This window comes from Sulfurimonas limnophila (genome assembly GCF_059705345.1).
Window position 1 is genome coordinate 1,670,476 of the sequence record NZ_AP046127.1, and the last position, 230,686, is coordinate 1,901,161.

Annotated in this window: 240 protein-coding genes, 4 tRNA genes and 1 other RNA gene (2 of these 245 running past the window's edge); 85 read left to right on the forward strand and 160 right to left on the reverse strand. The window is 35.1% G+C overall.

Going from position 1 to position 230,686, the window contains the following annotated elements:
- The 10 genes from AC6H33_RS08415 to AC6H33_RS08460 all read right to left on the reverse strand — a co-directional run.
- On the reverse strand, nucleotides 1-843 hold the 5' portion of the coding sequence (locus tag AC6H33_RS08415) for a chemotaxis protein CheW (protein WP_497604439.1). It extends 99 nt beyond the left edge of the window; the window shows 843 of its 942 coding nt (coding positions 1-843); the start codon lies at nucleotides 841-843; its stop codon lies off the left edge, out of view.
- Between the two features lie 3 nt (nucleotides 844-846).
- Nucleotides 847-1,584 (reverse strand): UDP-2,3-diacylglucosamine diphosphatase, encoded by a 738-nt coding sequence (locus AC6H33_RS08420; RefSeq protein WP_497604440.1) that lies wholly within the window; start codon nucleotides 1,582-1,584, stop codon nucleotides 847-849.
- 3 nt (nucleotides 1,585-1,587) lie between these two features.
- Complete coding sequence (gene argC / locus AC6H33_RS08425; RefSeq protein ID WP_497604441.1) at nucleotides 1,588-2,592, reverse strand: N-acetyl-gamma-glutamyl-phosphate reductase; 1,005 nt, start codon at nucleotides 2,590-2,592, stop codon at nucleotides 1,588-1,590.
- Nucleotides 2,579-3,076: a transcription elongation factor GreA gene (gene greA, locus AC6H33_RS08430; protein ID WP_497604442.1), complete on the reverse strand. Its 498-nt coding sequence runs from the start codon at nucleotides 3,074-3,076 to the stop codon at nucleotides 2,579-2,581. The genes argC and greA overlap by 14 nt, the downstream gene beginning before the upstream one ends.
- 58 nt (nucleotides 3,077-3,134) lie before the next feature.
- Nucleotides 3,135-4,007, reverse strand: a complete 873-nt coding sequence (locus tag AC6H33_RS08435) for a tRNA threonylcarbamoyladenosine dehydratase (RefSeq protein ID WP_497604443.1) — start codon at nucleotides 4,005-4,007, stop codon at nucleotides 3,135-3,137.
- A 4-nt stretch (nucleotides 4,008-4,011) separates the two neighbouring features.
- Nucleotides 4,012-4,806: a 5'/3'-nucleotidase SurE gene (gene surE / locus AC6H33_RS08440; RefSeq protein ID WP_497604444.1), complete on the reverse strand. Its 795-nt coding sequence runs from the start codon at nucleotides 4,804-4,806 to the stop codon at nucleotides 4,012-4,014.
- A 207-nt stretch (nucleotides 4,807-5,013) separates the two neighbouring features.
- On the reverse strand, nucleotides 5,014-5,547 hold the full coding sequence (locus tag AC6H33_RS08445; protein WP_497604445.1) for an REP-associated tyrosine transposase: 534 nt from the start codon (nucleotides 5,545-5,547) through the stop codon (nucleotides 5,014-5,016).
- 158 nt (nucleotides 5,548-5,705) lie between these two features.
- Nucleotides 5,706-5,882, reverse strand: a complete 177-nt coding sequence (locus AC6H33_RS08450) for a hypothetical protein (protein ID WP_497604446.1) — start codon at nucleotides 5,880-5,882, stop codon at nucleotides 5,706-5,708.
- A gap of 10 nt (nucleotides 5,883-5,892) precedes the next feature.
- Nucleotides 5,893-6,768 carry a hypothetical protein gene (locus tag AC6H33_RS08455; protein WP_497604447.1) on the reverse strand — a complete coding sequence of 292 codons (876 nt, stop codon included), beginning with the start codon at nucleotides 6,766-6,768 and terminating at the stop codon, nucleotides 5,893-5,895.
- Complete coding sequence (locus AC6H33_RS08460; RefSeq protein WP_497604448.1) at nucleotides 6,769-7,104, reverse strand: hypothetical protein; 336 nt, start codon at nucleotides 7,102-7,104, stop codon at nucleotides 6,769-6,771.
- A 429-nt stretch (nucleotides 7,105-7,533) separates the two neighbouring features.
- On the opposite strand from AC6H33_RS08460, the gene modD reads away from it, so the two are divergent.
- The 5 genes from modD to AC6H33_RS08485 all read left to right on the forward strand — a co-directional run bounded on the left by modD (nucleotide 7,534) and on the right by AC6H33_RS08485 (nucleotide 12,901).
- Nucleotides 7,534-8,352 (forward strand): ModD protein, encoded by an 819-nt coding sequence (gene modD, locus AC6H33_RS08465; protein ID WP_497604449.1) that lies wholly within the window; start codon nucleotides 7,534-7,536, stop codon nucleotides 8,350-8,352.
- 47 nt (nucleotides 8,353-8,399) lie between these two features.
- A complete protein-coding gene (locus tag AC6H33_RS08470; RefSeq protein WP_497604450.1) occupies nucleotides 8,400-8,924 on the forward strand; it encodes a hypothetical protein in 525 nt (174 codons plus the stop codon).
- Between the two features lie 145 nt (nucleotides 8,925-9,069).
- Entirely contained in the window at nucleotides 9,070-10,422 is a 1,353-nt protein-coding gene (gene rho / locus AC6H33_RS08475; protein WP_497604451.1) for a transcription termination factor Rho, read from the forward strand.
- 3 nt (nucleotides 10,423-10,425) lie between these two features.
- Nucleotides 10,426-11,169, forward strand: coding sequence for a glutamate racemase (gene murI / locus AC6H33_RS08480; RefSeq protein ID WP_497604452.1), 744 nt, complete (start codon nucleotides 10,426-10,428; stop codon nucleotides 11,167-11,169).
- 64 nt (nucleotides 11,170-11,233) lie between these two features.
- On the forward strand, nucleotides 11,234-12,901 hold the full coding sequence (locus tag AC6H33_RS08485; RefSeq protein ID WP_497604453.1) for a DNA polymerase III subunit gamma/tau: 1,668 nt from the start codon (nucleotides 11,234-11,236) through the stop codon (nucleotides 12,899-12,901).
- On the opposite strand, the gene AC6H33_RS08490 is transcribed toward AC6H33_RS08485, so the two are convergent.
- Nucleotides 12,898-14,292, reverse strand: a complete 1,395-nt coding sequence (locus AC6H33_RS08490; protein WP_497604454.1) for a sensor histidine kinase — start codon at nucleotides 14,290-14,292, stop codon at nucleotides 12,898-12,900. The two genes, AC6H33_RS08485 and AC6H33_RS08490, sit on opposite strands and share 4 nt — an antisense overlap.
- Nucleotides 14,286-14,960, reverse strand: coding sequence for a response regulator transcription factor (locus AC6H33_RS08495; protein WP_497604455.1), 675 nt, complete (start codon nucleotides 14,958-14,960; stop codon nucleotides 14,286-14,288). The genes AC6H33_RS08490 and AC6H33_RS08495 overlap by 7 nt, the downstream gene beginning before the upstream one ends.
- Before the next feature lie 98 nt (nucleotides 14,961-15,058).
- On the opposite strand from AC6H33_RS08495, the gene AC6H33_RS08500 reads away from it, so the two are divergent.
- A complete protein-coding gene (locus tag AC6H33_RS08500) occupies nucleotides 15,059-15,517 on the forward strand; it encodes a hypothetical protein (protein ID WP_497604456.1) in 459 nt (152 codons plus the stop codon).
- Here AC6H33_RS08500 and AC6H33_RS08505 read toward each other — a convergent pair.
- From AC6H33_RS08505 to yajC, 14 genes are all read right to left on the reverse strand, one after another.
- Nucleotides 15,514-16,983 carry an McrB family protein gene (locus AC6H33_RS08505; RefSeq protein WP_497604457.1) on the reverse strand — a complete coding sequence of 490 codons (1,470 nt, stop codon included), beginning with the start codon at nucleotides 16,981-16,983 and terminating at the stop codon, nucleotides 15,514-15,516. The two genes, AC6H33_RS08500 and AC6H33_RS08505, sit on opposite strands and share 4 nt — an antisense overlap.
- The gene (locus AC6H33_RS08510; RefSeq protein WP_497604458.1) at nucleotides 16,980-18,125 is read right to left on the reverse strand and encodes an McrC family protein; all 1,146 of its coding nucleotides are present in this window, start codon (nucleotides 18,123-18,125) and stop codon (nucleotides 16,980-16,982) included. The genes AC6H33_RS08505 and AC6H33_RS08510 overlap by 4 nt, the downstream gene beginning before the upstream one ends.
- A complete protein-coding gene (locus tag AC6H33_RS08515) occupies nucleotides 18,126-18,497 on the reverse strand; it encodes a Fic family protein (RefSeq protein ID WP_497604459.1) in 372 nt (123 codons plus the stop codon).
- Nucleotides 18,498-18,580: 83 nt separating this feature from the next.
- The gene (locus AC6H33_RS08520) at nucleotides 18,581-19,390 is read right to left on the reverse strand and encodes a TIGR00282 family metallophosphoesterase (protein WP_497604460.1); all 810 of its coding nucleotides are present in this window, start codon (nucleotides 19,388-19,390) and stop codon (nucleotides 18,581-18,583) included.
- On the reverse strand, nucleotides 19,387-20,091 hold the full coding sequence (locus AC6H33_RS08525; protein ID WP_497604461.1) for a uracil-DNA glycosylase: 705 nt from the start codon (nucleotides 20,089-20,091) through the stop codon (nucleotides 19,387-19,389). The genes AC6H33_RS08520 and AC6H33_RS08525 overlap by 4 nt, the downstream gene beginning before the upstream one ends.
- 153 nt (nucleotides 20,092-20,244) lie before the next feature.
- Nucleotides 20,245-23,217: a transcription-repair coupling factor gene (mfd, locus tag AC6H33_RS08530; protein WP_497604462.1), complete on the reverse strand. Its 2,973-nt coding sequence runs from the start codon at nucleotides 23,215-23,217 to the stop codon at nucleotides 20,245-20,247.
- A complete protein-coding gene (locus AC6H33_RS08535; RefSeq protein WP_497604463.1) occupies nucleotides 23,195-24,361 on the reverse strand; it encodes a bifunctional folylpolyglutamate synthase/dihydrofolate synthase in 1,167 nt (388 codons plus the stop codon). Before AC6H33_RS08535 ends, mfd begins: the two co-directional genes overlap by 23 nt.
- Nucleotides 24,358-25,902, reverse strand: coding sequence for a GGDEF domain-containing protein (locus AC6H33_RS08540; protein ID WP_497604464.1), 1,545 nt, complete (start codon nucleotides 25,900-25,902; stop codon nucleotides 24,358-24,360). Before AC6H33_RS08540 ends, AC6H33_RS08535 begins: the two co-directional genes overlap by 4 nt.
- 11 nt (nucleotides 25,903-25,913) lie before the next feature.
- Complete coding sequence (gene lptE, locus AC6H33_RS08545) at nucleotides 25,914-26,438, reverse strand: LPS assembly lipoprotein LptE (RefSeq protein WP_497604465.1); 525 nt, start codon at nucleotides 26,436-26,438, stop codon at nucleotides 25,914-25,916.
- 2 nt (nucleotides 26,439-26,440) lie between these two features.
- Nucleotides 26,441-28,918, reverse strand: a complete 2,478-nt coding sequence (gene leuS / locus AC6H33_RS08550) for a leucine--tRNA ligase (protein ID WP_497604466.1) — start codon at nucleotides 28,916-28,918, stop codon at nucleotides 26,441-26,443.
- Between the two features lie 9 nt (nucleotides 28,919-28,927).
- Complete coding sequence (locus AC6H33_RS08555) at nucleotides 28,928-29,266, reverse strand: DUF6394 family protein (protein ID WP_497604467.1); 339 nt, start codon at nucleotides 29,264-29,266, stop codon at nucleotides 28,928-28,930.
- Between the two features lie 104 nt (nucleotides 29,267-29,370).
- Nucleotides 29,371-30,342, reverse strand: a complete 972-nt coding sequence (gene secF, locus AC6H33_RS08560; RefSeq protein ID WP_497604468.1) for a protein translocase subunit SecF — start codon at nucleotides 30,340-30,342, stop codon at nucleotides 29,371-29,373.
- Nucleotides 30,343-30,344: 2 nt separating this feature from the next.
- Nucleotides 30,345-31,910 (reverse strand): protein translocase subunit SecD, encoded by a 1,566-nt coding sequence (secD, locus tag AC6H33_RS08565; RefSeq protein ID WP_497604469.1) that lies wholly within the window; start codon nucleotides 31,908-31,910, stop codon nucleotides 30,345-30,347.
- Nucleotides 31,900-32,166: a preprotein translocase subunit YajC gene (yajC, locus tag AC6H33_RS08570; protein ID WP_497604470.1), complete on the reverse strand. Its 267-nt coding sequence runs from the start codon at nucleotides 32,164-32,166 to the stop codon at nucleotides 31,900-31,902. Before yajC ends, secD begins: the two co-directional genes overlap by 11 nt.
- 105 nt (nucleotides 32,167-32,271) lie before the next feature.
- Between yajC and AC6H33_RS08575 the strand changes: the two genes are divergently transcribed.
- The 4 genes from AC6H33_RS08575 (at nucleotide 32,272) to AC6H33_RS08590 (ending at nucleotide 36,874) form a co-directional block, all read left to right on the forward strand.
- Nucleotides 32,272-33,510: an apolipoprotein N-acyltransferase gene (locus AC6H33_RS08575; RefSeq protein ID WP_497604471.1), complete on the forward strand. Its 1,239-nt coding sequence runs from the start codon at nucleotides 32,272-32,274 to the stop codon at nucleotides 33,508-33,510.
- A gap of 108 nt (nucleotides 33,511-33,618) precedes the next feature.
- Nucleotides 33,619-35,721, forward strand: coding sequence for an RNA degradosome polyphosphate kinase (locus tag AC6H33_RS08580; protein ID WP_497604472.1), 2,103 nt, complete (start codon nucleotides 33,619-33,621; stop codon nucleotides 35,719-35,721).
- 1 nt (nucleotide 35,722) lies between these two features.
- On the forward strand, nucleotides 35,723-36,250 hold the full coding sequence (locus AC6H33_RS08585) for a gamma carbonic anhydrase family protein (RefSeq protein WP_497604473.1): 528 nt from the start codon (nucleotides 35,723-35,725) through the stop codon (nucleotides 36,248-36,250).
- Nucleotides 36,251-36,874, forward strand: coding sequence for a trimeric intracellular cation channel family protein (locus AC6H33_RS08590; RefSeq protein WP_497604474.1), 624 nt, complete (start codon nucleotides 36,251-36,253; stop codon nucleotides 36,872-36,874).
- Here the strand turns inward: AC6H33_RS08590 and AC6H33_RS08595 are convergent.
- The 6 genes from AC6H33_RS08595 to rpmB all read right to left on the reverse strand — a co-directional run bounded on the left by AC6H33_RS08595 (nucleotide 36,867) and on the right by rpmB (nucleotide 43,250).
- Nucleotides 36,867-38,654 (reverse strand): multiheme c-type cytochrome, encoded by a 1,788-nt coding sequence (locus AC6H33_RS08595; protein ID WP_497604475.1) that lies wholly within the window; start codon nucleotides 38,652-38,654, stop codon nucleotides 36,867-36,869. The two genes, AC6H33_RS08590 and AC6H33_RS08595, sit on opposite strands and share 8 nt — an antisense overlap.
- Complete coding sequence (locus AC6H33_RS08600; RefSeq protein WP_497604476.1) at nucleotides 38,651-39,844, reverse strand: cytochrome-c peroxidase; 1,194 nt, start codon at nucleotides 39,842-39,844, stop codon at nucleotides 38,651-38,653. Before AC6H33_RS08600 ends, AC6H33_RS08595 begins: the two co-directional genes overlap by 4 nt.
- Nucleotides 39,845-40,657, reverse strand: coding sequence for an SDR family oxidoreductase (locus tag AC6H33_RS08605; RefSeq protein WP_497604477.1), 813 nt, complete (start codon nucleotides 40,655-40,657; stop codon nucleotides 39,845-39,847).
- A 78-nt stretch (nucleotides 40,658-40,735) separates the two neighbouring features.
- Complete coding sequence (argJ, locus tag AC6H33_RS08610) at nucleotides 40,736-41,914, reverse strand: bifunctional glutamate N-acetyltransferase/amino-acid acetyltransferase ArgJ (protein WP_497604478.1); 1,179 nt, start codon at nucleotides 41,912-41,914, stop codon at nucleotides 40,736-40,738.
- Nucleotides 41,907-43,043 carry a potassium channel family protein gene (locus AC6H33_RS08615; protein ID WP_497604479.1) on the reverse strand — a complete coding sequence of 379 codons (1,137 nt, stop codon included), beginning with the start codon at nucleotides 43,041-43,043 and terminating at the stop codon, nucleotides 41,907-41,909. The genes argJ and AC6H33_RS08615 overlap by 8 nt, the downstream gene beginning before the upstream one ends.
- An 18-nt stretch (nucleotides 43,044-43,061) precedes the next feature.
- Nucleotides 43,062-43,250, reverse strand: a complete 189-nt coding sequence (gene rpmB, locus AC6H33_RS08620) for a 50S ribosomal protein L28 (RefSeq protein ID WP_428729123.1) — start codon at nucleotides 43,248-43,250, stop codon at nucleotides 43,062-43,064.
- A gap of 143 nt (nucleotides 43,251-43,393) precedes the next feature.
- Between rpmB and AC6H33_RS08625 the strand changes: the two genes are divergently transcribed.
- The 5 genes from AC6H33_RS08625 to AC6H33_RS08645 are packed head-to-tail and all read left to right on the forward strand — an operon-like array spanning nucleotide 43,394 to nucleotide 47,663.
- Entirely contained in the window at nucleotides 43,394-44,191 is a 798-nt protein-coding gene (locus AC6H33_RS08625) for an HDOD domain-containing protein (protein ID WP_497604480.1), read from the forward strand.
- Nucleotides 44,188-45,582, forward strand: coding sequence for a chemotaxis protein CheX (locus AC6H33_RS08630; RefSeq protein ID WP_497604481.1), 1,395 nt, complete (start codon nucleotides 44,188-44,190; stop codon nucleotides 45,580-45,582). The genes AC6H33_RS08625 and AC6H33_RS08630 overlap by 4 nt, the downstream gene beginning before the upstream one ends.
- Nucleotides 45,583-45,627: 45 nt before the next feature.
- Nucleotides 45,628-46,269, forward strand: coding sequence for a ribulose-phosphate 3-epimerase (gene rpe, locus AC6H33_RS08635; protein WP_497604482.1), 642 nt, complete (start codon nucleotides 45,628-45,630; stop codon nucleotides 46,267-46,269).
- Between the two features lie 2 nt (nucleotides 46,270-46,271).
- On the forward strand, nucleotides 46,272-46,859 hold the full coding sequence (locus AC6H33_RS08640; protein ID WP_497604483.1) for a phosphoribosylanthranilate isomerase: 588 nt from the start codon (nucleotides 46,272-46,274) through the stop codon (nucleotides 46,857-46,859).
- Nucleotides 46,860-46,862: 3 nt separating this feature from the next.
- The gene (locus tag AC6H33_RS08645; RefSeq protein ID WP_497604484.1) at nucleotides 46,863-47,663 is read left to right on the forward strand and encodes a 3'-5' exonuclease; all 801 of its coding nucleotides are present in this window, start codon (nucleotides 46,863-46,865) and stop codon (nucleotides 47,661-47,663) included.
- Between the two features lie 2 nt (nucleotides 47,664-47,665).
- On the opposite strand, the gene accA is transcribed toward AC6H33_RS08645, so the two are convergent.
- From accA to gpmI, 7 genes are all read right to left on the reverse strand, one after another.
- Nucleotides 47,666-48,601 (reverse strand): acetyl-CoA carboxylase carboxyl transferase subunit alpha, encoded by a 936-nt coding sequence (gene accA, locus AC6H33_RS08650; protein ID WP_497604485.1) that lies wholly within the window; start codon nucleotides 48,599-48,601, stop codon nucleotides 47,666-47,668.
- 16 nt (nucleotides 48,602-48,617) lie between these two features.
- Nucleotides 48,618-49,835, reverse strand: a complete 1,218-nt coding sequence (locus AC6H33_RS08655) for a beta-ketoacyl-ACP synthase II (protein WP_497604486.1) — start codon at nucleotides 49,833-49,835, stop codon at nucleotides 48,618-48,620.
- Between the two features lie 100 nt (nucleotides 49,836-49,935).
- Complete coding sequence (gene acpP / locus AC6H33_RS08660; RefSeq protein WP_041672290.1) at nucleotides 49,936-50,163, reverse strand: acyl carrier protein; 228 nt, start codon at nucleotides 50,161-50,163, stop codon at nucleotides 49,936-49,938.
- 112 nt (nucleotides 50,164-50,275) lie between these two features.
- Nucleotides 50,276-51,613, reverse strand: a complete 1,338-nt coding sequence (locus AC6H33_RS08665) for a cryptochrome/photolyase family protein (RefSeq protein WP_497604487.1) — start codon at nucleotides 51,611-51,613, stop codon at nucleotides 50,276-50,278.
- A gap of 7 nt (nucleotides 51,614-51,620) precedes the next feature.
- Entirely contained in the window at nucleotides 51,621-52,568 is a 948-nt protein-coding gene (locus AC6H33_RS08670) for a YbgA family protein (RefSeq protein ID WP_497604488.1), read from the reverse strand.
- A gap of 39 nt (nucleotides 52,569-52,607) precedes the next feature.
- Entirely contained in the window at nucleotides 52,608-53,354 is a 747-nt protein-coding gene (gene fabG / locus AC6H33_RS08675) for a 3-oxoacyl-ACP reductase FabG (protein WP_497604489.1), read from the reverse strand.
- A 19-nt stretch (nucleotides 53,355-53,373) separates the two neighbouring features.
- A complete protein-coding gene (gpmI, locus tag AC6H33_RS08680; protein ID WP_497604490.1) occupies nucleotides 53,374-54,849 on the reverse strand; it encodes a 2,3-bisphosphoglycerate-independent phosphoglycerate mutase in 1,476 nt (491 codons plus the stop codon).
- Nucleotides 54,850-54,922: 73 nt separating this feature from the next.
- On the opposite strand from gpmI, the gene mraY reads away from it, so the two are divergent.
- From mraY to AC6H33_RS08705, 5 genes are all read left to right on the forward strand, one after another.
- The gene (mraY, locus tag AC6H33_RS08685; protein WP_497604491.1) at nucleotides 54,923-55,984 is read left to right on the forward strand and encodes a phospho-N-acetylmuramoyl-pentapeptide-transferase; all 1,062 of its coding nucleotides are present in this window, start codon (nucleotides 54,923-54,925) and stop codon (nucleotides 55,982-55,984) included.
- On the forward strand, nucleotides 55,984-57,189 hold the full coding sequence (gene murD / locus AC6H33_RS08690; RefSeq protein WP_497604492.1) for a UDP-N-acetylmuramoyl-L-alanine--D-glutamate ligase: 1,206 nt from the start codon (nucleotides 55,984-55,986) through the stop codon (nucleotides 57,187-57,189). The genes mraY and murD overlap by 1 nt, the downstream gene beginning before the upstream one ends.
- Nucleotides 57,186-57,755 carry a phosphoribosylglycinamide formyltransferase gene (purN, locus tag AC6H33_RS08695; protein ID WP_497604493.1) on the forward strand — a complete coding sequence of 190 codons (570 nt, stop codon included), beginning with the start codon at nucleotides 57,186-57,188 and terminating at the stop codon, nucleotides 57,753-57,755. Before murD ends, purN begins: the two co-directional genes overlap by 4 nt.
- 45 nt (nucleotides 57,756-57,800) lie before the next feature.
- A tRNA-Phe gene (locus AC6H33_RS08700) sits at nucleotides 57,801-57,876 on the forward strand.
- A gap of 33 nt (nucleotides 57,877-57,909) precedes the next feature.
- Nucleotides 57,910-57,985, forward strand: a tRNA-Phe gene (locus AC6H33_RS08705).
- Nucleotides 57,986-57,996: 11 nt separating this feature from the next.
- Here AC6H33_RS08705 and AC6H33_RS08710 read toward each other — a convergent pair.
- From AC6H33_RS08710 to AC6H33_RS08760, 11 genes are all read right to left on the reverse strand, one after another.
- Complete coding sequence (locus tag AC6H33_RS08710) at nucleotides 57,997-58,227, reverse strand: thioredoxin family protein (RefSeq protein WP_497604494.1); 231 nt, start codon at nucleotides 58,225-58,227, stop codon at nucleotides 57,997-57,999.
- Nucleotides 58,228-58,256: 29 nt separating this feature from the next.
- Nucleotides 58,257-58,691, reverse strand: a complete 435-nt coding sequence (locus AC6H33_RS08715; RefSeq protein WP_497604495.1) for a rhodanese-like domain-containing protein — start codon at nucleotides 58,689-58,691, stop codon at nucleotides 58,257-58,259.
- Between the two features lie 9 nt (nucleotides 58,692-58,700).
- Nucleotides 58,701-59,645 (reverse strand): permease, encoded by a 945-nt coding sequence (locus AC6H33_RS08720; RefSeq protein ID WP_497604496.1) that lies wholly within the window; start codon nucleotides 59,643-59,645, stop codon nucleotides 58,701-58,703.
- The gene (locus tag AC6H33_RS08725; protein ID WP_497604497.1) at nucleotides 59,646-60,050 is read right to left on the reverse strand and encodes an arsenate reductase ArsC; all 405 of its coding nucleotides are present in this window, start codon (nucleotides 60,048-60,050) and stop codon (nucleotides 59,646-59,648) included.
- A complete protein-coding gene (locus AC6H33_RS08730) occupies nucleotides 60,047-60,370 on the reverse strand; it encodes an ArsR/SmtB family transcription factor (protein WP_497604498.1) in 324 nt (107 codons plus the stop codon). Before AC6H33_RS08730 ends, AC6H33_RS08725 begins: the two co-directional genes overlap by 4 nt.
- 124 nt (nucleotides 60,371-60,494) lie before the next feature.
- A complete protein-coding gene (locus tag AC6H33_RS08735; RefSeq protein WP_497604499.1) occupies nucleotides 60,495-61,508 on the reverse strand; it encodes a sensor histidine kinase in 1,014 nt (337 codons plus the stop codon).
- A gap of 112 nt (nucleotides 61,509-61,620) precedes the next feature.
- Nucleotides 61,621-62,277, reverse strand: a complete 657-nt coding sequence (locus tag AC6H33_RS08740; RefSeq protein WP_497604500.1) for a response regulator transcription factor — start codon at nucleotides 62,275-62,277, stop codon at nucleotides 61,621-61,623.
- 9 nt (nucleotides 62,278-62,286) lie between these two features.
- On the reverse strand, nucleotides 62,287-65,337 hold the full coding sequence (locus AC6H33_RS08745) for an efflux RND transporter permease subunit (protein WP_497604501.1): 3,051 nt from the start codon (nucleotides 65,335-65,337) through the stop codon (nucleotides 62,287-62,289).
- Between the two features lie 4 nt (nucleotides 65,338-65,341).
- The gene (locus AC6H33_RS08750; RefSeq protein WP_497604502.1) at nucleotides 65,342-66,307 is read right to left on the reverse strand and encodes a hypothetical protein; all 966 of its coding nucleotides are present in this window, start codon (nucleotides 66,305-66,307) and stop codon (nucleotides 65,342-65,344) included.
- Nucleotides 66,304-67,479: a TolC family protein gene (locus AC6H33_RS08755; RefSeq protein ID WP_497604503.1), complete on the reverse strand. Its 1,176-nt coding sequence runs from the start codon at nucleotides 67,477-67,479 to the stop codon at nucleotides 66,304-66,306. Before AC6H33_RS08755 ends, AC6H33_RS08750 begins: the two co-directional genes overlap by 4 nt.
- A 9-nt stretch (nucleotides 67,480-67,488) precedes the next feature.
- A complete protein-coding gene (locus tag AC6H33_RS08760; protein WP_497604504.1) occupies nucleotides 67,489-67,899 on the reverse strand; it encodes a FixH family protein in 411 nt (136 codons plus the stop codon).
- Nucleotides 67,900-68,011: 112 nt separating this feature from the next.
- On the opposite strand from AC6H33_RS08760, the gene ssrA reads away from it, so the two are divergent.
- The 7 genes from ssrA (at nucleotide 68,012) to AC6H33_RS08795 (ending at nucleotide 76,045) form a co-directional block, all read left to right on the forward strand.
- Nucleotides 68,012-68,388, forward strand: a transfer-messenger RNA (tmRNA) gene (gene ssrA, locus AC6H33_RS08765).
- A gap of 80 nt (nucleotides 68,389-68,468) precedes the next feature.
- The gene (locus tag AC6H33_RS08770; RefSeq protein ID WP_497604505.1) at nucleotides 68,469-69,395 is read left to right on the forward strand and encodes a ribose-phosphate pyrophosphokinase; all 927 of its coding nucleotides are present in this window, start codon (nucleotides 68,469-68,471) and stop codon (nucleotides 69,393-69,395) included.
- Between the two features lie 13 nt (nucleotides 69,396-69,408).
- Entirely contained in the window at nucleotides 69,409-71,199 is a 1,791-nt protein-coding gene (gene lepA, locus AC6H33_RS08775) for a translation elongation factor 4 (protein WP_497604506.1), read from the forward strand.
- A gap of 11 nt (nucleotides 71,200-71,210) precedes the next feature.
- On the forward strand, nucleotides 71,211-71,786 hold the full coding sequence (locus AC6H33_RS08780) for a ComF family protein (RefSeq protein ID WP_497604507.1): 576 nt from the start codon (nucleotides 71,211-71,213) through the stop codon (nucleotides 71,784-71,786).
- Between the two features lie 48 nt (nucleotides 71,787-71,834).
- The gene (locus AC6H33_RS08785) at nucleotides 71,835-73,697 is read left to right on the forward strand and encodes a TonB-dependent receptor (RefSeq protein ID WP_497604508.1); all 1,863 of its coding nucleotides are present in this window, start codon (nucleotides 71,835-71,837) and stop codon (nucleotides 73,695-73,697) included.
- A complete protein-coding gene (locus AC6H33_RS08790; protein WP_497604509.1) occupies nucleotides 73,698-74,129 on the forward strand; it encodes a hypothetical protein in 432 nt (143 codons plus the stop codon).
- Nucleotides 74,123-76,045, forward strand: a complete 1,923-nt coding sequence (locus tag AC6H33_RS08795; RefSeq protein ID WP_497604510.1) for an EAL domain-containing protein — start codon at nucleotides 74,123-74,125, stop codon at nucleotides 76,043-76,045. Before AC6H33_RS08790 ends, AC6H33_RS08795 begins: the two co-directional genes overlap by 7 nt.
- Here AC6H33_RS08795 and AC6H33_RS08800 read toward each other — a convergent pair.
- Nucleotides 76,029-78,026: an AsmA family protein gene (locus AC6H33_RS08800; protein WP_497604511.1), complete on the reverse strand. Its 1,998-nt coding sequence runs from the start codon at nucleotides 78,024-78,026 to the stop codon at nucleotides 76,029-76,031. The genes AC6H33_RS08795 and AC6H33_RS08800 overlap by 17 nt on opposite strands.
- Nucleotides 78,027-78,205: 179 nt before the next feature.
- Here AC6H33_RS08800 and grpE point away from each other — a divergent pair, with 179 nt between their 5' ends.
- The 4 genes from grpE to AC6H33_RS08820 all read left to right on the forward strand — a co-directional run bounded on the left by grpE (nucleotide 78,206) and on the right by AC6H33_RS08820 (nucleotide 83,628).
- Nucleotides 78,206-78,763, forward strand: coding sequence for a nucleotide exchange factor GrpE (gene grpE / locus AC6H33_RS08805; protein WP_497604512.1), 558 nt, complete (start codon nucleotides 78,206-78,208; stop codon nucleotides 78,761-78,763).
- Nucleotides 78,764-78,809: 46 nt separating this feature from the next.
- Nucleotides 78,810-80,693 (forward strand): molecular chaperone DnaK, encoded by a 1,884-nt coding sequence (gene dnaK / locus AC6H33_RS08810; protein WP_497604513.1) that lies wholly within the window; start codon nucleotides 78,810-78,812, stop codon nucleotides 80,691-80,693.
- A gap of 74 nt (nucleotides 80,694-80,767) precedes the next feature.
- Nucleotides 80,768-81,766, forward strand: a complete 999-nt coding sequence (locus AC6H33_RS08815; RefSeq protein WP_497604514.1) for a hypothetical protein — start codon at nucleotides 80,768-80,770, stop codon at nucleotides 81,764-81,766.
- Nucleotides 81,767-81,888: 122 nt separating this feature from the next.
- Nucleotides 81,889-83,628, forward strand: a complete 1,740-nt coding sequence (locus AC6H33_RS08820) for a sensor domain-containing diguanylate cyclase (RefSeq protein ID WP_497604515.1) — start codon at nucleotides 81,889-81,891, stop codon at nucleotides 83,626-83,628.
- A gap of 13 nt (nucleotides 83,629-83,641) precedes the next feature.
- On the opposite strand, the gene folP is transcribed toward AC6H33_RS08820, so the two are convergent.
- Genes folP through AC6H33_RS08845 form a run of 5 tightly spaced genes read right to left on the reverse strand, consistent with a single transcriptional unit; the run spans nucleotide 83,642 to nucleotide 87,664 of the window.
- Nucleotides 83,642-84,784, reverse strand: a complete 1,143-nt coding sequence (gene folP, locus AC6H33_RS08825; RefSeq protein WP_497604516.1) for a dihydropteroate synthase — start codon at nucleotides 84,782-84,784, stop codon at nucleotides 83,642-83,644.
- Nucleotides 84,774-85,403 (reverse strand): DNA polymerase III subunit delta', encoded by a 630-nt coding sequence (locus AC6H33_RS08830; protein ID WP_497604517.1) that lies wholly within the window; start codon nucleotides 85,401-85,403, stop codon nucleotides 84,774-84,776. The genes folP and AC6H33_RS08830 overlap by 11 nt, the downstream gene beginning before the upstream one ends.
- Nucleotides 85,390-85,938, reverse strand: coding sequence for a HobA family DNA replication regulator (locus AC6H33_RS08835; protein ID WP_497604518.1), 549 nt, complete (start codon nucleotides 85,936-85,938; stop codon nucleotides 85,390-85,392). Before AC6H33_RS08835 ends, AC6H33_RS08830 begins: the two co-directional genes overlap by 14 nt.
- Before the next feature lie 43 nt (nucleotides 85,939-85,981).
- Complete coding sequence (locus AC6H33_RS08840; RefSeq protein ID WP_497604519.1) at nucleotides 85,982-87,193, reverse strand: aspartate kinase; 1,212 nt, start codon at nucleotides 87,191-87,193, stop codon at nucleotides 85,982-85,984.
- Nucleotides 87,194-87,664 (reverse strand): RNA pyrophosphohydrolase, encoded by a 471-nt coding sequence (locus AC6H33_RS08845; protein WP_497604520.1) that lies wholly within the window; start codon nucleotides 87,662-87,664, stop codon nucleotides 87,194-87,196.
- 122 nt (nucleotides 87,665-87,786) lie between these two features.
- On the opposite strand from AC6H33_RS08845, the gene AC6H33_RS08850 reads away from it, so the two are divergent.
- Nucleotides 87,787-88,170, forward strand: a complete 384-nt coding sequence (locus AC6H33_RS08850) for a PAS domain-containing protein (RefSeq protein WP_497604521.1) — start codon at nucleotides 87,787-87,789, stop codon at nucleotides 88,168-88,170.
- A 759-nt stretch (nucleotides 88,171-88,929) separates the two neighbouring features.
- Nucleotides 88,930-89,298: a methyl-accepting chemotaxis protein gene (locus tag AC6H33_RS08855; RefSeq protein ID WP_497605992.1), complete on the forward strand. Its 369-nt coding sequence runs from the start codon at nucleotides 88,930-88,932 to the stop codon at nucleotides 89,296-89,298.
- Nucleotides 89,299-89,307: 9 nt separating this feature from the next.
- On the opposite strand, the gene AC6H33_RS08860 is transcribed toward AC6H33_RS08855, so the two are convergent.
- Nucleotides 89,308-90,675 (reverse strand): EAL domain-containing protein, encoded by a 1,368-nt coding sequence (locus AC6H33_RS08860; protein WP_497604522.1) that lies wholly within the window; start codon nucleotides 90,673-90,675, stop codon nucleotides 89,308-89,310.
- Between the two features lie 114 nt (nucleotides 90,676-90,789).
- Between AC6H33_RS08860 and hemW the strand changes: the two genes are divergently transcribed.
- The 4 genes from hemW to queA are packed head-to-tail and all read left to right on the forward strand — an operon-like array spanning nucleotide 90,790 to nucleotide 94,143.
- On the forward strand, nucleotides 90,790-91,842 hold the full coding sequence (gene hemW / locus AC6H33_RS08865) for a radical SAM family heme chaperone HemW (RefSeq protein ID WP_497604523.1): 1,053 nt from the start codon (nucleotides 90,790-90,792) through the stop codon (nucleotides 91,840-91,842).
- A 52-nt stretch (nucleotides 91,843-91,894) separates the two neighbouring features.
- Nucleotides 91,895-92,314, forward strand: a complete 420-nt coding sequence (gene tatB / locus AC6H33_RS08870; protein ID WP_497604524.1) for a Sec-independent protein translocase protein TatB — start codon at nucleotides 91,895-91,897, stop codon at nucleotides 92,312-92,314.
- The gene (gene tatC, locus AC6H33_RS08875; protein WP_497604525.1) at nucleotides 92,307-93,113 is read left to right on the forward strand and encodes a twin-arginine translocase subunit TatC; all 807 of its coding nucleotides are present in this window, start codon (nucleotides 92,307-92,309) and stop codon (nucleotides 93,111-93,113) included. The genes tatB and tatC overlap by 8 nt, the downstream gene beginning before the upstream one ends.
- Before the next feature lies 1 nt (nucleotide 93,114).
- Complete coding sequence (queA, locus tag AC6H33_RS08880) at nucleotides 93,115-94,143, forward strand: tRNA preQ1(34) S-adenosylmethionine ribosyltransferase-isomerase QueA (protein WP_497604526.1); 1,029 nt, start codon at nucleotides 93,115-93,117, stop codon at nucleotides 94,141-94,143.
- Here the strand turns inward: queA and AC6H33_RS08885 are convergent.
- Nucleotides 94,138-94,914, reverse strand: a complete 777-nt coding sequence (locus tag AC6H33_RS08885; protein ID WP_497604527.1) for a DNA-processing protein DprA — start codon at nucleotides 94,912-94,914, stop codon at nucleotides 94,138-94,140. The genes queA and AC6H33_RS08885 overlap by 6 nt on opposite strands.
- Before the next feature lie 3 nt (nucleotides 94,915-94,917).
- Nucleotides 94,918-95,994 carry a divergent polysaccharide deacetylase family protein gene (locus AC6H33_RS08890; RefSeq protein ID WP_497604528.1) on the reverse strand — a complete coding sequence of 359 codons (1,077 nt, stop codon included), beginning with the start codon at nucleotides 95,992-95,994 and terminating at the stop codon, nucleotides 94,918-94,920.
- Between the two features lie 199 nt (nucleotides 95,995-96,193).
- Here AC6H33_RS08890 and rpsF point away from each other — a divergent pair, with 199 nt between their 5' ends.
- From rpsF to AC6H33_RS08910, 4 genes are all read left to right on the forward strand, one after another.
- Nucleotides 96,194-96,610, forward strand: coding sequence for a 30S ribosomal protein S6 (rpsF, locus tag AC6H33_RS08895; RefSeq protein ID WP_497604529.1), 417 nt, complete (start codon nucleotides 96,194-96,196; stop codon nucleotides 96,608-96,610).
- Between the two features lie 52 nt (nucleotides 96,611-96,662).
- A complete protein-coding gene (locus tag AC6H33_RS08900; protein WP_497604530.1) occupies nucleotides 96,663-97,163 on the forward strand; it encodes a single-stranded DNA-binding protein in 501 nt (166 codons plus the stop codon).
- A 26-nt stretch (nucleotides 97,164-97,189) separates the two neighbouring features.
- Nucleotides 97,190-97,453, forward strand: coding sequence for a 30S ribosomal protein S18 (gene rpsR, locus AC6H33_RS08905; protein ID WP_325334070.1), 264 nt, complete (start codon nucleotides 97,190-97,192; stop codon nucleotides 97,451-97,453).
- A gap of 107 nt (nucleotides 97,454-97,560) precedes the next feature.
- On the forward strand, nucleotides 97,561-99,285 hold the full coding sequence (locus tag AC6H33_RS08910; RefSeq protein WP_497604531.1) for a hypothetical protein: 1,725 nt from the start codon (nucleotides 97,561-97,563) through the stop codon (nucleotides 99,283-99,285).
- 1 nt (nucleotide 99,286) lies between these two features.
- On the opposite strand, the gene AC6H33_RS08915 is transcribed toward AC6H33_RS08910, so the two are convergent.
- Nucleotides 99,287-99,607, reverse strand: a complete 321-nt coding sequence (locus tag AC6H33_RS08915; protein ID WP_497604532.1) for a hypothetical protein — start codon at nucleotides 99,605-99,607, stop codon at nucleotides 99,287-99,289.
- Nucleotides 99,607-100,230 (reverse strand): phosphoserine phosphatase SerB, encoded by a 624-nt coding sequence (gene serB / locus AC6H33_RS08920; protein WP_497604533.1) that lies wholly within the window; start codon nucleotides 100,228-100,230, stop codon nucleotides 99,607-99,609. Before serB ends, AC6H33_RS08915 begins: the two co-directional genes overlap by 1 nt.
- 54 nt (nucleotides 100,231-100,284) lie before the next feature.
- Between serB and AC6H33_RS08925 the strand changes: the two genes are divergently transcribed.
- From AC6H33_RS08925 to AC6H33_RS08935, 3 genes are read left to right on the forward strand one after another with little or no spacing between them, the layout of a single operon-like run.
- On the forward strand, nucleotides 100,285-101,196 hold the full coding sequence (locus AC6H33_RS08925) for a methylenetetrahydrofolate reductase (protein WP_497604534.1): 912 nt from the start codon (nucleotides 100,285-100,287) through the stop codon (nucleotides 101,194-101,196).
- A gap of 12 nt (nucleotides 101,197-101,208) precedes the next feature.
- Complete coding sequence (gene serS / locus AC6H33_RS08930) at nucleotides 101,209-102,456, forward strand: serine--tRNA ligase (RefSeq protein ID WP_497604535.1); 1,248 nt, start codon at nucleotides 101,209-101,211, stop codon at nucleotides 102,454-102,456.
- 50 nt (nucleotides 102,457-102,506) lie between these two features.
- Nucleotides 102,507-104,852 (forward strand): tetratricopeptide repeat protein, encoded by a 2,346-nt coding sequence (locus AC6H33_RS08935; RefSeq protein ID WP_497604536.1) that lies wholly within the window; start codon nucleotides 102,507-102,509, stop codon nucleotides 104,850-104,852.
- Between the two features lie 6 nt (nucleotides 104,853-104,858).
- On the opposite strand, the gene AC6H33_RS08940 is transcribed toward AC6H33_RS08935, so the two are convergent.
- From AC6H33_RS08940 to AC6H33_RS08970, 7 genes are all read right to left on the reverse strand, one after another.
- Nucleotides 104,859-105,512 carry a phosphatidylserine decarboxylase gene (locus AC6H33_RS08940; protein ID WP_497604537.1) on the reverse strand — a complete coding sequence of 218 codons (654 nt, stop codon included), beginning with the start codon at nucleotides 105,510-105,512 and terminating at the stop codon, nucleotides 104,859-104,861.
- Nucleotides 105,502-107,496 (reverse strand): ATP-dependent zinc metalloprotease FtsH, encoded by a 1,995-nt coding sequence (gene ftsH / locus AC6H33_RS08945; RefSeq protein ID WP_497604538.1) that lies wholly within the window; start codon nucleotides 107,494-107,496, stop codon nucleotides 105,502-105,504. The genes AC6H33_RS08940 and ftsH overlap by 11 nt, the downstream gene beginning before the upstream one ends.
- A 2-nt stretch (nucleotides 107,497-107,498) precedes the next feature.
- Complete coding sequence (locus tag AC6H33_RS08950; RefSeq protein WP_497604539.1) at nucleotides 107,499-108,332, reverse strand: 50S ribosomal protein L11 methyltransferase; 834 nt, start codon at nucleotides 108,330-108,332, stop codon at nucleotides 107,499-107,501.
- Complete coding sequence (locus AC6H33_RS08955) at nucleotides 108,332-108,706, reverse strand: chemotaxis response regulator CheY (RefSeq protein ID WP_497604540.1); 375 nt, start codon at nucleotides 108,704-108,706, stop codon at nucleotides 108,332-108,334. Before AC6H33_RS08955 ends, AC6H33_RS08950 begins: the two co-directional genes overlap by 1 nt.
- Before the next feature lie 80 nt (nucleotides 108,707-108,786).
- A complete protein-coding gene (gene hisA / locus AC6H33_RS08960) occupies nucleotides 108,787-109,497 on the reverse strand; it encodes a 1-(5-phosphoribosyl)-5-[(5-phosphoribosylamino)methylideneamino]imidazole-4-carboxamide isomerase (RefSeq protein ID WP_497604541.1) in 711 nt (236 codons plus the stop codon).
- A gap of 9 nt (nucleotides 109,498-109,506) precedes the next feature.
- On the reverse strand, nucleotides 109,507-110,118 hold the full coding sequence (hisH, locus tag AC6H33_RS08965; protein WP_497604542.1) for an imidazole glycerol phosphate synthase subunit HisH: 612 nt from the start codon (nucleotides 110,116-110,118) through the stop codon (nucleotides 109,507-109,509).
- Nucleotides 110,115-111,020: a PDC sensor domain-containing protein gene (locus AC6H33_RS08970; RefSeq protein WP_497604543.1), complete on the reverse strand. Its 906-nt coding sequence runs from the start codon at nucleotides 111,018-111,020 to the stop codon at nucleotides 110,115-110,117. Before AC6H33_RS08970 ends, hisH begins: the two co-directional genes overlap by 4 nt.
- Nucleotides 111,021-111,138: 118 nt before the next feature.
- On the opposite strand from AC6H33_RS08970, the gene AC6H33_RS08975 reads away from it, so the two are divergent.
- Entirely contained in the window at nucleotides 111,139-112,023 is an 885-nt protein-coding gene (locus AC6H33_RS08975; protein ID WP_497604544.1) for a lipid A biosynthesis lauroyl acyltransferase, read from the forward strand.
- Between the two features lie 2 nt (nucleotides 112,024-112,025).
- On the opposite strand, the gene AC6H33_RS08980 is transcribed toward AC6H33_RS08975, so the two are convergent.
- Genes AC6H33_RS08980 through panB form a run of 3 tightly spaced genes read right to left on the reverse strand, consistent with a single transcriptional unit; the run spans nucleotide 112,026 to nucleotide 114,879 of the window.
- Nucleotides 112,026-113,069, reverse strand: coding sequence for an AI-2E family transporter (locus tag AC6H33_RS08980; protein WP_497604545.1), 1,044 nt, complete (start codon nucleotides 113,067-113,069; stop codon nucleotides 112,026-112,028).
- Nucleotides 113,066-114,079 (reverse strand): Holliday junction branch migration DNA helicase RuvB, encoded by a 1,014-nt coding sequence (ruvB, locus tag AC6H33_RS08985; protein ID WP_497604546.1) that lies wholly within the window; start codon nucleotides 114,077-114,079, stop codon nucleotides 113,066-113,068. The genes AC6H33_RS08980 and ruvB overlap by 4 nt, the downstream gene beginning before the upstream one ends.
- Before the next feature lie 8 nt (nucleotides 114,080-114,087).
- Complete coding sequence (gene panB, locus AC6H33_RS08990) at nucleotides 114,088-114,879, reverse strand: 3-methyl-2-oxobutanoate hydroxymethyltransferase (protein WP_497604547.1); 792 nt, start codon at nucleotides 114,877-114,879, stop codon at nucleotides 114,088-114,090.
- Between the two features lie 52 nt (nucleotides 114,880-114,931).
- Between panB and AC6H33_RS08995 the strand changes: the two genes are divergently transcribed.
- A complete protein-coding gene (locus AC6H33_RS08995) occupies nucleotides 114,932-115,360 on the forward strand; it encodes an Hpt domain-containing protein (protein WP_497604548.1) in 429 nt (142 codons plus the stop codon).
- Nucleotides 115,357-116,097, forward strand: a complete 741-nt coding sequence (gene trpA / locus AC6H33_RS09000) for a tryptophan synthase subunit alpha (protein ID WP_497604549.1) — start codon at nucleotides 115,357-115,359, stop codon at nucleotides 116,095-116,097. The genes AC6H33_RS08995 and trpA overlap by 4 nt, the downstream gene beginning before the upstream one ends.
- Before the next feature lie 432 nt (nucleotides 116,098-116,529).
- On the opposite strand, the gene AC6H33_RS09005 is transcribed toward trpA, so the two are convergent.
- Nucleotides 116,530-116,745 (reverse strand): hypothetical protein, encoded by a 216-nt coding sequence (locus tag AC6H33_RS09005; RefSeq protein WP_497604550.1) that lies wholly within the window; start codon nucleotides 116,743-116,745, stop codon nucleotides 116,530-116,532.
- Nucleotides 116,746-116,863: 118 nt separating this feature from the next.
- Between AC6H33_RS09005 and istA the strand changes: the two genes are divergently transcribed.
- Both istA and istB read left to right on the forward strand, forming a co-directional pair.
- Nucleotides 116,864-117,970, forward strand: a complete 1,107-nt coding sequence (gene istA, locus AC6H33_RS09010) for an IS21 family transposase (protein ID WP_497604551.1) — start codon at nucleotides 116,864-116,866, stop codon at nucleotides 117,968-117,970.
- The gene (gene istB / locus AC6H33_RS09015) at nucleotides 117,961-118,767 is read left to right on the forward strand and encodes an IS21-like element helper ATPase IstB (protein ID WP_497604552.1); all 807 of its coding nucleotides are present in this window, start codon (nucleotides 117,961-117,963) and stop codon (nucleotides 118,765-118,767) included. Before istA ends, istB begins: the two co-directional genes overlap by 10 nt.
- Before the next feature lie 20 nt (nucleotides 118,768-118,787).
- On the opposite strand, the gene AC6H33_RS09020 is transcribed toward istB, so the two are convergent.
- Nucleotides 118,788-118,988 carry a recombinase family protein gene (locus AC6H33_RS09020; RefSeq protein WP_497604553.1) on the reverse strand — a complete coding sequence of 67 codons (201 nt, stop codon included), beginning with the start codon at nucleotides 118,986-118,988 and terminating at the stop codon, nucleotides 118,788-118,790.
- A gap of 132 nt (nucleotides 118,989-119,120) precedes the next feature.
- On the opposite strand from AC6H33_RS09020, the gene AC6H33_RS09025 reads away from it, so the two are divergent.
- The 5 genes from AC6H33_RS09025 (at nucleotide 119,121) to AC6H33_RS09045 (ending at nucleotide 122,732) form a co-directional block, all read left to right on the forward strand.
- A complete protein-coding gene (locus AC6H33_RS09025; protein ID WP_415396262.1) occupies nucleotides 119,121-119,375 on the forward strand; it encodes a type II toxin-antitoxin system Phd/YefM family antitoxin in 255 nt (84 codons plus the stop codon).
- Nucleotides 119,365-119,643: a type II toxin-antitoxin system RelE/ParE family toxin gene (locus AC6H33_RS09030; protein WP_497604554.1), complete on the forward strand. Its 279-nt coding sequence runs from the start codon at nucleotides 119,365-119,367 to the stop codon at nucleotides 119,641-119,643. The genes AC6H33_RS09025 and AC6H33_RS09030 overlap by 11 nt, the downstream gene beginning before the upstream one ends.
- Nucleotides 119,644-119,863: 220 nt before the next feature.
- On the forward strand, nucleotides 119,864-120,223 hold the full coding sequence (locus tag AC6H33_RS09035) for an ArsR/SmtB family transcription factor (RefSeq protein WP_497604555.1): 360 nt from the start codon (nucleotides 119,864-119,866) through the stop codon (nucleotides 120,221-120,223).
- 2 nt (nucleotides 120,224-120,225) lie between these two features.
- Entirely contained in the window at nucleotides 120,226-121,266 is a 1,041-nt protein-coding gene (locus tag AC6H33_RS09040) for an SO_0444 family Cu/Zn efflux transporter (protein WP_497604556.1), read from the forward strand.
- A 359-nt stretch (nucleotides 121,267-121,625) separates the two neighbouring features.
- Nucleotides 121,626-122,732, forward strand: coding sequence for a hypothetical protein (locus tag AC6H33_RS09045; RefSeq protein WP_497604557.1), 1,107 nt, complete (start codon nucleotides 121,626-121,628; stop codon nucleotides 122,730-122,732).
- A gap of 46 nt (nucleotides 122,733-122,778) precedes the next feature.
- On the opposite strand, the gene AC6H33_RS09050 is transcribed toward AC6H33_RS09045, so the two are convergent.
- On the reverse strand, nucleotides 122,779-123,333 hold the full coding sequence (locus tag AC6H33_RS09050; protein ID WP_497604558.1) for a hypothetical protein: 555 nt from the start codon (nucleotides 123,331-123,333) through the stop codon (nucleotides 122,779-122,781).
- Between the two features lie 113 nt (nucleotides 123,334-123,446).
- Between AC6H33_RS09050 and AC6H33_RS09055 the strand changes: the two genes are divergently transcribed.
- Nucleotides 123,447-123,746: a hypothetical protein gene (locus AC6H33_RS09055; RefSeq protein WP_497604559.1), complete on the forward strand. Its 300-nt coding sequence runs from the start codon at nucleotides 123,447-123,449 to the stop codon at nucleotides 123,744-123,746.
- A gap of 88 nt (nucleotides 123,747-123,834) precedes the next feature.
- Here AC6H33_RS09055 and AC6H33_RS09060 read toward each other — a convergent pair whose 3' ends face one another.
- The 4 genes from AC6H33_RS09060 to AC6H33_RS09075 all read right to left on the reverse strand — a co-directional run bounded on the left by AC6H33_RS09060 (nucleotide 123,835) and on the right by AC6H33_RS09075 (nucleotide 126,120).
- Nucleotides 123,835-125,241 (reverse strand): tyrosine-type recombinase/integrase, encoded by a 1,407-nt coding sequence (locus AC6H33_RS09060; RefSeq protein ID WP_497604560.1) that lies wholly within the window; start codon nucleotides 125,239-125,241, stop codon nucleotides 123,835-123,837.
- Nucleotides 125,242-125,528: 287 nt separating this feature from the next.
- Nucleotides 125,529-125,605 (reverse strand) — tRNA-Arg (locus tag AC6H33_RS09065).
- 64 nt (nucleotides 125,606-125,669) lie between these two features.
- Nucleotides 125,670-125,888 (reverse strand): hypothetical protein, encoded by a 219-nt coding sequence (locus AC6H33_RS09070; protein WP_497604561.1) that lies wholly within the window; start codon nucleotides 125,886-125,888, stop codon nucleotides 125,670-125,672.
- A gap of 4 nt (nucleotides 125,889-125,892) precedes the next feature.
- Nucleotides 125,893-126,120, reverse strand: a complete 228-nt coding sequence (locus tag AC6H33_RS09075) for a hypothetical protein (RefSeq protein WP_497604562.1) — start codon at nucleotides 126,118-126,120, stop codon at nucleotides 125,893-125,895.
- Between the two features lie 179 nt (nucleotides 126,121-126,299).
- Between AC6H33_RS09075 and proB the strand changes: the two genes are divergently transcribed.
- Nucleotides 126,300-127,067, forward strand: a complete 768-nt coding sequence (gene proB / locus AC6H33_RS09080; protein ID WP_497604563.1) for a glutamate 5-kinase — start codon at nucleotides 126,300-126,302, stop codon at nucleotides 127,065-127,067.
- Between the two features lie 38 nt (nucleotides 127,068-127,105).
- Here the strand turns inward: proB and AC6H33_RS09085 are convergent, their stop codons facing one another.
- Nucleotides 127,106-127,348, reverse strand: a complete 243-nt coding sequence (locus tag AC6H33_RS09085; RefSeq protein ID WP_497604564.1) for a hypothetical protein — start codon at nucleotides 127,346-127,348, stop codon at nucleotides 127,106-127,108.
- A gap of 221 nt (nucleotides 127,349-127,569) precedes the next feature.
- On the opposite strand from AC6H33_RS09085, the gene AC6H33_RS09090 reads away from it, so the two are divergent.
- From AC6H33_RS09090 to AC6H33_RS09115, 6 genes are read left to right on the forward strand one after another with little or no spacing between them, the layout of a single operon-like run.
- Nucleotides 127,570-127,995: an ATP-dependent zinc protease family protein gene (locus tag AC6H33_RS09090; protein ID WP_497604565.1), complete on the forward strand. Its 426-nt coding sequence runs from the start codon at nucleotides 127,570-127,572 to the stop codon at nucleotides 127,993-127,995.
- A 17-nt stretch (nucleotides 127,996-128,012) separates the two neighbouring features.
- Nucleotides 128,013-128,945: a 30S ribosomal protein S6--L-glutamate ligase gene (gene rimK / locus AC6H33_RS09095; RefSeq protein WP_497604566.1), complete on the forward strand. Its 933-nt coding sequence runs from the start codon at nucleotides 128,013-128,015 to the stop codon at nucleotides 128,943-128,945.
- Nucleotides 128,946-129,998 (forward strand): succinylglutamate desuccinylase/aspartoacylase family protein, encoded by a 1,053-nt coding sequence (locus AC6H33_RS09100; RefSeq protein WP_497604567.1) that lies wholly within the window; start codon nucleotides 128,946-128,948, stop codon nucleotides 129,996-129,998.
- Nucleotides 129,999-130,000: 2 nt separating this feature from the next.
- Nucleotides 130,001-131,032: a zinc-binding metallopeptidase family protein gene (locus AC6H33_RS09105; RefSeq protein ID WP_497604568.1), complete on the forward strand. Its 1,032-nt coding sequence runs from the start codon at nucleotides 130,001-130,003 to the stop codon at nucleotides 131,030-131,032.
- A 14-nt stretch (nucleotides 131,033-131,046) separates the two neighbouring features.
- Complete coding sequence (locus AC6H33_RS09110; protein WP_497604569.1) at nucleotides 131,047-132,471, forward strand: mechanosensitive ion channel family protein; 1,425 nt, start codon at nucleotides 131,047-131,049, stop codon at nucleotides 132,469-132,471.
- A gap of 22 nt (nucleotides 132,472-132,493) precedes the next feature.
- Nucleotides 132,494-133,276 (forward strand): magnesium transporter CorA family protein, encoded by a 783-nt coding sequence (locus AC6H33_RS09115; protein WP_497604570.1) that lies wholly within the window; start codon nucleotides 132,494-132,496, stop codon nucleotides 133,274-133,276.
- Between the two features lie 70 nt (nucleotides 133,277-133,346).
- On the opposite strand, the gene AC6H33_RS09120 is transcribed toward AC6H33_RS09115, so the two are convergent.
- Complete coding sequence (locus AC6H33_RS09120; RefSeq protein WP_274378247.1) at nucleotides 133,347-133,478, reverse strand: hypothetical protein; 132 nt, start codon at nucleotides 133,476-133,478, stop codon at nucleotides 133,347-133,349.
- Nucleotides 133,479-133,635: 157 nt separating this feature from the next.
- Here AC6H33_RS09120 and AC6H33_RS09125 point away from each other — a divergent pair, with 157 nt between their 5' ends.
- Entirely contained in the window at nucleotides 133,636-134,508 is an 873-nt protein-coding gene (locus tag AC6H33_RS09125; protein WP_497604571.1) for a radical SAM/SPASM domain-containing protein, read from the forward strand.
- On the opposite strand, the gene AC6H33_RS09130 is transcribed toward AC6H33_RS09125, so the two are convergent.
- Nucleotides 134,497-134,874, reverse strand: coding sequence for a group III truncated hemoglobin (locus AC6H33_RS09130; RefSeq protein WP_497604572.1), 378 nt, complete (start codon nucleotides 134,872-134,874; stop codon nucleotides 134,497-134,499). The two genes, AC6H33_RS09125 and AC6H33_RS09130, sit on opposite strands and share 12 nt — an antisense overlap.
- Nucleotides 134,875-135,157: 283 nt before the next feature.
- On the opposite strand from AC6H33_RS09130, the gene AC6H33_RS09135 reads away from it, so the two are divergent.
- Together AC6H33_RS09135 and AC6H33_RS09140 are read left to right on the forward strand one after the other, a co-directional pair.
- A complete protein-coding gene (locus tag AC6H33_RS09135; RefSeq protein ID WP_497604573.1) occupies nucleotides 135,158-135,346 on the forward strand; it encodes a hypothetical protein in 189 nt (62 codons plus the stop codon).
- A 156-nt stretch (nucleotides 135,347-135,502) separates the two neighbouring features.
- On the forward strand, nucleotides 135,503-136,240 hold the full coding sequence (locus tag AC6H33_RS09140; protein WP_497604574.1) for a 2OG-Fe(II) oxygenase: 738 nt from the start codon (nucleotides 135,503-135,505) through the stop codon (nucleotides 136,238-136,240).
- Between the two features lie 17 nt (nucleotides 136,241-136,257).
- Here the strand turns inward: AC6H33_RS09140 and AC6H33_RS09145 are convergent, their stop codons facing one another.
- Complete coding sequence (locus AC6H33_RS09145) at nucleotides 136,258-136,665, reverse strand: hypothetical protein (RefSeq protein ID WP_497604575.1); 408 nt, start codon at nucleotides 136,663-136,665, stop codon at nucleotides 136,258-136,260.
- A 184-nt stretch (nucleotides 136,666-136,849) separates the two neighbouring features.
- On the opposite strand from AC6H33_RS09145, the gene uvrB reads away from it, so the two are divergent.
- Together uvrB and AC6H33_RS09155 are read left to right on the forward strand one after the other, a co-directional pair.
- Entirely contained in the window at nucleotides 136,850-138,832 is a 1,983-nt protein-coding gene (gene uvrB / locus AC6H33_RS09150; RefSeq protein ID WP_497604576.1) for an excinuclease ABC subunit UvrB, read from the forward strand.
- Between the two features lie 9 nt (nucleotides 138,833-138,841).
- Complete coding sequence (locus AC6H33_RS09155; protein ID WP_497604577.1) at nucleotides 138,842-139,411, forward strand: DedA family protein; 570 nt, start codon at nucleotides 138,842-138,844, stop codon at nucleotides 139,409-139,411.
- Here the strand turns inward: AC6H33_RS09155 and pckA are convergent.
- The gene (gene pckA, locus AC6H33_RS09160) at nucleotides 139,408-140,994 is read right to left on the reverse strand and encodes a phosphoenolpyruvate carboxykinase (ATP) (RefSeq protein ID WP_497604578.1); all 1,587 of its coding nucleotides are present in this window, start codon (nucleotides 140,992-140,994) and stop codon (nucleotides 139,408-139,410) included. The genes AC6H33_RS09155 and pckA overlap by 4 nt on opposite strands.
- Nucleotides 140,995-141,153: 159 nt before the next feature.
- Here pckA and AC6H33_RS09165 point away from each other — a divergent pair.
- A tRNA-Val gene (locus tag AC6H33_RS09165) sits at nucleotides 141,154-141,229 on the forward strand.
- A 3-nt stretch (nucleotides 141,230-141,232) separates the two neighbouring features.
- On the opposite strand, the gene AC6H33_RS09170 is transcribed toward AC6H33_RS09165, so the two are convergent.
- Nucleotides 141,233-142,381 carry a BaiN/RdsA family NAD(P)/FAD-dependent oxidoreductase gene (locus AC6H33_RS09170; protein ID WP_497604579.1) on the reverse strand — a complete coding sequence of 383 codons (1,149 nt, stop codon included), beginning with the start codon at nucleotides 142,379-142,381 and terminating at the stop codon, nucleotides 141,233-141,235.
- Nucleotides 142,382-142,441: 60 nt separating this feature from the next.
- Between AC6H33_RS09170 and rimO the strand changes: the two genes are divergently transcribed.
- Both rimO and tilS read left to right on the forward strand, forming a co-directional pair.
- On the forward strand, nucleotides 142,442-143,761 hold the full coding sequence (gene rimO, locus AC6H33_RS09175) for a 30S ribosomal protein S12 methylthiotransferase RimO (protein ID WP_497604580.1): 1,320 nt from the start codon (nucleotides 142,442-142,444) through the stop codon (nucleotides 143,759-143,761).
- Entirely contained in the window at nucleotides 143,748-144,746 is a 999-nt protein-coding gene (gene tilS, locus AC6H33_RS09180; RefSeq protein ID WP_497604581.1) for a tRNA lysidine(34) synthetase TilS, read from the forward strand. The genes rimO and tilS overlap by 14 nt, the downstream gene beginning before the upstream one ends.
- Here tilS and AC6H33_RS09185 read toward each other — a convergent pair.
- Genes AC6H33_RS09185 through AC6H33_RS09220 form a run of 8 tightly spaced genes read right to left on the reverse strand, consistent with a single transcriptional unit; the run spans nucleotide 144,729 to nucleotide 150,241 of the window.
- Nucleotides 144,729-145,268, reverse strand: a complete 540-nt coding sequence (locus AC6H33_RS09185; RefSeq protein WP_497604582.1) for a hypothetical protein — start codon at nucleotides 145,266-145,268, stop codon at nucleotides 144,729-144,731. The two genes, tilS and AC6H33_RS09185, sit on opposite strands and share 18 nt — an antisense overlap.
- Entirely contained in the window at nucleotides 145,258-145,809 is a 552-nt protein-coding gene (locus tag AC6H33_RS09190) for a hypothetical protein (RefSeq protein WP_497604583.1), read from the reverse strand. Before AC6H33_RS09190 ends, AC6H33_RS09185 begins: the two co-directional genes overlap by 11 nt.
- Nucleotides 145,810-146,805 (reverse strand): DUF8569 domain-containing protein, encoded by a 996-nt coding sequence (locus AC6H33_RS09195; protein WP_497604584.1) that lies wholly within the window; start codon nucleotides 146,803-146,805, stop codon nucleotides 145,810-145,812.
- Nucleotides 146,802-147,641 (reverse strand): tyrosine-type recombinase/integrase, encoded by an 840-nt coding sequence (locus AC6H33_RS09200; protein WP_497604585.1) that lies wholly within the window; start codon nucleotides 147,639-147,641, stop codon nucleotides 146,802-146,804. Before AC6H33_RS09200 ends, AC6H33_RS09195 begins: the two co-directional genes overlap by 4 nt.
- Nucleotides 147,619-148,077, reverse strand: coding sequence for a hypothetical protein (locus AC6H33_RS09205; RefSeq protein WP_497604586.1), 459 nt, complete (start codon nucleotides 148,075-148,077; stop codon nucleotides 147,619-147,621). The genes AC6H33_RS09200 and AC6H33_RS09205 overlap by 23 nt, the downstream gene beginning before the upstream one ends.
- Nucleotides 148,067-148,690 (reverse strand): lysophospholipid acyltransferase family protein, encoded by a 624-nt coding sequence (locus tag AC6H33_RS09210; protein WP_497604587.1) that lies wholly within the window; start codon nucleotides 148,688-148,690, stop codon nucleotides 148,067-148,069. The genes AC6H33_RS09205 and AC6H33_RS09210 overlap by 11 nt, the downstream gene beginning before the upstream one ends.
- Nucleotides 148,683-149,981, reverse strand: coding sequence for a tRNA (N6-isopentenyl adenosine(37)-C2)-methylthiotransferase MiaB (miaB, locus tag AC6H33_RS09215; protein WP_497604588.1), 1,299 nt, complete (start codon nucleotides 149,979-149,981; stop codon nucleotides 148,683-148,685). Before miaB ends, AC6H33_RS09210 begins: the two co-directional genes overlap by 8 nt.
- A gap of 14 nt (nucleotides 149,982-149,995) precedes the next feature.
- Nucleotides 149,996-150,241, reverse strand: a complete 246-nt coding sequence (locus AC6H33_RS09220; RefSeq protein WP_497604589.1) for an HP0268 family nuclease — start codon at nucleotides 150,239-150,241, stop codon at nucleotides 149,996-149,998.
- A 172-nt stretch (nucleotides 150,242-150,413) separates the two neighbouring features.
- Between AC6H33_RS09220 and nusA the strand changes: the two genes are divergently transcribed.
- Nucleotides 150,414-151,556: a transcription termination factor NusA gene (nusA, locus tag AC6H33_RS09225; protein WP_497604590.1), complete on the forward strand. Its 1,143-nt coding sequence runs from the start codon at nucleotides 150,414-150,416 to the stop codon at nucleotides 151,554-151,556.
- Between the two features lie 130 nt (nucleotides 151,557-151,686).
- Here the strand turns inward: nusA and AC6H33_RS09230 are convergent, their stop codons facing one another.
- Both AC6H33_RS09230 and AC6H33_RS09235 read right to left on the reverse strand, forming a co-directional pair.
- Nucleotides 151,687-152,646 carry an ABC transporter permease gene (locus AC6H33_RS09230; RefSeq protein WP_497604591.1) on the reverse strand — a complete coding sequence of 320 codons (960 nt, stop codon included), beginning with the start codon at nucleotides 152,644-152,646 and terminating at the stop codon, nucleotides 151,687-151,689.
- 82 nt (nucleotides 152,647-152,728) lie between these two features.
- Nucleotides 152,729-154,099 carry an OprD family porin gene (locus AC6H33_RS09235; RefSeq protein WP_497604592.1) on the reverse strand — a complete coding sequence of 457 codons (1,371 nt, stop codon included), beginning with the start codon at nucleotides 154,097-154,099 and terminating at the stop codon, nucleotides 152,729-152,731.
- A 138-nt stretch (nucleotides 154,100-154,237) separates the two neighbouring features.
- Here AC6H33_RS09235 and AC6H33_RS09240 point away from each other — a divergent pair, with 138 nt between their 5' ends.
- Nucleotides 154,238-154,702: a hypothetical protein gene (locus tag AC6H33_RS09240; protein ID WP_497604593.1), complete on the forward strand. Its 465-nt coding sequence runs from the start codon at nucleotides 154,238-154,240 to the stop codon at nucleotides 154,700-154,702.
- Between the two features lie 2 nt (nucleotides 154,703-154,704).
- On the opposite strand, the gene AC6H33_RS09245 is transcribed toward AC6H33_RS09240, so the two are convergent.
- The 5 genes from AC6H33_RS09245 to gap form a co-directional block, all read right to left on the reverse strand.
- A complete protein-coding gene (locus tag AC6H33_RS09245) occupies nucleotides 154,705-155,370 on the reverse strand; it encodes a TorF family putative porin (RefSeq protein ID WP_497604594.1) in 666 nt (221 codons plus the stop codon).
- A 141-nt stretch (nucleotides 155,371-155,511) separates the two neighbouring features.
- Nucleotides 155,512-156,327 carry an enoyl-ACP reductase FabI gene (gene fabI, locus AC6H33_RS09250; protein WP_497604595.1) on the reverse strand — a complete coding sequence of 272 codons (816 nt, stop codon included), beginning with the start codon at nucleotides 156,325-156,327 and terminating at the stop codon, nucleotides 155,512-155,514.
- 14 nt (nucleotides 156,328-156,341) lie between these two features.
- Nucleotides 156,342-157,055 (reverse strand): triose-phosphate isomerase, encoded by a 714-nt coding sequence (locus AC6H33_RS09255; protein ID WP_497604596.1) that lies wholly within the window; start codon nucleotides 157,053-157,055, stop codon nucleotides 156,342-156,344.
- A gap of 3 nt (nucleotides 157,056-157,058) precedes the next feature.
- The gene (locus AC6H33_RS09260) at nucleotides 157,059-158,258 is read right to left on the reverse strand and encodes a phosphoglycerate kinase (RefSeq protein WP_497604597.1); all 1,200 of its coding nucleotides are present in this window, start codon (nucleotides 158,256-158,258) and stop codon (nucleotides 157,059-157,061) included.
- An 8-nt stretch (nucleotides 158,259-158,266) separates the two neighbouring features.
- Nucleotides 158,267-159,265: a type I glyceraldehyde-3-phosphate dehydrogenase gene (gene gap / locus AC6H33_RS09265; protein WP_497604598.1), complete on the reverse strand. Its 999-nt coding sequence runs from the start codon at nucleotides 159,263-159,265 to the stop codon at nucleotides 158,267-158,269.
- A gap of 66 nt (nucleotides 159,266-159,331) precedes the next feature.
- Here gap and nadD point away from each other — a divergent pair, with 66 nt between their 5' ends.
- Complete coding sequence (nadD, locus tag AC6H33_RS09270) at nucleotides 159,332-159,880, forward strand: nicotinate (nicotinamide) nucleotide adenylyltransferase (RefSeq protein ID WP_497604599.1); 549 nt, start codon at nucleotides 159,332-159,334, stop codon at nucleotides 159,878-159,880.
- Nucleotides 159,865-160,200 (forward strand): ribosome silencing factor, encoded by a 336-nt coding sequence (gene rsfS, locus AC6H33_RS09275; protein WP_497604600.1) that lies wholly within the window; start codon nucleotides 159,865-159,867, stop codon nucleotides 160,198-160,200. Before nadD ends, rsfS begins: the two co-directional genes overlap by 16 nt.
- Nucleotides 160,201-160,240: 40 nt before the next feature.
- On the opposite strand, the gene mltF is transcribed toward rsfS, so the two are convergent.
- The 7 genes from mltF to AC6H33_RS09310 all read right to left on the reverse strand — a co-directional run bounded on the left by mltF (nucleotide 160,241) and on the right by AC6H33_RS09310 (nucleotide 168,098).
- Nucleotides 160,241-161,644 (reverse strand): membrane-bound lytic murein transglycosylase MltF, encoded by a 1,404-nt coding sequence (gene mltF, locus AC6H33_RS09280; RefSeq protein ID WP_497604601.1) that lies wholly within the window; start codon nucleotides 161,642-161,644, stop codon nucleotides 160,241-160,243.
- Nucleotides 161,645-161,679: 35 nt separating this feature from the next.
- Nucleotides 161,680-162,954, reverse strand: a complete 1,275-nt coding sequence (locus AC6H33_RS09285; protein ID WP_497604602.1) for an ArsS family sensor histidine kinase — start codon at nucleotides 162,952-162,954, stop codon at nucleotides 161,680-161,682.
- 26 nt (nucleotides 162,955-162,980) lie between these two features.
- Nucleotides 162,981-163,643: a response regulator transcription factor gene (locus AC6H33_RS09290; protein WP_497604603.1), complete on the reverse strand. Its 663-nt coding sequence runs from the start codon at nucleotides 163,641-163,643 to the stop codon at nucleotides 162,981-162,983.
- Between the two features lie 55 nt (nucleotides 163,644-163,698).
- Nucleotides 163,699-164,214, reverse strand: coding sequence for a ferritin-like domain-containing protein (locus AC6H33_RS09295; protein WP_497604604.1), 516 nt, complete (start codon nucleotides 164,212-164,214; stop codon nucleotides 163,699-163,701).
- Between the two features lie 64 nt (nucleotides 164,215-164,278).
- Complete coding sequence (gene feoB, locus AC6H33_RS09300; protein WP_497604605.1) at nucleotides 164,279-166,414, reverse strand: ferrous iron transport protein B; 2,136 nt, start codon at nucleotides 166,412-166,414, stop codon at nucleotides 164,279-164,281.
- Nucleotides 166,404-166,640, reverse strand: a complete 237-nt coding sequence (locus AC6H33_RS09305) for a FeoA family protein (protein ID WP_497604606.1) — start codon at nucleotides 166,638-166,640, stop codon at nucleotides 166,404-166,406. The genes feoB and AC6H33_RS09305 overlap by 11 nt, the downstream gene beginning before the upstream one ends.
- Before the next feature lie 141 nt (nucleotides 166,641-166,781).
- Nucleotides 166,782-168,098 (reverse strand): hypothetical protein, encoded by a 1,317-nt coding sequence (locus AC6H33_RS09310; RefSeq protein ID WP_497604607.1) that lies wholly within the window; start codon nucleotides 168,096-168,098, stop codon nucleotides 166,782-166,784.
- 159 nt (nucleotides 168,099-168,257) lie between these two features.
- On the opposite strand from AC6H33_RS09310, the gene AC6H33_RS09315 reads away from it, so the two are divergent.
- Nucleotides 168,258-168,815, forward strand: a complete 558-nt coding sequence (locus tag AC6H33_RS09315; RefSeq protein ID WP_497604608.1) for a CDP-alcohol phosphatidyltransferase family protein — start codon at nucleotides 168,258-168,260, stop codon at nucleotides 168,813-168,815.
- A 13-nt stretch (nucleotides 168,816-168,828) separates the two neighbouring features.
- On the opposite strand, the gene AC6H33_RS09320 is transcribed toward AC6H33_RS09315, so the two are convergent.
- From AC6H33_RS09320 to AC6H33_RS09330, 3 genes are read right to left on the reverse strand one after another with little or no spacing between them, the layout of a single operon-like run.
- Entirely contained in the window at nucleotides 168,829-169,452 is a 624-nt protein-coding gene (locus tag AC6H33_RS09320) for a ferredoxin-thioredoxin reductase catalytic domain-containing protein (protein WP_497604609.1), read from the reverse strand.
- A 13-nt stretch (nucleotides 169,453-169,465) separates the two neighbouring features.
- Nucleotides 169,466-169,849 (reverse strand): DoxX family protein, encoded by a 384-nt coding sequence (locus AC6H33_RS09325; RefSeq protein ID WP_497604610.1) that lies wholly within the window; start codon nucleotides 169,847-169,849, stop codon nucleotides 169,466-169,468.
- Nucleotides 169,846-170,043: a hypothetical protein gene (locus tag AC6H33_RS09330; protein ID WP_497604611.1), complete on the reverse strand. Its 198-nt coding sequence runs from the start codon at nucleotides 170,041-170,043 to the stop codon at nucleotides 169,846-169,848. The genes AC6H33_RS09325 and AC6H33_RS09330 overlap by 4 nt, the downstream gene beginning before the upstream one ends.
- A gap of 245 nt (nucleotides 170,044-170,288) precedes the next feature.
- On the opposite strand from AC6H33_RS09330, the gene AC6H33_RS09335 reads away from it, so the two are divergent.
- The gene (locus AC6H33_RS09335) at nucleotides 170,289-171,911 is read left to right on the forward strand and encodes a DEAD/DEAH box helicase (RefSeq protein WP_497604612.1); all 1,623 of its coding nucleotides are present in this window, start codon (nucleotides 170,289-170,291) and stop codon (nucleotides 171,909-171,911) included.
- Between the two features lie 49 nt (nucleotides 171,912-171,960).
- Here AC6H33_RS09335 and AC6H33_RS09340 read toward each other — a convergent pair whose 3' ends face one another.
- On the reverse strand, nucleotides 171,961-172,263 hold the full coding sequence (locus AC6H33_RS09340; protein WP_497604613.1) for a monooxygenase: 303 nt from the start codon (nucleotides 172,261-172,263) through the stop codon (nucleotides 171,961-171,963).
- A 103-nt stretch (nucleotides 172,264-172,366) separates the two neighbouring features.
- Here AC6H33_RS09340 and AC6H33_RS09345 point away from each other — a divergent pair, with 103 nt between their 5' ends.
- Complete coding sequence (locus AC6H33_RS09345) at nucleotides 172,367-172,732, forward strand: HIT family protein (RefSeq protein ID WP_497604614.1); 366 nt, start codon at nucleotides 172,367-172,369, stop codon at nucleotides 172,730-172,732.
- A 169-nt stretch (nucleotides 172,733-172,901) separates the two neighbouring features.
- On the opposite strand, the gene AC6H33_RS09350 is transcribed toward AC6H33_RS09345, so the two are convergent.
- From AC6H33_RS09350 to metK, 7 genes are all read right to left on the reverse strand, one after another.
- Entirely contained in the window at nucleotides 172,902-173,900 is a 999-nt protein-coding gene (locus tag AC6H33_RS09350) for a beta-ketoacyl-ACP synthase III (protein ID WP_497604615.1), read from the reverse strand.
- Nucleotides 173,900-174,898, reverse strand: coding sequence for a phosphate acyltransferase PlsX (plsX, locus tag AC6H33_RS09355; protein ID WP_497604616.1), 999 nt, complete (start codon nucleotides 174,896-174,898; stop codon nucleotides 173,900-173,902). Before plsX ends, AC6H33_RS09350 begins: the two co-directional genes overlap by 1 nt.
- 3 nt (nucleotides 174,899-174,901) lie before the next feature.
- Nucleotides 174,902-175,051, reverse strand: a complete 150-nt coding sequence (gene rpmF / locus AC6H33_RS09360; protein ID WP_008335740.1) for a 50S ribosomal protein L32 — start codon at nucleotides 175,049-175,051, stop codon at nucleotides 174,902-174,904.
- Between the two features lie 22 nt (nucleotides 175,052-175,073).
- A complete protein-coding gene (locus AC6H33_RS09365; RefSeq protein WP_497604617.1) occupies nucleotides 175,074-175,454 on the reverse strand; it encodes a hypothetical protein in 381 nt (126 codons plus the stop codon).
- Between the two features lie 10 nt (nucleotides 175,455-175,464).
- A complete protein-coding gene (ndk, locus tag AC6H33_RS09370) occupies nucleotides 175,465-175,878 on the reverse strand; it encodes a nucleoside-diphosphate kinase (RefSeq protein WP_497604618.1) in 414 nt (137 codons plus the stop codon).
- A 139-nt stretch (nucleotides 175,879-176,017) separates the two neighbouring features.
- Nucleotides 176,018-176,302, reverse strand: coding sequence for a 4Fe-4S dicluster domain-containing protein (locus AC6H33_RS09375; protein WP_497604619.1), 285 nt, complete (start codon nucleotides 176,300-176,302; stop codon nucleotides 176,018-176,020).
- 132 nt (nucleotides 176,303-176,434) lie between these two features.
- Nucleotides 176,435-177,613, reverse strand: a complete 1,179-nt coding sequence (gene metK / locus AC6H33_RS09380; protein WP_497604620.1) for a methionine adenosyltransferase — start codon at nucleotides 177,611-177,613, stop codon at nucleotides 176,435-176,437.
- 184 nt (nucleotides 177,614-177,797) lie between these two features.
- Between metK and AC6H33_RS09385 the strand changes: the two genes are divergently transcribed.
- Nucleotides 177,798-178,394 carry a peroxiredoxin gene (locus AC6H33_RS09385; RefSeq protein ID WP_497604621.1) on the forward strand — a complete coding sequence of 199 codons (597 nt, stop codon included), beginning with the start codon at nucleotides 177,798-177,800 and terminating at the stop codon, nucleotides 178,392-178,394.
- Between the two features lie 44 nt (nucleotides 178,395-178,438).
- Here the strand turns inward: AC6H33_RS09385 and AC6H33_RS09390 are convergent, their stop codons facing one another.
- Nucleotides 178,439-178,576, reverse strand: coding sequence for a hypothetical protein (locus tag AC6H33_RS09390; RefSeq protein ID WP_497604622.1), 138 nt, complete (start codon nucleotides 178,574-178,576; stop codon nucleotides 178,439-178,441).
- Between the two features lie 32 nt (nucleotides 178,577-178,608).
- Nucleotides 178,609-179,877 carry an ATP-dependent DNA helicase gene (locus tag AC6H33_RS09395; RefSeq protein ID WP_497604623.1) on the reverse strand — a complete coding sequence of 423 codons (1,269 nt, stop codon included), beginning with the start codon at nucleotides 179,875-179,877 and terminating at the stop codon, nucleotides 178,609-178,611.
- 50 nt (nucleotides 179,878-179,927) lie between these two features.
- Between AC6H33_RS09395 and AC6H33_RS09400 the strand changes: the two genes are divergently transcribed.
- Nucleotides 179,928-181,172 carry a diguanylate cyclase gene (locus AC6H33_RS09400; RefSeq protein ID WP_497604624.1) on the forward strand — a complete coding sequence of 415 codons (1,245 nt, stop codon included), beginning with the start codon at nucleotides 179,928-179,930 and terminating at the stop codon, nucleotides 181,170-181,172.
- Here AC6H33_RS09400 and AC6H33_RS09405 read toward each other — a convergent pair.
- Genes AC6H33_RS09405 through AC6H33_RS09415 form a run of 3 tightly spaced genes read right to left on the reverse strand, consistent with a single transcriptional unit; the run spans nucleotide 181,169 to nucleotide 184,639 of the window.
- Complete coding sequence (locus AC6H33_RS09405) at nucleotides 181,169-182,281, reverse strand: vWA domain-containing protein (protein ID WP_497604625.1); 1,113 nt, start codon at nucleotides 182,279-182,281, stop codon at nucleotides 181,169-181,171. The two genes, AC6H33_RS09400 and AC6H33_RS09405, sit on opposite strands and share 4 nt — an antisense overlap.
- Before the next feature lie 7 nt (nucleotides 182,282-182,288).
- Entirely contained in the window at nucleotides 182,289-183,284 is a 996-nt protein-coding gene (locus AC6H33_RS09410; protein WP_497604626.1) for an AAA family ATPase, read from the reverse strand.
- Entirely contained in the window at nucleotides 183,281-184,639 is a 1,359-nt protein-coding gene (locus tag AC6H33_RS09415; protein WP_497604627.1) for a hypothetical protein, read from the reverse strand. Before AC6H33_RS09415 ends, AC6H33_RS09410 begins: the two co-directional genes overlap by 4 nt.
- 85 nt (nucleotides 184,640-184,724) lie before the next feature.
- Between AC6H33_RS09415 and nhaA the strand changes: the two genes are divergently transcribed.
- A complete protein-coding gene (gene nhaA / locus AC6H33_RS09420) occupies nucleotides 184,725-186,059 on the forward strand; it encodes a Na+/H+ antiporter NhaA (RefSeq protein WP_497604628.1) in 1,335 nt (444 codons plus the stop codon).
- Here the strand turns inward: nhaA and AC6H33_RS09425 are convergent.
- Genes AC6H33_RS09425 through AC6H33_RS09435 form a run of 3 tightly spaced genes read right to left on the reverse strand, consistent with a single transcriptional unit; the run spans nucleotide 186,056 to nucleotide 188,870 of the window.
- On the reverse strand, nucleotides 186,056-187,081 hold the full coding sequence (locus AC6H33_RS09425) for a dipeptide epimerase (RefSeq protein WP_497604629.1): 1,026 nt from the start codon (nucleotides 187,079-187,081) through the stop codon (nucleotides 186,056-186,058). The genes nhaA and AC6H33_RS09425 overlap by 4 nt on opposite strands.
- Complete coding sequence (locus tag AC6H33_RS09430) at nucleotides 187,078-188,211, reverse strand: DUF819 family protein (protein ID WP_497604630.1); 1,134 nt, start codon at nucleotides 188,209-188,211, stop codon at nucleotides 187,078-187,080. The genes AC6H33_RS09425 and AC6H33_RS09430 overlap by 4 nt, the downstream gene beginning before the upstream one ends.
- Entirely contained in the window at nucleotides 188,208-188,870 is a 663-nt protein-coding gene (locus AC6H33_RS09435; RefSeq protein ID WP_497604631.1) for an N-acetylmuramoyl-L-alanine amidase, read from the reverse strand. Before AC6H33_RS09435 ends, AC6H33_RS09430 begins: the two co-directional genes overlap by 4 nt.
- 103 nt (nucleotides 188,871-188,973) lie before the next feature.
- On the opposite strand from AC6H33_RS09435, the gene AC6H33_RS09440 reads away from it, so the two are divergent.
- Entirely contained in the window at nucleotides 188,974-189,333 is a 360-nt protein-coding gene (locus AC6H33_RS09440) for a hypothetical protein (protein WP_497604632.1), read from the forward strand.
- Between the two features lie 122 nt (nucleotides 189,334-189,455).
- The gene (locus tag AC6H33_RS09445; RefSeq protein WP_497604633.1) at nucleotides 189,456-190,199 is read left to right on the forward strand and encodes an exonuclease domain-containing protein; all 744 of its coding nucleotides are present in this window, start codon (nucleotides 189,456-189,458) and stop codon (nucleotides 190,197-190,199) included.
- A 130-nt stretch (nucleotides 190,200-190,329) separates the two neighbouring features.
- Here AC6H33_RS09445 and AC6H33_RS09450 read toward each other — a convergent pair whose 3' ends face one another.
- Together AC6H33_RS09450 and AC6H33_RS09455 are read right to left on the reverse strand one after the other, a co-directional pair.
- Nucleotides 190,330-191,667: a Na+/H+ antiporter NhaC family protein gene (locus AC6H33_RS09450; protein ID WP_497604634.1), complete on the reverse strand. Its 1,338-nt coding sequence runs from the start codon at nucleotides 191,665-191,667 to the stop codon at nucleotides 190,330-190,332.
- 46 nt (nucleotides 191,668-191,713) lie between these two features.
- Complete coding sequence (locus AC6H33_RS09455) at nucleotides 191,714-192,337, reverse strand: GNAT family N-acetyltransferase (protein ID WP_497604635.1); 624 nt, start codon at nucleotides 192,335-192,337, stop codon at nucleotides 191,714-191,716.
- A gap of 98 nt (nucleotides 192,338-192,435) precedes the next feature.
- On the opposite strand from AC6H33_RS09455, the gene AC6H33_RS09460 reads away from it, so the two are divergent.
- Complete coding sequence (locus AC6H33_RS09460) at nucleotides 192,436-193,086, forward strand: L,D-transpeptidase family protein (RefSeq protein ID WP_497604636.1); 651 nt, start codon at nucleotides 192,436-192,438, stop codon at nucleotides 193,084-193,086.
- 4 nt (nucleotides 193,087-193,090) lie between these two features.
- Here the strand turns inward: AC6H33_RS09460 and argS are convergent, their stop codons facing one another.
- From argS to rpsB, 8 genes are all read right to left on the reverse strand, one after another.
- Nucleotides 193,091-194,686 (reverse strand): arginine--tRNA ligase, encoded by a 1,596-nt coding sequence (gene argS / locus AC6H33_RS09465; protein ID WP_497604637.1) that lies wholly within the window; start codon nucleotides 194,684-194,686, stop codon nucleotides 193,091-193,093.
- Nucleotides 194,687-194,689: 3 nt separating this feature from the next.
- A complete protein-coding gene (locus AC6H33_RS09470; RefSeq protein ID WP_497604638.1) occupies nucleotides 194,690-194,935 on the reverse strand; it encodes a Sec-independent protein translocase subunit TatA/TatB in 246 nt (81 codons plus the stop codon).
- A 62-nt stretch (nucleotides 194,936-194,997) separates the two neighbouring features.
- Complete coding sequence (gene gmk / locus AC6H33_RS09475) at nucleotides 194,998-195,618, reverse strand: guanylate kinase (protein ID WP_497604639.1); 621 nt, start codon at nucleotides 195,616-195,618, stop codon at nucleotides 194,998-195,000.
- Nucleotides 195,618-197,042 (reverse strand): hypothetical protein, encoded by a 1,425-nt coding sequence (locus AC6H33_RS09480; protein ID WP_497604640.1) that lies wholly within the window; start codon nucleotides 197,040-197,042, stop codon nucleotides 195,618-195,620. The genes gmk and AC6H33_RS09480 overlap by 1 nt, the downstream gene beginning before the upstream one ends.
- 46 nt (nucleotides 197,043-197,088) lie before the next feature.
- Nucleotides 197,089-197,856 carry a flagellar biosynthetic protein FliR gene (fliR, locus tag AC6H33_RS09485; RefSeq protein WP_497604641.1) on the reverse strand — a complete coding sequence of 256 codons (768 nt, stop codon included), beginning with the start codon at nucleotides 197,854-197,856 and terminating at the stop codon, nucleotides 197,089-197,091.
- An 18-nt stretch (nucleotides 197,857-197,874) separates the two neighbouring features.
- Nucleotides 197,875-198,519 carry an ABC transporter ATP-binding protein gene (locus tag AC6H33_RS09490; RefSeq protein ID WP_497604642.1) on the reverse strand — a complete coding sequence of 215 codons (645 nt, stop codon included), beginning with the start codon at nucleotides 198,517-198,519 and terminating at the stop codon, nucleotides 197,875-197,877.
- A 43-nt stretch (nucleotides 198,520-198,562) separates the two neighbouring features.
- Nucleotides 198,563-199,615, reverse strand: coding sequence for a translation elongation factor Ts (gene tsf, locus AC6H33_RS09495; RefSeq protein WP_497604643.1), 1,053 nt, complete (start codon nucleotides 199,613-199,615; stop codon nucleotides 198,563-198,565).
- Between the two features lie 2 nt (nucleotides 199,616-199,617).
- A complete protein-coding gene (gene rpsB, locus AC6H33_RS09500; RefSeq protein ID WP_497604644.1) occupies nucleotides 199,618-200,394 on the reverse strand; it encodes a 30S ribosomal protein S2 in 777 nt (258 codons plus the stop codon).
- Between the two features lie 349 nt (nucleotides 200,395-200,743).
- On the opposite strand from rpsB, the gene AC6H33_RS09505 reads away from it, so the two are divergent.
- On the forward strand, nucleotides 200,744-202,414 hold the full coding sequence (locus tag AC6H33_RS09505; protein ID WP_497604645.1) for a DUF3373 family protein: 1,671 nt from the start codon (nucleotides 200,744-200,746) through the stop codon (nucleotides 202,412-202,414).
- 71 nt (nucleotides 202,415-202,485) lie between these two features.
- Here AC6H33_RS09505 and bcp read toward each other — a convergent pair whose 3' ends face one another.
- The 9 genes from bcp to mqnP all read right to left on the reverse strand — a co-directional run bounded on the left by bcp (nucleotide 202,486) and on the right by mqnP (nucleotide 208,816).
- A complete protein-coding gene (bcp, locus tag AC6H33_RS09510; protein WP_497604646.1) occupies nucleotides 202,486-202,953 on the reverse strand; it encodes a thioredoxin-dependent thiol peroxidase in 468 nt (155 codons plus the stop codon).
- Between the two features lie 10 nt (nucleotides 202,954-202,963).
- Complete coding sequence (locus tag AC6H33_RS09515) at nucleotides 202,964-203,545, reverse strand: cytochrome b/b6 domain-containing protein (RefSeq protein WP_497604647.1); 582 nt, start codon at nucleotides 203,543-203,545, stop codon at nucleotides 202,964-202,966.
- 114 nt (nucleotides 203,546-203,659) lie between these two features.
- A complete protein-coding gene (locus tag AC6H33_RS09520) occupies nucleotides 203,660-204,154 on the reverse strand; it encodes a DUF420 domain-containing protein (RefSeq protein WP_497604648.1) in 495 nt (164 codons plus the stop codon).
- On the reverse strand, nucleotides 204,120-204,731 hold the full coding sequence (locus AC6H33_RS09525; RefSeq protein ID WP_497604649.1) for a DedA family protein: 612 nt from the start codon (nucleotides 204,729-204,731) through the stop codon (nucleotides 204,120-204,122). Before AC6H33_RS09525 ends, AC6H33_RS09520 begins: the two co-directional genes overlap by 35 nt.
- Nucleotides 204,724-205,746, reverse strand: coding sequence for an undecaprenyldiphospho-muramoylpentapeptide beta-N-acetylglucosaminyltransferase (gene murG, locus AC6H33_RS09530; protein WP_497604650.1), 1,023 nt, complete (start codon nucleotides 205,744-205,746; stop codon nucleotides 204,724-204,726). The genes AC6H33_RS09525 and murG overlap by 8 nt, the downstream gene beginning before the upstream one ends.
- Nucleotides 205,747-205,752: 6 nt before the next feature.
- Nucleotides 205,753-206,916: an FtsW/RodA/SpoVE family cell cycle protein gene (locus AC6H33_RS09535; RefSeq protein ID WP_497604651.1), complete on the reverse strand. Its 1,164-nt coding sequence runs from the start codon at nucleotides 206,914-206,916 to the stop codon at nucleotides 205,753-205,755.
- 6 nt (nucleotides 206,917-206,922) lie between these two features.
- Nucleotides 206,923-207,441, reverse strand: a complete 519-nt coding sequence (locus AC6H33_RS09540) for a hypothetical protein (protein ID WP_497604652.1) — start codon at nucleotides 207,439-207,441, stop codon at nucleotides 206,923-206,925.
- The gene (locus AC6H33_RS09545) at nucleotides 207,438-207,959 is read right to left on the reverse strand and encodes a hypothetical protein (RefSeq protein ID WP_497604653.1); all 522 of its coding nucleotides are present in this window, start codon (nucleotides 207,957-207,959) and stop codon (nucleotides 207,438-207,440) included. The genes AC6H33_RS09540 and AC6H33_RS09545 overlap by 4 nt, the downstream gene beginning before the upstream one ends.
- Entirely contained in the window at nucleotides 207,956-208,816 is an 861-nt protein-coding gene (gene mqnP, locus AC6H33_RS09550; RefSeq protein ID WP_497604654.1) for a menaquinone biosynthesis prenyltransferase MqnP, read from the reverse strand. Before mqnP ends, AC6H33_RS09545 begins: the two co-directional genes overlap by 4 nt.
- A 68-nt stretch (nucleotides 208,817-208,884) precedes the next feature.
- Between mqnP and miaA the strand changes: the two genes are divergently transcribed.
- Nucleotides 208,885-209,778 (forward strand): tRNA (adenosine(37)-N6)-dimethylallyltransferase MiaA, encoded by an 894-nt coding sequence (gene miaA / locus AC6H33_RS09555; protein ID WP_497604655.1) that lies wholly within the window; start codon nucleotides 208,885-208,887, stop codon nucleotides 209,776-209,778.
- On the opposite strand, the gene AC6H33_RS09560 is transcribed toward miaA, so the two are convergent.
- The 16 genes in view from AC6H33_RS09560 to AC6H33_RS09635 are tightly spaced (at most 56 nt apart) and all read right to left on the reverse strand, a layout consistent with a single transcriptional unit that may run on beyond the window.
- A complete protein-coding gene (locus AC6H33_RS09560) occupies nucleotides 209,775-211,508 on the reverse strand; it encodes a GNAT family N-acetyltransferase (RefSeq protein WP_497604656.1) in 1,734 nt (577 codons plus the stop codon). The genes miaA and AC6H33_RS09560 overlap by 4 nt on opposite strands.
- A 56-nt stretch (nucleotides 211,509-211,564) precedes the next feature.
- Entirely contained in the window at nucleotides 211,565-213,931 is a 2,367-nt protein-coding gene (locus tag AC6H33_RS09565; RefSeq protein WP_497604657.1) for a DUF7494 domain-containing protein, read from the reverse strand.
- A 35-nt stretch (nucleotides 213,932-213,966) separates the two neighbouring features.
- Nucleotides 213,967-215,475 (reverse strand): NADH-quinone oxidoreductase subunit NuoN, encoded by a 1,509-nt coding sequence (gene nuoN, locus AC6H33_RS09570; protein ID WP_497604658.1) that lies wholly within the window; start codon nucleotides 215,473-215,475, stop codon nucleotides 213,967-213,969.
- On the reverse strand, nucleotides 215,475-217,028 hold the full coding sequence (locus AC6H33_RS09575) for an NADH-quinone oxidoreductase subunit M (RefSeq protein ID WP_497604659.1): 1,554 nt from the start codon (nucleotides 217,026-217,028) through the stop codon (nucleotides 215,475-215,477). Before AC6H33_RS09575 ends, nuoN begins: the two co-directional genes overlap by 1 nt.
- Nucleotides 217,029-217,031: 3 nt before the next feature.
- Nucleotides 217,032-218,954 carry an NADH-quinone oxidoreductase subunit L gene (gene nuoL, locus AC6H33_RS09580; protein ID WP_497604660.1) on the reverse strand — a complete coding sequence of 641 codons (1,923 nt, stop codon included), beginning with the start codon at nucleotides 218,952-218,954 and terminating at the stop codon, nucleotides 217,032-217,034.
- Nucleotides 218,955-218,958: 4 nt separating this feature from the next.
- A complete protein-coding gene (gene nuoK / locus AC6H33_RS09585) occupies nucleotides 218,959-219,267 on the reverse strand; it encodes an NADH-quinone oxidoreductase subunit NuoK (protein WP_497604661.1) in 309 nt (102 codons plus the stop codon).
- Entirely contained in the window at nucleotides 219,264-219,836 is a 573-nt protein-coding gene (locus AC6H33_RS09590; protein ID WP_497604662.1) for an NADH-quinone oxidoreductase subunit J, read from the reverse strand. The genes nuoK and AC6H33_RS09590 overlap by 4 nt, the downstream gene beginning before the upstream one ends.
- Nucleotides 219,837-219,847: 11 nt before the next feature.
- Nucleotides 219,848-220,483 carry an NADH-quinone oxidoreductase subunit NuoI gene (gene nuoI / locus AC6H33_RS09595; protein WP_497604663.1) on the reverse strand — a complete coding sequence of 212 codons (636 nt, stop codon included), beginning with the start codon at nucleotides 220,481-220,483 and terminating at the stop codon, nucleotides 219,848-219,850.
- Between the two features lie 9 nt (nucleotides 220,484-220,492).
- Complete coding sequence (gene nuoH, locus AC6H33_RS09600; RefSeq protein ID WP_497604664.1) at nucleotides 220,493-221,479, reverse strand: NADH-quinone oxidoreductase subunit NuoH; 987 nt, start codon at nucleotides 221,477-221,479, stop codon at nucleotides 220,493-220,495.
- A gap of 3 nt (nucleotides 221,480-221,482) precedes the next feature.
- Nucleotides 221,483-223,969, reverse strand: a complete 2,487-nt coding sequence (locus AC6H33_RS09605; RefSeq protein WP_497604665.1) for an NADH-quinone oxidoreductase subunit G — start codon at nucleotides 223,967-223,969, stop codon at nucleotides 221,483-221,485.
- On the reverse strand, nucleotides 223,969-226,212 hold the full coding sequence (locus tag AC6H33_RS09610; RefSeq protein WP_497604666.1) for an NADH-quinone oxidoreductase subunit G: 2,244 nt from the start codon (nucleotides 226,210-226,212) through the stop codon (nucleotides 223,969-223,971). Before AC6H33_RS09610 ends, AC6H33_RS09605 begins: the two co-directional genes overlap by 1 nt.
- 13 nt (nucleotides 226,213-226,225) lie before the next feature.
- Complete coding sequence (locus AC6H33_RS09615) at nucleotides 226,226-228,259, reverse strand: FAD-dependent oxidoreductase (protein ID WP_497604667.1); 2,034 nt, start codon at nucleotides 228,257-228,259, stop codon at nucleotides 226,226-226,228.
- A gap of 14 nt (nucleotides 228,260-228,273) precedes the next feature.
- Nucleotides 228,274-228,495 (reverse strand): NADH-ubiquinone oxidoreductase subunit E family protein, encoded by a 222-nt coding sequence (locus tag AC6H33_RS09620; protein ID WP_497604668.1) that lies wholly within the window; start codon nucleotides 228,493-228,495, stop codon nucleotides 228,274-228,276.
- Nucleotides 228,495-229,733 (reverse strand): NADH dehydrogenase (quinone) subunit D, encoded by a 1,239-nt coding sequence (gene nuoD / locus AC6H33_RS09625; RefSeq protein ID WP_497604669.1) that lies wholly within the window; start codon nucleotides 229,731-229,733, stop codon nucleotides 228,495-228,497. The genes AC6H33_RS09620 and nuoD overlap by 1 nt, the downstream gene beginning before the upstream one ends.
- Before the next feature lie 8 nt (nucleotides 229,734-229,741).
- Nucleotides 229,742-230,548: an NADH-quinone oxidoreductase subunit C gene (locus AC6H33_RS09630; protein WP_497604670.1), complete on the reverse strand. Its 807-nt coding sequence runs from the start codon at nucleotides 230,546-230,548 to the stop codon at nucleotides 229,742-229,744.
- Nucleotides 230,548-230,686, reverse strand: the 3' portion of a protein-coding gene (locus AC6H33_RS09635) for a NuoB/complex I 20 kDa subunit family protein (protein WP_497604671.1). Its footprint extends 371 nt past the window's final position; the window shows 139 of its 510 coding nt (coding positions 372-510); its start codon lies beyond the right edge, outside the window; the stop codon is at nucleotides 230,548-230,550. The genes AC6H33_RS09630 and AC6H33_RS09635 overlap by 1 nt, the downstream gene beginning before the upstream one ends.

A 230,686-nucleotide genomic window follows, 5' to 3' on the forward strand; every position in this document is an offset into this window, starting at 1 on the left:
ATCTTCACTAAAATGATCACTTATTGAAGAGTTAAATACTATTGGGATATTTTCAAATCTTTCATCTTCTTTGACATTTGCTGCAAAGTGGAAACCATCCATTCTAGGCATCTCAACGTCTGATACAATGATTTTTAAATTTTTAGCTATCTTGTCTCCATAAAGTTCATATAGCTCATCAAGTTTTTCAAGACCCTCTTCGCCGTCAATCGCTTCAAGTACATCAAAGCCCATCTTTATAAGAGCCTCTTTTACTATTTTTCTAGCTGTTGAACTATCATCCAATACAAGAGCCAATCCTGAGAAACTCTCTATATCAGAAGAGTTAAACTGCGTGTCTGGTTCATAAAGACCAAGGTCTTGCACAACGCTCTCTAGATCTAGTATAAGAAGAACATTGTCTCCTTCTATCTTCGTAACACCAGTTATCTTGCTTCCTTCAACGGAAGCGCTGTTGCTCATAAAAGATGCAGGTTCAATATCAGTCCAGCTAATACGTCTAATTCTTTTTGCTTCATGAACGATAAAGCCAATCAAAACATTATTAAACTCTGTAATAATGACTCTTGAGTTTTTTTCAATGCCTTCAGGCTGTTTTATTTTCATCCATTTTGCAAGATTTACAACAGGAATAACAACACTTCTTAAATCAAATATACCCTCTATAAACTCTGGTGTTCCAGGAAGGTCTGTTAATTTTGGAAGCTTAATAATTTCACGAACTTTAGAGACATTTATCCCATAAATTCCCTCATAAACTCTCTCATCTTCTTGTTTGAAGATGCGAAAATCTACAAGTTCCATCTCGTTTGAACCAACTTTTAATGAATCATCTATATTCATATACTAAATCCCTTTTGAGAAATTTTTCTCTTCTAATAACTCTATATTGTCTGTCGATTTTACTATAAAGTATCTTTGATTGCAAGCAAAAGCACCAAGATTAATATATATAAAATCTCTCATTTTTATCATCTTGTTTTGATGAAAATGCCCCTCAACAAAATAGTCACAACTATATTTCTCAGAGAGTCTCTTAGTCATAAAAACCTCTAAACCAATAAACTCTTTACAATCATTCTTTTGGCTCAAGTATAGGTCTAAACGTTTTAAAATGCAATTTTTCAAAACTGTATCAACAGCTCTAAGAAGAAGCAGTACGTAATGATTTCTAATTGCTTTTGTATATATCTTATACCCCAATGCGCCCTCTATGTCTCCATGGCTTAAAAGAACTTTTTTCTCTTTATAACTACATGTAAGAGGTTGAGATGCGATTGGAAAAACTTTTATATTTGGAAAAATTTTTTTAAGATTAAAGTCGTGATTTCCCTCAAGATAGATAACTTCTATCTCTTTTGATATCTCATTTATAAGGTTTATGGCTTCTTGATTTATCGTATGTGTGTAGGGAATTTCACCAAAGAGTGCATCAAATATATCACCCATTAAAATCAGCTGTGTTGGGCGTAGTGTGTGAGAATAAATATCTTTTAAAAAATCTAAAAAAAGTGGACGTTTATAAGAGTAGTGCGCATCTGCTACTACAAATGCACCCTCTAGTATCTCAAACTTTTCTTGCATTACTTATGGAACATACGCTATATTTGGAATTCCAAGCTCTTCATCAAGCCCCATCATCAAGTTTGCATTTGCAACAGCAGCCGAAGAAGCACCTCTCATTAGGTTATCTATCGCACTTGAGATAAAAAGAACGTTGCCCTTTTGTTTTACATAAACATCACAAAAATTAGTTCCTGCAACATTTTTCATCTCTACTGGATTTTTACTAACTCTTACATGCTTTGCATCTTTGTAAAATTCACTTAAAACTGAAAATGCGTCAAAATCACCTTCAACTTGAATGTAGATAGAGCTCAACATGCCACGAGTAAGAGGAACTAAATGAGGAACAAAATGAACCTCATCAAAATCAACTCCAAGCTTTTGAGCAATCTCTGGAGCGTGTCTGTGCATAAGCGGATTGTACGCAAAGAGATTGTCATTTACATTTACAAAGTGCGTTACATCACTTAGTTTTTTGCCAGCTCCGCTAACACCTGTTTTTGAGTCAACAATAATTGGCGTATGCGCTACACGCTTGTCCATAAATGGCAACAGACCCAAAATAGCAGAAGTTGGAAAACATCCAGGATTTGCTACAAGTGTAGCACTTCTTAGCTCTTTGGCAAAAAGTTCAGGAAGCCCATAAACTGCATGAGATAGATTTTTGGTATCTGTATGAGGGCAGTAAAACTCCTCATAAATATCTTGAGGAAGTCTATAATCAGCCGATAAATCAACAACTTTGAGCCCTTTTTCTATGAGAGGTTTAACATACGCCATGGCTGTTTGATGAGGAACTGCTAAAAAAACAAGTTCACACTCCTGCGCCAACTCATCTATATCTACTTTTAAAACATTACACTCAAAAACACCCTTGAGAGATGGATGCAACTCGCCTAGAGTTACTCCTCCCTCAGAGTTTGCAACATAGGCGAGATTAAACTTTGGATGCTTTATAAGAATCTTAACAAGTTCAAGCCCCGTATATCCACTGGCTCCGATAACACCTACATTAATGACACTCAAAGACTATCTCCTGATATTTTACTTCAACTATCTCAAACTCTTTTTTGCCATTTGGAAGCTGAACTTTTACATCATCCCCCTCTTCTCTGCCAAGAAGTTGTTGTGCCAATGGAGAGTTAAATGAGATTAGTCCCGTATCTGGGTTTGATTCGCATCCGCCTACTATTGTATATGTAAACTCCTCTTCACTCTCTAGGTCACAAAGAACTACAGTTGAGCCAAAGCTCACTTTAGCATGTTCTAATTCAGTTGGGTCTACTATCTTTGAAGAACCAATAAGTTCTGCTAGTTCAGCTAAACGGTTATCTAAAATCTTTTGTTGCTCTTTTGCAGCGTGATATTCGGCATTTTCTTTTAAGTCACCATGTTCTAGTGCCTCTTCTATATCTTTAACAACACGAGGTCTCTTAACCTCTTTTATATTTTTTACTTCAGCTTGGAGTTTGTTATATCCAAACAGTGTCATTGGCTCTATTTTTTGCATAAACTATTCTCTTTTTATATTGATTTTTTTGCATAATTATAGCAGATTAAACACCTGCTTAGTTTATCACACTCATTAGCGAAAGGTCAAACTTCGTCTTTGCTTCTATGCACTCTATAGTTATAATGCATCCACTTTTGCTTATCTTTTTTGCATCTTTTATACCTTCTAAAAGTGTTATGCTCTCGTTTGAAGTTTCATCGTATGCAAAAAGCGTCTCATCTTTTATGAAAAAATCTCTCCCACCGCCGCAACCATCGCCTATGATACCTCGACACGAAAGAGGATTTGGCTTTTTTTCTCTTACCATTTTTATAGCCTCACTACACATTACAAACCCAAACGCTGCAGTTACTCCGACAAAGCTTCCTTTATCTTTTACTTGTGCTTCTTCAGAAGAAAATACAACTTTGTACTTTTTTTTAAACCCTCTTTTTCTCAACTCATAGCGGATTTTTGAACCAAATTTATCGCCATAGCTCTTAAAAATATCATCTACATATATCTTTGTCGGGTCCAATCTTTTGGCACTTCCAAGAGAAGATATAAGCTTTTTATAGCACTTTTGAGCAAGAGCTAATTTCGCTTTTATATCATCAATAGCATCAAGAACAACGTCATACTCATCAAAGTTAAAGTTTTTTATCCACTCTTCATCTATACGAGCATTTATTATCTCTACATCTGGATAGTGCTTTTGAAGAGCTTCAACTTTTATCTCGCCCTCATGCAGTTCAGACCAAAGTTGGCGATTTTGGTTACTCTCATCATAAGTATCAAAATCTACTATCGTTATATCACTCACGCCACTTCTAAAGAGACAATCAAGACAGTGTCCGCCAACCCCGCCAACGCCAAGCAGTAAAATTTTTGCATCTTGAAGTTTTAAGAAGTCATCTCCCAAGAGAGATTTTATACGTTCGTATCTCACTCTTCTACTCTATCCATGCTTTGAGTTTATTCATACTTTTATATGCGCTCATATCAAGCTGTATTGGCGTTATAGAGATATTTCCAGCCTCAATAGCTTCATAATCACTTATACCCTCCACTCCCTCTCTTGGTAGAAAATTTAGAGGATGAAGCCCTAGCCAGTAGAACTCCTCTCCTCTTGGGTTTCTATGAAGATGTGAGTCGTTTGCGTAAAATCTATACCCAGCATAAGTTACAACCATCTTTGCATCTCTGTTATCGGTAGAATCAAGGTCTGGCGGAATATTTACATTTAAAAACTCTCTTTTTGGCAGAGGAAAAGAGCCGTTTTTTATCTTTAAAACAAGCTCTTTTATAACCTTTTGCGCCAGAGTAAAATCGCCCTGAGGGTCACTAAAATCCATAACTTGAGAGATAGCTATGGAAGGAACGCCATGAAGAACTCCCTCCATAGCACCTGCCGCTGTTCCTGAGTATGTAATATCCTCACCCATGTTTGAGCCTCTATTTATTCCGCTGATAAGCAAATCTGGTTTTGAATCTACATATATTGTGCTAAGTGCAAGGTATACGCAGTCACTTGGGGTCCCATCATCAAGCTTAAAAAAGTTATCATCAACCCCTACAAAACGCAGAGGTCGTACAAGCGTTAAAGAGTGCCCACATGCTGATTTCTCACTTGCAGGTGCTACAACCATAACATCCACTCCTTCTATCTCTTTGAGCGCTTTAACTAGCGCCAGAAGCCCCTTTGCCTCGTACCCATCATCATTTGTAACTAAAATTTTGTATCTCAAAAAAGTTCCTTAAATTTGCTAAAAAATTATTGTGTATTGATATTCTAACATCACTTATCAAAAAATAAAATTGTGCTCTCTCTTTAAAATGGAACTTCCCCACCCCATCGTTCCCAAGTTTTACTCCCTCTCCCTCGTTCCCAAGTTTCACTTGGGAATGCATACACCCCCTTCCTCGTTCCCAAGTTTCACTTGGGAATGCATACATCAAAAAAACTTTTCAATCTCTATCAACCCATCAACACCTTCATAATTCCGAGCACTACTATAGCGCCAAAACTTAGCTTCATCTATATAACCTCTTTTTACAGGATTTTGATGTATGTAGTTAATCCTCTCATGCATCATGTTGTCATCTTTAATCAGTTTAGGCTGTATCCCCTCTTGCCAAAGCTGATAAGTAGTCTCTTTTTTGTGCGCCTTCTTGTAAAAAGCCAATTGCTCAAGTATGGTTTTTACATTTTTTTCTTGAAGAAGCTTTAAAATCTCTTTTGCAGTATGGGCTTTGAAGCTCCTCATTGATTTACCTATATCATCACTGCTTACAACCAAATGAAGATGATTTTCAAGTATCACATAGGCATATAGTTTTAGATTATCTGTCTGTTGAAGGTACTTTAAACTCTCAAAAATTATGTCTGTTGTTTCTACTCTTGTAAAGATAGGTATCCAGTGAAGAATTGTACATGTTACAAAGTGCGGATGTGTCTGTTCATATATTTTGTATCTGCTTCTTCCCATAAAACTTCCTTTTTGTTTAATGGTATCAGATGTTTTTGTAGTTGGTTGATTTTATTGCAGATTGTCATATTTTGTGGCGTACTTGTTTCCATGCTGTGCTTTTCTTGCCCCCATGCCACTCTCGCTCCCATGCTGTGCTTGGGAGTGTATACATCAGTTTATAGCTTTTGCTTCTGTTTTACATGTATGCATTCCCAAGTGGAACTTGGGAACGAGGAAAAAGTACCTGAATAAGTTTTACCTATTTCTATAGCATTTTCATAACTTGAATATGCAAATCTTGAGAGTTCACCCATGTCTGTAATTGTATTTGTATTTAGTGTTAATTCTGCCATTGTTTTTTCCTTATCTTAAAGTTATATGTTTTGCTCGTGCATTTGTTAAATGACCAATAGATATAAAAACATCATGATCAAATATCTTAGGTGTTTTTCCACCACATAATGGTTCAGAAGTAAATCTTCTCCCTCCAACCATATCTGGGACAAGAGAAGATGAGTATAATTGCATTACTCTTGTGTTATAGGCAATTACCTTATTTGCAGTGTTATCTATAACTTTTACTTCATCCATATATATGTACTCTTTTGCTGAGTCTGGCAGAGGTAATTTTTTAGTTGTAACCGTATAGTTCATTTTTGGCATAGCTTCTTTGGTTGTTTGGGTTATTACTAAGTTTAGTTTTTCTTTTTCTTCTTCTATCTGTTTTTGGATGGAGGATTTTTTCTGGTCTGTTTCTCTAAACGCTGCACTCAACTCTTTTAATGGAGATGATTCCTTGCTATATCCATCACGAAATTTAGAACTACTTTTATCGTAAAGTTTATCAAAAGCTTCGCTTGAAGCTTTTTTTCTCACCTTCCACTCTTCCGCAACAGCAAATCCCTCTTTAACCAAGTCTATATAACTTTGAGGTGCATCTTTAAAAGAGTATATTTTCACATTACCATCTGGTGTATTGAGTGCCATTATTTGTAGATGTACACCATCAAGATAGTTTATCACCATTAGTTTCGCATCTTCATCAGTAAAACCATTATATAGTTCATCCTCCCAGTAGATACTAACAGGTACTTCAACCACCTCACCTATCCAAGTCTTTGGATTTGGTTCTGCGGAGCAGTATTTCATTCCATAATATTTTGCAGATACAGTACTACAACCATTTATGCTAAGAAGCAAACCTATAATTAATCCACTTGTTAAAAACAATCTTTTCATTTACGCCACCTCTTTCTTTTGTTTTATTTGTTCTACATGCAAGTTACATGTAGATATGTTATTTGCTATAACTTCATCTCCAAATATATCAAGTGTGATTGTCTGGTATTGGTTAGTTGAGTTTAGAGTTATGGTGTCTTGGCTTAAAAACCCATAGTCTGAGCCATCAGTTGAGATATCATTTATGTTAAGCTCTAGCGTTACAGACTCTCCATCTTTTAACTCTCTTGAAGCTCCAATAATAAATGTCAGTTGGTTATTGTTATCCAAGTCGCCCTCTACTGTATTGACACTTGTTATATTTACATGTAGAACTGTTTCATCATCATTATTCATCTATAGTTCCTTCACCTGCGTTTTCTCGCTCCCACACTGTGCTTGGGAGTGTATGTCTTTGTTTGTCTATATGTTTTACCTATATGCATTCCCAAGTGAAACTTGGGAACGAGGAAAAATGAAACTATTTTATAATCAAAAGTATTGTATTATAAAATTTAACAATTTCCAACCATTACAAAAAAAATGTACTATTAAACTAGTATAAAAAATGCTGTTATTTGAGAATGAAAATACACTCTCGCTCCCATGCTGTGCTTGAGAGTGTATACATCAGTTTATGTCTTTTGATTCTTTTTTATCTGTATGCATTCCCAAGTGGAACTTGGGAACGAGGATATTCTAACATCACTTATCAAAAAATAAAATTGTACTTAACACCAAATAGTATGATAAAATCATCCCTCAATTAAGTAAATGGAGTCTTAGATGGATTTATTATTTGAAGATGTTGGTTATTTTGATTTAACAACTCTTGGACTTGGGATTGGTGATAAAAAAGGTTTAATGACTTTTGCACCAAAAGACGAAATCATACTTAGTGGTGTGGATGAAGTAAGAGAAATATTAAGCAAGTTAGATATAAAACACACTTTTTTCAAAAAAAATAGCGATAAAGTTGAAGCTCAAGAAGTTATCTTAGAGTGCAAATCAGAGGCTTCAAAACTCCATAAAGCGTGGAAAATCTCTCAAAATATTTTTGAGTATATGAGTGGTATCGCAACCTATACAAACACTCTTGTAAAAACGGCAAAAGAGATAAACCCAAATATAAGCGTATCAACTACTAGAAAAAACTTCCCTGGTGTAAAAGAGATGATGCTAAAAGCTGTCATGTGCGGAGGCGGCGCACCCCATCGCCTTGGGCTTTATGACTCTATTTTAGTATTTGATCAACATCTTGTATTTTTAAGCGATAAAGAGGAACTAGAGAGAAATTTCAAGAAACTAAAGAGTGAATTTATAGAGAAAAAGGTAGCCGTTGAAGTTGATTCACTGAGTAGTGCAAGGTATTTTGCCTCTTTGGGCGCTGATATTTTACAGTGTGAAAAGATGGATTATGAGACACTAAAAAACTGTGTAATGTTGAAAAAAGAGTTTTCAAATCTACTAGTCTCTGCAACTGGCGGTATCAACAAAGATAACATTGCTGAGTTTGCAAAGTGTGGCGTTGATTTTATAGTTACTTCATCGCCATACCATGCAAAACCTCTTGATATAAAAGTAAAAATAAAAGAGGACAACTAAAAAAATTTGATGATTTGACGATTTGTAAGCAAATTTAGGAGTTTTATATGGATACTTCATACTCACTTAACGCTTACAGGTCTCATGACTTAAACATCTCTATGAGAACATCTAGTGGCGATGTTATAGAGATGGATTTTGCAAATGAGAGTGCGCTTTGTATGAACTCTCAGAAAAACTCACAAGGCTCAAACAGTGAGTTTAGCTTCTCATCTATGCAGTCATTTAACTACTCCATAAAATCAAACGGTATAGATGAGCAAGACCAAAAAGAGATAGATGAGTTTATGAAAGTAGCACAGCCATATATAGATGACTTTTTAAAAGAGTTAAGCGAGGATGCTCCAACTTCTCCTGTTACAAAAATGGCAAAAGATATAGCCTCTATATTTGAGCCAAGCAAACTAAGAGACGAAAAGCAGACAAACCACGTGAAATCAAGCATTGTAGATATGTTTGATAATGCAATCTCAAAAGTAAAAACTAATGATGATATTTTTAAAGAGGTTCAAAGGCTATTAGAAAAAACTCTTCAAGAGTTTGATGAGTTTAATAAGAAATTATATGCTTAACTTTGACATAGAAATATGACGACTTGACAACATAAGTTCTATTAGTGTAAAATTCTGCCATCAAAATATTTGAAATACACTTTCCCAATGCACTCTAGAAAAATATCCCACAGTGCAAAATCTCAAAAACTAAGGTAGCCATTTTATGAGCGATATCGATTCACAACAGCCTCGCAAAAACAGTAACAACAAAAGTAACACAAACACTCCAAAGACAAGAACGCACAAACCAGTAAAAGGTGTAAGTGTTGAAGACCTTCGTATAAAAAGTATTGAAGAGTTAACAGCTATGGCTGTTGAGTTAAATATTGAACAGCCAAATGAGCTTAAACGTCAAGACCTTATATTTGAGATACTAAAAGCTCAAACTGAACAAGGCGGGTTTATCCTCTTTAGCGGTATCTTAGAGATTATGCAGGATGGTTACGGTTTTATACGCTCTATTGACAAGAGTTTTGACGAGAGTATCAACGACGCGTATGTTTCAAATACGCAGATTAAGCGCTTTGCACTTCGTAACGGAGATGTCGTCACAGGGCAAGTTAGACCTCCTAAAGAGCAAGAGAGGTATTACGCACTTATAAAAATCGAAGCTGTTAATGGCCTTCCTCCTGAAGAGAGTAAAAAAAGACCTCTCTTTGAAAACCTCACTCCACTTTATGCAACAGAACAAATCAAACTAGAATACAGAGAAAAAGGTCTAACAGGCCGTATGATGGACCTTTTTGCACCTATCGGAAAAGGGCAGCGTGGGCTTATAGTTGCACCTCCAAGAAGTGGTAAAACAGAGCTTTTAAAAGAGATTGCTCATGGTATCACGCATAACCACCCAGAGATAGATTTAATGGTTTTACTAGTTGATGAGAGACCAGAAGAGGTAACGGACATGGAGAGAAGTGTTAAGGGTGAAGTTTACAGCTCTACTTTTGATATGCCTGCAAAAAACCACGTAAAAGTTGCTGAGATGGTAATTGAAAAAGCAAAAAGACGCGTTGAACTAGGTAAAAACGTTGTTATTTTACTTGACTCTATCACTCGTCTTGCACGTGCTTATAACACAGTTACGCCATCAAGCGGAAAAGTTTTAAGCGGTGGTGTTGATGCAAATGCTCTTCATAAACCAAAAAGATTCTTTGGAGCTGCTCGTAACATTGAAAATGGCGGAAGTTTGACTATCATCGCAACTGCACTTGTTGATACAGGAAGCAGAATGGATGAAGTTATCTTTGAAGAGTTCAAAGGTACTGGTAACTCAGAAGTTGTACTTGACCGTAAAATTGCAGATAGAAGAATCTTCCCTGCTATGGATATCCTAAAATCTGGAACTAGAAAAGATGAACTTCTAATAGGACCTGAAATTCTACAAAAAGTATTTATCCTTCGTCAAATGATTCATAAGCAAGACAACGAGATTGAAGCACTAAAATTTGTCTACTCAACAATGGGCAAAAAACCTACGAACGAAGAATTTTTAGAAAGCATGAATACAAATCAGTAGCTCATGAAGGTAGGTGTATTTGATAGCGGTATCGGCGGACTTACTGTCGTAAAATCTCTTTTGGACAATAAGCTCTTTAAAGAGATTATCTACTTTGGTGATACAGCTCGTGTGCCTTATGGCATAAAAGATAAAAACACTATCATACGTTACGCAATAGAGGCTGTTGAGTTTTTTAAAAACTTTGAACTTGACCTCATTATAGTTGCATGTAACACTGTAAGTGCTCACGCACTTCTCGAGATGAGAGAAGCCTCAACATGCCCTGTAATAGGCGTTGTTGAAGCTGGTATCTTGGCAACTGCAAATGCACTTAAAGATAAAAACTCAAATATTCTTATCCTTGGAACAAAAGCAACAATCAACTCAAAAGCTTACGAAGTTGGCTTAAATGCTGAGGGTTTTCAAAACTTACAAGCCAAAGCTACTGGACTTTTTGTACCGCTTGTTGAAGAGGGTATTTATAGTGGTGAGATATTGGAAGCTACTTTTAAACACTACTTTGGCGCACTAAAAAAACCTGATGCGCTAATACTAGGATGTACTCATTTTCCTCTTATTACGGATTCATTAAAGGGATATTTTACTGAGGACACTATCTTTATCCACTCTGGAGATGCGATAGTTGAACAGCTAGAGAAAGATTTTGATTTTAAAGAAAAATTTGAGATAACAAAGCTAGAATTTTTTGCATCTGAAAACCCAGAATCCCTCAAATCCATAGCAAAAGAGTGGCTAAATTTATAAGCTTCTATGAGCAAAGTTTAACCCACAAAATGCTAAAATCAGCCACCTAAAATGGAGTGTTTATATGAGAGAGAGTTCAGAAGTATTAGCTAGAAAATATAGACCTATTAATTTTGATGAACTTATCGGTCAAGATAGCATCTCTCAGACTCTCTCACTAGCTCTTGATGCAAACAGACTCTCACATGCCTATCTCTTCTCTGGACTTAGAGGCAGCGGAAAAACATCCACAGCTCGTATCTTTGCAAAAGCTCTAATTTGTGAAAAAGGCATCTCTCATAAACCATGTGGAGTTTGCCAAAACTGTATCTTAGCTCTTGAAAACCGTCATATTGACATTGTAGAGATGGATGGTGCCTCTTCAAGAAAGATAGATGATATACGAGATTTGATAGAGCAGACAAAGTATAAACCAACGACTGCAAGATTTAAAATCTTTATTATAGATGAAGTTCACATGTTAACAAAAGAGGCATTTAATGCTCTGCTAAAGACCCTTGAAGAGCCACCATCTTATGTAAAATTTATACTAGCTACTACTGACCCACTAAAACTACCAGCCACCATTCTTAGCCGTACTCAGCACTTTAGATTTAAGTCTATCGCAACAAACAAGATATCAGACCATCTCGCTCATATTCTAAACCTAGAGGGAATAAAATATGAGAGCGAGGCGTTAGATATCATAGCTAGAAGCGGAAGCGGAAGCCTTAGAGACACACTGACACTGCTTGACCAAGCTATCATTTACTCTAAAAATCATGTGGATGTTCGCACAGTTACAGATATGCTCGGCCTCGTTGATCCAAAGTTTATAGAAGAGCTCTTTAGCGCTGTTTTTGCAAAGGATTATGCGCAGATTGTTGAGTATGTAAAGAGTCTTGAAGATTATGAAGCACAGATGGTTGTAGATGAGCTGATAGCCTTCTTAAAAGAGCGTATGTACGCCTCTGATGCTCTTTACTCAACACTTGTACTTGATAGATTTTTTAGAATACTAAGCGATGCGAAATATCTATTTAGTATAAATGCTGATGGCTCTTTTGTACTCTCTTTGATATTTTTTAAAATGGTTGAGGCTCTTCGCATAAAAGAGGTTGACCAGATGATAGAATCGCTTCAAAAAGAGATATATAGACCAGCTATATCATCTGCGTTAGAAGTAGAAGCGCCACAAAGCAAGAGTATTCAAAACATAGCGCAAAATATACCTGACATGCAAGAGACACCGCAGATTCAAACAAAAAACCAAAGCGCGGAGTTTGATGAACTGATTTTAAAAATCAAAGATAGAAACTTTGAACTTGGAGAGTGTTTTACAAAAAGCATCACATTTATCTCTTATGATAGCGCAACACTTACATGGGAGAGTTGTGCTGATGAAGAGTGTAAAAAAGTATTGACGCATGGCTATGGAGTCATAAAACAGCTAGTGAGAGAAATATTTGGATTTGAGACAAAAATCAAACACGAAGTTTGCAGTAAAGCGCAAGATACGCCACATGCCCAAGCACAAAAAGAGCAAATACCAGAACCTAATATAGACTATCAAGAGCCATATTCTATGATTGAGGAGGCTGAAATTGGTGGTAGTGGAAGCTGTGTAACAAACTGTCAAAATCCAGACTCTTCACGTGAGATAAACGGTGCAGATATAAAAGATGAGCCGATGGTTCAAAAAGCAATAGAGCTCTTTGAAGCTAAAAAGATAACAATCCAGTCTAAAATCTAACTCTTTAACATCTCTTTGATACTAAAGCCAAACGTTGAGCCGTGCCCAAACTTTGACTCTATTGTGAGAGATGAGCCTAAGAGTTTTAAGATATAACTAACCATAGCTAATCCCAATCCCATCGAGTTATTCCAACTGTTTTTATCAACTCTGTAAAACTTCTTTGTAACATTTTGAAGCTCATCTTCTTTTATACCTATCCCGCTGTCTTTTACTAAAATCACACTATTTTTGAGCTCTATGAAAACATCTGAACTTGAGTATTTGAGCGCATTTTCAACTAAATTTACAAGAGCTAATTCCAGCATAGTTTTATCACTAAAGAGAGTTATATTCTCAACACTAAGTAAAATTTTTCTATCTCTGTATTTTGACTCTAAATTTGATGCTACCTCATCACAAAGCACTTTTAGGTCAAATTCACTCTTTGTTATTGCAAAATCTTCATTTTCTAGTTTAACTGAGAGGGTAAGTCGATCAAGCATTTTTGATATTTTCTCACCATTTGCACTGATTTTTAGTAAAAATTTATCTCGCACTGTCTTTGGCATATCGCTATCATCTTGAATCGTTTGAGCATACCCCATTATTGAAGCTACTGGATTTTTAAATTCATGTGAAATGGCTGATAAAATGTCATTTTTTTGTCTATTGACAAGCCTTAGTTTCGCCATATATTTTGATTTTTTCTTCTCGTTTTTACTAAGTTTTTTAACCAAATTTTTAAGAAGCAGTGAGATTTGTAAAAACTCATAAAAATATTTTGTCTTTATGATTGCTTTGTAGTTTTTATTTGAAATTTCATCGAGATAGCTTGTAATTTGCTCTATATCATAGACAACTTTCTTGCTCATTTTTTGAGAGACGATTGTAGCAATAATTAAAATACCTATAAAAATAAATAGAAGTTTTATCCATAAAGAGTAGAAATCATCCATTATCTGTGCCAAACTCATGGATAGTCTTATATAAATATCTCTATTTTTATACACAATTTTTTTTGCAACATATAAAAAATCTGCTTCTACTGTGTTTGAATATCTTATGATATAGCCATACTCTTTTGTATTTGACTCCATTACTTCAAATCTCTGCAAATGGTTATCCATTTGTGCTTTATCTGCATTTGACTCTGCTAAAATAGAGCCATTTTCATCTATGATAGTTGTACGCAGAGAAGTTTTTTTATGAATATTTGATACATATTCATCAAGGTTATTGACGTTATCAAGCCCTAAATCTACGATTTGTATAGAATTTTTGAGATGAGTTTTGTTATGTTCTACTATGCTGTTTTTGAGTGCAAAGTAACTGATAAGAGAAGTTATAAGAAGTGTACCAACAAAAAGAAGCAAAAACTTAATTATAAATACTTGATGTATTTTTAGCATAGCTTGTATCCAACACCGCGAACTGAAACTATGTACTCCTTTGTTTTAGAAGGGTCTATCTTCTCTTTTAGACGATTTATTGCAACATTGACTGTTTTGTACTGATACTCCTCTGAGCTGTCCCATACATTCTCTAGCAAATATTCACGGTTTAATACATTGTTTTTGTTTAAAATAAATTCACTCAACAAATCAAACTCTAGCTTTGTGATCTCTACATTTTTGCCATCTACTCTAAGTGTTCTTGAACTATTATCAAGCACTAAATCTCTATGTGAAAGGATTGCATCTTCTACATTTTTTGTTGTTCTTCTAAGTAGAGCTTTTATACGTAAAAGCAACTCTCTCATGTTAAAAGGTTTTGTGATATAGTCATCACCGCCTCTTAAAAACCCCTCTTCTATCTCACTATCAAGCCCTTTTGCGCTCAGATATATAACAGGTGTTAAAAAGCCATCTTTTCTTAGTGATGCTACAAACTCGCTACCCTCGACATTTGGCAGGTTTCTATCCATCAAAAGCAAATCAATCTTCTCTTCGACAAGAAGTTGCTCAACATTTTTTGTGTTTAAAAAGCCGATGACTTCATAGCCCTCTTTTGTCAAGTTATACTCGATAAGCTCTAAAATATCCTCTTCATCTTCAACAACCACAATCTTCGCACTCATAATGTTTCCTCGGATATATTTTAACTATTGTATCAAAAAAGGATTTCTTTTTAATTACATAAAAGGTATAATAATTTCAAATACTTTGGAGAAGTCGTATGTTTGTATCGTCATATAACACTTATGTTAATACAACAAATTCAACTAAAAGTAGTGAACTCCGAAGAAGTGACGACAAAGAAAAATCAGATAGTTTTAGTAAAAGCCTCTCTGATTCAACTATACTTAAACCTTACAACGATAAAAATCTTCCTATAAACTACATCTCTAACTACAAATCATTTCACAACCATCAAAGACTTCAAGAGCATCTTCAAAGCCAAAACGAATATAACCTAAAACAGCTAAACACACTAAATAGTGCAAAAATTGCTTACGATGAGAACTCTAAAATGTTCCCATTGGCAAAAAAACCATCTAGCTCTTTGAGCCAGACTCCAAAAATAGATGAAAAACTTCCTCCTAAAGATCAAGAAGCAAAAGAGAAAGTTATTAGACACGTTATGGTAAATACTTATATCTCAAATGACAACTACTACCGCATAACAGCAGCTTAATCCTCTATCCAAGCGTCAGTTCTTATAACTCTTCCATCATCAAATATCTTTAATGCTTCATTTAACTTGTTTGTATCAATATAAAAATACTCTTCTAAAAGTGGTTTGATTTTATACTCTTTTACAAACTCCAACTCTTCATCGCTTGTTATTTTCATAAAATAACTATGCCCTAGTTTATAATCTTCATTGAGATTATTCTCTATAAATTTATTTAATTTATTGAACAACTCTTTGGCATGTGGAAATGTTATAAGAGTTTCATTTGGCTTCATTTTTAAAAATGTAAATCTTCTTCTAAGTGCTATGTCGATAGTAGCGATTGATTTGTCAGTTGAGTTCATAGTAGCTATGATGTAAAGATTTGAAGGTACTTTAAACTTCTCTTTTGAGTATGGAAGTGTTACCTCATAAATATCTCTTTTATCTTCTTCGATGAGCGTTATAAGCTCTCCAAAGATTTTGGAGATATTTCCTCTGTTTATTTCGTCTATTACTATGTAGAAGTTTTTATCAGATTTTTCTGCATCGCTACATAGTTTTTTAAATATTCCATCTTTTAGCTCAATGTTTCCGTTCACACTTGGTCTAAAACCCTCTATAAAATCCTCATAAGAGTAGCTTTGATGAAAGGTTATAAACTCGACTCGTTTCTCATCTTTAACTTGTTTAAATAATCTATCAATACTGCCTTCTTCAATTTCATCATCTTTATTATTGATAATAAAATCAAAAATTTTATTTTCTAAAAAATCACCACCCTCAATAAGTGCCACAATTTTTTTATAGTTATGAGTTTTTCCAACTCCAGGAGCACCATAGAGGATTATGTTTTTTATTTTTGAAAATTTTTTTGTTCCATTAATGTTCATTGTATTTAAATCTTTATTATAAACACTCTTTATAGTATTTTTTATTCTAACAATTTCATTAATCCTTGTTTGAAATTCTTCTTCAGAAATAAAATACTTACTTTCTAAATGATGTTTTCTTATTAATTCATCAGCTTTATTTTTTACATCAGTAATAAAATAATTTAAATTTTCTTGTAAGTCTTTACTATCCAGTATAAAAAAGTATTTTTGTTCATGTCTTTTTTCAATTTTAATTATTTTCTTTGAATTTTTTAAATATGAGATCAATTCATTATATAAACTTACTTCATCATCTGTTATTGCATCAACTCTTTTAAAAACAATTTCAATGTATTGGTTGTCTTCTGTAAAGACAAATCCAATAGTTTTTGTTTTATTATCTTTACATCCTCTTTTATAAAGTGCAACAAAAATATAATTTTTTGCTCCTTGGAACCAAGAACCATTGCACAATCTACATTTTAAATGATTATTTTCGAGGTCATTATGATTTTGTCTTGGAGAAAAAACAAAATTATTATTATGATTCTTGTACTCTAGTAAATAATTTAATATTTCATCATGTTTTTGTATAAATTCTTCTTCTCTCATTTTAATATCTCCAATCTTTTTTTAATTTCACTTATATACTCTTCATAACTACAATTATCACAATTCAAATCTATTGTTTTAATTTTTAGATTAACCATTTTATCATTTTCTCCTAGTTTCAGGTTGTCTTCAAAATCACATATATCCTTTGGATACAAAAGCATAGTATTTTCCATATTATAATTAGTTCCATATACAAACATTTGATACTTATCTAATGGACTTAAATCATCTCTATTTTTAACTTTTTTGTATTTTGTATCTATAATCCCATTTGATATTATTATGTCTGGTTTTAACTGTAAATTTCCAAAGTTTCTCTGATTTTGAAGCTTTGTTGTTTTATCAATTTCTTGATATAATCGCCCGATAAAGCGCTCAAAAAGCATATTCATATCAAACAAGAACGCAAAACTCTTTTTGTCTTTTGCAAAGAGCGGAATTGATTTGCTTAAAAGTAAAATGGCAAATTCAAAACTATCTTTAAACCTATTATTGAGTCTATTAAAATGTACATGTAGATTATTTATATCAAAAGTTCTATACTCTGCTTCATCGAGTGCAAGCTCGCACTGTTTTAAAAGCTTTTTATTTTTTGTGTATTTTAATAATGTTTTAACAGCATATAAAAAGAATTGGTTTAGTTGATTATCCATGCTAAACTCATCATATTCGCAGTAGATTTTATTTTTTATATGGTTGTACTTTAAATTTTCATTTATAAGATATTTTCCTCTTAGAGTCGTGAGATTATCCTGCTCGGTTATATACTCTTTGTAAACACCTCGCTTAAACTCTTTAAATAAGTTACTTGCAAACATCTGTATAAATACTTCCAAGATGTTATGTTTTTCATTTTTACATGAAGCCATATCTTCATTTTCAAGTTTTATATCATAAGCATACATCAACATGTAGATAAAAATATCAAGATTTTTTTCATCATTGTTGTCTGCTATTTTTGGAAGCAGATAAATATCTTGGTTGTTGTCATAATTAAGTATTCCGCAGTATTGCTGCGTTTTTAGAACATTCCAATCAAGTTTAAAATATTTATGAAGCAGAGGTGTATCTATAATGTACTTTTCTAGCTTTTTATTTTCTACTTTACTATATTCATAGATTGTATTAAAGTTTGACATCTAATTTATCACTTCCCAATACCCACTCTTCAAACTTCTAACTCTTTGAAGTTTGTTTTGCTCTTTTAGTTTTACAAAATCTCTCTTGATTGTTTTATAACTTATCGGTATGAAACCAAATATTTTTTTGTAGTGAGTCAAAATCACACTCTGTAAAAACCGTCGGATTCTCCCCTTTCCGTCACTAAATGGATGAATAAATTCAAACTCATAATGAAATATACAAGAAACAATGAGTGGATGCTCCTCAATCGTTTTCAACCAATTAAACAAATTTTCCATTAGTTCAGGTACGACTAAATATGGTGGTGCAACACGCCTTACTAAAGAAACTGTTTTAGAAGTAATAGTAAAGGGTGGTTTATAACTCATAACGTCAAACCTTTCTTTAAAGTGAACTATTATATCAAATTATCATACTTTGATTGTCTTGCAAAGGGGCGTATCTCCGTTGCTTAACTCTCCAACCACGCATCTGTTCTTATAACTTTTCCATCATCAAATATTTTTAACTTAAATGCACTCTCGCACTTTCCATCACTAAAATCCATAATAGCAATTTGAAGAATTTTTTTGCACTTTTTTGGTATATCAAAATGCCCTTTTATGCCAGTTAAAAATTGTTTTAACGGAGAAGCTTCATCCATACCTATGACATTATCTCTACACCCTGATAGTCCTATATCCGTTAGATAGGCGGTGTTATTTGCTATTTGAAAGTCATCCGTACTTACATGTGTATGAGTTCCTATGATAGCACTAACACTTCCTTGAAGCAACATCATCATCGCTCTTTTCTCGCTAGTAGCTTCCGCATGAAAATCTATAAATATATTTTTAACACCATCAGCGTGCAGAGATTCTACTGTGTTCTTTGCGCATCTAAAAGCATTGTCTGTATATGGCATAGAGTAGTGTCCCATAAGGTTTAGGACGCCTAACTTCTCTCCTGCAACTTCATATACTTTGCACCCCGTTCCACCAACATCACTAGGATAGTTATGCGGTCTTAAAATCTCATGAGTATCAAAAAGCGCTGTTATCTCTTTTTTATCCCAAGTATGATTTCCGCCGCTCATACAATCAACCCCATAACTAACTATCTCGTTTGCATTTTTTATAGTTAGCCCAAAGCCATGTGAAGCGTTCTCGTAATTTGCCACTACGAAATCTATACCGTACTCTTCTCTTATTTTTTTAAGATGCGTCTTTAGCATATCTCTGCCGTGACTACCTACAATATCGCCTATAAATGCTACTCTCATAGTTGCTCTCCTTCGTTTTTTTCTTTTATTTTTATACACCACTCTATTGGTTTGAGCCTCTTAGATATAAGATACTCATCTGTTTTTGAAAATGGTTTTGAGCCAAAAAATCCTCTGTATGATGAGAGCGGTGAGGGGTGCGGAGCTTTAAGGATGAGATGCTTTTTCTCATCAATGAGTGAAGCTTTTGCTCCCGCGGGAGAGCCCCAGAGTATAAAAACCAGATTCTCTCTTTTATCGCTTAAGAGTTTTATAGTCGCATCTGTAAATATCTCCCAGCCTCTATTTTTATGCGAATTTGCCTCACTTGCTCTAACACTTAAAACTGCATTTAATAAAAAAACTCCCTCTTTTGCCCACTGTTTTAAATCTCCGCTCTTTGGTATCTCACACCCTATATCATCATGAAGCTCTTTAAAAATATTGCGCAGAGATGGCGGATGTGTTATGCCCTCATTTACAGAAAAGGCTAATCCATGTGCTTGATTTGCCCCATGATATGGGTCTTGCCCTAAAATCACAACTTTTACTTTCTCAAATGGAGTGTTGTTAAAAGCTGCAAAAATATTTTTACCCTCTGGATAGATAGTATATCTCTGTTTCTCATCAGCCAAAAACTCTTTTAACGAGTTAAAATATGGCTTTTGAAACTCATCAAATAGCACTCTCTTCCAGCTCTCTTCTATTTTTGGGTCAATCATCTTTACTCCGTTGTAAAATCTAAATATTTCTCATTAGGCTTTAAACTCTTCATATTTTGTTATCGCAAAAGCCCTAATTACATCTTCATCTATTTTATAGATAATCGTATAGCCCTTAAAGATTAAATCTACAATATCTTCATAATTAAAATATTACGCTCTCAAGTACCCAAGTACCGCTTTTATGATGTCATCGTCATCTTTTGAGTCTGATTTTATGCTCTCTTTTTTCTCATCCATGTAGGTAAAAGTTATGTTTTGCCCATAGTTTGAAACACTTTTTATCCCTTTTGAGAGGCTAAGAACTTTTATGACCATTAGCTCAAAGAACTGCTTTGTTGGAGCGTCAAGTGCGCCAAATCTGTCAATCACCTCTTCTTGTATCTCATAGATTTCAACGCTCTCTTGGCATGAGGATAGACGTCTGTATATATCTATGCGGAGTCTATCCTCTTTTACTACCTCATCTGAGACAAAGGCTGAAATGGTTAGTTTTATATCTACTTTTGCTTTTTCAACTTCCATCTGATTGCTTAAAAGCTTTATAGCATCTTCTAAAAGCCTTAGATAGAGCGAATATCCTATGTTTTTTATATGTCCGCTTTGTGCATCTCCGACAAGATTTCCACCGCCTCTTATCTCCAAATCATGGTAAGCCAAAACAGAGCCGCTTCCCAAAAATGAGTTTGATTCGAGAGCTAGAAGTCTTTTTTTTGCCTCATCGGTTAGCGTCTCTTTGTCATTAACTATAAAGTAGGCAAAGCCTTCAACATTTGAGCGCCCTACTCTTCCTCTTAGTTGATGCAAATCTGCCATTCCAAATCTATCTGCACCATCGACTATGATGGTATTTACACGAGGCATATGGATGCCTGATTCGATGATTGACGTGGCAAGCATCAAGTCATACTCTCCAGCTTCAAACTTCAGAAGCTCTTTTTCTGTATCTGTTGCAGAGATTTTTGAGTGGAGCATCACAACTCTCAGAGATGGCAACAGTGCTTTTAACTCGCCCAATTTTATAGGCATATGGTCTATGGAGTTATGTACGTAAAATATCTGTCCGCCTCTGCGTATCTCACGAAGAAGAACCTCTTTTATCAGCTTCTCTTCATACGCTTTTACAAATGTTCTAACTGGCTGTCTTTGGCTTGGCGGAGTTAGTAGTTGTGACATAGTTTTTATAGAGCTTAGTGCTTGATTTAGAGAGCGTGGAATTGGTGTCGCACTCATTGAGAGAAGATGAACATTGTGATACAGCTCTTTTATCTTCTCTTTTTGTTTTACACCAAATTTATGCTCCTCATCTATGATGACCACACCAAGATTCTTAAAGTCCAAATCAAAAAGCGTATGCGTTCCTACAACTACATCCAAATCTCCACTTGAGAGCGCTTTTATGATGTTTGTTTTATCTTTTGCGCTTACAAATCTATCTAGTTTTGAGCATCTAATTCCCAGTGCGTCAAATCTCTCATGTAGTGAGCGGTAGTGTTGAGCTGAGAGAAGTGTTGTTGGAACTATGAGAGCCGATTGAAAGCCTGATTTGTACGCTGCAAAGATAGTATTCATCGCAACTTCTGTCTTACCAAAACCAACATCTCCGCTAAGAAGTCTATCCATGATATGCCCTGAACTCATCTGGGTAATTATCTCGTTGATTGATTGGCTCTGATCATCTGTATAAAGAAACCCTGAGAGCTTTTGAAACGCTCTTAGCTCATCTTCATCGACATTTATTTTTGGCGCAGTGATAAGCTCTCTTGCAGCAGCGGTATTTACGATTTGCCCTGCTATCTCAAGGAGGCGTTTTTTTACGCTCTCTTTTAGTTTTCCAAAACTTCCTTTACCAAGCTTGTCTAAAACAGGAACAGACCCACCAGAAGCGATATATCTATCAATTGAGTCGAGATTTTCCACTGGAAGCAAAATCTTATCATCACCGATATACTTTATAACTATAAAATCCTTTACCCCGCCAAGAATCTCTGTCTGCTCAATCCCCTCGAAAATACCAACCCCATAATCTTCATGGACGACATAATCGCCTACTTTAAGGTCATCAAGCAAGATAGAGCTTTTTCTTCTTCTTTTTATTTTGCTTTGCTTATTTAGAGAAATTACGAGCTCATCTTTGCTTATGATGTTTAGTATATATGGAGCATAAACTATATTTAAACCACTTACATCAAAGAGTCCAGCTTGTTTAACAACTGCCTCATTTGAGGCGATAATGGTCGTTTTTTTATCTTTATGAACTTTTAAAAATGTATGCAAATCTGAGACAAAAACCTCTTTATGCTCATCACTCTCTTCTAAAACCTCTACATTAAAACACTCTCTTGAAATTGTTGGTTTATTTAGTGCGTAAGCGTCTATGAGAGGTGCATTTAGCTCTCTTGATAGCTTGACATTTTTTGATTCTAAAAAGTTTATACCACTATCATCAAGGTGCCACAGCCCAAGAGATGCTATATCTTTTACAAGAGAGTCAAATTCGCTCTTTTGCACTCTCTCGTTTAAGATATCAAACTCATCTTCATTCAAAGAGAAAAAAGCAGGAGTAAGTTCAAAACTCTCTAACTCCTCTTTTTGCGTTCTTTGAGACTCTAACTCAAAATACTTTATCTGCTCTATCTCATTATCAAAGAGTGAAATTCTAAGAGGCATTTTGCTTGATGGCGGATAGATGTCGATAATATCGCCTCTAAAAGAGATTTCGCCCTCTACTTGAACCATATCTACAAAGTTATATCCCCAAAGGAGCATCTGTTGTTGAAAGGCTCTAAACTCTATTTTTTCTCCAAACTCTATAACTCTTGATTTAAGCAGAGACTCTTTTGGCATCTCAAAAAGCATCGTTTTTAACGGAGAGATAATCAGAGGCTTAAGCTTAGCGCTGTAATAATTTCTCAAAGAGCTAAAGAGCTGATGCAACTCCTCTTTGTAAACTCTCAAATCATCGCCGTGTGTTGCTCTAAAATCTGGAAAAACTATAACCTCTTTACCAAAAAAAGAGGCTACACTCTTTAGCTCATTTGCCTCTCTTGCATCTTCACAAATCAGAACTTCTAAATCTGCCCCTTTTGTGGTTTTATAATAGTTAAACAGTCTGCTTTGAGACATCAAAATACCCCTTTAAAAACTTCTCTACAACACTAAAAGAGCCAAACACAAGGTAGTTTTTATCCTCTTTTATCTCTTTAAAAATTGTATGTTTTATATCTAAATCATCTAATGCTTTTTTGATTTTTTCTATATCTTCTACTCTTTGGTTATCAACTTCTATAATCTCAACTCCCAAAACAAGAGGCTTTAAGATAGAGAGAATCTCTTTGTAATTTTTATCTTTGTAACTGTTATATATAAGCGTAAACTTCTCCTTAGATAAAGCTTCCGCAACCCTTGAAGCAGCCAGTGCATTATGCCCTACATCCACAACGATATTTTTACTTATCCTGCTAACTCTGCCAAATAGCGGTTTTGATGAAAAGTTACTCTGTGTATAAGATATTTTTAAAAAATTAAGTGCGGCGATACTAAGAGATAAATTCTCTTTGAGATAAGCTACTAATGACAAATTTTTAGTGATTTTTTCTATATTTTCTATATCACTTTGGTTTAGTACTTCATCTACTTTATATATATTTAACCCTCTCTCACTCGCCAAAGTCTGGGCTACTTCATAAACTTCATCATATTTTTGAGTTGCTAAAATCGCGTTGTTTTGAATTGCCATTAGTTTTGTTTTTGAGATTTGCTCGATTGATGAGCCTAAAAAAGCCTCATGGTCGTAAGCTATCGGAGTAACTAAAGTTAAAATCTTCTCAAAAACCGCAGTTGCATCATGCTCTCCGCCAAGCCCTGCTTCCATAACAACATAATCACACTCTTTAAAAACTATCATCCCAAGGAGCGTTGTATACTCAAAATAACTGAGTGAGTCTGCGTCGTCTGCGTCTAAGATAGCTTGAAGCTCTATATGCGCCATTTCAAGAGCTGTGTCAGTTATATTTTTATCATTTAAATATATACGCTCATTAAACTCTAAAATATGCGGAGATGTGTAGTGCCCTGTGTTGAAGCCTATCGAGTAAAGAGCATTTGCTAGAAAACGCCCAGATGTACCTTTGCCGTTAGTTCCTATGATATGTATGATTTTTGGAGTTGGTAAAACATCTTTTATTTTTTCATAAATCCTAGGCATCCGAGTGTAGTCGATTTCATCATAAAAGAGTGGCTTAGCATTTAGATACTCCGAAAAACTCACTTAGTCTCGACCCTATCTCTACCATTATCTTTTGCTTTATAAAGAGCTTCATCTGCTGACTTTAGAGTACTTTGAAGCGAAACATGAGTTTTTCTCTCACTCACACCAGCACTTACACTAATCTCTATTCGACTCTCTTTATACATCAGACGAGCACTTTTGATTTTAGCTCTAATTTTATTTGCAAAAACTACCCCACCTTCCATATCTGTCTCATTAAGGATTGCTACAAACTCTTCTCCGCCATATCGTCCTACAATATCTACATTTCTTACATCGTTTTTAAGTATCTTTGAAAAGGCCGCGAGTACTGCATCTCCAGCGTCATGCCCATAAGTATCATTAACTGCTTTAAAGTGGTCAAGGTCAAAAAAAACAATTGAAAAATTCTTTTCATGTCTTTTAAACTCAGCCTCTTTTATATTCATAAACTCATCTAATGCTCGTTTATTGTAGAGTTTTGTTAAGAAATCCTCTTTGGACTCCTCTTTTGCCCGTGCCAACTCTTGCTCTAAATGCTCTATCTTTTTGCTTAGTATGCCAACTTCACTGCTATGTTTTTTCAAATCTTTCGTAAGAGCTTTTGTATTTTCTTCCAGTGCTATTGCTATTGTATATAGTTTTTTATGTGCTACTGCAAAGTTTGTAGCGGTGCCTTCATTGTAACTCTCAAGCTCTTTTTTTATCTTTTGTATCTCAACAGTTGAGCTATCTGAACTCTCAATCATCTCAATTAGTCTAAGAGAGAGTTTGTCTAAAACTCCATCAATTGACTCTATCATATCTTTTACACTCTGCTTATCAAGTGCGATTCTAAGTAATATCGCAGATTTTATATCATTTTCAATAGTGCTACTCTCTAAAAGAGACGGGTCTTTTTGAATTCTTTGACTTATATCTGCTATCTTCTCATTTATATCTGAAGCGATTGATGGAACAAGAGAGGCAACTAAAAGTGAAGCAACTTTTGAGAGTTCAAAGCTTCCAGATTGCGCATGAGTTAAGTTTTGAGTATTTAAGTTCTCGATAGTTTTTCTTAAATCTTTGCTATCTACATCACCGATTTGTTTTAAAGTATGCAAAAAAGAGTCATTGTAGGTTGCTAAAAAATTTACCCATAACTGCCTATACTGGTCAATCTCAGCGGGAGAAGGCTCACGGCTTAGTAAGTCAAAACATTTTCTTGCAAGTTCAGATGCTTCTTTATTGTGTAAAACTTCAATGCTCTGCAAAACTCTTTTTGTAAATTGTATCTGTGACTCTAGTAAATTTGAGCAGTGAGATGGAATCGTTCTATTTAATTTTGATATTAAAAAATGAGCAAATTCAGAGATAGTTTTTATGTGATATTTTTTAAGTTCATCTTGAAAGTCCTTGTTCAACATCAATTTAAACTTATCTAATTTCGTACAGTCTTCAACTTTATAACCAGCTTTGGTAGCCTCTTTACAAAAAGCTTCTGCATAAAAATCAGGAGTTAGAAGTTTGCCCTCTAGCTCTAATCTTTTAACACTCTGCTTAATAATTGCTTGGATATTCATAAAAAAACCCCTTATTTTTTAGCTCTTGCTCCCTCAGCGGAGACTTGTGCTACGAATGCTTTAATTGCTCTTTGAGCCGCATAACTGATAGCTTTAAATCTATCTTGATCTGTAACAATAGCATTTGGAGCTACTGAAAAATCATTAAATCCTTTTGTGTTATAGCTCTTTGAGGACTCTTTTGTATGTTTTGTAATATTTAGATTTATGCTCATTCTATAACCAGTAACAAACCCATTCTCATCATAAACGATAGGTGTATATGTAGGCGTTGCCATCTTTATAACAAGATGTGAATCTGATCTATCTTGAGGAACTAAAGAAGCATGAAACACTTCAATAACCGCTTTATCTATTGCATCTTTAATAACAACCGTATTTTGAGGGTCTTGAGCAGAGATAATTACACTTGTGCTAATCTTCTCTCCTAAAGTATCACGGGAGAACTTTGCGTTTGGCGTGTAGCCACAACCGCTAAGAGTTAAAAGAAGTATAAAACCAAAAAATATAGTTTTTACATTTATCAGGTTTATCAAAACTAATCCTTAATAACTAGATTTACTAACTTCTTAGGAACTACTATCTCTTTGATGATAGTTTTTCCCTCAAGCCACTTTATTGCACTCTCTCTTGCTATTTGCAATATCTCTTCTTGCGTTGCATCAGGAGCGACTTCTATCTCACATCTTCTTTTACCGTTAATTGTAACACCTAGCATTAACGACTCTTCAACAAAAACTTCTTGCGCCACAATTTGCGAAGTTAAGTTTTTTAGAGAGAACTTTTTAGAGCTTATCTCTGAACAGACATGAGGAATAACAGGCTCCATAATAGATGTTAAAATCCAATACGCCTCACTCCAAACATCACTGTTTGCTTGAAGGTTAAGAGCGTTCATAGCCTCCATAACACCAGCTATCATAGTATTAAAAGTATATTTTTCTTCATAAACTTCACGAGAACGAACAAGTGCTTCATACACTTTTCTTCTAGCAAACTTCTCCTCTTTGCTGAGTGAGGCATGATTTATTTTTGGGATAGTGTCACTCTTAAGTGCATATACACTTCTCTCATAAAATCTTTTAATAAACTTAAATGCACCCTCAACAGCACTATCATTCCACTCAAGTTCTTGAGTTGGCGGTGCTGCAAATAGTATAAAAAGTCTTGCCGTATCTGCACCATACTTCTCTATAATCGCATCAGGGTCAACAGTATTTCCTTTAGATTTGCTCATCTTAGCACCATCTTTTAGAACCATACCTTGAGTTAGAAGTTTGCTAAATGGTTCATCAAATTCTAAGTATCCTAAATCACGTAGAACTTTTGTAAAAAATCTTGCATATAGAAGGTGTAAAATCGCGTGTTCAATCCCGCCGATATAGTGGTCAACTCCTTGCTGGTGCATCCAGTATTTCAGTTGCTCTTTTGAAAACGCCTCTTTTTCCCAGTTCTTAGGTGAAGCACAAAAGCGTAAAAAGTACCATGAAGACTCAACAAAAGTATCCATAGTATCTGTCTCACGAATCGCATCATTGCCACATTTTGGACATTTACAATATTTCCAAGTTGGATGTTTTTCAAGAGGATTTCCCTCTCCAGTTATTACTATGTCCTCAGGAAGAGCAATTGGGAGATTCTCTTTTTTCTCCATAACGATTCCACAATCATCACAATGAACAAAAGGAATAGGTGCGCCCCAATATCTCTGACGACTAACTCCCCAATCTTTTAGCTTATAGTTAGTAGTTTTTTTACCTATTTTTTTCTCTTCAAAATACTCTATTATCTTTGATTGTGCATTTTTTGAGTTTAGTCCATTAAACATTTCAGAGTCAAAAAGCTCTCCAACTTCTGTAAAGGCACTCTCGATATTAGACTCTGCATCAAAAGGTTTGATAACTGCTTTTATAGCAAGATTGTACTTTTTAGCAAAATCAAAATCTCTCTCATCATGAGCTGGAACTGCCATAACAGCGCCACTTCCATAATCCATAAGAACAAAGTTTGCAACCCAGATAGGGATAGTTTTTTGAGTTAGCGGATGGATAACATCAAGATTTAACGATACTCCGCTTTTCTCTTTTTGTCTATCAATTGATGAAGCGTTTTTCATCTCTTTTATTTTACTGATTGTCTCGCTATCTAAAAGAGCATTTTCTATCATGTAAGTTACTATCTCATGTTCAGGAGCAAGAGCTGCATAACTAACGCCGTAAATTGTATCAGGACGAGTTGTAAAGACACTAAAGGCATCAAACTTATTATCAAGCTTTTTTAGTGAGCTTCCATCAAAAGAGAGCTTAAACTCTAAACCGTTTGATTTGCCTATCCAGTTCTCTTGCATTGTAAGAACCTGTTTTGGCCAGCCACCCTCTAGTTTGCTCAAATCAGCTAAAAGCTCATCGCCATACTGCGTGATTTTAAAGTAATACTGATTCATATCTTTTTTTACTACACTGCTATCACATCTCCAACAAGTTCCATCGATTACCTGCTCATTTGCTAAAACTGTATGACAGCTTGGACACCAGTTTAAAAACCCTTTTTTACGATAAAGAAGCCCTTTTTCATACATATCGATGATAAAGCCTTGTTCAAACTTTGTATAGAGTTCATCACTTGTTGCAAGTTCTCTCTCTTTAGAAAAAGAGAATCCCAGAGATTTAAACTCGCCTTTCATGTAGTCTATATTGTCATATGTCCATTTTTTTGGATGAGAACCGTTTTTGATTGCTGCATTCTCAGCTGGCATTCCAAAACTGTCAAATCCTATCGGATGAAGGACATTAAAACCCTCTTGGCGATAATATCTTGCAAAAGCATCACTTATTGTGTAGTTTCTAACGTGTCCCATATGAAGGCGCCCACTTGGGAATGGGAACATACTGAGGATATATTTTTTACCCCGAGGGCACCCAGTCTCTTTTGTAAAATCTTCACTCGGTTCAAAACTTCTGTTTTTTGCCCAATACTCTTGCCACTCTTTTTCTAACTCTTTTGAATTGTAAGTCAACTCTATCTCCTAATACTCATCACGATTTTTTGAGCTCTCAATATATACAAGACCAACTGAGAATAGATTTGCTATTAGTGCTCCGATTGATAGTGCTATCGCCCACTCCAAATTTCCAACAACTTCAAGATAGATAAATGCTGGTATAAGGTGAAGGTCTGCAACTAAAGATGAAGCTAAAAGTTCTGCGGATAAAAGATTTCTTACACCGATTTTTAAGAAAGTAGATACTAGATTTAAACTGCCCGCAACAAAAAGAGCTGCAGAACTATGCTCATACAAGAACCCTGCGATTGATGTTAAACTCATCAATGAAAAAAACACATATATTACTTTGCCCCAATCCATATTAACGCCTTAGTTTAAAATTAAATTGTGTGGATTATACAAAAAGTATCTTAAGGAGCGACTGAAGCTCTTAGTTCAGTCGCTTTAGCATAGTTCAAAAAAATTTACATAACCCCAGATTCAAACTGTGATCTCATTTTGTCTTTTTCTGCTTCTCTTTTTGCTTTCTCTGAAAGATTGACATGATATTTTTTCACATCAAATCCAAGAGCAAGAAGAGTTGGAGAGGCAACAAAAATAGATGAGTATGTTCCAACAACTATACCGACTAAAAGAGTAAATGCAAAGGCATGAATAATTTCACCACCCCACACAAACAAAGTAAATACAACAAATAACGTAGTTAAAGAAGTAAGTGTTGTTCTTGAGAGAGTGCTAGTGATAGAGTCATCAATAATCTCTGCAAACTCACCGTCCCTTGTATTTGTTATACCCTCACGAATACGGTCAAATACAATTATCGTATCATTTAAAGAGTATCCCAAAATCGTAAGAAGTGCAGCTAAAACATCAAGATTTACCTCTAAGCCTACAAGAGCGATTGCACCAAGAGCAATAGAGACGTCATGAACGAGAGCTAAAACTGAAGATAGTGCAAATCTCCACTCAAATCTAAATGCAACATAGATTAAAATCCCTGCAACTGCTAAAACAAGAGACATAATTCCCTTCTCTTTTAGCTCACTGCCAACTTTTGGACCAACTATATCAACACGTCTTATCTCAAACTCTCCTGTGCCAACAAGTGCGGCTTTTGTAACATCGCCAACGTCTACTACAACATCACTGCTAGTTGTTCTCATACGAATTACAACTTCATCAGCAGAACCAAACTCCGTAATAGAAGCACCCTCAAAAATCTGATTTGTGCTTAATTTCTCTCGCATCATATCTATTGGTGCATCGCCTTTGTACTTAACTTGAACGATTGTACCACCAGCAAAGTCAACGCCGTAATTAAGTCCTTTTGTAGAGAGAATTACAAATGAGCTCAAAACCATAACGATAGAAAAAATCATCGCAAGTTTCGATTTACCCATAAAATTTATAGCACTTGTTTGTCTAAAAAATTCCATAATTACCCCTTAATCCCAAACCAAAAGAGGTTGTTTTTACTTTTTTGGATTCTGTTTTGAAACATCTCATAGATTCCATGAGTTCCTAGTATTGCAGTTAGCATTGAAGCTAAAATACCTATACTTATGGTTACAGCAAATCCCTTGATAGCCCCTGTTCCATAAGCATATAAAACCACTGCTGCAATAAGCGTCGTAATATTTGCATCCAAAATCGCACGCATTGCATTTGCGTAGCCCTCTTCTATGGCTTTTTGTATAGAGTAGCCCTGATGAAGAAGCTCACGAATACGCTCATTAATAATAACATTGGCATCAACTGCCATACCGACAGTCAGAACTATACCAGCCATACCAGGCAGAGTAAGCGTAGCTCCAAAGAGGCTCATTACAGCAAGTATTATCAAAATATTTACAATCAATGCAATATTTGAGATTATTCCAGCCATTCTATAATATACAACCATAAAGCCTATAACAAGAGCGAACCCACCAATAAGCGCCATCATACTTGCTTTAATGCTATCAGCCCCTAAACTAGGGCCAACTGATCGTTTTTCCATCAAGTAAATTGGAGCTAAAAGAGAGCCCGAACGAAGAGCAATTGATAAATCTTTTGCTTCCATAACTGTATAGTTTCCAGAGATTTGACCACTTCCACCGCCAATTCTCTCATTGATAACAGGAGCTGAATAGACTTTGCCATCAAGAACAACAGCTAAACGTTTTCCAACACTCTTTGCAGTAAAATCTCCAAATATCTGAGCGCCCTCTGCATTTAGTGTGAAAGTTATAAGTGGACGATTATTTTGATCAAACCCAACATTTGCATCTGTAAGCATTCCGCCATCTAGAATCGGTATCTCACGGACAAGATGTTTTATGTTTGGATTAGTTGCATCGTCTAGGATTACATCTCCATAAGAGGCTGCATCACTCTTGCCCATACTGTTTACTCTAGCCGCTCTATCTTCATCAACTGCCATAAGTTCAAGCTTTGCTGAGCGAGATATAAGCTCACGAGCACGCTGCTCATCCTCTGCAGTTTTGATACCTGCTAACTGAACAAGTATCTTCTCTTCACCTTGACGTGCAACGATTGGCTCAGTTAGACCAAACTGGTCAAGTCTGTTTCTTATAGTCTCAATCGCTTGAGAGATAGCTTGTTCTTCTGTTCTTGCAATCTCTTGAGAACTAAGAGTTAGAGATATGTTTTCCCCAGCAGCAGTGACAACTGCGCCTTGTATCTCATGTAAAAAAGATTGTATTTTTTTAGAGTCATCTTTGTCTATAAGAGAAAAGGCTACGCTGTTCTCATCAAAAGAGAGAGAATCTATTAGAATATCCTCTTTTTCACTATGATATTTAATACTAGCTGCGATTGATTTTATACGAGATTTTACAGCCTCCTCAGTTTTTACACCAAGAAGCATATGTAGACCGCCTTGAAGGTCAAGTCCTAACGTTATTTTTTTTCCCTCTTGTGTTTGAAGGATTGAAGGGAGCGAGAAAAAAAGACCAAAAACTATTGCAAAAGCAAATATTACTATGCGATAATTAAGCTTCATCCTCTTGCTTTCTAATAACAGAATCTTTTGTCATTTTTACAATTGTTTCTTCGTTTATCTTAACGCTTAAAAATTGCTCTTCGACTTTGTAAACAACAACTATAAGTCCTCCAGCTGTGATTACTTTATCGCCTTTTTTAAGCGCTACTATCATCTCTTGACGTGCTTTTGCCTCTTTTTGTTGTGGACGGATAATCACAAAATACATGATTGCGATTAAAAATACGAACGGTAATAACTGACTTAATATTTCCATAATATAGGGTCTTCCTTTAAATAAAATGCGACAATTATACAAAAAGTATCTTAACCAAAGACACAATACTGCTATAATTTGCGCCAAAAACAAAACAGAGAAAACATGACACAAAAGATACAAACACTAAGAGATAGATACAACCATAAGTTATTTGATTTATATTTTGGAGTTATAACTGCACTTCTATTTAGTGCATTTCTATATTTAGAACACTTTGGAATCACACTTAAATTTTTAAATACAATTTTTGGACTTTGTGCAATTGCGCTTCTTTTATATATACCAAAAAGAGCTGTTTTAGTTGCTGGTTTTTTTATAGGTCTTTTGTGGTTTTACTGGATTGGATATAGCTTCAAATATAATGGAGTAGGCTATTTAACCCCACTTATAACATTTGCTTTTGCTGTTATTTATATGCTCTTTTTTGGGGTTTTAGCATTAAGTAACAATGTAGCTATAAGAGCGATTTTACTATTTGCTCTTACTTTTTTTGAACCTGTGGATTTTAACTGGCTTCAGCCAGAGGTTCTTTTTGTGGATAGTTATATCGGCATATATAAGTACCAATTTGCAACTATTCTTCTCTCTTTTACTTTAGTTCAGTACGCTAAAAAAACTTACAAATACGCTCCACTCTTGCTACTATTTTTAGCCATAAACTTTAGCCAACCACAACAGCTAGATGCTCCGCTAAAAATAAAGTTGGTTGCAACTGACATCAAACAAGATGAAAAGTGGAAACAAGAAAATGTAAGCGCTACCATCAGACTTATATATAACGAAATCCAAAAAGCAAAAGATGAAGGTTATGATTTAGTTGTTCTTCCTGAGTCTGTTTTCCCTTTTTATATGAACAGAGCACCCACTGTTTTAGAACAACTCAAAGAGCTCTCTTATGGCATTTCTATCGTTGCAGGAACACTTCTTAAAGAGGATGAACTTCACTACAACGTAACATATATGTTTGAAGAGGGCAATTTTAGCATCGCAAAGAAAATGATACTTGTTCCTTTTGGCGAGTATATACCACTTCCAGAATTTGCAAGAGAGTTTATAAATAAGCTATTTTTTGCAGGAGCAAGTGATTTTAAAACAGCCGCAACACCAACTGATTTCATCATAAAAGGTGTAAAGTTTAGAAATGCCATATGCTATGAAGCCACAAGAGCAGAGATATATGAGGGCGATGTAAATTTCGTCTTAGCAACTAGCAATAACGCTTGGTTCTACCCTTCCATTGAGCCAACTCTTCAAAAACTTCTTATACGTTTTTATGCTAGAAAAAATGGAACTACAATATATCACTCAGCAAACTGGAGCGGTAGCGGAATTATAAAATAGAGTTAGTATAAATATTTCTTAACTCCGCCTTTGAAAGTGCGTTGCAATAGTATAGTAACCTTTCTTTGATATAATGAGAAAAAATAATTATGTGGAGTTTTTCTCTCAATGCTAAACCTTAAAAACCCAGACCTTTATAACAATCGTGAAATATCATGGCTCCAATTTAATACAAGAGTTTTAAAACAAGCACAAGATGAATCACTTCCTCTTTTAGAGAGACTTAAATTTTTAGCGATTTATGGAACAAATTTAGATGAGTTCTATATGATTAGAATTGCAGGGCTAAAAAAGCTCTTTGCCGCAGGTATCATAGTCTCAAGTGCCGACAAACTGACGCCTCTTCAACAGTTGCGTGAAATCAGAAAATATCTTCATCAAGAACAGCAAGTTGTTGAACATTGTATGAATGGAATTTTAAAAAAACTTGAACCTGAGGGGATAAGCGTCAAGCAGTATCACGAGGTAAATCAACACCAAAGAAACTACCTCAACAGATATTTTAATGAAAACATCTATCCTGTTATTATTCCTATCGCAGTGGATGCAACGCACCCGTTTCCACACTTAAATAACCTTAGCTTTGGCCTTATTGTCAAACTAAAAGATAGCGACAATATAGCTATTGAGAGATTTGGTATCATTCGTATTCCTCGTGTTATTGAGAGATTTATAGAACTTGAAAACAACATTTATATTCCTATAGAGAGCATTGTTGCGCAACATGTAGAGGAGCTTTTCCCAGGTTATTCTTTGATAAAATTTGCATCATTTAGAGTTACTAGAAATGCTGATATAGAGATTGAAGAAGAGGAGGCTGACGACTTTTTAGAGATACTTGAAGAGGGTCTAAAACTCCGCAGAAAAGGAGCTATGGTAAGGCTTGAAGTGGGAAGTGACGGAGATGATGAGATTATTAACTTCTTTAATCGTCATACAAATGTATACAAAGATGACATTTTTAAATTTCACACTTTTTTAAATCTCTCAAGCCTTTGGCAGATAGTTTCAAACAAACATTTTGCACATCTGCTCTCAGAACCATTTAAAACAAAAACTCTTCCGCCACTCGATACAAGTGACAATATTTTTAGCACTCTTGAGAAGCAAGATATTTTACTCTACCATCCATACGAAAGCTTTGACCCTGTTGTAAAACTGATTCAAAGTGCAGCAAAAGACCCTGATGTTGTATCTATAAAAATGACTCTTTACCGTTCAGGAACTGACTCTCCAATAGTAAAAGCTCTTATGGGAGCAAGTGAATCTGGAAAACAGGTAACTGTAATGGTTGAGTTAAAAGCAAGATTTGATGAAGAGAACAATCTTATCTGGGCAAAAGCACTTGAAAAAGCTGGAGCACACGTAATTTACGGCATCAAAGGCTTTAAAGTACATGCAAAAGCGACACTTGTAACAAGAAAGAAAAATGGCAAACTAAAACAGTATGCGCACTTAGGCACTGGAAACTACAACCCATCAACATCTAAAATATATACAGATATGAGTTATCTAACAAGCAAAGATGAGATAACTAGCGATATGACCCGATTTTTCCACTTTCTTACAGGTTTTAGCAAGAAGGGCAAACTTAATGAGCTATACATGTCGCCATCTCAAATCAAACCAAAGATTCTCTCTCTTATCCAAAATGAGACTAGAAAGAAAACAGATGGAAGAATTATCGCAAAACTAAACTCTTTAGTTGATGATGATGTTATACGTGCTCTTTATAAAGCAAGTCAGGCTGGAGTAAAAGTTGACCTTATCGTTCGTGGAATCTGCTGTTTAAAACCAGGTGTTGAGGGTGTGAGTGAAAACATCAGAGTTATCTCTATCTTGGGAAAATATCTAGAACATGCAAGAGCTTTTTACTTTAAAAATGATGAAGCTGGAATCTACATCTCGAGTGCGGATTGGATGCCTAGAAACTTAACAAGACGCATAGAGCTTCTTACTGCGATTAAAGACCCAAAAGCAAAAGAGAAAATTATTCAGATATTAAAACTTCAATGTGCTGACAACTCTTTAGCTCATGAGTTGCAAAGTGATGGCTCATACATAAAAGTAAAACAACAAGAAGATACTAAAGCGATAAATAACCACGTTATGCTTGAAGAGTATGTAAACAAGGTCTCAAAGGCTGTTGCAAAAGATAGCAGCTCTGCAATAGATCAGATAATCGTAAATATATTTAGCGAGGAGGCATAATATGCTTTACCCTTTTAAAGATATGGAACCAAAGATTGGAAAAAACAGCTGGATAGCACCATCAGCTGATGTTATTGGTGACGTTGAGTGCGGAGAAGATTGCTCTATCTGGTTTGGAACGGTTGTCAGAGGCGATGTTCACTACATAAAGATAGGCGATAGAGTAAGCATACAAGATTTGAGCATGGTGCATGTAACTCATCATAAAAAAGCTGATAGAAGTGATGGACATCCAACCATAATCGGTAATGATGTAACCATAGGACACCGCGTAATGCTTCACGGATGTACAATACAAGACGCTTGTCTTATCGGGATGAGCGCGACCATACTTGATGGCGCAGTTATCGGCAAAGAGTCAATTGTAGGAGCTGATGCACTTGTAACAAAAAACAAAGTTTTTCCTCCTCGCTCACTCATCATGGGAAGCCCTGCAAAAGTTGTAAGAGAGCTAAGTGATGATGAAGTAAAAGAGCTTTACGCTTCTGCTTCAAGATATGTAGAGTTTAAATCTCACTATCAAAAATAGATGCCTGAATACTTTATATTTGCAGATATTATTGGCATCATAGCGTTTACAATAAGTGGTTTTTTAATCGCTATCAAAAACAATCTTGACATACTAGGCATACTTATAGCCTCTGCTCTTACTGCCCTTGGCGGTGGTATAATCAGAGATGCAATTCTAAGCGCACCGCCTTACGCTTTTACATATATCCACCCTGCTCTTACTCTCGTCATAACCATTTTTGTAGCTTACATATTCAAACTCTACAAAGAGAGTTCAATCGAGAGAAAATGGATGTTTGTCATAAGTGATACTATTGGGCTTGTAGCCTTTAGCATCACTGGCGCACTTCTGGCAATCAACGCTGAGTATAACTTCTTTGGCATAGTGATTTTGAGCTTTATAACCGCAGTTGGCGGAGGGGTTACAAGAGATATTATGATAAATGAAGTTCCAACTGTACTAATTAGTGATTTTTATGGCTCAATCGCTGTAATAGTCGCTCTTCTGCTTGGCACTTTAAACTTTTTTAATGCCATAAATGAGTTCAGTATCATCACAACCGCTCTCTTTAGCATTGCGCTAAGACTTATCGCATACAAAAAAGGGTGGCATCTGCCAAAACTAAACAGCTCCTCTATTTAAACTCTTTCTCTATCCTCATAAGCTCTACTACAGGCGGGTTTGGAAGTGTAGGAAAAACTTTTTTAACAGCATCAGTAGTCCATTGAGGATAAATTCTAAAGTTGAGCTTTACACTAACGCTAAACGGATGTTTAATATCTTCTGCAAGTTCAAACTTCTCAACTCTTCTCTCTTTAGCTGCTATTCTAGTGTCGCTTAAAAGCGTTTTATATCTCCAAAACAGGAGCCCTACTGGTTTGCCATTCTCATCTCCAAAAACTTTTTGAAAGAGTCTGCTTCCATCTTCTATATTTCCATCCTCTTTTAGTTTTCCGCTTGAGAATAGAACTTTGCCATCTCTATCTTTTACCTCAACATCAAGCCAGAGTTCTCTAAAGTCTGCAACTCCAGTTGGCAGATGATGCCCTGCACCTACATTTGTAACTCCAACACTTAAAATATTATCTTTTACCTCAACATCAAGTTTTGCAGAACTCTTAAGCAGTTCAATAGTCTGCTCCTCATTTTTCTTATCTTTTAGCCCAGATAAAAAGTGGTTTGAACCGCTAAAGTAGTGAACTTTTACATCCTCTTTTATAACACCGCCATCAGTTGAAGTTCCCCGCAGTGGCGAGAGTTTTGCATCTTTTAGATTTGTCATATGACAATCTATACAACTTTTATGTTTACTCTTATCTTTTGGATTGTTATATTCAGATTTTTCCCACTCTTTAAATGTTGACACAATCGCGATGCCATTTATCGGATGAGACTCATCATGACAAGACGCACAGTATCTGCTCTCTTTATAGAGTGGGTTCATATAGCTTTTTTTGTGTGCCTCTGGATTTGAGTTGATAAGTTTCTCGCTAAACCAATGCCCAAGCGGTGCCTTGCTATCTTCAAATGCGTATTTTTTTCGCTCAAGTGTAACTGTATAAGAGGCATTTCCTTTACTACTTGCATCTGTAATTCTATGACATGTAACACATGAGACACCCTCTTCAAGTCTAAAGTTATCTTGCTCTTTAAAATCTTTACTCAGTTTCTCTGCATCTTTTTCAAAAAGTTCATCACGCAAGAAGTTCCCCTCCATGTCGTGAGTAGTTTTTTCATGCCCATTTAAGAGAGCGCTCGGGTTATGGCAACCCATACACCACTTGCGAAAGCCATCTCCTTCGGCTTCCCCAGCTAAAGTTTCCATAACCATATAGTATGGATTTGAGCCAACCATATGTTTATGGTTTGAGTTACTCCACTGCCTAAATATCTCACTATGACACGATTTACACTTAGCAGAAGATGTCCAATCTTCACTATGATAGCTTCGTGTGCTATTTACTTCTATGTTTGATAGCATTTGAGCGGAGTGTGCGGTTTGCGGGTTGATTAAAAACAGAAGTCCAACAGAAACGATAAGCTTCTTTTCTGTAAAAAAAGCATGTGATATAAAAAGAACTATTAACAAAAATGAGCCATAAAGATGGATGTTAAAAGAGAGTATTCCAACTATATCTCCGCCTCTGTTGCCTATTAAAAAGAGATAAAATCCACTCATTATCAAAAGCACAAAAAGAGCCAAAAGTGCCCAACCGTTCGCACTATTTACTTTTTTTATAAAATAGTATCTACGAATATGTCTATAAATAAATGGAACAAGCAGAGATAAAATTGCAATTGAGCTTAAAATATGTAAAACCTGAATGACTCTAAAATCTTCCCAAGCCATCTCAATCACCTTCCATTGAAGCACTCCTGAGATAAACATCACAAAAAGCAAAATCTTTATTACTGTTCTCATCTGCTCTCACTTACATCATACTCTACTATATCGCCCTCAAGCGTTCTTAAAAATGCAACTATCTCATCAATCTGCTCTAGTGTTAAATGGCGTCCAAGCTGATGTTTTGCCATAACATTTACCGCCTCTCTTATCTTTGGCACTGCCCCATTATGAAAATAAGGAGAGGTTTTTGTTACATTTCTCAAAATCGGAACACGAAATAGATGCTCTTTGTTTTTACCTAAAAATCCACCGCTATTTTCAAATGGAAATTCACTCTCAAACCTTCTAAACTCTGGAAATAGCTCAAAGTTTGGTTTTAAATCATAAACTTGTGCAAAATCTCTAAGCGGAAATCTCTGAATACTCTGTCCTCCAAGCGATATATCGCTATGACACCCTTTACATCCAAAACCGATGAAGTTTGCCAAACCTCTTTTTGCGTCACTGCTCATAGCAGAGTTGTCACCCTCCAAAAATCTGTCATACGCGCCTCTGGTTACTAGAGTTTTTAGATAAACCTCGATAGCTCTGTTGATATTTTCAAATGTAATAGCATCTTGAAATGTATCACTAAACATTTTTCTATATTTTTCACTCTTCATAACTCTTTGCTCAAGCTCTTGTGCTGATATATTCATTTTGTGATAAGCCAAAAAAGAGTTTTTACTCTGCTCTCTTAGAGTGCTAACTTCGCCACTCCATGTAAAGTGTTTTGCAAAAGCACTGTTTAGAACAGTTTGTGTGTTTAAAAGATATGGGTGCGGTTCATGATTATCGCCCTCTGAGAAGGTAAACCTATCAACTCCGCTTTGATCTCTTAGATGACACGCCACGCAGTTGTTTGTCTGCTCCTCACGTGAAGAAATCATCTTAGACATTGCGCCTCTATTTTTGAGCTCTTTATCAAAAGAGTGACAGGTGGAACAACTTGTTTTAGCATTTTTTGATAGGTTTGTATCAAAAAACAGCTCTCTTCCAAGCGCTATTTTTGAAGCGTTCATTGGGTTTGATGTATCATCAACAAGCTCTAAAAGCTTTTCATAACTATTTGGAGTAGGCTTTAGCCCTTTTGATAATGCTAACTCTCTTAATTTATCATCACTATATTTTGGTATAACTTTTGGAGGCGTTAAATAAGCGATAGATAAAATTATACTCACAACTGTAAGTGCGAGTATAAGTGTATAAAAGAGCAACCTTTTCATCTAAATTCCAAAAGTTGCTTTTACTTTATCTTCAAAAGCTTCATTGCTTAGCTCTTTTCTAAGAGGAACAAACGTTGTAGCCTCAACACCAACAGGCACAGCGATAGGAGCATTTTCATCTTCTATTATCATCTTTATAGCCTCTGCAATTGGCTGCGCTGAAGGTCCTTCATTTATAGCCTTTGCCACAATCGGTACAAAATGAGCTACCAAATCTTTATATGGCGAATTTTCAGATGTTGTTTGAGCATTTGCAACTAAACCTTTTTTTACAAAGTTTGTGCCAAAAAGCCCAGCTTCAACAGAGTGAACTCTGATTCCAAAAGGGAGTGTCTCAAATCTAAGCGAATCAGTAATCCCCTCTACTGCATACTTTGAAGCATTGTAGTGTGAAAGCAGAGGAAGCCCCATTTTGCCTAAAAATGAGCTAAGATTGATAATAACTCCACACTTTGCTTCTCGCATGTGAGGAAGAACTTCTCTTGTGGTTTTAATAACTCCAAAAACATTTACATCAAACTGATTAAATATCTCCTCATCAGTTCCATCTTCCAATGTTGCTAAAAGCCCATACCCAGCATTATTGACCAGAACATCAATCTTGCCCTCATTTTTTATAATAGTTGCAACCGCATCTTTTATACTTTGCGTTTTTGTAACATCAATATAGATATGCTTTAGATTTCCGCTTCCCCCTGCAACCGCTGAATCTCTTGAACCAGCATAAACTATATATCCGTTATCTGCTAAAAGTTTAGCACTAAGTTCACCCATCCCAGACGTGGCACCAGTGATTAAAATTACTTTTGACATGTGAAACTCCTTTAATTATATAGCTTAGTATATGAAAAAAATGAGTATCAATCAAGTCTCTTTATCAATAAGTAGAGGTTATGTTCTATAATCAGCGTTAATCTTAACGTATTCATGTCCTAAATCACAGCCATAAGCTTTAAAACTGCCCTCGCCTACGCCTAAATCACACGAAATAGTAAACTTCTGATGCTGCATTATAACTGCACATTTTTTCTCCATCTCTGCATCAAAGAGTATCTCTCCTCTATCATAAACACAAAGATTGTCAAATGAAATTTTTAGCTTCTCTTCATAAGCCTCAACTCCACTAGCTCCTATTGTAGAAGCTATTCTTCCCCAGTTTGGGTCTTCTCCAAAGAGTGCAGTTTTAACAAGCAGTGAGTCAGAGAGTGCTTTTGCTGCTATCTCTGCATCTCTATCATCTTTAGCACCGCTCACTTTATAAGTTACAAGCTTTGTTGCACCCTCTCCATCACGAACCATCTCTAACGCTAAAAAGTGCATAACTTTAAATAGCGCCTCTTTAAATGCCTCTTTATTATACGCACCGCTTCTACCATTTGCTAAAAGTAAAACAGTGTCATTTGTTGAAGTGTCTCCATCAACGCTAATGGCATTAAAAGTTGTTTTTACCACTTCATCTAAAGTCTCTTGCATCTCAGCTCTGCTTACTTTTGCATCAGTTGTTATAAAGCAGAGCATAGTTGCCATTGCAGGATTTATCATCCCAGCACCTTTTGCAATTGCCCCTATATTGAAACTGCTTCCGTCATCTAGTTTTACGTTAAAAGAGATCTCTTTGGGAAATGTATCTGTTGTCATGATAGCTTTTGATGCACTGCTTGAATCTTTTTTACTTAAATCAAAAAGTTTCATTCCCTCTATGATTTTAGCTTTTGGAAGTCTAACACCTATAACTCCAGTTGAGCTCATTATAGGATTTTTAACGCTCTTTGGAGCGTTTGAGAGAACCTCTTTTATATCCTCTATACCAGCTTTACCAGTCATTGCATTTGCATTTTTTGAGTTTATGATTATAAAGTTTGATTTAACATCGCCCATTTCTCTAAAGTGTCTAATTGGCGCTGCGCACATCTTGTTTGTGGTAAAAACAGAAGCAACTTCGCACTCATCTTCACTATAGATAAATGCCATATCTTTAGCACCCTCTTTTTTAAGTCCTGCACTGATTCCATCAGCAAAAAAACCTTCACTAGCGCATACTCCGAGGCTTGAATAGATTATATTATACAAATTTGAGCTCCTTTGGCTTATCTCTTTTTCTTAGTAAATCTTTTGTTACATTTATATCTTTTTGAGTTCCAATTACGAGAAGTTTACATTCACTAGTAATTAAAACATCTCCTTTTGGCATTGCCAAAAATTTTCCTTCTTTTTTAGTAATACCAACGATAGAGGTGTTTGTTATCTCTCTGATATGTGTTTCTCTTAGCTTTTTAAGAACTGCCCAACTATATTTTGGAACTTCTATTTCTTCCATATCAAGTGGATTATCGCTCTTATATAAAAACTCTTCAAGTAAATTTTCCATATCAGGACGAGCAGCCATTGCAGTTATTCTTTGCGCTGTTAATTTAGTTGGAGATATAACTGTATCGGCGCCGAGTTTTTTAAGCTTTTCAACATCACTTACACTCTCAGCAGAAGAGATTATGTAATAAGGTCTTGGTAGAAAATGCTCTTTTTCAAAAAGTCTAACCGAAGCAATAAGTGCTATATTGTCGGACATAGAGCTGGATAATGTAATAAGCCCTTTAGCAGAAGCAAGATGCGCTTTTAGCATAGTAAGCTCGGCATGTGGCTCAGCTCTCAGGTATGTTGTATAGTTATGCTCCGCGGCCCATTCATGTATCTCTTCTCTTGGGTCAACAACAACAAAAGGAATGTGGTTTTCTCTTAGTTGCTTAGTAACTTCAAGCGTATAGTCATTATGATAACAGACTACATAATGCTTTTTGAGCCTTGCTATACTGTATAACATTCTTCGCTCCTTTAATATTCTAGATAATTTTCCCTTTCTCACAACCTCTACAACAATACCTACTGCAAAAGTAAATACAGTAAACCCTAAAATAATAAGTGTTACTGTAAAAATCTGACCTGTTGCTGAAAATTCTCCTTCATTCATCGAACCAAATCCAACAGTTGTAAAGGTGTATCCAGCTTGAAAGATTGCATCCATTATCGTATAATCTTCTATGTATACGTAACCTAAAGTTCCAACAAGCATAAGAAGCTGAATTAAGATTAGTGGCGTTCTAAAAGGGAGAAGTTGTGCATAAAGTTCGTCATTAAGTGTGACTGCGGGTTTGGGAGAAATCTCCCAATGTAGAAAGTTTCGAATCTTCTCTAAGAGATTCAAGTTAGCGTCCTTTTAAACTTAAGAGTTTTTCTTAAGTGTACGTAACTCTCTTGCAGAGATTTTAACCTTTTGAGTTGTACCATCATCTAAAGTGATACGTACTGTTCTAAGATTTAATAAAAAACGACGTTTTGTTTTGTTTTTAGCGTGTGAAACATTGTTCCCGCTCATTGGGCCTTTGCCACTAATAGCGCATTTTCTTGCCATAATTAGCTTCCTTATTTAGGTTTTTAAAGTTGCGAAGTATATCAAGCCTAAACAAAACTTCTGCTTAAGGGTAGCAGTAATTAATATTTCTTTTATCCTTATGAGGGTAGAATAAAACAAATTTAGGGGCATTAATAAAAACAATGATAACAAAAGAAAATATTGATAGTTTTATAGAAAAAATACCACCTTCACCAAAAGTTTTAAATGAGACTCTCTCTCTTTTAAAAATTGGAGAACTTGTAAAAGCAGCAAAGGTTGCGGAGCAAGATTTAGCCCTTAAGTCATATCTTAAAAATATAGTCAATAAGCCTATTTATGGATTTAGAAATGAAGTTAGCGATATAGGGCAAATATTTGGCATACTTGGTGTCTCTTTATCTCAGCAGAGCGTATATAACTACATGGTTGCACTACTTAGCCCAGACAAGTGGTCTCTTTTTAAATTAAATAGTGCACTGTTTCATGAGCTTCAAGCAAATCTTTCAAAAAGATGGGAAGCTATTTTAATGCGTCTTAATATTCAAGATGACAATATCTATGCAGCTATCTCTCTTCTTCCTGCTAGCATCATTGTAACGGAAGCTCTTTTTGCGCAAAATAAAAAAGAAGTGGAGCTCTTAAGAGGTGCTAAAGCACTAGATTACAACACAATTCTAATACGTTTATCTGGTGTAAGCCTTTTTGATATATGCGAAGAGATTGCTAAAAAGTGGGAGATGCCTAGTATTGTTAGCTCAATTGTTCAAGCAGCTTCAGGCGTAAAGCCATCTCAAGATAAAAAGGTAGATGCTCTTGGAAAATGGATGCATCTTCTACTTTTTTATAAACTCTCTCAACCAGAGTTCATCAAAGCTGGACTGAATGACTTTATTGACTTCCAAGTTGAATATGTTAGTGATATATATGATGATTTTGCTTTACTGATGGAGATCGAATGAAAGCCGTATTAAAAAATGGAATTGCGGTCTTTTCTCCTCAAGGCTTCTTGGATGCAAACAGCTCAAACGTATTTATGAGTATGGAAGATATTGAATCAGCAATAAATCTAAAAGCTGACATGATTTTAGTTTCACTAAAAAAAGTTATTTTTTTTAATAGAAACGGTTTAGATATTTTTGTAAAGCTCTTTTCTAAAATCCGTAAAAAGAATCAGGCAACTGTTGGATTTTGCGATTATGATAGAAAAAAATATGAAGCAATGAGGAGATTTTTTCATGATGAACTTAACTTTTCATTATTTAAAACATTAGATATCGCCTATCTATTTTCATCAAGTTTTAAAAATTTGAATAAAAATATTTTAATTTATAGCAGTGACAAATCTCAACGCTCCGCAATGGCAATTGAACTACACGATGGAGGACACAATCCAATAATAGCACAATCATTTGAAGAGTTTGAAGAGAAAAAAAATAATAAAGCTGCGTATGACTACATAATAGATTCAACATTTCTTGGACAAATGGGACAAAAAGTAGCAACGCGAGTAACTGGTAACGCAATAATTTACACAGTGACCTCTTTTTTAGATGTTGAGATAAGCGAGCAGTTCAATATCGAATATCACAACAACTCTCTAAACGTAGGATTTAGACTCTTTATATTTGATGCATATAAAGTTATAAGTATGAACATACACGCTCTAAACTTCTTCTCAAAACTATCTAGTTCAGCAGCTGAATATAATGCGAGCATCTGTTTTGTGGGTATGAGATTTAATAAAACTCCAATAGCATTTAAAGAGACGATGGAAGATGCAGGAATACTCTTTTATGAACAAATGGATGATATTCTTCAAAATAAAGAGCTTCTAAAAGAGCTTGGTGCCAGCAGTGCTTCTAATATAAAATACAAAAGAGTCATAAATAAAGAAACTATCTTAGAGTTGCCAAAATTTATAGATGCTACTGTATCCACTTTAGAGATGATGACAAGCGCTAAAGCAATCAAAGAGGCCGTAAATGTACGCGATTTGGCTATTAAAGAGAAAAAAGACAACGTTGCAAGTTCTATTGGCTACTATGGAGATATAGATGGCATGGTTATCTTGGTTTTTCCAAAGGTGATTGCAAAAAAAGCTTGTGAACTTTTAATTGGTGATAGTACCGATGACTTAGAGATGATTTTAGATACATTGGCTGAACTTGTAAATATCGTAGGCGGAAAGATAAAAACTCTTCTTGCGGATGAAAATATAAGCGTAAACATAACACTTCCTAGAACATATCAAGATATTGATAGCTTAATGGAAGTTGTTGAGGGAAGAAAAGGTGTACAGGTAGATTTGTCTTTTAACGACGATAAATTCTTCTTTTTCTTAACAAGATAAAAGCAACAAAACTGTAAAATCGCAAAATAATTATAAGGAAAATAGATGAAAGTAGCTCCAAGTATTTTATCAGCAGATTTTGGAAATTTACAAAGAGATGTTGAAGCTATTTGCGATGCAGGTTGTGATTTTGTACACGTAGATGTTATGGATGGGCATTTTGTTCCAAATCTTACAATTGGTCCTGTTGTTGTCTCTGCTATCGCTGCATGTGCAACAAAGCCTCTTGACATTCATCTTATGGTTGAGAACAACACTTTTTTTGTTGACCTTTTTGCTCCACTTAAGCCCGAATATATCTCTTTTCACATAGAAGAAGAAAAACACCCTCATAGACTTATACAAAAAATTCGCTCTCTTGGAATAAAACCAGCAATTGTACTAAATCCTCATACGCCTCCTGAAGCTATTGAGTACCTTTTAGCAGATTTGGACATGGTACTACTTATGAGTGTAAATCCAGGGTTTGGCGGACAGAGTTTTATAGATAGCGTACTACCAAAAGCAAAAAAATTAAGCGCAATGAGAGATAAGCTAAATCCAAAATGCCTTATTGAAGTTGATGGCGGAGTAAGTGATAAAAATATTAAATTACTCAAAGAAGTTGGAGTTGATATAGTAGTTGCTGGTAGTTATGTATTTGGACATAAAGATAAAAAAACTGCGATTGAGTCTCTAAAAATCTAATCATGCGCACTAAGATTTGTGGAATAACCTCTTATAAAGATGCAATGAATGCAATTATCTCAGGTGCTGATGCCTTGGGATTTGTTTTTTATGAAGATTCACCGCGCTATATATCTCCTTCACAAGCAAGAGAAATTATAAAAAAATTACCACCTTTTGTAGAAAAAGTTGCTCTTTTTGTCAACAGTGATGCTCAGGTAATCAACTCTTACTGCCAAGAATCAGGCGCTACTCTTGCCCAGATTCACTTTAAAGCTCCAAGTAGACTATACGAACAGTTGTTCGTTCCATACATAAAAGTTATCAGAGCAAAAGAGCCTCAAGACATTTTACTATATGGTGATGAGTACAGACTTGTAGATGCCTATTGTGAGAGTTATGGCGGCAGCGGAAAAAGGTTAAATCTTGAGTGGTTTGACGGAGTTGACTGCTCAAAAATAATTTTAGCTGGTGGACTAGATCCAAAAAATGTAGCTTCACTCAAAAAATATGGATTTTATGGCGTAGATGTAAGCAGTGGAGTTGAAATTTCACATGGCAAAAAAGATTCTCAAAAAGTAGCAGAGTTTATTAGAAATGCAAAGTCATAATTTATGATTTCTCTTGAACCTAGTTTTTCTTTAGACGCAAAAAGTATTCACAAACTCTCAACAAAAGGCTTGTCTCTTAAAACACTAAAAGAGCAGATAGATGATGATTTAGATTTTTTACTTCAACTTTGGCACTCTCAAGGTTTAGAAATCGTAAAACAAGCTGGACATTTCTACTTCACAACTGCTTTTAAGCCAATGCAAGAGAGTACCTTTTGTATTGTAGATATTGAGACAAACGGCTCAAAAATAGAAAAACATCAGATAATAGAAATAGCAGCTCTTAAAGTTAAAAATGGATTAGTTGTAGAACGTTTTGAGTCTCTTGTTGAGTGCCATGAAATAAATCCTCACATAACAGAAATAACTGGCATATCAACAAATGATACTCTAAACGCACCAAATCTAAAAAAAGTTATGTATGATTTTAGAACATTCTTAGGCGACGCTGTTTTTATAGCGCATGATGTTAAATTTGATTATAAATTCATCTCCTTAAGTATGCAGAAGATTGGTCTGCCCCCTCTTTTAAACAGAAGTTTATGCTCGCTATCCTTAGCTGAGAGAACATTAGAATCATATAGATATGCTCTATCATATCTAAATACTATATTTAACCTTAATCCTGATGCAACTCACCATAGAGCGATGAGTGATGTTATAACAACGTATGAGCTTTTTAAATTATCATTAAATAGTGTAGATAGTGAAGTAAAAACGGTTGAAGATTTGATAAGATACTCAAAAGAGGCAAAAAGGCTTAAGAGACCGAAGTTTGATCCTCGACTTGAGGATCAAGAGTAGTTTTATTCGCTAAAAGCACCCACACTAGTTAGTTTTTTATATCTCTCTTCCATTCTTTGTTCTGAAGACATTTGGCGCAGCTTTGTAAGTTCACTTAAAAAGTACTCTCCAATAGCAGCAGCAGCAGCATCTCTATCTCTATGAGCCCCAATTAACGGCTCTGCTATAATGTCATCTATAAGATTTAACTCTTTTAAGTCACCGCTTGTAATTTTCATGGCATTTGTTGCAGATTCTACTTTTGCAGGGTCATTCCATAAAATAGCAGAACATCCCTCAGGAGAGATAACGCTAAAGACAGAGTATCTCATCATTGCAAATCTATCAGCAACACCTATAGCAAGAGCTCCACCACTTCCACCTTCGCCAATAACTACTGAAATGGTTTGTGTGTTAAGTTGTGACAATTCTAGCAAATTTCTTGCTATCGCTTCACTCTGATTTCTCTCTTCAGCACCAATTCCAGGGTATGCACCAGGAGTATCTACTAACATAAGAAGAGGAAGATTGAACTTTTCAGCAAGTTTTGCGGCACGTAGCGCTTTGCGATAGCCTTCAGGATGAGGCATACCAAAATTTCGCTTTATCTTATTTTTAGTTCCACGACCTTTTTGCTCACCGATCACAACAACTTTTTCTTCTCCGATATAACCGATATAGCAAAGGATAGCAGCATCATCGCGGAAATGTCTATCCCCATGAATCTCATACTTATCTCTCATAAGCAAGTTGATATAATCAAGAGCATATGGTCTATCAATATGACGAGCTAATTGAAGCTGTTGAAAAGGAGAAAGATTTGTAAAAATCTTTGAAACTTCCTTATCTAAGTTTTTCTTTAGTGACTCTACAAGCCCATCATCATGACGAACTTGTGCAGATATTATATCTTCTTGGATTATTTTTATTTTCTGTTCAAAGTCTAAATATGTTGCCAAAGTGGACTCCTTATACTTAGATTTTTTTGAAGATTAAAACGCCGTTTGTTCCACCAAAACCAAATGAGTTACTCATTACAGTATTTAACTCAGCAGCTCTTGCCTTATTTGGAACAATATCTAAATCACAATTTTCATCAGAAGTCTCATGGTTGATTGTCGGAGGAATTATTCCATCACGCATTGCCATTAAACATACTACTGCTTCAATACCACCAGCTGCACCAAGACAGTGTCCGATTTGACCTTTTATTGAGCTCATTGGAGGGCAATTCTCTTTTCCACCAAGAAGCTCTTTAACTGCTGCTGTTTCATTTTTATCATTAATAGGAGTACTTGTTCCATGTGCATTTACATAATCAAGTTTAGGTTTTCCTGCCATAGTATAAGCTGCTTTCATAGCACGAGCTGGACCATCAAGACTAGGAGTAGTTATGTGACTTGCATCACCGCTCTCGCCAAAGCCTATAATTTCACCATAAATTTTTGCTCCACGAGCAACAGCATCTTCATATACCTCTAATACTAATGCAGCAGCACCTTCCCCCATAACAAATCCATCACGATCAGCATCAAATGGACGAGAAGCTTTTTTAGGCTCTTCATTTCTAGTTGAGAGCGCTTTCATAGCAGCAAAGCCGCCAACTCCAGCACCAGTTACTGCACATTCAGCAGAAACTACCAACATCTTATCGGCACCGCCACACATAATAGTCTTTACTGCTTCGCTTATCGCATGAGTTCCAGCAGCACATGCTGTAACACTTGATAAGTTTGGACCCTTAGTTCCATGTTCGATTGATACAAAACCGCCAAGCATATTTACAAGAGCAGACGGGATGAAAAACGGACTTATTCTTTTTGGACCTTTTGTCTCTATAATGATTGAATTTTTTTCAATTGCAGGAAGTCCGCCAATACCAGAACCAGCGCTTATACCGAATCTTTCCATATCAGTATCTTCAGAAATATTTGCATCAAGCATCGCTTCTTGAGCTGCTTTTAATCCAAGATGAATAAATCTATCAGCTTTTTTCACCTCTTTTGGTGACATTACAGTTTCAGGATCAAAATTTTTAACTTCACCAGCTATCTGTACAGCGTAATTTTCTGGATCAAAAAGTGTAATTCTATCTATACCGCATTCACCTTGACAGATAGCTTTAAAAGAACTCTCTTTATCATTTCCAACTGCATTTATCATGCCCAATCCAGTAACTACGACTCTTTTCATAAAAATTCTCCATATAAAATATAAAATACTTTTTAAAACCCATACAAATGAGCTTTAAAAAGTATTTCTACCGAGAATATTCTCAGTAGATTTTAAATTATTACTTGCTTTCGATGTAGTTAACTACGTCTTTAACAGTTCTAATTTTTTCTGCTTCATCATCAGGAATTTCGATATCAAATTTCTCTTCAAGAGCCATAACTAATTCAACTACATCAAGGCTATCAGCACCTAAATCCTCAACAAATTTTGAGTCCTCTTTAACTTCATCAGCGCTTACGCTTAATTGTTCAACTACTACCGCTTTAATATCGTCTAAAAGTGCCATTCTAGCTCCTATGTTTTATGTGTAAAATCTTGGAATTGTAGCATATTTAACTTAAATAAACTCTCTTGTTCTAAAATACAAAACTCTTTGTTTGCCTATTTTGAGCCCATTTTTAAAGATTTTTAAAAAGCGCTACAGCCTTCTTAGATGCCTCTTTATGAAGAATTATTGGTTTTGGATAATTATCTATATCTGTTGATATAAGATACTCTTCATTATGTATATTTTTTGACTCAATTGCAAGGAGCTCAGGAACAAATCTCTTTATATAGAATGTTTCTTTGTCAAATTTCTTACTCTGCAAGTAAGGATTAAAAACCCTAAAGTATGGCTGTGGATCGACTCCTGTTCCAGCACTCCATTGCCATGAGAGAGCATTACTTGCTTTATCATAATCAAGCAGATGCTTTGCAAAAAATCTCTCTCCCCACTGCCATGGAAGAAGCAGATCTTTTGTAAAAAAAGAGGCAACAATCATGCGAACACGGTTGTGCATATAACCTGTTGTCAAAAGTTCTCTTACTCCAGCATCAACTATTGGCACTCCTGTTTTAGCACTACAAAAAGCTATAAACTTCTCTTTATCTTCTATACCATTAAAGCTGTATTTATAATTTTTACTCTCTATATGTGGTGTATGAAATAGTGCGTAAGCGTAAAAATCTCTAAAGATAAGCTGTCTGATAAATGGTTCACTAATGCTCCCTAGCTTCAACACTTCGCGTAAAACTTCTCTTATAGAGATAGTTCCAAAACGCAAATCAACACTTAAATTTGAAGATACATCAACATCTAAAAAATCTCGCATTTGGCTATATTTTGAGATGTTTTTTTTAAAAATATCAAGCTTTTTTTGTGGGTCTATGATTTTTAAATTTTGTTGTATAAATCCAATGGATTCTAGGTCTAAAGTAAGTTTTGATATATCTGCATTTATCTTTGTTATACCATCATAATCACTCTTGATTAAAATATTTTGAGCAATTTTTTTCTCTTGTAAATCTTTTGTATTTAGTGCAACTCTAGCTTTTTTGTAAAATGGTGTAAAGACAAAATAGGGTGAGCCATCATCTTTTAGTATCTCTTTGGGTTTAAAAATATATGTATCATGCAGGTATCTGAAATGGAGTTTGTGTGAGATATGCAAATCTCTATTTTTTGCATAACTATCATAATCCCCAGACGCAACAACCTCATCAAACTCACTCAAATGTTCAAAAACAGCCTCTGGAGTTCCATAAAATATCTTTAAATCTAGTCCAATATTTTGCAAATCACTCTTTAATTTTAAGAGATAATGAAAGATGAAAGCTACTCTTCTATCATCTACATGTAAATCTCTTAAGATATTTTCATCAAATATAAAGATAGGCAAAACCTCTCCGCCAAAAGTTAGCAGAGGATTGTCTTTTACTCTTAAATCTCGTCTAAACCAAAGTACTCTCTTCAAAACTGCTCTACTTTGAGCTAAGTAAACTTGAGCGCAATGCCAACTCTTTTGGGTATGGATCTAAAAAAACTTGTCCTAAAAGATACTCGTTGTTATATTTTTTCGCATAGAGTTTTATAGTTGAGAGCGGAACAACGATAGGCACTATTTTTTGTGCATATTCCTCTATCTGCTCATGCAGTGTCTCTTTTTCGACACTGCTTAACTCATTTTTAAAAAAACCACTCATATGTTCAAGCACATTTCTATTTCTTTTGATAGAGCTTTTTTTTGCTATAGCTGTTTTAAAGTTATACTCATAGTTTGATAAAAGCTCATCAAATGGTAATTTTTCATGATTTCCTACTATATTTCCAAGAACTCTATAAATCTTTTCATCTTTTGCTTGAAGCAGAAATTTATTTTTTGTATGAAAATCAACGAGCATTTTTATAGTTGGAGTGCTATTTTTTAAAACTTCAAATGAGTTGTAAGCAAAGAGTTGCATGATAAAATTCTCTCTTAGCCAATCATCTTGAAGCCGTCCCTCCTCTTCCATTGGAAGGAGCGGGAACTTCTCTTTACAGATAGCTACAAAGACACCATCTGCTTTTGAATCAGCAAAACCATTCTCAAGATAAGCTTTTGCACTTCCCATCCCGCAACTAGGAGATTTTGACTTAAAAATAATCCCGCTTAAATCATTTTGTACGATTTTATAAAACTCTTGATATGATTTTTCTATAAGCTCATCGGTTAAATCATCGCCATTTTTATTTGAAATCACACGATAATCACTCTCTTTATTTACAAGGCGTATTGAGGGACGAGGTGTTCCAAACGCTATGGCTTCTGGACAAAATGGAGCAAAAGAGGCATATTTTCCAAGCTCATCAGTTACAAATCTATCATGCTTATGCCCGCCGTCAAAACGAACTTTTTCACCAAGCAGACATGCAGATACCGCTATTTTCATACAGTGCCTTTTTAAATCTTTTTATAACAAAACATGGCATTACGCCATGTTCATTCCGCCATTTACTTTTAGCGTCTCACCTGTTATGTAACTTGAATGATCAGAGAGTAAAAATGCAGTTGCTTCAGCGATTTCACTAGGATTTCCAAAACGACCCATCGGTATCTTTGATGTAAAGCTACTTTTAATCTCATCACTTAATACATCCGTCATCTCTGTTGCTATAAAACCTGGAGTGATGGTGTTGTAACGGATACCACTAGATGCAGCCTCAAGTGCAAAACTCTTAGTCATAGCGATAACTCCGCCTTTACTTGCTGAGTAGTTAGTCTGCCCTGCATTTCCTGTCTCACCTACAATTGAAGCGATATTTACAACTGAGCCAGATTTTTTCTTTCTCATAACTTTCATAGCTTCACGGCAACCCACAAAACATGAGAGAAGGTTGGCATTTATAACCGACATAAAATCCTCACTCTTCATACGGAGTGCTAATTTATCGTTTGTAATTCCTGCATTGTTTACTAGGTAGCTTAGTTCTCCATCGCAGTCAACTATCGTTTTTATCGCATCAACAAAAGCATCTTCAGAGCTTACATCAAAGCCGATAACTGCGGCACTTCCGCCATTTGCTTCAATCATCTCTTTTATAGCATCAGCCTCTGTGGCACCGCTTCTATAATTAATCCAAACCTTTAGTCCATAACCAGCTAAAACCTTTGCTATCTCTGCACCTATACCACGACTCGAACCCGTTACTAAAACATTTTTTCCACTAAATTTCATACTTTTTTTTCCTTATTTTTTAAACTAAACTATGGTCCATCTCTTTGGGAATCTCAAGCCCCATAAGCTTTAAGATAGTTGGCGCTATGTTATTGAGTCCACCATCTTCTACTCTGCTTACTCCATCTGCTTCAACAAAACACCAAACTTTTCCAACTGTATGATTTGTTAAAACATGCCCCTCATCGTCTCTCATCTCTTCGCAATTTCCATGATCTGAAGTGATAAGAACAGCATAATCCGTCTCTTTTGCTTTTTTTAAAATCTTGCCAAGTTCGCTATCGACTGCATTTACTGCAACTTTTGCTGCTTCAAGATTGCCAGTATGCCCGACCATATCGCCATTTGCAAAATTTACAACTATAAAGTCATACGCTTCATCCATCCCTTTTAGTACAACTTCTCCAACTTCAAACGCGCTCATCTGCGGTTTTTCATCGTAAGTTCTAACATTTGGAGATGGGATGAGAACCCTTGTCTCATTCTCATAAGGCTCATCAATACCGCCATTAAAAAAGAATGTGACATGCGCATACTTTTCAGTCTCTGCTGTGTGAAGCTGTCTTAATCCAGCACTTGATATAACCTCACTAAGAGTATTTTTTGGCGAATCTTTTTTAAAGAGAACTGGATAAGTAAAACTCTTGTCATACTCAGTAATAGTTGCTACATGCAGTTTTATATCAGGCTTTGCAAATGAGCTGAAATTATTATCACCGATAGCCGTAGTAATCTCACGCATTCTATCGCTTCTAAAATTTATCATCAAAACAGCATCGTTATCCATCATACCATCATAGCCATCAAATGCGATAGGTTCAATAAACTCATCTGTTTCGTTTTTTTTGTATGAAGCGTCAATGTAAGCCGATGGATTTAAGAGAGTTTTTGGCTCTGCTTTTACCATCGCCTCGTACCCTTTTTCTACTCTATTCCAGCGATTATCTCTGTCCATAGAGTAAAAACGACCAGATACAGTAGCTATCTTTACACTTTTGCTTAGATGTTTTTCAACTTGTAAAAGATACTTTTTTGCAGAAGTTGGAGAGACATCTCTGCCATCTGTGATGAGATGCAAAAACACCTCTTTACCCTCTTTTGCAGCAATATCTGCTATTCCCATAAAATGGTCTATATGCGAGTGCACTCCGCCATCACTCATAAGCCCTACAAGATGGAGTCTATTGGACTTTGCCAACAACTCTTTAAATGCTTCATTGTCTTTAAATCTATTTTCACTAAGAGAGAGAGAAATTTTTACTAAATCTTGATATAAAACCCTGCCACTCCCTATACTCATATGCCCTACTTCAGAGTTACCCATCTGTCCCTCAGGAAGCCCAACGCTAAGTCCATAAGTGCTGATTAGAGAGTGAGGAGTATTTGAAAATAGTTTGTCATATGTCGGCTTTTGGGCATGGTAAAATGCGTTATACTCTGTCTTTGAGCAGTAGCCAATACCATCAGTAATAACTAGAATTGCTTTTTTTGCCAATGTACTTCCTTCATAATAATAGTTTTATGCAATTATACTATAATGTCATTTTTATTTATAAGGACTACCCACTTTGCTGTACTGGCTCTCAGAAATACTTAATATCAACTTACTTGGATACATAACAATACGAGCTGGAATAGCTTTCTTTTTAGCGCTATTTTTTACACTTTTTTTGATGCCTCGCTTTATAAGATGGGCACAAGCGACATCTAGCCACCAGCCGATTAATGAGTGGGCACCACAGAGCCATCAAGCCAAAGCAAAGACACCTACTATGGGCGGAATAGTTTTTATCTTTGCAACTATTTTAGCTTCAGTTATTACTATAAAATTCTCTAATATCTATGCAGTTTGTGCGGTTTTAACGCTTATATTTTTTGCTTTTATTGGTTTTCAAGATGATATTGCAAAAATCAAAAAAAATGAAAATTTAGCAGGGTTAAAAGCTAGAACAAAACTCATACTGCAAACTGGTTTTGCACTTGTTATCTCTACACTTCTATATAACCTACCAGATTTTAATACATCTCTTTACATCCCGTTTTTAAAAAATCCGCTATTTGATATGGGCATTTTTGCTATATTTTTCTGGACTATTGTAATTATTGCAACATCAAATGCCGTAAACCTAACTGATGGACTAGATGGTCTTGCAACTGTTCCTTCTATTACCGCTCTTGCCTCTTTTAGTATTATCATATACATCACAGGAAATGCAAATATAAGCTCGTATTTGCTTATGCCACATATAAACATAGGAGAAGTTGCCATAGTCTCAAGTGCTTTAATTGGGGCTTTGAGTGGTTTTTTATGGTACAACTGCCATCCTGCTGAAGTTTTTATGGGAGATAGCGGTTCACTAACAATTGGAGCTTTTTTAGGCTATCTTGCGATTATCTCAAAGAGTGAGATTTTACTTCTTCTTATTGGTTCTATTTTTGTGATAGAGACTCTATCTGTAATTCTTCAAGTTGGAAGTTATAAACTCAGAAAGAAAAGAGTCTTTTTGATGGCTCCAATTCATCACCATTTTGAGATGAAAAATTGGGCTGAGAACAAGATAATAGTGCGATTTTGGATTATCGCAACGCTATCAAATGTTATAGCGCTTATCACTCTAAAGATTCGCTAATGCAAAGAGTTTCACTGTTTGGTTATGGCAAAACAACAAAAGCTCTCTCAAAGCTCTTTAAAAATCCTATCTTTTATGATGATAAATGTACAAAACCATTTATTGATGAAGCTGGATTTAGAGTAAAACCATCATCTGAGTTTAATCCATCTTATTCAGATTTAGAGATACCCTCCCCTGGGATTGCTCCTTCAAATCCGCTTATATTAAGAGCAAAAAATCTCATAAGCGAATATGACTGCTTTGCTCATACAACACCGCTTAGCGTTTGGATAAGCGGAACAAACGGTAAAACAACAACTACACAGATGATGCAGTATCTTCTTCGTGACAAAGGCTCTCTTGAGGGTGGAAATATAGGCACTCCTTTAGCTGATTTGGATCAAAATGCTCAAATTTGGATACTAGAAACTAGCTCATTTACGATTCACTACACAAACAAAACCTCTCCAAATATATATGTTCTTCTACCAATAACGCCAGACCATCTAAGTTGGCATGGAAATATGGATGAGTATATAAAGGCAAAACTAAAGCCTCTTTCAAAAATGAGAGAGGGCGAAGTTGCTATCATTCCAAAGGCCTATAAAGATATAGTGACTTCTTCTGCTTATATTATTTTTTATGAAGATGAGAAAGATATAGCAAAACACTTTGATATAGATACAAAAAGAGTGAATTTCAAAGGTGCTTTTTTGATGGACGCACTTTTGGCTATGGCAGTTGATAAGATACTCTTTGACAGAGTTAATTATGAAAAAATAAACTCTTTTGTTATAGACCCACATAGACAAGAGGAGCTACATGACTCTAAAGGTCGTCTTTGGGTAAACGATACTAAAGCTACAAACTTAGACGCAACCATTGTAGCTATGAAGCGTTACAGTGACTCTTTTGTGCATCTTATTTTAGGCGGCGATGATAAGGGCGTGGATTTGAGAGAACTCTTTGTTTTTCTAAAAGATTGCAATGTCAAGATTTATAACATCGGCTCAAACAAGGATAAACTCTCAAATCTTGCACAAGAGTATGGAATAAAATTTGAACTATGTAAAAACCTCGCAGATGCAATTGTAAAAATAGATATAAATTTACAAAGTAACGAAGTTGCCCTACTATCTCCAGCGGCAGCCAGTCTTGATGAATTTAAATCTTATGCACATAGAGGCGATCAGTTTAAAGATGCTATCAAAGAGCTAAAATGAAGAGAGTAGCGATACTCGCATCACATAATGGAAGCGGCTTTGATGCCCTATATGAGGCGATAAAAAAGAGTGGCCTACTTATAGAAATTCCTCTTATCATCTCAAACAACAGTGGTGCTAAAATTATAAAAAATGCTAAAAATTACGGAATTGAGAACTTTATAGTTAACTCAAAAACAGCTCAAAATCAAGATGAAAAAATAGAACAACTTCTAAATAAGTACAAGTGCGATTATGTTTTTTTATCTGGATACATGAAAAAAGTGAGTGCAAATATAACAAAAAATTTCAAAGTCATAAACTCACACCCCGCCCTACTCCCGAATTATGGCGGAGAAGGGATGTATGGGCGATTTGTTCACGAAGCTGTTATAAAAAACGGTGAGAAAATCAGCGGTGTAACTATCCATGAAGTCAATGAACATTATGATGAGGGGAAGATTATCTTACAAAAAGAACTTCTTCTTGACAAAGATGAAAGCGTTGACTCCCTAGAAGATAAGATAAAAAAACTAGAACGTATTGCGATAGTTGAGAGTTTTAAACATATCACTTCACTCTCATAAGCTAACTTTCAGTCCCTCTTAGCTAAAATTGCGCTCTTAAAAGATGGCCAATTAGCTCAGTCGGTAGAGCAGCAGATTGAAAATCTGCGTGTCCTTGGTTCGATTCCGAGATTGGCCACCACCTCTTTTAAAACTATAACTACTCTTTAATAATGGCCAATTAGCTCAGTCGGTAGAGCAGCAGATTGAAAATCTGCGTGTCCTTGGTTCGATTCCGAGATTGGCCACCACCTCAAGAAAACTACTTTATAAGTGCGACAACTTCATCTACACTCAAAACTTTTCCACTACTTACAACTTTACCATCAATCACTAAAGCTGGTGTGCTAACTACTTGATACTCCATGATTTTCATAATATCATCTACTTTTACTATCTGAGCAAATTTTCCGCTCTTAGCAACTGCTTCTTTGACAACTTTTTCTAAAGTAATACATTTTGCACAACCTGTTCCAAGCACTTCTATCTTCATCTTTTATCCTTGTTAATTTAATCTTACGCTTAGTTGTCTCTATTTTTAATAATAAAGTTTTTAGCTCTATCCCCACGTAAGTACTCAGCACTACCTACCAATCCATCACTTAGATACTTAGTTTTATATCCCTTAAGATGAAGGAACATACGAGCAATATTTGCTCTATCGTTATGCGGACATACAGTAATTATCAACTTGTTTTTATCAAGCTCTGCCAAACGTTTTGGTAACTCATTTAGAGGAATATTCTTTGCAAACCCCATACTCCATGCTTCGACCTCCTCTTTAAAACGAATGTCAATAACTTGAGCACTATCCATCTCTACAAGTTCTAACATCTCTTGCGTATTTATTTTCATATCTTTAGGCTCTTCATAACTAAATCCTTGTAGATATTCATCAAAGCTTTGCGCCTGTGCAAACGCAATCGTTACAGCCAACAATAGTAAAATTTTTCTCATCTTTTATCCTTATAAAATAATATTAAATAGATACCCGATAGCGATTATTCCGCTTCCTACAATGGCAAAAAATATGCCAATAAGCTTTAGTGAAATAATCTTTTTAAGTATTAGAGCCTCTGGCAGACTAAGTGCAGTAACGGCCATCATAAAACTAAGAGCGGTCCCAAGCAACATACCTTTACTTGTTAAAACTTCTATAAGTGGCATAACTCCAGCTGCATTTGAGTACATCGGTATTCCCATAAGCACAGCTATAATAACTGCAAATGGATTACCTTCCCCTGTATATGAAGCTATAAAATCTGTCGGAATATATCCATGTATCCAAGCACCTACACCCACACCAATCATCACATAGATATATATTTTTTTGAAAATATCTAAAGTATAGCTCCAAGCCTCTTTTGCTCTCTCTTTGAGTGAGAGCTTTACCAAACTCGCTTCAAGCTCTCCTTCGATGGGTTTGACATCCATTAAAATCTCTTTTTCCATACCCATCTTGCCTATCAGCCAACCGCCGAGTATCGCTACACCCAGACCAAAAAGTATGTAGATTGAGGTCACTTTCCAGCCAAAGATACCAAAGAGCATTGCAATCGCTATTTCATTGTTCATTGGCGCAGAGATCAGATAACTAAATGTCACTCCAATAGGAATTCGTGCTTGAATAAAGCCCAAAAACAGAGGTATCGCAGAGCATGAACAAAAAGGAGTGATTATTCCAAAAACAGAAGCTCCAACATGCCCATAGAGTGATGATTTTCCCTGTAAGTGGGCACGAACATACTCTGTATTTACCCAACTCCGCAAAAATGAGACTGCAAAAATGACACTTAGAAGTAAAAACCAAATCTTTATGGTGTCATAAATAAAAAAGTGTGATGCTTCTGCTACTCTTCCTTGAAGCCCTATAACAACATAAACAAACTCTTTTGAGAGTTCATACCACATTTAACAAAGCTCCTCTTTGACAACTGGCAGAAGTTCTTTCTCAATGAGATTCAGTGTTTTTTCATACTCCTCTGCGGCTTTGCCAGAAGGGTCATCAAAACTTATATGTATAGTCTTAACAGCTTTTGGAAACATTGGACATGTCTCTTTTGCATGGTCACACACGGTTACGATTAAATCAAACGCAGTATCTAACACTGTTTCAATTACTTTTGAGTGATACTCATCTCTCCAATAACCTTTTTCTTTAAGTAAAGCCTTGGCATTTGGGTTTATTGCACCGCTTGCTTTAACGCCAGAGCTTTGTGCCTCTATGCAATCTCCAAGCTTTGCGTTTATTAATGCCTCTGCCATAATTGAGCGGCAACTATTACCAGTACATAAAATCAATACATTTTTTTTCATACTTTACACTCTCCATTTTCAGATAATTTTTTTAAAGCTGGAAGCTTGATCTCCAAATAACGAATCTCTTCTAGAGCTTCACTACGAAAGCGGTCTAATGGACTTCTAATAGAGTAATAAGCCCAAGTTCCGCGCCTATCTACTCTCAAAAAACCTGCATCTTTTAAGATTTTAAGATGACGAGAAAGGCGGGATTGAATCATATCAAGAGAGTTTTGCAGATCACAAACACAAGTTTGACCATGCTCATCAAGAAAACGCAACAGCAATACTCTTGTTTCATCATTAAGAGCTGCAATACTTTTTAAAAACACTTCCACATCTAACTCCTTTAGATAATTAAAATTGTAGCAAAATAGATTTATTAAATCAAGATATATTGATATATAGATTTAATTCTGTTCTTTGGTGCTCTTGCTGCCACAACTCTTTTTACAAATCATCCTAAAATTTTAACATTATTGTAGTTGAGTTGTTTTCTATAGAAGAGATTTTAATATCTACTTTATACTTTTGACAAACTCTTTTAACTATATCTAGTCCAATTCCAAAACCACCTTCATGCTCGTTGGCTCTATAAAATCTATCAAAAATTTTATTTTGAAGCTCTTTTTTTATACCGACACCGTTATCGCTGATAATAAACTCATTTGTCTTTAATTTTAGCTCGATTTTTCCGCCATGTTTATTGTATTTGATTGCATTTGAGAGCAAGTTACTAAATAATCTTTGAGCGCTCATCTCATCAATGATAAAATATGTATCCTCAATCTCTTTATTTATTGTAAGTGATTTTTTTAATGCCAAATCTTCATAGAGAGTAAGCTCATTTTCTAAAATCTCTTTTAGATTTACTCTCTTTGCCTCTTCATTTTTATTTTCTAAAAGCAGATATGTCAAATCCGAATAAATTTTTTGAACTCTTTTTGAGCTTATTTGAACTCTTTTTAAAATCTTCTCATCAATATTCTCTTTTTTTAGTCTATCAATACTCATTAAAATAGCCGTTATAGGCGTATTTAACTCATGAGTCGAATCTTTTATAAACTTATCTAGTTTTACCCTCTCGTTTTGTATCGGTTTTAAGAACATTTTTGTTAGAAAATAACCCACAACAACGATTAAGAGAACTGAAAATATAGCTATTATAAGTGTACTTTGTATTAGTTTTAAAATCTCATTATTGGCATTTTTGCTTTTTAAAACAAGATATTTTACGCCATGATGAAGTTGAGGACTGAGATCTACGAAATAATCAAATTTCTCATCTTCGTAAAAACCCTGTTTGAACTCTATTGAGCCAAGCTCTTGACCGTATATAAGAACTTTATCTGCATTATAAAGCGTTATCTCATATCCATTTACATCATCAATTCTAAGAGGCTCTGAGCGCATATATGAAGCTATTATTTTAGAAGAGATATTAAGAGCAATATTTTGCATCTTCTCTTTTTTCATAGATATTATCTTTGAAGATTCATAACCGTAAAAGCTAAAAGCAATAAAAATAATTAAAAATATAGACGAACTTAAATAAAGTCCCAAAAAACCGTAAAGCGACTTTTTTTCACTAGATGTTAACTCTATAGCCGACTCCTTTGAGCGTAATTATAAAATCTTTGCCAAGATGTATTCTAATATTTTTTATGTGCGTTCTTAGCGTTGCATCGGTAGGGATTTCGCCATCCATCCAAATATTTGCAACAAGCTCGTCATGAGAAATAATTTTATCTTTTTGTGATAAAAAATATTTAATAATTTGAAAATCTTTTTTGGATAGTTTTGTTCTTTTGCCCTCTTTTACAAGCTCGTAAGTAAGTTTGTCAAGATAGGTTTTATCATCTATTAAAATTTGAGTATTGCCTAAATTATTCACTTTTATAAGATAATTTATCCTTGCATCAAGCTCTACTAAATCAAACGGTTTTTTGAGATAGTCGTCACACCCCAAATCAAAACCCTTTTTTAAGTCATCTGCAGAGTCAAGCGAGGTTATAAAAATAGTCGGTACATGTACATGTTGCTCTTTTAGAAGTTTTAACAGTTCAAAACCGTTTAAGAGCGGTACATTGACATCAAATAGCATTAAATCATACCCGTTTTTCATTATCTTCTCATACGCATCTTCACCGTCATAAACAGATGAAACTTCATAACCTTTTTCACTTAAGTGCTCACTTAGTATCTCTGATAAGATTACATCATCTTCTAATAATAAAATTTTCATTTTATCATTCTACTCTCTTTTTCTTATAGAATATAAAAGAGGAATTATAAGAAGCGTTAAAACGGCGGAAGTTACTATCCCGCCTATCATAGGTGCGGCGATTCTCTGCATTACTTCACTTCCAACACCGTGTATATACATAATCGGAATAAGACCGCCGAGTATTGCAAAAACGGTCATAAGTTTTGGTCTTAATCGCCCTGCCGAACCTCTGATAATTGCTTCTTCATGTGTGGATATATTCTCCTCTATAGCCTCTTCAAGATAGATAACCATAACAATAGCCGTCTCGGCTGCGATTCCAAGAAGTGCCAAGAAGCCTACTATTACTGCAACTGAGAGATTAAATCCAAGATAGTCTATATATAAAAGTCCGCCAAGGACGGCAAAAGGCAAGGTTAAAAAAACTATAAGCGAATTCACTACGTCCTTTAAAGCAAAATAGATTAATACGAATATACTTAAAATAACTATCGGGACAATATAGCTTAGTCTCTCTTTTGCAGACTCAAGATATTCGCTCTGTCCTGCAAACTCATAGTAGTACCCTTTTGGAATATCAATGCTTTGTAGAAGATTTTTAGCTGCACTCTTATACTCATCCACGCTTACATCACTTTTAGGCGTTATATAAACAAATGAAACTTTCATCCCTTTTTCGCTTTTTATAACGCTAGCCCCCTCCGTGTATTTTATATCTGCAAACATGCTAATAGGCAAAAACCCTGACTTTGTTTTAACCTTCAACTCTTTTATCTTCTCTATACTGTCTCTTTGATTTGAATCAACCCTTAGCGATATTGGATGGCGTTTAAGACCGTCTATAAAAGTAGTGACTCCCAGTCCGCCGACACCAAGCGAAATGGTGTCAAGTATCATCTGTTTTGAGAGAGCATATCTTGAGAGTTCTTCTTGTTTTATGTTGATATCCAAATAGTATCCGCTGTTTGACTTATCGGCAGAGACACTTAAAGTTAACGGCAGAGTTTTTAGTTTCTGCTCTATCTGCGAAGATATCTCCTCTAAGACCTTATTGTTATCTCCGTAAAGTTTTATACCAAGGGGCGTGCGAATTCCTGTTAATAACATGTCGATTCTGCCTCTAATGGGGTATGTCCAAGAGTTTATCAAACCTTTTACTTTAAGTGCCGCTTCCATCTCCTGCATTAGTTTTTCATAAGTCATCCCCTCTCTCCAAAGAGATTTGTCCCTAAAGGTTATGATAGTCTCTATCATGGCAAGAGGTGCCGGATCCGTTGCACTGTTTGCACGACCTGCTTTCCCAAAAACGGTATCAACTTCGGGAAAGCTTTTTATGATTTTATTTGTCTGCTGAGTAAGTTCATATGCGAGTTCGATACTTATACCATAAGGCGTTACAGGCATATACATAAAATCCTGCTCGTTTAGCTGTGGCATAAATTCCCATTTTTGAGCATTATAAAGAGGGTACATGTAAGCTATGGCAACTACTGCTAAAACTATAATTAGATATTTGATTTTTAAAAAGAGTTTTAATACGGGAGTATATAAAAATGTAAAAAATCTGTTTATATAATTCTCTTCCTCTTTTTTTATATCTCCTTTTATAAAAAGTATCATCAAAACAGGAACTAATGTTATAGATAGCAAAGCACCGATTAACATGGCAAATGTTTTTGTATAAGCTAATGGCGAAAAGAGTCTTGCTTCTTGACCCTCAAGTGCGAATATTGGCAAAAATGAGACGACTATAAGTATGAGAGCAAAAAATATCGGGCGACCGACCTGTTTTGAGGACTCTACAATAATCTCAATTCTGCTTTTAGTTCCGTCACTCTTGCTAAGATGTTTATGTGCATTCTCTATCATAACTATAGAAGCGTCAACCATAGCCCCGATAGCTATGGCGATACCTCCTAAACTCATAATATTTGAGCCTATATCAAAAAGCGTCATAAGCCAAAAACTAAGAAGTACGGTTAAAGGAAGTATTATCACGACTACCAAAGCACTTCTAAAGTGAAACAGAAACAAAGCGGTAATTATGATGACGATAATAGACTCTTCTATAAGTGTATTTTTTAACGTATCTATCGCTTTATCTATCAGTTTACTTCTGTCATAAGTAGTTACTATTTCAACATCAGCACTCTTTAGCGACTCTATTTTAGCTTTAATTTTTTGAATTACGTCATAAGGATTCTCTTTATAACGCACTAAAACTATACCGCCTACTACTTCGCCCTCTCCGTTAAACTCTGCAACTCCGCGTCTTGGCGATGGAACTAAGGAAACCTCGCCGATATCTTTTAACTTTATAGGTGTTACGCCTCTTACTTTTAGCGTTATATTTTCAATATCTTCTGTACTTGTTGCATATCCGTGGGCTTGAATAATTTTTTCATAACCGTTATCCAAAAGCACACCGCCGCCCTTGTCCTGATTATTTTTTTTAAGCGCATTGGTTATCTCGTCTATGCCTATGCCGTATTTAACCATTTTGTCTTGGTCTATCAACAGCTGATAATTTTTTATAAACCCGCCTACAGCTGCAACTTCACTAACACCGTCAACTCCCAAAAGACCATATTTTAAATAGTAATCCTGATAATCTCTTAGCTCGGAGAGGTTTAGTTTATTTGATTTTAATATATACTGATACGCCCAGCCTACGCCCGTTGCATCGGGCCCCATGCTCACTTTTGCACCGCTTGGAAGTGTAGGCAGAATGGATGAAAGCTGCTCTAAAATCCTGCTTCTTGCGCTGTAAATATCCATATTATCTTTAAAAATAATATAAACAAGTCCGTTTTCAAAACTGCTCATCGCCCTGATAGTTTTGATATTGGGCAGTGACATCAAAGAGCTAATAAGCGGATAAGAGACCTGCTCTTCTATGATTTTTGGAGACTGTCCAGCATATGAGACTTGAAGTATAACTTGCGGAGGAGAAAGATCAGGAAGTGCATCAAGCGAAATATTTTTGAGACTAAATATGCTAAGAGCCGTTAAAATTGCCGATAGCATGAGAACTAAAAATATATTTTTTGAGCTAAACTCTATGACTTTTTCAATCATCTTCTTACCACTTTTCACTCATGTAAGAGCCGTTGGTAACAGCGTCGCTATCAAGCAAGAAGAGTGCATTTTGTGCAACCTCGGTTGTCTCGTCTATGCCGCCTAAAATCTGATAATATCCGCCGATATAATTAACTTCCACCTCTTGCGGCTCATATTCACTAGAAGAAGTTTTTATAAATACGTAAAATTTATCGCCTCTTTTTATAACGGCATTTTTTGGAAGAGTAAGAGCTGAGTCTGCTGTTTTGTTAAAACTCACTTTTGCAAACATGTCAGGCAAAATATTACTATTTGAATTATCCAAATCCACTCTAACGTCAAACGTCAAATCCTCTTTGTTTATCTTAGAGTATATTTTACTGACTCTTGCCTCAATCGGCTTATCAAACCCCTCTATCTCTACGGAAGCACTCATCCCCTGTTTAATAAACTCATAATCCTTTTGATATACCTTTGCAATAACCCACATATTAGAGTTATCGACAATTTTTAAAAGAGTAGAACCTGCTTTTGCAAAAGAGCCTTCAGTGACATTTTTTTGAATAATCTCTCCGCTAAACTTGCTCTTAAAAGGTATTGTTGAGCCACTTGTGGATATTGCACTCTCATCAAGCTCATAAAGTTTTAACTTCTCTAAAATAGTAGCATGAAGAGCTGGAAAATTTTTAGTAGAGTCAAGCTCTTTTTTTAGCGTATATATCTCTTTTGAGTAGATATCAAAAAGCTTATCTCCTTTTTTTATCCTCTTATAAAGCTCATCGGCTTTTAAGTTTTCTACAAAACCGTCAAATCTTATGTTAATGTCATAGACTTTGCTCTCGTTATAAGAGGTTGTGGCATAGTAGGTTTTGGATATTTTTTGTATCTGCATCTTTGGCTTTATAGTGTTTATGTTAAAAGCCTGCTCAAATGTTTTAGAATCTGCCAACGTAAGGGTTAAAAGTATTAAAAATAAAATTTTCATCATAAACTCTCTTTAGTAAGGTAAAAAAGCTCAAAAAGAGCAGTTTTTATATCCAATTTGTATTTTAATTTCTCTATCTCTAAGTCAAGAAGCAGATTTTCGTTCTCTATATTTTTTTCAAGCATAACACTATTTTTGATATTTGATTTGTCATACGCATTTAACTCTTTGTATTTTTCCAACATAACATCAAGATTTTTTACTCTGGTGCTTAAGTACTCCACTTGTTTATGGTTATTTTCAAAAAGCATATCTGCCTTTTGCATGTAGTTTTCCTCTGTTTGAATATTTTCTGAAATAAGGTGTTGTGTTTTTTTAACTTTCGCATCTTCTATTCCGTAAATAGGAAGCGCAAAAGAAGCCCAGAGTGAGAGGTAGTCATCAAATTTCTCACGATGGTTGTAGCTTACATTTAGACTTATATTTGAGTATTTTTTTCTCTCTTCAAGTCTTCTTTGAAGTTCTAGCTGTTTTGTTTTCACTTCAAATACTTTATATTTTGGAGATTTTTTTATCTCTTCTTGAAAAAACTCATCAGCTATTTCAGGACTTTTGACAACAGTAAAATCCTGATTTGTCAAATATTTAAACTCATTTTTAAATGATTCTAACTTGTCTTTGAGTTCTAATATTTTATCTTCAACACCAAATATCTTCTTTTGAATCTCAACAACCACCTTAAACCCATCTACTACACTTATGCTGTTTTCATAGTATCCCAAAAGTGCCACTAGATTTGATTTTTTTTGCTCAAGCTTATCTATAATGGTATTAAAAGTTAAAATTCTCTCAACACTCAGTGCAGTTTTTTTATATAAATCCAACTTCAAATCTTCTAACTCATACTCTAAGACTAGAGTATCGGCTCTAAGTATTGCCTCTTTTAAATCAAGTTTGCCAAATGTTTCAAACTCTTGCGTTATACCTATAAACTGCGTTTGCATAGGTTCACTACCTCTTTTTAAAAAGTTCTCATTTAAGAGCAAATCATTTGCACCAATTGTTATAATAGGATTTTTGTAAGTAACTTCACTGTTAATTGTTTCGCGTGATGCCAAAATCCGCTCATACTTTGCCTGTAGTGTGGGAGAGTGTTTAAGTGCTTTTTCAAACACTTCGCTAAACTCTGCCCCAAAGCAGATAAGAGGTATGATAAGAAGAGTTGGCAACTTCATAATAAAACCTTAGTGGTTATGCGCAGAAGATGATTGACCCAAAGTTGCACTACCTTTGTATTTGTAATCTTTGTTTTTGTCATCTTTAATGAAAAGCTGATATTGCCACGTACCATTCATAGCAAAATTTACACTACACTCAAAATTATCACCTGTTTTTTTACAAATATCTTTTAACTCCATATAAGGCATTCCTGGCATCTCAGGCATAAAGAATTTAATGCGCACATCTTTTGCAATAACAACTTCGCCGCCATGCTCACCCTTATTTAACTCAACTTTGATTCTGTTTTCTCCCATACTTAAAACCTTATCGCTTGAGAGCATTACATGTAAATCACCTACTTTACCCATCTCCATAAAATTACCCGCAAAACACAGCGTTGATAACAATGCTACTGATATAAGTATTTTCTTCATTTTTAGACTCCATTTTTATATTTTTACAGAGTATATAACTTTTAATGTGTACTAAACGTGTAGTTTAAATCTTAACTTATTGTATACAAAACTCTGATATAATTTCACTAATGGGGCTGACCTGGTTTCGACGGGATCAAGTAGCTTCTAACTGCATGTCGGACTGAGCATTTCCGTTACGCGGCTCAACTTGCTTAAACGCAAACAATACAAATTATCGCCCAGCTTACGCAGTAGCATAAGTTTTACCCCTCCGCAAGGAGACGGGCTGCTTCACCTAGTGACTCTAGATAGCTAGGATTCGAAGTATAACCCCTATGTAGATATATTTTGCATTTGTCTCGAATGTAAAACGAACCTCAGAGGCTCGTCTTGTGTAGCTTTGCAAGTTGTGTGAAGCAAGATTAAACTTTAACAATTTTTCTAAACATGTAGACGTTAGGAGTAGCGTGGTTTCGGACTGGAGTTCGATCCTCCACAGCTCCACCAACTCAAACTCATTTCAAATTTTAACAACTCCTCAGCACTTATTTTGTATAATCTCCCATAAATTTTTCAAAAGGTATAACATGCGTGGTTATAAGATTTTTGCTGGTTCTGCTAGCGTTGAATTTGCAAAAGAGGTGTGTCAAATATTAGATGTTCCATTGGCTAAGGCTTCTGTAAAAAAGTTTAGCGATGGTGAAATTTCTGTTCAAATTGCGGAGAGTGTTCGTGGACGTGATGTATTTATCATCCAATCAACTGGCGCTCCATCGAACGACAACTTAATGGAACTTCTTATCATGACTGACGCTCTTCGCCGCTCATCTGCTTCAAGTATAACAGCTGTTGTACCTTACTATGGTTATGCAAGACAAGACCGTAAAGCTGCTCCTCGTGTTCCAATTACTGCAAGACTTGTAGCAGACATGTATGAAGCTGCTGGAATTGATAGAGTTGTAACGATAGATTTACATGCTGGGCAAATTCAAGGATTTTTCAACATTCCAGTTGATAACCTTTATGGTTCTGTAACTTTTGAGAATTACATCAGAAGCAAAAACCTAAAAAATCCTATTATCGCCTCACCAGATATTGGTGGCGTTGCAAGAGCAAGATACTTTGCACAAAGAATGGGACTTGATATGGTAATCGTTGATAAACGCCGTGAAAAAGCCAATGAGAGCGAAGTTATGAATATTATCGGTGATGTTGAGGGTAAAGATGTAATCATGATTGATGACATGGTTGACACTGCTGGAACTATGGTAAAAGCGGCAACTGCTCTAAAAAACAAGGGAGCTTCCTCTGTTATGGCATGTGCAACACATGCAGTACTTAGCGGAAAAGCTTATGAAAATATAGAAAACGGTGAATTAGATGAACTCATCATCACAAATACGCTAGAGTCAAAACCTCACAAAAAAATCATTGTTTTAACTGTTGCACCTCTTTTTGCAGAGGTTATCCGCAGGGTTTATCACAATGAGAGCGTAAATAGTCTTTTTGCGTAATTAAAGGAATTAATTGAAAAACATTAGAAATTTTTCTATCATCGCACATATCGACCATGGAAAAAGCACTTTGGCTGACCGCATTATTCAAGAGTGTGGCTCGGTAAGCGAGAGAGAACTTGGCAAACAGATGATGGACACTATGGACATCGAAAAAGAGCGTGGCATTACCATTAAAGCTCAAAGCGTAAGACTTGATTATGTTAAAGATGGTGAACACTATATCCTAAACCTCATCGACACTCCTGGCCATGTTGACTTCTCTTATGAGGTTAGCAAATCTCTTGCTTCAAGTGATGGCGCTCTCTTAATCGTTGATGCTGCCCAAGGTGTTGAAGCTCAAACAATCGCAAATGTTTATCTTGCCATGGAGAACAATTTAGAGCTTATCCCAGTTATAAACAAGATAGATTTACCAGCAGCAGACCCTATGAAAGTAGCAGAAGAGATAGAGACAAGTATCGGCATAGATGCTACAGATGCTGTTTTGGTATCTGCGAAAACTGGTGTTGGTATACGCGCACTTATAGATGCCATAGTAGATAGAATACCTGCTCCAGTAGGAGACCCAAAAGCTCCGACAAAAGCTATTATATATGATTCATGGTTTGACCCGTACTTGGGTGCTTTAGGTCTTGTTCGTGTTTTTGATGGCGAGATTAAAGTAAACCAACTTGTAAAAATTATGAGTAATGGCGAAGAGCATCAAGTTCTTGATTTGATGTATCCGCATCCGCTTAAACGTAAAAAGACTCCCGTTATAAAAACTGGAGAGATTGGCATAGTAGTACTGGGACTAAAAGAGGTACATGTTGTAAATGTCGGTGATACTATTACTGATGCTAAAAACCCTACGCGCGAACCTGTTGTAGAGTATGAACCAGCAAAGCCTTTTGTTTTTGCAGGAATATATCCGATAGATACTGACGAATTTGAAAATTTACGTGATGCGCTTGATAAGCTCAGACTAAATGACAGTTCTCTATCTTTTCAGCCAGAGACCTCTTTAGCTCTTGGTTTTGGTTTTCGTGTCGGATTTTTAGGTATGCTTCATATGGAAGTTGTAAAAGAGAGACTTGAGCGTGAGTTCAATCTTGATCTGATTGCTTCTGCGCCATCTGTTATTTACAAAGTTTATCTACACAACGGTGAAGAGATTCATGTTCACAATCCTTCAGAGTTGCCAGAAGTCAATCGTATAGATAGAATTGAAGAGCCATATATAAAAGCCACAGTTATTACTCCGAGTGAATATCTTGGAAATATAATAACTCTGCTTATAAATAAGCGTGGGATTCAAACAAAAATGACCTACCTTAATCAAGACAGAGTTATGCTTGAGTATGAAGTACCAATGAATGAAATTGTAATGGACTTCTATGACAAACTAAAATCAATCTCCAAAGGGTATGCAAGTTTTGATTATGAGCCGATTGAGTTTAGAGTTGGCGACCTTGTAAAACTTGACATAAAAGTAGCTGGAGAGGCAGTTGATGCACTAAGTATCGTTGTTCCTCGCAATCAAGCACTTCCACGTGGTCGTGTTTTAGTTAAAAACATGAAAGAGATTATACCTCGTCAACTTTTTGAAGTAGCCGTTCAAGCATCTTTAGGCTCTCAAGTTATAGCACGTGAGACTGTAAAGAGTATGGGCAAGAATGTTACTGCTAAGTGTTATGGTGGAGATATTACAAGAAAAAGAAAACTCTTAGAGAAACAAAAAGAGGGTAAAAAAAGAATGAAATCAATCGGAAAAGTGCAACTTCCTCAAGAGGCATTTATGTCTGTTTTGAAAATGGACTAAGAGAGAGTAAAATGCGCTGTTTGATGTGTGAAAACTTATCTTTTTCACATATCTGCAAAAACTGTCAGAACACGTTTCTGGCTCCCTCAATTTATAGAAGAAAAATCTTTGGAGATATAGAAGTTATCTCCTTTTATAAATATGATGATATAAAAAATCTTCTTCATACAAAACATACCGATTTAGGCTACTACATCTTTAAAATTTTGGCAAAAAACTCTCTTGCAAAGTTTGCCACCCAATTCTCATACGAACAACATATAATTTCACTAGCCATAGATGACACCTTAAGTTCTGGTTACTCACACACAGCCATTTTAAACAAAGCCCTAAAAAGCGACTTTATAGCACCAAAATTTAATAAACTAAGAGCCAAAAACAGAGTGAGTTACTCTGGAAAAAGCAGAGAGTTTAGGATGTTAAATCCTAGAAATTTTGAGTTTAAAAGTGTTCAAGGCAACGAGTTGATTTTAGTTGATGACATCGTAACAACTGGCTCAACTTTTACTCAAGCGATTACACTATTACAAGCCAACGGTAAAAATACTATTTTCTGTCTAGCCCTAGCTGATGCAAGTATAAAATAAGCAACTGCTATATATACTTATGTATATTTTAAGAATTGAAGGTCTGTTTTGAAGTTTATTGCCATTTTTTCTCTCTTAATCTCTATACTTGTTTCTGATGAAAATAACTTTAATGACCTTTTATCAAAATATCGTGAAGCAAATGAGCTTCATAAAGAGACTAAAGATGAAAAATCTGGACATGTTATAGTATTTTCACGCTCTGATTTGGACAAAATGCAAGCTTATACTCTTAGCGATGTACTAAAAACTGTTAAAATGTTTAGCATAAAAAACACTACATTTGGTTCGACTACTCTTGTAAAGAGTCCCTACTCTGAGAGCACAATGTCTTCTGTAAAAATATATATAAACTCTTATGAACTCACATCAATCACTTCTGGCACAGGTCTTGCACAGTTTGGAAAAATGGGACTTAACTTTATAGACCATATAGAAATTTATCAAGCCTCAAATGTAATTGCCTTTCACGGAGAGTCTGGAAATATGGTAATTAAACTATATACAAAAAATCCTTCTCGTGAAAATGCAACAGTTGTTCAACTCTCAACAGACTCAAAAGGCGGTACAAGAGGACAAGTTATAGACGCTCAAAGTTTTGATGAGTACTCATACTTGGCAAATGCTGATATAAGCAAAAACAACTATGACAAAGAGAGAAACAAAAATGGAAGCTCTCTCTCAAGGGATGGAGCCAGAGGTCAAGTCTACTTTAATTTTGAAAAGAAAAATGACTATCTCATTGAAGGTGGATCTGCGCATGAGGATTATGACCTTTTTAATGGATTTGGCAAGGCGATAGGGGATGGCTCACTTGTTGCGCAACACAGCTATCTCCAATTTACAAAATATCTGCCACAAAATACAGAGTTAATCTTTTCTACAACATACGAAACCTTAGATGTAAAAAATTCTGATTCTCTTGGGATAAGACTCTTTGATACTACTCAAACCAATGCACTAGATATAAAATCTGGTTCACTTACGTATGACTTACTTTTAAGAAAACGTGATACCTACGGAGATAATAATTTTTTATATGGTGCGCAAATAAAACAAAAAACCTTTTTTCTAGACTCTTTCAAGACTGATGGCATTGAAAAAGATATAGTTCTTGGTCCAAAAAACCTTGATATTTATATGCTTTTTTTAGAAGATACTTACGATATAAACAGCAACAATCAAATTACATTGGGTGCAAAAATTGACTATCTTAAAAATCATCTTACAAAATCAAGCAAACAAGATATTTTACGTCTTGCATATATCTCAAAACTCTCCAGTGAGTTCTCTTTAAAAACCTTTATTCAAAAAGGGTATGTTTATCCGATAATGACTCAAACAACCTTCTCCCCAGTCTACAACGCAAACCCAAATTTAAAAAGTTCCGATATTAAAGTTGCAAAAGCAGAGGTTGAGTACAAAAGAGATGCTCTAACGCTAACAGTTGGAGGTGGGGCTTCAAAATCAAAAAACGGTATTGTTTTTGATCATACACAAAATATGTATATCAACAATAGTCAAAGCTCTGATTTTTCACAAATATTTTTTAATGCACTTTATAAATTTGACTCTGAAAACAAAATATTTATGGAGTACTACGAAGCATTTAAAGAAAATGCCATGTTATCCTCAGATACTGGAGCCCTGCTTCAGCTCTATACAACAGTAGGAAGATTTGATATATATAATGAGCTTGTTTACAGATCTTCATACACTGGAATAGATGGGGTTTACGTAAAGAGCGGTTATGACTACACCGCTGGTATAATACACCACTATAACAAAAATATAGACATAAAACTAAAAGGCGAAAATATTTTTGACAAGGCGATTGAGACAAGTATCAATGGCGCAATGATTCCCGCTCTTGAGAGAAGAGTAATCTTAACTATGGAGTATACTTTTTAGATGAAGATATTTTTTCTATCTATTTTTTTAGCACTTTTTCTTTTTTCAAACGAAAATAAAGAGACTATACAAGTAGAGATTTTGGAAAACATATTTAAAAACATCTCCCTTGGCAAAAAGATAGTAATCTGGTCTGACAACAAAAAACTACTGCACGAATTTGATAACAAAGCCCATTTTTCAACAACTCAAAAGTGCCATATGGCTTCAATAATAGTGCTAGAAGATAAGAAAAATCTAAAAGAAGATTTTTGTGACAAAGCTATATTTGTGCTTAACTATGAGCTCTTAAAAGAGATTCCTAAAAGTTTTGGTTCAATGTTTTGGAAAAAAGGCAGACCAAATATAGTAATCATTGAGTCAAGAACTAAAGAGCAAAACATCTCAGTCTCAAATCAACTAGATATGTATCTTGAGGAAAAAATATGGTAAAGAGAAGAGAGTTAACAATATTTTTTCTACTCTTTATTCTTGGTCTTTTTTTAGCTTATACCTACAGCGATATCTTAAGGGCAAAAGAGAATATATTTGATAGAATTGAAAAACACAAAATAGAGCAAATCTCTTTTGTTTTAAAAAATTTACAAGAAGATATATACAAAAACAACCAAATAGTTACCAAAAATGATTTAGTCTCTTTTTTTGAAGAGAAAAAAAATAGAGAAAAGTATGAACATATTTTATCTATGATGCTCTCTTCCGATGTAAAATACTCCTATGTTTTATATAAAGATGATGAGAATAAATTTAGATTTTTGCTTGATGCCTCAAAAACAGACAAGGCAAATTTCAACCAAAAATTTGATATTGATTTAAAAGAGTACAATCTTGCCTATGCTACAAAAGAGCCTCAAACCGTAAAACAGAAAAATGTTGAAAATATTTATATAACTTATATCTATCCAATCATCAGTAACGGCGCTGTTATAGGGCTTTTCAACATAGATTTTACAACCGAGATAAAATCGATTATCCTAGAGTCGATAAAACCCTTAGAGGCTTTTTTTACAATACTTACAATCTTTATATTTATATTTATGGGCATAACGCTAGTGCAGATATTTCACTACTTTATTACAAAAAAGAAAATCTTTACAGACCCACTTACTAACACATTTAATAGAAACTACCTAGAAGAGATAGGGCATGTTATAGACCTTAAAAACTACTCCATAGCTATGCTTGATTTGGATAAATTTAAAGTTATTAACGATACGTATGGGCATAAAGCAGGAGATTATGTACTCTCTCATGTAAGCACAATCTTTAAAAAATCTATCAGGGACAGCGATATTTTAATTCGCTATGGAGGAGAGGAGTTTTTACTTCTTATCAACAATAGAGATAGTGAAAAACTAAAAATGACTATTTGCGAGAGAATAAGAGCTAATGTCGCTAAAGAGAACTTTTCATATGATGGAGATGATATAAAAGTAACGCTCTCTATCGGTATACATAAATACCCCTCACTTGAGAAAAACCTTCAAGAGGCTATAAAAATAGCTGATAAAATGCTCTATGAAGCAAAAAGAAGTGGCAGAAACAGAGTTGTTGTTTATGATGAGAAGCTAAACAGCCACTCTTCATCATCATCCTCTTCAAAATATTTAAGCTTTGTAAAAGAGGCTCTTGCTGAAGATAGAGTCACATGTCATTATCAACCAATTTATAGCCATCATACTGGAGAGATATTTAAGTATGAAGCGCTTGTTCGTATTATTTCTAAAGATGGAAAAGTTATTATGCCTATGAGCTTTATGCCACAAATAAAGCTTACAAATGTACACTATAAACTTACACAAAGAGTTTTATCTACTGTTTTTGATAAATTTAAAGATAACCAAAAACTTGTAAGTATAAATATAAATTTCTCAGATTTAATTCATCCAGATATTGAAGATAGTATAGTAAAAGCACTAAAATCAAACCATAATTTAGCTTCTAGAGTAACTTTTGAGATACTTGAGAGTGATGAGATTGAAAATATTGAACTCTTCAAACAGAAGATTCATCTTCTTCACTCACTCAAAGCAAAAGTATCTATTGATGATTTTGGAAGTGGCTATTCAAACTTTAAAAGCGTTATAGACATTGAAGCAAATTTCTTAAAGATTGATGGCTCTTTGATAAAAAATATAGATATAAACAGTAAAGATTTTAAAGTAGTAAAGAGTATTGTCCACTTTGCCGCTCAAAGCAATATGCAGACAATCGCTGAGTTTGTTCACTCTAAAGAGGTCTACGAGAAGCTTCTGCTCTTAGATATAGATTATATGCAAGGTTACTATATCTCTAAGCCAGAGCCTCATTTAGTCTTAAAAGAGGAACTTTTTAAAACAGTTTCTTAAATAGTTTATCAATTTTCTCTACTACTTTTTTACCTGTCTCAGATTTTAAAAACTTCTCCAAATCTATACTCACTTTTGGAGAGTTTATATCTCCGTTTAGATTTGCATTAACAGTGTCATTTTTTATAACAATAGTCAAATCAGAGTTCATTTGATTTGTTTTTGTATTTAGTTTTGTATCTTTAGTTTTGATAGATGTCTCTTTTGAGCGCATATCAAGAGAAGCCAAGATATTCTCTTTGTTGATGTTCGCACCAACTTTTCCATTAAAGTTTTCTCTATACATATCAACTTTTGTAAACTGTTTGATTAAGTCAAATGTCTGATTTTTTGCAAACACTGCATTTATAATATCGCCATCAAAAACACCTTTGCTTTGCGCTAGGTTGTAATTTACCTTCGCATTTAATGTAGCATCAACTACCTCTGGGTGCATTAACATATATAGAAGTTTGGTTGTCTTTATATCACTTAAATTTGCACTAAAGTCATCATTATGAAGTTTGGCATCCAGCTTTCCACCAGATACGTTTGAGAAAAGCGTAAAATCTAAATCTTTGGTTTTAGATAGTTCTCCCTTTGCTGCGAATGCACCTCTCATATGCTGATTTGTCACAAAATATAAACTATTTAAATCACTTATATCAACCACATAGTCGCTCTTAAGTGAGCCATCTTTTATATTAAACTTAGCGCTTTTTATATCAAGATTTGCAAGGTTTGAGTTAAAATCTACCTTTGTATCAGCAACACCATCCTTTAAGACAGTGGTAGTCTGAGCATTAAATGTGCTCTTTGGCATAAGTGATGAGAACGCATACTCTTTACTTAGATAAGCAGAATCAAACACTCCATTTGCAATAGAACTCTTTACTTCGCCCTTAAGTGAGTCTACTCTTGCATCGCTAATATCTGCTTCCGCTGAGAAAAGCGCATCCGCATAATGTGGCTGTTTTATCATATATAGAAGTTTTGCAACATCAAGATTGGTAATTTTTGCTCTTAGCGATGTTGGTGAAAAATCTTTGAGCAAAGCCTCGATAGTAGTTTGTGAAGATGCTACATCACTGTTTGCACGAACTACCAGCTTCTCTTTATCTCCGCTTAGCGTTCCATTTAACTTTAGTGCCCCTCTGATGTCTGCACCCGTGATAGGTTTTAGTACTTCCAAATCTTTTATATCAAGTGCGTACTTCAAATCAGCCTTAAATGGCTCTGGAATAAGCTTTCCTGAGCTCTCTATCTTGAAAAGATTTGATGCTAAATCATAGCTATACTCTAAATCATCACCTTTGAGTTTTGCATCAAGGTTCATATTAAAAGATGTTTTTGGAATCGTTACATTAAAGTCACTCTTCATAAACTCTGGATTTATAGTTCCATTTTTAGTAGAGAGCTTTATCTCTCCATCAAGCTTGTGAGGAGTTATATTTTTAAGATTTATATCGAGATTAATATCTGCCGTTGCGTATGGATTTTTAGCGCCAAGATAGAGCAGTGACGCAAGAGAAGCATTTTTCATATTTGCAATAATTGAAGTTGGATTTAAATCACTAAGTTCAACGCTATAAGATGTATCACCCTCCCCCACACTGCTTTTTCCATCTATCTTCATAAAAGCTAAATCACCTTTTATAGTACCATCTGTGTTAAATGCTCCATTTAGTGGCATATTTAAAATCGGCTCTAACGCTTTTAGGTTTTTAAAATTTATCTCATAGCTAACATCAAATGACTTTGCAAAGATAGAGTAACCGCCTTTTGCAATTATCAAATTGCCTTTATCAAGCTCTAGTACTATCTCAAAATCACTCATACTAAGCGAGAAAGTCTCTAACTTACTATCCACTTTTGTCTGCTCTTGTATCTTTGCCTCTACCATAGGCTTAAGTAAAGCATTTCCAACTGGTGTAAAGGCAACTATATATAGAGTTACGACCAAAAAGGCTAGAAAAGCGCCTATCCAAGCTAAATATTTCATACTATCTCCAATAATTTTATATTTCTAATAATACTATATAATTATATATCGTTAGTAACTTGAAACTTGATAACGATAGACTAAAGTTTATTGATGCTATATATTTAGCTTTTACTTGACATTGTTACACTCAATATGTATAATTGTGCTATCTTTTAAAAAGGAGTAATTTAACAGCTATGTCACAAGAAAATAAAGAAGAGCTTCAAAGTGAAACTCAAGTAACAAAAGAGGAGACTCCACAAACAAGCGAAGCTGCCGCAGAAGCAGAGGCTATCGTAAATGAGTTTGACCTTTTGCAAGAGGAGTTGACTTCTCTAAAAGATACGTATGCAAGAGTACATGCGGATTTTGACAACATCAAAAAGAGATTAGAGAGAGAGAAATATACAGCAGTAGAGTATGCAAATGAGAAGTTTGCAAAAGATATGATTCCAGTTATGGACGCTCTGCATATGGCCATCTCATCTTCTGCATCAATTGTAGATTCTGCAGAGCATCTTGAAAAGTTAAAAGAGGGCATTGAGCTAACTCTAAAACAACTTAGCACGGCGCTAGAGAGACATGGAGTAACTATGGTTGCACACGACGCACCATTTGATCCAAATATTCACAATGCTATACAAAGTGTTGATAGTGATACAGTAGAGAGCGGACAAATCGTTCAAACTTTCCAAACTGGATATAAGTATAAAGAACGTCCTTTGCGTGAAGCAATGGTAGTTGTAGCGAATTAACATTCGTTAATATAATTGTATATAAAATTAAATTAAGGACAAAAAAATGAGTAAAGTAATAGGTATAGATTTAGGAACAACAAATTCATGTGTAGCAGTTTATGAGGGCGGAGAAGCAAAAATCATCCCTAACAAAGAGGGAAAAAATACAACTCCTTCAATTGTTGCATTTACAGACAAAGGTGAGGTTTTAGTAGGAGACCCTGCAAAACGTCAAGCAATCACAAACCCAAACAAAACTATCTCTTCAATCAAGAGAATTATGGGTCTTATGATGAGCGAAGAAAACGCAAAAGCTGCACACGATAAAGTAACTTACAATATCGTAAACAAAGATGGAATGGCGGCTGTTGATGTAGCTGGTAAAATCTACACTCCACAAGAGATTTCAGCAAAAATTCTTTCAAAATTAAAAGAAGATGCTGAAGCTTACATCGGCTCAACTGTAACTGACGCAGTTATTACTGTTCCTGCTTACTTTAATGATGCACAAAGAAAAGCAACAAAAGATGCAGGAACTATCGCAGGACTTAATGTTTTACGTATCATAAACGAACCAACTGCTTCTGCACTTGCGTATGGTTTAGAGAGCAAAGCTGATGAGAATGTACTTGTTTATGACCTAGGGGGCGGAACTTTTGACGTTACTGTTTTAGAGATTAGTGATGGTACTTTTGAAGTTCTCTCAACTGATGGAAACGCATTTTTAGGTGGAGATGACTTTGACAACAAAATCGTTGACTACTTAAATAGTGAGTTCAAAAATACACACGGTATTGATCTTAAAAACGACAAAATGGCTCTTCAACGTCTAAAAGATGCAGCAGAAAATGCTAAAAAAGAGCTTTCAAGTTCTACTGAAACAGAGATAAACCTACCATTTATCACTATGACAGAAGCTGGACCACAACATTTAGTTATCAAACTTACTCGTGCTAAATTTGAGAGTATGATTGAAAAACTAATCGAAGAGACAATCAGTCATATCAAAACTGCTATGAAAGAGTCTGGCTTAGAAAATGGCGCTATCAAAGAGATTATCATGGTTGGTGGATCAATTCGTGTTCCTCTTGCTCAAAAAATGGTATCTGATTACTTTGGTGGAAAAACTCTAAACAAAAGCGTAAACCCTGACGAAGTTGTTGCCGCTGGTGCTGCTATCCAAGGTGGTGTTTTAAGAGGAGATGTTAAAGATGTTCTTCTTCTTGATGTTACTCCACTATCTCTTGGAATCGAAACTTTAGGCGGTGTTGCTACTAAGATAATTGAGAAAGGTACAACGATACCTGTTAAAAAATCTCAAGTATTCTCAACAGCAGAAGACAACCAACCAGCTGTTAGTATCTCAGTTGTTCAAGGTGAGAGAGAGTTTGCAAAAGATAACAAATCTCTAGGACTATTTGAACTAGGAAACATTGCAGCAGCTCCAAGAGGTGTACCTCAAATTGAAGTAACATTTGACATAGATGCAAACGGTATTTTAACTGTTAGCTCAACCGACAAAGGAACAGGCAAGTCTCAATCAATCACAATCAGTGGTTCTTCAGGACTAAGCGAAGAAGAGATTAACAAAATGGTTAAAGATGCTGAACTTCATAAAGCTGAAGACTCAAAAAGAAAAGAGCTAGTTGAACTTAAAAACCAAGCTGACGCATTAATCGCTCAAACTGAAAAATCATTAGGCGAGATGAGTGAGAAACTTGAAGCTGAAGAAAAAGCAAAAATTGAGACTGCGATATCTGAACTTAAAGATGTTCTAAAAGACACAAATGCTACAAAAGAGCAGATTGAAGCTAAAGTAAAAACTCTAACTGAAGCGAGTCATAAAATGGCTGAGCAGATGTATAAAAATGAGCAAGGCGAACAAGGCGGAGCTGATACTTCAAAGAAAAAAAGCGACGATGACGTTATCGACGCAGAGATAGAGTAACTTTGTACACTCTCACACATCTCGTGTGAGAGCCACACTTCAAAAACCCCAAACCACTATTTAAAAGGTACCTCGTGCTTTACAAAACTATGTTTTATGCGCTTATACTCTCTTTGTTTATTTCTGGATGTTCTTCACAACAACAAGCTCTAAGAGCACCTACAAAATTGCCACAATCAAAAATAGATTATGCTCCTCAGGGCGGTTACTATTTTGTTCTTATCCAAAAAAGTAAACAAAAATGGAAAATTCTTCAAATAGAGGATAAGCCTTTTTTAAAAAGACTCCACAAAAATCAAGAGCTTCTTCTTGTAACACAAACTTATAGCAATGTTTACCCACTTTTTGATTCTGACATCAAGCCAGAACGAGGAAATGAATATCTATGTGATGATTCAAACATAACTGCTTCTTACACTCCATGTTCAAGTGCTTTATCACTTAACTCAAAAGCAAAAAATCTTAGTGATTATTTTAACAATATGAGCAAAAATTCTAAAAAATACAAATATGTAAGCAAAAGTTTGATAAATCAAGCCATAAGCGATACAAACCTCTATGAAGCGATTGAGAGCAAAAAAAACATATTTAAGTATGCACAGTGTGAAGAGATTTTTCATACAGCAAACACAATTGAAGATTTTAATGAGTTTGTAATAACTTATGCAGACTATGAAGAAGCAAAGCCTCTCCTCTTGCTAGCGCTTCAAAATCTTCAAAATTTAAAAGATGCGGATGAGAAAAAGAAGCAAGATGCTCAAGCACTGAAAAGAAATTACCAAGATAAGTATAAAAAAAGTGAACAACAACTAGAGCGAGACAATCTCTATCTTGCAAAAAAAGAGCAAAACAGTATAGATGATTATGCAAAAAAACTAAAGCTTTTTAGAAACAATCTTCAAGTTGGAGTTCAAACAAACTGCGGAACTGTTGTTGAGATAGACTCTAAAAAGGCAAACATATCGCTCAGCTCTACAAATAACACGATATGGATTGAGCGAGTTAAGCTATTTCCAAAAGGGGATGGTTGTCGTTTTGTTAAAGGTCGATACATAGCTCCACCATCCTTCTAACGTTACTTTTTGTTACTAAAGAGAGTATATTTAAGCTATTTTTATAATATTAAAGAACTTTAATCTTTTTCTTTAATAACTATTGAAATACTCTCTATAGATACCACTGTAAAGAATTTCAAATGAATGAGAAAAATCTTATTAGATTTATCACTTTTACTCCCATCGTAGTCATTCCTGTAGTTGTATTTCTTTTTTTCTATATGAGCATTTCACACAGCGAAGACATCTTTAACAACAGCACTAAAAACCTCAAACAAGAGCTAATCCTAAAAGAAAAAGATAACACAATTTCAAAAGTTAAAATGGCAGTTGAGATTTTAAACTATGAGAATTCAACAATTAAAGAGAAGTTAAAAGATAAAGTTGGTGAAAGAGTAAACAAAGCCTTTATGATAGGCTCACATATCTATAATCAAAATAAAAATACTAAAAACGATGCTGAAATAAAAAAGATGATTATTGATGTTCTTCGTGCTATGACGTGGAATGATGGAGAGAGTTTTATCTTTATTTTAGACAAAAATGGTGTGTTTACACTTGCTCCTGAGTATCTAAAACATAAAGAGGGACAGAGCATTATAGACTTTCAAGACGCAACTGGACGATTTATAATTAAAGAAGAGATAGCTATCGTAAATAGTGTTGGTGAAGGATTTTTATGGGATACATTTACAAGAGCTAACAAAGACCCAAAAACACAATATAAACAGTTGGCATTTGTAAAAGACTTTAAAATTTATAATTGGTATCTAGGCTCATGTGAGTACTTGGATATTACTAAAAAAGAGATAGAGCAAAGCGCCATTACGATACTTCGCAATATAAATAAAAGTAAAAATGACTACTTTTTCATCTATGACATGGATGGAAACATCATACTTCACTCTCAAAACCCACAACTAGAAGGAAAAAACTTTTTAGATTCGCCAAATAAAAATGATAGAGAAGTAGCACAAAAACTTATACAGAGCATAAAAGTAGAAGGTAAAAACTTTGCTTCTTATAACTGGGTAAACCCTATGAATGGGCAGATTGAAGAGAAAATGTCCTACTTTGAAGCAATTCCAAATACAAATCTAATGATAGGAAGTGGTTTTTATATAAAAGAGATAAATGCTATCGCAAATGAGAAAAAAAGAGAACTTGAGGCTATGAACAATAAAGAGCTAAACCTTATGAAAATTTACTCTCTAATATTTGTATCTCTTTCTTTGTTGATTGCATTTTTTATATCAAATAAACTTCAAGAAAGATTTGCTCAGCTTAAAAGTGATATTGAACATAAAACAGATGAGCTACTACTCTTAAATGAACATCTCGAACAAAAGGTTGATACAAGAACAACTGAGCTTAAAGGTGCTTATGAGAAGATGAGAAAACTTGCAAACACAGATTCTCTAACCAAAATAAATAACCGCTACTCTTTTTTAAATCAATTTAACGCTACGCTTGATAAATATAAAGGCTCCAGCGTAGAGCTCTCTTTGATTATGCTTGATATTGACTACTTTAAAAAGATAAATGACAACTATGGCCATCATGTTGGCGATTATGTCATTATCGAAATAACAAAACTTGCAAAAGAGTGCTTAAGAGATAGCGATGTTTTTGGTCGTGTTGGCGGAGAGGAGTTTATGGTACTGCTTTTATATACCTCACTTGAAGCAGCAGAAGAGATTGCTCAAAGAATAAGAAAAACAGTGGATGAACACAAGTTTGAGCATGTAGTGCATGTAACGGCTAGTATCGGTGTTGTCTCATACAACACTAAAGATAAAAGCATTGATATGCTAAAAAGAGTAGACGATGCCCTCTATGAAGCAAAAAATAGCGGTAGAAATAGGGTTTGTTCTATATAAAGCGTTATCTACTCTAAATCTCATCTAGTGCTTTTTTTATTTTAAGCGCTTGTACATGCTCATAAACATCATGAACTCGAACCATAGAAGCTCCATTTTTTACAGCTTCAAGATGAATAGCCAACGTTCCTGCCAGTCTCTCACTAGCATGTGAGGGCGAAATTTTATCAATCATCGATTTTCTTGAAGCGCCAATCAATAAAGGATACCCAAGAGTTTTAAAATGTTTTAGATTTTTTATGAGCATCAAATTGTGCTCTAACGTTTTTCCAAATCCTATTCCAACATCCAAGACTATATCTTTTACTCCTAAAGATTTGGCCTTCTCTATTCTTTGTTCAAAAAAAGTATAAACATCACTCAAAATATTTTCATACTCTGGTTTATCCTGCATAGTTTGTGGTGTTCCTTGCATATGCATGATAATTGCTCTTGCCCCATTACTTGCACAAAGCCTGCAAACTTCATCACTTTGGAGCCCTGTAATATCATTTACAACTCTAAAGCCACATTTTAGGGCATACTCAATAACTAAAGGCTCATAGCTATCTATGCTAAATTGCGCCTCTTTATAGAGTTTTTGAGATTGTATTAGATCAAGAATTGGTTTTACTCTTCTTAGCTCTTCCTCTTTAGATACAACTTTAGCAGATGGTGCTGAAGAGACCCCACCTATATCTATAATATCTGCACCATCATCAATCATCTTCTTAATAGCTTCTATTGCCTCTTTGTCACTAAATCTTGAATCTGAGAAAAAACTATCATCGTTAGCGTTTATAATGCCCATTACTTGGGCTTTTGAATCACTTTTTATCTTTAAAATATCTTGTAGCTTTTTTGCTACTTCACTTAGCCCAAAAGGTTGTGCCAACTCTTTTTTAGAGAGTTTTTCCAACTCTCTTGAAGTAGCTATCAAAATTGCATCAACATAAGGTGTTTGTGCGATAACCGTTCCACGAGGCACTGCTAAATCTGCGCCGACACTAAGCGCATCTTGTTTTAATATATTTGCGCCACCTACATGTAAATCTCTAATTAGTACAATATAATGTTCAGCTTTTGAGCCAAGAATAGAGACTCCGCCACTATCGACATTTAGATTTCTAAGATATTTTTTTATATCTATCTCGTTAGATAAAAGTTCAAGCTGCATTTTTATCTCCTGCAAAACTCATCAAGATAAGAGCAAAAACGCTCTGTGCTCTTGCATTTAACTCTAAGAGCCTATATGCTCTGTCAAAATTTTCAAGTTGCATTTTTGTAAGTATCAGCTCATCAACAACGGTTGCTCTGTGGTAGAGTGCTTCAACAAGACTCTTTGCTTCACTCTTTTTTAATTTTGCAACTTTTTTTAAAAACTCAAAAATATCACTGTAATTTATTCGTGCAAGACTAAACTCTATCTCATAAACTTTGTGCTCTTTTTTGCCCTTAAAGATAGGTAATCTTGAGCGAACCGTTGGAAGAAGATTTGATGTTGAGCTAGACAAGATGATAAATTCTATATTTCTAGGAGGTTCTTCAAGGACTTTGAGAAGGGAGTTTTGTGAAACTGCATTAAAATTGCTTGATCCAAGGATGATATATTTTGTTTGAGATTCACTAATGTATGCTTCTGCAATTGCTGCTCTTGCATGTTCTATTTTAAACTCATCTTCTGTTATAAAACCAACCACTCTGTTTGGTTTTAGCACATCATTTAATCTCTCAAATTCTGCTTCTATGTCTGATGTAATTACAATGTGACTCTTTGTAAAATCAGACTCCAACATCAACTTCTCCAAACATCGCTGCATTTAGCGAGGCATTAAAGAGGCGATATAGTTGAAGAAGCTTAATATCTAAGAGTTTATCATAAGACTTTAAGTGCAGTGCATTTAAATACTCTTCATCAAAAATCCAAAAATAGCTTGAATCTTTTCTCTTGGCAATATCAGCTCTCTTATCATCTCCTCTACCTATGTACCAGTAGAAATAATCATCTTTATGCGCCAAAGAGATAACATCTTCAACTATATCTATCATCTCTCCGCCATTTATACTGTTGTAGTGTCTATAAACGCTATCTATGCTTATTATTGGTAAAAGAGGTCTATCTACCTGCAAAGAGTTTAAAAAATCTAAAATATAGGTCTCAAACCACTTTCTTTTCTCATCAGTAATTAAAATAATTGTTTTACCATTAAGAATCTGCTCTAAAGCTTGGGAAGTTGTCGTTGTCCAGTCAAAGCGTTGCTCTTCTAGCCAACTAAAACAACCGCCCTCTTTTCTTATAGCATCTAAACTCCACTGCGAAAATTCTGACATGCTACTCATGCCTCCTCGACAAAGTAGAGAATAAAATTATTCATTACTTATCTAACTCATAAGCACTATGAAGCGCTCTAACAGATAGTTCTGCATACTTTTCAGCGATTATCATAGAGATTTTTATCTCTGAAGTAGAAATCATATTTATGTTTATATTCTCAGCAGCCATTACCGAAAAGGCTTTTGCAGCGACGCCAGTGTGAGACTTCATGCCAACGCCTACGATAGAGACTTTACAGATATTTTCATCATAAGAGACTTCATCTACTTCAGACTCTTTTACAAATGAATCCATAACTTTTTTTGCGTCATTTAAGTCACTAACAGGAACAGTAAAATCTATATTTGCTTTACCGTCATGTCCTACATTTTGAATTATCATATCTATATTTACGTTGTTGTTTGATAATTTTGTAAAGATGTCAGACGCAATTCCTGGTCTGTCTTTTACGCCTACTAATGAAACACGTGCTTGATTTTTATCTAATGCTATTCCGCTAACTAATGGTTTTTCCATGATATTTTCTTCCTTCGTTATTAATGTTCCCTCTTCATTTGAGAAACTTGTTCTTGTTACTAAATTTACATTTAATTTTTTTGCTAACTCTACAGAGCGGTTTTGAAGCACTTTTGCCCCAAGAGAGGCAAGTTCCAACATCTCATCATAAGAGATTTTATCCAGCTTCTTTGCTTTTGGCTCAATACGGGGATCAGTTGTAAAAATTCCGCTTACATCAGTATATATTTCGCATAAGTCAGCTTTTATTGCTCCTGCTATCGCAACAGCACTTAAATCACTTCCGCCACGTCCAAGTGTTGTTACATTTCCATCTTGAGAAACACCTTGAAAACCAGCAACAACAATTATGTTTCCATCTTGTATAGCCTTATTCATTGCGGTTGGGTCTATCTCTTCAATACGAGCTTTTGTATGAATATTGTCCGTTACGATTCCAGCTTTTCTTCCACTCATAGAAACAGCAGGAAATCCCATCTCGCTAAGGGCAATTGCCAAAAGTGAAGCAGTTACTCTCTCGCCAGAACTTAGCAACATATCAACTTCGCCACGTGCAGGGTTTTTTGAAAAATGCTCTGCGTACGCTACAAGTTTATTTGTCTCTCCACTCATTGCAGAGACAACCACAACAACATCATTTCCAGCTTTTTTCGTCTCAGAGACACGAAAAGCTACATTTTGGATTCGCTCTAAATCACCAACACTTGTTCCGCCAAATTTTTGAACTATCAACATCTACAATAATCCCTCTTTTTTAAAATAAGTTATAACACTCTCATAAACATCTTTTTTAAAACTAGCACTAAGGCTCAACGCTTCATCTACGCTTACAAATTTATACTCACGAAACTCAGGTTCAGCAGTCTCTATATTTATCACAGCATCAGCGTGTAGTTTTACCAAAAAATATCTCTGCGTCTGTCCTATAAAAGGCTTCATACTCTGAGCTATTTTTGGCGGAAAATCATAAGATATCCACTCAGGAAATTCAGCTATAACTTCTACATTGTCAGTGCCTATTTCCTCTTTTAGCTCCCTAAATAGTGCTTCTTGAATCTCTTCTCCAGCATCTATTCCGCCTTGTGGAAATTGCCAAACATCAAGCATATCATTTCTTTGTGCAAGGAAAATTTCTCTTGATAAAGGATAAGAACTTGAGACGATAATCATCGCAACATTAGGACGATATAAATCTTTTTTTGTCATAGTTTCACTTCATATAATATTGGTGCAATTGTACAAAAGATGGTATTAAAATAAACTAATTCACAACCCAATATTTATTTTACATGCTATAATTGCGACATATTCCAAAAAAAGAGTAAATAATGAAAGAGTATGTCTTGAAGAATGATGATTTTTTAGTCTCGCAAACTGACGCTAAGGGTATTATCATATTTGCAAATGATGATTTTTGTAAAGTTGCAGGTTATGCACTTGAAGAGTTGGTTGGAAAACCTCATAATGTAGTTCGTCATAAAGATATGCCAAAAGCAGCTTTTAAGGACTTGTGGGAGAGCGTTAAAAATGGAAAAATCTGGAGCGGTTATGTTAAAAACATGACTAAAGACGGCGGATTTTACTGGGTTTATGCAACAGTTTATCCGATGTATGACACTACAAGAAAAGAGCAAACTTACCTCTCTTGCAGAAGAAAGCCATCAGATCAAGAAATCCAAGAAGCCGAAGCGCTATACAAAACATTAAGATAGGAAATCCAGATGAATAACAACATAAAAAACATAATCGTTACATTAACTTTTTCAATTTTAATCGCTTCTCTGTTTTTAACAGACAATACTCTTGCGCACGTTGCAGTAGCTGTTATAGGGTTTATACTTGTAATTGCAACAAATATGAAAACAAGCTCTACATCAACAACAAATCTTCTTAATCAAAAGAGATTAGAGCTTATAGAAATGATGGAGTTTAAGAGAAATAAGATAAAAATTGATGAAAACACTCCAAATGAAGCTGAAAAAAACTTCAATAAAATTGTAACAACATATCAGGCATCTGTGCTTGAAGATACAAGAGTAGCTGGTGAGATGGTTCTTCTAACAGACAAAGTTGCAAAAGGGCATTTCTCTTGTAGAATAGCATCTGATTCAAAAACTCCTTATGTTCATGTACTTAGAAACAGCCTAAACAACATGCTTGATTCATCAGAGGAGAATCTTGACATCGCTATAAATACACTTCAAAAGTTCTCACAAGGTCTATTCGCGACAAGAAGTGATGTACATGTAGAAGCTAAAATGGCAGATTTATTAAACAATATAAATGAACTTGGCCAAGCCCTTCAAACTATGGAGACAAAAAACAGAGATAGTCAAAAAACAATTGTTGAATCATCTAAAAAACTCAATGATACAATCTCAACTATCACAAACTCAACTGTTAAAGATCTAAAGAGTATGATAAACGATACAGTAAACAGAATCCATAATGTTGCTCAAAAAGAGGATGATATGGTTGAGAACCTACAAACTTTAGTAACTAACGCTAATGAGACAAAAACTATTTTAGCGACTATCGGTGATATCGCCGAGCAAACAAATCTTTTAGCACTAAATGCGGCTATCGAAGCAGCCCGTGCTGGAGAGCATGGACGTGGATTCGCTGTTGTTGCAGACGAGGTAAGAAAACTAGCTGAGAGAACTCAAAAAAGCCTTGCTGAGACTTCTGCGACAACAAATATTCTCATTCAATCAATTTCTGAGAGTTCAGATGCACTAAACAGAAACGCTAGAGAGGTAAATGACATTTCAAGTGAAGTTAGCCTAATAAGTAACAAAATGGATGACATCATACATACTCTAAATAATCTATCTCAATAGAGTTTTTCTCTATTCTAACCCATAAAAAAGAGCCTCTTTTGGCTCTCCATAGTAATATCCTTGAAAATAATCAACGCCAAGCTCTCTAACACACTCAGCTATCTCATATGAGCTTACGAACTCTGCAACTGTTTTAATTTTTATTTTCTTTGAAAACTCTATAAGTCCTTTAACCATAAACTTTGCTTTTTCATCTACTAAAACCTTACTTACAAGTGTCCCATCTATTTTTAAAAAATCTATATGTAGTTTTATCAAGTTTGTAAAATTAGAGTATCCAGAGCCAAAATCATCAATAGATATTTTACTGCCATACTCTTTAATCATCTCAATGAACTTCTCTACAACTTCATAGTCATCTATCTCTTCAGTCTCAACTATCTCGAAAGTGATTCTATCTCCGCCATATTTATCTAATCTATTTTTTATATAATCGAGCATACTTTGAGATTTTAGATTTTTATATGTCAAGTTAATAGATATTTCAGCACTACATTTTTCATAGATAAGAAAGACTTTTTGCATCATCTGTCTTGTAAAAAATTCAAAAGTATTGTCCTCAATTGCTGCATCTAAAAAATCATACGGGGTAATAATTGTTCCATCAAAAAGTTTTAATCTTGCTAGTGCTTCATACTTTGTAACAGACCCATCAGTTGCATCTATAATCGGCTGAAAATAAGGCACGATGCAGCCATTATGCAAAGCTTCTTTATAAACTTGATGCTTATTTAAAACTGCTTTTCTTGAAAAAATATATTCTGGGTCATTTTCATATACTCTATATCTCTCCTTTAGAGAAATAGCCTCTTGAAGTGCTACATTTGCCATATGATGCAAATGCTCATTTCCATAAGAGATACCTGCGGTAAAATCAGAGATTATCTCTTCTCCATTTGTAGTACAAAAAAGATTGTTGTCCATATTATTAAAAATATAATAGTTCAAGATAGAGAGATATTTTTCAAAAAGAGTTCTGTTTTTTACAAGAATTGCAAATTTTTGAAGGTTTAAACTATAGAGAGTGACATTTTCTTCCGTAATCATATCTTGTAGTTTTTTGCTTTTATCGATTATGACTTCTCTAGCAATTTCAAAACCGTACAACTGCTTAATTGGCTCTAGCTGATTTATATGAAGCATGATAAGCATTGCTTCATCTTGAAGCACCACTATATCTTTCATAAGAGCTTCTCTGTTTGGCAGATTGGTTGCTTCATCTATTTTATCAATTTGCAGATGGATATCGCTGATGCTTTTACAGCTTAAAATCTCTTCCAGTAGTGTCGCTATCGCATATTTTTGTTTTTCATCACCATCTGCATAGAGTTTTCCTAGTTTTAAGAGGTTCTCTTCTATTGTTACTACATCATTCAAAATAGCTACTTATTATCAATTTATTTTATAAAACATTATCATACATCACTTTAAATATGAATAATAATAAAAAGTGAAAAAAAAGCTATAATTTTCATCTTAGGGAGAAGCCACTTGCTACTATATATTCATATTCCATTTTGCGATTCTAAATGCTCTTACTGCGCCTTCAACTCTTATGTTGATAAGTTTCATCTAAAAGAGAGCTACATGAAAGCTTTATCAACTCAACTTGAGCTTGAACTTAAGCGATTTGATGTTAAAGAAAACTCTATCGAGTCCGTTTTTATCGGTGGAGGAACCCCTTCTACTGTTGAACCAAAGCACTACAAAACTATCTTTGAAACGCTAAAGCCATATTTTATGGCTGATATAGAAATAACAAGTGAAGCAAATCCAAATAGTGCCACTTTCGAGTGGCTTGAGGGAATGCACACGCTTGGGGTAAATCGTATAAGTTTTGGAGTTCAAAGTTTTGACAAAGACAAACTCAGAATCCTTAACCGTGCACACAGTGCAACTCAAGCTAAAGAGGCAGTTTTAAATGCTAAAAAAGTAGGTTTTGAAAATATTTCTCTTGATCTTATTTATGCAACACTTGGCGATACAAAAGAGCTATTAAAGCATGATTTAGACACAGCTTTTTCTCTTCCAATTAACCATATCAGCGCATATGCACTAACAATTGAAGAAAAAACCCCATTTGAATCAAAACCTTATATGTCAAAAGAGAGATTAACTCTCACTTCGTGGCTATTTAAAAATATAAAAAGCCATGGATTTGAGCAGTATGAAATAAGCAACTTTGGTACTTATAAAAGTACTCACAACCTTGGGTATTGGCTTTATAAAGAGTATATTGGGCTTGGTAGCGGTGCTGTTGGCAAGCTTGGATTGCAAAGATACTACCCAACTTCAGATGTTGATGAGTACATAAGCAATCCAACTTTGATTAAAACAGAATCTTTAAGCCAAGAGGATAAAAAGATTGAACAGATATTTTTAGGTTTACGCTCTTGTGTTGGAATATCGATAAATATACTAAATGAAAAAGAGCTTCAACGTGCTAACCTTTTAGTTAATGAAAAAAAACTTATATTTAAAAATGATACCTTTTATAACACTGATTATCTACTTGCAGATGAGATTGCCCTGTTTATATCATAGATTAATTATTTTTTAGTTAGAATCCTGCTTCACTATAATTTGAGGATTGTTTATGTTTGGTATGGGTTTTACTGAAATTATTATTATCGCTGTTATCGCTATTCTTTTTCTTGGTCCTGACAAATTGCCAGAGGCTATGGTTCAAATTGCTAAATTTTTTAGAAGCACTAAAAACACTATCAACACTATGAAAAACACGATAGAAGAAGAGATGCAAGTAAAAAGCATAAAAGATGAAGCATTGGCATATAAAAAAGAGCTTCTTGACGCTTCAAATCAAGTAAAGAGCGCTACTGATATAAAACAGATGGCAGCAAAACTAACAACCCTTGAAGACGATACATTTGATGATATTTTTGACGCACCAAAAAAAGATAACGTTCCAGAAAACAAGCCTGAAACAGTAACCCTGCCTAAGAAAAAAAACACTCAAATTGAAGATAAATTAGAAGAAGATAGTAAAAATGTTTGATGAGATAAAACCACATTTAATTGAATTAAGAAAAAGATTAGCTATCTCTGTTGGTAGCTTAATTGTTATGTTTTTTGTTATGTTTTACTTTCATGAACCAATTTTAGAGTGGATAGTAGCGCCATTAAATTCAGCTCTTCTTGAAGTTGGTAAAGTATCTCTTCATGCAGCAGATGGTATGGTAACTACCAACCAAGTTGGAGGTGCATTTTTTGTTGCATTAAAAGTATCATTTTTTGCAGCAATCGTTGGAGCTCTACCTATAATTCTTGCACAAATATGGGCATTTGTGGCTCCTGCACTATATGCAAATGAGAAAAAAATGGTTCTCCCTTTTATACTGGGTGGAACTATAATGTTTGCAATTGGTGTTCTTTTTGCCTACTATGTTGTTACTCCATTTGGTTTTGATTTCCTTATAGCTTTTGGTAGTTTTAAATTTACTCCTCTTATAAATATTGAAGATTATGTAGGATTTTTTACAAAAATCATGTTTGGTTTTGGAATCGCATTTGAGCTTCCTGTTTTTGCTTACTTCTTAGCGCTTCTTGGAATGGTTAACGATAGACAGATGATAGATTTTTTCAGATATGCAATTGTTATTATCTTTATCGTAGCTGCTCTTTTAACACCTCCAGATGTTTTAACACAACTTCTTATGGCACTTCCACTTACCATTCTTTATGGTGCATCAATTTTAATAGTTAGAGCTGTAAATCCTGCTTCTCCGATCGAAGAAGAAGATGAGGATGATGATGAAGAAGATGCAGAAGAAGAAACAAAAAAAATAGAGAACTAGCATGAGTAGCAGTGAGCTACTCACCTCAAGCTATGATTTTACTCTCCCAAAAGAGCTCATAGCGACCCACCCAGCAACTCCTAGAGACAATGCAAAACTCCTTGTTTACGATAGAGAGAGTGGTCAAATTTCACACGCACACTTTTACGATTTTGAAAAATTTATCCCTAAAAATTGTGCACTTATCTTTAATGATACAAAAGTTATAAAAGCTAGACTTTTTGGGCAAAAAGAGAGTGGCGGGAAAATAGAACTTCTAATCAATAGAGCGTTAAATGCCCATAATATTCATGTTTTCACAAGAGGAAAAGTAAAAATTGGAACTAAAATATCTCTTGGAGCAGAGCTAGTTGCCCAGATTATAGAGCTGCTTGAAGATGGAAGCAGAGTTGTAAACTTTTATAAAAACAACTCTCTTTTACGTTTCGAGGAGATACTTCCTATAATAGATAAGATTGGTCATATTCCACTTCCGCCATATATACAAAGAGAAGATAACAAAGAAGATGAGAGAGAGTACCAGAGTGTTTTTGCTAAAGAAGAGGGAGCAGTAGCAGCACCAACTGCATCACTTCACTTTACAAAAGAGCAACATGAAAGAGTATGTTCTAACTTCCAACATGCATACATTACGCTTCATGTTGGAAGCGGTACCTTTAAGCCTGTTGAATGTGAGGAGATACTTGAGCACCCTATGCATTCTGAGTATTACGATATTTCAGATAGCGCAAAAAAGATTCTTGATTCTGAGATGCCAATTTTAAGCGTTGGAACAACTTCAACAAGAACCATTGAATTTTATGCGAGAAATAAAGAGCAACAAAGAGGAGAAGCAAATCTTTTTTTGCATCCAAACAACAAACCTCTTAGAGTAAATCATATACTTACAAATTTTCATCTTCCAAAATCAACACTTATCATGTTAGTTGCCTCTTTTATAGGGGTAGATAAAGCAAAAGAGCTTTATGCCATAGCGATTGATAAAGAGTACAGATTCTACTCTTATGGCGATGCTATGCTGATTTTATAATCTAATAACTACACCATTTTTTATTTCTATATCACCGTTTAACTCTGCTTCAAAAAGTTTTTGCGGATATTTAGCCAAGGCTGCATCATAAGTTGGATTTCTTTTACAAAACTCCATAAACTCATCTTCTGCTTCTAGTGTATCAACTTTATTTGTAGAAAACCTCGATACAAACTCGTCTATGTCATAGATAGCTTCTGCTTTTTTATCACGCAGAAGTTGATTTGTCCCATCACTCTCTCCATGACGTTGAGGAAGTACAAAAATCTCCTTACCCATACCCAGAGCAAACTCTACGCTTCTCATGGTCCCACTATCAATCTCTGCTTCGCCAACAACCAAAACCTCTCCAAGAGCGACAACAAGTTCATTTCTAACTACAAAACTCCACGAAGTAGCGCTACTTCCACTCTTAAACTGACTTAATAAAAGTCCATTTTTTTCTATTTCACTGAGTAAATTTTTATTTACTGCTGGGTAACGCACATCAACACCACATGGCAAAACCGATATAGTATTATAAGAGGTAGCTCCTATATGAGCACTTGCGTCTATTCCCATGGCACCGCCACTTACGATACAAATACCGCTTTTTGAGAGAGCAGATGATAGTTTTTCTATAAAGAGTCGCGAGTATTTAGTAGGCTTTCTGCTTCCTACGATTGAGACTTTTGGACTACTTAAGAGAGAGAGGTTACCGCTATAAAATATCTCTTTTGGATACTTTTTCATAGATAAAAGTTCAGGTATTTCAAACTCTATCTTGCTCATGTTTTAAAGTTTGTTCACAAAAACTAAATCTACGTCTGAAAAAAGTTTTTTTGACTCACTAATTGCTGCAATTGTATTTGCATGTGGATGCCCTATCGCTATGGCGCTTCCATGCTTCTTTGCAATCTCAATTGCTTTTTTAATCTGTGACAATATATATGGTTTATCCATCTTGTGATCTAAAAAAACGTCTCTTCCTATGTACTCTAGCGCATATTTTTTTGAGATTTTTTGTGCTTTTGAAGCTCCTGTTGTTCTACTGTCTACAAATATTATATCATGGCTCTTAAGTGCTAAAATAAGCCTATCCATCGCAGCTTCATCCGCTGTAAACTTACTTCCTGTGTGATTGTTTATATATTTTACTTTTGGAAAAAGTTTTTTTATCTCTTCGACTCTTTGTATAATTTTTTCATTTGAATCATCAACTCTTAATGTTAATGGTTCTTCTGCTTTAAAACTCTGTGCTTCCATCGGCAAGTGAACCATATAAAAACTCTCTTGAGCTGCTAAAATATGAGAAGAAGGTCTGGCTTTACTTGGTGGTAAAAAAGACATAGTAATAGGAAGATGAAGGCCTTTTACAGCACTAATATGTGATTTTACGCTAACATCATCAATGATAATTGCTAACTTTGGTCTTTTAGAGCTTTTAACTATTTTACGCTCAGGAGCTTTTGGTAAAACCGCTTCTTCAACCTCATGTGAAGCATTTTCATACTGTGCAACTACCTCTTTTATTGAGAGTGAAGATGTCTCATTGCTATCATTAGACTCTTTAGATGGTTCAACTTTAACAGGCTCTTTTTTTAAAACCTCTTTCAATCTATCATTAACACTCTGCTCATCTTTTTGACTCTGTCTTTTAGCGCTCTCTTGTTCTAGTTTTTTTATCATTGATTGTTTTATTTTTTCTTTGGAGTGCTCTTTTTTGATAGCATCTTCTTTTGCGCTATCATGTCCGACATAATATCCAGAGACAAATGAGGCTAAAACTACAATTATAAATACCAAACTCCAAGCAATATAGCTTAAAAAATTTGAACTTTTTTTAGGAATTATTTTTTTTCTTTTTGACATACAATCTCCATATTTATTGAATAAAACTATATCCTAAAAAAATAAAATATATAACGGCTTAGTGTTTTTTTAAGTAACTTTTCTGTATAATCCGCCGTTCCTTTCTCTTTGTATCGATAATATATTTCGATATATATACATCCGAAAGGGAAACAAAAGCCTATTTTATGGGCGAAATACCAAAGGGAGATTATACTCTATGAGAAATTACGAAAACCTAGTAATCGTAAAACCAACATTAACAGCTGAAGAAATTCAAGCTAACATTAGCGCAATTGAAGAAGTTATCACTTCTAACGGTGGCGAAATAGCAGCAAGAGATGCAATGGGTATGAGAAAATTAGCATACCCACTTGGAAAAAATGAGCGTGGATATTTTCATGTTATCTACTATTCAGTTGAGCCTTCGGCAATTAGCGAAATTGAGAGACGTTTTCGTATAAATGAAGAGCTACTTCGTTTTGTAACTATCAAGTACGATACTAACCGTGAAGTAACAGCTTGGAATCAACTTGTTCAAAAAGCTCAGAAAAAAGCAACTCAACCAGCTGGTGAAGCTAAAGTTGAAGAAGTTGTAATTCCTGCAGCACTTGAAGAAACAGAAGAAGAAGAGTAGAAACAACAGCGTCACAGTAATTGGCTAACGCCTAAACAAAGAAGGAAGATTCATGTATAACAAAGTTATTTTGGTTGGAAATTTAACAAGAGACATAGAACTGAGATACTCTCAAGGTGGAATGGGCATTGCCAATACTGGTCTTGCAACAAGCCGTAAATTTACCGTTAATGGTGAAAAGAGAGAAGAAGTATGTTTTGTAGATATTACATTCTTTGCTAGAAGCGCAGAGGTTGCCAACCAATACCTTAGAAAAGGGAGTAAAATCCTAGTAGAAGGTAGACTTAACTTTGACCAATGGGTAGATCAAAGCGGACAGAAGCGTTCAAAGCACTCTGTTGTTGTTGAAACTATGCAGATGTTAGACTCTAAAAATAGTGCTGCTGCGCCATCAGATGATTATCCGATACAGCAAAATCAGCCAACTCAGAGCTATCAACAACCTAGTTATCAACAGCAACCACAAAGCTATAAAAAGCCAAGTGCTCAACAGATGCCAAGTAGCAGTTCCATCCCAGAGATAGACATTGATGAAGATGAAATTCCATTTTAGAATATTAGATAACACAAGGAGATAACATGGCAGAAAGAAGAAAGTATAAAAAAAGATACTGTAAATATTGTGAAGCAAAAGTTGACTTCATGGACTATAAAGATGTAGGAGCTCTTCGCTTCTCACTTTCAGAGAGATACAAAATTATGCCTCGCCGTTTAACAGGTAACTGTAAACGTCACCAAGACATGATTGCTACTGTTATAAAAAGAGCTCGTGCTGCTGCATTAGTTCCATACACTGTAACTCGTAGCACAGTTGTAACTGCTCCATTTGAAAATTTAAGATAATTTTCAATTAAATGCCCATCTTTGGGCATTTACACTCCTCCCTTTTAAATTCACTACCATTTATTTTAGGAATATTTTTTGCTATACAATAGTTAAAAAGTAGAAATATGCGCTATTTATTAATAATTATCACTATAATCTCCTCTCTTTACTCAAAACAAGTACCATTTTCTATCATAATTGATGAACCTTTCAATAATGCACTTCTTGATATTACTGAAGATTTTGACCGCTCAATGAGCGCTGTTGGTTTTATTAAACCTTATAAAAAAGGTACTGACAAACCTAATGATGGCGTGTACAGAAATGCATTTGACTATCTTGCTTCTTTATCAAACTCTAATGGCTCTTTGATACACCTTATCAAAGTAGATTCTTACGCGGATATAGAACTTAGAAAATCTATAAAACTATCACAATTTGCTGAGGCGTTGGGAGTAGTTAAGAGTCCTGAAAATGGCTATATAGTAGGTGGAAACACTCTTGATGGCTCACTAGTTGTTCTTGGGCTCGATGCGAATGCAAATATGATATTTCATAAGATATTTGGAACTCCAAATCAAGACAAGATGAGTAAAATTCACCTCTTGCGCGATGGTGGTATTTTGATAATTGGTTCGTCTGCAACTTCAAGAACAGACACAGAGAATCTCTTTAAAGGAGGTCTTGGCTTAAACGACATATATTTAAGTAGATTTTCGAGACAAGGGGAGATGCTATGGAGCAAAAAATATGGCTCGGCTGAAGATGAGAGTGGAGTTGACGCAGCAGAAGCAGAAGATGGTTCTATTGTTATTCTCGGACAAAAACATAGCGGTAGTTCAAAAACTGCAACTCTCTTGAGGGTTACACAGCATGGAGAAAAAATTTGGCTTTATGATATAAAAGGCGAAAAAAATACAACAGCTCATAAAATAGTAAAATTAAGAGACAATACTTTTGCCCTGTCGCTCTCACAAACAAATGATATGAACAAAGAGCAGATAAGATTGCTCAAAATAGATTTACAAAAAAACACTCTTCTTGATAAGAGCATTTACACAAATTACTCCTCAGTTCTAAAAGATATAAAAGAGTTCTCAGATGGAAAAATAGTTGGTGTTGGAATTGTTGAGGATACATACAACACAGACGGACTCGCAATACTTTTTGATAGTAACTTCAAGATGCTGACACAAGAGCACTATGGCTCTGATGCACGTGATGCTTTTTATGCTCTTAGCATTTTGCACAACTCTCAAATCGGGGTCGCTGGTATTCACACAGACAAAGAGTCTCAAGAGAGTAATATGTGGATTGTAAAACTAAACAGCAATCTATCTATGGCACAAGTCTCTAAAAAAACAGCTACAACTTCTTTTTATGCTCAACTCTTAGACCTTTTTAGAGATGAGATTGCAGCTAAAAAACTGATAATAAAAGAGGATTTAACAATAGAGCTTATTGATAAAAGCCTCTATTTTAACGTTGGGGAGTTTATACTTACTTCAAGTCAAAAACTTTTTTTACAAAAATTCAGTGCTAAACTCTTGCCTTTTTTAAAGAAAAATAGCGAAATATTAAACACCCTAGAAGTTAGTGGGCACACATCAAGTGAATGGGGCAGTAGCGATTTTTCAAAAGGTTATATAAACAATACAGAGCTATCTATGAAACGATCATTTTCAACTATCAGCTATGTATTTAACACACAAAACCAAGAGACAAAGGTATGGCTAAGCGAGCTATTAAAAGGTAGTGGCCTTAGCTTTTCAAAGAGAGTTATAGTGCAACATAATGAAGATAAAGAGAAATCAAGAAGAGTCTCTTTTAAAATCATTTTATCAAACTAGCTTACTCAAAATCCTCTATGCTACTTGCTCTAAAACTTAGTCTTACTTTGTCTTGTTTTAGCTTTTTATAGAGCTTAAACTTTGCATTTTGTAGCTCATCATCGCTGTAAGCAAAATCACTTTTGATAGTCTCATCGCTAACGTTTGCACTATCCATTGCAAAAAGCTTAAGCTCTTTTTTTGTAAGCTTTGCTTTTAGCGCATTATAAAGCCTCTTATCATCTTCTATCAAATCAACATCGCTGATTTTGCAAAAACTTGCCAACAACTCTCTAAAGCTATTTTCACTGTTATACTGTTTCCAGATACTATTTGTAAGCACTATATCTTCTCCAAAATTTGAGTTAAATCTTTTGTCTCTATCACTATATTTGCCTCTTTTTTGAGTATCTCTCTTGCACAAAAAGCGACTCTTTTTCCAGCATGAGCAAACATTGAGAGGTCATTTGCTCCATCTCCACAAACTAACGTCTCACTCTCTTTAATACCTAAAAGAGCTTGTAATCGAACTAACATATCGCCCTTTGAGTAGTTAAACATCATGTCTCCGCCTACCAAGCCTGTAAGAATTTGATTTTTATGATGAAGAACATTAGAGAAATCAGCATCATATCCCAAGATACTCTTAGCATATCCCGTTGCACTTCTAAATCCTCCGCTAAAACAGACAACTCTCATGTCTCTGCTTTTTAGCTCTTTTATCGTCTCTTGCGCACCCTTCATATATGGTAGATTTTGGCTGATTCTCTCAACTACACTATATTCAAGACCCTTTAGTAGCCCTACTCTTTGTTGAAGTGATTCAAAAAAATCAAGCTCTCCGCTCATAGCAGCTTCGGTTATTTTACTAACTTCTTCTCCGAGTCCCAGCTCTTGTGCGAAAAAATCTATCGTCTCGCCATCCATGAGCGTAGAATCAAAATCAAAAACAGCTAATTTCAACATATATTACTTCCCTATCTGTTATAATTGCGCAATTATACCCATTTAGGATGCTTTTTGTTTGATGAACTCATAAATAAACTAAAAAACGACACATATATAACGCTTGAGACAACTCCATCTCACTCACCTATTTTTTCGCCAATAATTGAATCAATTGCAGAGCTAGGACTCGATAAACTAGTTGATGGTTTTACAACAACAGACAACCCTCTTGCAAAACTAAAATACAACTCACTATTTGCCGCGAAAATGCTCCAAGATAGATTTAACAAACCAGTAATTGCAACCATGAGTATGCGTGATAGAAATAAAATAGCACTTCAATCAGACCTTTTAGGCTCTAATGAAGTTAATGTAAGAGCAATTTTAGCTCTAACTGGCGACCCTGCAACAATATCAGATCAACCTCATACAAAAGGGGTCTTTGAAGCAGACAGTACTCTTCTTTTAGATATTATCTCTTGTTTTAACAGCGGTATAAACTATGCAGGAAAACCTTTAGCTCATCAGCCTCTTGAAATTTACCCTTTTGCAGTTGTAAACTCGTATGCAAAAAATCCAAAAACACTTCAAAAGAAGATGCAAAAAAAGATAAAACATGGAGCGCTTGGAATAATAACGCAACCAGTTTATGATATAGAAAATGCGAAACTCCTACTTGAATTAAAAGATGCAGCAAACACTGCATCTAACAATGAAAATAAAAATGCCGAACTTATTTTAGGAATTTTTCCTATTACAAAACTTCGCACTGCTCAGTTTTTATCTGCTCATGTTCCAGGAATAAATGTACCAGATGAGTGGATAGAACTTCTCAGAGAAGCCCATGAAAAGGGAAGTGATGAAGAGTATAGAGTAGGTTTTGAGCTTAGCAGAAATTTATTTTTAGATTTAAAAAAACTTCATCCAAAAATTCACTTAATGACTGCAAATCAGTTCCAACTAGCTCGTGATATACTAATATAATTAAGGACAAAAATGATTGATTTAAAATTAATACAAAAAGATTTTCAAACTATAAGCGACAAGCTGTCTCGCAAAGGTGTAGATGCCCAATTACTTGAGAATTTAAAGATAAAAAATGAAGAACTAAAAGTTGCAAAAGTTGAATACGAAACACTTCAAGCAGCTCAAAACAGTATGAGCAAAGATTTTGGCATATACAAAAAAGAGGGCAGAGATACGACTGAACTCAAAGCAAAAGTAGATGAAAATAAAATCAAAATATCTGAAGCACTTGATATTCAGCGCATAAAACAAGAAGCTCTTGAAGCTCTTGCAATGTCAATTCCAAATATACCAGATGATGATGTTCCAGATGGTAAAGATGAAAATGACAATATAGAGATAAAAAAAGTTCTCACTCCAAAAGAGTTTAGTTTTACACCTAAAGAGCATTGGGAATTAGCTGAGCAAAATGGCTGGATAGACTTTGAGAGAGGCGTAAAACTAGCAACTAGCCGTTTTAGTGTCTCTTTTGGAATGGGTGCAAAACTGGAACGCGCACTAATAAACTTTATGCTTAACTTCAACTCAAAAAGAGGCTTTGAAGAGGTTAGTGTACCATCTCTTGTAAATAGAGCTGCGCTAGAGGGCACAGGGCAGCTTCCAAAATTTGAAGATGATTTATACAAAATTCAAGACCAAGAACTTTTTTTAATTCCAACCGCAGAAGTTCCTGTTACAAATCTTTATCAAGATGAGATATTAGGTGCAAATCAACTCCCGATAAAAATGACCGCTTACACATCTTGCTTTAGAAAAGAAGCAGGTGCGGCAGGAAGAGATACGCGAGGGATGATAAGACAGCATCAGTTCCATAAAGTTGAACTTGTCTCTCTTGCAAAACCAGAGCAAAGTGATGAAATTTTTGATGAGATGGTGCAAACTGCCTCAGACTTACTAACTGCGCTAGAACTTCCTCATCGTCTTGTAAGATTATGCGGTGGAGATTTAGGGTTTGGTGCAGCTAAGACTATTGACCTTGAAGTTTGGCTTCCAGGGCAAAACAGTTATAGAGAGATTAGTTCGGTCTCAAACACTAGAGAGTTTCAAGCTAGACGAGCAAAAATCCGTTTTAAAGATGGAGATAAAAACTCATTTGTTCACACCCTAAACGGCTCATCTTTAGCGGTTGGTAGAACTTTAGTAGCTATTATGGAGAACTTCCAAAATGAAGATGGAAGTATCACTATTCCAAAGGTGCTTGAGCCCTATTTAGGCTAGTTTTATGGCACTCTTTTTGCTTTAAAAAAGAAACAACTTCAAGGTAAATAATGGCAAATGGATTAGAAGAAGAGATAATTATTATTGAAGACATTGATGCCGCTAATGAAAAAAGTGCATCAGAGACTTCGGTATCAAATCAAGAACCTTCATCCAAAAAAAATAAAAAAATCATCTTTATTGTTGTTGGTATTGCTATTTTACTTGTTATCATAATTGTTCTTTTTGCACTACTAAAAACATCTAAAGAGCCTGCCGTAACTTCAACAAAACATATAGAAGATAGGCTTGAACAACCAATTACAGAGCCCGTTGAACTGAGTAAAATTGAAAATATGATAGCAAAAGCTGACTATCTATATTCAAGCGGTTCAAAAAATGAAGCTCTATCTTTATATGAAAAAATAGCACAATACTCAGAAGCAGTCTCCGCATACAATCTAGGAGTTGCTCAAATTAAAGAGGCTCAATACAAAACAGCACTTGGCTCATTTGCAAAAGCGATACAAAATAATGAACAAAGATGTGTAAGTGCTATAAATGCCGCTGTTTGTGCGCTTCATTTAGAGGATAAAACAACATTTCAATATTATATAGATTTAGCATATGCTTATCTTCCTCAAGAGAGATCATCACCCCTATACTCTTATTATTACACGCTTATCAACTACTACAATCAAAATTATATTGAAGCATTAAGCTCACTAAATAATCCGACTACAAATGAATATGATGTAGTACAAAATAGTTTAAATGCAAAAATAAACGCTCTTTTTGACAATAATGTAAAAGCTATTGAGAGTCTAGAAAAAAGTGCTTCTATGAAAGATGACTTTACTTTGGGACTTCTTTATGCAAGAGTAGGAGACCTTTCACTAGCCAAAAAATATCTTCAAAATTCAATCAAAAACGGTATAGAGCCAATGAAGGCGCAACTAGCAATAGGATATATAAACCTAAAAGCTGGTCAGATACAAGATGGGGCAAAAGAGATAGAAAATGCTACGGATATTTTTGGCGAAGAGGTATATAAACCATATCCAGTAAAAGTAAAACTAAAAGAGTCTCTCTTTGATGTAAGCCAAGCACAAAAGCACTATAGAGAGACCATAAATAATTCAAAAGCTATCACCTATCAAAAAATATTTTACTTCTCACCGTATAAAATCTTTAATGCAAATCAGACTATAAGTTATATACGAAAAGGAAATACAAATATTTTCATAGATAATGTTGACTCCGCAAAAGAGTATCTTGAAAAAAGTGCATCTTCTTCTAGTGTAAATATAGGGATTATAAAAGCTATTCAAAAAGCGCTCTCATTTAAACTCAGAGAAGCAAATGAGATGCTCCAAAAGCTTGTTGAAATTCAGCCTAAACACTCTGCTCTACACTACAATCTAGCCCTTACATACGCTCAACTTGGGAATTTTGTTGACGCACAAAAACACTTTATTCGTTCTTATAACTTAGATGCCAAAAATTATATCTCTGGCATCTATGCGGTTATGTGCTCTCAATTAATAGATAAAGACAGCACGAAACTTCTCTCAATTATAAAAGATGAGATGGCAAATGAAGAATTTTCACAAGAGATAGATTTATACAAAACACTTCTTTTTATTAGTGAGGAGAACTATATATCAGCTGTGGATTGGCTTGACAAAGATTATCCGCAAAGACCTCTTTACCTAGCACTTGATATTATAATTGCTCTTAAAAATAACACTATAGATGAAGCACAAAAAGCAGCAAATAAACTTACAACACTTCTTCCAGATGAGATTCTTCCTCATCTAATGCAAATTGACACCCTTTTTGGGACTTTTGATGATAAGAAATATGCTAATGAAGTTATGAACTATTTAAAAGTTCAGAAATTTAATTTTACTGATTTGTACTATGGTGCATATGTTACAAGGTATCTATATATTCAACAAAATCTAATCACTGGAAAACTATATTTTTTAAGAGAACGCTTAAAAGAAGTATTGGCAGCAACAACATCTCAAACACATGAGATAACAAGCACACTGGCTCTTGCATCACTATATGACAAAGCTTATGAGGAGTCATTTACACTCTACAATAATCTAATTGATAATCTAAAAGTAAGAGATGCTCAAACTCTCTTTTTAGGTGCTGTTGCTTCAACTGCGGCAAACCATCATGAAAATGCAATTGCTCTTTTGGAGCTCTCAAAACTAAAAGATGGTAATTTTTTAGAAAGTAGATATGCTCTAGGACTTTTATATCTTGAGTCAAAAAATAACGAAGGGGCTGTTATTCAACTCTCAAGGATATATAAAAACAATTTTAACTCTGAGTATTTTGACTTTGACGTAGACTTGGATAAGCTAATGTTACAAAAGAGTTTATCACAGAGTAAAAAATAGTAAAGACTACTTTTTACTCTCATTAGTGAAATAACCTACAAGGGTTTCAGAAGCACTTAGTTCACTTCCAAGACCAATATTTAATCTAAAATTTGCTGGTAAATATAGTGTAGTTGTTCCATTTATCATAAGCCCATATCTTGAGCCGTACATAAGATTTTGAGCTTTAATAATATCAATATCAATTGCTTTGAAACTCTGCTTTAATTTATGCACAACCGTAATTCTATTTGATGACTTTGTATCGAAAAATACAAGCTCTGCATTCTCATTTATGCTATTTGAAAGCTGGTTTTGAGCAGAGAGTCTAGCTCCTCTGGTTATATGAATACTCTCTAATGTTGAAGTAAATGGAACTCTAAGAAGAGCAACATTGAAGTATGACGTGTCTATCTCTACTTTGTAGCCATTATGAATATCATCATGCAGCTCTTCTATGGAGACGACCACACCATCAACAGGACTTGAAACGCTATCTTCTTGATAAAGAACATACTCTCTCTCAGGGTTTCTAAATACAAAAATAAAAAATATTGTTATTAAAAACATTAAAAATTCTAAAAAATTAAAATCAAGAAATGTAAAAATAATAAATGCAACAACTGCACCTGCAACATAATTCCATCCCTCTTTAGCGATAGGTAAAAGGTTATTTCTCATCCGTCCCTTCTTTATCATGTTTTATATTTTTTTCTCTATCTGATTCCTCAGCCATTTTTGCATCTGCCTTTAGCTCCTCTTCGATATCATCCACAACTATATTTACTTTTGAAACAAGATTATTCTCTTTTTCAAAGTTGATGATAATATCTCTTACCTCTTCTCCATTAATATTCTCTTTTTTATAAAGAAGTTTTACCATCTCTTCTACCGCATCTCTATACTGCTCAAGTCTCTCTAAGACAGCTTTATAACGCTCTTGTAGAGATGATTTTATAAACTCATCCATATCTTCAGCCATCTTATTGCTGTACTCTCTAGATGATTGCCCATAACCACCCAAGAAAGAGTGTCTGCTTTTTTCTAAAACCATAAGCCCTGCAACATCACTCATTCCATAAGTTTGCACCATTGACTTAATAATATCTGTTGCTCTCTCAAGGTCATTTCCTGCACCAGTTGAGATTTCACCTATAAAGACCTGCTCTGCAGCACGACCTCCAAGAAGAACATCCACCTCTGCCCAAAGCTCATGACGTTGCATCATAAATTTGTTTTCTTCAGGTGTATTTAGCGTATAGCCTAAAGCTGCTAGTCCACGAGGAACAATTGAAACTTTTGATACTTTTTTAGCACCAATAGTTGTCTCAGCCATAAGTGCATGTCCGCTCTCATGATATGCAACTATTTTCTTCTCTTTAGGGTTTATTCGGCGAGATTTTTTAGCAAGTCCTGCTAAAGCACGTTCTACTGCTTCATATAAATCTTTTTGCGTTACAGTTTTTTGGTTTTTTCGCCCAGCTAAAAGTGCACCCTCGTTTACTATGTTTGCTAAATCAGCTCCAGCTAAACCTGCCGTTAAACGAGCCACTTCAGCAAGATCCACATCAGAGTCAATTTTAACACCCTTAACATGCACCTTTAAGATTTTAATACGTCCCTCATAGTCTGGTTTATCAACTAAAACTTGTCTATCAAATCGTCCTGGTCTAAGTAGTGCTTGGTCTAAAATCTCTGGTCTATTTGTAGCAGCTAAGATTATGATAGGAGTATCCGTTCCAAATCCATCCATCTCAGCTAAGAGTTGGTTCAGTGTCTGTTCTCTCTCATCATTTCCACCCATATTTGCACCAGCTGATCGGCTCTTACCAATAGCATCAATCTCATCTATAAATATAATGCTAGGGGCATCTTTTTTTGCTTGTTCAAACAAATCTCTAACACGAGCAGCTCCAACTCCAACAAACATCTCTATAAAACTAGAGCCTGTAACTGAGAAAAACGGAACATCAGCCTCTCCAGCAACTGCTTTTGCAAGAAGAGTTTTTCCAGTTCCAGGACTTCCTACTAAAAGAACACCTTTTGGAATCTTTGCACCAATCTCAACATAACGAGCAGGATATTTTAAAAAGTCAACTATCTCTTGAACTTCCTCTTTTGCCTCTTCAACACCAGCCACATCATCAAACTTAGTTTTTGGCTTCTCTGAGTTAATCATCTTTTTAGAGTTACCCATTCCAAGTATTCCACTGCCCATGCTTTTTTGCATACGTCCAGCAAAGAACATCCAAATAGCGATAATAATCAAAAACGGGAAGAGCCAGCCAAACATCTCAGTAAACCAGTTTGTTTCACTAAATCCGTTGTACTCAATACCTTGCTTATCTAACTCTTGGGTTAATCTTGTATCACTTGGCACTATTCTTGTAGTGTAGAGAGTTGCATTATCAGCTGAGTAGGCTTTTATGTAACTCTGTCCAATGTCAACTTTATTTACACCTTTTGTCTCTATTAAAGATTTCAATTCTGAATAACTTATCTGTTTTGCTCTTTTATTTCCTGCAACTGAAGATACTTCACCTGAACCACTTTCGCCTATTAGGGCTTTGAAAAGTAGAATTATCACTACTGAAAATATAGCAAAAGTGATAAGCGGATTTTTATTGAAAAAATTATTATTGTTATTGTTCTCTTTATTTTGCATATCTATTTTTTACCTTGCTTTAGTATTAAAGTTACCCATTCGTCTTGGGCAATCTTCTCTAAAATCTCAAAATCTTGATAAAATTTTAAAACTTTTGATTCATATTTCTCTAAAATTCCTGATAAAACAAGAATTCCATCCTCTCTTACGACACTCTTTAAATCATTTGCTATAAATATCAAAACATCTGCTACGATATTAGCAACAACGACATCATAGCTATCTTTAGTTAAGCTACAAGAACCTTCCCATAGTTTATTAAATACAACACTATTTAGATTAGAATTTAACTCGCTATTTTCAACACATGCGATGTCTGTATCACAAGCATCAACTACTGCGCCGAGCTTTATAGCTGCAACACCTAAAATCCCGCTTCCGCATCCAACATCTAAAACTCTGTCATCTTTTTTTACATATTTAGCAATTGCTCTGAGTGCTGAGGCTGTTGTTGGATGGTGTCCTGTTCCAAATGCCAATGCTGGATCTATTGCGATATTTATTAAATTTGCATCTGGAGCATCCCATGTTGGGTGGATATAAAATTTATCTATACAAAGTGGTTGAATGCTATCTTGATAAACTTTTACCCAGTCACTATTTTTGAGTTTAGTCTGTTTATACTCTAACTCTATCACGTCGCCAGTAGATTTTTGAAGAGCTTCTCTAAACTGTTCCAATCCCCATATTATCGTATCTAATTCATCTTCACTTCTAATGATAAAACCATCATCTATCTCTTCAAAGCCAACTGGTAATGTATCTGCTAAGAAATCTGAGAAGAGAGGAAGATGAGAAGAGACTTTAATAACTAATTCAAAGTAATGCTCTTGCATTACACGTCAATGCCCATAACTGCACCAAGTTTTTCTTTTAAAACTTGAGGAGTAAATGGTTTTACAATATAGTTGTTTACACCAGCTTTTAATGCAGTAATAACTTCTGCCTTGCCACCTTCAGTTGTTACCATAATAATTGGAAGGTCTTTGAAACGAGCATCAGCACGAACTTTTTTAACAAGTTCAAGACCATTCATCTCTGGCATATTCCAGTCAGTTATAAGCATATCAACATCAGGATTACTATCTAAAACACTCCAGCCTTCAACACCATCCCCACCTTCAAGTATATCTTTATGGCCAAGTCTCTGTAATGTATTTTTTATTATACGACGCATCGTAGAACTGTCATCAACAACAAGTAATTTCAAATGAAATCCTTTTCTATAAATATTTGCAAATTAAGCAATAATAATACCTAAATTTTATTTATTTTATGATTAAGCAATGCCTAACTAAGATTTTTAAACATCTTAGGTAAGTCAAGTGTGCCCTCATAATAGGCTTTACCTATGATAACTCCATCTATTCCTTTAGCGGCTATAAGAGCTTCTATATCGCTCTCATCTTTTACACCACCACTAGCAATAGTTGGGATTTTACAAGCATTTGCTATCTCTTTAGTAAACTCAACATTTACACCACTAAGTGTTCCATCTCTTGATACATCTGTACAGATTATAGCTTTAACTCCAGCATTTGCGAACTCTTTTGCCAAATCAGTAGCACGCATAGCGCTCACTTCGCCCCAACCCTCAACGGCTACAAATCCATCTATTGCATCAATGCCTACTGCTATTGGGTATTTTGCTGCCATCTCTTTTACAAATTTAGGATTTTTTACAGCTATAGAGCCTAAAATAATTCTATCTATTCCAATTTTTATCATTTTTTTGATGGTTTCTTCATCACGAATACCGCCGCCAAGCTCGAGCTTAACATTACAGTTTTGTCTAATTTTTATAATCTGCTCTAAGTTTTTAGGTTCTCCTGCAAAAGCTCCATTTAAGTCAACTAAATGAACCCACTCCGCCCCCATCTCTTCAAACTTTTTAACAAGCATCCATGGCTCATCAGAATATATCTTAGCGCTATCCATAAGACCCTTTGTAAGTCTTACCGCTTTGCCGTCTTTTAAATCAATCGCTGGGTATAGAGTCATTTTAAATTCCTATATTTTTGTAAAATTTTCTAATATCTTAAGTCCATTTTCATGACTTTTTTCTGGGTGAGGCTGAATCCCCATAATGTTATTGTGTGCAACTGCTGATGTAAACTCATACCCATAAAAAGTTCTGCCGATAGCATCCTCTTCATTGTCGCAAACAACGTGATAAGAGTGCACAAAATAGAGATAATGTTCCTTATCTAAGCCTTCAAATAGAGGGTGAACTTTTGTAAACATTCTGTTCCAACCCATATGCGGTACCTTTAGAGCCTCTTCAAATTTAGATGAATCAAATGCTACTACTCTGCCCTTAATAAGCCCCAAGCCTTCATGCACTCCAAACTCCTCAGAACTCTCAAAAAGCAGTTGCATTCCAAGACATATCCCTAAAATAGGCTTAGAGCTTCCTGCAAACTCTTTTATCGCATCTATCATATTTCTCTCTCTTAGATGCGCCATCGCATCACCAAAAGCACCAACTCCTGGGAGTATAAGCTTATCATACTCTTTAAATTTTGTTGGGTCACTCTCGACAACTGTTTGTACCCCTAATTTAGCAAACGCATTTTGAACACTTGCTAAATTTCCCATGTTATAATCAACTATTGCTATCATTCTTCAAGCTTTAATTTTGTAAATTTTATATAAAACGCAAGAGTAATTAAGAGCATTGCAACACCAAAAATAATATACATTGCATATAGTATCTTCTCTGGGTCTGTTATTGCGAACTTAAATACTAGCATCAGTGCTTCTATGGATAGTGCAATGATAATTGAACCCAAAAACCTTACCATTGTCTTGTGTGGGCCTGAGATGCTATTATCTTTGCTTCTCCCCAAAATCTCCTCTTCTATGAGTGTTTTAGCCAAATCAAAAATTGCAAGAGCAAGTGTTAATAAAATTGTTGCTTCAAATACATCTTTGATTTGGAAATGGTCAGGAGAAATCTCATATACAAAAAAGCTCTGAACACCTTTTATAAAGAGAAGAAGCGCTACTGAAATTAATGCAAATGCAAACGCTGCATATGAATATCTAAATAAAGATAGAAAAAACTTATCAAGAATCGTTGAACGTGAGATTTTTACAACCTCATCAAGAGGCATATCAAGACATGCAACGTATTTCAACTCTCCTTTATCGTCATAAACTGGCTGAGAGACTGTAACAGTCAACTCTCCAGTTATAAGCGATGGATATGGGTCAGTTATGGTACATCTGCCCTCTTTTACGGCTCGGTAGTAGTACGCTCTCTCAGCTCTTATTCTTCCAGCATCTTCATCTATTCTTTTTGTTGATGTAAAAGTTGGGGAAACCTGTACTCCTCTGTTGTCTAGAAGATAGACGCCCTCACATTTTTCTAAATCTTCTTTGGTCTTTAAAAGACCTATCATCGCCATCTCTTGTGTTAAAGATGGCATTCTATTTTGAATATTTTTAGAAAAAAGATAACAGAAATAAGCTCTTGCTTTTGTTCTACCGTCGGAAAAATTTTGTATGTCTGATGCCGTCATGTGCAATATGCCTTTTATTATTAAGCCGCAATTATACCAAAGGGATAATAATAATTGGTTTTATACACTATCATTTGATATAATAAATCTTCAAACAATAGGGAGTTATTTAACAATTATGGGCTTTAAACTATTTTTACTATTAGAAAAAATCTTAATGCTTTTACCAAAAAAGATGAGAAAAAACTTCTTCACCTCTTTAGCGCACATTGCTTATTATGCTTCATCTAGATACAGAAACATAGGCTTTATCAATTTAGATTTTGTCTATAAAGATTCTATAAGCAAAGAAGAGAAGAAAAAGATTATCAAATACAGTTTTAGAAATCTACTTCTTAACTTTTTGCACCTTATGGAGCTTAGACATATGAGCAAAGAGGAACTTGAGAGAAAAGTAACTATAAAAAATATAGAAGCTGTCCAAAAAGCTCATAAAGAGGGAAAAGCTGTCATTTATATCACTTCTCACTACTGTGCTTGGGAGCTAGGGGCTTCTGTAATTGGAAACTCTGTTGAGAGTGTATATGCTATATTTAAAAAGATGAAAAACTTGGATTATCAAAACTGGGTATTAGAGTCTCGCTCAAAATTTGGCAATAACTCTTTAGAGAAATCAAACGTTATAAAACCTCTTATAAAAATTGTTAAAAATCAACAAGCTTGTGGGATACTAATAGACACTGCCATAAATAAAAGAGAGGGTATTGAAGTAGACTTTTTAGGTAAAAAAGTACACCAAACAGCTACTCCTGCTTATCTGGCTAGAAAATACAACGCTGCAATTATTCCAGTAAGTATAAAAACAGATGATGAAGAGAACTACACTTTAATATTTTTTGATGAGATAGAGGTGCAAAAAAGTGATGATGAGAAAGAGGATATAAGAGTAGCTACTCAACTCCAAACAGACTGGCTCTCAAAGCTTATACTTGATGAGCCAAAATTTTGGTTTTGGATACACAGAAGATTTAAAAGCAGCTATCCTCAAATCTATAAAAAGTAGAGTTACGTAGACTCACACTCTTTAGTTCTCGCCTCAAAAAGCTTAAGAATAGTGAGAAAAAACGCTGTAATTGCAGGTCCTAAAATCATACCCCAAAAACCAAAAGTACTAAGTCCCGCGATAATTGCAAAGAAGATAATAAGCTCATTCATTTTTGCATCATCCTCTTTTAAAAGTCTTATATTTAGCTCTTTAATAATCAATGGTTTAATAAATGTATCAGCTACTATTGAAATCACTACAACAGTGTAAAGTGCAATAAAAATTGCATTTGAACTCTCTCCCATAGAAAACTCATATAATGTAAATGGAAGCCACATCAAAACGCCTCCAACTACTGGAATAAGAGAAGCAAAGCCATACATGATGCCAAAAAGAAGCCCATTGTAGCCCATATATGATATAGCTATACCAAATAGTATTCCCTGAAACATTGCATTGATAATGATAGAGTAAAAAACGACACTCATTACAGAAGATAACTCTTTTGCCAGAAGTGATGCTTCATCAACTGACATTTGAACAACTCTTTTTAATAAATCAATTATAAAACCACCACTGTATTGAGCAAAAAAGTAGAAAATTATCACTAAAAATGCATTTTTCAGATAAGCAGCACTTAAAGAGCCAATACTTCCTGTAATTGAGAATATATATGAAGCAATAGAGTTAATACTAATATCTTGTATCGTACTATCTATATATGGCTTTAAAAATAGAAAATACTCTGGCGGATCTGCTAAAAAATCTTTTATTGTAATCTCTATATTTCTAAAAACTTCAGGGTCCACACTATTTAGTTGAATACTCAAAGTTACTAAAAAATATCCAAGTGGTACAAAAAACAGAACTGCTAGTAAAATACTAGAAGATAGTGCAGCTAGAAACTTTGACTTTAATATCTTTTCAAAGAAATTTTGAATATTTGAAGTAGAGATTGCTAAAAGCGCAGCGATAATAATTCCGAGCAAAAATGGTGCATAAAGAAGGTACATCCAATAAAGCGATGTTGCAAAAAGTATTGCTACAAAATATTGTGGTTTCAAAAAAGACCTCCATCGTCCAGTGTTGGCATTGTAACATTTAATATTTTATATGTCGAAGGTGTCGCTTTTCTACCTTTTGCAGTTCTCTCAAGATAACCATTTGCTATAAGATAAGGCTCTACAACATCTTCAACAGTCCCCTCATCTTCACTAAGAGCCGCTGCGATTGTGCTAAGCCCCATCGCTCTGCCATTTGCTCCAACTAAAAGATTTAAAAGTTTTATATCCATCTCATCAAATCCGTAAGAGTTGATACCAAGCTCATCTAGTGCGTATTGTGCTCTTGAATGGAGTATATCTTTCTCGTTTGCAACATCTGCAAAATCTCTTACACGTCGTAAAAGTCTAAGAGCTATGCGTGGAGTTCCTCGGCTTCTTTTTGCTATCTCTACACACGCTTCATCTGCTATTTTTTTATTTAGTTTGTTTGATGCTTGAGAAATTATTTTTGAGAGTTCTTCTGGTGAGTAAAACTGCATTCTAAAGTTCATTCCAAATCTATCACGAAGTGGATTTGAGAGCATTCCAGCCCTCGTTGTCGCACCGATGAGAGTAAAGCGTGGAAGGTCTATCTTTAGAGTTTGAGCAGCTGGACCGCTTCCTATGATGATATCTATACGAAAATCCTCCATAGAGGAGTACAGTATCTCCTCAACAGCTGGAGAGAGACGATGAATTTCATCTATAAAAAGTACATCACCCTCTTCTAAGTTTGTTAAAATCGCTGCTAAATCTCCACTTTTTTCTATCATTGGAGCCGCTGTTACTTTTATATTTGCGTTCATCTCATTTGCAATTATAAGTGCCAAGGTTGTTTTACCAAGCCCTGGAGGTCCATAAAAAAGAACATGGTCAAGCGCCTCTGCTCTTTTTTTACTAGCCTCTATAAAAACACCGAGATTTTTTTTGATCTGTTCTTGCCCAATATATTCATTCCAAGCACTGGGGCGCAGAGTAACCTCTACACCCTCTTCACAATCAAAACGCTCTATTTCAACTAATCTCTGCATATCTTCTCTTAATAAGTATGAATATCTTGAGGAAACTCTCTTGCTTTAACCTCATCAGCATAATTTTTCAATGCCTCTTTAACTAAAGACGCACCATCTAGGTACTTCTTTACAAACTTTGGCGTAAACTCCTCAAAGAGCCCGAGCATATCAGAAAATACAAGGACTTGCCCATCCACATCTTTACCTGCACCAATTCCGATAACTGGAATCTTTACAGATGCAGCAACTTCGGCAGCCACGTCAGACTTTACACCCTCAATAACCATACAAAAAGCACCAGCTCTCTCTATCGCTTTGGCATCTATTATGAGTTGGTCTCTCTCTTCGTTAGTTTTTCCTTTTACTTTATAACCGCCCTCGCTTCTAAAAGCTTGTGGTAAAAGCCCTATATGTCCGCACACAGCAATTCCATTTGAGCAAAGATGGCTAACTATTTCAGCCTTATCTTCTCCGCCTTCTATCTTTAGAGCATCAGCACTCGACTCTTGAAAAACTTTGATACTGTTTTTTAGGGCGTCCTCTTTATTTGTATAAGTTCCAAAAGGCATATCACAAATTATAAAACTATTTTTCGCGCCATTCGCAACAGCATTTGTATGATATATCATCTGAGAGAGTGTTGCACTTAGAGTATCTTCTCTTCCGGCAAAGCTCATATTTAAGCTATCGCCTACTAAAATCATATCTGCGCTTGGCTCTAAAAGTCTTGCAAAAATAGCATCATAAGCAGTTATCATCACTAAAGGATGTTGCCCTTTGCTCTTTTTGATAGAAGTTATTGTCATTTTTTTTGCCATTTTCAACTCTTTGTTTTAATAAAAAGTATTTTAACTAAAAATAGATATAATTTTGGACTTAGGGGAGAAATATTTTATGGGTGCTAGAAGTGATTTAGATTCTACTTTTGATTATGAAATAGTTGATGAGTTCTTTGATCACTACTCTATGATGGTTGATTCTATGGATGTCATGATTATAGATTTATCAAAACCAAACATGTATGAACAAAGCATTAATGAGCTTTTTCGTGTTTTTCACAATATCAAATCAGCTTCTAGCTACTTAAAGATTACTCAAATGGCAAAACTTGCAACTTTTGTAGAAGATGCACTTGATAATATCAGAACAAAGCATTCAGGCGTTAATGAAGAGACTATAAACTGGCTACTTGAAATTAGCGATATGTTTAATGCTTGGAAAAATGATTTAAAACTTGATAACGAACTAAGCCATATAAAATTTTCTCTACTCAAATTACCTGACTTGGAAAGCAATTGAAAAAATTAGTAGCGTATATCACATCTGGTTATCCAGAAAAATCTTTTAGTATTGATCTAGCATTGGCACTAAGTCAAAATGGTGTTGATACACTTGAACTAGGCGTGCCGTTTTCAGACCCAGTAGCAGATGGCCCTTTAATAGAGTTAGCAAACCAAAGAGCACTTGAATCTGGATTTAAATTTAGAGACCTTATAGAAATTTCTAAAGAAATTGCACCAAAAATAGATACTCTGTGGATGGGATATTTTAATAGTTTTTATCAACAAGATATGCAAAAATTACTCCCATTTGCAAAAGAGATTGGACTAAGTGGATTTATAATCCCAGATTTACCGCATGAAGAGAGTCTTGCATATAATGACTTGTTTGATGTAAATGGACTCTCAAATATCAGTTTTGTAGCACCGACAGATTCTAAAGAGAGAATTGAGCAGATAGTTAAAGAGTCTAAAAAATTTATCTATATGGTAGCTTATACAGGAATCACTGGTTCAGGGGTAGCAGAAGATTTACAGCCAATTTTATCAAATATAAAAGAGTATACACAGACTCCAATATATGTAGGTTTTGGTGTAAATAAAAAAACTGCAAGAGATAAAGTAAAAGGCGCAGATGGCGTAATAGTAGGAAGTGCTTTTGTGGAGATACTTTTAAATGAAACTCTAGGTTATAAAGAGAAAATCAACAACTGTAGTGAACTTGCTAAGATTTTAAAAGATGAGATAAATAGTTGAAGTTTTCAGAATCTCTATTTTAGAAATTTTAATAATTTTCATCTAATTTGAATTGGCGTCTGACACTCTCATTTCAGACCCTACATTTGCTCCCGAACAACCTGATATAAACATCGCTGATACTGCACTTAATATCGCTACTGAAACAAATTTTGATATTAGAATTGGCGATTTTATTTTTTCTGTAAATTCAAATTAGATGAAAATTATGGATTTAAAAGTGGAAAGTATGGTGCGCCCGACACGATTCGAACGTGTGACCGCTGGTACCGCAATTTAGCCCTAAAAATAACAAAATACCAGCAACACTCATAACTTATGGGTTTCAAAATATTTTTATCTTTTCCTATTTTTTAAAAGTATTACAAAGTATTACAAATTTTTAATTAAATTTTGATGAATCAATTCAATAATAATATTTATTTTATTATGTTAAACATTTTCAACTATTTTATTTTTTATATAATTTGCTAAACTCTGTTGAGTTCCTTGAACATCTAAAAATTTAAGTATTTTTGCAGAAGATAATCCAAGATTATAAAGTTCTTGGATTTTATCTTTAAATGGATCGTATTTGCTGGATACTATTTGACCTTTTTTTCTACCTAATTTAACCCCATTAGATTTTAGAACTGCTAATGCTGTCAACGGCGGAGTTAAAATGGGCAGTATGAAAAGCTGCTAAAAAGTAGTTTTTACAACCAAAAGCTTAAAGAAACAAATTAATTTTGTTAAAGTCTCTTTTCAAAAAGTTGAAAGGGGATAAGTGCTTAAAAAAGGTGAAGTAAAAATGATTCATAAAATGCTCAAAGATGGGCTTAGTAAAAGTGCTGTTGCACGAAAATTAGGTATCAACAGAGATACTGTTGCCAAATACGCAAAGCTGCCAGAAGGCTACATTCCCGTTATAAAAAGAGAGGCGGTAGAGACTACAGTAGATCCCTATCTTCCAAACATTGCCAGAATGTTGGAAGAGGCACACAAGCTTGGTGTTGCAATACCAAACACTGCAATCTATGATGAGATTCAAAAGATAGGCTACAGAGGAAGCCTTCGTTGGATGAAGGATATCATATCACGACATGAGCTTCGTCAAAAGGTCAAAGATGAAGAGCCTCTTGTGAGATTTGAAACAAAAAAAGCCCAGCAGATGCAAGTGGATTGGGTAGAGTTTCCAAAAGATGGCTTATCTGCGTTTGTAGCTACCATGGGATACTCCAGAACATCGTATGTTGAATATGTGAGTGATGAAAAAGTAGAGACGCTTATTAAGTGCCATATGAACGCATTTAGCTACTTTGGCGGAGTGCCCCATGAGGGTCTCTATGACAATATGAAGACGGTTATCACTAAGCGTAACGCTTATGGATTTGGTAAGCATAAATTCAATGAACAGTTTCGAGACTTTGCCCAAAAACACTGTGGGATGGAACTTAAAGTCTGCAAGCCATATCGTGCGCAAACAAAGGGAAAAGTAGAAAGATTTAACCACTATTTCAGATACAGTTTTCACAATATTTTTAAAGTAAGACTCTCAATGATGGGGTATAAAATGAGCTTGGAGAACGCCAATGCAGCAGTTATGGATTGGTTGGATTTTACAGCTAACTCCAGAGTACATCAAACAACCTTATATAAACCATTTGACTTGTTGGCAGAGGAGCAATCGCAGTTGCATCCTCTACCTAAGCCTTATTGCGGTGTCCACCCAACAAAAGCTACAGCTCAAAGTGTATCAAAAAATAGCCAAACATCCAATAGAATTACCATCCATATTCCCAACCGCGACTTACAACGCTATGATGAGTTTATACCCGCCGTTGCCTATCTTGTGGTGCCTGCATACGCTATAGGGGGAGCTCTATGGAACTAATCACCAAGATTGAAACGCTTTGTCGGGAGCTACAATTAAATACGTTTGGCGAGATGCACCATGAGCTTAGTAATCGTGCTGCAAAAGAGAACTGGAAATACAGTGAATATTTGTATGAGATGCTCAAATTTGAATCTGACAATAGAGCTAAACGCTCTCGAATTACCCTTACAAAAATGGCGGGGTTTCCCACTATAAAAACACTTGAACAGTTTGATTTTAACTTTACCGTAGGGGTTAATCGAAGACAAGTTGAAGAACTTGCTACACTGGAGTTTGTAAAACGAAACGAGAATATTATCCTTCTTGGGCAATCAGGTGTGGGTAAAACCCACTTAGCTATTGCTCTTGCCTACGGGGCAGTGCAAAAACGGATTAAAGCTCGGTTTATTACCATTTCTGATTTGATTATGCAAATGAGTAATGCCAAAAAAGAGAAACGCTACGACTCTTTTATTCGTCAAGCTATTATGGCACCATCACTCCTTGTAATTGACGAAATAGGTTATTTCCCAATGAGTAAAGAGGACGCTCACCATTTCTTTCAAGTAATCTCCAAACGATACGAAAGAGGAGCAACCATCGTTACGTCAAATTTGGTGTTTAGTCAATGGAGCGGTATATTTGCGAATGACAAAGTGGTGACTACTGCTATACTGGATAGATTACTACACCATTCACACGTCATAAATATACTTGGGGATTCGTATCGTTTAAAAGAGAAAAAAGATGAAGGAGTAGTCAATTCAGACTTATATAAGTTTAAAGAGGAAAAATCAGTAAAAGGAGGAGATTAAACCGTCGTTGCTTAAGGTTACTATTCGTAATATTTTTTACGAAAATCTGCCGAATTTAACTCCGCCGTTGACATCATGATGTTAAACTGTTCACGATCTGCTTCATTTTTTCCAGATCTTTTTTCTGAGAAAATCTTTTCACAGCCGGAAATCTTGAGTTGACTTATCTGGTTCTCAAGATTTTGGCTGGAAGTAGAAACTCTTGCATAACCTACATTCATACTAAATCCTTTGTGTTGAAGTTAGTATTTATGACATATAAAAATCTACTATGTAGTTCAAAATAGAATAAGTTGTAAATTTTTGAATAAATATGCTAAAATGACAGAAACCTGTCATGTAAAAGGATTAATATGCAAGCTGTAAACTACACAAATGCCCGTAACAATCTCAAGACTCTGATTGATGATGCATGTGATAATGATGAAGAAATTATCATAACTACTAAAAATGACAAAAGTGTTGTATTAATTTCACTTGATGAATACAATAGAACCCATGCTGCTTTGAAACGTGAAGTCCAAGAATCAATAAAAGAAATCGAAAGAGGTGATATTATTGGTATTGAAGAAGCTTTTGATAAGGTTCTAGCTAAATATGAAAATTGATTTTTCTCAAAAAGCATATCAAAGGCTTGAGGCATTAGCAGAGTATATTTATCAACAAAGTGGATCAAAAAAAACGACAGCTTCTTATGTAAAAAAGTTGCGTCAATATATTACCCAGACTCTCTATAATTTTCCCCAAGCAGGCAGACCTAGTGAAGAACTAGCACCAAATACTAGAAAATTAGTGTATCAAGGTTTTAGTATTATATACCGTATATCAGATGAACGCATAGAAATCCTCACAATTTATCGTGAAAATCTTTATTGATACTCACTTTTTGATTTTATGTTTTGTTCCAAAAAGAACAGTTTATGGCTTTATCCCAAATATTTTTGCAAGACCTTAACAATATCATCTTCAGTATAAGACTCAGGTATATTGTAATTTGGTATTAAACTTTAATTTCAACTAAAAGATATCCTTAAATTATACACTTAACAAACCTTTCTATATTAGAATATTATAATATAGTTATATTGGAGTTTAAATGAGTGAAGAATGTTATAGAGAAGCGAGCAATAAGAGCGAAGTTAAAAAAGCTAAGAATTTTATTTTTGATAATCATGTAGAGATAGAGAATAAATCGGAAAAATTAGCGCTACTATCTAATAGTGTGAGAATGAAGATTGTATTGCTGCTTAAAAACTTTAATAAGCTTTGTGTATGTGACCTGAGTGAAATATTAGAAGTTAATCAATCTGCAATATCTCAGCATTTACGTAAATTAAAAGATGGTGGGATATTGAATAAATCAAGAGATGGATTAACTATTTACTATTTTATTGATGAATCAAACAATCCTAATTTATCAGGGTTATTAGAAAAAATATTTTTATTCAAGGAGTAACTATGGAGTTTATATTAAATTTTTTACAAAACTTTTGGGAACTATCAATAATGATAGGACTATATGTTTTAATAGGATTAATCTTTGTAGGAATAGTCCACTTATATATCTCTGAAGATTGGATTAAAAAACATTTAGGCGAAGATAATAAATACAGTGCTTTAAAAGGTGCGCTATATGGTATTCCTCTTCCTCTTTGTTCATGTGGTGTAATACCTTTGGCTACAAGTTTAAGACAAAAAGGTGCATCTAAAAAAGCAGTGACAAGTTTTTATATTACAACTCCAATGACAGGTATAGATTCAATAATAGCTACTTATGGTGTATTTGGTCTTCCAATGGCAATCATAAGAGTTATTTCAAGTTTTATTAGTGGAGTTCTTGCAGGTAGTCTTGTAAAAGAATCATATGATGACATTCAAGAAAAAGAAGAGAAAAAATCTTGTTGTAGTTCTTCTTCTTGTTGCTCTTCTTCTAATGAAACACTAAAAGAGAATCAATTTAAAAAAGCATACAATTATGCGATGAATGAAGTTTTTAGTGATATTGCTAAACCAATATTTTACGGTCTAATATTAGCAACTTTATTTATACTTTTAATTCCAAACAATGGTGTTGAGTTTTTAAATGATAATTTATTGATAGCCTATTTTTTGGTCTTTTTAATTGCACTACCTCTATATGTGTGTTCAATTTCAGCCATTCCTATTGCTTTATCAATGTTAGCAGTTGGTGTAAGTCCAGGAGTAGCTTTTATTTTTTTAGCAGCAGCCCCTGCAACAAATATTATTACAGCAGGAATTATAAAGAAGACTCTTGGTAATGATGTGTTAATAGTTTATCTAATATCAATTGTGGCAGTTACAATCTCTTTTGCATTGATGATTGATTTTGTGTTTCCCAAAGAATGGTTTGCATATACATTGGACAGTTTAGAGAATGAATCAAAATCAATACTTGATATTGGTGGAGCTATTATATTCTTGATAACAATGTTTTACTTTGTAGCTAAGCAGTGGATTAACTCTTTAGTTAAATCATAATGTTTACAAGGCTCTTATATTTGGAACACGAAGCACTCATATTAGTTTTCCGTGTTCCACAAAGTGTTCAAAAAGTCTAAATATCAAATTCCCACAAACTCTTAGGAGTTTTGGAACAAATTAAATAGCTTTAAAAGATTATCTAGATACTTATAAAACATGAAATAACTTTTAGCCTCCTGCGAGGACACAAGCTGAACTAATACCTAAAAATATCTTTGATTTTTTTATTGGTAATAGTTTACAGCGTGTCTTCTTGATCGCCAAGTACCAAGAAGCACCAACTTTCTCTAAAAAACTTTTTTATATTTATAATTATCATGTAAAGACAATAAGGATTTACAATGAGCAGCACATTTATGGATATAAAAACAAGCAATAAGCCTAAGACATTTGAAAATAGAATGAAACATAATGCTAGGCTTAAAAATCTTTCAACTTCCAATGACAAAGAATATAAAAATATTATTTTCATTGACAACAGGGAAGATTATAAATTTAAAAACAATATGGCTAAAAATGAGGATAAAGTGCCTTCAAGGTCTGAAATAGGTAAAAGTATATCAAGACTAAGAGATAGGCAAAAAAAGGCTCAAAAACAAGCTACTAAGAATAAACTTCAACTTCAAATTGATTCGCTTATTGAGCTAAGAGATAAAACCATAAATAAAAACCATTTACCTAAGAAAAATTTTGTTGAATTTGTATTTACTGTCACAGACAATCAAAAGTACAGAAGAGATACAGATTATGCCAATGATTTCAATATTATGGTAATGGAGTTTGTAAAAGAAAAATTTTCTAACTTTCAAATAACACTTTCAGCAAATCACCAAGATCAACATTCAAGCCACCAGCATTTAAATGGATATTATGAAAATAACACGATCTCCAATGATTTACAAAGTTCATTTGAAGATGGTCAGTTTCAATATTCAAAAATGCAAGAAGATTTTAATAGTTTTGCCGCCACACATCCAGCACTCAAAAAATATAATCTTGATATCCAGCAGGTTGTAAAAGGTGGTAGAAAAGATTATATAAAATCTTTGCCCAACTTTAAAGCCTTGCAGCAGAGAATGGAGCATAAAGCAAAGATATATGTAGAAAATTTTATAAATTGGGCTAAAAACAAGCATAAAGGCTTCTCCCTTGATAAAGATAAGATTATTGAAGAATTAGCTAAAAAACTCACTGTTTTAAAGCAAGAATCACTTGAAAATGAGACTATCCCCAAGCACTTCCAAGATATGCTTTTACAAAATAAAAAATTCTCATATAAAACTGAGACTATGGAAGAGGATTTAAGATCGTATGAAGCCAGCCTATCTAATGCAGAAAATAAGATAAATTTTATTTCTCAAAAATACCAAATTTTGCAAGCTGAAAAAGATAAACTGCTGACTGTTTTAGAAGAGTATGAGCAAAAAGGCTTATCTGCTAATGAACTAAATGGAGTTCATTAGCAGATATGATTGCAGGTTAAAATTTGAAATTTTTACTTTTTTTCACTCATATTTGTTTGAAAAATAAATAATATGTATTTACTGCAGTTGCTCCGGCAACTGCAAACAAAAGTATGTTTGTAATACTAAAAATATTATTTTTACTTTTCTCTATATCTTCCACCCTATTTTTTAAATTATTTATCCCTTTCCCTGCCACTTCAACAGCATCTAAATTTTCAATGCCCCTTTCATCTAATTTATCGATCCATTTTTTAGCTGTTTTATCTATACTGTTTTTTTCATATAATAAATCTTCTGTCAATTTTTTCATTCCATAAACAATTTTTTTTAATTCAAGATCAATATCTTCAATTATTTTCATTTTTTTATCTATATTATCAAAGTCAAAATAATCAAATCTGGTCAGCACGTTGCTTTTAATGGCTTTACTGTATTGTTCTAAGGTCTTTTTGATATCTTCTAAATCTTTTGGAAACACTTTGTAAATAGCTGCACTAACTGCCTTTTTTATTTGTGCTTCACATAAAACATTATTTGGTTTACTATCTTGTAGCGTATTCTTTCTTGTATCTGGTAAATTGTTGTCTAAATCATTCATAACTAAATCCTTTTTGGCTTGTGGCCTTTGGATAGTAATTATAAAAATAAATTTAGTTTTTGAAAAAAAAGTATATAATTTTGTTAAACATATTTAACTAATTGGATTTTATTATGAAAGATATCTATTGTAGATTGAACTTATCCCTAAAAGAATTTGAGATTTTGGATGTTTATGTTTCTTCTTTGATTGATGAAATTGAATATCAACATTCAGAGTATGCAGAAGATCGTAAAGAAGATATTGAAGTATTAAAAAATATACTTAATAATGTTAAACACATTAAAGTATCAAATAAAAAATTTGAAGCACCAAAAAAAGCAAATCTTGCAAGGGTTTCTAAAAGTAGAATGAAAATTCAAGATGCTTATGAACAACTAAAAAAAGAGAATAAAAAAATCACTATTTATTAATAGCTCAACAAGCTGATATTTCATATGTAACTGCGGCAAAACATAAAGATATTTTTAAAGAAAATTTAGTTTAATATGTTTAACATTTTTAAATAAAAAAATCATATTGTACTTTTTTCATTGCTTTATTTAATAACCCAACATTGATATTGTTACCATAATCATCAGCAGTAATTTTAAATTCATTACTATGGCCTACAAGGGAGGCTATATGCTCAATTCTTACATCTGCCTGTAATAATGTATCAATAAAGTTGGCACGTATACGGTGTAGTGTTCTTTTACTATTGATTGTTATATGTTCTCTATTTATATCAGTAAAATTTCTACTAAAATCTGTATTTGAAATCTCAAAAATTTCAACATCATCCTTAGTGTTTTTAATATAATCCAAGAAGCCATGTTTTATTAAATGCTCGTGGATTGGAATTGTACGAATGCTGTTTAAATTTTTAGTGTCTTTTTCATCTGTAATATCTATTTTAAAACAATATGTGTCATCTACTTTTACAACATCTGACTTTAAAAGCCTAGTTGTTTCAGAGATTCTAAACCCTTGTAAAATTGCAATGAGCAAGATATATTTGGTTTCTAAATCTTCACTGTTTAGAGCATATTTATATATTTTTTCAAGTTCCTCATTGCTATAAGTCTCTTTTTTTAACTTAATCATTTCCATTTTTGTAAGTTTTAGCTTATCCAACTCTATTAGATCACTTGTATAGCTGTATTTTTTGCAATATCTTAAAAATTCATTTATGGTATCTATATATCTATTTGCTGTACGTGTAGAAAGCAGTGGTACTTCTGTATATGTAATAATCTCTTTTAGTTTTAGAGGATTATATACATTGTTTCCTCTATATTTGACTGGTATTTTTCTTAAAAGTAAGATCAAATTACTAAAATCTCTAATATCAAGACTGTAAATATCTATATTATCCTTTGTTGTTTCTGCTTTGACATCAGATAATATAACCTTATCATCAAAATACATTATTAATAGTTGCAAAGCTGTTTTATGTTTATCATGAGTATCTTTACTCCAATGATTATTTTCTGCTGTATGCTCAACAAATTTAGCATATATATCTTTTAGGTAATAATGTTTTGTTGTCTTATTAGCTTTTACAACAGGAGTGTTTATAATTTTTACTGGTCTTGGTTGTCTATATGCACTAGTGTCAATTTTTTGAGAAATAATTTTTAGGTTGTTTATATGTGATCGCAATAATAAAACACTTACTTTTTCAAAATCTTCATTATCATATTCCAATTTTAAAGTGCTTAATATTTGTTTTGCTTCTGATTCTACTTTGTCATAAGTATCAGTTTCATATGCAGATTGAAAACTTTGGATTGTATCTTCAATTAATAGTGCAAAAACTGCATCTTCTGGATTTGATATGCTGTATAAATCATTTTCTGTTTCTTCTAATTTTGTGTCTGTGAAATCAATTACAAGCTCTTTTAACACTGTTTCTTCTATATTCATACTTATGCTCTGCCTTATGTAGTTGAACTTGTTTAAAAGGATTTTAGCATATCTTTTAGCAGTGTTTATATTATTTGTTTCCAGGCTTTTAACATACAATCTTTTATGTGTGAAATAAATGCTCATACAAGCAGTGATGTTAACTCTAAAATAGTAAGTTTTATTTCTCTGATAGATATATTTCAATGTTTTTTTTATAAAAATTTTTGAAAAGTATTACAAAGTATTACAAAGTATTACAAATATTGGATTATTTTTGGGGGTTAGTGGCTGAAATGCCTAAATTATGGTGCGCCCGACATGATTCGAACATGTGACCGCTGGTACCGCAAACCAGTGCTCTATCCAGCTGAGCTACGAGCGCACACCATCTCTATTAAAGAGGATGAAATTATAGCACTCTTAACTTATATAATAATAAATCTGTCTTAAACTTCTAATGTTTTTGTTATTTCTTCTATTTTTTGTTCTTGAAGGTATAGCTCATAATTTTTACGCACATAAGCTTGAAGCAGTTGTTTTATATCATTATTTCCATCTAAATTAAAATCTTTTTTCATCTCTTTTTCTAAAAAAGCAGCAAATTGGTCATCTAAATCTACGTCAAAACGGCGACCGCCTATATTTAACCCTAATTTTTTACTCATCTACTTACGCCATAATACTTTCTAGTTTATCTACAATTGACTCTATTTCAGAATCTTTAAGTGCATTTTGTTCTATAAGTTTAGCTATCTCTTGGCTCTTTAGTTCACTCTCTGCTTTTAGTCTTACACTCTCTAATCTTAGTGTCTCGTTTTCTTCTTTTAGTGCTTTATATTTTTCTACTATTGTTACTATTTTATCGCTTAATCTTGCTAAAGTTGTCTGTTCTTGCATAAAAAAATCCTATCTTGATTATATAAACACAATTCTATCATAATTTGCAATTTATCAATTACCATTTAATTTGCTAAATTACAAATATAATAAAAAGAAAATGTTTGACTTGTTACAATAGGGGAAAATTACTCTTGTAACGATAAAAACAGGGTATCTTTAAAAAATAAAGGAAGTTTATGAAAAGAGTTGTTATAAAAGTTGGAACAGCCGTTTTAACACAAAATAACAAGATTGCCAAAGAACGTATGCTAAATCTAGTTAGGCTAATTTCTAAATTAAGAGACAAATATGATGTTGTTTTAGTAACATCTGGCGCAGTTGCCGCTGGGTATTCTGCACTCAAATTAGATAAAAGAAAACAGATAGGGAAAAAAGCTCTCGCAGCTGCTGGTCAGCCTATTTTAATGACTGCATATAAAAAGAAATTTGATATTTATGATATTACAACAGCACAAATTTTACTTACAGAAGATGATTTTGACTCAAGAACAAGAACAAAAATGTTTCAAGAAATTATTGATGCTCATTTAGAAAATGGGATTTTACCAATCGTAAATGAAAACGATATTACCTCTACGCCAGAGCAGTTATTTGGCGACAACGACCAACTATCTGCGAATGTTGCTCACGCTGTTGAATCAGATCTTTTAGTTATACTTAGTGATATTGATGGCTATTATGATAAAAATCCGCAAGAGTTTAATGATGCAAAAATCTATAAATTTATCAATGAAATTCCAGAGAATCTGCTTGTTGATGCATCTACGCCAAATAATGAATTTGCAACTGGTGGGATAGTAACAAAATTAAAAGCTGCTGATTTTTTGATAAAGCATAAACGTAAAATGTTTTTATGTAGTGGGTTTGATCTTAGTGCTGCTGAATCTTATCTTTTGGAAGACAAACATACACTTGGAACTCTATTTGAACCAAAAAATAGTTAGTTCTTGATAGCGCAGAAGTGTGCTATCAAATTTTTTACTTAGTCGTAATCTTCTGAAAATTTGCTTCTATGTGGAAACTTTTCCACATGTTCATACTCATCTTCATCCAACCCATCTTCAAGCTCATTTTCAAGGATTCTCTCGTAACCCATATTGTTTAGTTCGTCATCTATTTCTTCTGTATTGATGCCGTTTTTTCGACTAAAATCCAAGATATTATCAATATCTTTTCTCATTACCCCATTTAATTCCAGTATAAATTCTAAATCTTTAAACGTCATATTTGCCCTCTTAACAAATACATTTCACTTTTGTGAATTTTATTACGTAATATACGTTACAACTCTCAATGTTCTAGCCACTAAGACCCTGATTTCCATTTTATTCAAACAAAATTATACTCATAAATAAAAAAAACTTCTCTTAAAAAAAACTTAAAATAAGTTCCTTTTTTGCTTAGATAAAACATGTTATAATCTATCTAAAATATCGGATTTACTCAATGTTAAAAAAGAAAATTATTGGCACAAAAGAGATTATATCGATTCCAGATTTAGAGCTTTATGATCTTGACGTTAAAATTGACACTGGAGCTGATTCAAACGCCATTCATTGTGACGATATATTTGTAGATAAAAACAATATTGTTCATTTTAAGCTGCTAGATGAAGTTCATGAGGCATATCATGGTAAAAAAATATCAATCCCTCTGTATCAGATGAAAAGAGTAAAAAGCTCAAACGGTGAAATTCAACACAGACCATCTATCAGGGTAAAGGTTGATTTCTTTGGAAAAAGTTACCTTACTGTTATCTCTCTAACAAATCGCTCTGATATGAAATATCCAATGTTGATAGGAAGAAAGTTTTTAGCAAAAAGATTTTTAGTTGATGTTTCACAAGAATATCTCACAAAACAGACAAAATAAACATAAAGAAGAGCTACATGAGAATTTACATATTATCAAGAAACAAAGAGTTATATTCAACAAAAAGATTAGTTCAAGCGGCTGAAGAAAAAGGGTGGGAAGTAAGGGTAATTGACTACCTAAAATGCAGTATAGAGATAATGAAAGATGAACTAAAAGTAAATTATTTAGGAAAAGAGCTTCCTACTCCAGATGCTATTATTCCAAGAATTGGTGCCAGTAGAACATTTTATGGAACTGCAATGGTAAGGCATTTTGAGATGATGGATGTCTTTAGTGCAACAGGCTCGCTTGCTATAAAAAGAAGTAGAGATAAACTAAGAAGCCTTCAGATACTCTCAAAAAATGGTGTCGATATGCCAAAAACTGTTTTTGCTTCCAATAAATCAAATGCAAAAGATGTGATAGCCCTAAGTGGAGGCGCTCCACTCGTACTTAAGATATTAGAAGGCACTCAAGGAGTTGGTGTAGTTTTGGTAGATAGCGAAAAGGCTGCTAAATCCGTTTTGGATGCTTTTTACGGAATGGATGTTAATCTGCTCGTGCAAGAGTACATTGAAGAGGCTGGTGGAGCTGACATACGAGTATTTATCGTCGGCGGGAAAATAATTGGCGCAATGAAGCGTCAAGGTGCTGAGGGTGATTTTAGATCAAATCTTCATCAAGGCGGAAGCGCTACAGCACACAAGCTCACAAAAAGAGAAAAAGAGACTGCCCTCTCAGCTGCCAAAGCTATGGGACTTGGGATTTGTGGAGTCGATATGATTCAATCAAACAGAGGGCCTCTTGTCATGGAGGTAAACTCTTCTCCTGGATTAGAGGGAATCGAAAAATCTACAAAAATTGATATTGCTGGAAAAATCATGGAATATATTGCAAAAAATATAGATCCAAAATGCAAGATAAATCCAGAAAAAAGAAAAATTAAAAAAGATAGCATTGGAGCTTAATTGACATCTAACGCAAAATTTATTTTATATAATCAAGAGATACCAATGGGTGTATCCCTAAGTATAAACCTTGAGCTTCCAAAACTTTACAATACACCAACAAAGCTTCCAGTTCATGTAATAAGAGGAAAAAAAAGTGGACCTACCATCTTTGTTAGCGCGGCTATTCATGGGGATGAGCTAAACGGTATAGAGATTATAAGACGCCTTAGAAAACTTGCTATTTTAAAAAAAATAAGGGGCACGATCATACTTGTTCCTATTGTAAATATTTATGGAATTATGACCTTATCTAGGTATTTGCCCGATAGAAGAGATTTAAATAGAAGCTTTCCAGGGAGCACACATGGCTCTTTAGCAAGTAGAGTTGCTAAAATATTTTTTGATGAAATAGTGCGAAAATGTGATTTAGGTATAGATTTACATACAGCTTCTATTCACAAATCTAATCTTCCTCAGATAAGAACAAATATAGATAATGAGTACACTTTCAATCTTGCAAAAGCGTTTCAAGCTCCTGTGATTTTACACTCAGAGGTAAGAGATGGCTCACTACGTGCTGTTGCCCAAGAAGAGGGAATTCCAATACTTTTATATGAGGCAGGAGAAGCTCTAAGATTTGATGAAAAATGCATCAGAACTGGTGTTAATGGGATAATTAATGTTTTAAGAGAGAGCGGCATGCTTCCAAAAGTGATGAAAAAGGTTGAAAAAACAACTCCAATAGTTACAAAAAGCTCTCAGTGGATACGCTCTACTGAGAGCGGCATGCTAAGAACCATTAAAGCACTAGGCGATACTGTACGCAAAGATGAAGTAATTGCTTTTGTTGATGAACCTATCGGAGAGAGTAGTTTTGAATTAATTGCGCCATTTGATGGTGTTATCATTGGCAAATCAGAGATTCCTCTTGTGCAAGAAGGTGATGCTGTTTTTCATATCGCAAAGTTTAGAAATCTTGAAGACGCAGAAGATAAAATTGAGTACTTTAATGAAAATATAATTGAATCAAGTGAATTTTTTGAACTTAAAAATGAAGAGATAATAGAGTAAATATGGAACTTTTTTACGATATATTAAAACAACTGATAAGAATACCGAGCGTAGTTGGTGCTGAACAGCCTTTTTTTATGTTTATAAAAAGAGAACTTGAAGAGCATGGTGTGAAAGTTGAATACTATGATGGTGTTTTAGTTGCAAAAGGAAACAACCCTCAAAGTGGATATATTTCAGCTCACGCCGATAGACATGGGCTAGTATGTACTGGGCACAATGAGTTTCAATATGCTGCGTTTATTGCAAAAAATAAAGCAGACTTAACAGGAGATTCAAACTCAGAACAACTTTTACATAATTTTACTGCTAGATTTGTTGATGAAAAAGTTCAAGCTTATCAGCCTTGGTCAGGCACATATTTAGGGCTTGGCTCTATAAAAGATGCTTTTTTATGTGAGAGAAGAAACAATATTATTTTTAAAATTGATGGTTTTGATTATCTAACACCAGGGATGCCAATAGCATTTATGGATAAACTCGATATTAAAGATGATTTAATATCTGCACAGCTAGACAATGTCATAAGTGTTGCAATGATTATTTACATGTACACCATAGGTTATCAAGGTACAGCATTTTTCACCGCGTCAGAAGAAGCTGGACGTAGCTGGAGGTTTTTGTTAGAGTGGTTTAGACGCTTTAACATAAAAACAGATGAGCTTTTAGTGCTAGACACTAGCCCGTATCCGACACTAGAGGAACTTAGAAGTATAGATATAGTTCTAAGACACAGAGATTCAAACGCGGTTTTTAGATCTCCTTTGAAAAACAAAATCAAAAAAATAGCTATCAAAGAGAAGATAAACTTCAACTTTAAAGACACCTACTTAAAAAATAAAATGCAAAAAAACAAAACAGTTCGTTCACTTGGAACTACTGAACTAGGAAGACTTATTTTTGCAACAAAGGGCGAGATTCAGGGCACTACACTTCAAATCCCGACCATTGGTTATCATACTGTAAATGAAACAACTACAAAAAGAGCTGCTCTGAGCATGATAAAAATTTTACAAAAATTATATATTCCATAAATATAGGGTCTTTTATGAAAAAAATAACACTTTTTATAATTAGTTTAGGAATTTTCTTTTCACTATTAGGCGATGATGATTTTACATATTTTGAAAAAGAGAAAAATATTTGGCTACAAGTATATAGCAACCAACTAAAAGCACAAGCTACTGATAGTGAGATTAAAGCTTTAGAAAGAAGCATAAAAGAAGCGGGAACAAAGAAAAAAATAGAGCTAACCCAGCTACTTAAACTTCAAACAAGTAAAAAGAAAATACTCGATGAGCTCCCTCAATCTTTTGACGCTATGCTTGAAAAAATCACCGTTGATAGCGTTAAAGATATAGGTTTAATCGAATATATTTTTACAAGCCAAAAAGGCAAATTTAGCATACAGACTCAACGATTAAAAATTTTAAAACAAGAGTTTGACGATGCGGTTGATTTCTTAAAAAAGGAACTCTCCACTGCTGAGACATCAGAGAATAGAGATTTTTTTAAAGAGTACCAGCTCAAAAAAGCATTGGATTTTTTTGAAAACGCAAGAGGGTTACTTGAAAATAAAGAAGAGGTTTTAAGACGAACAAAACAGAGTTATATAAGTGAATTAGCAGCATTTAAACAGACTCAACTGCCCCTTTATATAGTTAAAATTGTCGCTTTATTATTAATTTTCCTTCTTTTTAATGCTCTTAAATACTTTATATCCAAAAAAATAGATGATGAAGACCGCCTCTTTAGAATAAAAAGAGTATTAAATATAAGCTTTTTTCTTCTTGTATTGCTTATGTTAATTATCTTTAATATAAGCAATATTGTTTACGCAGCAACACTTATTGGTGTTATTGCAGCTGCGATTACGATAAGTATGAAAGAGTATCTTCAAAGCATGGCTACATGGTTTCATCTATCTTTTGGAAACTCTATAAAGGTCGGAGATAGAATTCTTTTACAGACAAATAACAATCAAATCATAGGGGAAGTTATAAATATCTCACTATTTCAAGTTACACTATATGAGAGCATAAACAACACAACCGCCCTAGAGCTAAAACGCTCAGGAAGAACTGTTTTTATACCAAACAATTTTTTTGTAACAAACTATGTCTATAACTACACTCACGATAAAATGAAAACTATATATGATCTTATAGAATTTAAAATTCCTTTTACCTCTGATACAAAAAAAATTGAAGAACTTGTAACAGAGGTAACAATTGAAGCTACTGAGAGGTATATGGAAGTTGCAACAAAGCAATTCTCAAACCTAAGAAAGCGCTACGACATGCGCTCTCGTGAATTTAGACCTCGTATTCATTTTATTCCTGATACAAAAAGTTCATGTTTTATTTTATACATTTGGTACGCTGCACCTTATCATCAAATCATGGAATTAAAATCTCAAATAAGTCAAAAAATTGTAAAAAAGCTGCAAGAAAACGGTGTAGAGTTTTGCTAAAATTAAACTACAAGGATAAAATATGAATCTTTACAACCTAGTAGAGACACTTCATATAGAGGATTTAAAAAATCCTACACACCCATCTATCTTTGATGAAAATGATAGCTATGACATGCTGATAGTCAGGTTGCCTATAATTGAAGATAAGCTTGAACTAATCTCTATCGGTTTTATTATAACAAGCGACAATAGCTATCTCTATGTAAGAGATAAAAAGGCTTTTGAAGAGCTTGGAAATCGATTTGATGCGCCATATAAAATACTAGACACAACAATAGACAAACTATTAAAATCTTTTGAGGTCTATCGTGATTTGATTATTGATATGGAAGAAGCTCTTTATCTCAACAAAACAAAAAAGTCTTTTATCAACAGTTGGCTTGAGCTAAAGAGAAATATTGTAAGAGTTGAACGTGTACTTATGCACGCCTCTTCCACAATGGATAAAATGATCAGCTACCATACAGAGACTCTGGATTTTCCTATAAACCACTATATGGATTTGCACGAACACCTTGAGAGAACCCTTCACTCAGCAAAACTCCAATTATCAAAGTTAGACTACCTATATAATTTTCACAATGCACAGACAAACGAAAAGATGAATCATTTAATATATATTTTAACAATAATCTCTGCGATTTTCTTGCCATTAAATTTAGTTGTTGGATTTTTTGGGATGAATACCAGCGGGATGCCATTTTCAGATGGGTTATCAGGAACAAATAGTGTTGGAATTTTTATGATTATTTTATCAATTTTCATGGTTGGAGTTATATACTTTGTAAAAAAAAGAGTTTAAGGGAAAGTTTTAGTCACTAAAATAGGCCACTGTAAGACCTATTTTAGAAGGAGAAATAAAATTTTAGATATTAATAAATATCTGTGCTTGGGTGGTTTGGTTTACTAACTGTAGTACCAGTCTCTTTTACATCGTAATGAACGATATTATCAGCTTGTAAAGCACCTATTGTTAATGCGATTAATAAAATGATGTTTTTCATCTTGTATCCTTTGGTAAGAACGCGTTACGCTCTAAATTTTTAAATCAGAGTAATTTTATCCGATTTAACTTTTATCTTTCTCACTCCTTTATAATTATCTATTTAGTTTAAGTTTTAATTTATTTATGATAGAGTTTCAAAATTATTAAGGAGTCTCATGCAGTTCCATCGTGTTCATATTGAAGTGACAAATATTTGCGGTCTTGCATGTAGTTTCTGCCCTCCAAAAGCAAATCCCTCAAAAACTATGACCCTAGAGTTTTTTGAAAAAGCTCTACAAGAGCTTACTCCATATACAAAAACACTCGCTTTTCATGTTATGGGAGACCCTCTGCTTCTCTCAAATCTGCATGAGTACCTTGACATTGCCAAGAGATACAATTTTCAAGTAGAGTTGACAACAAGCGGTTACTACCTCTGTAAACACAAGCCAGAAACACTATTTCACGAAGCAGTTCGCCAACTAAACATCTCACTCAACAGTTTCAACAAGAATAGCCTAAATATCAGCTTTGAAGAGTACATAAAATATGTTTTAGATGTATGTTCACAAAAAATAGAGAACTTTCCCATACCTTTTATAAATCTTCGTCTTTGGAATCTTGATGATATTTGCTCTGAAGATACATATAACAGACTTATTTTTGAAAAACTAAACTCTTTTTTTGATATAACAATCGATAGTGAGCTGATACACAAAGAGAAGATAAAATCTCTGCGCATAGCTCCAAAAATACTACTTAATTTTGATAGCTATTTTGAGTGGCCATCACTTAACTCCACACATAACTCTCACGCTACATGCTATGGGCTTTCCTCGCATATAGGCATACTCGCAAACGGCAATGTTGTGCCTTGCTGCTTAGATGGAGATGGCGTTATAAACCTCGGCAACTTGCATGAAGAGAGTCTAAAAAATATACTCACTTCAAAAAGAGCAACAGCCATAATAGAGGGCTTTAAATGGCATATCGCAGTTGAAGAGCTATGCAAAAAATGCAGTTATAAAGATAGATTTTTAAACTCCTAAATTTCTCATAAAATTACCCGCTATCAGAGTGCTTCTATTTTTGAAAAAGTCAGCTATCTCTGGAACATATATACTATCTTGAGTTTCGTAAAATAGCCTTAGCCACCCCTGAAATGCTTCTCTTGAGATACCTTCAATATCTAAATGAGGCGCAAAAGGACTACCTCTATATGCACTATCACCAAGCGCGATAGAAGCCCAAAAATTTGTTAAGAGCTCCAAATGAGGACGCCATTTCTCATTTTTCATATCATCTCCCAATTTTTCAATAAAAAAAGGAGCGACAACGCTATCTTTTAAAACTTTTGAATAAAATAAAAGTACCATCTTGTTTAAATTTTCTTTTGTAACTTCACTGTTTAACATATTTTATCTACTCTCTTTTTATATAGCAATTGATTTTTGAATTCTATAAAACCAACCCTACTCACAACCTAAAGCTATAATTCCAGCAATGAAAAATCAGCCAAATTTCAAAGTGGCTTTAACAAGAAGTATGAAAACTTTAGTTAATATATGAGATGTGCTACATACATAATTATTTGTGTGTGTTAATTTATTTCGAATAGATAGAAGTGTAATATAAGTTACATATCACTTTGTGCTATCTCGTTATAGTAAGGTTATATATAGAAAAAAAGGAGATATTATGTGTATTCCACATGGAATGAGCGGAACCGTAAGCAACGGTTTTGTAAAAAAAAGCAAACCGCAAAAGAGCATAAAAAGAGTTTCTCAAAAAGAGTTTGAAAAAGGTGACCCAAATTTTATAGATGAGAGAAAAGAAGTCTATACGCCTAAAGAAAAGGAATCGTTTTTTAGCTCTTTATTTAAGTGATGTCTGGACTGTATCAAGAAAACTGAAATTATAAACAGCTCTTTCATAGGCACTTCGTAACTCATCTATTTTCCACAATAAAGTTATACTTTTATAGATTAATACAGATGGGAAAAATGCATACATTACAATTTAAAATTATTGATAAGTGCTGGTTTGAGAAGTGTTAAAATGCAGCAGATAAGCAACTATGTATTTTGTGATGATTTCGTAGCCTCTTTAAAGCTTGAAACACGCCTTATGTCAAACCAATACTACGATTATCCATATCTAATTATCAAAGATTTTTTCTCAAAATCTACATGTTACGATATAGCAGAGTATGCCTACAACACCTCAGAGGGTGAAAAAGCCAAGGTAAAGACAAGGCTTCTAGGTAGCATCGTAGACCCAAGCGTTGATGAGAGTATCAGAAAGACCGTTATTCACAAACTCTCAGACCTACATGTAAAAATGTATGAGGAGAATTTTAAAACCTTTCAGCCAGAGATTGAGCGCTTCTTTAGCGTTGCACTCACTACTTCAACCACGTTACAGGCTCTGGAGTACACAAAAGGTTCTTTTTATATCAAACATGCAGATGATTCAAATGAGCTAGTGGATGCAGATGGCAAAACAGTAGGTTTTATACAAGTAGCTCCGCTACGCAAACTTACAACCGTTCTCTTTACCACTTCGCATGAAATACATAACAGCAAAGATTATAGCTTTGGCGGCGGAGAACTTGTTTTTAATTATCTCTTTGACGCAGATGGTAAACAGATTAAACTCTATCCTCAAGCAGGAGAGATGGTAGTCTTTCCAAGCAATCCGATATACAGCCATGAAGTTCTACATGTAGAGAATGGATACAGACTCACTCTCGTGCAGTGGCATAACGCTATTATTGCCTAATCAAAACACGCCATAAGCTATTTGTCTATTTTTATTAAAAGTTTGTTTTGAAAAATATCTTCTATATACTCTTGTGTCTGGTATCCGTATATTTGTTCAATTATCTCTGATTCTTTGTTTTTATTTAACTTCAAAATATAGGTCATGGGGTATATTATTATCTCATATCTGAGCTCTTTTCTAAATTGAGAAAATACCTCACTTCCTTTTTGAACTGTAAAAAATTTTATTTTATTTTCATACTTTTTTGTAATTTCAGACTCTAATTCGTTTTTATATTTCGTACACCAAGGACACCCAATTTTATCAAATTTCAAAAAAATCAAATCGTGCTCTTTGAGTTGAGATAGTGACGTCAACTCCTCAATAGCTTTAGCTGTTAGAGATGAATATAATATAAGTATTGTTAAAATTAATTTTCTCATCTTTTACCTTACATATAATATTACGCACTAAAACGAACACATCCTCTTTAATACCAAAAACAGATATTCCTGCAACCACCTGAAGCTACGAAAAGCGCCTAATATCAGTTACATCTATTAAAACATGATTATACTACTCGTTAAGAAACAAATCCATTTTCCTCATTTGGCTATAATTCCACCAATGAAAAATCAGCCAAATTTTAAAGTTGTATCTCCTTATCAACCAGCAGGAGACCAGCCAGAAGCCATAAAAATACTTAGTGACTCTATCCTCAAAGGCAATCGTTATCAGGCTCTAGAGGGCGTGACTGGTAGCGGTAAAACGCACACTATGGCGCGGGTTATAGAAAATGTGAAGATGCCGACCATTATCATGACGCATAACAAAACACTCGCGGCACAGCTGTACTCAGAGTTTCGTCAATTTTTCCCAAACAATCATGTTGAGTACTTTGTCTCCTACTATGACTACTACCAGCCTGAGGCTTATATTCCGCGCCAAGATCTCTTTATAGAAAAAGATAGTGCAATAAACGATGAACTTGAGCGCCTTCGCCTCTCTTCTACTGCAAATCTGCTTAGTTATGATGATGTTATAGTTGTAGCTTCTGTATCTGCAAACTATGGTCTTGGTGACCCAGAGGAGTATGAAAATATGGTGCAATCAGTCGCAATCGGAGATGTGATTGCGCAGAAAAAACTTCTCTTACGACTTGTTGAGATGGGTTACAGCAGAAATGACAGCTATTTTGATAGTGGACATATTCGTGTAAACGGAGAGTCATTAGATATTTTTCCTCCATATTTTGAGCAAAAAGCTATTCGTATAGAGTTTTTTGGAGATGAGATAGAAGCTATCTATACTTTCGACACAATCGATAATAAAAAACTTGAAGAACATAAGCAGTTTACTATATATGCAACTTCACAATTTAGTGTACGTCAAGAGAAGTTAGCAGTGGCAATAAAACGCATTGAAGAGGAACTTGATGATAGACTTGCTTACTTTAAAAAAGAGGGAAAACTTGTAGAGCATCAACGACTAAAACAGAGAGTTGAGTTTGATTTAGAGATGCTTCAAACTACTGGAATGTGTAAAGGAGTTGAGAACTACTCAAGACTTTTAACTGATAAAAAAACAGGTGAAGCGCCATACACTCTTCTTGACTACTTTGAACTTCACCATAAAGAGTACCTAGTTATCGTGGATGAATCTCACGTCTCACTTCCGCAGTATCGCGGTATGTATGCAGGAGATAGAGCGAGAAAAGAGGTTTTGGTTGAGTATGGTTTTCGTCTGCCTAGCGCGCTTGATAACCGCCCTTTAATGCTTGATGAGTATATAAATAAAGCGCCTCACTATCTTTTTGTATCAGCAACTCCATCTCTATACGAACTTGAACTATCTGCCGTAAAAGCTGAGCAGATTATACGCCCAACTGGACTTTTAGACCCTGTGATAGAGATAAAGCCATCTACAAATCAAGTAGAAGACATACATGATGAGATAAAAAAAGTTACACTAAAAAATGAGAGAGTTTTAATCACTGTTCTTACTAAAAAGATGGCTGAAGCACTAACCAAATATCTAGCCGATTTAGGTATAAGAGTTGAGTATATGCACTCAGACATAGACACGATACAGAGAAATCAGATAATCCGATCTCTTCGCCTTGGTGAGTTTGATGTACTTATAGGAATAAATCTTCTGCGTGAAGGGCTAGATTTGCCAGAAGTAAGCCTTGTAGCAATTTTAGATGCCGATAAAGAGGGCTTTTTAAGAAGTGAAACCTCTCTTATACAAACAATCGGTAGAGGTGCGAGAAATGTAAATGGAAGAGTTATTTTATATGCAAACAAGATAACAAATTCTATGCAAAAGGCTATTGATAAAACAAATGCAAGACGAGAGATGCAAAATAACCATAACAAAATTCATGGCATTACTCCAACTACAACCATTAGAGCGCTAGATGAAAATCTAAAAGTTGAAGAGTATGGCGATATTTACCAAAAGAATAAAAAAATGGATAAAATTCCTGTTTCAGAGAGAAAGGCGATGGTTACGCAACTATCCCTAAAAATGAAAGAAGCGGCGCGTGAGCTAAACTTTGAAGAAGCAGCTCGACTTCGTGACGAAATAGTAAAAATAAAAAAATTATAAGAGAGACACATGGAAGATACATTTAGTAATTTAGCAACATACGGATATATAGGGCTTTTCTTATACTCACTTGGTGGTGGCTTTGTAGCAATTATCGCTGCTGGAGTTATGTCATTTATGGGAAAGATGGATTTAACTCTCTCAATTTCAATTGCCTTTATAGCAAATGCACTTGGAGATTTTTTACTCTTTTACATGGCAAGATACCAAAAAAGTATGATGATGGAAGGACTTAGAAAACATAGAAGAAAATTAGCACTTGCACATATCATGATGAAGAAAAATGGCTCGTGGATAATACTAATTCAAAAATTTGTTTATGGCATTAAAACACTTATCCCAATTGCGATAGGACTTACAAAATATGAGTTTAAAAAGTTTGCAATTTTAAATATTTTAAGTGCTGGAGTTTGGGCTCTGATTTTTGGTCTTGGAAGCTACTATTCTGGTAGTTTTTTAATGGGCATCGCAGAGACTATAACTGAAAAACCTTGGATAGCTCCGATTATATTGGTAGTTTTTGGTGGGGCGTTATGGTTATATATGACGCAGGCGACTAAGAAAAAGAAGAGAGCTTAACTCTCTATCTTTGGTCCTGCTGCTGAATAGTCAAAAGCGCTATTTGCGACTTGATATTTCTTGAAATTTTCACTAAACATACCTGCCAACATATCTCTTGTTTTATCAAATGCCTCTTTATCACTCCATGCGTTGCGAGGATTTAAAATTTCTGGATTTATATTTCCAAGAGTTTTTGGAACTTGAAGCTTGAACGTTTTGGTAGTATCAAATTCACTATCTTGAATACTGCCATCTAAGATAGCATTGATACAAGCACGAGTATCTTTTATACTCATTCTCTTACCGACACCATACCCTCCGCCTGTCCAACCAGTATTTACAAGATAGACATTGACATTATGCTTGTCTATTTTTTCGCCTAAGAGCTTGGCATACACCGTTGGATGTAGTGGCAAAAAAGCCTCTCCAAAACATGAGCTAAACGTTGCAACTGGCTTTGTTATTCCACGTTCTGTTCCAGCAACCTTTGCAGTATAACCGCTTAAAAAGTAGTACATAGCTTGTTCACGAGTAAGTTTTGAAACAGGAGGAAGAACACCAAATGCATCCGCACTTAAGAAGATTATATTTTCAGGATGTCCTGCGCTTAAAGAGACCTCATGGTTTTTTATATGTTCTATCGGATAAGAGACTCTAGTATTTTCTGTTTTACTTCCATCATTGTAGTCAACTACGCCATCGTCATCTAAGACAACATTTTCAAGAAGTGCGCCAGATTTTATAGCATTATAAATTTCAGGTTCGTTATTGCCATCTAAATTAATAACTTTTGCATAACATCCGCCTTCAAAGTTAAAGACACCGTTGTCATCCCAGCCGTGTTCATCATCTCCGATTAGTTTTCTGTGAGGGTCTGTTGAGAGAGTAGTTTTTCCTGTGCCGCTTAGACCAAAGAAAAGTGCTGTATCTCCTCTCTTGCCAACATTCGCTGAACAGTGCATAGGAAGTTTGTTCTCAAGTGGTAACCAGTAGTTCATCATTGAAAAAATTCCTTTTTTCAACTCACCGCCATACCAAGTGCCACCAATTATAGATAGATTGTTTTCAATATCAAAAAGAACAAAAACTTCAGAATTAAGCCCATGTTCCTTCCATTTGTCATTAACAGCTTTACATGCATTTAAGACTGTAAACTGCGGTTTAAACTCTTTTAATTCAGACTCAGTAGGACGAATAAACATATTTTTTACAAAGTGTGCCTGCCAAGCTATCTCTGTAACAAAACGAATTGAGCGCTTAGAATCAACACTAGCACCACTATAAACATCTGTTACATACAAATCTTTTCCAGAGAGTTGCTCTTTTGCAACCTCTAATAATTCCTTGAAAATTTCTTCGCTTACTTTTTGGTTTACATCGCCCCAAGCGATATATTTGTTTGAAAGATCTCTGTCTACAAAATATTTATCTTTAGGACTACGTCCAGTAAATACTCCAGTATCTACAGCAGTAGCACCCTTTGTTGTAAGAGTACACTCTTTATTTTCAATTTCATGTTTGATTAACTCATCATAACTGAGGTTGTGATAAATCTTACCAACACCCCTTAAACCTATCTCTTCTAACTCGGTTAAGTTCATAACTTGCCTTATTGTACTTTTTAAATATGGACGAAATTATACACTTAATATACCTAAATTAAAAGTAAATATCGGGGTCGTTATATAAATTTAATAACTTCTTATGTGCCAAAATGTAGAAAAATTAGTTTAAGTATTTTTTGATAGAATTCCAATCTCGCTCGCATAACTCAGTTGGTAGAGTGTTACCTCGACAAGGTAAAAGTCACTGGTTCGAGTCCAGTTGTGAGCACCACGTCTAACCTTCATTTATCCCTTTTGCACAAACAACTGCACTGCTAAAAGCCCACTGAAAATTGTATCCGCCAAGCTCTCCTGTGACATCAACGACCTCGCCTATGAAGTACAAATCCTTTACATGTAAAGACTCCAAAGTAAATGGATTCAGCTCATCAGTCATGACTCCGCCGCGACAAACCTCAGCCTTGGAAAAACCAAAATTTCCAGCTGGTGCAAACTCATAGTTATGTATTTTTTGTAACTTCTGTTTTATATCTGCCGTTATTTTTTTACACTCGACATCTTCTACATGTAAAGCCTCAAGCAGAGCTTTTGATAATCTCTTTGGCAGAGGAATAACTGAGCTTAGTAACTTTTTGCTATCTTTTATAAGTTCTAAAATATCACTCTTGGGCAGAAAATCTATCGCCATACTCCCCTTTTGCCAATACAGCGAAGCAGACAAAACAGCAGGTCCACTTATACCTTTGTGTGCGAAAAGAAGCTCCTCTTTTAAAGTTTTATCCGCCACTTTTATATGTACATAACAGCTAAGTCCGCTTAACTCTTTCATCCAAAATTGCTCTTTTTGAATGGTTAATCCCACAAGTGCAGGAGTGAACTCTTTTGTCTTAATATCAAAACTCTTTGCAACACTAAGCCCGATATCACTTGCACCTAGAGCTGCATAACTTTTAGCACCAGTTGCGACTACAACTATCTTAGCTTTTAAAATATCTTTTGAAGTTTTTACTTCAAAGAGTTTATCTTTTTTACTCACTTGCAAAATGTCTCTGTTTAAAAGTATCTCGGCATAGTCTGTATCTCTCTTTAGGATATCTATAATCTCATCAGAGGATTTTTTGCAAAAGTAGTAGCGATTTTTGCGTAGCTCAGGCTCTACACCTCTTACATACAGAAAGTCAAGCAAATCACTTTTAGAAAAACTCTCTAGCGATGCGGATACAAAATCATAATCTCCATCATAGTTGTTTGCGGTTACTTCTGTATTTGTAATATTGCACTTTCCACCGCCAGAGACTTTGAGTTTTTGAGCGATTTTGCTGTTACAATCAACGATAGCAACACTAAAATTTTTATCTAAATTTGCGGCGCACATAAGCCCACTTGCACCTGCTCCTAGAATTAAAACATCATATATTTTCATGGCAAAATTATACTTTACGCTCCCTTTAGATATAATACAAAAAAATTTAAAGTAGAATTAATGGGCAATAAACTCCACATCGTATCTCTTGGATGCACAAAAAACCTAGTCGATACTGAAGTTATGATGGGTAAACTTCAAAACTTCACACTAACAGACAATCAAGAAGAAGCAGATGTTATCATCGTAAATACTTGTGGCTTTATAGATGCAGCAAAACAGGAGTCGATAAATACCGTACTTAACCTTCATGATGCGCGCAAAGAGGACTCTGTTTTGGTTATGGCGGGATGTTTGAGCGAGAGATATAAAGAGGAGTTGGCTAAAGACATGCCTGAGGTTGACATCTTTACGGGTGTGGGCGATTATGACAAGATAGATGAGCTTTTGGTTGAGAAAAAGAGCAGATTTTCTGAAGCTGTTTACCTTATCGATGGCGCTGAGCGTGTGGTTACTGGCTCAACTTATCACGCTTACATAAAACTCTCAGAGGGGTGTAACCAGACATGTAGTTTTTGTGCTATCCCATCTTTTAAAGGCAAGTTAAATTCAAGAACTCTTGACTCGATTGCAAAAGAAGTTGAAGGTCTTGTTAAAAAAGGGTATTGGGATTTCTCATTTGTCTCACAAGATTCAAGCTCATACCTAAGAGACCAAAATGTAAAAGACGGACTTAGTCTGCTTATACAGAGAATCGAGCTGATAGAGGGCGTAAAGAGTGCGAGAATCCTCTATCTATACCCATCAACTACATCTATGACACTTCTTAAAAATATAGCAAAAAGTGAAGTTTTTCATAACTACTTTGATATGCCGATTCAACATATAAATGATGATATGTTACGCATAATGAAAAGAGGTTTTGGTAAAAAACAGACTCTAGAGCTTTTAGAGTTTATGAAGTCTCTTCCTAACTCATTTTTACGCACAAGCTTTATCGTAGGGCATCCGCAGGAGAGTGAAGCAATGTTTGATGAGATGTGTGAGTTTGCTTCATCGTTTGGGTTTGACCGCATAAATGTATTTGCTTATTCAGACGAAGAGACAACACCAGCTCATGAGATGAGTGATAAAATTCCAGCAAAAGTTATCAACAAAAGAGCTGATATATTAGGCAAAATTGCTTTAAAAGTGATGGAAAAATCTCTAAAGAACGAGATAGACAAAGAGACTCAAATTGTTATAGACAAAGAGAGTGATGAGCATGAGTATCTACTAAGTTCTAGAAAAGCCATCTGGGCTCCAGACATCGACGGAGAGATTTATGTCAATGACAGAACTGGTGATGATGAGCTTAGTTTTGGAACTATATATATTGCAGAAATAACCGACATTGTTGGAAATATCCTAACTGCAACAGCAAAGAATGCTTCAAAATAAAATCCTCTCATATCTGAGAGGCAAAAAAAACCTCTTAGCATTTTCAGGTGGAGCGGATTCTACTGCTCTATTTCATCTACTTATAAAACATAAAATCTCATTTGATATTGCTACTGTGAACTATGGCTTGAGAGAGCAGAGCAAGCAAGAAGTTGCTTATGCAAAAGAGTTGGCACAAGAGCATAACATACTCTCTTATGTACTTGATGCGCCAAAGATAGAGCAAAACTTTGAATCAAAGGCTAGAGAGATAAGATATGAATTTTTCTCAAATCTTTGTACTTCACATGGCTATGAAAACCTTTTAACGGCTCACCATCTTGGAGATAGGTTTGAATGGATGCTTATGCAGTTTTGCAAAGGTGCTGGATGCGCTGAACTCTCAGGAATGCAAAGCATTCAAGAGAGAGGCTATTACACTCTCATTCGCCCTCTTTTACATCTGGACAAACAAGAACTTATAAAGTATCTAAATGAGATAAACGCTCTTTATTTTGAAGATGAGAGCAACTCAGATGAGGATATAAAACGAAACTACTTTAGACATAATCATGCTACACCTCTATTAAAAAAATATCTTGAGGGAATCAAAAAAAGTTTTACTTATTTGGATGAAGACAGAGACACTCTTATAGAAGAAGCTAATATAAAAAAAATAGATCTGTTTGCCTACTTCAAACGTTTACAAACTCAAAGAAGCAATATCTTTACAATAGATAAATATCTAAAATCACAACTTTATATGCTAAGCGCAAATGAGAGAGAGCTCTTAAGAGAGAAAGATACTCTAGTTGTTGGGCGAAAATTTGTTATCAACCAGAGTAAAGAGTTTGTGTTTATCGCTCCATATATTACAAGAGTAGTAATGAGCAGTGAGTTTAAAGAGGAGTGTAGAGTTTTAAAAATAGAGCCAAAACTCCGCAACTACCTCTATGAAAATCAAGAAGCTTTTTTAAAAATCAAAGCGTTACTTAGTAGTGTTTAAATCACTCTTATTGTTATAAACTTTCATAGTAAAAGATGATTTTATCATCTCACCATCTCTTTTAAAGTTTATAGGAAAATTAACAGAAATTATCCAGTCACTTTTATTTAGAGAGTCCAAAAAATTATAAAAACTTTTAGGTGAACTAATTTCAGAAGTAGTATTTACTTCATACACACTAAAACCATCTTCCTCTTCAAGCATGTTTAACTTTGAAACATTTAAAGAGCTGAAAAATGTTCTATGCTGCTTTATAAATCTATCTGAATTAAATTCACTATCAAACGCCTCTATTGCATGAAGGTTTTCACTGCGCAGCTTTTGAAGAATAATCTCTTTCTCAAGAGCAAAATCACTTAATTGTTTTAACTCTAAGTTCTCTATAGAGAGCTCGCTTCTTTTAATTCTGTACTCTTTGCCCTCTGGAATTAAAACTGCAAACGAGAAAACTAAAACAAAAACAAGTAAAAAAAATGATACTGCTAAAAGATAGATACTTTGTCGTGAAAAATTAATCTTCATTATCTAAATCCTGATTTTTGTTTTCTTCTTTATCTTCTTCTTTATCTATATAATTTGTTGATACAAAACGAAGCCAACCATTCTTATCAGGATAAAAACTGCTGTATGTTCTGTGAAATATTGAGCGCAGTGGAGCTTGAAGCATAAAATTATAAACATCTTTATTTGGAGTTATTCCATACAGCACAAGCCCATCTTCCATAATTTTAGCTTCAGAGAGCGTTATTCTATTTGGTACTAAATCAAAAAGATTAGTTATACTCTCTTTTAAAACACTGTTCTTAGTAAAAATCTTCTCAGATAAAAGAGCCTCTTTATCAATTTTTTCTATCTCTTGGTTCATTCTTTTTATATTTTCATTAAGAGTTGCGCGTTGTTCATTTATCTCAGACAAATCTTTATCAAACCTATAATCTTTAAAAAGTAAAAATCCGTATGTAAGAAAAAGCATAAAAACACTCACGCTAAAAAAAGTCAAAAGAAGCTGCACATCTTTTGTGAAAACTGTTTTAGTCCTAGGTTTAATATAACTATATTTCATCTATATCTCTGCCTTTGCCATATCACAAAGAGCACCACCAAGATCTATTTTTCTCACAAATACGCTTAAAAATATCTCCTCTTCAAGATAATTTTTAAGATCCCCGCTTGCTCCAACACCGTCTGCAATATATATAGTTTCAATAAACTGACTTTTATATTTTGGGTCTTTATAAAAAGTACTTAAAGCCCTTTGAATCAGCGTGTACCTTTGATAATCTTCATTAAATCCGCTATCCGAGGTACTTTCATCAACTCTATTTAACTCTTGAGTTTCTACATTATCAGAGAATTCATCTATTGAACTTCCATCATCTAAATCTTCAATATTTGTAAAATCATCAAACCCAGAAGAGTCATCTTCAATAGTAATCTCTTCCAAATCTATTCCATCGACGATTTCATCTTCCGCATACAAATGTGTATCTATCAAAACATCTTCACTATCTTTATTTACCTTCATACTTAAGTGCTCTGCGTAAAGTAATTTAGAATTTTCAAATATTGTAAATGAGAGCGAGTTACTCTCAAGTAAAACAAAAATAGAGAGAGTATTGTCTATCTTGTCTTTAAAAAAATTAGCTAAAAGCGCGAAAGGAGAGAAAACAAAATCAATACCGATACTTCTATAATCATGTTTAGTTGCTTCTAAATCATACTCTGATGTATAAAATGCCCACTCTTTTGAATAGCACTTATACTCAGAAGAGTTTATGTCACAATACCTAGCCATTTCATTAGCAATACAAGTAGGAACAGCCCCTTGCAGAGACGATTTATCTAAGACGGAAATATAAAAAAATGGGGACACTTTACAGTAAGCACTAATAAATTCATGCATTTTAGAGTTCATTGCAATTGTCTCGAAAGATTTGTGAACGCTCTGTTCTACTCTTTTGTTTGAACAAACTTCAACATATACTACTGTTTGCAAACTCTCAACAACAATATTTATAAAAACCTTTGTATATAAAGATTCTAAAAGTTTGCTAATCATGACTCTTTAACTCCGCAGAGTGGATGAGCCATGTTATAGTTTTGTTGTTTCAATGCACTGCCCAATTTAGTATATATTTGTGTCGTAGCCATAGATGAGTGTCCAAGCAACTCACTAACATCTGCAATAGGAGCACTACCATTTAATAGCTGTGATGCAAAAGAGTGACGAAGTTGATGAGGAGAAACTTTCAATCCAACCCTTCTAAAGACTTTTATGACGATATATCTTAGACTGTTTTCGCTTAATTTTTCGCCATTTTTTTCAAAAACAAACTTTTTATGCACTGATTTGCTTAAATACTCATCTAGTAATTTTTTACTCTGTTCTAAGAGCGGTATATCTCTTTGTTTAGAGCCTTTACCGATAACTCGAACCCACTCTTTTGAGACATCTTTTAGTTCCAATGATTCTAGTTCAGAGATTCTAAGTCCAAGTGTATAAAGAAGAGTAACTACTACCCTCTCTTCTAGTTCAGCAAAGCTAAGTGCCTCGATGATGTGCGCATGAGATATAGGTTTTGGCAATGTTTTTGCAACTTTTATACTATCATCACCCTTCAATATAACTCTCATCTCATTGTCATTTAGATACTCTGTAAATGAGCGGATTGCACTTAGTTTTTTGCTAATTGTTTTTGAATTTAGTGATGAAATTTTAATTCGGTATGGCATAAGATTTAAGAGAATATGGCTTTTCTCTTCTACAATTTCTATATGTTGCAGAGCCTCAGCTATAGACTCATCATAGCTTTTTATAGTTAAGTCAGAATAGCCTCTAATATCTTGGAGATATTTTAGAAACTCTCTTTGCTTAGTTTTTATTAACTTTTTCAAGAAGCTTCTCAAATTTACTATAAAACTGTGCAGACTCTTTTATCAAGGCTTCGTCAGTTACTACACTAGGAGCCAACTTTACATACGCACTAATCATAACATTAGATATCATTCTTATTTTTGCTCTATCAGCATCAGATATATTCTCATGTGTTGCTATCTCATCAATTATGAGCATATATTTTTTTGCGTCTTTAATATAAGCAACATATTTTAATGATGTTTGGGATTGTGTCATAACTGTAGCTGCCATTCTATTGTATACATCCAAACTAAATGCCTCTTTTGCTAAAGAATAGGCTTTTTCATACTCTGCGATTTCATAGTAATACTTTGCTTTTAGAGATTTTTCATAAGATGGATTTACAAAAAAATAAATTGCCATGATAAAGAGCAACAAAATTGCAACAGCTGGTATAAAAAGTCTATTTTTCATGTTTTAAAAGCCCCTCTTTTATCAAGTTTTTTGCGCTTACAACATCCATGCCACTCACATCAATAGGAGCAGTAGCATAGTAATTTAATACGCCAAATGGCTTTGGGATAGTAAACTTATCCCAGCTATTTAACTGCCAGTATTTTGTTGGTTCCATCTTTACTAAAACTATTTTTGCCTTTGTCTTTTGTGCTATTGCGATTACACCATCTGCAACTTCATGACGAGGGCCTTTTGGGCCATCTGGTGTTATTCCTATATCGTAACCATCTTTTATCGCACTAATTCCTTGTATCAAAACTCTAGTTGCGTTTCTATTGGTTGATCCTGCAATAGTTCCTAACCCAAAATATTTTATTGTTTTTGAGATTAACATTCCATCAAAATGACTTGAAATTAAAACTTTTGCATGAGGGATTTTTCTGTACTTTGCGTATAAATAGGGAAGCATCAAAAGTTCTCCATGCCAGCATGCAAAGATTATAGGTTCATCGGATACACTATATGGTGAGTGAAATTTTTTTTTGTTAGTAGCGTAAAGAAGTCTGATAAGAAGAGAGGCGATAAAAGGAACGACTAGAAGTGCTAGGGCACGAAATAGTTTTTTAGCCAACTATTTCTCCGCTTAGTGTGCTTCTTCCAATCTCTGTTATCTTTACGTCTCTAAACTCTCCAAGAAGCTCATCGGAGCCTTTTACTTTTACAAACATATTATTATCGCTTCTTCCGCTCACATAGTAGTTTTGATTTAACTCTTCAAAATAGACACGATATATTTTTCCAAGATGAGTTTTACCTTTTTTATCTAGTATCTCAACAGACAAGTTTTGCAGAGTAGTAAGTCTACTTGACGCCACATCTTCATCGATTGTGTTTGTAAAATTTTCAGCCTCTGTTTCAGGACGAGCAGAGTACTTAAATGAAAAAATTTGATCAAACTCTACTTCTCTCATGATTGAAAGAGAATCTTCAAAATCCTCATCACTCTCACCTGGAAATGCAACGATTATATCTGTGCTTATGCTAACATCAGGAGACATACTTCTTAGCTTTTGAACTCTATTTAAGAACCACTCTCTTGAGTAGCCTCTTTTCATATCTTTGAGCACTTTTGTCGAACCGCTTTGAAGAGGCATATGTATTGATTTACAGATTTTAGGATTTGAGGCAAACTCCTCTATAAACTCATCATCCATATGAAATGGGTGTGGAGAAGTAAAACGGATTCTCTCTAAGGAGTCAATCTTGCTGAGGCGACGAAGTAACTCGCTAAAGTTTATATCTTCATGCTCACCTGAGAAACGGCGACCATAATTGTTTACATTTTGTCCCAAAAGAAAAACTTCTTTAGCTCCACGCTCTACAGCTTTTTGTGCTTCACGTAAAATAAGCTCTGTTGGAATTGATATCTCTTCTCCACGAGTTTTTGGAACTATGCAGTATGTACAAGACTTATCGCAACCGATTGAGATATTTATATACGCTTTATATGGAGATGTTCTAAAATCATTAAAAGCAAATTCGCTCTCGTCGTAGTTTATATCTATTTCTACTGCTCTTTCTTTATGTAAAACTTCACTTATTTTAGATACATTTCTTGCACCCAAAACAAAGTTTACATAGGGTGCTCTTTTAATTATCTCTGTTCCTAGATGTGAAGCTGTACAGCCACAAACACCTATCTTAGCACCCTCTTTTTTCTTTTTATTGAAAACGCCTAGCTCTGAGAATAATTTTGACACAGGCTTTTCTCTAACTGAACAAGTGTTAATGATAATCAAATCAGCACTTGAGAGATCATCCGTAACCTCATAGCCCTCTTTTTCTCTTAGTTCTGCAATCATATGCTCACTGTCACGTGAGTTCATTGCACAACCTAGAGTTTCAATAAAAAGCTTCTTCATATCTTGCACTGTTTTTAGTTAATTATATGGACTTGGTACATATATTCGCCATCAGAGAGTCCGTATTTAACTTCATTCATATAAAAGCTTTTTCCTTTTGCCTCAAAGTAATCTTGAAGTTCTAGTAAATCTTTATGTGAATTTTCTCTATCAAAATAGAAAATTACACTCTCATCTTTTTCAACAGCTGCTTCAATTTTTGCCAATTCCGCTTTTTTTGGCTTTGCTGTAATATCAGTTCTTGCAAATTTTAAATCCATTTTTTATCCTTTTTTTTAACGCTATATTTTCTTGCATTATAGTTAAACTCTACTAAAAATCGCATTAAAGATGATTTTATGCTATTTTGGTATAATGTCGCTCTCCATAAGAACTCCCTTATATTTTTTAGCACTGTTTTTTATGAGATAACCCTTAATCAAGGATACAATAATGGAAAAAATTTTAGATATAGTTGAAGCAATTGCCAATGAAAAAGGGCTCAAATCTGAGAAGGTTAAAGAGGCACTAAAAACAGCATTTATACAAACAGCAAAAAGAGTAATTAACTCAAAATTTGCTTTTGAAGCGGTTATTAATAGTCAAACAAAAACTCTTGATATTATTCAAACAATTACAGTTGTTTCAGATAATGATGAGAGATTAAAAGATGAGGAGATTGCACCTGCATATATCTCTATCACAGAAGCAAGAGAGTATGACGATCAAGTAGAATTAGACGATCAGCTTCAAATTCCACATGACTTAGAAGAGTATGGAAGAACTGCTGCATCTCAACTTCATAGAGAGATTGAATACCACATCCAAAGAGTTATAGAAGATGAGATTTTCAATAAATATAAATCAAAAATTGGCTCTCTTGTAAATGGCAGAGTCACAAGAGTTGACAATCAAAACTCTACATATATCGAGATAGATGAAATTCGTGCAGTTCTGCCTATGAAAAGCCGTATAAAAGGGGAAGTTTTCAAAGTTGGAGACCACTTAAAAGCAGTAGTTAGACGCGTAGATATGAATAAGGAAAATGGTATTCAAATCGAACTTTCACGTACTTCTCCTAAGTTTTTGGAAGAACTTTTAGCACTAGAAGTACCAGAGATAGCAGATGGAACTGTAATCGTAGAAAGAAGTGCTCGTATACCTGGCGAGAGAGCAAAAATCGCACTCTTTAGCACACATCCACAAGTTGATGCCGTTGGTGCTACTGTCGGCGTTAAAGGTGTTCGTATCAATGCTGTTAGCCAAGAGTTAATCGGTGAAAATATAGATTGTATTGAGTATACAACTATTCCAGAGCTATTTATCTCTAGAGTTATGAGCCCTGCTATCATCTCAACAGTTGAGATTGTAAAAGACGAAAATGGAGAAGCTCAAAAAGCTATCATCACTTTACCAGCAGACCAAAAATCAAAAGCAATAGGTAAAAATGGTATAAATATTCGTCTTGCTTCTATGCTTAGCGGATTAAATATTGAACTTATCGAGAGCGATGCCAAAGCATCTCAAATGAACGATATGCAAGAGCCAAAAGAGCAAAAAGAGGGTGTTGACGCACTTCAAGCGTTGTTTAGCTGATTTAAAACACTTTCTGAGCAAAGCCCACAAAGGTGGCAGGGACAATTGTCCCTACCACCACCTAATATGAGAAATTATTGACACTCTTTATCTTTCTAAAATTACTTATTTCTCAATCAAAATATAAAAGTTAGTTTCTCTTCATGTACGGATTTAATTTTAGGAGTATGACATCTGCCACCATATTTCCAACTAACGTTAAAAATGCAGTAATCATCAAAGTCCCCATAATGATAGGATAATCACGGCTCATAGCGCTCATATAAAAAAGTTGTCCCATACCTTCAATTCCAAAAATAGACTCTAAAATCACACTTCCTCCTATAAGTCCTGGCAACGAAAGACCAAGAAGAGTAACAATGGGAGGCAGAAGGTTTGGAAGTATGTAGTAGCGCAATAAGTCCTTTTTTGCCAACCCCCTAGAAAGTGCAAAGTAATAGTAATCGCTCTTTAGTATCTCAAGTGTAAGTGAACGGATATAGATTATCATACTTCCAAGTCCTACAAATATCATCACTCCAACTGGTAAAACTAAGTGCCAAGCCATATCAAGATAGTAACTTATGCCTACTTTTGGCTCTATTGAATGTAACCCTGCAATTGGAAAAATATTTAACGTTATAGAGAAAAATATGATAAAAAGCAGTGCAAGATAAAACGATGGCATAGAAAAAGAGATTAATGAGATTTGACGGATTATATAATCACTCTTTTTATCATGATTAATGGCCGCTTTAACTCCAAGATAAAGAGATAGAGCAAAAACACTAAAGAGTGCTGTTATGTTCATAATCAAAGTAATTGGCAGACGTTTTAATATCTCGCTTGTCACATCTTGTCCACTAACGAAAGAGATACCAAAATTTAGTCTTGAGATATTTAAAATCCAATCCAAATATTGAATATGTAATGGCTTATCAAGCCCATAAACAGCCTTTAGTGCGTTGATGGCTTCTGGTGTCATGTTTGGGTTTAACTCTCCCGCTCCAAAAAAGCTGTTCGGTGCTGCGTGAATCGCCAAAAAAGAGATAAGTGAGATAAGAAAAAGCATAAATAATATATAAAGTATTTTTTTGAGAAACTGTTTCATGGGAAGGATTATACCAAAAAGAGGGTGTTAAGTGATAAAAGCTTAACACCCTCATAGAGAGAAAAGAGGAGTTGAGAGTATGTTAGAAATTATATGTTAGATATACTTGAACATCTGTTGTTTTAACATCATTAGCAGGTGCAACTGCATCCTCCAAATCACCAAATATAAGCCCTAAAGAAGTATCTAGTGGTCCAAATGATTTAGAAGCCACTAAAGCTATCTCTCTCATCTCTTTATCTACGGTAACAGTTTTAATATCTGCATTATAGTAACCTGCAAGTAATGAAACATCACCAGCTACTTTAGTCTCAGCACTTAAAGAGTAAGACTCAGCACCTACGGCTGAAACATATCCGTAATTCCACCACATTTCAGTATAAAGTTTTGATTGACCACCAAGTGTAGCAACAGAACCTGTAGCAGTGTTTGCAACACCTAATATACCATCATCAGAGACATCAGAATACGCTGCCTTAAATGTTGCAACATCTTTCATGGCATAACCAACCATCGCTGCCCATGCACTTGTATCTTTTGTATCAACACCGATAACACCTGTTGTACCGCCTATATTTGCTCTTTTGTCTAGGTCAGTGTTTGCATACTGTACACCAATTAACAAGCCCTCAACTAATGAACATTTGATATCAGCTTGTAACCAATATGCTTGAGCTAAATCAACCATATCATAGTACCATGCTTGGAATGTTAGTGGTTTAAATGAGTTGTTAATAGCACCAAACGCATAAGTGCCTTGTGTCCCAAATGTTGAGAATGTTCCATCTGCTGCAACATAACCTGCCGCTGTTGCACTCATATCATTTAGGTTTCCTACAGTTTGAGTAATCCCATTAAATGGTGCTAATCCTAATTCTCTAGCACTTGTTCTATCATCTGCACTACCGTTTGATTTTCCTATGAAAGTTGCAACTAATGTAGTATCTGGTAGTGATTGATTTATTAAAACACCTGCTTCAAAAGTATTTCTGTCAACACCCCAAGTTTCAGTAAATGCTAAAGGAGTATCAAGTGACTGACGACCAATCTTTAATGTTGTATCAAAAGCAGTTCCAGCTAACCAAGCCTCATCAAACCACATAGCACTATCAACTTGTGCACCACCTGCAAAACTTGCACCAGTTGAACCACTTGCTGTATGTGCATTTGACCAAACACGATCAACTAAATTATGCTCAACACCTAATGTTGTCACAATTTGTGTACCCACACCAGCTGAGATACCTTTTGTTAAATCTGTTGTCAAATCAAGACGAGCAGAAAAGTTTGTATAGCCAGACTCTTTTGTAAATAGATTTGGTGCATTATCTGCATCTGAATCTTGTGTACCGTAATACAGTTTTGCATCACCAGATACTTTTGTATTTTCAATTGCAAAAGCAGTTGAACCAATTAGCATTGCTGCTATTAAACTTAATTTTGTAATCTTCATTTTCATTCTCCTAAACTTAATATTGTCAACATAGTGTCATATAGTCTTTTAATTTAAGCTTAATTTATAAATAGTTTTTTATTTTTTCTATAAGTTAACAAAATAATTGTATATAATTGTGTCATGAAAACACCAATTATGACATTATTTGCAGCTTTGCTGCTTGTTTCGTGTGCGAAAGTGGATGGTGCAAATCCATCTCAAAACAGAGCATTAAATGCTATTTCAGGAAAAAAAGAGAGTGGCAACAGTGGCTTTATGCAACAAAAGTTAGACAGGTGGCTTACCGAGGAGTGGTCGCCTATAGTAGAGGGAACAACAGCGCCAAGTGGCGAAACATCAGTAAAAATTGTCCCAAAGGAGAATGGCACTTCTGAACTTGTAGATGTTAAAACGGGGGCACTTTTGAAAAAAATGGATAAAGAGGAGACAAAAAGGCAACAGGAACTCCAAGCAAAATACCAAGACGAGGAGAGACCTTTTACACTTCAAGAGTATATAGATAAGATGGAGCGCTACAACAACGTAACGAGTTCTGATGCCCAAAACTCACATGTTGGTAAAATGAACGCTATGCCAGTAATTGGCACAGCGACAAGATAGGGCTAAAACTTAAAGCTAAGTGTAGCGACGACATTCTCTTCGTCTGCACTTGAGTCTGTATCGTGGCTAAAATCGATGTATGCCACGCTTACGTCAAACTTCTCAAACGATTTGCTAAGACCCAACAAGTAGTAATCGCCTATGTCGTTATAGCTGCCGTAAGTTGCTTTGAAACCAACCTCATAAGGCAGGATAGAAGAGGTAATGCCAACTTCATAGTAATCCTCTGGGTCAAGCTCATCAGTCTCTACGCCTTTGTAGTATTTCGCATTAACGCCAAATTTTTCCCACTCTTTGCTTATGCCGACATACGCTTCACCAAAGTTGTACTCATCTGACATATTTGGATAGACATACTGAATGTAGCCCAAATCATAACCGATTCCCGCAACTTCGCCCTTATAGCCTCCGTACAAATCCGCTTCCATAGAGTTTTTGCCATCTCCAAACTCTACGTTTGAGCCCCAAAAGCCAGCATAGATGCCTTTGTAGTCCAAATCAACTCCACCTTGAATGGCAGGTGAATCTTTTGTCTGCGTCATACCTCTCCAGACATAGTTGCTTGTAAATGCCACATTTGCACTCATATTGAGACCCGATTTTTGCTCATCTCCAAACGCTAAAGTTGCAAGCAAAGCAGTTACTAGACTTAATTTTAGAAGTTTCATGTTCTATCCTTTTTTTGTAATTGCGATATTATTGCACATGAATGAGGTTGATGTTTAAAAAAATGGATTAAAAATTAAGCAGTAAGTAGAGGAAAATTTGGCTTCTCTTAAGAGAAGCCAAATATAAGTTACGGTTGCGTTTTACTTCACATCCCAAGAGAGAACAGTTTTACCGTCCCTCTCTTCAGCGGCAGCCATCCCCATGATATTGTATCCAGCATCGACATAGTGAACTTCGCCAGTTACGCCTGAAGCTAAATCGCTAAGCAGATACATAGCAGAGTTGCCCACCTGCTCTGTTGTCACGTTTTTCTTCAGCGGTGCGTTGATCTCATTCCAGTTAAGTATCTGTTTGAAGTCGCCGATGCCCGCTGCTGCAAGAGTACGAATCGGTCCTGCTGAGATAGCGTTAACACGCTGTCCTTTGTTTCCAAGCTCAACCGCCATGTAGCGTACTGTTGATTCAAGTGCGGCCTTTGCAACACCCATAACATTGTAGTTTACTATATATTTTGGTCCACCAAGATAAGAGAGCGTAAGGATAGAAGCATCATCACTTAAAACTGATTCTAAGCGATTTGTTAAATCAATAAGAGAGTAAACAGATATATCCATAGCGATAGCAAATGCGCTCTTTGTAGTCTTCATAAAAGGCTCACTAAGCGCCTCTTTTGGAGCAAATGCAACAGAGTGAACTAAAAAGTCTATCTTGCCAAAATCTTTTTCAATCAAACCAGCGATATTTTGCATATGCTCTTCATTTGAAACATCAAGCTCATACACTTTATCACTACCAAAACTTTGTGCTAGTGGCTCTACTCTTTTTTTAAGTGCATCATTTAAGTATGTAAAAGCTAACTCTGCTCCTTGTTCATGACACGCTTTTGCTATTCCATACGCTATTGATTTATCGTTTGCAAGACCTACTATTAAACCTCTTTTGCCCTTCATTACCATCACTCTCTCCTTTATTATTTATTTTTTTCTAAATTTTGTGCGTGCTCACACATTGTACAAAAGTGCTCTGCGTACAAGGCAGCACTTCCAACTAAAACTCCATCAACTTCATCCAGTGCCAAAAACTCTTCTATATTTGTAACTTTTACACTTCCTCCATAAAGAAGTGGTGCTATTGACTTTGACTTTAACTCTTTATGTACTATTTTTATATCTTCAAGCGTTGGAGTAAGACCTGTTCCTATTGCCCAAACAGGCTCATAAGCAATGATGAGATTCTCATAAGATGTATCGATACCAACGTATTGCTTTGAGATATACTCCATCATCTTCTCATGCCCCATCTCTCGGACATCTAAAGGCTCACCAACACAGTAGATTATTTTAAATCCAAGATTTTTATAAAAATTAAACTTCTCTATAAGTGACTCTTGAGTCTCACCTATAACATGACGTCTTTCACTATGTCCAATTAAAATAGTTTTTATACCAAACTCTTCTAACTGCTCATATCCAATCTCGCCAGTAAACGCTCCGTTAATCGCAGGATAAGCATTTTGGGTGCCAACAACTACATTGGATGTGCTACTCATTAAATTAGAAATTGCAGGAAAAACAAAAACTTCTTGAGAGATTTTGTGTTGATTTAAAAAAAGTTCTACCTCTTTTATATATTTAGCAGTTTTTTCTCTTGTTAAATTTGTTTTTAGATTTGCTGCAATTATCATAAGTTAATCCTCTTTTCTTATTAAAGATGCCACACCTGGTAAAATTTTGCCCTCAAGAAGTTCCAAAGAAGCTCCTCCTCCTGTTGAGATAAATGTCATCTCATCATCAACACCTATTCTTTGAACCAAGTCGGCAGTATCTCCGCCACCTACAATCGTTGTAGCATAGCTATCGGCTACAAAGTGTGCTATTTTGTTTGAACCACGAGCAAATTTATCCATCTCATAAACGCCCATTGGACCATTCCAAAGAACTGTTTGAACATCACTTAAAACTTCCCCATAAAGTCTTACAGTTGCAGGTCCAATATCAAGTCCCATCCAGCCAGATGGAATCTCTTGATATGAGACGATTCTGCTTATCGCATCTTCTGAGAATTTATCAGCCGCTACAACATCTACTGGAAGATAAAATTTAACTCCTAGTTTTTTCGCCTCTTCCATAATTCGCCCAGCTTCTTCTAGCAAATCATCTTCAACAAGTGAAGCGCCTATATCGTAGCCTAGTTTTTTTAAAAATGTAAATGCCATTCCTCCGCCAATAAGAACTTTATCTACTCGTGGAAGTAAGTTTATAAGGGCTTCTAGTTTTCCAGAAACTTTACTGCCACCCACAATTGCAGCAAATGGACGTACTGGATTTTGTATTATTTTTCCTAAAAAGTCTATCTCTTTTTGAAGTAAAAATCCTGCTGCTTTATGCTTGTCATCAAAAAAATGTGTAATTCCCTCAACAGAAGCATGAGCACGATGACTCACTCCAAAAGCATCATTGATATAAAAATCTGCCATTGATGCCAATTTTTTTGATAACTCTTTGTCATTTTTTGTCTCGCCTGCTTCATAACGCAGGTTTTCTAGCATTAAAACCTCGCCAGATTTAAGCTTAGATGCTTTATCAAGTGCATCATCTCCAACAACATCTGCCGAGAGTTCAACTTCTCTTTTTAACAAATGGTGCATTCTTCTAGCTACTGGAATAAGTGAATATTTAGAAACTACCTGCCCCTCTGGACGTCCAAGGTGAGATGCTAAAATAACTGCGCAGTTTTGATCGAGGCAATAGTTGATTGTAGATATAGCTGAACGAATTCGTCTATCATCAGAGATATTTCCAAACTCATCCATAGGCACGTTAAAATCACATCTAATAAAGACTTTTTTACCTGCCAAATCTAGATTTTTAATATTTAAAAGTTCCAAAATCTCTCCTATTTACTAATATATAGTGCCATATCTAAGAGTCTTGTAGAGTAACCCCACTCATTGTCATACCAAGCCATAACTTTTACCATATCGCCATCGATAACCTGAGTCAAATCCTCTGCAACGATAGAACTATACTCACATCCAACAAAATCCTGAGAAACTCTCATCTCTTTATCCATTAAAACTATTCCTTTTAATGAACCATCAGCAGCTTTGTTAAATACGGCTGTAACCTCTTCTTTTGTCGTTTTTCTCTTTACGATTACATTTAAATCAACCATAGAAACGTTAGGAGTTGGAACACGAACACTTTGCCCGTGAAGTTTGCCTTTTAGTTGTGGAAGAACTAGGCCGATAGCCTTTGCTGCACCTGTTGTAGTTGGAATCATATTTATTGCTCCAGCACGTGCTCTGCGCTTATCTTTTGAGTGTTTAACATCTAATATATTTTGATCATTTGTGTATGAGTGGATAGTTGTCATAAGACCTTTTTCTATCCCAAAAGCATCATCTAAAATTTTTGCTATTGGTCCCAAACAGTTTGTAGTACACGAAGCATTTGAAACAATGCTCTCGCCTTTATAAAGATGCTCATTTACACCAATAACAAATGTTGGCGTATCATCTTTTGCTGGAGCAGAAAAAAGAACTTTTTTAATGCCATTGTCAATATGAACTTGAGCATCTATTTTACTTAAAAATACTCCTGTGCACTCTAAAACCATGTCTGCACCGCACTCGGCAAACTTTAGATTTTTTGGGTCTCTATCACTAAATACTCTAATTTTTTTGCCGTCAATAGTGATGTTTTCATCATCTATCTGTACAACTTCGCTCTTAAATGTTCCATGAACGGAGTCATTTTTAAGAAGATAGAGCATCATATCCATGCTTGCCATGTCATTTATTGCAACTATCTCTACATCATCTCTTGTTGCTGCAATTCGAGCTACACAGCGACCGATTCTACCAAATCCGTTAATTGCTATCTTTAGTGCCATCATATTTCCTAATTAAAATAAAAATTGGGCAATTTTACCTAAAGTTAGTTATAATTCGCTTTAAATATGGATACAATCGCACTTTTTGGTGGCTCATTTGACCCGCCACATATCGGTCACGAGGCTGTTATCAAGGCTTTAAAAAAATTTAAAGATATTGATAAAATTATAATAATGCCAACATTTTTAAATCCTTTTAAATCAGATTTTTATGCTCCTTCTTCTTTTAGATTGAAATGGCTAAAAGAGATTTTTAATGAAGAGACAAATGTTGAAATATCAGATTATGAAGTTTTACAAAATAGACAAGTTCCAACCATAGAGACAATCAAATACCTCTTGAAAAGTTATAATAAAATATATCTTGTAATAGGTGCCGATAATCTCGCCAAACTTAGTGAATGGAATAGTTACGATGAGTTAAATAAACTCGTTACTTTTGTAGTGGCCCAGAGAGATGGCATAGAGATTCCAAGTGAGTTTATAGTGCTCAAAGTTGATAATAAAACATCATCAACTCATCTAAGAGAGCAGATGGAACTCTCAAAACTGCCAAAAAAATGTGCAAAAGAGATATATGATTTTTATAAGGAAGAGCATTGCAAAATAGAATAGAGAAAATAACAGACGTTTTAGATAAAAATAAAGCAGAAAATATAGAGGTTTTTGATTTAAGAAATAAAAACTACTTTGTTGATTATGCGATTATCGCATCATCTCTTGGATCAAGACACACATCAGCTCTTTTAGACCACCTGAAAAATGGACTAAAACCAGCAGAAAAATTCAACGCTATTGATGAGAGCAGTGATTGGATTGTTGTGGATTTAGGTGATGTTCTAATACACATCATGACTCCAGAGTATAGAGTAAAGTATGATATGGAGAGTTTTTTAACTTCTTTATCTAATGGCAAAGAGGGTATGCCTCTTTAATAATTCCACTCTCTATGAGAAGTTTTCTTCTTGTAGAGTACTACTGCGTTGTAAGAAATACCTCAACATCATTTTTTTGTAAAATATCTCTGTAATCATAAATAGCATCTACATACTTCACAGCTTCACTACCTCTTGCATAACCATGTTTTAGAGTTTTATAGTATTTTTTCTGTGAAAGCAGTGGCAGAACTTTTTTCAAATCTGCCCAGCTATTTTGATTTAAACCAATCTGTTGTGCTAGTTTTTGAGCATCATTTACGTGTCCTAAACCGATATTGTAAGCAGCAAGAGCAAACTTTAGACGGTCTTCTCCAACAACATCTATGCTTATACTTTTTGTCATCTGATCAAGATGTTTTGCTCCGCCAAAAATACTCTCTTTTGGATCTACTCTATTTTGTACTCCAAGAAGAGCTGCTGTATCTTGTGTTAGCATCATAAGCCCTCTAACCCCTGTATAACTAACAGCATTTGGATTCCAATGTGACTCTTGATACGATAAAGCAGCGAGTACAGTATAAGCTATATCATACTGGAAAGCAGCTTCTTTAAAGTAGGGCTCATATATTGGTAATCTTGTTTTTATTCTTTTATAAAACATAACAGTATCATAGTAGTCAAAAAATAGAACGTAACTGTAGTAGTGGTCTTTAAGTCTAGCCATCTCTCCACTTTGATTGACTGTATTTAGCCAAGTATACATATCATCTTTTAGCATCTTAGAGTCTGTTGCCAAAATCCACGCTTGTTGTCTTCTGTTGCTTATATCAAATGCAAGAACGATATTTTTAAAGTAACGTTGGTTTAATGCGTATATATTTGAGTCTATAATTGTGCAATCAATCTCATGTGAATCGACTTGAGATATAAGCTCTTCTGTTGAGTACTCTGCCGTATAAGTGGCATTTATATCATATCCCTCTTTTTTTAGTCCTTCAATAGTTTCATTATAACTAGTGCCCTCACCCACGACTATATTTAAACCAGCGAGACTATCCGCGTCACTTGGAAATCTTCCATCCATAAGCATAGCTTTATGGCAAATGACCTGTTCTTGCGCTTCAAAATATGATGGTCCAAAATTAAACTTCTCTTCTCTCTGTGGTGTTTTTGTCAAGGAAGCAGAAGTTATGTGAATCTCTGGATTTTTACTAAGTTCCAGTGCTTCTTTGATGGTGTTTGCAGTGGTTATATTTAACTTTACACCTAAGTGATTTGCGTATGATTCTATTAAATCATATTCAAAACCCTTTGGTCCATCCGAGCCAATATAGTAGGTAGAAGGCGAGTTTAGAAGTACTACATTTAGCACACCGCCTTTTTTAATCTTTTTTAATGTACTCTCTTTTATCATCTTATATGCGTCATTATAAAGCGCATGTGTAATCCAGCCAAAAGTAAAGAAACTTATCGCAAAAAGTGCAACAGATCCTCTTTTCATATATTTTTTCATTGTAGTAGTTTATCTCTCAAAACTTATGCAAATATAAAACGATTTATCCCGTCTTCATACTCATGTGCAAGAACTTGATTGTGGGCTTTTAAGATAGAATCAACTAAATACAAGCCAAGTCCAAAACTATTTTTAGAAGGGTTATCTTTTGTAAAAGGCTCGATATAGTACCCAAGAGGATGAGCGATACACTCTCCTTTGCTCTCAAATGACAACTCACCATTTTTAATAAGAATCTTTACATGCGCATCGCTAGAATATTTTATACCATTGTCTATCATATTTTTTATAGCTGTTGTATATAGTCTATAATTTGCATTTATCTTATATGTCGCATCAACTTCAACGCTGATACTGCTTCGCTCAATCATCGCCATATCTATTGCGCCATCTATTATGTCAACAAGACGGTACTCTTTAAAATCTGTCTTATCGCCCATACATGTAACCTCTTCAATAAGGGCAAATTCGTTTACAAGGGATTCAAGACGCCCAAAAATAGAGCTAAATCTATCTTTTTGCTTTTGAGATTCAAGCATCTGAGTGGCAATCGTTCCTTTTGCAATAGGTGTTTTCAGCTCATGCATAATGTTTCTCAAAAAAAGAGTTCTGGATTCTAGTATGAGATTTATTTTTTCTCTTGTTGCTTCTAGCTCGTTTGCGACAAGTGCTATTTCATCGTGTCCATTTGCCTTAAAAGAGACATTCATATCTCCATCACCATAAAGTGCAATCTTTTTTCTAAGCCTTATAAGAGGTCTTAGTTTTCTTAAAATCAGCACAAATGATGCAGAAATAATAAAGATTATAACCAGATATGAGTAAGCAACATTCCAGTATTTATATGGTTTTAGCTCTTCGTCTAAAATAAGAACAGATGCATTTGATGATTGAATATAGAAATATATATTTCTATTAAACTCAAGCATAGTAGCTGTTAAATCTGTCACAACCTGCTTTGTATAAAAACCATTTCCAGAGAAAAGCAAAGAGGAGTTAACATTTTGAAAATCTTTTTTCTTTAAAGTTTTTGCATATTTTAAAACTATCTCTACATCTTTTTCATCTTTTTCTAAAACAAAATTATAGACTGCCAAATTTGCTTCAAGCATAATTTGAGAATCTGTTTTTTGTTGATGCTGTTGATATATTTGAGTGATAATAGCGTGTTTTGTGAATATACTATTTATGTAGTTTTGTTTGTTAAGTTGAAAAAATTTCCAAAATACAACACTCACACTCACTAAAGTAACAGTGAGCGCAAATAGAACAGTTATTAAGACGGCATGTTTGCGCAATGATTTATCTCCTAAAACAATGAGAACTATTTAAGAAGTTTATATCCAACGCCTCTAACAGATTCGATTAGAGATTTATCTCCAAGTTTATTTCTTATTCTACCAACCATAACATCTATACTTTTGTTTGAAGAGTCTTCATTTATAGCATTTACGTTATGTATCAAATCCTCTCTTGAAACTACCAAGCCTTGCTTCGCAATCATATATGAGAGTATGCCAAACTCAGCATTTGTGAGGTCAATATTTCTTCCGCGATATGTAATCATCATTGAAGATGTATCACACTTAAAGTCGCTCTTTGACTCCTCTTTTTGTTGTGATTTTGCTTCATAACGTCTTAATACCGAGTGGATTCTAGCCTCTAATTCTCTAGGGTCATAAGGCTTTGGAATATAATCATCTGCTCCAAGTTCAAGAGCTTTTACTTTGTCTGTTACGTCACTTCTAGCTGAGGAGATAATTATAGGGATATCTTGACGTTCACGAATCGCTTCACAAACCTCCAAACCATCCATGCCAGGAAGAGTTAAATCCAAGATTACCAAATCAAATGGCTCCAACTTCAATATACTAACCGCCTTAAAAGGGTCATCTTCTGTGATAACCTCAAATCCAAACTGCTGTAGGTACTCTGTAAGAATCTCAGCAAGTTCTAAATCATCTTCAATCATTAATATTTTTTTCATAGGGGAATCTTAACAGACATCAAATAATAAGTAGTTAATGGTTTTAATTTCATCATCAGCTAAGAGATTTCTTCAAATCTGCTACAAACTCCGTAATATCATCATGAAGTGCTTGTAAATCCTCTTCATGCTCAACTTCATCTGCCAATATTTGAGAGACGATATCATATGTCACTATATCTTTATCTCTTGTCATATCAACAAGTTTTGAGTAAACAGAAATGGCACACTGTTCGCCTTTTATAGAGTCTTCTAATATTTTTACAACATCAAATTCTCGTGGCTCTTCATAGCCACAGCTTGTATGTGTAAACCAATCTTTTGGATTAAGAAGCGGTGTGCCTCCTAATTGTAAAATTCTATCTGCTATCATAGTAGCATGTCTTAGTTCATCTGCTGCATGTTGATTTAACTCAACTATTGCAGCATCTTTCATAATTCCTTTTATAACTTTTGCTTCTATAAAGTATTGGTAATGAGCCAACCACTCATCAGCGTATGCTTTGTTTAAAACAGTGATAATCTCACTAATTTCTAAACCTTTTATAATTGAATTTCCAAACTTAGCCATGACAAACTCCTCAAAATAATATCTATCGTTACTAGTATAGTTCTTTAACTCTTAAATAGTAATTTTACTCCAAGAGCTTAGCTATATTGTAAGCTATAAAAGCCAATGAATACGCTGCGATTGATGTAAACGTCAAAAGATAAAAGAAGTATTTTATACTTCCAGCTTCACGAGTAAAGACTACTGAAGCAGCCAAACACGGCAGGTAAATCATAACAACAACGATAAAAGCAACAGCAGATGCAAAGGGGATATTTTTTGAAATCGTCTCTTTTAAAGATATATTCTCCTCATCTACTTCATTTCCCAAAGAGTATAAAACACCAAGGGTTGATACTACAACTTCTTTTGCTGCAAGTCCTGTTTGAAGTGCAACGCTCATTTTCCAGTCAAAACCAAGCGGTGCAAACAGAGGCTCTGAAAATCTACCTATTTGCCCAAGATAGCTCTGCTTGAGATGTTCTTCTGCAAGAGTGTTTTCAAGAACTCTTTTTTCATCTTCGCTTGAGGCACTCTCTATTTTTGCATCAAAACTCTCTTTTAGCTCTAAGTTATGTGGATAGTTGCTAAAGAACCAGATAAGAATAGAAGCCGCCGCTATAAATGTACCAGCTTTTTTTAGATACATCAAAGTTTTTGTAACAACGGTATGCCAAATAAGCTTTACAGATGGAAGTCTATACTTTGGCATCTCCATAACAAATGGCTCATCTACGCCCTTAAATGCTGTAAGTTTTAAAATCTTAGCAGCAATCAAACCGATTGTCGCTCCAGTTATATAGATAGCAAATAAGATATTTCCAGCCATACTTTCAGAAAAAAACGCACCTGCAAAAAGTACATATACAGGCAGTCTAGCCCCACAACTCATAAAGCCTATAATAAAAAGAGTAAGAAGTCTGTCTCTGTCGTTTTTTAATATTCTAGCTGACATATAAGCGGGAATTGAGCATCCAAAACCTGTAACTAGCGGGATAAAAGATTGTCCATGAAGCCCAAATTTATGAAAAAACCCATCAAGTAAAAATGCAACTCTTGACATATATCCCGTACTCTCCAAGAGTGCTATTCCAACAAAGAGTATCGCAATATTTGGAACAAAAAGCACAACAGCGCCAACTCCAGCTATAACTCCATCAACAACCAAAGAACGTATATCATCATTTGCAATTGTTGCGCCAACAGTATCTCCTAACCATGAGAAAAAGGCATCTATCCAATCCATAGGAATAGAGCCTATCTCAAAAGTCAACTGAAAAAGAGACCACATAAAAAATAGAAATATAGGAATACCAAAAATATTATGTATTAAAACAGAGTCTATCTTGTCTGTTATTGTTCTCTTATCTATCTCTCTGTTCTGCTTTAAAACTTCATGAACCACTCCTCTGTTAAAAGCGGCGTACTCTGATGCAAAAGCCTCTTTTATATCATCGCTGTCATGGTGCAATTCTATATGTTTTAAAGCATCAATAACGAGTAGTTGTAATTCCGTCCAAATAGGGTCATCATGCAGTTTTGCATAAGTTTTTTTCTCCCCTTTTAATATGTTTATAGCGATATTTCTATAAGAGTTTTCATCTTTGTATCTATGTTTTATAAAGCTCTCTACAATTAAAGCTATCTCCTCTTCAACTGCTTCGCTAAAGAGAAGTTTATTTATAGCATCCTCCTCTTCAAACTCTTTTACAAGCGCTTTTATAAGCGTCTCTATCCCAAATTTTGTAGCAGCAGACACCTTGACGCAAGGGATACCAAGAATCAAAGACATCTGCTCGTTATCTATATCTATGCCCTCTTTCTGGGCTTCATCGCTCATATTTAAAGCGATAACCATTTTTTTGCCTATACTCATAAGCTCAGTTGTTAATTGTAAATTCTTCTCCAAATTTGTTGAATCTACTACGTTTATAATCAAATCATAATGTTGGCTGTAAAGATACTCAGTTGTAACTCTCTCCTCGATTGAGTAATCATTAAGAGCATATGTTCCTGGTAAATCTACAACTGTAAAGTGGTAATCTTTATAGTCAAAAAGCACTTCACTCTTCTCAACCGTAACGCCCGTAAAATTTCCAACATGAAGATGGGCATTTGAGATAGAGCTTATAAGCATACTCTTGCCGACATTTGGCTGACCAACAAGTGCTACTTTTATATGTTTGGCCGTTATAGGACAACTCTTTGTGCTACTCTTCATATTTTTCAACCTCGATTAAATCTGCTTCTCTTGCTCTTAGAGCCAACCGTGTCTTACCTACTTTTATCTCAAGAGTGCTTTTTGCAGGAGCATACTCCAAAACTTCTATAACTGTATCTTTCATAACCCCAAAGGAGATTAGACGCTGTTTTAACTCTGCTGTTGCATTTAGCTTTGTAACTTTTACAATACAAGCTTTTTTACAATCACTTAATTTTTTTTTCATTTTTGCATCTCTACTATCTTATAATTTTTTTAAAACTCATCTAAAATGCAAAACTAAGAGTAATCAATTTTGCCACACAATAAAATCAATAATTTTACAAACACATAATGATAATAAATATCATGTTAAACAGTGGTTAAATTAAAAATTATATGCAACCATAGCTCTTAAATTTTCCCAATCTCCGCCATTGCTACCGCTATCTTCTTTGTCGTTATCTTTAACATATATGGCTGCAATAGTTAAATTTTCATTTGGAGTATACTCAAAACCTAAATTTTGCTCTACTATATGCTCTTTTGCTCCTAAAGAATCTGCTTGTGCATTAAAATCTCCATACGCATACATAAAACCAAAATCACCAATTTTATAAGTAACTCCTGTAACGATAGCTTGAGCATCTCTGTCTGTGGTTATGGCGTCAATAATCATAGAGTCCATGTTTGTGTACAACGCCCCTCCTCCAAAGCCAGAAAAGCTACTTTTTCCTACCTGCTTTTTAGATTTATTATATGCAACAGACAAAGCAAAATCTTCAAACATAACTAACTCTGCCATTGCACCGTAAATAGAGGAGTCTATACCGCTGTTGTCTGATTCGCTCTGATTTATATATTGTGCACTTGTATGAAGCGCATAGTTTTCTGATAAAGCCAGATGCAAAGAGAGATCTGCATACACCGACGAGTTTGCAACATTTCCTGTTGCACTGTTAGGGTTATTATCTTTAGATATATCGTAATACCATAAACTTGTATCTATAAAGTCAGTGGAGTATGATGTTCCAGCAAAATATGTCCCATCTTCACCAGTATCAGACCATGGATTTTCAGGAGATAAACCAGCATCTGTTCCTTGCCATTTTGTGAGCAAACCACCCATTAGTTTTAATCCTTCAATCTCATAAGTTGCTATATATGCTTCAAATGTATTTAAAATCATTCTAATGTCATCGCTATCAGCCAAAGGCGTATCTATATGTTGACGACCTGCACGTAGATTTAATCCCCCATTTTTATAGTTTACATAAGCTTGAGAGAGCTCTGTATAATTACCCTTCCGTGAAGATATTTCACTATTTTGTTCTGTGTCATCTCCTGTTGCAAAATTTATATCATTTGCCGTTGTAACTTCTATGGCAGCGTTAAATCCTTTATACTCTGCTAGTTCATACTTCAACTGTCCCCCGATTGCAGTTGCATATTGGTTGTTTCCTACACTATTGTTATAACCTGAGTATAGAACTCTGAGTTGTCCCATAACCGTAGCATCTTCAAAAATATGTTTGATTTGCTCAACTCCAATTACCTCTTTGTCTTTAGGTTTTGCAACTTCATCAATTATATCTCTAACAGAGTGTTCTCTCTCTTTAACCGCTTGTGTTGCCTCTTGAGTTGCATACAGGTTAGCATTAAATATTAAAATGGCAAGAGAAGCACTTATAACTATTTTTTTCATAATAAATTACCTTTTATCAAGTTTATTTATAAAATGATAATTAATATCAACTTATACAGAACTTAATCTTGATATTAATTATCGTTTTCTCTCTTGTTAAAAACTTATTGTAAAATAAACTTTCCTCTTTTAGGTTATAATTTCAACAAAAAGATTATCATGAAATTCTTATACAATGCTTCTTCTCACTTCAATCTAGCGAACCTATTTACTTTTGTAAATATAACAGCGGGGCTTTTAGCAACTTATTTTATTACCCAAAACAACTTCTTTTTAGCGATAATCTTGGCTTGGGTTGGCGGAGCTTTTGATATTTTTGATGGAAAAATTGCAAGAAAATATAAACTATCAAACGAATTTGGCATACAACTAGATAGTTTTGCTGACTTTTTAAGCTTTGTACTTGTTCCTGTTTTTCTTATTTTTCAAGCTATATATGCGACCTCTTTATCTGGTATAGAGCTGTTTTTTGCTGCAATTATAAGCATATACTATGTTATATCTGGACTCAGAAGACTTATCCAGTTTAACATTAACGCAGATGTAGGAGAGGTAAGCAACTACTTTACTGGGGTTCCAACACCACTTGGTGCGATTTTACTCTGGCTTGTCTATTTGGCTTCTACATACGGATTTTTGCCTGATGTTGGAGTTTTAGTTTTGATGGTGATTATAGGGTGGAGCTTAAACTCTAAGATAAAAGTTCCACATCCATAAACTAGTTACAAACTTATTTTCTAAAGTCTAATACTACTTCAAAGCTACCATCTTTATCTACACTGTTTAGTTTTAGACCTCGATACTTAGCTATTTTTTCTAAGTTTTTAACCTCTTGCTCATACTCTACTATAACTGTTAGTGTCTCACCCTTGTACCCATTTAGTGTTGACTTAACCTGATGCATCATATCTGGGATAGGCAGAGCACGACGTGGGTCTAGCGGCATTCCTCGAGTATCAAGAACACCTTCTTTAAGATTTTTTGGCACTTGATATTCGGCCATAAGACGTTTTGAAGATGCTTTCCAATCCTCTTTACTCAAGTCAACAGGACCAAAAAGTGCACAATGACAAGTTCCATACTCAGCAATCTCATCATCAATAAATTTACAAGGACACATCATCTTTTTATTTAACTTTTCATCAGCAGAAGGCTCAAAACAAGGGCAATAACGTTTACCAAAAGTCGCTTCCATCTCGCAAAGATTACTTTTAAGATTAGTTAGCATCATCCAGCTCGGGTTAAGTGCATAGTTTTTCTGCTTAGCGTACTTTTCTAGCCATTCTTGCTGCTTTTTCGCACTTTGTTTGTATTTAAAAAAGTCTTTGAAAAAACCAATCATCATATTTATCATCTTTATTCCTTATCTATTTCGCATTAAGTGCGTACTTGCCACTTCCAAGTATAAAAATAACTATCGACATTACCAGATACAAAAATGGTAACTCAAAAACAGGTGCGCCATGTTTGCCTAGAGAAAAAATAGCTCCTCCATACGCTAAAAAGATAGCGACAGCCATATTTAAAGCAACAACAGCAGATGCAACTCTTGCGTATGCTCCAATGATGATAAAGATTGGCATAACAATCTCACCGATATAAATGCCATAAGCGAAAAACTCTGGCAATCCAGCACTGACAACAAGATGCTTAATTCCGCCTATCCCATTAATGATTTTATCTAGCCCATGAAAAAGTATCATAATTCCGACACTAAGCCTTAGCAGTAATTTTGCAAGATCATTACTCATTTTATCTCCTTAGCTTCTCTAAATCTGCAACTTCCAACCAAGATAACCTTACCATTTTTTATAGCCTCTTTTATATAGATAAGCGTTCCCTCTGGGTCAGCGTCTCCTACCTCTTGTGCTATCATCTTTAATAAATCACTCTCCGATGTAACTCTATATGTTTTTTCATAGCTATACTGTGTCTCTATCTTCATTTTTATCTCTTTTTATATATCTTTACTCTTTTAAAACTCTATAATAATAGCAAAAAAATAAAATATAAAGTAATAAAAATAGCTACAGCTACCCTATCTACACAATATCAACTTAAACAATTATAAATATTATTTATTTTAACTAAAAAGAGAATATATTTGGGTATAATTCGCCAAATACATTAGGGGAAGGTGCCATGTCATTAATGACATGCTTGTATCATCTCCTATCTTAAAGGAAAATGATGCAAGAAAATGCACAAACACAGACAGAAGAAAAGTTGATCACATTTGATGATTTAGGTTTAAAAAAAGAGATACTAAGAAGTGTCAAAGATGCTGGTTTTACGGTTCCAAGTCCTATTCAAGCAGCGGCAATCCCGTTTATATTAGCTGGACGTGACATAGTTGGTCAGGCACACACAGGAACAGGTAAAACAGCAGCGTTTGGTCTTCCAGCACTTAACAATATCAACCCAAATGATGGTGTTGGCTTACTAGTTATCACTCCAACTAGAGAGTTAGCAACACAAGTAAGTGATGAGCTTTTCAAATACGGCAGAAACATAGGCGCTAGAACTGTTACTGTTTATGGCGGAAGCTCTTATAATAGACAAATTGATTTAATCCAAAGAGGAGCAAGCGTTGTTGTTGCAACTCCAGGAAGACTCTTAGATTTACTTAAGAAAAACCTCTTAAAAGATTTTGCTCCTAGCATTGTTGTTCTTGATGAAGCTGATGAGATGCTGGATATGGGCTTTTTAGATGATATTAATGAGATCTTCTCATACTTACCATCAAATCGTCAAACACTTCTTTTCTCAGCTACTATGCCAAAACCAATCAAACTTCTTGCAGAGAGAATCCTTGACAATCCAGAATTTATAAGTATTACAAAAGGCGAAACTACAAATACTGACATTAATCAAGAGTATTATGTAATAGAAGAGTCTGAGAGAGATGACGCAATTATTCGTTTGATGGACGCTGAAGCTTGTAAAAAAGCTATTGTTTTTTGTAGAACAAAAAGCGAAGTTGATAGACTATCAAATGTTTTATCAAGTGCAGGATACCTATCAAATGGTCTTCATGGAGATATGGAACAGCGCCAACGTGAAACCGTAATTAAAGGTTTTAAAAACAATGGTGTTAAAGTTCTAGTTGCAACAGACGTTGCAGCTCGTGGTATTCATGTTGATAATATTTCACACGTATTTAACTACCACATCCCTTTTGACCCTGAATCTTATGTACACAGAATCGGAAGAACTGGACGTGCTGGAACTAAAGGTAAAGCTATCACACTTTTAACTCCTCTTGAATTTAAAGAACTTCAACGTATCAAACTAAAAGTTGGAACTACAATGACTCATGCTTTTGTTCCAAGTAAAAATGATTTACGTGCAATCAACTTAAAAACAATAGTTACGACTATTGAAGAACAACATATCTATGATGAAGCGCACCAAATTCTTGATATGTTAAAAGAAGATATTGATGAGGCAACTATCATGTTTAAACTTGTTTCAATGATATTAGACAAACAGACAATTCAAGGTCCAAACAGCATTGGAATACCTGCTGATAAATTAGCTGCTATCTTAGAGCGTGCAGATAAAAGAAGAGATTCTAAAGGTGGACGTGGCGGATTCCGTGGAAACAGAAGCTCTCGTCCAAGTGGCGATAGAAACCGTTCTGGAAGTTCAGATAGACCTAGAACAGGAAGTAGCGACAGACCTCGTTCAAGCGAAGGCGGAGACAGAAGTTCTCGCCCAAGTGGCACTGGTGGTGGCTACCGTGGTACTCCAAGCACAGGCGATAGAAGCCGTCCAAGCGGCGATAGAAATCGTAGCAGAAGCAGAGACTAAAAACTACTAAAAAACCCGATTTATTTCGGGTTTTTCTACAATTCAATGATTAAAAAATCGGAGCCTTTGTAATCTTTGAGAGAGCTTCATTTACTTCAAAAACCTTTGACCTAATATCTCTTATACCAAAACTTTGAAGCCTTGTAGTATGCATCTTAAGATATGTCTCTAGTGATAATAAATCTTCAAACAGATATATTCCGCCTGTCTCTTTTGTATCTTCATTTTCTGTCCATATTTTAAATATCAACCCTTTTTCTTTACTAATTGAGCTTGCCAAATCAGCAAATGCCTCAACCATCTCTTTACCAACTACTCCATTATATGGAAAATCTATCTGTAAAAGTAGCACTCTAAATCCTTTAAATGTAATAGTAAATAATAGCCTCTTTATATAGATATAATCCAAACAGTAGCAGAATAAATAGGATATAATTTATAAAAAAAGAGAAAAAATGATTATTTATGAAGATGATGAACTATATATAGAAAATGAAAAAAGTGAAATTCCATGGCTAAAAATTTTTACAAAAGAGCCATATAGAGAGTTAGGGGATGTTCCAAAAAGCTTAAGAGTTAGACTTTGGGAGATGTATGACCTAGTTGAAGATGAGATGAAAAAATACTATAACCCTAAAAAGATAAATATGGCATCTTTTGCAAATATGCTTCCTCGTGTTCATCTACATGTAATGGCAAGATTTGAAGAAGATAGCTACTTTCCAAACCCGATGTGGGGAGAGAAACTTAGAGTTGCAAAACTAAATCTTCCAGATGAAGAGGAATTTTTTAAAAGAGTTAAAAAAGCTTTAGAAAATTAGTATATTTGAATTGGAGCAAGAAGTTTTTTTCACTATTAAAATTCTCAATTTTGTCATAGTTCGAGGCGGAGTTTGATTTTATTGAGGAGCATACTCTAGTATGTGAGTGAAAAGAAAACCAAACTTCAACGAAGAAATCTGGCAAAAGTGTTATTTTAATTTTGAAAAATTATTTTAATGGGCTAAAAGGGACCAAAGCACTTCCCCATGTTAATCCTCCGCCAAAAGCATCAAGAAGCATAAGCTCTCCTGCATTTAACTTTCCACTTTCATATATATCATTTATCGCCATCGGAATTGAAGCGCCAGAAGTGTTTCCATATTTTTCAACTGTTAAAACAACCTGCTCTTCTTTTAGTTTTAGTGCATCACCAACAGCTTTTATAATTCTAAGATTAGCTTGATGTGGTACAAAATGTTTAATCTCAGAACTATCTATATTGTTATCTTGAAGTATCTCAACAACATCTTTAGTTAGAGTTTTAACAGCAACTTTAAAAGTCTCATTACCCTTCATCTGCATAAAACAGCTTTTAGCTTCTTGATCTAGCGTATCGTGCATAGATCCACTTCCACCATTTGGAGTCATAAGCAAATCTGCAAACGTTCCATCAGCTCCAGTATGAACATCTATAATAGCTTCAGTTTTATTGTCAGTTGCGCTTATTAAAGCTGCTCCAGCACCATCACCAAATAGTATACATGTGCCTCTATCTGTATAATCTGTTATAGAAGAGAGTTTTTCAGCACCTATTATCAGAACATTTTTTTTCATCCCAGATTCAATAAATGCTTTTGCAATTGATAGCACATAAACAAACCCTGTACATGCAGCAGAAATATCGAATGCTGTGACATTTCCAAGACCAAGTTTTGTGCTTATTATAGTTGCAGTTGATGGCATACAAAAATAATCTGGTGAGATAGTAGCACAGATTATCATATCAATCTTACTCTTATCTATACCACTTCTCTGGATAGCTATCTCTGCTGCTTTTGTACCCATATCGCTTGTAAACTCATTCTCAGCCGCAATATGTCTCTCTTTTATGCCAGTTCTTTTGGTAATCCACTCATCAGTAGTATCTACCATTTTTGATAAATCTTCGTTTGACAAAATTTTACTAGGAACGTACGCGCCAATTGAGCGAAATGCAGCATATGCCATTAATCTTCCTTATTTTTTAACACTTCAAGTCTTTGAATAATGTGCTCATTTACACCTGTATCAACATATCTTATTGCTTGAAAAATTGCATTTTTAATAGCTTTTGGATTACTTTTTCCATGACTAACAATTGCGCATCCCTGAATACCAATCAGTGGAGCACCGCCAATTTCGGCGTAATCCATCTGTTTTTTCAAGAGAACAAACACTTTTCTCATTAAAAGTGCTCCCGTGATAGCTATTGGTGATTTTCTAATATAATCTTTTATAAGTCCAGTAATTGTTGATGCAACACCCTCAGAAGCTTTTAGTACTAAGTTTCCAACAAAACCATCACACACAATCACATCACAGCTCGCATTAAAAATATCGCTTCCTTCTACATTTCCTTTGAAACCTTTATAGCCTTCAAGGAGTTTGAATGTAGCTTTAGTAAGTTCATTTCCTTTGCTTTTTTCTTCACCGTTTGCCAAAAGACCGATTGATGGTGTTTCAATCTTTAACATATCTTCAGCATAACAGCCACCCATAACTGCAAACTGCATTAAGTGTTCAGCTTTTGAATCAACATTTGCACCTACATCAAGGATTACTGATTTACGAGAACTTCTTGTTGGCATAAGCGCTACAAGAGCTGGTCTTAAAACACCTTTTAAGCGACCTAGTCTAAGAGTAGCCAAAGTCATAGTTGCACCACTGTGTCCAGCTGATACAACTCCGTGCGCCTCTCCATTTTTTACAAGCTCAATAGCTTTATAGATAGAGCTTTCACTTCTTTTTAGTGCGTCAGTAGCGGCATCATGCATAGAAATAACATCATCAGCTTCAACTATAGAAATCTTATCTCTATAACGCTTTGGTAACAGAGGTAAAATTTCTGATTTTTTACCTACAAGAATAGGAATGAAAAGTTTTTGTTTGAGAGCTTGTATACAACCGTCTATAATCGGCTTAGGACCGAAGTCCCCGCCCATTGCGTCAATAGCAATCTTTACCATTGACTATTTATACTCACCAGTTGTTGGGTTTATGTGGTGTGGAAGCTTATAAGTTCCATCTTTATCTTTAACTGGTTTAGCTAAAGTAATCTTATAGTGAGTTCTTCTCTTTGCTGAACGTGAATGAGAGACTCTTCTTTTTGGTACTGCCATAATATAATCCTTTCTATTTTATTTAAAACGCTTCTTCATCAGAAGCACTATTTTTCTTGCAATTTTCACAGCTTTTGTAATCACTTTTTATGAGTTCTATCTCCGAGTTTAAAAGCTCTTGTAAATCCAATGTTGAGTCTAATGACTCAACAACATCTAACAGCGCTTCTTCACTCTTTGTGTAGATTCCATCAGAGATATAAAACTCTATTTCTTCATCTACTTCTAGTTTAAACTCATCAGCGCAAACATCGCAATCTGCGTCAATTACCCCACTTAATTGTGCTTTGAGCAAAATTAATTTGTCGGCATCATACTGTAAGTAACCTTTAAAAGTTATTTCATCTGATTTAACTTCAAAATCAACAGGTGTTTTACCAACTTTTATAAGAGCTATTTTCAAAAATAGCTACTTAAGAAATTTCTCTCTCAGAGAAAAAGAATGCTATTTCAATAGCTGCATTTTCTAAAGAGTCACTTCCATGAACAGCGTTTGCATCTATATTTTCAGCAAAATCTGCACGAATTGTTCCAGCTTCAGCTTCTTTAGGGTTAGTAGCACCCATTAAGTTACGGTTTTTAATTAGTGCGCCTTCGCCTTCTAATACTGAAACAACTACTGGACCGCTAATCATAAAGTCAACTAAATCACCAAAGAAAGGTCTCTCAGAGTGAACAGCATAAAAAGCTTCTGCATCTGCGCGAGAAAGTTGTATCTTTCTTGTTGCTGCTATTTTAAGGCCATTACTCTCAAAACGGTCTAAAATCTTACCGATAACACCTTTTGCAACTGCGTCTGGCTTTATTATTGATAGTGTACGTTCCATCAAATCTCCTATAAATATATAAAATTAGGGTGGAATTGTACCCAAAAAAGAGTTGATTTTAAATTAAAAAGAGAAATTCATGATGAAGGTATATATAAAGAGGTGTCACAAAGCAAAAAAGCTTTGTGAATTTTAAAAACTATTCTACGATAGCCTTGCCGATTCCACGCATACTGTCTGTAATGTCTTCACGGTGTGCAGGACTTTCACCTATTGCATCCCATGTAATACATCCTTCAGTAGGACACGCAGTAGCACATGCTGGTTCATCATGATGACCAACACACTCTACACATTTATTAGCATATACGTAATAAATTTCTTCGCCAGTTGGATTATCATCCTCATCTACAATTGCTTCTACTGGACACTCATCAATACAAGCGCCGCAGTTAATACATGTATCACCAATAATTACTGCCATTAGGATTCTCCTATTATTAATTTCGTGGTAAGTTTAACAAAAGATTTTTAAAGATAGCTAAAAGATGCCCCATAAAAACGTAATAAAGCTAATTTGTTACACTTTGTGCTCTTAAGAAACTCACACTAAAAGTTAGTTTATTTTTAAATATTTTTTTATATCTTCAACTCTATTTGTTATCTCCCATGTAAAGCCCTCTTCTTCTCTTCCAAAGTGCCCATAAGCAGCTGTTCTTCTATATATTGGGCGTAATAAATCTAAAGATTCTATGATTCCTTTTGGTGTTAAATCAAAGAGCTCTTTCACGCAAGACTCTATCTTTTTCTCTTCAACTATCGCTGTGCCATGTGTGTCTACCATAATAGAAACAGGTGATGAGATACCTATCGCATAGGCTATTTGTATGGTAACTCTATCACACGCCCCAGCAGCTACTAGATTTTTTGCCACATGACGACATGCATATGCTGCGCTTCTATCGACTTTTGTTGGGTCTTTTCCTGAGAATGCGCCACCGCCATGGGGACAACTTCCGCCATAAGTATCAACTATGATTTTTCGCCCTGTCAAACCTGCGTCACCTTGAGGTCCGCCAATTACAAACTTTCCAGTTGGGTTAATATGGAAAACGGTTTTCTCGCTCATCAACTCAGCTGGAATAACATCTCTTATAACATCTCTTATAACATCTTCACGTATCTTCTCTTGTGATACTTCTGGCGCGTGTTGAGTTGATACAACTACTGCTTCGACACTTACTGGTTTGTCACCAATATACTTTACGCTTATTTGCGCTTTTCCATCTGGACGCAAATATGGAATGATGCCCTCTTTGCGAACCTCTGCTAAACGTCTGGTTAAACGGTGAGCCAAATATATCGGTAGAGGCATTAAAACATCTGTTTCACGACAAGCGTAACCAAACATAAGACCTTGATCACCTGCCCCTATCTCTCCGTCGGCTTGAGATACGCCTTGATTAATATCTGGAGATTGCTCTCCTATGCCATTTAACACAGCAGCTGAGCGATAGTCAAACCCATAAGTTGCATCTGTATACCCAATTTCTTGGACAACACGTCTAACAATCTCTTGCATTGGCGCATAAGCCGTTGTTTTTAGTTCGCCTGCAATTACACAAAAGCCATTTGATACCAGAGTTTCACACGCTACATGTGCACTAGGATCATGTTCAATAATATAATCCAAAATCGCATCGCTGATCTGATCTGCCATCTTATCAGGGTGCCCTTCTGTTACAGACTCTGAAGTAAAGATATACTCTTTTAAAGTTTTTGCTTCTTTTGTCATCGATTTTCCTTATTGAAATATGAAGTTTCTCTTCATAAATCAGCGAAAGTATAGCAAAAAAATTTATATAGAAAATTTCAAACTTTTATTCTCTCTTAAAGCTCTTTGCGACTAAAAAACATTGGATTTTGATTAATATACTTCTGTTAAAATTTTACAAATTAAATTAAACAAGGACATTATTATGTTAGTAACAAATCCAGCTCCAGAATTTAACGCAACAGCAGTTTTAGCAGACGGCTCAATCGTAGAAAACTTCAAACTATCTGAAAATCTTGGTAAAAAAGGTACAGTTCTATTTTTCTATCCACTAGACTTTACTTTTGTATGCCCATCTGAAATCATTGCGTTTTCTCATAGAATAGAAGAGTTTAAAAGCCGTGATGTAAATGTTATCGGTGTATCAGTTGATAGCCAATTTTCACACTTTGCATGGAGAGAAACACCAGTAAACAGCGGTGGTATTGGTCGTATCAAGTACCCACTAGTAGCAGATTTAACAAAACAAATTTCAAAAGACTATGATGTACTTTTTGGAGAAGCTGTTGCTCTTCGTGGCTCATTCTTGATTGATGGAAAAGGTGTTGTACGTCATGCTGTTATCAACGACCTTCCACTTGGAAGAAACATTGATGAGATGATTCGTATGGTTGACGCTATGCAGTTTACTGATGAGCATGGCGAAGTTTGTGCAGCAGGATGGCAAAAAGGTGATGAAGGTATGAAAGCTTCTACTGAGGGCGTTGCTGAGTACTTAGCAAAACACGAAAAAGATCTATAAATCTATCTTTATAAACTCTCACAATATAAGTGAGAGTTTAATCCCTACTCTTTATCTAAACTATTCATAGCTTTATCAGAAGCATTTTTTGCTCTATTGTAGTGATACTCATCTACTTTTTTTGCACATGCACTAAAGCCTATCGCTAAAATAACAGCCATAACAGTTATCACTCTGCTCATTTAAAATCTCCGCTTTATATCTATTTTTACGATTATAGCATAGTGCTATTTTTTACAAACCACATCGCTTTATCATTTACAAAAATAATATCTCTCCACTGTCTCTTTGGTGCGATTAGATTTAGTCGTTTTGGGTTTGAACTTCTTGAAATCGCTACATAGAACTGAGATGGTGCAAAAATTTCATTGCTCTGTATAACTAAATCCATGATAGACATACCTTGTGATTTGTGGATAGTTATGGCGTAAGAGAGCTTGATAGGAAATTGAAAGACGCTAAAGAGGCTCTCTTCTATACACTGAGGTTTTGCATCTATGGTTTTTTGAACCCAATGAGATTTACTCTGTGCAACTCGCTCTAATTTTATAACGACCAAATCACTTTTTTGCACATAAACATAGGTAGCGTCAATATTTACAACAACTCCGCGTTCTCCATTAAAGTAGTTCCATGAGTTTCTCGTAAAGAGCACTGGCACTCCTATCTTTATCTCTAATGCCCTCTCAATCCTTGCGTCATCCATAAAACGCTCTACATCCAAATCTTTAACACTCTTTATGTGCTTGATTATTTGAGCCTCTTTTGTATGAAGTTCACTATCTACAAAGGCTAACTGCGTTTTATTGTGCATTGCTGCGGAGTCATTTTTTGCAAATAAAAATGTAAATTCACTCAAATCCTCTGGCAGCGGTTTTATGTAGCTGTTTAGCTCGTTATGAACATCTTCATCCACATAACCCTCTCTAACTTTAGAGAGAAGCTCTATAAATTCCTTGTCATCAGTTCTATAAATATGCGTTAGTTCAACTATCTCAAAAGCAAATTTCTCCCAAACAGTGGACTGAAATGCAAAACGCACCTCTGTGTATCCACGAACTACTGGAGGGAGTTGTAAAAAATCGCCAACAACTAGAAGTGCGCCTCTAAAGTTGCCTTGTTCTAATCGCAAAGCTATCATCTCAAATAGAGTGTCACTTACCATAGAGACTTCATCTATAACAATCAAATCCATACTAGAGATGAGTTTTTGTACCTTTGCTTTTATCTCATACTTAGCGTTTTTTTGAAGCTCTTCTATATCTTTTGAGATTCCCAAGTCAAAAAAGCTATGCAGAGTTTGACCGCCTATAAGAGTAGCTGCCATGCCTGTTGAAGCTAGTTTTGCAACCTTTTTTGCCTCTTGCTCATAGTGTGTGATTATATTTTTAGTAAGTGTTGTTTTGCCAACACCTGCCCCGCCAGTTAGAAAAACTCTTCTTTTGGATTCTAATTTAGAGATAATGTCTTTTAAAAAATTCATAAAAAAATTATACTATAATAGTAAAAAATATTATGAGGAAAGCCTATTTTATGGAGAAAATATTAGTTGTAGAGGACAACAAAACATTAGCAAAACTAATTGCAAAAAAAATAAATTTAGAGCTTGGTTTTGAAGTTGAAGTAGCTTATAGCTTTTTAGAAGCAAAACTTTTTCTAAAGAGATATAGCTACTTTTTAACTCTTGTTGATTTGAATCTTCCAGACGCACCAAATGGCGAAATCGTTGATCATATACTTGAATCTGGCAATCACGTTATCGTTTTAAGCGGAAATATTGACAAAACATTTCGTGCCAATATGCTCAAAAAAAATATAATTGACTACGTAAATAAGGGCGGTGTTGATGATATAAATTTCATAATTAACACAATTGCCAGACTCAAAAAAAATAAAGAGCATAAAATATTGGTTGTTGATGACTCTATGGTTTTTAGAAAACAGATGCAGAGTATGCTTGAAAATATGTTTTTTAAAGTCATAACAGTTGCACATGGAGAAGAGGCACTTGGTATTTTAAATAGCGTCTCGGACATAAGTTTAGTTCTAACAGACTACCATATGCCTGTGATGGATGGGCTAGAACTTACAACAGAAATACGAAAAAAATATACAAAAAATGATTTGACAATCATAACTATCTCTGGCGATAACGACGATGATACAACTGCTATGTTTTTAAAAAGCGGAGCAAATGATTACATCAAAAAACCTTTCTCAAAAGAGGAGTTTTCATGTCGTATAAATAACTCTATCGAAGCGCTCGAGAACATTTATACAATAACAAACCATGCAAACAGAGACTTTTTAACAGGTCTTTACAACAGAAGATACTTTTTTAGCAATATGCTTCCTTACTTTGAAAAAGCTATAGCTGATAGTGAAAAATTTACAATCGCTGTTATAGACATTGACTATTTTAAAAAGATAAATGATACATATGGGCATGAAATAGGCGATAGAGTCATAAATAACTTAGCTGATATTTTAAGAACTAATATCTCTCAAGATGATATAGTTGCACGATTTGGCGGCGAAGAGTTTTGCATCGTTTTAAAAAACATAACTCCAGAACAAGCTTTGAGTCGTTTTGAAAAGATAAGAGAAAAAGTACAAAACACTATTGTTTCATTAGAAAATGAAGAAAAAATCAAATTTACTGTCTCAATAGGGGTGCTTTTACATCCAGAAGAGACTCTTGAAGAGAGCATAAATCAAGCGGATATGCTTCTTTACAACGCAAAGCAAAACGGAAGAAACCGCATAGAGCACAACTAAGGCTCTATCACTATTACCTCTCCAAAAGGAATTTCTCTCTCCTTTGGAGCTATCCATTTTACTTCATACATTGGGCGCTCTTTTGGGAAAACACCTTCTAAATCGCTAAAATACAGAAGTAGCTTCAAATCATCAAGCTCATTCTCTATAAAATCAAAAACCGCTCTAAAGTCCGTTGCTCCTCCACCGCGTAGCTCTATATCTAAAATGTCTCCACTGTAAAGAGTCTTATGAGATTGAATCTTATCATCACACACAATTAGCTCAAGATGAAAGTTTGGAAATGTGTTCATGATGAAATTAAGCTCACTTAAAAATGTACCTAAAAGAGCCTCATCAACAGAACCCGAGCTATCAATTGCAACTGCAAATTTAAATGTTTGACTCTTTGAAGACGGAAGATATATACCGCTGTAAAGAAGTTTTTTACTTGGAGGAAGAAGGGTGTAGTCATCTCTGTAAAACTTATCAAGTGCGACTCTGAGCTCATCTCGCCAATCTATTTTACTTCTATAAGAAAGAGTAAAAAACCTCGCCATTGACACTGGAATCTCGCTATTTTTTTGAGCCTCATCAAGCTTGGCCTTTGCAAACTCCTCAAAGAGTTGCTCATCTTGAATAAGTTCTGGATTTTTAGAGCTGTTTTGATTATCAGAGTCACTTTTTGTATCTTCTATATCATCTGCCTCATACTCTAGCTCATCACGCAAAATATCATCTTTGAGCTCGGCATAAATCTCCTCAGCATACATTCCGCTAAATCTCTTAGAGTAATGCGCCCTATCTGGTCTCTCTAGCCCATTTTCAACCAACATATCATTTATAGCGTAGTCAGTAGCTAACTGCCAAAGCCACCCGCTTCTGCCATTTTTTCTAGTCTCATGAGCCAGAGAAGCGTGCATAGCGCCATTTGCAAAAACAAACTCCATCTCGCTGCCTGTTAGTTCTACTAAAAAATCACTGTTGTACTCAAGTTTTATGCCATTGCTCTTAAAGCTCTCAATATCATCATTTACAATTAACTCCAGCTTTGAAGCAAGTACCCCAAAAAGTGGGTAGTTTACCAAAAGTTTAGCTTTTGCTTGGGAGATTTTTTGCTCGATTGACATCTAACTTTTACCCCAAAAGATAAGCAAATTTTTTAACCCACTCCCTAAAGGCTTCTGAGTGTTCCATAGTTATGCCATTTCTTTGCAAATCTTGCACTATCATTACGGCAAATTCTGCTTTTAAATCGAGTGTGTATCTTAGTAGATTCTCTAGCTTCTCATCACTTTTATCTCTAAGAAATGTGCTTACGAGTCCACCACTTAGGGCGTAGAGGACATCTACTTCATCGCTGTATTCGCCATTTGAAGTTTCCAATATCTCATTTATATCTGGCAATCTATCTATTACTTTTATAAAAGATAAAAAAGAGACTCCAACATCTCTTCCAACTGCACCGCTTATGGTGTCAAGCAGGAGCGATTTTGGCATGTTAGTTTTTAAAATACTATCTACATAAGCCCAGCTTCTAGGCGTTGCAAAGCTTTTTGTATCGTTTTTTGCATCAAAGGTAAAGAGATGTTCATTTTTGTATGAGATATAAGAGAGAACCCTCTCATCAACTCCGCTCCCATAAGCCCAAAGCCTCCAGTCCTCTACATCAACATCCATCTCAAAGTGAACAAATCGATTTGCTAAAGGGCTAGGCATTCGATATGTTACGCCTCTATCGCTATCACGATTTCCAGCAGCTACTATTGCCCAACCATCTGGCAACTCATACTCTCCAACTTTTCTATCAAGGATTAGTTGATACGCAGAAGCTTGAACACTTGGCGGGGCGGAGTTTAACTCATCTAAAAAGAGAACTCCCTCGCCATCACGAGGCAAAAATGCAGGAGGCGCCCAAAGTGCGGTATGTGACTCTTTATCATAAAATGGTATCCCTTTTAAGTCAGTTGGATCCATGAGCGCTAGTCTGAGGTCTATAAAACCTACTCCTCTGCTTTTTGCTATCTGCTTTACGATAGAAGACTTCCCAATCCCTGGAGCACCCCATAAAAAAGTAGGAACTCTCTGCTCTATCAAAGAACCAATCGTTACTATCAAATCCGTTGCTCTCACACTTCCCATCCTATATTTTCTTGTTGTATATGTTTTGTAAACGCAGGATTTTCTTTTACCTGACGTGCTACTCTTGAGTCAAGCTGAAGCTGATATAGCGCCTCAACAGGGGTACTTTTATTTTGTGCTAAAGAACTCAAAACCTCTATATCTTGGCTACTTGAGAGAGCTTCAAGTATATTTTTGGGAGTATTTGGATTTTGGGCTAAAGAGATATGATTTGCCTCATCTTTATACGCCTCTGCAAGATTCTCTTTTGAAAGGTTACTATTTTTATACACTTCACTTGAGAGAGCTTTTGATTTAACTAAAAGAAGTCTCATTGCCACGCTGTAATCTAACTTTTCATTAAGAGCCAAGGCTATATCAACATCATAAAGGTTCAAATCTGCAAGTCTTTGCTGCATCTGAGTTGTAAGTGAGCTGTTTTTAGCAACCTCAACAGGAACTACTTGTATAAATTTTTCAAAAAGTTCACTATTTAGTTTTAGGTGAAGTGCCAAATTTTTAGTATATTTTTTATTTAATAAAAGTTTTGAAATAAGATCACTTGATATGTTTCTGCCCATTGAAAGGGCTTCCAAAACTTCTTTATCCTCAGATTCATATAGTTCTATCTGCATCTCTTCATCACAATCATGTCTCATAGCAATCAATGTTTTTACTCTTGAAGATGCTTTTTTTATAAGCTGACTCAAAACACTCTTTGAAGCTTCATGGTGTGTTGCGATTGCAGATAGGATATTTTGATTTGCGCCGCTTCTGCCTTCAAGTAAAGTTTTTTGAAGCGGCTCTAGTTCAAATATCATCTCGATTAATTCAGCTTTTGCAGTTTGAGATATAAGGTGCATAAAGCCTGATGTAGCGTACTGAACGTTATGATTTCTCTCTATATTTTTGTAAAACCTAAGAATGATGGAAGCACTTACATCACGGTTATCATCATTTTCAAAAAAATCTTCTCCACTCCATGAGTACATCTTTAAGAGTTTAAAAAAGAGTTCATCCTCTATGGTTGAGTTTTGTATAAAAGCTTTGAGTCTCTCTTTATCTCTGCTAAGTTTTAGACTCATCAAAAGAGTGTCTGCGTCTATATAACGTGCTAGTTCTTTCTCAAGTATATCAATAGAGATAAACTCCAAAAGAGTTGATTTTGCCTTATAAAGCGCATCATTCTCATTTTGTTCATATGGAGTCATCATCTTGCCATCAATGACAAGAACGACATCCTCGGCATATTTATCTACCACTGTTATCTTATGAAATTTCATCTGCGACGCAAACTCATCACTGCTAAATGCACGGCTTTTGCCAAATAAAAGTACTGTTTTGTTTTGTAATTGTTCTAAATTCATAGTCCGATTATAGCAATTAATATTTGAATTTTTATGCTATTTAACTACATAAGCTATAATCAAAACCCAAAATAAAGGATTTGTTATGAAATTATATGCACCTTGGCAGAAGGCTTTTGAGAAAATAGCTACACCTTTTGAGCAGTTTCTTCATGCTCAGACAACAACTGGACTTATGTTAATGCTTATGACTATTGTTGCTCTAGTTCTTGCAAACTCGCCATTTGCAGATGCATATCTACACCTCTTTCACACAAAAATAGATGTTTTTGTAGGTGAGTATGGTGTCTCAAAGAGCATTCATCACTGGATAAATGATGGACTTATGGCAATCTTCTTCTTTATAATCGGACTAGAGATAAAAAGAGAGATTTTAGTCGGAGAGCTCTCAAACATAAAAGTTGCAATTTTACCAATAATCGCAGCAATCGGCGGGATGGCACTTCCTGCACTCATATACTACACTATAAATTTAGGAGATGTTGGTGAAGCTGGATGGGGAATCCCTATGGCTACGGACATCGCCTTTGCGATTAGTGCTTTGGTTCTTCTTGGAAGAAGAGTATCTCCGTCTCTTGTAACATTTTTAGTAGCTCTTGCTATCGTTGATGACCTTGGTGCGGTTGTTGTTATCGCTCTTTTTTATACACAAGAGATACACATGTTGCCTCTTCTTTTCGCTTTTATATCTTTTTTGATTTTAGTCTCATTTAACCGTTTTGGCATACATATGATACTTCCTTACTTTATAGTTGGATTTATCATGTGGCTATTTATGTTGGAGTCTGGCATACATGCAACAATCGCTGGGGTAATTGCTGCTATGGCGATTCCTTCACGTCCAAAATACTCTCCTATCGACTTTACGCAATCTGCAAAAAATAGACTCGAAGAGTACGACAACTACCCAATAACAACCGACTATATGATGCACGAACAGCAAAAAGCAATCCTTCAAAATATAAAAGACAAGATAGACGCTATCAGTTCTCCATCAGCTAGGCTTGAACACTCTTTACATCTTCCAGTGAGTTTAATCGTTATCCCTCTTTTTGCACTTGCAAACGCTGGTGTTTCGATAGATTTTTCATCGGCGTATGATACGCTACTTCAGCCAATCTCTTTAGGTGTCATTGCTGGTCTTGTTTTTGGAAAAGTTTTTGGAATAGCTGGAATCTCTTATCTTGCCGTAAAACTTGGTATCGCCAAACTTCCTGAGAGCAGTACAATGAGTCAAGTTTTTGGTGTAGCTTTTCTTGGTGGTATCGGCTTTACGATGTCTATTTTTATCGCGGAACTCGCATTTGCAGGAAACAGTGAACTTGTCTTTCAAGCAAAAATAGGTATCTTAGCGGCATCTCTGTTTGCTGGAGTATTTGGCTTTATCTGGCTTAAATACATAGCAAAAGGTGCAAACTAGCGAGGTTTTATCTCGCATCCATTAAACACAAAATCTAGCTCTTTAGGCATCTCTTTGTAAAGCAAAGGGCTGTCCAAATCCACATACTCAATAACATCACGATATGCAAACGCCAAATGAAGCGCCATATTTATAGAGTATGGTCCCTCTAACATCGAGCCTAACATGCACTTAAACCCGCTACTTCTTGCGAACTCTAAAATCTCTATCGCTTTACTCACTCCGCCACACTTCATAAATTTGATATTTATCATATCTGCACATTTATCTTTTATAACTCTTTGCGCATCTTCAAGCGTAAATACAGCTTCATCCGCCAAAATAGGAATATGTGAAAGCTCAGTTATATCTTTTAAACCATCAAGATTTGGAGCTTCAACTGGTTGTTCTATAAGTTTTATAGGAGTATCAAGCATATTTTCTATAAAGAGCATCGTGCTCTCAAAATTCCACGCTTGATTTGCATCTACTAAGATTTCACATCTTGGTAATTCATCAGATATTTTTCTAATAATATCTATCGCATGTAAAACATCACTTCCAACTTTTACTTTAAGTATCTCCATGCCGCTATCAAAGGCTTTCTTGGCATCTTGCAGCATAACATCCGCTTCATTTAAACTGATAGTTATATCGCTCTTTAGTGGCGATATATCTGTTGCGCCAAAGTACTCATAAAGTGGTTTTTTTGCCTCTTGAGAGAGTAGATGAACAAACGCTATATCAAGTGCCGCCTTTGCGCTGGAGCCAATAGCACACTTTGTATGTAAAACACCAAGCGCCTCTTCACAAGTAAGATTTAAAAACAGCTCCTCAACACTGCCAATTGAAGTTAATATAACATATATATCCTCCCCCGTTATAGCCTTTGTAGCAGGTGCCTCGCCGATACCTATGAAGCCATTGTCACACTCCACCTCAACTCTTACAAACTCTACATTCGATGTCTGGCGCAATGCCGTTTTAAATGGAGTTTTGAGTTCTATCTGTTTTACCTCAGTTGTTATATTTACTATTTTCATTTTACCATCCAGATCAAAATATTTCCCACCGCCAAACCTCCGAAAGTTCCTACAATATACCCCATTATAGCCATCAAAACCCCGACACCGACAAGTGCTTTGTTGTATGTTGCCGCGAGTATAGATGCCGAAGCCACTCCGCCTATGTTTGAGAGTGAAGCTATGGCAATACTAAATAAATCAAGCTTAAATATCTTTGCTCCAACTACCATGATAACCGCATGAATGACTAATATACAAAACCCTGCAAAAACATAAACACCAACACCGCTAAAGTTCTCAAAGAGTGCTTTTGAGCCGATTAGTGCTATGAGCATATAGAGCATTGTAGTAGCAACTTCACTCGCTCCGTTTATGTTTTTCAATTTTGTAAATGAGCCAATAACCCCAAATAGAGTAGCAAGTACGACTGTTGTTGTCGTATAGTTAAAAAGAGCAAATCCGCTCTGCGCTATTAGATTTACAACAAATGCAACGACGATAGAGAGAAGTATCAAAAACCAATACTTTTTTGCTCCTATGGTGCATGAACACCCAATAGAACTTAACTTTGCCATCTGTTCATGCGAGGATGTAAAAGTGTTGAAATAGTGCGCAAATGGTGTTAAAAAAAGCAAGAACATTATCCAAATAGTATAGTTTACGCTATCAACTATCAGTGCATATCCAAATGCTTCTTGAGATACATTTAGCGCAGAACCAACTGCTATCATATTTGCAACTCCGCCCATCCAACTTCCACTAAGTGCGCCAAAAGCAGATGCCATCTCTTTGTTAAAATCAAAAAGAAAAGAGATAAGAACAAAAGCAAAAGCGAGTGAGAAAACAGCCAATAAATAGGCAATGACAAGGGATTTGCCAAGCTTAAAAAAATCCCTAATATCAACTTGTAAAAGCATCAAAAAAAGCATAGCAGGGAGAAGATTTTTCTTTGTATTTTCATATATAGCATCTATTTCCACATTTTGCGCAAATACTCCCATGGAAGCAAATGTCATGCTAAAGAGATAAATCAGCACAACAGCGGGAACAAACTTAAAAAACTTTAACTTGCTTTTTTGCTCAACTAAAGTAATTACAGCAGCCAAAGAAGCTAAAGCAAAAAGATACCCAAAAGGTGAGGAAATCATCTCTTTTCTTTAGCGCAAGGCGCGTCTTTAAACCCTTCTATACTCTCTCTTAAAGCACTCATAAATCTCTTTGATGGGTCGTCTTTACGTGTTCTGTACTTACTATCTTCTTCAAGCCATAGTTCACTTCCCTCAAAACATCTATACTCGTAATGCCCCACAACATATTCAACACTTGGAAATCTACTTTTAATCTCTTTAACAAGCTCTATATTTGCGCTTAACTGCTCAGGTGTCAAGTTGTCTTTTGAGTTTTGCCCGCCAACATTTTCTATCCCAATAGAGTTATAGTTAAGCCCTATAACATGCCTTGCCATGCTATCAAGTGGCATAAGTTGATGGATAGTTCCATCTCTATCAACCATAAAATGAGCTGAGACATTTACTGCTCCGCCTCTGTCTATATCGGCTCTAGCGCTTGGGAGGGTTTCTGAGTGGAAGCAAGAGAGCGAATTATTAAAATTATCTATTGCCGTATGATGTATAACGATTATTTTTGGAACTATTTTTATATCTTTTACATCTAAGTTATAGTGAGTTTTTATGTACTCTTTTGTGAGATCTACTCTCATTTTTGTAAATTCAATTGGTGTATGCTTTATCTCTATGGCTATTAAAAAAACAGAAGAAATCAAGATAGTTAAAAAGATTTTATACATACAAATACCTCTAAAAAAAATTAAAGACAGTATATTATAATTAACTTTTATATGCTTTTAATAGCTATATCTATACCATCATACTATGAATACTTATCCTATTGTGAAGCAAAATTTATTATTAGAGCCACTTAGTTCAAGCGCACTCAAACTTGTTCGTGGCATATATAACACTTATGTATCAAATGATGAAGAAGGTGCGATAGATATAAAGATTTCAAACTTCTTCAAACTATTAAATCTTAAAGATTCTAAAGAATCAATGTATTATATTCAAGATTTATTAGAAGAGATAAACGAGCCTATCGCCGTTAGAAATTTTGAGTTTAGAGGGATTACAACTCAGCTTAAATTTGTTCAGTTTTGTATCTATAAAATCAAAACAGATGTAATTAGCATAGAGGTAAGCGAAGAGTATTTGCACGCTCAAAGCGAATATATGTTAGACTCGTTTCTTTTTTAGTAACGCTAAAGGAAGTAATTCCTTTAGCTACGCTAGCCGCTATGGCACTGAAGCTTGCCGCTTGAAGCGGCAGATAACTTGAACACAAGCCTTTTTTAGGCAAAAAACTAAAAGGTAGAGATTTGGCAAAAAGATATATTATTTTGGATACAGAAACAACTGGCATAGGCGAAGAGGATAGAGTAATTCAGCTCGGTTTTATGGTTTTGGGTGAAAAAGAGATAGAGGTTCAAAATGAGTTTTTTAGCACATCCGTTCCAATTAGTTTTGGAGCAATGGAGACGCATGGCATCACTCCAAATATGCTAGTAGACAAGCCTCTTTGCAAAGAGAGTAACTCATTTAAAAGACTAAATGAACTTAACACAAACGAGAACTATCTCATCATCCATAACGCAAAATTTGATATAGATATGCTTCAAAAAGAGGGTTTTAAAACTCAAATGAGAGTTATAGATACGCTAAGGGTTGCAAAACATCTACTTCCAGACGAAGAAGCACACAGACTTCAATACTTCCGTTATAAAATGGAGCTCTACAAAGAGGAGCAAAAAGAGGCAGATGAGCTAAACATCGTTATAAAAGCCCATGATGCAATCGGCGATGTTTTGGTTTTAAAACTACTACTCAGTAAGTTAAAAGAGCTTGTTATCGCTCAGTTTCCAAAAGAAAACCCAGTTGAGAAAATGGTTGATTTGACAGCTACACCAATCATGATAAAATCATTTAACTTTGGAAAGTACAGAGGCAAAACTCTTGAAGAAGTAGCTAAAAGCGATGCCCCATATTTGAGATGGATGCTAAGCAATATGGAAAATCTTGATGAAGATATGCGCTACTCAATCAACACCGCTTTAACCATTTAAAATAACCTCAAAGCAGTTGCTTCCTAAAACATAGTCATAATCAAGTTTAAGCTCATGTTTTTGTACAACTGCGTTAGTTATATAAACTCCTAAGCCAAGTCCACTCATAGAAATTAACTGTCATGGTCATTTAAGAGGTAAAACTAAAAGCTAAAAACAGTACCAAAGCAATTCCCCAGCTTATAAATGCGTAGGGGAGTTGTGTGTTTGTATGTTCAATGAGTTCACAATCACTTGCCATTGCGGAGATGATAGTGGTATCTGAGATAGGTGAGCAATGATCTCCAAAAACACCTCCAGATATAGCAGCACCAACACAAAGAGCCATATTTGCATCCATGGAGAGAGCCATTGGAATAGCTATTGGAATCATTATGCTAAAAGTTCCCCAGCTAGTTCCTGTTGAGAGAGAGATAAGAGATGCTATGATGAAAATAACAGGAGCTAAAAAAACTATACTTAAATTTTGACTAACCAATGAAGCCAAAAAATTGCCAGTTTTTAACTCTGTCGTTATCTCTCCTATACCAAAAGCAAAAAGAAGTATAAGTGCAATTGGAACTAGCTTTAACGCACCACCAAGAGCAGTTTTACCCCATAATGAGAGTGACATGTTTTTTGTTCCTACAAAATAAAAAAGAGTAAAAAGCACAGTAGAGAGCATTGTATAGAAGATGGAGCTAGAGCCACTTCCTTTTAAAATATCGCCATCTCCAGTGATGTACAAAAAGAGAAAAACAAAAAGCACCATTAAAATAATTGGTATAAGCATATAAAACATACTCTGCGATTTTTCAGTGCTTATCTCTTCATTTTTTGGCTTATGTTTTGCATTTTTCATAGCTCCTATGTCTATGTTAAACCATATCGCTACAAATGTCACAAAGAGCGCTGCCATCGCATAAAAGTTATATAATACAGATGTTAACAAAACATCCAAAGCGTCAAGATTTAGCGCATTAAGTGAAATTTGTGTTGTTATAAGCCCTAAAAGAAGCGCTCCCCATCCATTTAAGATGATAAGAGAGCTAACAGGAGCAGCAGTTGAGTCACAAACAAAAGCAAGTTTTGCACTTGGGATTTGGTATTTGTAACAAAACGGTTTTCCAACAGCTCCTGCGATTAGAGATGTTATGGTTGACTCTATAAATATAAAAATACCTATAACATAGCTAAGCATCAAAGCAGATCGTGGAGATTTTACAACACCTGTTTTATGCTGCATAAAATCAACAAAGCCATCAATACCGCCAGACTTTTCTATCAAAGCCATAATACTTCCGACCAAAACTGCAAAAGAGAGTGTTTTTAGTATCCATGGCTCTTCAAGCAGAGATATAAAAAGTAAAAATATAGTTTTTAGTGATGCGATAAGAGAGAAGTCATTTAATATAAATCCGCCAAGAACTATACCTCCAAAGAGCGAGAGAAGAACATTTCTGCTATATAGTGCTAAAGCAATCGCCAAGAGCGAAGGAAGAAGGGAGAGGGCTGAGGGTTCTATGCTAAACCTATCAAAACTCTATAGAGAGTAAAACTAAACCAGGTCTTCCAAAAATCTCTTTATACGGTTCGCAATCTTTTTGCTTAACCTCTTTGAAACCTAGTTTCTTATAGTAAAGAAGAGTCTCTAGTGAGCCAATTTCAACTATAGTTTGTGCGATTCTATACCCTTTTAGCCTTGCAGTTAAAAGACTTTTTTGCATAAGCGCTTTTAAAATTCCAACATCCATAAAACCTTCCAGCTCTTCCATGTAGTCAAAAACAAGAGTTCTGCTGTTTAGCACAAAACCGCAAATATCCATCAAGCCGAAGTACTCATTCTCCTCAGCGTTAACACCAATCTCTTCTAAAGCACTTATAAAAGTCTCTTTAGTTATAAGTCTTGGCTCATAACTCGCAAGTGAACCGACAGATTTACCATCAATTTCTGCGATTAAAAAATTACTAAAATGACAACTAGACTTTGATGTAGTATTTGTTAGTTTTTCTAAATTTTTTAAAGTCTCTTCATCATTTTTTGTTTTAAAAATCAGGTCAAAAACACCGATTTTTTTATCTGCCCTAGTACTTTGTAAAATCATTTCTGCTAAAAAAGACCCATCAGCACTAGTAGCTTTTCTTATATTAATACCCATAAACTTTTTTCCATTTTTTAAAAATTAATCTGTTTCACATTTTGGTAATAGTAACATAGTTTATGGTAAAAAACTTCTTAATTATTATAATTTGTCAAATGTTCCTTTTTGCTAGTGAGCAAATCATTTTAGTCGTTGCAGATGAGTTTAACTCAACCAAAGCTAATCTAATATGTTTTGAAGACAACAAGGCTGTTTTTGAGCCCATAGAGGTAAATTTAGGTGCGAATGGAGTAGCGTTTGGAGCTGGAGATGTTGAGTTCTTTAAAGCAGACTTAAATCCCATAAAACATGAGGGCGATAAAAAAGCACCGCTTGGTATATTTACTCTTGACTCTGTCTTTGGTTATGAGAGAGAGATAAATCTTAAAATGCCATATCTGCATGCAACAAAAGAGTTAATTTGCGTAGATGACTCAAACTCAAAATTTTATAACCAAATCATTAGAAAACCCAAAGAGTTACCTGCTAGTTATGAAGAGATGCGACGGGAAGACTCTCAATATGAATTAGGAATTACAGTTGGACACAACAAAAAGCAGATACCACAAATGGGGTCATGCATCTTTATACATGTAGAAAAATCAGAAGGTGCACCAACTGCTGGATGTACGTCAATGAAATTAGAAGATTTAAAAAAAATAGTCTATTGGCTTGATAAAAGCAAAAACCCAACTCTGATTCAAATCATTTCCGCGCAAAAAAGAGAACTATTAAGGCTCTATCCCTTCTTGGGGATAAAGCCTTAAGTGACTACTCCTCTTCTTTACTCATATAATCTTTTGCTTGTATGCCCATCAAAGAGAGTCCAGTCTTTAAAGAGAGCCCAACAAGCATAAGAAGTTTAAGAAGTTTTGCCTCATCCTCTGTTCCTATAATTCTGCAATCATAATAAAATTTATGCAGAGATCCAGCGAGTGATTTTAGATACTCTGGAAGTTTTTGAACCTGTCTTGAGCTAAAAGCATCTTCTACAATCTCTGGAAGTAAAAGTGCATCAAACATAAGCATATCCGCATTTTCATCTAGATTTTTAAGTGATGCAGACATTATCTCATCATAACTCAAATCACTCTTTGAGATGATAGTTTTTATTCTAGCATGAGCATATTGAATATAAAAAATAGGATTCGAGCTATCTTGCTTTTTAAACTCTGCGAGATCAAACTCTAAGGCTGTATCGCTTTTTTTAGAAGCAAAGATAAATCTCAGTGCATCTGAACCTATCTCTTCTACTATATCACTCATAAGAATCACATTTCCAGCACGTTTACTCATCTTGTAAGGTTCGCCATCTTTTAAAAGACTCACCATTTGAGATAGTAAAATTTCTAGCTTGTTACTATCGTAACCTAAAAACTCAACTGAAGCTTTTACTCTAGCCATATATCCGTGGTGATCTGCGCCCCAGATATTTATATAGTGATCATATCCGCGTTCAAATTTTTGGTTATGATAAACTATATCACCCGCCAAATACGTAGGACGGCCATCTTCACGAACAACAACCCTGTCCGCATCATCGCCTCTTAGACTTGATGCTATAAAGAGCTTATCGTCCTTCTTGTAGACACCTTCTCCCATTTTAGCCATTGCTCTATCCCAGTCATCATAGAGAGTTGACTCATAAACAAAGGTATCAAAAAAGATATTTGTATCTGCTAAATCTTTTTTTATAATCTCTATTACACCATCTTTTGCCCAAAGTGCCAGCTCTTTTTGACGAGACTCATCACTTAAAATCTCTACTCCAAACTTTTTTATGGCTTCATTCGCCAGTGGAGCAAGATAATCACCTCTATAATAACTCTCTGGATATTCAACACTCTCTTTGAGTATATTTTCTCTTCCATAAAGCTGGATGGAGAGCCCTAATAAATCTATCTGATTTCCAGCATCATTTACATAATACTCAGCGGTTATATCATAGCCCAAATGACGAGCCAGTCTAAAGAGTGTATCCCCATAAACAGCACCTCTAGCATGTCCGATATGTAAAGGTCCTGTTGGGTTTGCACTAACAAACTCTAATAGAATCTTCTCTTTTTTTTCTTGTTTTGCAAATTCTTCAGGATTATCTAATGCCCAAGAGCCATACTCACTTAAAAATTTTTCACTTAGGCGAAAGTTTAAGTAACCTTTTACAGATTCAACTTTAGTAAAAATATCATTATCTTCAAAAGAGGAGGCAATTTCATCAGCAATTTTCATAGGAGATTGCTTTAGCTCTTTGGCTAAAGCAAAAGCAATAGGGGTAGCAAAGTGACCAAAAGAGCGATCACGGGGCTTTTCTAAAACAACTTCACGACCAAACTTTTCGCGCAAAAGCGCCGATACTCGTTGTTTCAAAACTTACGCTTGTTGAGTTGTTTTTGGAGTCTCTTTTGAAGCAACTTCTTCAGCAGATTCAACTTTTTTAGGAGCTTCAGATGAAGCTGATTTTACATCTGTCTCATCATCTTCATTTTTCATTTCAGCTTTAAAATTTTTAATTCCTTTGCCGATACCCTTTGCAAGTTCAGGTATTTTCTTTGCACCAAACAATAAAACAACTATCGCTAAGATGATTAACAGCTCTTGTCCACTAGGCATTCCCATGTATATTCCTTTTTTAATTTAAGTCAGAAATTATAGCCAAGTTTGCTGTAACTTCTCTTATTTTATATATCTTCCCAGCTTCTAACAAAATCATTTATCTCATTTGCTGGTATTTTTACTCTTGCTGCTTTTGCTATAACTCTTAGCACTTGAGCTGCTTCTTGTAGGTTGTCATTTACTATTAGAAAATCATATTCACTAACTCGTTGCATCTCTCTCTTTGCCATATCTACTCGACGATCAATTACCTCTTGGGAGTCTGTTTTACGAGCTTCAAGACGTTTTTTAAGTTCTGAGAGTGTTGGCGGGGAGATAAAAACAGAAGTTGAAATATCTCCAAGGCGATTTGTGATTGTTGCATTTCCTTGAACATCTATATCAAAGATTACTAGCTTCCCTGCCTTAAGTGCTTCTTTTACAGGTTTTATTGATGTTCCATAATAGTTTGAATGTACAACAGCGTATTCTAAAAACAGCTCATCCTCTAAATCTTTTTTAAATTCACTCTCATCCACAAAATGATAATGAACTCCATCTACTTCACCATCTCTTATAGGGCGCGTTGTTGTAGAGATAGAAAAATAACACTCACCAATATCGTTGATTACCTCTTTAAGCAAAGAGCTCTTACCTGCTCCGCTTGGGCCAGATAGAACTAAAATAGCGCCTGTTTTATGATTCACTATCTATCGCCTAATGTTATGTTAATATTTATCTTCATCCCTTTTAATGAAGCTGCTACATTTTTGTCTGTAAGCGCTTTTAAAAGATTTTTAAGAGCTTCAACACCATCGTCATCGCTACTATCATTAGAGTTTTCAACTACTTCATCATCATTATCAAAATCTTCTTCAAACTCTTGAGTATCTTCATCTTTATCTTCTGCTTCAAACAACTCTTCTTCTAGCTCATTAACATCTTCACCAATAGCAAGTTTTAAATCTCTACTAGTTAAAGAGCCGATATTTAGTAAAATATCTTCATCTACTTCTGTTTTTAAATCTTCATCACTTAAAGAACTAACAGCACTTTGTATCTGTGAAGCCAACTCCTCTTCGTTGAACTCTTCTTCTTGTTCGATATCATCTTCTTTGAATTCTTCTTCAGATAGCGCCTCAAGTGTGTCGTCTAGTTTTATCTCTTCATCATCTTCTGAGTGTTCTTCAAATTTATCATCATCAAGAGTAAAATCTTCTTCTGCTAATTCTTCATTAGCAATATCAGCGGTGGTTTCATCTTGATCAAAATCATCAAATTCTTCGAGGCTATCAGATTGTATATCTTTTTCTAAAGTTTTCAAATCTTCACTATCATCTTCTTCTAATAATTCATCAAGATTTTCAACACCATCTTCTGCACTATCTTCAATTTTCAGCTCTTGCGTATCTTCAAAATTAAAATCATCTTCATCTTCCAACTCTTCCATATCAAAATTTTCGGTCTCTGCCTCTTCTAAAAGGCTCTGGACTTCATGAAGCTCATCTTTATCTAAAATTCCATCTTCAAGAACTTCATTTTCGACAACTTCATTTTCGACATCTTGAATTTCATCTACTTCATCAATCTCCTCAAATCCATCAAGTTCATCATCTTCATCAATCTTATCAAACGCATCAAGTTCATCATCTTTATCATCTTTATCAAGCTCTTCAAGTGCATCAACCTCATCAAGCCCTTCCAAATCTTCTATATCCTCAGAGCTATCTAAATCATCAAAAAAACTATCATCATTGTTGTTGACTTCCTCTAAATTAGGTACATCGTTTATTTTATTTATATCTATTATTCCTACCATTTTTTCTAAAGAAATTAGCATCTCAACTAAATCAGTTGGTAAAAATGGCTTTTTAAGTGTTTTTGTAAATTCTTGAACAGGCGCAGCATCTTTAGAACAGATAAAAAGAGATTGACTAAATTCTGCCTTTTCTATAATTTTATCCATATTCTCTTCGCTATAAAAGGCATCGTCAATAATTAAAAGATCATAATATTTTGACTCTATTGCTTCGATGCTATCAACTGTAACTAGCTCATCTGAAGTCTTTTGCACACTCAGAGTCACTAGCTTGTTAACTACTGGATTATTATTTAAAAGTAATATTTTCATTACGTGTTCCCTTGAAGGCTCTTTTGACGTTATTGTATCAAAAAAACTAAAAAAACATCTCTAAAAAGTTAAAAGCCTCGAGCATCTGCCCTTTTAAAATCAGCATAATTGCGCTAAGTGTAGCTATGAGTACAACAAAAGAGACCATGATTTTTATAGGAAATCCTATTACAAGAAGATTAAACTGAGGCATTGTTTTCATAAGCATTCCAAATATAACATCAGCCAACCAACCAAGTGCAGTAATTGGAAAAGCTATCATAAAACCAACCAAAAACATATTTGACATCGCTTTTATAATATAGTTAAATAGATTCTCACTCATTACAAAACCGCCAAGAGGAATACTCTGCAAAGATGAGTCAATAAAAAGCAGTATCCAGTGATGCATATCTATTGAAAAGAGCATCATCAGAGCCATTAATGATAAAAATTGAGAGATAATTGGCATTGAAATTCCAGATTGTGGATCAATTGCACTTGCCATTGAAAAGCCCATCATAAAAGATATTTGTCCACCAGCAAATGTAATCGCATTAAATGCAATTTGCAAAACAACACCTATTGCAAGTCCAAAAAGTAGCTCACTTAAAATTGCGATAACAATGCTTGGAACTGTTATGGGGATTAAAAGTGGTGGCATAGAAGAGTAAAAAACTATAGTGAAAAAAAATGCCATTGATGTTTTTATACTAACAGGGATGCTATTATGTGAAAATATTGGTACAGCCATAAAAAGTGCTGCAAATCTAAAAAAAAGAAGAATGAAACCGACTATATAAGTATCACTAAATACTTGCGGCCATGTCATCATAAGGCTACGCTTTTTCCATTAGCTTACTCTTACGAGTTCTTTATTTGTTAGTTTATACACTTTATGACATCTCGCAGCTAACTCTTCATCATGTGTAACTAAAATCATTCCAGCACTATGGTTTTGCAGGTACTCAAAAAATATGTCCATTACTTCATTTGCAGTTGTTTTATCTAAGTTTCCCGTTGGTTCATCAACAAATAAAAGACGTGGTTTTTTTGTTAAAACTCTAGCAATTGAAACTCTTTGTTGTTGGCCACCTGAGAGTTCTGTAACTTTTTGTTCCATAGTTTTATCAATATGCAATCTTTTTAAAAGTGTATTGTCGATTTCTTGTTTTGATAGGATTGCAGCAACTTCTAGATTTTCTAAAGCACTAAAACCTTTAAAAAGATAGTGAGACTGAAACACTAAACCTATCTCATCTCTTTTTATTTCCGAAACTCTTTTTTTGCTCATCTTCGAGATATCTTCATCAAAGATGCTAACAGTTCCACTATCTGGTTTTAAGAGTGTTGATAAAATATTTAATAGTGTAGATTTTCCACTTCCGCTTACGCCAATAATAGCAATAGACTCACCCTCTTCTAATTCAAGTGATATATTAGAGAAAAGTTCATATTCAAAAGTATGTGTTAAATTTTTAGCGGATAATAAATTCATAAAGGGATTATAGCAGATTTAAATGGAGGGTAAGGAAAAATCCTTAACCCATTTGAGCCGCAACTTCAGCAGCGAAGTCGTCAACTTTTTTCTCAATACCTTCACCTACTTCAAGACGAACGAAATCAATTATTTCAGCAGTTCCGCCAGCTTCTTTTGCAGCAGCTTCAATAGCTTGTGCAACAGTTAGTTTGTCATTAAGAACATAAGTTTGATCAAGAAGCGCAAGTTCTTTATCAAGAGTTGTATTATCATCAATGTAACGAGCTAATTGACCTGGAACGATTTTGTCCCAGATTGCTTCAGGTTTGCCTTGAGATTTTAAAGTCTCTTTGATATCAGCTTCAGCTTTAGCCAAAACAGCATCTGTTAATTGACACATAGAGATAAATTCTGGAACATTTTTAAGAGGTTTTTTAAGACGAGCTAACTCTTCATTCTCTTTTTTAATTGTTTCAATTCTACCTATTGTCTCATCTTGAACATACTGAGCATCAAAATCTTTATAAGATAGTGTTATTGGCTTCATTGCAGATGCATGCATTGCAACATTTTTGAGCATTGGCACAAGAGCTTCTGCTGTTTTTTTGCTATCACATTTAGCAGATACGATAACCGCAATACGGTTGTTAGAGTGAATGTAACCATTGATAGCTACAGTCTCATCATCTGCTTTGATAGTTTTAAAACGGCGAAGTTCTATCTTCTCACCAATTTTTACAACTGCTTCACTAAAAAATGAGCCAAATGCAGTAGCTTTTAGACTCTCAACATCTGATGGAGAAGTAGAGTAAATCTCTTCTGTTGTTTTTAAAACAAGATTTTTAAATCCATCGTTTTGAGCAACGAAGTCAGTCTCTGAGTTGATTTCAACTACAGTAGCTTTAGAGAAATCATCAGCAATTTTAAAACCTACAAGGCCTTCAGCAGCAACACGATCAGCTTTTTTAGCTGATTGCGCAATACCACGCTCTTTTAACCAAGCAGTTGCTTTTTCCATATCTCCGTTACATTCAACTAAAGCTTTTTTACAGTCCATCATCGGCGCGTCAGTAGATGCGCGCAGATCTTTTACCATTGCTGCTGTAACTTCCATAATTATACTTCCTCTGTTTCGAAATCTTCTGCTGTCATATCATCAGCATTTACAGTAGCTTCTTCAGAATCTTCTGCTTGTATATCGTCTCTTCCGCCACTTCTCAATGCTTTACCTTCGTTGATAGCTTCAGTCATTTCACGACAGAAAAGTTGGATAGAACGAATAGCATCGTCATTTCCAGGGATTGGGTAAGTGATAAGGTCTGGATCACAGTTTGTGTCAAGTGGAGCAACAACTGGAATACCTAAACAACGAGCTTCTAAAACAGCAATATGCTCTTTAACAGCATCCATAACAAAAAGCATATCAGGAAGTTTTTTCATATTGCGGATACCACCGAAATATACTTCTAGCTTCTCTTTTTGACGAGAAAGCATAAGTGCCTCTTTTTTAGTTAAAAGATCAATTTGACCATTTTCTTGCATCTCAGAGATAACATCAAGTTTACGGATAGATTTTTGAATAGTTGGGAAGTTTGTAAGCATACCACCTAACCATCTGTTATCTACATATGGCATTCCACAAGCGATAGCCGCATCTCTAACAGAAGCACGAGCTTGTTTTTTTGTACCAACAAAAAGAACTGTTTTTCCCTCAGCAGCAGCATCCATAACGATTGTGTATGTGTTACGGAAATAACGAAGAGTTTTTTGTAAATCTATAATATAGATATTTTTACGAACACCAAAAATATATTTTTTCATTTTCGGGTTCCAACGACGTGTTTGGTGTCCGAAGTGTACACCACATTCTAATAAGTCTTTCATAGTTACCATATAAGGTCCTTTAAAGGCATTTAAGCCAGATTTTTACCAGTTATCTTTAGCACAGTCGGGCAATTTGTTCTTAAAAAAGAAGTTGCACTGGTTTATTTGACACATGCTTGTTAATATTTTCTTAGCATTTAAGCAAAAGAAAAATCCGCGAATTGTACTAAAAAAAAGATAAAGTTTTGCTTTTTTTATAATTTCTTCATTGTAACACTGTGTTGTTGTATTACAATTTTTTATATAAAATTATCACAATTTAAAAAAAAATTTATATAATCTTGGTATAGTACTACAACTATATTATAAAAAAAAGTTTTACTTCACAGTCTGCTTTTTTTGCAAAAAAAGGATTAAAATGAACAAGCCACTACTGCTATCGTTAGCTGCTGCCGTACTCTTAGGCACAAATCTAAATGCTGAGTCAATGTATGAAAGATTTGAGGCTATGGAAAAAGAGATGCAAAAACTCAAACATGAGATTGCTGCACTTAAATCTCAAAACGCACCTAAAAAAGTTATAGCAAAAAAAGCTCAAGATAACGAAGATGCTAAAGACACTCAAGAAGATGATGAAGAAGATGAGAAAGATGGGGCAGTAGCTTCACAAGATGCTACTAAAGCATCTCCTGCAATAAATGCCGTTTTAGCTCAAGAAGACAAAGATGACGAAGAAGAAGATGATGAGCCAGAGATAGCGTCAACTGAAGATAGACTCTTTGACCTTGAAGAAGCGGTATCAGAGATAAACAGAAATACTTCTGGTTCACACATAAAGTTCCAAGTTGATTATAGATTTGCTATAGAAAACATGGATTATCAGATGGCAAATGGCAGTAGAGCTAAAAATGATGGCTTCATGACAAACAGACTCTGGTTAGATATGGGTTATAAAGCTACTAACAACCTGAGCTTTGTCGGACAACTTGCTTACAACAAAGCATTTGGTGCTCGTTCTGGAGCAAATAATCCAGCAAATGCATCACTTGAAGCATTTGACTGGATAGCAAATGAGAACGCTTATGATGATATGATAAGAGTTAGAAGCGCTTACTTCCTATGGCAAGACAGAGAGTTTATGGGTCTTGATATGCCATGGACATTTAGCATAGGTCGTCGTCCATCAACAAATGGAGCACTTGTAAACCTAAGAGATGATGATGTTGCATCTTCACCAATAGGTCATGCCATAAACGTTGAGTTTGATGGTTTAAGCTCACAATTTACGCTTAACAAAAAATATGGAACTTCTGTAAAACTTTGTCTTGGTCGTGGCATGAGCAATGCCGCTCCAAAATTTACATCTACTCCTTATACAGATGTTGATAGTACAAATGGTGGAAATTCAAACATAGATCTTGCAGGATTTATCTTTACCCCTTATGATGACAAACAGTATAAAGTCTCAAGCATGTACTACTATGCAAGTAACTTGATTGACGCTGTAGATCCGATGGATTATACACAGGGATTTAATACTGTTGGCGGTATGCATACGGGGGTAGTTTATGCCTCTGCAAAAGGGATTGGTAAAAATCTAGGTACTTTCTTGGAAGACACTACTGTTTTTGCAAGTTTTGCAGTTTCAAAAACTGATCCAAAAAATGGACAAGGAATGCTTGGTTCTGATTTAGATGAGAGTAAGACTGGTACATCATTTTGGCTAGGAACGCAATTCCCTTCACTTCTAACAGACGACGGAAAATGGGGCTTAGAGTATAACCATGGAAGCAAATACTGGAGAAGTATGACTTATGGAGAAGATACAAATATAGGTTCAAAACTTGCTGCTCGTGGTGATGCTTATGAAGCATACTTTACAGAGTATTTGGTTGATGACATTTTATCAATGCAGCTTCGTTATACATATATAGACTATAAATATACTGGAAGCAACGGTTTCTTCGGAAATACGTCAGGATACGCAATGGAAATTGCAGATGTTATGATGACTCCAGATGGTGATATTGCTGGTAGAGTTGTTGACAAAGCTCAAGACATCCGTCTTTATATCCGTTACAGATATTAATAAACAACTTCAAGCACTTTAATTAAAGTGCTTACTTACTCGTTCCCAAGTTTCACTTGGGAATGCATACATTAACCCTGCAACCCCTCTAACTTCTCTTTTACAATTCTTGCGTGCTCTTTTACTTTAACATTTTTCCAAATAGCTTTTATAACGCCATCAGGATTTATAATCATGGTTGAGCGTACAATTCCCATATACTCTTTGCCATAATTTTTCTTCATAGCCCATACACCGTACTCTTGCATCATAGCTGTACTCTCATCACTAAGTAGCGTGATGTTTAAATCTTTTTTATCTATAAAATCTCTATGCCTTGCTGTGCTATCTGCACTAACACCTATTATTACCGCATTTAAAGTACTAAAATCTGGTGCGGCTTCACTAAAGTCACACGCTTCTGTTGTACACCCTGGTGTGTTATCTTTTGGGTAGAAGTAAAGAACTATCCACTTGCCTCTTAAATCCCTTAAGCATATCTCTACATCATCTTGATTTGGCAGACAAAAGTCTGGCGCTATACTCTCTAATTGAACCATTTAATACCTTTTAAAAATTATCTTTTATTTTTCCGTTTATCATAGTTGATATTATTCCGTGCTCGTCTCTTATGTCTGCAACCACTACCCCCGCGATATGAAGCGGTATAAATATTAAAAAGTAGTTATAGACAATCTCGTGAAACTCTTTTATATTTTTAAGAGTTGCCTCTGCCAAAACAAGCTCTTCTCTAAGGTACATTGCAAAACCGCTTAGTGTCATAAGAAAGAGTGCTCCATACAAAAAATAGTAAGAGAGCTTTACGCCCTTCTTATGCAGGTCTAACGAAGAAAAAGAGTCTCTTTTGCTTTTATCAAAAAACATTAGAGCAATTCTGTAAACAACTAAAAAAGCAAGTGCATACCCTAAAATCAGATGCCACTCCCACATATTTGCGCGGATGGCTTTTGCTATGAGCCTAGCATCTTCTTCAAAAATATCTACTCCGATATCTGAGAGTTTTGTCATTATAATTTGGGCATTTGTTTTGTAGCTTAAAAAACTTTTTCTAAGCAAAACAGTTCCAACCAACCCCAAAACAACAATAGCGTTTAACCAGTGCCAAATCCTAAATGCAGCCGTGTATTTCATCTTATGCTCCTTATAGTTCTCAAAAAAGTTGTTTTTCATAGCTTTAGGGGGCTGGAAGGAACAGCAAGTCCCTCCCACCAAAACAAACAGGTTCGTTCTGGTGTTTTACATCCACTAGTATACAAACATCAAAAAATAGACCCAAATACCAGTCAGAGAGGTAAGAACAACTCCAGCAAATGTAAAAAGTCCAACTCTTCTATGTTTGCCTAATTGTAACAACTTTTTTGCCATAAAAATAGCAATAGCCCAGATAATTATAGTTACTAAAGAGATTGCTATATGAAAAATCAAAACAAACATAGCATAATCGTGAGATACATGACTCTCTTTCATAAAGGAGTCAAAACCTCCGACAACTCTAACACCATACTCAAAGTAAAAAAGTACAATCACGGAAAAAGCAAAGATAAAAATCTGAAGATAGGAGTGAATTTTATAGTGCTTATTTCTGGCAAATGAGATTGCACCAGCTACAAGAAAAGGTAAAAATGCAACTATAAGTGTTACTAAGTCCATAAAAAATGGCGCTCTTGTTCCTAAAAAACCCTCTCCAAACATATATGTTATTTGACTATGCATCTTTATCTCGCTTATTTCTTTGTACATAAGCATACCACGAAGCAAGTAAAAATAAAATGATAATAGTTATTATAGTTATCTGCTTCAAGTAATTCTCAAGAAGTTCCTGATTCTCACCTATCATATATCCAAGTGCTACCAAAATCAGAGCCCAAAGAGATGCTCCAAGTGCTGTAAAAATTGAAAAAACAACTAAGTTCATACGAGCTAAACCTGCTGGGATAGATATGAGCTGACGTATTCCTGGAACTAACCTTCCTATAAATGTAGATATATGCCCATGTTTAGCAAAATAGTCATCCATCTTTTGTAGTGCATTTTCATTTATAAAAAAATATTTTCCATATTTTTTCAAAATTTTTCTACCAAGAAAGAGCGCTAAATAGTAGTTTATAAATGCACCGCTCATTGAACCGCTTAGTGCGCTAAGCATAATCATAAAAATATTCATATCTCCCTTGGAGGCAAGATATCCAGCGGGAATAAGAACTATTTCGCTGGGGAATGGGATAAATGAGCTCTCTATCGTCATAAGAAGAAATATACCAAGATATCCCCAGTCAAAAATAGCCTCAACTAAAGTGGTAGCTGCCTCTCTAAGCATTTAAGCTCATCGCTACATCTGTTATCATCTTCTTCGCTACATCTTTACTTGAGTACTCCATCAGCGCTTTGCTCTTTAGCGCTAAATTTTGTTCTAATATAGTGAGCAGAGTTGCTATCAAATCTTCACCCTCTCTTTGACACCATCCAAGGTTGTTATCTACTATAAATTTTGCATTGTAGAATTGGTGATCTGAGGCTGCGTGAGGAAAAGGGATAAAAAACGCTGGTAGAGCATTTGCGCATAACTCCCAAAGAGTACTAGCTCCTGAGCGACTAACTGCTAAATCTGCCCTTGCCATAAGTGATGGCATCTCTTTTGTAAAGCCGTAAAGTTCTGCCTCTACACCAAGCTCTTCATAAGCGCTCTTGACTCTCTCATAGTCTCTCTCACCTGCTTGATGGATTATTTTTATGCCTCTTTTTTGAAGTTCAGATGCCACACTAAGAGCCAAATCATTAATCGCTTTTGCACCTTGAGAGCCACCTAAAAAAATAACGCACTTTATCTCATCTCTTAGCCTTGCATTTTTAAAAAAAACATCTTTTACAGGATACCCTTTTATAGGCGATGCTTCATCATAGGCAGAGATAAATCTCTTTGCAAAAGGTTTTAAAATAGAGTTTAATTTTCCATAAACTGCATTTTGTTCATGTATAAAAAGTGGGATAAGTCTGCTAAGTGAGGCAAAAGATGCTGGAGCTGCCGAGAATCCACCTACACTGTAAGTAGCCTGAATATTATGTTTTTTAAGAATTGCTCTTGAAGCAAAAAAAGCACGTAACACAAGCCAGAGAGCTTTTAGTTTACCAAGACCCCTCTGGTTAACCACACCCGTTGTTTGTAAAAAATAGACATGGCTAAATGTTGAGTTTGCTTCAAAATATTTTCTATCCTGTCCGCTTGTAGAGCCTATAAATATGGCTTCATGTCCATCAGCTACAGCAGCTTCTGCTAACGCTTCTGCAATCATCAAATGTCCGCCAGTTCCGCCACCAGTAATGCAAAGTTTCATCTATCTTTAATCCATTTTTGTTTTTTTAGAAATCATAAGAACCATCCCAATTCCGATAGAAGCTGCAAGAATCGTAGAGCCTCCATAACTTAAAAATGGAACAGAAATACCTTTAATAGGGGTTATCCCACTTATACCATACGCATTTACCAAAAATGCAAATGCAAGCAAGAGTCCTACTCCCAAACTAAAGAGATAGTTTTTTGAATCTTTTGCTCTGTTTGCAATTTTAAAAATTCTCTGAAGCATTGCCATAAACAACACTACAACAACAAGAACTCCTAAAAATCCAAACTCTTCAGCCAATCCTGCTAAAACAAAGTCTGTATGAACTTCACTCAAAAATCCAAGTTTAAAAGTTCCATTTGAGATGCCAACACCAAAAAGGCCACCGTTATGGATAGCATTTAGTGAGTGCCCTATCTGATATGGCTCTACTTCAGTTGGAACTCTAAGCTGTGAGGCAATTGCTTCTGGAAAAATCTCTAAAATATTGTTTTGTGCTAAAGCCCACCACGACTTTATACGTAATATTCTATGTTCTGCTGTAAAAATAAAAAATAGAAAAAACAAAACTGCACCAATCAGTAGAGTTAAGAAGAAGCGGAAACTACTCCCAGCAAACATCAACATAAACAAAAGAGTAAGCCCAAGCACAACAACTTGTCCTAAATCGTTTTGAACAAAAGCTATAACAAACATCGCCCCGATAAAAACAATTCCATAAGGAGCAAATCTTATATACTCCTCTTTTACGCCCATACCACCATGATGTCCCAATTTTCTTGAAAAACTCCATGCTAAAAAATATACAAATCCTATTTTAAAAAACTCAACTGGGGCTAAAGAAAAACCAAAAAACTTTATCCATCTCTTAGCTCCACCTACTGCGGAGACTAAAAATTCTGGCAAAAATGGCATGGCTACCATCAAAATAGTTGAGCCTACAAAGAGAGAAAAACCTATAGGAGCAAGGTGTTTGTCCGGATCGCCTTGAGCTATAAACCAAATAACAAATATACTTAAAAACCCAAAAACAGTCTGTCTAAGTGCAAAATGAAATTGGTTTAACTCAAAGAGAAGTGTTATGTATGCGGAGAGTGAATATGTAAGAACCACACTTATACCAATAAGAAGTGCTACGACTGTAAAGAGTTTTCTATCTGCCATATACTTTTACTTTATCTTGTTGATTTTTAGAACAAACTCAACTTCAGCTTTAGATATATGCAACTCTTTAGATATAGTCTCTAGTCCGACTCCCTGCTTATAAAGCGAGATAATTTTTTCATCATCGTTGCCATGGATAGAAGCTGGAATAGATATTTGCTTTACTCCACTCTCAAGAGAAGATAGCCTTGACTCAATGTGTCCTTCTATCATGTTAATACTATCTTCGAGTCTTTTTATTGAGACACTAAGCGGTTTTACCATATCGTAAACTGTTCTCTCAACCTCTTGATAAATCTCCTCATCGTTCATTCTACTGCTATTTTGTTTGATATTTGTTTGTGTTTCAGTTAGCTTTTTCTTAAGATAAAAAATCTCTTTATTTAACTCTTCTGCAACTGTTGCAACAGAGCGGATGTTTTTATTGTACTGAGCATCTTTTGTAAAAACATAATATAGAAGATATAAAATCATAGCAGCCATAGCTACAACTAGATACTCTATATTTACAGCCTCTAATCTCACGCTTTACTCTCTTTTGCTTCACGAATCAGCACTCTCTCTCTTGCCATCAAGTAAGCTCCCCACTCTCTCTCGTCACGTTCATGCAGTTTTGTAATTTTTGCGAGCGAGGAATCAATAGCTGTAAAAAGAACTGCTATATCACGTTTTGGATGAATTGGCATAAGCACTCTTCCATAGTACTCAACGCCCTCTTCAAAAACATCTTCTCTCATTTTAAAATGTTCAAATCCTATTGATTCTATCTCTGACTCATTTGTTAGTGAAACTATTTGAGGTTCTTCATTTTTTAAAAATCTTTCTAAAGAGTCAATTTTTCTATGAAGTTCAACAAGAAGATTTAGAAGCACTGGGTCAGTATCTGATGTGTCACCTTTTCCCCGAGCTAATTTTAGCCACTGGTTTATCGGGTCATTATCGCTCTCGCCAAGTTTGTCAAACTCTCTTAAATATGCTTCACTATCTTGAGAGAGAGGACTAAAAGCCATACTAATTGGAGCTTTTACTAAACGAATACTCATCCTAAAACCTTATCCATCACTATTAAGATAAAAAAGAGTATGCCCAGATAACCATTAACTGTAAAAAATGCTCTATCTATTTTTGTAAAATCTTTTCTAACTAAATAGTGTTCATATCCAAGCATAAAGGCACTAAGTACGATTGCATTATATGCAAAGAAGCCAAGCCCTGCAACCCAAACAAAAAGAACCCAAAAAAGTATAGCAAGTGAGTGAAATAGAGCTGAGAGCAGCATAGTTGCGTCCTCCCCATACTTTGAAGGAATAGAGTGTAGCCCTTTTTCTTTATCAAAATCTATATCTTGTAAAGAGTACAAAAGGTCAAATCCTGCAACCCAAAACATAACTCCAAAACTAAGCAAAACAGACCACGCTGTAATCTCTGCACTAACTGCCACAACACCTGCAATTGGGGCAAGTCCAAGAGAGAGCCCTAAGATAATATGCGCTAAAGAGGAGAATCTCTTAAAGTAAGAGTAACTCCCTAAAATAAATAAAATCGGGAAACTAAGATAAAAAGCCAGAGGATTAATAAGATAGGCAACTGCAATAAAAACAAAGCCATTGACAACCGTAAAGAGAAATATACTCGTAGAATCAAGTCTGCCATCAACATTTGGTCTTGACGCCGTTCGTGGGTTTAATGCGTCTATATCTCTATCTGCAAATCTGTTAAGCCCCATAGCAAAGTTTCTAGCGCTAAGAGCGGCAAATATGCCAAGTATTAAGAGTCCAAATCCGAACCATCCATCTGCGGCAACTATCATAGCTATAAAAATAAAAGGGAGTGAAAAGATAGAGTGTTCAAACATCACCAATTCGTTAAAATCTTTAAGTTTATCTATATAACGTTTCAAATCCAACCTTGGGCTTTTTTTTGTTTTATTTTACCCAAAGTTGATTTAAATATCGATATAATTTTTTTATGATTCAACTAGCAATTATTGGCGCAACCGCATCTGGAAAAAGTGATTTGGCGATAAGAGTCGCAAAAAAAATAGATGCTTATATACTCTCAATCGACTCTCTTAGTATTTATAAAGAGATTGACATAGTTTCTGCAAAACCCTCCAAAGAAGAGTTGTCTGATGTAAAACATTTTGGTATAGATCTTCTTTATCCAAACGACTACTTTAGCGTGGAAATATTTATAAATCTCTATTGGGAAGTTTTAGAAATCTGCAAAAAAGAGAAGAAAAATCTCATCATTGTAGGTGGAACATCTTTTTATCTAAAATCCATGATAGATGGACTCTCTGAGATACCAAAGATAACAAAAGAGCAATTTTTGGATGTAAAAATAAAACTTCAAAATCTACAAAGCTGTTATGAATTTCTCCATGCTCTTGATAGTGAGTATATGAAAAATATCTCTTCAAATGACAGCTACAGAATAGAAAAAGCCCTTATTATCTATGAAGGCTCTGGACTTGCTCCAAGTGAGTGGTTTAGAGTAAATCCTCCAAAACCAGTAATTAAAAACATAGCTATTTTTAACATTGATGTTGATAGAGATATTTTAAGGCAGAGAATTAAAACTAGAACCACAAAAATGCTTACTTTAGGGCTTATAGATGAAGTGTGTGACTTAGAGAGGAGATACACAAGGCTTCCACATTCCATGAACTCTATCGGTATAGTAGAAGTTTTAGAGTATCTTGATGGCAAAGTTGGCAAAGATGAAATGATTGAAAATATATCTACTCACACTATTCAACTGGCTAAAAGACAAGAAACTTTTAACCGTAATCAATTTGACAACCTAATGAGCGCGCCACTTGAAAAACTAGAAGAAATTATCTTCTCCTCTTTAGCTTAAACTACAGATCCGCCCCAGAGCCCCTCAAAAAAACTACTTGCATTTTCTCCAAGGGTTTGAGTGCGATATCCGCCCTCTTGAACAACTAAAGTCTGCATTTTTAACGCGCCGATAAGTCGCCCTATCTCTTTAAAATCTTTAGCTTCGTGAGACCATGTTCCAGTTGGGTCTGATTTTGCAGTATCAAGCCCCAAACACACTACAAGATAAGATGGAGCAAACTTACTAATCTGCTTTAGTGCACTAACAAGAGTGCGACGGTACTGCTCTGGTGTAATATCTTGGGCTAATGGATAATTTATATTAAATCCTTCTCCATCGCCCTCTCCACGTTCATCTTTAAAACCTGCAAAATGAGGGTATGCGAAACGAGGGTCGCCATGAATAGAGATTGTTAAAACATCACTGCGATTATAAAAAATATCCTGCGTTCCGTTTCCATGATGAAAATCAATATCCAAAATTGCCACTTTTCCAAAACCGCTTAGATGATGAGCCGCAACAGCTCCTGAGTTAAAATAGCAAAATCCGCCTAAAGTACGGCGTTCTGCATGATGCCCTGGAGGTCGTACAAGCGCATAAGCTATATGAGTACCGTTGAGGATTGCATCTGATGCGGTAACTGCGCAATCAACTGCTCCACGTGCCGCTTTATAAGCATTTGCATTAAGAGGTGTAAAGGTATCTAGCGCATAATATCCGACTTGCAACTCAATATCTTTGGGCGGTCTAGCCATATTTCTAAGTGGAAACACTATAGGGTAGATTGATTTTCCGCTCTCAATAATTTCACATGCTCTGCGAAGATAGTCAACATAAGCACCAAGATGTACCTGTTTTAAAAGTTTATCACTCGTATGTTTAGGCATGACTCGTAAAAATAGTCCTGTTTTTTCCAATGCCTCAAGTATAATAGGAATTCTAACTGGAGCTTCAACATAACCTTGTTCTTGAACATGATGAATATCATGCCCCTCATTTACGACTAAAATTATTTTTTTTCTATCTTGAAGTGTTGCTTTTGATAATAGTGCTTTACGAATATATTTTGGTGCACGAGAAGTAAAGTGCTCATCTTTAAATGAGCGCACGACTTCGCTTATCTGTGATTTTGAAATTAAATCGCCATATTTGCGTTCTAAAATAGCTCTAACTATTTTATGTCCCAATTTTAAATCTATCTGCTTCTTTTGTCCAAGAGTATCCATCATCAAGTAGTAAAGATCTTGATCACCAACATTAACTGGAGAGGCATAAATATTGTTGATGATTGGATATACGCCGTAACGCTCATAAAATTTCATTCGAGCAATATTTTGCTTGAGCGTAGCTTCATCAGTTATTACAGAAGCGTCATCTACAGCGCACTCAAAAAAGAGTCCATTAACACCAAGTAGCAGACACTCTTCTCTGATGTACTCATACAAAGCACTCCCAATCCCACCACCAGTTTTCCCAGGTGCCGTAGAGATAAGCTCAAGGTAAGCAATCTTAATGTCAGGCATATGAAGAAGCATCGCGAATGCTTTAACTCTCCCAAGAGAGTTTTCTACTACAAAAAGAATAGATCTGTAGTTGTATTTCATAGGATCGTTTAACTGCAATGAGATTTTAACAAGCTCCTCTTTTCGAGCAGATGGAAACTGTTTTTTCAGTATCTCACGAACTTGCTCTATTGTCTCACGATTGCCCAAAGATGTGTTGTCAAGTATTTTTCTTATTCTAAACATTAGCGTCTCATCTTATATGTAAATATACAATATTGTAACTCAACTATATAAAATTTCTAGTTGCTATTTATAGTTTTAGCACTCTTTGCAAGTCCTGCCCAAGCAGAAGTTGGATCTGTGTCTATCGCTTCTTGATACGCTTTTTTGGACTCATCATCTCTCCAGAGTCTCTCTAAAACGCTTCCAAGGAGGTATTTTTGTCTTGATTTGTTATTTTTACTCAGTGTTGCATCATCAAGCAGTTTTATGACCTCAAGAGCTTTGTTGTAGTTCTCTTTTTGAATGTATGCTTCATATAACGTAAACTCTACATACGGTGTTTGGGGTCTTGAGTCTGATTTTTTTTGAATATTTAAAACTTTTTCACCATACTCAATAACTAAGTTTGTATCTTTTGTCTGACTTCCAACTCCCATAACTGCTACATATCTATCTATGTCTACATAATCCTCGCCATAAATGTTAATAATTTTCAGAATTGACTCTATGATTTTTTCTCTATTTTCTACTCTCTGATATGTATCAAATAGATTTCTATATACATCCATATAAGGGGATTCTTTATCACCTTGTATAAGCGTAACAAGCTCTTTTGAGGCTTCTATCACATTGCTATAATTTCCTGTTGCAAAATCTATCTTGATATATCTGTATAACCATTTTTTTCTAAGTTCTAAATCTTTAGACTTTATATTTCTATCTGCCATCTTTTTAGCAAGTTCAAAATCCCCGCCCTTCATAGCACAATCATAAATTCCATCATCCCACTCACTTGATAGCTCAATACTGTATTTTGATGAGATAAGAAGAACTTTGTTACACTCTTTTTCTTTTAGTGACAACTCCATTACGCCTATTGCTGCATCAGTGATAAGTTCAGGTACATCTCCGTACTCTACTTTATCTAGTTTTGTCATATCTTCTTCAAGCGAGAGAGCCTCTTTAAACATTTTTTGCTCTATCAAAAGTTTTACTTTCTCATAAAGAGCTTTATCGCCAATTCTATCTCCTGCGTACTCATTTATCAACTTATCATATGTCTCAAATTTGGTAGTTGTATTATCATCATTTATATCAAAAAATAGTGAGTCTTTTGCAAATTGTACGTCTGATAAAAATATACCATCTGGAAATTTATCAACATATATATTGAGTGCAATAAGAGCCTCTTTTTTCTTAGATGATTGAGAGAGCCAAATGCCTCTGTTTTTCATTAGTTCTTCGTATCCATCTTCAGCGGTTTCCATATTTTCATAGAGTGCTTTTGCTATTGTAGCGGCTGATATAAAGTCACTGTTATCTGCAAATTCATACATCATATCTGTTGAATCTACCTTTTTTTCAATAAAGTATTTAGGACTTACGAGGGCTATTTTTTCTATATGTTTTGCTGCTTCACTTATCTTTGTATTTGAGATTAATACTCTGCTCAATCTAAATGCTGCTTCAACAGCAACATCAATATTGTCAGTCTCTTTTAGTGCTTTTTCATATAGTGTCTGGGCTTTTTGGGTGCTTCCTGACTCCTCTAGCAGTTCTGCCATATAGATATATCCCCATTTAGCATAAACAGAATCATAATGTTCGCTAAATAGTCTGTCATAAAAATAATCAGCATCACTATTCAAGCCAATTTTATTATAAGCCTTTGCAATCAATGAGATAACTTCAGCAACATTCTCATCAGATGAGTAGTCTCTTAGGTACTCTTTTGCAACTTCAATAAGCTTCTCATTTTCATTTAATTTAGAATCTATTCTAATCTTATAAAAAAGTAACTCTGCCCTAAATAGCGAGTTTGGATACTCTTTTATAATATCATCACATAGCTCTAATGCAAACTCATAATTTTTTTCATCATATAATTTTTTTATTTTTATATACTCTGTTGCATCACCAACTCTTTTAATATGTACTGGGTTACCTTTAATATCTAGGCTTCCTACGTATGGAAATTTATTTTGTTGTGATGTAAATGGAAAATTGATAGCAAGATTATTAGTTGGATCTTTTTTTATAAATGGGATTTCATTTTTATAACCAACTATCATCCAATGCTCAGATAGCTCTACATCTGCGCCAAAGAGAGTCTCCTCTTTTGTGAGATTAAATACTATTGGATAAAGTTTCATTTTTTCATATGGTTTTATTATTAAGAAAAAGGTCCCTTTTTTCACTTCACTCTCAATTTCAAAAAAATTGTTTTGAAGTTTTTGTAATTTTTGAGATGGCAGTTTAGAAAAAGCGCATACGATTTTTGTGACGTTTTCATAATCATCTTTGAACTCTTGACATAAAAATTTATCATTATGATTTAGATGAAGTGTTGAGTAAGCTTCATGATTTTCTTTTGCCCCGCTAAGAGATATCTCAAGAGCAAAAATTTGAAAAGAGAGAAGAAGAAGGAGTGTTATTTTAAACAAATGCTCCCTCCTCCTTTATATAAAAATATTTTCTATTAGTATCCGCTATTATATACAAAGAGCGTAACAAACTCTAAGAGCTGATTTACCGCTATAAAAGCAAAAATAGTTCCTATTGCAGCAAAACCGATAATTGTTTTAAGCGGAAGTGTTGCATTTGCACTATATACGTGTCCATTATTTTCTACTACTGGATCTTTCATAAACATATAAACAATAAGTTTTAGGTAGTAATATCCTGCGATAGCAGAGTTAAGTGCCATAATTAGGGCTAATACAGTATATCCGCTACTGATGGCAGCGCTAAGCATATATAACTTACCCCAAAATAGAGCAAATGGAGGAAGACCAGCAAGACTCAACATAAACAGAGCCATAATAGACGCTGCAACTGGTGATGTCTTAACCATACCAGCAAATTTATCATAACTATGATCTGATTGTTGATGCGCAGGAAGATTTTTCTGTCTGCTTATCCAAAGCATAGAAAACGATCCTAAGTTTGTAAAGCTAAATAGTATCCAGTACAAGAAAAGTGCACTATTTGACTGTGTAGTTCCGATAAGTATCGCAGCCATTACAAAACCAGCATGAGATATTGAGCTATACGCTAACATTCTCTTAACATCTGTTTGAACAAGTGCCCAAATATTTGCCATGGTCATTGTCATTACAACACCCATATATAAAATTACCTCAAGCCAAACAACTCCACTATGAATTAAAAATTCAAAAAGTCTCATAGCTACTATGAATGCCGCTATTTTTGGAACAATTGACATATAACCAGCTAGTGCAGCTGAACTCCCCTCATAAACATCTGGTGTCCATGTGTGAAAAGGAACCATAGAGAGTTTAAAGCCAAATGATGCAAGTAAAAATACAACACCAACAAGAACAAAACCTATATCTGCATAGTTATTAGCCTCTAGAACTGCTGCTATCTGATTGATTTCAACTGAACCTGTAAGTGCGTAAAATACCATCGAACCGAAGCTGAAAAATCCAGCAGCTAGTGCGCCCATAGTAAAGTACTTTACAGCTGCTTCAAATGACTTGTCACGATTGTGCATTGCGATTAGAGTATAAAGCGCTAAAGATGCTGTCTCTAAGCCAACAAATATAAGTATAAGATTATCAGTTGCAACCATAAATTGGAAACCTGCAATCATAAACAAAAAGAGTGCAAAAAATTCAGGATATGAGAACTCATGGAATCTCTTGTGTGTAAGTGCCAATGGTATAAAGAGCATCGAAGCACCGACAATAATAAACTGAGACAATATTGCCAAGCCATCAATTAACATCATGTCAAATACGCCAGTAATTGTTCCATTATCTAAAAATAGCCCTGCAGAATCTACAAGTGCAACAAAGTCAACTCCTAAAATCAGAAGACTTAACATTACGTACAGAGTCTTATCTTGTTCACTTTTAAACAGATCTATAACAATAATTAAGAGTGCGCCAATAATTGGAATTAGCATTGGTGCAAGAGTCATTAGATTTAACGACTCAATCGATACATTTATCGGTGATAACATTAGTGTGCCTCCCCTGATGATTTAGTTATAAGACCCATATCTTTATTGATATTTGGTATTCTTAATTTTGCTTCTTCACTTATAGATTTCTCATGCATCAAAGTAACGATTCCTTCAACACTTTTATTGATAGGCTCTAATAGCGGTTTTGGATATACCCCAAGCCAGATAGTAATAACTGTTAATGGAATAAGTGCAAAAAGCTCTTTTTTGTTTACATCTGGAAGATTTCTATTTTCATCTTTTGTAACCACTCCAAAGAACATCTTTTTATAAGCACTAAGCATATAAATAGCACCAACTATGATAGCTGTTCCAGCTAAAAGAGTCAGTATATGTGACTGCTTATAAAAGCCAAGTAGGCTTAAAAATTCTCCAACAAAGTTGATTGTAAGAGGTAGACCAACAGAAGCCATTAGCATTATTCCAAAGATAGTTGCATAACGAGGCATAACTGAAGCTAGACCGCCAAACTCACTCATAAGTTTTGTATGTCTTCTATCATAAATAACACCTACAAGGAAGAAGAGCGCACCTGAAACAACTCCGTGAGCTATCATTAAAAAGATTGATCCTGTAATACCCTCAACGTTAAGAGCAAACGTACCAAGAATAATTACACCCATATGCGATACAGATGAGTAAGCAACGACTTGCTTAATATCTTTTTGTGCGTATGCAACCATAGCAGTGTATATAATCATTATAATCGCTAAAACTGCTATTGGATACATAAAGTAAACAGACGCATCTGGGAAAAGCGGCAGAGAGAAACGGATAAATGCGTAAGTACCCATTTTTAAAAGGATTGCCGCAAGTATTACCGAACCGATAGTTGGCGCTTGACCGTGAGCGTATGGAAGCCATGTATGAAACGGAAACATTGGAACTTTGATAGCAAAACCAAAGAAAAAGGCAACAAATAGCCAATTTTGGAATGATTCTGGAAGTATCAGACGATACCAATCAAGAAGCGCAAAACTCCAATCTCCAGTTGCTTGATGATAGAAATATGCCATAAACAGCATACCAACAAGCATTACAAGTGAACCCGTAAATGTGTATAAGAAAAATTTAACTGAAGCATATATTCTAAGTGGCCCACCCCACGCACCGATGATATAAAGCATCGGAACAAGTGATAGCTCCCAAAAGAGATAAAACACAATAGCATCAAGTGCAACAAACACACCAACCATTGTCATCTGTAAAAACAGAAGAGTAATGATTAGGTTTTTTATATCTTTCATCTCGCCAAGTGAAGCAATACCAATCATGGTAAAAAATGCAGCTAGTATGATAATAAATAGAGAAATTCCATCAACACCAACTATATAGTTGATACCAAAAGCAGGAACTAATGCGATTTGCTCCATAAATTGCATTCCAGATACATTAGAATCAAATGCAAACCATAACCAAAGTGCAAGTAAAAACTCAACTGTAGCAACAGCCACACCATAAGAGCGTATACTGTTTTTGTTAACCACAAAGCCAAGAATAGCTGCTAATGCTGGGAAGAAAATTAAAATCGATAATATATGATCTAGCATATGTTAAACTCCTAAACCTGAGAGAATTGACTTGATTTCTCCAGAATATCTAGCTGCTAGTCCAAAAACTACAGCTAGTGATAGTAAAGCAACGGTTCCAGCTACCATCCATTTTAACATGGTAGATAGATTGCCACTCTGCATAACTCTTGTTGTATTTCCTGTTTTATAGAGTATATTTGCTATACCATCAACAGTTCCATCTACAATTTTTTGATCTATTTTTGTCCAGAAAATTTCTGATAGCTCTCTGTATGCCTTGACGATATACTCTTCATAAAAATATGGAATGTAGTATTGATTTATAAGTAGCTTATATGCAAAACTATTCTCCATTTTTGAAGTTCCGTCTGGCACTTTAATATCTCTGCGTGTGTATTTTTTATATGCATAAAAAATTGCAAATCCAACAAGAAGTTGAGTTCCTATTGTCATAATCCAATAAGTTGCAGCAGAGTGAACATGGTACTCAGTATCTGGAAGAAGCTGCGTGACCATATCAAAATAACCAGCTTTAAATGCTCCAGCAATAACTGCTAAAAGAAGAAGCGGACTCATAGCAACAAGCATAAACTTATACGCTTCATGTGGATGGATACCAAATAGTTTGTATCTCTCCTCACCATGAAATATAAGTGCAACAAGTCTAAATGAGTAAAATGCTGTAAGTGCTGCAGTAAATAGAAGAACTGCGTAGATTACATAGTGATGATTAACAAAAGCTACTTCTAAAATCAAATCTTTTGAGAAGAATCCAGCAAGAGGAAAGATTCCAGCAAGTGCCACTGAAGCGACAGTCATCATAACAAATGTGCCCTTCATTACCTTGCCGAGACCTCCCATTTTAAATGGATCTAACTCATCGTGCATAGCGTGCATAACATTTCCAGCACCCAAGAATAGAAGTGCTTTGAAGAATGCGTGAGCCATAAGATGGAACAGTGCAACCCAGTAAGCTCCAAGTCCAGCAGCTGCAAACATATAACCTAGTTGTGAGAGTGTAGAGTATGCAATAACTCTTTTCATATCACGGTTTACAAGTGCCATTGATGCAGCAAAAAGAGCAACAAATGCTCCAAGACTTGCAATGAAAAGCCCAACGTTAGGGATTAGCTCATATAGTGGGCTTGAACGAACAACTAGATATACACCAGCTGTTACCATCGTTGCTGCGTGAATTAGCGCTGATACTGGGGTTGGTCCCTCCATCGCATCTGCTAGCCAAGTATGAAGAGGGAACTGTGCAGATTTACCCATAGCTCCAATAAATAAGAAGATTCCTATCCATGTAAGAGTAGCAGTATCAAGTGATGGCATTGCTGCAAAAGCACCATCATATTGTAACGTTCCTGTATTCCAATAAACCAAGAAGATACCGATTAACATTCCAAGGTCAGCGATACGGTTCATAATAAACGCTTCATTAGCCGCCCAAGATGCACTCTCTTTGTGGTACCAAAAACCAATTAGCAGCCATGAACATAGCCCTACACCTTCCCAACCTATAAAAAGACCTGCGAAGTTATCACTCATAACAAGTATCATCATAGAGAAAACGAAAGCTGAAAGATATGAGAAGAATCTATTAAAGCCTTTATCATGGTCCATATAGCCAACAGCGTAAACGTGAACAACAGTAGAAACAAGAGTTACAACCATCATCATTACCACGCTTACCTGATCAACTACAAAACCAAAAGGGATATATAAATCTCCAGTTGCCATCCAAGTCATCATCTCAACATGAAGAGTATGCCCTGTTGTAAATACAAGTATAAGTAAAATAGTACTGCTAATAAGAGATACTCCAAGAAGTGCACTCGGTACTATTCCTGCTATTTTTGTCTTTGGTGAAGCTCCAAAAAGAGCTGCAAATAAAGAGCCAACAAGTGGTGAGAAAAGTGCTGTATATAAAAATAGTTCCATACTGTTATCCTCTCATACTTGACATATTATCTAGGTCAATATTGTTATGTTTTTTATGCCAAACAATTAAAAGCCCAAGCCCTACAGCAACCTCTGATGCAGCAATTGCTATCACAAAGAATGCGAACATTTGGCCAGTCAAATCACCATAATAGTGAGAGATTGCAGCAAAAGATATATTTACTGAATTCAGTAATATCTCCGTTGCAAAAAAGAGCATTAGTAGATTTTTTCTTCTCATAACACCAACTAAACCTATTGCAAAAAGTATAGTTGATAGTACAAGATAGTGATTTAATCCTATTTCCATCATGGGTGAACCTTTTTATCTTCTTCTTTCATTGTCATTAAGTCTGTATCGTTCATAAGAGTTAAAGATAAATCCATCTTCTTCCCTGCAAGAACGATTCCAGCAATCATCGCTACTAAAAGCATAACAGCGGCTACTTCAAAAGGCACTAGATACTTTGTAAAAAGAATCATACCAACCTCTTGAGTATTTCCAACACCTTCAGTCATTGGATAGATTGCTTCAATATTATTGCCAACGATTGGAGCAGCAACAATAACAACCACCATAAGTGCTGCTAAAGAGCTAAGTCCGATAACTATCGCTTTATTTCCTTGCTTCTCTTTTACCTCTCTTGTTGTGTCAAAGAACATCATACCAAAAGCATACAGAGCCATAACAGCTCCAGAGTAGACAACTATTTGGACTGCACCCAAAAAGTCAGCACCTAAGATAAAGAAAAACGCTGATATAAAAATCATTCCTGCTGCAAGTGCTGAGAGGGCATATAACGCTTGTGACGTTGTTACCGCAACATAGAACATTGCAATTGTTAAAAAAGCGAAAAGGTAAAATGCTATTGCTTCAAACATAACTAAACTCCTTAATAAGCTAGAGGTGTTTTTTTAACACGCTCATCTTCATGTGGTGTAATTGCACCAAAACCTTCAAACTCTATTTGAGTTCCTGCTCTCATCTTATCAAGAGGAGTAAGCATATCTTGGTACATTATAAAGTGCTCTCTTTGATCACTTGCATTCTCATACTCTCCACCATGCGTAATTGCAAGTTCAGGACAAACTTCAGCGCAATATCCACAAAAAATACAACGACCTAGATTGATACTGTATTCAGTTACCTCTTTACGAGAATTTTCATCTAATTTTGTATCAATTCTAATACAGTTACTTATACAAATCTTCTCACAAAGTCCACATCCGATACATCTCTCTGTATCTGATTCCCAAAGTCTTTTCATCTCATGAACAGCTCTGTATCTTGGACCTATTGGCATCTTTTCAAGAGGATACTGAATCGTGTGAATATCAAATCTTATCATCTCACGAAGCACTACCCAAAGACCAACAAATAGTTCGCCTCTAATCGCTCGCTTTAGTGTTCTTGTAAATTTCCCCCATCCATCAGTTGGATAAGGAGCAATGTCTACCATATAGTAATCGCTACTTAGTTCAGTTACATTTCTATCCGTAAAATGTTGTTCAATATGTTCATTATGCATCTCTACCCCTTACATCATTACAATAGCAGTGATAAGTATGTTTAGTACTGCTATTGGCATTAAAACTTTCCAGCATAACCACATCAATTGATCTGGTCTTACATCTGGCCAAGCCGCTCTTGTCCACAAGAAGAAGAAGAAGAAAAATGCAACTTTTCCAAGTAAGCCCAGTGCTCCCAAAAAGCTTCCATCACCATATCCACCTAAGAAAAGGATAGCAATTACAAAAGAGATAAAGAACATGTTTGCATACTCACCGATGAAGAAAAGTCCCCATCTCATACCAGAATACTCTGTTCCAAATCCATCAATAATCTCATGGTCATTTGCTATTAAGTGGAATGGTGTTCTACCTGTCTCAGCAAAAGCTGCTATCCAAAAAAGGACAAACGCAACAGGTTGAGTCCACACTATCCAGCTTGTTATTCCAGCTGATTGATACTCATTAAAATCAATTAACGATAAAGAACCAACCATCATAATAGGTGCTAAAATAGATAAACCAGTTACAACCTCATAAGAGATAAATACAGCAGCTCCACGAGCAGCAGAGATAAGTGAGAACTTATTTGCAGAAGCCATACCACCAAGAAGAGGACCATAAAGACCAACCCCCATTATTCCAAGTATATATAATATACCGATATTAACATCTGCTACAATTGGATGAACTTCATATCCAAAAATTGTAAAAGATGGCAAAAATGGAATAGCAGCCGCAGCCATAAATGCTGTTGCTGCTGTAATTACAGGTGCAATCTTAAAGATTCTTCCAACAACATTTGTAGGAACAATATCCTCTTTTGTAAAGAGCTTGATACCATCAGCTGCAACTTGTAAGAGTCCAAAAGGACCTACATTTACAGGTCCAAGACGGCGTTGCATAAACGCAAGAACTTTTCTCTCAAAATAAGTACCAATCCCAGCTAATGCTGAGAATATAAGTAAAATAACAACGATTTTTATTATCGTCTCTATAAAATATGACGCTTCCATATATTACACCTTTTCAATCGAAGCTGTTGCAAAGCGGTATGAGCTAAACAGTGCCTCTGAGTTTAATTTAGAATCAAATGTCGGCAGAACTATAATATCTCCGCTTATTTTGTTATCACTAACTATTTTTGCTACAAGTTCACCGCTTACACTCTTAACTCTCACGGTATCTCCTTCATTAAAATCAGATTTAGCCAAGAACTCTTCACTCATATAGACACCGCTTACCTCATCAAGGTTTGTAGTTTTATATGTAAATGGAGTGAACTGTCTAACTGGATTCGCTAGATAAATCAGAGTTCCCTCAAGTTTTGTATCACTAAATTTCTCTACACTCTCATCACCGCTTCTCTCAACTGCAACATTATTAAGCAGGTATCCACGACACTCTGTTCCATCATTCTCATAATGATTTGGTAACTCATCAAAATCTTTTGAGATAAATCCACTTTTTGTTGGAAGCATTTTTGTATATTCTATAACATTCTCTGCGCTAAAACCTAAAGCATTTGCTATATCATTTAGCTCATATCCGTTATAACCGATAGCCGCATTTGTCGGGTTTACTCTTTTGTTTATACTTGTTAGAGTTCCCTCTTGTTGATTAATAGAAGGCATATCTAAATCTCCATCGCCTAAAGCCGATAGCGTAAAGTCCGCTTTAGTGTTATAGCCGATAGTATAAGAGCCTACTTCATCATCAAGTTCACAAATAAGTGCAACACCCAGAGAGTTTGTGAGCGCAGGAATCATTGTTACTTCAAATGCACTGTACTTTTCTATCAACGCCAACAAACGAGCAAGATTTTTAGCATTTGGATGTGTGTATAAGTCTGGTCCAGCTAATAGAGAGAAACTATCTTTTTTAGCCAAGTTTTTCTCTAAGCTCTCCATAAAGTTATCATCAGCTCCAAGTATCTCTAAGAGACGATTTTCATCAACTTCAACCTCTTTAGAGATTTTCTTAGGAACCATTTTTTTCTTCTCTTCTTCAACCTCTTCTTCTTCGCCACTCTCTTCATTTTTCTTCATAACTTTAACTATTTCAGTAATCTCTTCTTTGATTATCTCTTCAACAGTTACAGTTTTTTTTGAGTGGAATGATGTCAAGTACTCTACTATCTCAGATGGGAGCTTCTCTTTATCTGCAAATAGATCAAGGATTAGGTAAAGAACAACCTCTTCTTGAAGCGGAGCATGATACATAGTCATTATGCTCTTGCCAAGCCCCTCAATTACTGGGTCTTTTAGAGGATGAAAATATAATCCAGCACCTTTGTTTACAGTCATAGAGTTGTTTAGTGCATATCGCGCATTTGGGTTATCGCTCTTTAGAGCTGTTCCAACTGAGATAACAAAGTTTACATTATGCGTTGCTTCTAAGTCATATCCATAAAGTTTAGTTCCGCTAATTTCGCTGTAACTGTTTAAGAACGTTTGAAGCGCTTTTGCCTCTTTGTTTACAAGTTTATAGCCAAACTTCTCTTTAAGAGCTTGAAGAAGGTAAGCTTCTTCGTTTGTAATAGTTGAACTGAATTTGAGACTGTCCGCTTTTTTAAATGCTTCTATAGCTTTTTTAAATGCTGCTTCATCTTTAGCGTCCACCACATTTTGATAGTCAAAGCCATATCTTCCAGCACCGCAAAGTGAAACATAGTTCCACTCATTCATAACACGATAAATTTTTGCTTCTGTATTATCAATACTTGTATGTTTTACATCATAGCTTATCTGACATCCAGCAGAACAGTGTCCACAAGTTGCAGGAATCTGTTTTAATTCCCAAGCGTTTGATTTGTATATAAAGTGTGTGTCAACAAGAGCGCCAACAGGACAAACAGCAGCACACTCGCCACAACTTGTACAATCAAGCATCTCTTCGCCACTCGTAAGCCCAATAAGAGATTTGTTAAGTTTGTTCCACATCGCATAAGCGTCTTTTGGCATACTCTCTTTATATTCAGCTTCAAGTGCATCAGCACCGCGCGCAACTGTTTTTAGCGCGTTATCGCCTATCATGTCTTTACATGCAGTTACACATCTCTCACAAACTATACATAAACCTGGGTTGTAGTGAATATGTCCCCAATCTATATCGCTTCTATCTACATCTTTAACTGCATAATGCTGTGCATCAACGCCCATTTCTAAAGTGTAGTTTTGAAGTTCACACTCTCCTGATTGATCACAAACACCGCACTCAAGAGGATGATTTACATCATATACTTCCATGATAGCACGGCGTTCTTTAATAATATTTTCAGTCGAAGTAACAACACTCATGCCCTCTTTAGACTTTGCATTACATGCATATACCTGTTTGCCATCAGCTTCAACCAAACATAGTCTACACGCAAGTGTAGGACTACATCTAGTTAGGTAACAGATAGCTGGTATAAAGATATCATTGGCACGAGCAGCATTTAAAATATATTCGCCCTCTTGAGTCTCTATCTCTTTTCCATCAATGTTTATTGTAATTTTACTCATTACACTACTCTCACTATTTTGGATTTTTCAAATCTGTATCTACTAGCATCTACACTAATATCAAATGTAGGATTTAGAGCTACAGTTCCTTTTAATTCACTATCTAATTTAAACTCTCTTGTAACCTTTGTAGAGCCATAGCTTATCTCAACTCTATCGCCATCACTTATCTTAGCAGCAACCGCAAACTGCGCAGAACCTCTTAAGAAGCTCTCTTTAGGGAGTTGTGTAGTTTTTGCCGTATAGTTGTTAAACTGAAGCACTGGGTCACACTGATAGATAATTGTTCCATTAAATTCAGGCATATCATCAAGCTCTTGGATTTTGCCATCAGCTCTGCACTCAACTTCATCAAGTATATAACCTCTGTTATCCTCTCCAAGAGGAGATAAAAAGTTCTCTAAATCATCAAACGCTACACCTTTAAATCCAACACTTCTGTTTAACTCTTTGGTGTAGTCTATCGTCTCATCTTTAACTATATCAAATGCTTTTGCAATATCATTGAGAGTATATCCATCAAAAGTAAGCGCAACATTTGTAGGAAGCACTCTATTGTCTATACTAACAAATGTTCCCTCTTGCTGGTTAAGCGCCGCAATAGCCAAATCCGCACCTTCAAGTGAAGAGATAACAAAAGAACCTTTTGCGTTATAACCAATAACATCAGATATATTTTCATCAACATCCAAAGAGTTTATAAGTGAGGCGCCAAGAGTATTTACCTCACGTGGAACAACAACTAAAGAGAAATCACTATACTTTTCAATAAGCGCTGCTAATTTTGCGATATTGCTTGAGCGCTCATGAGCAATAAGATCATTTCCTATAACAAGAGTACGTCTAGTCGCTCTTGCAAAAGATTTTATCATCTGCGAGAACTCTTCTTCGCCGATATTTGTCTCAGCATAGATATATCCCAAGTCCAACTCATCAAAAAATGCTCTCTCATCATCATCTAATTGCGCATCACTTAAAAGAGCATTTGCCAAAAGTGCCATTACGCCCTCTTCAGTGCCTACTTCATGCTTCATCATCTGAGTTATAACATTTTGCATCAAAGTATCTTCCATTGGATGCATATATACTATCTTTGCACCATTATGCTTTGAAGCTGTTGTAAGCGCATATCTAACACCTGGATTATCGGTTGCGATTCTGCTTCCAATTACCACAACTGCATCTGATTGTTTTATAGCATCAAGAGAGCCGCTATGGTGAAGTTTTCCACTTACAGAGCTGTATGAGCGCATAAATGAAGCGAACTTTCTTGCATCCTCATTGAAGAGTTTTATCCCAAGTTTTGCTTTTAAAAGCTCCAATATATGAGCCTCTTCGTTTGTTATCATAGAAGAGAAGCGAATTGCTTTTGCACCTTTTATTGCTTCTATGGCTTTATTAAATGCACTTTCGTCTCGCTTAGCCTTGTTGTCAAAGTCAAAACCAAAGCGCCCTGCTCCACAAAGAGATGTAAATTCAAAGTTATTTTTCACTCTGTACAATTCATCATCTCCATTTATAGAGCTGTGTCTTGTCTCATACTCTAATGGGCATCCAGCTGAACAGTGAGCACATGTTGAAGGTACACGAGAGAGTTCCCACGCATTTGCTCTGTATCTAAAACTACTACTTGTAAGTGCTCCAACTGGGCAAACTGCGATACACTCTCCACAGAAAGTACAATCTAGCAGTTCAGAATTTTTTGGGATTATAACAGAGCTATAACCACCAAACTTCACTTCAATAGCATCATCTCCGATAACCTCATTACATACGTGTACACACTTTTCACACATAATACATAGTGATGCTTCATAATCTATGAGCCCCCAATGTTTTATCGGGCGGAGTTGATCACGAGCTGAGAAGTCTTGATGACCTACATTAAACTCTAAAGTTTTGTTTTGAAGGTCACAATCTCCAGATTTGTCACAAACACCGCACTCTAATGGATGATTTACATCATAGAGCTTCATGATGTTTACTCTCTCATGATTTAGCGCTGCACTTTCTGTTGTTATCTCTACCCCTTCAACTGGTGGTGTGTTACAACTAAGCACAAATCCATCCATACCACTAGCTTCTACAACACACATACGACAAGATGCACATGGAGAAGTTTTAGATATATAACACATAGTAGGGATATAGATGCCGTTCTTACGAGCAACATTTAAGATAGTCTCGCCTTTAGAAGCAACAACTGAGACGCCATTAATTTTAAAATTAATCTCTTTTTTCATCTCATCCATCCTCTTACGCCTGTACCATTGCTATATAATAACAACGCATACAGCGTTCAGCTTCGCTCATAGCCTCTTCTTGCGTGAAGCCTAAGTTTACCTCTTTGTTGTTATATTTTCTATCTTCAACTTCAAGTACTTCACTATGTTGTCTTGGAACTCCAGCAAGCCAACCAGTCACTTTCTCTTTCTTATCATAAACTCTTAGCTTTCTTAAATGATCTTCCATAATCTCATCATCACTTAGAGTTATCTCACCGCTTTGAACATATCTAGCCATAACAGAGGCTGCTCTTTTTGCCTGACCAACTGCATTTACAATTGTCATAGGGCCATATTCACAATCCCCTGAAGCAAAAATGCCTTTTCTTGAAGTCATATAATCCTTGCCGTTTGTCTTGATAGTAGCCCAAGAAGTCTTCTCAATCTCCCACTCCTCAGGAAGAAGTTTCAAGTCAGCTGATTGAGAAACTGCAGGTATAAGATAATCTGCTTCGATTACATAAGAAGCGCCCTCGATTTTAACAAGTTCTGCACGTCCTCCATTTGGATCTGGTACTAGCTCAAACTTATCTACTAGAAGTGATTTTAAAATATCATTTTCATCTCTCATCTCTGCTACTGCTGAGTGAAATAAAAATTCAACACCCTCTTCAACCGCTTCGTGGTACTCTTCATAAGTTGTATTTTTAATAATTGTTTTTTCATCTCTACGATAAATCATATAAACTTTTTTAGCGTTTGCACGTATAGCACATCTTACAACGTCCATAGATGTAAAACCGCCACCAACACAAACAAGCGTTTTTCCAGTTAAATCAACATAAGGAGTAGTTAAGAGATTTTCCTCTTGTTCCTCTTTGGAAATAGTGTAACCATACTTCTCATAAAGGTTTACTTTGTCCAAAAAGTCGATTGCACCCCAATAACCATAAATTTCAGGTCTCTCATTGTCACAATAAACTTTTTTAGAGATTCTTGTTCCTGTTGCAACCATAACAGCATCATATTCACTCTCAAATCTTCTCATATCATCAGCGTTAATCTTGCTATTTACTATAAAATTAACACCCATATCTTTTACACATTCGATATCTTTGTTGTATTTATCAATTGGCATCCTGTACTCAGGAACACCAACAGCAACCTCTCCGCCAAGGACTGGAAGCTCTTCATATACATCAACTTCAACACCCTCAGCTCCAAGATAATAAGCTGTTGTAAGCCCAGCAGGACCTGCACCAATAACAGCAACTCTCTTGCCATTATTAGGTTTTTTCTCCATAGGATGAAAAAAGTCATAACCGTGATCAGTCTCCCAATCAGCTCCAAGACGCTTCAAAGCCATAATCGAGATAGGCTCATCAAGGTTTGTTCTTCGACAGGCATCTTCGCAAGGGTGTGGACAAACACGACCGCAAACATGTGCCAGAGGCATTGTTTGGCGAGTTGCCATAAGTGAATCATCCATTCTAAGGTCACGAACTCCCTCAATATATGCAGGAATATCTACATGTGATGGGCAAGCATCTGTACAAGGCGCAGTTATTTTAGCGATATATGCGATAGATTCGCTATAGTGGATTGATGGTTTTTGCTCATTAATGCACTCTAAAAAAACATGCTCAAAATGTGTCATCAAGTCAAGAATAGGGTTTGGAACAGTTTTTCCAATCTCACATTTTGAAGTGATTTGCATACTTTTACCAATCTCTCTTAGGTGGTCTAAATCTGCTACACTGCCTTCACCACGAGCTATTTTGTCAAGCTGATCATATAGGATTCTGCCACCCCAGCGTCCAGGCGCACATCTTCCACACGCTTCAGAGTACTCTTGATATTGTGCTGCGTACTCCATAGCCAAACGGATAACATCTACATCTTTATCAAAAAGTGCAACGCCATCCCAGCCAATGAAGGCTTTTGATTCACGGTGACTATCGTATTGTGCTGGTAGGTTGTAAGCTGACTCTTTCCACTCCTCTATCGGCGTGTTGATGTTGTTTACAAACTCACCGTTCCAAGTAGAAAAATATACTTTGCTCAAAATTCAAATCCTATCTATTTTTTTGTAACGATAGTCCAGTCGACTTCGTTGAACTTTAAAGAGTTAAGCAACTCATATCCGCACTCTTTTACTAAATCAGCTGATTTTTGAATAGGAGAAAAGTCTCCAATTTCAAATAAAAAGATTGCAACTTCTCCAGCTTTGTGAGTTCCCAAAATCTCTTTCATTCTAGGTTCAAAACCATCTTTTAAATGTCTTAAATCATATCTTTTCATTATCTATCAACCTCACCAAAAACTATATTTGTAGTACCGATAATCGATACAACATCTGGGATATAATGCCCTGGCAAAAGATCCGTTAAAATCCCTGTGTGCCAAAATGATGGTGCACGCAGTTTTAGTCTATATGGGTATGGTCCGCCTTGAGAATTGATATAGAAACCTAACTCACCTTTTGGTGATTCAGTAGCCACATAAACCTCGCCAACAGGCGGTCTCATACCTTGAGTAACTAAAACAAAGTGTTGCATCAAAGAGTAGTTTTGCGTCATAATATCTAGCTTTGAAGCAGATACATATTTTGGAGCATGAGCCATAAGTTCTGTCTGAGCATCTTTTACACATTTATCATACATATCAATTGTTTGATAAAGAATCTTTGCGGACTCTCTCATCTCTTCCATATAGATACGGTATCTTGCAAAGTTATCGCCCTTGTCTGAGTAAGGAACTCTAAACTCAACTTCATCGTAGAGCTCATATGGTTCTTCCTTACGTAAATCCCAAGCAACACCACTAGCTCTAAGCATAGGGCCTGTACAACCCCAAGATAATGCCATCTCTTTTGAAATAGTTCCTACCTCTTCCATTCTCATTAACCAGATACGGTTAGTGTCAAGAAGGTCTTCATAATCTTTAATATTTGCAGGAAGTTTATCTAGGAATGTTTTTAGCTGTGCTATAAAAGTATCTTGAATATCTAGCGGAACTCCACCAATACGAATAGCAGCATGTGTAAGTCTAGCCCCACAGTAACCTTCGATGATGTCCATTAGATACTCTCTCTCACGGAATGCGAAAAGGAAAACAGTCATAGCTCCGATATCAAGCGCCGTTGTTGCCAACCAGAAAAGGTGGCTCATAAGACGGTTAATCTCAAGAAGCATCATACGGATAACTTTTGCACGGCGAGGCACTTCTAATCCTATCAATTTCTCAACTGCTAGGGCAAAGCCATAGTTGTTTGAAGATGATGCGATGTAGTCCATACGGTCTGTCGTAGGCATAAATTCATTATAAATCATGTTTTCAGCCATTTTCTCCATACCGCGGTGAAGATAACCGATATCTGGATGAGCTTTTACTATCATCTCTTGTTGAAGATGAAGCATAAGACGAAGCTGTCCGTGAGCAGATGGATGCTGAGGACCGAAGTTTAGAATCATCTCATTATCTTCTCTATCAAAAGTGATATTTTCAAAAAACGGGTTTAATCTATTTTTTACTTGCATATTACAACCTATCTTTGAGGATCGTCAACAACGACCGAATCTTTTTTATCAAATTTCTTAATCATAAACACGCCACCCTCTTCTTGGTAGTTCTCTTCATTTTTAGGCTCATCTCCAGTAATAACACTCCCCTTTGGAACCTCATACCCAAGTCGTGCAAATCTCTCGCTGTCATATCTGTCAACTTTTGCAGTATCACGAAGTTCAGGCCCGATAATATCACGTGCCTCTTTCCCGTAGATTTTATCAACTTCATACCAAGCCGCAAACTCATCGCCTTGCAGAGGATAAGTTTTTAAAAGCGGATGTCCTTGCCAATCGTATGGCATAAGGATTCTCTTCATAAACGGATGTCCGTTTGCCTCTATGCCAAACATATCAAACATCTCTCTCTCAGACCAATCAGCAGAGCGGAAAAGTTTCTCAACACTATTTACAGCATCACCTTTGTTGATAAACATCTTTATACGAATACGCTTACGCTTATTCATACTAAGCATCTGATAAAAAACTTCAAATCCGCCTTTTGTAGCCAACCAATCAATCGCGCTCATCTCTGAGAGTTGCGTGTATTGGCACTCATCTCTTAAAAGTTCTAGTACTTTATAGTTATCGGCAGGATTTATAAAAACAACCATCTGCTCTACTTGAATATATGCGTCAAGAACTTCAACTTTAGCTTTTATAGCTTCCAAGTCATGAGCAAAAACTTCATCGCTCTCTACAGGAGATTTTGGAACTTGAGGAGATACGTAAAATCTATCTGTATAGTAAGCTTTTGCTTGTACATCATCTTTAGGTTTATAAGCTCTCATTACATCAACCTTTTAGCTACTTGCGCACGAGACGCTTTGTTTGCACGAATTTTTTTCTGTAGTAGCATTACGCCATACTGAAGAGTTTCAGGACGTGGAGCACACCCTGGAAGATACAAATCAACAGGTATGATTCTA

Bases quoted from the DNA above. Each gene is read 5' to 3' on its own strand.
- AC6H33_RS08845 (WP_497604520.1), bottom strand. From the start codon at position 87,664: ATGACAAAAAAAGATTTATATCGTCCTAATGTTGCGATGATTATCGTC.
- bcp (WP_497604646.1), bottom strand. From the start codon at position 202,953: ATGGTTCAATTAGAGAGTATAGCGCCAGACTTTTGTCTGCCAAATCAA.
- AC6H33_RS08820 (WP_497604515.1), top strand. From the start codon at position 81,889: ATGAATGAGAAAAATCTTATTAGATTTATCACTTTTACTCCCATCGTA.
- murD (WP_497604492.1), top strand. From the start codon at position 55,984: ATGCAAAGAGTTTCACTGTTTGGTTATGGCAAAACAACAAAAGCTCTC.
- AC6H33_RS09055 (WP_497604559.1), top strand. From the start codon at position 123,447: ATGAAAGATATCTATTGTAGATTGAACTTATCCCTAAAAGAATTTGAG.
- AC6H33_RS08515 (WP_497604459.1), bottom strand. From the start codon at position 18,497: ATGAGTTATAAACCACCCTTTACTATTACTTCTAAAACAGTTTCTTTA.
- AC6H33_RS08740 (WP_497604500.1), bottom strand. From the start codon at position 62,277: ATGAAAATTTTATTATTAGAAGATGATGTAATCTTATCAGAGATACTA.
- AC6H33_RS09070 (WP_497604561.1), bottom strand. From the start codon at position 125,888: ATGAGTAAAAAATTAGGGTTAAATATAGGCGGTCGCCGTTTTGACGTA.
- AC6H33_RS09505 (WP_497604645.1), top strand. From the start codon at position 200,744: ATGAACAAGCCACTACTGCTATCGTTAGCTGCTGCCGTACTCTTAGGC.
- AC6H33_RS09050 (WP_497604558.1), bottom strand. From the start codon at position 123,333: ATGAATGATTTAGACAACAATTTACCAGATACAAGAAAGAATACGCTA.
- AC6H33_RS08795 (WP_497604510.1), top strand. From the start codon at position 74,123: ATGGTAAAGAGAAGAGAGTTAACAATATTTTTTCTACTCTTTATTCTT.
- queA (WP_497604526.1), top strand. From the start codon at position 93,115: ATGAGTAGCAGTGAGCTACTCACCTCAAGCTATGATTTTACTCTCCCA.
- AC6H33_RS08910 (WP_497604531.1), top strand. From the start codon at position 97,561: ATGCGCTATTTATTAATAATTATCACTATAATCTCCTCTCTTTACTCA.
- plsX (WP_497604616.1), bottom strand. From the start codon at position 174,898: ATGGTAAAGATTGCTATTGACGCAATGGGCGGGGACTTCGGTCCTAAG.
- nhaA (WP_497604628.1), top strand. From the start codon at position 184,725: ATGAAATTATATGCACCTTGGCAGAAGGCTTTTGAGAAAATAGCTACA.
- ruvB (WP_497604546.1), bottom strand. From the start codon at position 114,079: ATGCAGAGATTAGTTGAAATAGAGCGTTTTGATTGTGAAGAGGGTGTA.
- AC6H33_RS08900 (WP_497604530.1), top strand. From the start codon at position 96,663: ATGTATAACAAAGTTATTTTGGTTGGAAATTTAACAAGAGACATAGAA.
- AC6H33_RS08490 (WP_497604454.1), bottom strand. From the start codon at position 14,292: ATGCTAAAAATACATCAAGTATTTATAATTAAGTTTTTGCTTCTTTTT.
- AC6H33_RS08720 (WP_497604496.1), bottom strand. From the start codon at position 59,645: ATGTGGTATGAACTCTCAAAAGAGTTTGTTTATGTTGTTATAGGGCTT.
- ndk (WP_497604618.1), bottom strand. From the start codon at position 175,878: ATGGAACGTACACTATCAATAATAAAGCCAGACGCAGTTGCAAAAGGT.
- AC6H33_RS08890 (WP_497604528.1), bottom strand. From the start codon at position 95,994: ATGTCAAAAAGAAAAAAAATAATTCCTAAAAAAAGTTCAAATTTTTTA.
- folP (WP_497604516.1), bottom strand. From the start codon at position 84,784: ATGCAGCTTGAACTTTTATCTAACGAGATAGATATAAAAAAATATCTT.
- murI (WP_497604452.1), top strand. From the start codon at position 10,426: ATGAAGGTAGGTGTATTTGATAGCGGTATCGGCGGACTTACTGTCGTA.
- AC6H33_RS09430 (WP_497604630.1), bottom strand. From the start codon at position 188,211: ATGATTTCCTCACCTTTTGGGTATCTTTTTGCTTTAGCTTCTTTGGCT.
- miaB (WP_497604588.1), bottom strand. From the start codon at position 149,981: ATGAAGAAGCTTTTTATTGAAACTCTAGGTTGTGCAATGAACTCACGT.
- modD (WP_497604449.1), top strand. From the start codon at position 7,534: ATGGATTTATTATTTGAAGATGTTGGTTATTTTGATTTAACAACTCTT.
- hisA (WP_497604541.1), bottom strand. From the start codon at position 109,497: ATGACTCTATACCCAGCGATTGATTTAAAAGACGGCAAAGCGGTAAGA.
- AC6H33_RS09235 (WP_497604592.1), bottom strand. From the start codon at position 154,099: ATGAAGATTACAAAATTAAGTTTAATAGCAGCAATGCTAATTGGTTCA.
- AC6H33_RS08555 (WP_497604467.1), bottom strand. From the start codon at position 29,266: ATGGATTGGGGCAAAGTAATATATGTGTTTTTTTCATTGATGAGTTTA.
- AC6H33_RS09350 (WP_497604615.1), bottom strand. From the start codon at position 173,900: ATGGCATATGCTGCATTTCGCTCAATTGGCGCGTACGTTCCTAGTAAA.
- AC6H33_RS08575 (WP_497604471.1), top strand. From the start codon at position 32,272: ATGACACAAAAGATACAAACACTAAGAGATAGATACAACCATAAGTTA.
- AC6H33_RS08670 (WP_497604488.1), bottom strand. From the start codon at position 52,568: ATGAAAATAGCGGTATCTGCATGTCTGCTTGGTGAAAAAGTTCGTTTT.
- AC6H33_RS09320 (WP_497604609.1), bottom strand. From the start codon at position 169,452: ATGATAAATATGATGATTGGTTTTTTCAAAGACTTTTTTAAATACAAA.
- AC6H33_RS08495 (WP_497604455.1), bottom strand. From the start codon at position 14,960: ATGAGTGCGAAGATTGTGGTTGTTGAAGATGAAGAGGATATTTTAGAG.
- AC6H33_RS09405 (WP_497604625.1), bottom strand. From the start codon at position 182,281: ATGTCAATCGAGCAAAAAATCTCCCAAGCAAAAGCTAAACTTTTGGTA.
- AC6H33_RS08520 (WP_497604460.1), bottom strand. From the start codon at position 19,390: ATGAGAGTAGCATTTATAGGCGATATTGTAGGTAGTCACGGCAGAGAT.
- AC6H33_RS08725 (WP_497604497.1), bottom strand. From the start codon at position 60,050: ATGAAAAAAAATGTATTGATTTTATGTACTGGTAATAGTTGCCGCTCA.
- AC6H33_RS08590 (WP_497604474.1), top strand. From the start codon at position 36,251: ATGCCTGAATACTTTATATTTGCAGATATTATTGGCATCATAGCGTTT.
- acpP (WP_041672290.1), bottom strand. From the start codon at position 50,163: ATGGCACTTTTAGACGATATTAAAGCGGTAGTAGTTGAACAATTAAGC.
- AC6H33_RS09470 (WP_497604638.1), bottom strand. From the start codon at position 194,935: ATGGGAATGCCTAGTGGACAAGAGCTGTTAATCATCTTAGCGATAGTT.
- AC6H33_RS08830 (WP_497604517.1), bottom strand. From the start codon at position 85,403: ATGTTGGAGTCTGATTTTACAAAGAGTCACATTGTAATTACATCAGAC.
- AC6H33_RS08975 (WP_497604544.1), top strand. From the start codon at position 111,139: ATGGGCTTTAAACTATTTTTACTATTAGAAAAAATCTTAATGCTTTTA.
- AC6H33_RS09290 (WP_497604603.1), bottom strand. From the start codon at position 163,643: ATGAAAAAAATATTAATGATTGAAGATGATTTAGAACTTGCTGAGATT.
- AC6H33_RS08750 (WP_497604502.1), bottom strand. From the start codon at position 66,307: ATGATGAAAATTTTATTTTTAATACTTTTAACCCTTACGTTGGCAGAT.
- AC6H33_RS09620 (WP_497604668.1), bottom strand. From the start codon at position 228,495: ATGAAAAGATATGATTTAAGACATTTAAAAGATGGTTTTGAACCTAGA.
- rimK (WP_497604566.1), top strand. From the start codon at position 128,013: ATGAGAATTTACATATTATCAAGAAACAAAGAGTTATATTCAACAAAA.
- AC6H33_RS09245 (WP_497604594.1), bottom strand. From the start codon at position 155,370: ATGAAACTTCTAAAATTAAGTCTAGTAACTGCTTTGCTTGCAACTTTA.
- AC6H33_RS09030 (WP_497604554.1), top strand. From the start codon at position 119,365: ATGAAAATTGATTTTTCTCAAAAAGCATATCAAAGGCTTGAGGCATTA.
- AC6H33_RS08525 (WP_497604461.1), bottom strand. From the start codon at position 20,091: ATGATTGACCCAAAAATAGAAGAGAGCTGGAAGAGAGTGCTATTTGAT.
- AC6H33_RS08420 (WP_497604440.1), bottom strand. From the start codon at position 1,584: ATGCAAGAAAAGTTTGAGATACTAGAGGGTGCATTTGTAGTAGCAGAT.
- AC6H33_RS09575 (WP_497604659.1), bottom strand. From the start codon at position 217,028: ATGCTAGATCATATATTATCGATTTTAATTTTCTTCCCAGCATTAGCA.
- dnaK (WP_497604513.1), top strand. From the start codon at position 78,810: ATGAGTAAAGTAATAGGTATAGATTTAGGAACAACAAATTCATGTGTA.
- AC6H33_RS08625 (WP_497604480.1), top strand. From the start codon at position 43,394: ATGATAACAAAAGAAAATATTGATAGTTTTATAGAAAAAATACCACCT.
- rho (WP_497604451.1), top strand. From the start codon at position 9,070: ATGAGCGATATCGATTCACAACAGCCTCGCAAAAACAGTAACAACAAA.
- AC6H33_RS09155 (WP_497604577.1), top strand. From the start codon at position 138,842: ATGGAAGATACATTTAGTAATTTAGCAACATACGGATATATAGGGCTT.
- AC6H33_RS09480 (WP_497604640.1), bottom strand. From the start codon at position 197,042: ATGAAAATATTACTTTTAAATAATAATCCAGTAGTTAACAAGCTAGTG.
- AC6H33_RS08770 (WP_497604505.1), top strand. From the start codon at position 68,469: ATGCGTGGTTATAAGATTTTTGCTGGTTCTGCTAGCGTTGAATTTGCA.
- AC6H33_RS09400 (WP_497604624.1), top strand. From the start codon at position 179,928: ATGGAGAAAATATTAGTTGTAGAGGACAACAAAACATTAGCAAAACTA.
- AC6H33_RS09545 (WP_497604653.1), bottom strand. From the start codon at position 207,959: ATGAGTATTCGTTTAGTAAAAGCTCCAATTAGTATGGCTTTTAGTCCT.
- AC6H33_RS09610 (WP_497604666.1), bottom strand. From the start codon at position 226,212: ATGAAAAAAGAGATTAATTTTAAAATTAATGGCGTCTCAGTTGTTGCT.
- pckA (WP_497604578.1), bottom strand. From the start codon at position 140,994: ATGAACTTAACCGAGTTAGAAGAGATAGGTTTAAGGGGTGTTGGTAAG.
- AC6H33_RS08710 (WP_497604494.1), bottom strand. From the start codon at position 58,227: ATGAAGATAGAAGTGCTTGGAACAGGTTGTGCAAAATGTATTACTTTA.
- AC6H33_RS09535 (WP_497604651.1), bottom strand. From the start codon at position 206,916: ATGGCAGATAGAAAACTCTTTACAGTCGTAGCACTTCTTATTGGTATA.
- nuoL (WP_497604660.1), bottom strand. From the start codon at position 218,954: ATGGAACTATTTTTATATACAGCACTTTTCTCACCACTTGTTGGCTCT.
- serB (WP_497604533.1), bottom strand. From the start codon at position 100,230: ATGTTGAAATTAGCTGTTTTTGATTTTGATTCTACGCTCATGGATGGC.
- AC6H33_RS08715 (WP_497604495.1), bottom strand. From the start codon at position 58,691: ATGAGAAAAATTTTACTATTGTTGGCTGTAACGATTGCGTTTGCACAG.
- rpmF (WP_008335740.1), bottom strand. From the start codon at position 175,051: ATGGCAGTACCAAAAAGAAGAGTCTCTCATTCACGTTCAGCAAAGAGA.
- AC6H33_RS09305 (WP_497604606.1), bottom strand. From the start codon at position 166,640: ATGAAAAAAAAATTAAGTGATTGTAAAAAAGCTTGTATTGTAAAAGTT.
- AC6H33_RS09460 (WP_497604636.1), top strand. From the start codon at position 192,436: ATGTTCCTTTTTGCTAGTGAGCAAATCATTTTAGTCGTTGCAGATGAG.
- AC6H33_RS09240 (WP_497604593.1), top strand. From the start codon at position 154,238: ATGACATTATTTGCAGCTTTGCTGCTTGTTTCGTGTGCGAAAGTGGAT.
- AC6H33_RS08455 (WP_497604447.1), bottom strand. From the start codon at position 6,768: ATGAAAAGATTGTTTTTAACAAGTGGATTAATTATAGGTTTGCTTCTT.
- uvrB (WP_497604576.1), top strand. From the start codon at position 136,850: ATGAAAAATCAGCCAAATTTTAAAGTTGTATCTCCTTATCAACCAGCA.
- AC6H33_RS09390 (WP_497604622.1), bottom strand. From the start codon at position 178,576: ATGAGCAGAGTGATAACTGTTATGGCTGTTATTTTAGCGATAGGCTTT.
- AC6H33_RS09135 (WP_497604573.1), top strand. From the start codon at position 135,158: ATGTGTATTCCACATGGAATGAGCGGAACCGTAAGCAACGGTTTTGTA.
- AC6H33_RS09060 (WP_497604560.1), bottom strand. From the start codon at position 125,241: ATGAATATAGAAGAAACAGTGTTAAAAGAGCTTGTAATTGATTTCACA.
- AC6H33_RS08460 (WP_497604448.1), bottom strand. From the start codon at position 7,104: ATGAATAATGATGATGAAACAGTTCTACATGTAAATATAACAAGTGTC.
- AC6H33_RS08745 (WP_497604501.1), bottom strand. From the start codon at position 65,337: ATGATTGAAAAAGTCATAGAGTTTAGCTCAAAAAATATATTTTTAGTT.
- AC6H33_RS09230 (WP_497604591.1), bottom strand. From the start codon at position 152,646: ATGAAACAGTTTCTCAAAAAAATACTTTATATATTATTTATGCTTTTT.
- AC6H33_RS08470 (WP_497604450.1), top strand. From the start codon at position 8,400: ATGGATACTTCATACTCACTTAACGCTTACAGGTCTCATGACTTAAAC.
- panB (WP_497604547.1), bottom strand. From the start codon at position 114,879: ATGGCAAAAAAAATGACAATAACTTCTATCAAAAAGAGCAAAGGGCAA.
- AC6H33_RS08485 (WP_497604453.1), top strand. From the start codon at position 11,234: ATGAGAGAGAGTTCAGAAGTATTAGCTAGAAAATATAGACCTATTAAT.
- AC6H33_RS09170 (WP_497604579.1), bottom strand. From the start codon at position 142,381: ATGAAAATATATGATGTTTTAATTCTAGGAGCAGGTGCAAGTGGGCTT.
- AC6H33_RS09125 (WP_497604571.1), top strand. From the start codon at position 133,636: ATGCAGTTCCATCGTGTTCATATTGAAGTGACAAATATTTGCGGTCTT.
- AC6H33_RS08645 (WP_497604484.1), top strand. From the start codon at position 46,863: ATGATTTCTCTTGAACCTAGTTTTTCTTTAGACGCAAAAAGTATTCAC.
- tilS (WP_497604581.1), top strand. From the start codon at position 143,748: ATGCTTCAAAATAAAATCCTCTCATATCTGAGAGGCAAAAAAAACCTC.
- nadD (WP_497604599.1), top strand. From the start codon at position 159,332: ATGGATACAATCGCACTTTTTGGTGGCTCATTTGACCCGCCACATATC.
- murG (WP_497604650.1), bottom strand. From the start codon at position 205,746: ATGAAACTTTGCATTACTGGTGGCGGAACTGGCGGACATTTGATGATT.
- AC6H33_RS08760 (WP_497604504.1), bottom strand. From the start codon at position 67,899: ATGAAGAAAATACTTATATCAGTAGCATTGTTATCAACGCTGTGTTTT.
- AC6H33_RS08735 (WP_497604499.1), bottom strand. From the start codon at position 61,508: ATGAAAAAAGAGAAGATGCAAAATATTGCTCTTAATATCTCTTCTAAA.
- AC6H33_RS09020 (WP_497604553.1), bottom strand. From the start codon at position 118,988: ATGAATGTAGGTTATGCAAGAGTTTCTACTTCCAGCCAAAATCTTGAG.
- AC6H33_RS09220 (WP_497604589.1), bottom strand. From the start codon at position 150,241: ATGGATTTAAAATTTGCAAGAACTGATATTACAGCAAAGCCAAAAAAA.
- AC6H33_RS09130 (WP_497604572.1), bottom strand. From the start codon at position 134,874: ATGTTAAACAGTGAAGTTACAAAAGAAAATTTAAACAAGATGGTACTT.
- yajC (WP_497604470.1), bottom strand. From the start codon at position 32,166: ATGGAAATATTAAGTCAGTTATTACCGTTCGTATTTTTAATCGCAATC.
- AC6H33_RS09110 (WP_497604569.1), top strand. From the start codon at position 131,047: ATGAAAAAAATAACACTTTTTATAATTAGTTTAGGAATTTTCTTTTCA.
- rpmB (WP_428729123.1), bottom strand. From the start codon at position 43,250: ATGGCAAGAAAATGCGCTATTAGTGGCAAAGGCCCAATGAGCGGGAAC.
- AC6H33_RS08505 (WP_497604457.1), bottom strand. From the start codon at position 16,983: ATGAGAGAAGAAGAATTTATACAAAAACATGATGAAATATTAAATTAT.
- AC6H33_RS09035 (WP_497604555.1), top strand. From the start codon at position 119,864: ATGAGTGAAGAATGTTATAGAGAAGCGAGCAATAAGAGCGAAGTTAAA.
- AC6H33_RS08580 (WP_497604472.1), top strand. From the start codon at position 33,619: ATGCTAAACCTTAAAAACCCAGACCTTTATAACAATCGTGAAATATCA.
- AC6H33_RS08640 (WP_497604483.1), top strand. From the start codon at position 46,272: ATGCGCACTAAGATTTGTGGAATAACCTCTTATAAAGATGCAATGAAT.
- AC6H33_RS08600 (WP_497604476.1), bottom strand. From the start codon at position 39,844: ATGAAAAGGTTGCTCTTTTATACACTTATACTCGCACTTACAGTTGTG.
- AC6H33_RS08450 (WP_497604446.1), bottom strand. From the start codon at position 5,882: ATGGCAGAATTAACACTAAATACAAATACAATTACAGACATGGGTGAA.
- greA (WP_497604442.1), bottom strand. From the start codon at position 3,076: ATGCAAAAAATAGAGCCAATGACACTGTTTGGATATAACAAACTCCAA.
- AC6H33_RS08630 (WP_497604481.1), top strand. From the start codon at position 44,188: ATGAAAGCCGTATTAAAAAATGGAATTGCGGTCTTTTCTCCTCAAGGC.
- AC6H33_RS09315 (WP_497604608.1), top strand. From the start codon at position 168,258: ATGAAATTCTTATACAATGCTTCTTCTCACTTCAATCTAGCGAACCTA.
- tsf (WP_497604643.1), bottom strand. From the start codon at position 199,615: ATGGAAGTTACAGCAGCAATGGTAAAAGATCTGCGCGCATCTACTGAC.
- AC6H33_RS08835 (WP_497604518.1), bottom strand. From the start codon at position 85,938: ATGTCAGAATTTTCGCAGTGGAGTTTAGATGCTATAAGAAAAGAGGGC.
- AC6H33_RS08445 (WP_497604445.1), bottom strand. From the start codon at position 5,547: ATGGGAAGAAGCAGATACAAAATATATGAACAGACACATCCGCACTTT.
- AC6H33_RS09075 (WP_497604562.1), bottom strand. From the start codon at position 126,120: ATGCAAGAACAGACAACTTTAGCAAGATTAAGCGATAAAATAGTAACA.
- nusA (WP_497604590.1), top strand. From the start codon at position 150,414: ATGGAAAAAATTTTAGATATAGTTGAAGCAATTGCCAATGAAAAAGGG.
- istB (WP_497604552.1), top strand. From the start codon at position 117,961: ATGGAACTAATCACCAAGATTGAAACGCTTTGTCGGGAGCTACAATTA.
- AC6H33_RS08800 (WP_497604511.1), bottom strand. From the start codon at position 78,026: ATGAAATATTTAGCTTGGATAGGCGCTTTTCTAGCCTTTTTGGTCGTA.
- AC6H33_RS08970 (WP_497604543.1), bottom strand. From the start codon at position 111,020: ATGACGGCATCAGACATACAAAATTTTTCCGACGGTAGAACAAAAGCA.
- miaA (WP_497604655.1), top strand. From the start codon at position 208,885: ATGATTCAACTAGCAATTATTGGCGCAACCGCATCTGGAAAAAGTGAT.
- AC6H33_RS08885 (WP_497604527.1), bottom strand. From the start codon at position 94,914: ATGAGCAAGATAGAGTTTGAAATACCTGAACTTTTATCTATGAAAAAG.
- AC6H33_RS08540 (WP_497604464.1), bottom strand. From the start codon at position 25,902: ATGAATATCCAAGCAATTATTAAGCAGAGTGTTAAAAGATTAGAGCTA.
- AC6H33_RS09325 (WP_497604610.1), bottom strand. From the start codon at position 169,849: ATGAGTAATGATCTTGCAAAATTACTGCTAAGGCTTAGTGTCGGAATT.
- AC6H33_RS09490 (WP_497604642.1), bottom strand. From the start codon at position 198,519: ATGAATTTATTATCCGCTAAAAATTTAACACATACTTTTGAATATGAA.
- grpE (WP_497604512.1), top strand. From the start codon at position 78,206: ATGTCACAAGAAAATAAAGAAGAGCTTCAAAGTGAAACTCAAGTAACA.
- rimO (WP_497604580.1), top strand. From the start codon at position 142,442: ATGGGCAATAAACTCCACATCGTATCTCTTGGATGCACAAAAAACCTA.
- hisH (WP_497604542.1), bottom strand. From the start codon at position 110,118: ATGATAGCAATAGTTGATTATAACATGGGAAATTTAGCAAGTGTTCAA.
- AC6H33_RS09455 (WP_497604635.1), bottom strand. From the start codon at position 192,337: ATGGGTATTAATATAAGAAAAGCTACTAGTGCTGATGGGTCTTTTTTA.
- secD (WP_497604469.1), bottom strand. From the start codon at position 31,910: ATGAAGCTTAATTATCGCATAGTAATATTTGCTTTTGCAATAGTTTTT.
- AC6H33_RS09255 (WP_497604596.1), bottom strand. From the start codon at position 157,055: ATGATAATTGCAGCAAATCTAAAAACAAATTTAACAAGAGAAAAAACT.
- serS (WP_497604535.1), top strand. From the start codon at position 101,209: ATGATTGATTTAAAATTAATACAAAAAGATTTTCAAACTATAAGCGAC.
- tatC (WP_497604525.1), top strand. From the start codon at position 92,307: ATGTTTGATGAGATAAAACCACATTTAATTGAATTAAGAAAAAGATTA.
- AC6H33_RS09085 (WP_497604564.1), bottom strand. From the start codon at position 127,348: ATGACGTTTAAAGATTTAGAATTTATACTGGAATTAAATGGGGTAATG.
- purN (WP_497604493.1), top strand. From the start codon at position 57,186: ATGAAGAGAGTAGCGATACTCGCATCACATAATGGAAGCGGCTTTGAT.
- AC6H33_RS09385 (WP_497604621.1), top strand. From the start codon at position 177,798: ATGTTAGTAACAAATCCAGCTCCAGAATTTAACGCAACAGCAGTTTTA.
- AC6H33_RS09120 (WP_274378247.1), bottom strand. From the start codon at position 133,478: ATGAAAAACATCATTTTATTAATCGCATTAACAATAGGTGCTTTACAA.
- metK (WP_497604620.1), bottom strand. From the start codon at position 177,613: ATGACAAAAGAAGCAAAAACTTTAAAAGAGTATATCTTTACTTCAGAG.
- AC6H33_RS09435 (WP_497604631.1), bottom strand. From the start codon at position 188,870: ATGTATAAAATCTTTTTAACTATCTTGATTTCTTCTGTTTTTTTAATA.
- AC6H33_RS09115 (WP_497604570.1), top strand. From the start codon at position 132,494: ATGAATCTTTACAACCTAGTAGAGACACTTCATATAGAGGATTTAAAA.
- AC6H33_RS09295 (WP_497604604.1), bottom strand. From the start codon at position 164,214: ATGGCTAAGTTTGGAAATTCAATTATAAAAGGTTTAGAAATTAGTGAG.
- AC6H33_RS08755 (WP_497604503.1), bottom strand. From the start codon at position 67,479: ATGAAGTTGCCAACTCTTCTTATCATACCTCTTATCTGCTTTGGGGCA.
- AC6H33_RS09045 (WP_497604557.1), top strand. From the start codon at position 121,626: ATGGATATAAAAACAAGCAATAAGCCTAAGACATTTGAAAATAGAATG.
- mltF (WP_497604601.1), bottom strand. From the start codon at position 161,644: ATGAAAAGAGGATCTGTTGCACTTTTTGCGATAAGTTTCTTTACTTTT.
- fabI (WP_497604595.1), bottom strand. From the start codon at position 156,327: ATGGTAATGAAGGGCAAAAGAGGTTTAATAGTAGGTCTTGCAAACGAT.
- nuoD (WP_497604669.1), bottom strand. From the start codon at position 229,733: ATGCAAGTAAAAAATAGATTAAACCCGTTTTTTGAAAATATCACTTTT.
- nuoN (WP_497604658.1), bottom strand. From the start codon at position 215,475: ATGTTATCACCGATAAATGTATCGATTGAGTCGTTAAATCTAATGACT.
- AC6H33_RS09395 (WP_497604623.1), bottom strand. From the start codon at position 179,877: ATGAATTTTTTAAAAGACATTATCTCTAAATTAGAATCCAAAAGAAGA.
- AC6H33_RS09630 (WP_497604670.1), bottom strand. From the start codon at position 230,548: ATGAGAGCTTATAAACCTAAAGATGATGTACAAGCAAAAGCTTACTAT.
- AC6H33_RS09190 (WP_497604583.1), bottom strand. From the start codon at position 145,809: ATGAAATATAGTTATATTAAACCTAGGACTAAAACAGTTTTCACAAAA.
- AC6H33_RS09330 (WP_497604611.1), bottom strand. From the start codon at position 170,043: ATGAAGATAGAGACACAGTATAGCTATGAAAAAACATATAGAGTTACA.
- AC6H33_RS09605 (WP_497604665.1), bottom strand. From the start codon at position 223,969: ATGAGTAAAATTACAATAAACATTGATGGAAAAGAGATAGAGACTCAA.
- AC6H33_RS08855 (WP_497605992.1), top strand. From the start codon at position 88,930: ATGGTTGAGAACCTACAAACTTTAGTAACTAACGCTAATGAGACAAAA.
- fabG (WP_497604489.1), bottom strand. From the start codon at position 53,354: ATGAAATTTAGTGGAAAAAATGTTTTAGTAACGGGTTCGAGTCGTGGT.
- AC6H33_RS08585 (WP_497604473.1), top strand. From the start codon at position 35,723: ATGCTTTACCCTTTTAAAGATATGGAACCAAAGATTGGAAAAAACAGC.
- AC6H33_RS08940 (WP_497604537.1), bottom strand. From the start codon at position 105,512: ATGAGAAATAACCTTTTACCTATCGCTAAAGAGGGATGGAATTATGTT.
- AC6H33_RS09105 (WP_497604568.1), top strand. From the start codon at position 130,001: ATGGAACTTTTTTACGATATATTAAAACAACTGATAAGAATACCGAGC.
- fliR (WP_497604641.1), bottom strand. From the start codon at position 197,856: ATGATGACATGGCCGCAAGTATTTAGTGATACTTATATAGTCGGTTTC.
- AC6H33_RS08500 (WP_497604456.1), top strand. From the start codon at position 15,059: ATGTTTGTATCGTCATATAACACTTATGTTAATACAACAAATTCAACT.
- AC6H33_RS08850 (WP_497604521.1), top strand. From the start codon at position 87,787: ATGAAAGAGTATGTCTTGAAGAATGATGATTTTTTAGTCTCGCAAACT.
- AC6H33_RS08935 (WP_497604536.1), top strand. From the start codon at position 102,507: ATGGCAAATGGATTAGAAGAAGAGATAATTATTATTGAAGACATTGAT.
- AC6H33_RS08840 (WP_497604519.1), bottom strand. From the start codon at position 87,193: ATGTTGATAGTTCAAAAATTTGGCGGAACAAGTGTTGGTGATTTAGAG.
- AC6H33_RS09090 (WP_497604565.1), top strand. From the start codon at position 127,570: ATGTTAAAAAAGAAAATTATTGGCACAAAAGAGATTATATCGATTCCA.
- rpsB (WP_497604644.1), bottom strand. From the start codon at position 200,394: ATGGTAACTATGAAAGACTTATTAGAATGTGGTGTACACTTCGGACAC.
- AC6H33_RS08655 (WP_497604486.1), bottom strand. From the start codon at position 49,835: ATGAAAAGAGTCGTAGTTACTGGATTGGGCATGATAAATGCAGTTGGA.
- AC6H33_RS09145 (WP_497604575.1), bottom strand. From the start codon at position 136,665: ATGAGAAAATTAATTTTAACAATACTTATATTATATTCATCTCTAACA.
- AC6H33_RS08950 (WP_497604539.1), bottom strand. From the start codon at position 108,332: ATGCAAGAGCATTACTTTGAATTAGTTATTAAAGTCTCTTCTCATCTT.
- nuoK (WP_497604661.1), bottom strand. From the start codon at position 219,267: ATGATGGAAATAGGATTAAATCACTATCTTGTACTATCAACTATACTT.
- AC6H33_RS08780 (WP_497604507.1), top strand. From the start codon at position 71,211: ATGCGCTGTTTGATGTGTGAAAACTTATCTTTTTCACATATCTGCAAA.
- AC6H33_RS09195 (WP_497604584.1), bottom strand. From the start codon at position 146,805: ATGATTAGCAAACTTTTAGAATCTTTATATACAAAGGTTTTTATAAAT.
- tatB (WP_497604524.1), top strand. From the start codon at position 91,895: ATGTTTGGTATGGGTTTTACTGAAATTATTATTATCGCTGTTATCGCT.
- gap (WP_497604598.1), bottom strand. From the start codon at position 159,265: ATGGCACTAAAGATAGCAATTAACGGATTTGGTAGAATCGGTCGCTGT.
- AC6H33_RS09415 (WP_497604627.1), bottom strand. From the start codon at position 184,639: ATGAATTTAGAACAATTACAAAACAAAACAGTACTTTTATTTGGCAAA.
- AC6H33_RS08510 (WP_497604458.1), bottom strand. From the start codon at position 18,125: ATGTCAAACTTTAATACAATCTATGAATATAGTAAAGTAGAAAATAAA.
- secF (WP_497604468.1), bottom strand. From the start codon at position 30,342: ATGGAATTTTTTAGACAAACAAGTGCTATAAATTTTATGGGTAAATCG.
- AC6H33_RS09560 (WP_497604656.1), bottom strand. From the start codon at position 211,508: ATGTTTAGAATAAGAAAAATACTTGACAACACATCTTTGGGCAATCGT.
- AC6H33_RS09590 (WP_497604662.1), bottom strand. From the start codon at position 219,836: ATGTTTGAAGCAATAGCATTTTACCTTTTCGCTTTTTTAACAATTGCA.
- AC6H33_RS09040 (WP_497604556.1), top strand. From the start codon at position 120,226: ATGGAGTTTATATTAAATTTTTTACAAAACTTTTGGGAACTATCAATA.
- AC6H33_RS09345 (WP_497604614.1), top strand. From the start codon at position 172,367: ATGATTATTTATGAAGATGATGAACTATATATAGAAAATGAAAAAAGT.
- mfd (WP_497604462.1), bottom strand. From the start codon at position 23,217: ATGTCTCAAAGCAGACTGTTTAACTATTATAAAACCACAAAAGGGGCA.
- rpe (WP_497604482.1), top strand. From the start codon at position 45,628: ATGAAAGTAGCTCCAAGTATTTTATCAGCAGATTTTGGAAATTTACAA.
- nuoH (WP_497604664.1), bottom strand. From the start codon at position 221,479: ATGGAAGCGTCATATTTTATAGAGACGATAATAAAAATCGTTGTTATT.
- AC6H33_RS09185 (WP_497604582.1), bottom strand. From the start codon at position 145,268: ATGAAGATTAATTTTTCACGACAAAGTATCTATCTTTTAGCAGTATCA.
- AC6H33_RS09515 (WP_497604647.1), bottom strand. From the start codon at position 203,545: ATGAAATACACGGCTGCATTTAGGATTTGGCACTGGTTAAACGCTATT.
- AC6H33_RS09310 (WP_497604607.1), bottom strand. From the start codon at position 168,098: ATGAAAAAAATAGTTATAAGTGCTTCTCTTGCCATTTTAATATTTAAT.
- AC6H33_RS09205 (WP_497604586.1), bottom strand. From the start codon at position 148,077: ATGAAAAATAGACTTTTTATACCAGCTGTTGCAATTTTGTTGCTCTTT.
- AC6H33_RS09025 (WP_415396262.1), top strand. From the start codon at position 119,121: ATGCAAGCTGTAAACTACACAAATGCCCGTAACAATCTCAAGACTCTG.
- rpsR (WP_325334070.1), top strand. From the start codon at position 97,190: ATGGCAGAAAGAAGAAAGTATAAAAAAAGATACTGTAAATATTGTGAA.
- AC6H33_RS08595 (WP_497604475.1), bottom strand. From the start codon at position 38,654: ATGAGAACAGTAATAAAGATTTTGCTTTTTGTGATGTTTATCTCAGGA.
- AC6H33_RS09525 (WP_497604649.1), bottom strand. From the start codon at position 204,731: ATGCTTAGAGAGGCAGCTACCACTTTAGTTGAGGCTATTTTTGACTGG.
- rpsF (WP_497604529.1), top strand. From the start codon at position 96,194: ATGAGAAATTACGAAAACCTAGTAATCGTAAAACCAACATTAACAGCT.
- ftsH (WP_497604538.1), bottom strand. From the start codon at position 107,496: ATGCAAAATAAAGAGAACAATAACAATAATAATTTTTTCAATAAAAAT.
- feoB (WP_497604605.1), bottom strand. From the start codon at position 166,414: ATGAAGAGTAGCACAAAGAGTTGTCCTATAACGGCCAAACATATAAAA.
- AC6H33_RS08605 (WP_497604477.1), bottom strand. From the start codon at position 40,657: ATGTCAAAAGTAATTTTAATCACTGGTGCCACGTCTGGGATGGGTGAA.
- nuoI (WP_497604663.1), bottom strand. From the start codon at position 220,483: ATGCATAATGAACATATTGAACAACATTTTACGGATAGAAATGTAACT.
- AC6H33_RS08790 (WP_497604509.1), top strand. From the start codon at position 73,698: ATGAAGATATTTTTTCTATCTATTTTTTTAGCACTTTTTCTTTTTTCA.
- AC6H33_RS09520 (WP_497604648.1), bottom strand. From the start codon at position 204,154: ATGTACAAAGAAATAAGCGAGATAAAGATGCATAGTCAAATAACATAT.
- AC6H33_RS09375 (WP_497604619.1), bottom strand. From the start codon at position 176,302: ATGGCAGTAATTATTGGTGATACATGTATTAACTGCGGCGCTTGTATT.
- AC6H33_RS09335 (WP_497604612.1), top strand. From the start codon at position 170,289: ATGCAAGAAAATGCACAAACACAGACAGAAGAAAAGTTGATCACATTT.
- proB (WP_497604563.1), top strand. From the start codon at position 126,300: ATGAAAAGAGTTGTTATAAAAGTTGGAACAGCCGTTTTAACACAAAAT.
- AC6H33_RS09425 (WP_497604629.1), bottom strand. From the start codon at position 187,081: ATGAAAATAGTAAATATAACAACTGAGGTAAAACAGATAGAACTCAAA.